The 230,686-nt window shown below is 38.8% G+C and carries 223 protein-coding genes, 3 tRNA genes, 7 pseudogenes, 2 CRISPR repeat arrays, 1 riboswitch and 1 other annotated feature (2 of these 237 only partly in view); of the genes and pseudogenes, 200 read left to right on the plus strand and 33 right to left on the minus strand.

The annotated features are described in order from the left end of the window. A protein-coding gene (locus M594_RS03645; RefSeq protein ID WP_173876001.1) for a LicD family protein crosses the window boundary here: on the plus strand, window positions 1–326 show its final stretch. It extends 487 nt beyond the left edge of the window; 326 of the gene's 813 nt are visible here — the last part of the coding sequence; its start codon lies beyond the left edge, outside the window; it ends in the stop codon at window positions 324–326. Window positions 327–365: 39 nt separating this feature from the next. Further along, complete coding sequence (locus M594_RS03650; RefSeq protein ID WP_173876002.1) at window positions 366–2,957, plus strand: MBL fold metallo-hydrolase; 2,592 nt, start codon at window positions 366–368, stop codon at window positions 2,955–2,957. A gap of 47 nt (window positions 2,958–3,004) precedes the next feature. On the opposite strand, the gene M594_RS03655 is transcribed toward M594_RS03650, so the two are convergent. Further along, window positions 3,005–4,483 carry an oligosaccharide flippase family protein gene (locus M594_RS03655; protein ID WP_125452246.1) on the minus strand — a complete coding sequence of 493 codons (1,479 nt, stop codon included), beginning with the start codon at window positions 4,481–4,483 and terminating at the stop codon, window positions 3,005–3,007. Window positions 4,484–4,607: 124 nt separating this feature from the next. Between M594_RS03655 and mecA the strand changes: the two genes are divergently transcribed. The 17 genes and pseudogenes from mecA to M594_RS03740 all read left to right on the plus strand — a co-directional run bounded on the left by mecA (window position 4,608) and on the right by M594_RS03740 (window position 21,656). After that, window positions 4,608–5,348 (plus strand): adaptor protein MecA, encoded by a 741-nt coding sequence (mecA, locus tag M594_RS03660; protein WP_173876737.1) that lies wholly within the window; start codon window positions 4,608–4,610, stop codon window positions 5,346–5,348. A 146-nt stretch (window positions 5,349–5,494) separates the two neighbouring features. Beyond that, entirely contained in the window at window positions 5,495–6,781 is a 1,287-nt protein-coding gene (locus tag M594_RS03665; protein ID WP_173876003.1) for a homoserine dehydrogenase, read from the plus strand. Between the two features lies 1 nt (window position 6,782). Beyond that, window positions 6,783–7,652, plus strand: a complete 870-nt coding sequence (thrB, locus tag M594_RS03670) for a homoserine kinase (protein ID WP_049516101.1) — start codon at window positions 6,783–6,785, stop codon at window positions 7,650–7,652. Between the two features lie 214 nt (window positions 7,653–7,866). Then, window positions 7,867–8,805: a peptide-methionine (R)-S-oxide reductase MsrB gene (gene msrB / locus M594_RS03675; protein WP_173876004.1), complete on the plus strand. Its 939-nt coding sequence runs from the start codon at window positions 7,867–7,869 to the stop codon at window positions 8,803–8,805. 60 nt (window positions 8,806–8,865) lie between these two features. Next, window positions 8,866–10,590 carry an ABC transporter ATP-binding protein gene (locus M594_RS03680; RefSeq protein WP_173876005.1) on the plus strand — a complete coding sequence of 575 codons (1,725 nt, stop codon included), beginning with the start codon at window positions 8,866–8,868 and terminating at the stop codon, window positions 10,588–10,590. A 1-nt stretch (window position 10,591) separates the two neighbouring features. Further along, window positions 10,592–12,340, plus strand: coding sequence for an ABC transporter ATP-binding protein (locus tag M594_RS03685; protein ID WP_173876006.1), 1,749 nt, complete (start codon window positions 10,592–10,594; stop codon window positions 12,338–12,340). Window positions 12,341–12,643: 303 nt separating this feature from the next. Then, window positions 12,644–13,903 (plus strand): TRZ/ATZ family protein, encoded by a 1,260-nt coding sequence (locus M594_RS03690; RefSeq protein ID WP_173876007.1) that lies wholly within the window; start codon window positions 12,644–12,646, stop codon window positions 13,901–13,903. 76 nt (window positions 13,904–13,979) lie between these two features. Beyond that, window positions 13,980–14,115, plus strand: a sequence feature (ribosomal protein L10 leader region). A 38-nt stretch (window positions 14,116–14,153) separates the two neighbouring features. Next, window positions 14,154–14,654: a 50S ribosomal protein L10 gene (rplJ, locus tag M594_RS03695; protein WP_001287277.1), complete on the plus strand. Its 501-nt coding sequence runs from the start codon at window positions 14,154–14,156 to the stop codon at window positions 14,652–14,654. A 72-nt stretch (window positions 14,655–14,726) separates the two neighbouring features. Next, window positions 14,727–15,095, plus strand: coding sequence for a 50S ribosomal protein L7/L12 (gene rplL / locus M594_RS03700; protein ID WP_001196965.1), 369 nt, complete (start codon window positions 14,727–14,729; stop codon window positions 15,093–15,095). A gap of 202 nt (window positions 15,096–15,297) precedes the next feature. Continuing rightward, on the plus strand, window positions 15,298–15,471 hold the full coding sequence (locus tag M594_RS03705; RefSeq protein WP_173876008.1) for a hypothetical protein: 174 nt from the start codon (window positions 15,298–15,300) through the stop codon (window positions 15,469–15,471). Next, a pseudogene (locus M594_RS03710) lies at window positions 15,468–16,018 on the plus strand (replication initiator protein A); the annotation flags it as partial. The gene M594_RS03705 and the pseudogene M594_RS03710, both read left to right, overlap by 4 nt. Window positions 16,019–16,577: 559 nt before the next feature. Next, entirely contained in the window at window positions 16,578–17,261 is a 684-nt protein-coding gene (locus M594_RS03715; protein WP_173876009.1) for a response regulator transcription factor, read from the plus strand. Continuing rightward, entirely contained in the window at window positions 17,254–18,597 is a 1,344-nt protein-coding gene (locus M594_RS03720; protein WP_173876010.1) for a sensor histidine kinase, read from the plus strand. The genes M594_RS03715 and M594_RS03720 overlap by 8 nt, the downstream gene beginning before the upstream one ends. Window positions 18,598–18,767: 170 nt before the next feature. Then, complete coding sequence (locus M594_RS03725; protein WP_001025883.1) at window positions 18,768–19,454, plus strand: ABC transporter ATP-binding protein; 687 nt, start codon at window positions 18,768–18,770, stop codon at window positions 19,452–19,454. After that, window positions 19,451–20,191, plus strand: a complete 741-nt coding sequence (locus M594_RS03730) for a hypothetical protein (RefSeq protein WP_000590350.1) — start codon at window positions 19,451–19,453, stop codon at window positions 20,189–20,191. Before M594_RS03725 ends, M594_RS03730 begins: the two co-directional genes overlap by 4 nt. Continuing rightward, window positions 20,169–20,831, plus strand: a complete 663-nt coding sequence (locus tag M594_RS03735) for a hypothetical protein (RefSeq protein ID WP_049502160.1) — start codon at window positions 20,169–20,171, stop codon at window positions 20,829–20,831. Before M594_RS03730 ends, M594_RS03735 begins: the two co-directional genes overlap by 23 nt. 162 nt (window positions 20,832–20,993) lie before the next feature. Then, window positions 20,994–21,656, plus strand: a complete 663-nt coding sequence (locus M594_RS03740; protein WP_173876011.1) for a NisI/SpaI family lantibiotic immunity lipoprotein — start codon at window positions 20,994–20,996, stop codon at window positions 21,654–21,656. 202 nt (window positions 21,657–21,858) lie between these two features. On the opposite strand, the gene gdhA is transcribed toward M594_RS03740, so the two are convergent. Next, on the minus strand, window positions 21,859–23,205 hold the full coding sequence (gdhA, locus tag M594_RS03745) for an NADP-specific glutamate dehydrogenase (RefSeq protein WP_000199543.1): 1,347 nt from the start codon (window positions 23,203–23,205) through the stop codon (window positions 21,859–21,861). A 247-nt stretch (window positions 23,206–23,452) separates the two neighbouring features. Between gdhA and M594_RS03750 the strand changes: the two genes are divergently transcribed. From M594_RS03750 to M594_RS03780, 7 genes are all read left to right on the plus strand, one after another. Beyond that, a complete protein-coding gene (locus tag M594_RS03750; RefSeq protein WP_173876012.1) occupies window positions 23,453–24,388 on the plus strand; it encodes a dihydroorotate oxidase in 936 nt (311 codons plus the stop codon). 32 nt (window positions 24,389–24,420) lie between these two features. Beyond that, window positions 24,421–25,458, plus strand: coding sequence for a DNA polymerase III subunit delta (gene holA, locus M594_RS03755; RefSeq protein ID WP_084862393.1), 1,038 nt, complete (start codon window positions 24,421–24,423; stop codon window positions 25,456–25,458). A 248-nt stretch (window positions 25,459–25,706) separates the two neighbouring features. Further along, window positions 25,707–26,312 (plus strand): superoxide dismutase SodA, encoded by a 606-nt coding sequence (gene sodA / locus M594_RS03760; protein ID WP_173876013.1) that lies wholly within the window; start codon window positions 25,707–25,709, stop codon window positions 26,310–26,312. Window positions 26,313–26,468: 156 nt separating this feature from the next. Continuing rightward, on the plus strand, window positions 26,469–26,999 hold the full coding sequence (locus M594_RS03765; protein WP_084889475.1) for a YutD family protein: 531 nt from the start codon (window positions 26,469–26,471) through the stop codon (window positions 26,997–26,999). 20 nt (window positions 27,000–27,019) lie between these two features. Then, window positions 27,020–28,105 (plus strand): 23S rRNA (adenine(2503)-C(2))-methyltransferase RlmN, encoded by a 1,086-nt coding sequence (gene rlmN / locus M594_RS03770; protein ID WP_000804760.1) that lies wholly within the window; start codon window positions 27,020–27,022, stop codon window positions 28,103–28,105. Further along, window positions 28,105–28,587 carry a VanZ family protein gene (locus M594_RS03775; RefSeq protein WP_173876014.1) on the plus strand — a complete coding sequence of 161 codons (483 nt, stop codon included), beginning with the start codon at window positions 28,105–28,107 and terminating at the stop codon, window positions 28,585–28,587. Before rlmN ends, M594_RS03775 begins: the two co-directional genes overlap by 1 nt. A 1-nt stretch (window position 28,588) precedes the next feature. Further along, window positions 28,589–30,130, plus strand: coding sequence for an ABC-F family ATP-binding cassette domain-containing protein (locus tag M594_RS03780; RefSeq protein ID WP_000025380.1), 1,542 nt, complete (start codon window positions 28,589–28,591; stop codon window positions 30,128–30,130). Between the two features lie 52 nt (window positions 30,131–30,182). Here the strand turns inward: M594_RS03780 and M594_RS03785 are convergent, their stop codons facing one another. From M594_RS03785 to M594_RS03800, 4 genes are all read right to left on the minus strand, one after another. Then, a complete protein-coding gene (locus tag M594_RS03785; RefSeq protein ID WP_000717398.1) occupies window positions 30,183–30,986 on the minus strand; it encodes a peptidylprolyl isomerase in 804 nt (267 codons plus the stop codon). 304 nt (window positions 30,987–31,290) lie between these two features. Then, window positions 31,291–31,515 carry a helix-turn-helix transcriptional regulator gene (locus M594_RS03790; RefSeq protein ID WP_001041099.1) on the minus strand — a complete coding sequence of 75 codons (225 nt, stop codon included), beginning with the start codon at window positions 31,513–31,515 and terminating at the stop codon, window positions 31,291–31,293. A 2-nt stretch (window positions 31,516–31,517) separates the two neighbouring features. After that, a complete protein-coding gene (locus M594_RS03795; protein WP_173876015.1) occupies window positions 31,518–32,078 on the minus strand; it encodes a DUF3796 domain-containing protein in 561 nt (186 codons plus the stop codon). 277 nt (window positions 32,079–32,355) lie between these two features. Continuing rightward, window positions 32,356–32,499 carry a hypothetical protein gene (locus M594_RS03800; RefSeq protein ID WP_001067872.1) on the minus strand — a complete coding sequence of 48 codons (144 nt, stop codon included), beginning with the start codon at window positions 32,497–32,499 and terminating at the stop codon, window positions 32,356–32,358. A 175-nt stretch (window positions 32,500–32,674) separates the two neighbouring features. On the opposite strand from M594_RS03800, the gene rpsP reads away from it, so the two are divergent. The 7 genes from rpsP to M594_RS03835 all read left to right on the plus strand — a co-directional run bounded on the left by rpsP (window position 32,675) and on the right by M594_RS03835 (window position 36,375). Then, window positions 32,675–32,947: a 30S ribosomal protein S16 gene (gene rpsP / locus M594_RS03805; RefSeq protein ID WP_000268760.1), complete on the plus strand. Its 273-nt coding sequence runs from the start codon at window positions 32,675–32,677 to the stop codon at window positions 32,945–32,947. Between the two features lie 19 nt (window positions 32,948–32,966). Continuing rightward, a complete protein-coding gene (gene kphA, locus M594_RS03810) occupies window positions 32,967–33,206 on the plus strand; it encodes an RNA-binding protein KphA (protein ID WP_000379617.1) in 240 nt (79 codons plus the stop codon). 113 nt (window positions 33,207–33,319) lie between these two features. Further along, window positions 33,320–33,871 carry a hypothetical protein gene (locus tag M594_RS03815; protein WP_004239319.1) on the plus strand — a complete coding sequence of 184 codons (552 nt, stop codon included), beginning with the start codon at window positions 33,320–33,322 and terminating at the stop codon, window positions 33,869–33,871. 107 nt (window positions 33,872–33,978) lie between these two features. Beyond that, window positions 33,979–34,767 (plus strand): alpha/beta fold hydrolase, encoded by a 789-nt coding sequence (locus M594_RS03820; protein WP_000821028.1) that lies wholly within the window; start codon window positions 33,979–33,981, stop codon window positions 34,765–34,767. A gap of 30 nt (window positions 34,768–34,797) precedes the next feature. Next, the gene (rimM, locus tag M594_RS03825; protein ID WP_057487241.1) at window positions 34,798–35,316 is read left to right on the plus strand and encodes a ribosome maturation factor RimM; all 519 of its coding nucleotides are present in this window, start codon (window positions 34,798–34,800) and stop codon (window positions 35,314–35,316) included. Further along, complete coding sequence (trmD, locus tag M594_RS03830) at window positions 35,306–36,025, plus strand: tRNA (guanosine(37)-N1)-methyltransferase TrmD (protein ID WP_173876016.1); 720 nt, start codon at window positions 35,306–35,308, stop codon at window positions 36,023–36,025. Before rimM ends, trmD begins: the two co-directional genes overlap by 11 nt. An 11-nt stretch (window positions 36,026–36,036) precedes the next feature. Next, window positions 36,037–36,375, plus strand: coding sequence for an ATP cone domain-containing protein (locus M594_RS03835; RefSeq protein ID WP_001196040.1), 339 nt, complete (start codon window positions 36,037–36,039; stop codon window positions 36,373–36,375). Between the two features lie 29 nt (window positions 36,376–36,404). Here M594_RS03835 and M594_RS03840 read toward each other — a convergent pair whose 3' ends face one another. Further along, the gene (locus tag M594_RS03840; RefSeq protein ID WP_042901198.1) at window positions 36,405–36,725 is read right to left on the minus strand and encodes a hypothetical protein; all 321 of its coding nucleotides are present in this window, start codon (window positions 36,723–36,725) and stop codon (window positions 36,405–36,407) included. A 98-nt stretch (window positions 36,726–36,823) separates the two neighbouring features. Here M594_RS03840 and M594_RS03845 point away from each other — a divergent pair, with 98 nt between their 5' ends. Further along, window positions 36,824–37,039: a YdbC family protein gene (locus tag M594_RS03845; protein ID WP_000807422.1), complete on the plus strand. Its 216-nt coding sequence runs from the start codon at window positions 36,824–36,826 to the stop codon at window positions 37,037–37,039. Between the two features lie 53 nt (window positions 37,040–37,092). Here M594_RS03845 and M594_RS03850 read toward each other — a convergent pair whose 3' ends face one another. Continuing rightward, a complete protein-coding gene (locus tag M594_RS03850) occupies window positions 37,093–37,629 on the minus strand; it encodes a biotin transporter BioY (protein ID WP_173876017.1) in 537 nt (178 codons plus the stop codon). A gap of 197 nt (window positions 37,630–37,826) precedes the next feature. Next, a complete protein-coding gene (gor, locus tag M594_RS03855; protein WP_173876018.1) occupies window positions 37,827–39,173 on the minus strand; it encodes a glutathione-disulfide reductase in 1,347 nt (448 codons plus the stop codon). A gap of 288 nt (window positions 39,174–39,461) precedes the next feature. On the opposite strand from gor, the gene M594_RS03860 reads away from it, so the two are divergent. The 4 genes from M594_RS03860 (at window position 39,462) to metG (ending at window position 44,737) form a co-directional block, all read left to right on the plus strand. Next, window positions 39,462–40,670: an efflux RND transporter periplasmic adaptor subunit gene (locus M594_RS03860; protein WP_173876738.1), complete on the plus strand. Its 1,209-nt coding sequence runs from the start codon at window positions 39,462–39,464 to the stop codon at window positions 40,668–40,670. Continuing rightward, complete coding sequence (locus M594_RS03865) at window positions 40,654–41,355, plus strand: ABC transporter ATP-binding protein (RefSeq protein ID WP_173876019.1); 702 nt, start codon at window positions 40,654–40,656, stop codon at window positions 41,353–41,355. The genes M594_RS03860 and M594_RS03865 overlap by 17 nt, the downstream gene beginning before the upstream one ends. Window position 41,356: 1 nt before the next feature. Continuing rightward, on the plus strand, window positions 41,357–42,616 hold the full coding sequence (locus M594_RS03870; RefSeq protein WP_173876020.1) for an ABC transporter permease: 1,260 nt from the start codon (window positions 41,357–41,359) through the stop codon (window positions 42,614–42,616). Between the two features lie 123 nt (window positions 42,617–42,739). Continuing rightward, the gene (metG, locus tag M594_RS03875) at window positions 42,740–44,737 is read left to right on the plus strand and encodes a methionine--tRNA ligase (RefSeq protein WP_173876021.1); all 1,998 of its coding nucleotides are present in this window, start codon (window positions 42,740–42,742) and stop codon (window positions 44,735–44,737) included. 16 nt (window positions 44,738–44,753) lie between these two features. On the opposite strand, the gene M594_RS03880 is transcribed toward metG, so the two are convergent. The 3 genes from M594_RS03880 to coaA form a co-directional block, all read right to left on the minus strand. Next, window positions 44,754–45,287: a DNA topology modulation protein gene (locus M594_RS03880; protein ID WP_173876022.1), complete on the minus strand. Its 534-nt coding sequence runs from the start codon at window positions 45,285–45,287 to the stop codon at window positions 44,754–44,756. A 52-nt stretch (window positions 45,288–45,339) separates the two neighbouring features. Next, the gene (rpsT, locus tag M594_RS03885; RefSeq protein ID WP_001274000.1) at window positions 45,340–45,576 is read right to left on the minus strand and encodes a 30S ribosomal protein S20; all 237 of its coding nucleotides are present in this window, start codon (window positions 45,574–45,576) and stop codon (window positions 45,340–45,342) included. Between the two features lie 67 nt (window positions 45,577–45,643). Continuing rightward, a complete protein-coding gene (coaA, locus tag M594_RS03890) occupies window positions 45,644–46,564 on the minus strand; it encodes a type I pantothenate kinase (protein ID WP_124787327.1) in 921 nt (306 codons plus the stop codon). Window positions 46,565–46,764: 200 nt separating this feature from the next. Between coaA and M594_RS03895 the strand changes: the two genes are divergently transcribed. From M594_RS03895 to M594_RS03940, 10 genes are all read left to right on the plus strand, one after another. Then, window positions 46,765–47,169, plus strand: coding sequence for a hypothetical protein (locus tag M594_RS03895; RefSeq protein WP_173876023.1), 405 nt, complete (start codon window positions 46,765–46,767; stop codon window positions 47,167–47,169). A 211-nt stretch (window positions 47,170–47,380) separates the two neighbouring features. Beyond that, the gene (locus M594_RS03900; protein WP_302478544.1) at window positions 47,381–47,968 is read left to right on the plus strand and encodes a class I SAM-dependent methyltransferase; all 588 of its coding nucleotides are present in this window, start codon (window positions 47,381–47,383) and stop codon (window positions 47,966–47,968) included. Next, window positions 47,968–49,245: a pyrimidine-nucleoside phosphorylase gene (locus M594_RS03905; RefSeq protein ID WP_173876024.1), complete on the plus strand. Its 1,278-nt coding sequence runs from the start codon at window positions 47,968–47,970 to the stop codon at window positions 49,243–49,245. The genes M594_RS03900 and M594_RS03905 overlap by 1 nt, the downstream gene beginning before the upstream one ends. A 19-nt stretch (window positions 49,246–49,264) precedes the next feature. Further along, window positions 49,265–49,927, plus strand: a complete 663-nt coding sequence (gene deoC, locus M594_RS03910; protein WP_173876025.1) for a deoxyribose-phosphate aldolase — start codon at window positions 49,265–49,267, stop codon at window positions 49,925–49,927. After that, window positions 49,914–50,303 carry a cytidine deaminase gene (locus M594_RS03915; RefSeq protein WP_173876026.1) on the plus strand — a complete coding sequence of 130 codons (390 nt, stop codon included), beginning with the start codon at window positions 49,914–49,916 and terminating at the stop codon, window positions 50,301–50,303. The genes deoC and M594_RS03915 overlap by 14 nt, the downstream gene beginning before the upstream one ends. An 89-nt stretch (window positions 50,304–50,392) precedes the next feature. Next, on the plus strand, window positions 50,393–51,445 hold the full coding sequence (locus tag M594_RS03920) for a BMP family lipoprotein (RefSeq protein WP_049543026.1): 1,053 nt from the start codon (window positions 50,393–50,395) through the stop codon (window positions 51,443–51,445). A 142-nt stretch (window positions 51,446–51,587) separates the two neighbouring features. After that, window positions 51,588–53,123 carry an ABC transporter ATP-binding protein gene (locus tag M594_RS03925; RefSeq protein ID WP_173876027.1) on the plus strand — a complete coding sequence of 512 codons (1,536 nt, stop codon included), beginning with the start codon at window positions 51,588–51,590 and terminating at the stop codon, window positions 53,121–53,123. After that, on the plus strand, window positions 53,116–54,174 hold the full coding sequence (locus M594_RS03930; protein ID WP_023946477.1) for an ABC transporter permease: 1,059 nt from the start codon (window positions 53,116–53,118) through the stop codon (window positions 54,172–54,174). Before M594_RS03925 ends, M594_RS03930 begins: the two co-directional genes overlap by 8 nt. Window positions 54,175–54,176: 2 nt before the next feature. After that, window positions 54,177–55,133, plus strand: coding sequence for an ABC transporter permease (locus tag M594_RS03935; protein WP_020902936.1), 957 nt, complete (start codon window positions 54,177–54,179; stop codon window positions 55,131–55,133). 81 nt (window positions 55,134–55,214) lie between these two features. Further along, a protein-coding gene (locus tag M594_RS03940) for an IS3 family transposase (RefSeq protein ID WP_173875850.1) occupies window positions 55,215–56,563 on the plus strand; the annotation gives its coding sequence in 2 pieces (ribosomal slippage) (window positions 55,215–55,656 and window positions 55,656–56,563; 1,350 coding nt in all). Between the two features lie 43 nt (window positions 56,564–56,606). Here M594_RS03940 and plsY read toward each other — a convergent pair. After that, window positions 56,607–57,248 (minus strand): glycerol-3-phosphate 1-O-acyltransferase PlsY, encoded by a 642-nt coding sequence (gene plsY, locus M594_RS03945; protein WP_125429830.1) that lies wholly within the window; start codon window positions 57,246–57,248, stop codon window positions 56,607–56,609. Window positions 57,249–57,383: 135 nt separating this feature from the next. Between plsY and parE the strand changes: the two genes are divergently transcribed. The 20 genes and pseudogenes from parE to M594_RS04045 all read left to right on the plus strand — a co-directional run bounded on the left by parE (window position 57,384) and on the right by M594_RS04045 (window position 77,733). Then, window positions 57,384–59,327, plus strand: coding sequence for a DNA topoisomerase IV subunit B (gene parE, locus M594_RS03950; protein WP_173876028.1), 1,944 nt, complete (start codon window positions 57,384–57,386; stop codon window positions 59,325–59,327). Between the two features lie 46 nt (window positions 59,328–59,373). Continuing rightward, window positions 59,374–60,753, plus strand: coding sequence for a hypothetical protein (locus tag M594_RS03955; protein ID WP_173876029.1), 1,380 nt, complete (start codon window positions 59,374–59,376; stop codon window positions 60,751–60,753). Window positions 60,754–60,927: 174 nt separating this feature from the next. After that, a pseudogene (locus M594_RS03960) lies at window positions 60,928–61,251 on the plus strand (GNAT family N-acetyltransferase); the annotation flags it as partial. A gap of 16 nt (window positions 61,252–61,267) precedes the next feature. Beyond that, window positions 61,268–62,101 (plus strand): aminoglycoside 6-adenylyltransferase, encoded by an 834-nt coding sequence (locus tag M594_RS03965; RefSeq protein WP_049543062.1) that lies wholly within the window; start codon window positions 61,268–61,270, stop codon window positions 62,099–62,101. Continuing rightward, window positions 62,082–62,816, plus strand: coding sequence for a CPBP family intramembrane glutamic endopeptidase (locus tag M594_RS03970; RefSeq protein ID WP_049543041.1), 735 nt, complete (start codon window positions 62,082–62,084; stop codon window positions 62,814–62,816). The genes M594_RS03965 and M594_RS03970 overlap by 20 nt, the downstream gene beginning before the upstream one ends. A 52-nt stretch (window positions 62,817–62,868) precedes the next feature. Further along, the gene (gene parC, locus M594_RS03975) at window positions 62,869–65,340 is read left to right on the plus strand and encodes a DNA topoisomerase IV subunit A (RefSeq protein ID WP_173876030.1); all 2,472 of its coding nucleotides are present in this window, start codon (window positions 62,869–62,871) and stop codon (window positions 65,338–65,340) included. A 134-nt stretch (window positions 65,341–65,474) separates the two neighbouring features. Next, entirely contained in the window at window positions 65,475–66,497 is a 1,023-nt protein-coding gene (locus M594_RS03980; protein WP_173876031.1) for a branched-chain amino acid aminotransferase, read from the plus strand. A 110-nt stretch (window positions 66,498–66,607) separates the two neighbouring features. Further along, window positions 66,608–66,838 (plus strand): DUF2969 domain-containing protein, encoded by a 231-nt coding sequence (locus M594_RS03985; protein WP_050197945.1) that lies wholly within the window; start codon window positions 66,608–66,610, stop codon window positions 66,836–66,838. Between the two features lie 49 nt (window positions 66,839–66,887). Next, window positions 66,888–66,968: transfer RNA gene (locus M594_RS03990), tRNA-Tyr, on the plus strand. A gap of 9 nt (window positions 66,969–66,977) precedes the next feature. Beyond that, window positions 66,978–67,049, plus strand: a tRNA-Gln gene (locus M594_RS03995). 160 nt (window positions 67,050–67,209) lie between these two features. Then, a complete protein-coding gene (rpsA, locus tag M594_RS04000) occupies window positions 67,210–68,412 on the plus strand; it encodes a 30S ribosomal protein S1 (RefSeq protein ID WP_001001631.1) in 1,203 nt (400 codons plus the stop codon). 85 nt (window positions 68,413–68,497) lie between these two features. Then, window positions 68,498–68,995: a GAF domain-containing protein gene (locus M594_RS04005; protein ID WP_084926445.1), complete on the plus strand. Its 498-nt coding sequence runs from the start codon at window positions 68,498–68,500 to the stop codon at window positions 68,993–68,995. Further along, window positions 68,995–70,650, plus strand: a complete 1,656-nt coding sequence (gene dnaX, locus M594_RS04010) for a DNA polymerase III subunit gamma/tau (RefSeq protein WP_173876032.1) — start codon at window positions 68,995–68,997, stop codon at window positions 70,648–70,650. Before M594_RS04005 ends, dnaX begins: the two co-directional genes overlap by 1 nt. Window positions 70,651–70,677: 27 nt before the next feature. After that, on the plus strand, window positions 70,678–70,872 hold the full coding sequence (locus tag M594_RS04015) for a DUF3272 domain-containing protein (protein WP_001081602.1): 195 nt from the start codon (window positions 70,678–70,680) through the stop codon (window positions 70,870–70,872). Window positions 70,873–71,022: 150 nt separating this feature from the next. Then, on the plus strand, window positions 71,023–71,793 hold the full coding sequence (sufC, locus tag M594_RS04020; protein ID WP_000114489.1) for a Fe-S cluster assembly ATPase SufC: 771 nt from the start codon (window positions 71,023–71,025) through the stop codon (window positions 71,791–71,793). 27 nt (window positions 71,794–71,820) lie between these two features. Beyond that, a complete protein-coding gene (sufD, locus tag M594_RS04025; RefSeq protein ID WP_173876033.1) occupies window positions 71,821–73,083 on the plus strand; it encodes a Fe-S cluster assembly protein SufD in 1,263 nt (420 codons plus the stop codon). Between the two features lie 10 nt (window positions 73,084–73,093). Beyond that, the gene (locus tag M594_RS04030; RefSeq protein WP_173876034.1) at window positions 73,094–74,320 is read left to right on the plus strand and encodes a cysteine desulfurase; all 1,227 of its coding nucleotides are present in this window, start codon (window positions 73,094–73,096) and stop codon (window positions 74,318–74,320) included. Continuing rightward, window positions 74,307–74,747: a Fe-S cluster assembly sulfur transfer protein SufU gene (gene sufU / locus M594_RS04035; protein ID WP_173876035.1), complete on the plus strand. Its 441-nt coding sequence runs from the start codon at window positions 74,307–74,309 to the stop codon at window positions 74,745–74,747. The genes M594_RS04030 and sufU overlap by 14 nt, the downstream gene beginning before the upstream one ends. Window positions 74,748–74,804: 57 nt before the next feature. Next, complete coding sequence (gene sufB / locus M594_RS04040) at window positions 74,805–76,217, plus strand: Fe-S cluster assembly protein SufB (protein WP_173876036.1); 1,413 nt, start codon at window positions 74,805–74,807, stop codon at window positions 76,215–76,217. Between the two features lie 124 nt (window positions 76,218–76,341). Further along, entirely contained in the window at window positions 76,342–77,733 is a 1,392-nt protein-coding gene (locus tag M594_RS04045) for an APC family permease (protein WP_004261444.1), read from the plus strand. 30 nt (window positions 77,734–77,763) lie between these two features. Here M594_RS04045 and M594_RS04050 read toward each other — a convergent pair whose 3' ends face one another. Next, window positions 77,764–78,612, minus strand: coding sequence for a YitT family protein (locus M594_RS04050; protein ID WP_125453022.1), 849 nt, complete (start codon window positions 78,610–78,612; stop codon window positions 77,764–77,766). 143 nt (window positions 78,613–78,755) lie between these two features. Between M594_RS04050 and M594_RS04055 the strand changes: the two genes are divergently transcribed. Together M594_RS04055 and M594_RS04060 are read left to right on the plus strand one after the other, a co-directional pair. Beyond that, window positions 78,756–79,592 (plus strand): DegV family protein, encoded by an 837-nt coding sequence (locus M594_RS04055; protein ID WP_173876037.1) that lies wholly within the window; start codon window positions 78,756–78,758, stop codon window positions 79,590–79,592. Between the two features lie 107 nt (window positions 79,593–79,699). Then, window positions 79,700–79,975, plus strand: coding sequence for an HU family DNA-binding protein (locus M594_RS04060; RefSeq protein WP_124787347.1), 276 nt, complete (start codon window positions 79,700–79,702; stop codon window positions 79,973–79,975). A 284-nt stretch (window positions 79,976–80,259) separates the two neighbouring features. On the opposite strand, the gene M594_RS04065 is transcribed toward M594_RS04060, so the two are convergent. After that, on the minus strand, window positions 80,260–81,246 hold the full coding sequence (locus M594_RS04065; protein ID WP_173876038.1) for an L-lactate dehydrogenase: 987 nt from the start codon (window positions 81,244–81,246) through the stop codon (window positions 80,260–80,262). Window positions 81,247–81,440: 194 nt separating this feature from the next. Between M594_RS04065 and gyrA the strand changes: the two genes are divergently transcribed. The 31 genes and pseudogenes from gyrA (at window position 81,441) to M594_RS04220 (ending at window position 115,171) form a co-directional block, all read left to right on the plus strand. After that, the gene (gene gyrA / locus M594_RS04070) at window positions 81,441–83,909 is read left to right on the plus strand and encodes a DNA gyrase subunit A (protein WP_173876039.1); all 2,469 of its coding nucleotides are present in this window, start codon (window positions 81,441–81,443) and stop codon (window positions 83,907–83,909) included. Beyond that, the gene (locus M594_RS04075; protein ID WP_173876040.1) at window positions 83,909–84,652 is read left to right on the plus strand and encodes a class A sortase; all 744 of its coding nucleotides are present in this window, start codon (window positions 83,909–83,911) and stop codon (window positions 84,650–84,652) included. Before gyrA ends, M594_RS04075 begins: the two co-directional genes overlap by 1 nt. Window positions 84,653–84,818: 166 nt before the next feature. After that, window positions 84,819–85,616, plus strand: coding sequence for a formate/nitrite transporter family protein (locus M594_RS04080; RefSeq protein WP_173876041.1), 798 nt, complete (start codon window positions 84,819–84,821; stop codon window positions 85,614–85,616). Between the two features lie 293 nt (window positions 85,617–85,909). Continuing rightward, on the plus strand, window positions 85,910–86,707 hold the full coding sequence (locus M594_RS04085) for a formate/nitrite transporter family protein (protein ID WP_000254773.1): 798 nt from the start codon (window positions 85,910–85,912) through the stop codon (window positions 86,705–86,707). Between the two features lie 147 nt (window positions 86,708–86,854). Then, complete coding sequence (locus M594_RS04090) at window positions 86,855–88,135, plus strand: O-acetylhomoserine aminocarboxypropyltransferase/cysteine synthase family protein (RefSeq protein WP_173876042.1); 1,281 nt, start codon at window positions 86,855–86,857, stop codon at window positions 88,133–88,135. A 95-nt stretch (window positions 88,136–88,230) separates the two neighbouring features. Then, a complete protein-coding gene (locus tag M594_RS04095) occupies window positions 88,231–89,505 on the plus strand; it encodes a DUF2130 domain-containing protein (protein ID WP_173876043.1) in 1,275 nt (424 codons plus the stop codon). Between the two features lie 189 nt (window positions 89,506–89,694). Next, window positions 89,695–89,895 (plus strand): hypothetical protein, encoded by a 201-nt coding sequence (locus M594_RS04100; protein ID WP_173876044.1) that lies wholly within the window; start codon window positions 89,695–89,697, stop codon window positions 89,893–89,895. Further along, window positions 89,873–90,709, plus strand: coding sequence for a hypothetical protein (locus M594_RS04105; protein ID WP_173876045.1), 837 nt, complete (start codon window positions 89,873–89,875; stop codon window positions 90,707–90,709). The genes M594_RS04100 and M594_RS04105 overlap by 23 nt, the downstream gene beginning before the upstream one ends. Before the next feature lie 74 nt (window positions 90,710–90,783). Further along, on the plus strand, window positions 90,784–91,662 hold the full coding sequence (gene truB, locus M594_RS04110; RefSeq protein ID WP_173876046.1) for a tRNA pseudouridine(55) synthase TruB: 879 nt from the start codon (window positions 90,784–90,786) through the stop codon (window positions 91,660–91,662). Window positions 91,663–91,772: 110 nt separating this feature from the next. Continuing rightward, window positions 91,773–92,411, plus strand: a complete 639-nt coding sequence (gene udk / locus M594_RS04115; protein ID WP_001181376.1) for a uridine kinase — start codon at window positions 91,773–91,775, stop codon at window positions 92,409–92,411. Between the two features lie 127 nt (window positions 92,412–92,538). After that, complete coding sequence (xseA, locus tag M594_RS04120) at window positions 92,539–93,879, plus strand: exodeoxyribonuclease VII large subunit (RefSeq protein ID WP_173876047.1); 1,341 nt, start codon at window positions 92,539–92,541, stop codon at window positions 93,877–93,879. Next, window positions 93,857–94,069: an exodeoxyribonuclease VII small subunit gene (locus M594_RS04125; protein ID WP_000043226.1), complete on the plus strand. Its 213-nt coding sequence runs from the start codon at window positions 93,857–93,859 to the stop codon at window positions 94,067–94,069. Before xseA ends, M594_RS04125 begins: the two co-directional genes overlap by 23 nt. After that, window positions 94,066–94,941, plus strand: a complete 876-nt coding sequence (locus M594_RS04130) for a polyprenyl synthetase family protein (protein ID WP_173876048.1) — start codon at window positions 94,066–94,068, stop codon at window positions 94,939–94,941. The genes M594_RS04125 and M594_RS04130 overlap by 4 nt, the downstream gene beginning before the upstream one ends. Further along, the gene (locus tag M594_RS04135) at window positions 94,934–95,749 is read left to right on the plus strand and encodes a TlyA family RNA methyltransferase (protein ID WP_173876049.1); all 816 of its coding nucleotides are present in this window, start codon (window positions 94,934–94,936) and stop codon (window positions 95,747–95,749) included. Before M594_RS04130 ends, M594_RS04135 begins: the two co-directional genes overlap by 8 nt. Next, on the plus strand, window positions 95,742–96,173 hold the full coding sequence (locus tag M594_RS04140; protein WP_173876050.1) for an arginine repressor: 432 nt from the start codon (window positions 95,742–95,744) through the stop codon (window positions 96,171–96,173). The genes M594_RS04135 and M594_RS04140 overlap by 8 nt, the downstream gene beginning before the upstream one ends. 6 nt (window positions 96,174–96,179) lie before the next feature. Next, window positions 96,180–97,847, plus strand: a complete 1,668-nt coding sequence (gene recN / locus M594_RS04145) for a DNA repair protein RecN (RefSeq protein WP_173876051.1) — start codon at window positions 96,180–96,182, stop codon at window positions 97,845–97,847. Between the two features lies 1 nt (window position 97,848). Then, window positions 97,849–98,577 carry a metallophosphoesterase family protein gene (locus M594_RS04150; RefSeq protein ID WP_173876052.1) on the plus strand — a complete coding sequence of 243 codons (729 nt, stop codon included), beginning with the start codon at window positions 97,849–97,851 and terminating at the stop codon, window positions 98,575–98,577. Between the two features lie 78 nt (window positions 98,578–98,655). Then, a complete protein-coding gene (gene lepA / locus M594_RS04155) occupies window positions 98,656–100,479 on the plus strand; it encodes a translation elongation factor 4 (RefSeq protein ID WP_001047207.1) in 1,824 nt (607 codons plus the stop codon). 138 nt (window positions 100,480–100,617) lie between these two features. Further along, window positions 100,618–101,466, plus strand: a complete 849-nt coding sequence (gene dprA, locus M594_RS04160) for a DNA-processing protein DprA (RefSeq protein ID WP_173876053.1) — start codon at window positions 100,618–100,620, stop codon at window positions 101,464–101,466. A gap of 223 nt (window positions 101,467–101,689) precedes the next feature. Beyond that, the gene (topA, locus tag M594_RS04165) at window positions 101,690–103,777 is read left to right on the plus strand and encodes a type I DNA topoisomerase (protein ID WP_173876054.1); all 2,088 of its coding nucleotides are present in this window, start codon (window positions 101,690–101,692) and stop codon (window positions 103,775–103,777) included. A gap of 256 nt (window positions 103,778–104,033) precedes the next feature. Further along, a complete protein-coding gene (locus M594_RS04170) occupies window positions 104,034–104,393 on the plus strand; it encodes a YbaN family protein (RefSeq protein WP_050083961.1) in 360 nt (119 codons plus the stop codon). Between the two features lie 92 nt (window positions 104,394–104,485). Next, window positions 104,486–105,118, plus strand: a complete 633-nt coding sequence (locus M594_RS04175) for a copper homeostasis protein CutC (RefSeq protein ID WP_173876055.1) — start codon at window positions 104,486–104,488, stop codon at window positions 105,116–105,118. A gap of 43 nt (window positions 105,119–105,161) precedes the next feature. Then, entirely contained in the window at window positions 105,162–105,818 is a 657-nt protein-coding gene (locus M594_RS04180; RefSeq protein ID WP_125443158.1) for an MmcQ/YjbR family DNA-binding protein, read from the plus strand. Window positions 105,819–106,133: 315 nt separating this feature from the next. Then, complete coding sequence (locus tag M594_RS04185; protein WP_173876056.1) at window positions 106,134–107,696, plus strand: 2-isopropylmalate synthase; 1,563 nt, start codon at window positions 106,134–106,136, stop codon at window positions 107,694–107,696. Window positions 107,697–107,709: 13 nt separating this feature from the next. Continuing rightward, the gene (leuB, locus tag M594_RS04190; RefSeq protein ID WP_173876057.1) at window positions 107,710–108,747 is read left to right on the plus strand and encodes a 3-isopropylmalate dehydrogenase; all 1,038 of its coding nucleotides are present in this window, start codon (window positions 107,710–107,712) and stop codon (window positions 108,745–108,747) included. Next, window positions 108,744–109,013, plus strand: coding sequence for a DUF1294 domain-containing protein (locus M594_RS04195; RefSeq protein ID WP_084924267.1), 270 nt, complete (start codon window positions 108,744–108,746; stop codon window positions 109,011–109,013). The genes leuB and M594_RS04195 overlap by 4 nt, the downstream gene beginning before the upstream one ends. A 3-nt stretch (window positions 109,014–109,016) precedes the next feature. Further along, window positions 109,017–110,399, plus strand: coding sequence for a 3-isopropylmalate dehydratase large subunit (gene leuC, locus M594_RS04200; RefSeq protein WP_084924269.1), 1,383 nt, complete (start codon window positions 109,017–109,019; stop codon window positions 110,397–110,399). Between the two features lie 9 nt (window positions 110,400–110,408). Then, window positions 110,409–110,996 (plus strand): annotated as a pseudogene (gene leuD / locus M594_RS04205) (3-isopropylmalate dehydratase small subunit); the annotation flags it as partial. A gap of 33 nt (window positions 110,997–111,029) precedes the next feature. After that, window positions 111,030–111,809, plus strand: a complete 780-nt coding sequence (locus M594_RS04210) for an L-threonylcarbamoyladenylate synthase (RefSeq protein WP_084887036.1) — start codon at window positions 111,030–111,032, stop codon at window positions 111,807–111,809. Between the two features lie 151 nt (window positions 111,810–111,960). Beyond that, entirely contained in the window at window positions 111,961–113,901 is a 1,941-nt protein-coding gene (locus tag M594_RS04215; RefSeq protein ID WP_173876740.1) for an McrB family protein, read from the plus strand. After that, a complete protein-coding gene (locus M594_RS04220) occupies window positions 113,888–115,171 on the plus strand; it encodes an McrC family protein (RefSeq protein ID WP_173876741.1) in 1,284 nt (427 codons plus the stop codon). Before M594_RS04215 ends, M594_RS04220 begins: the two co-directional genes overlap by 14 nt. Before the next feature lie 55 nt (window positions 115,172–115,226). On the opposite strand, the pseudogene M594_RS04225 reads toward M594_RS04220, so the two are convergent. Further along, window positions 115,227–115,809, minus strand: a pseudogene (locus M594_RS04225) (transposase); the annotation flags it as partial. Window positions 115,810–116,082: 273 nt separating this feature from the next. Next, window positions 116,083–117,645, minus strand: coding sequence for a glutamine-hydrolyzing GMP synthase (gene guaA, locus M594_RS04230; protein ID WP_173876059.1), 1,563 nt, complete (start codon window positions 117,643–117,645; stop codon window positions 116,083–116,085). Window positions 117,646–117,786: 141 nt separating this feature from the next. On the opposite strand from guaA, the gene M594_RS04235 reads away from it, so the two are divergent. From M594_RS04235 to M594_RS04280, 10 genes are all read left to right on the plus strand, one after another. Then, complete coding sequence (locus M594_RS04235) at window positions 117,787–118,485, plus strand: GntR family transcriptional regulator (RefSeq protein ID WP_000936183.1); 699 nt, start codon at window positions 117,787–117,789, stop codon at window positions 118,483–118,485. Window positions 118,486–118,623: 138 nt separating this feature from the next. Next, window positions 118,624–119,910 carry a peptidase U32 family protein gene (locus tag M594_RS04240; protein ID WP_173876060.1) on the plus strand — a complete coding sequence of 429 codons (1,287 nt, stop codon included), beginning with the start codon at window positions 118,624–118,626 and terminating at the stop codon, window positions 119,908–119,910. Window positions 119,911–120,222: 312 nt separating this feature from the next. Further along, window positions 120,223–120,423 (plus strand): F0F1 ATP synthase subunit C, encoded by a 201-nt coding sequence (locus M594_RS04245; protein ID WP_001054560.1) that lies wholly within the window; start codon window positions 120,223–120,225, stop codon window positions 120,421–120,423. A 33-nt stretch (window positions 120,424–120,456) separates the two neighbouring features. Further along, window positions 120,457–121,167, plus strand: a complete 711-nt coding sequence (atpB, locus tag M594_RS04250) for a F0F1 ATP synthase subunit A (protein ID WP_000392870.1) — start codon at window positions 120,457–120,459, stop codon at window positions 121,165–121,167. Between the two features lie 13 nt (window positions 121,168–121,180). After that, entirely contained in the window at window positions 121,181–121,675 is a 495-nt protein-coding gene (atpF, locus tag M594_RS04255; protein ID WP_001103468.1) for a F0F1 ATP synthase subunit B, read from the plus strand. Next, window positions 121,675–122,211: a F0F1 ATP synthase subunit delta gene (locus M594_RS04260; RefSeq protein WP_004256581.1), complete on the plus strand. Its 537-nt coding sequence runs from the start codon at window positions 121,675–121,677 to the stop codon at window positions 122,209–122,211. Before atpF ends, M594_RS04260 begins: the two co-directional genes overlap by 1 nt. Before the next feature lie 14 nt (window positions 122,212–122,225). Continuing rightward, window positions 122,226–123,731, plus strand: coding sequence for a F0F1 ATP synthase subunit alpha (gene atpA / locus M594_RS04265; protein ID WP_042900828.1), 1,506 nt, complete (start codon window positions 122,226–122,228; stop codon window positions 123,729–123,731). 15 nt (window positions 123,732–123,746) lie between these two features. Further along, on the plus strand, window positions 123,747–124,625 hold the full coding sequence (locus M594_RS04270) for a F0F1 ATP synthase subunit gamma (RefSeq protein ID WP_049544028.1): 879 nt from the start codon (window positions 123,747–123,749) through the stop codon (window positions 124,623–124,625). Between the two features lie 85 nt (window positions 124,626–124,710). After that, complete coding sequence (gene atpD / locus M594_RS04275) at window positions 124,711–126,117, plus strand: F0F1 ATP synthase subunit beta (protein WP_000094357.1); 1,407 nt, start codon at window positions 124,711–124,713, stop codon at window positions 126,115–126,117. A gap of 10 nt (window positions 126,118–126,127) precedes the next feature. Then, window positions 126,128–126,547, plus strand: coding sequence for a F0F1 ATP synthase subunit epsilon (locus M594_RS04280; RefSeq protein ID WP_049544030.1), 420 nt, complete (start codon window positions 126,128–126,130; stop codon window positions 126,545–126,547). 44 nt (window positions 126,548–126,591) lie between these two features. Here the strand turns inward: M594_RS04280 and M594_RS04285 are convergent, their stop codons facing one another. Further along, a complete protein-coding gene (locus M594_RS04285) occupies window positions 126,592–127,605 on the minus strand; it encodes a lactonase family protein (RefSeq protein ID WP_173876061.1) in 1,014 nt (337 codons plus the stop codon). A 153-nt stretch (window positions 127,606–127,758) separates the two neighbouring features. Between M594_RS04285 and M594_RS04290 the strand changes: the two genes are divergently transcribed. The 5 genes from M594_RS04290 to M594_RS04310 all read left to right on the plus strand — a co-directional run bounded on the left by M594_RS04290 (window position 127,759) and on the right by M594_RS04310 (window position 132,413). Then, entirely contained in the window at window positions 127,759–128,925 is a 1,167-nt protein-coding gene (locus M594_RS04290; protein ID WP_173876062.1) for an AI-2E family transporter, read from the plus strand. Continuing rightward, entirely contained in the window at window positions 128,915–130,144 is a 1,230-nt protein-coding gene (locus M594_RS04295) for a tetratricopeptide repeat protein (protein WP_173876063.1), read from the plus strand. The genes M594_RS04290 and M594_RS04295 overlap by 11 nt, the downstream gene beginning before the upstream one ends. Before the next feature lie 139 nt (window positions 130,145–130,283). Continuing rightward, window positions 130,284–130,925, plus strand: coding sequence for an amino acid ABC transporter permease (locus M594_RS04300; protein WP_173876064.1), 642 nt, complete (start codon window positions 130,284–130,286; stop codon window positions 130,923–130,925). Window positions 130,926–130,934: 9 nt separating this feature from the next. Further along, complete coding sequence (locus tag M594_RS04305; protein ID WP_173876065.1) at window positions 130,935–131,564, plus strand: amino acid ABC transporter ATP-binding protein; 630 nt, start codon at window positions 130,935–130,937, stop codon at window positions 131,562–131,564. 9 nt (window positions 131,565–131,573) lie between these two features. Beyond that, window positions 131,574–132,413, plus strand: coding sequence for an amino acid ABC transporter substrate-binding protein (locus M594_RS04310; RefSeq protein WP_173876066.1), 840 nt, complete (start codon window positions 131,574–131,576; stop codon window positions 132,411–132,413). A gap of 61 nt (window positions 132,414–132,474) precedes the next feature. Here M594_RS04310 and lysS read toward each other — a convergent pair whose 3' ends face one another. From lysS to M594_RS04335, 5 genes are all read right to left on the minus strand, one after another. After that, window positions 132,475–133,965: a lysine--tRNA ligase gene (gene lysS, locus M594_RS04315; RefSeq protein ID WP_020901741.1), complete on the minus strand. Its 1,491-nt coding sequence runs from the start codon at window positions 133,963–133,965 to the stop codon at window positions 132,475–132,477. A gap of 137 nt (window positions 133,966–134,102) precedes the next feature. Then, complete coding sequence (locus M594_RS04320; protein WP_173876067.1) at window positions 134,103–134,720, minus strand: histidine phosphatase family protein; 618 nt, start codon at window positions 134,718–134,720, stop codon at window positions 134,103–134,105. Then, window positions 134,717–135,202 carry an aminoacyl-tRNA deacylase gene (locus M594_RS04325; protein WP_078228420.1) on the minus strand — a complete coding sequence of 162 codons (486 nt, stop codon included), beginning with the start codon at window positions 135,200–135,202 and terminating at the stop codon, window positions 134,717–134,719. The genes M594_RS04320 and M594_RS04325 overlap by 4 nt, the downstream gene beginning before the upstream one ends. Further along, on the minus strand, window positions 135,202–136,044 hold the full coding sequence (locus tag M594_RS04330; protein ID WP_173876068.1) for a DUF368 domain-containing protein: 843 nt from the start codon (window positions 136,042–136,044) through the stop codon (window positions 135,202–135,204). Before M594_RS04330 ends, M594_RS04325 begins: the two co-directional genes overlap by 1 nt. A gap of 103 nt (window positions 136,045–136,147) precedes the next feature. Continuing rightward, the gene (locus tag M594_RS04335; protein WP_173876069.1) at window positions 136,148–136,948 is read right to left on the minus strand and encodes a glycoside hydrolase family 25 protein; all 801 of its coding nucleotides are present in this window, start codon (window positions 136,946–136,948) and stop codon (window positions 136,148–136,150) included. A gap of 154 nt (window positions 136,949–137,102) precedes the next feature. On the opposite strand from M594_RS04335, the gene glmU reads away from it, so the two are divergent. The 7 genes from glmU (at window position 137,103) to M594_RS04370 (ending at window position 143,252) form a co-directional block, all read left to right on the plus strand. Next, complete coding sequence (glmU, locus tag M594_RS04340; protein ID WP_173876070.1) at window positions 137,103–138,482, plus strand: bifunctional UDP-N-acetylglucosamine diphosphorylase/glucosamine-1-phosphate N-acetyltransferase GlmU; 1,380 nt, start codon at window positions 137,103–137,105, stop codon at window positions 138,480–138,482. Between the two features lie 9 nt (window positions 138,483–138,491). After that, window positions 138,492–139,037 carry an NUDIX hydrolase gene (locus M594_RS04345; RefSeq protein WP_000393816.1) on the plus strand — a complete coding sequence of 182 codons (546 nt, stop codon included), beginning with the start codon at window positions 138,492–138,494 and terminating at the stop codon, window positions 139,035–139,037. A gap of 11 nt (window positions 139,038–139,048) precedes the next feature. Next, window positions 139,049–139,360: a cell wall synthase accessory phosphoprotein MacP gene (gene macP, locus M594_RS04350; RefSeq protein WP_000517861.1), complete on the plus strand. Its 312-nt coding sequence runs from the start codon at window positions 139,049–139,051 to the stop codon at window positions 139,358–139,360. Window positions 139,361–139,376: 16 nt separating this feature from the next. Beyond that, the gene (locus M594_RS04355) at window positions 139,377–140,069 is read left to right on the plus strand and encodes a 5'-methylthioadenosine/adenosylhomocysteine nucleosidase (protein ID WP_049551137.1); all 693 of its coding nucleotides are present in this window, start codon (window positions 139,377–139,379) and stop codon (window positions 140,067–140,069) included. 76 nt (window positions 140,070–140,145) lie between these two features. Next, window positions 140,146–140,637 carry a chromosome segregation protein RocS gene (gene rocS, locus M594_RS04360; protein WP_000021242.1) on the plus strand — a complete coding sequence of 164 codons (492 nt, stop codon included), beginning with the start codon at window positions 140,146–140,148 and terminating at the stop codon, window positions 140,635–140,637. A gap of 252 nt (window positions 140,638–140,889) precedes the next feature. Further along, window positions 140,890–141,480 carry a 3'-5' exonuclease gene (locus M594_RS04365; protein ID WP_173876071.1) on the plus strand — a complete coding sequence of 197 codons (591 nt, stop codon included), beginning with the start codon at window positions 140,890–140,892 and terminating at the stop codon, window positions 141,478–141,480. 8 nt (window positions 141,481–141,488) lie between these two features. Continuing rightward, complete coding sequence (locus M594_RS04370) at window positions 141,489–143,252, plus strand: glycerophosphoryl diester phosphodiesterase membrane domain-containing protein (RefSeq protein WP_173876072.1); 1,764 nt, start codon at window positions 141,489–141,491, stop codon at window positions 143,250–143,252. A gap of 72 nt (window positions 143,253–143,324) precedes the next feature. Here the strand turns inward: M594_RS04370 and M594_RS04375 are convergent, their stop codons facing one another. Continuing rightward, entirely contained in the window at window positions 143,325–143,624 is a 300-nt protein-coding gene (locus M594_RS04375; protein WP_136936827.1) for a YbaB/EbfC family nucleoid-associated protein, read from the minus strand. A gap of 1,237 nt (window positions 143,625–144,861) precedes the next feature. On the opposite strand from M594_RS04375, the gene cas6 reads away from it, so the two are divergent. The 23 genes and pseudogenes from cas6 (at window position 144,862) to lacD (ending at window position 166,799) form a co-directional block, all read left to right on the plus strand. Beyond that, the gene (gene cas6 / locus M594_RS04380; protein ID WP_136936826.1) at window positions 144,862–145,590 is read left to right on the plus strand and encodes a CRISPR-associated endoribonuclease Cas6; all 729 of its coding nucleotides are present in this window, start codon (window positions 144,862–144,864) and stop codon (window positions 145,588–145,590) included. A 9-nt stretch (window positions 145,591–145,599) separates the two neighbouring features. Beyond that, on the plus strand, window positions 145,600–146,811 hold the full coding sequence (locus tag M594_RS04385; protein ID WP_173876073.1) for a hypothetical protein: 1,212 nt from the start codon (window positions 145,600–145,602) through the stop codon (window positions 146,809–146,811). Beyond that, entirely contained in the window at window positions 146,812–148,455 is a 1,644-nt protein-coding gene (gene cas10 / locus M594_RS04390) for a type III-B CRISPR-associated protein Cas10/Cmr2 (RefSeq protein ID WP_173876074.1), read from the plus strand. It begins immediately after the preceding gene. Beyond that, window positions 148,455–149,726: a hypothetical protein gene (locus M594_RS04395; RefSeq protein WP_173876075.1), complete on the plus strand. Its 1,272-nt coding sequence runs from the start codon at window positions 148,455–148,457 to the stop codon at window positions 149,724–149,726. The genes cas10 and M594_RS04395 overlap by 1 nt, the downstream gene beginning before the upstream one ends. Window positions 149,727–149,736: 10 nt before the next feature. Further along, window positions 149,737–150,438 (plus strand): RAMP superfamily CRISPR-associated protein, encoded by a 702-nt coding sequence (locus M594_RS04400; protein ID WP_173876076.1) that lies wholly within the window; start codon window positions 149,737–149,739, stop codon window positions 150,436–150,438. Further along, complete coding sequence (locus tag M594_RS04405; RefSeq protein ID WP_254597225.1) at window positions 150,431–150,844, plus strand: type III-B CRISPR module-associated protein Cmr5; 414 nt, start codon at window positions 150,431–150,433, stop codon at window positions 150,842–150,844. Before M594_RS04400 ends, M594_RS04405 begins: the two co-directional genes overlap by 8 nt. Before the next feature lie 2 nt (window positions 150,845–150,846). Continuing rightward, complete coding sequence (cmr6, locus tag M594_RS04410) at window positions 150,847–151,653, plus strand: type III-B CRISPR module RAMP protein Cmr6 (protein ID WP_173876078.1); 807 nt, start codon at window positions 150,847–150,849, stop codon at window positions 151,651–151,653. A 289-nt stretch (window positions 151,654–151,942) separates the two neighbouring features. Beyond that, window positions 151,943–152,793: direct repeats of the CRISPR family, unit length 29 nt; unit sequence GTTCTACCTTACCTATAAGGAATTGAGAC. Between the two features lie 88 nt (window positions 152,794–152,881). After that, window positions 152,882–154,357 carry a hypothetical protein gene (locus M594_RS04415; protein ID WP_173876079.1) on the plus strand — a complete coding sequence of 492 codons (1,476 nt, stop codon included), beginning with the start codon at window positions 152,882–152,884 and terminating at the stop codon, window positions 154,355–154,357. A gap of 119 nt (window positions 154,358–154,476) precedes the next feature. Next, window positions 154,477–154,804: direct repeats of the CRISPR family, unit length 25 nt; unit sequence TACCTTACCTATAAGGAATTGAGAC. 365 nt (window positions 154,805–155,169) lie between these two features. Next, window positions 155,170–155,469: pseudogene (locus tag M594_RS10235) on the plus strand (EfeM/EfeO family lipoprotein); the annotation flags it as partial. Next, a pseudogene (locus tag M594_RS04425) lies at window positions 155,462–155,554 on the plus strand (twin-arginine translocase TatA/TatE family subunit); the annotation flags it as partial. The pseudogenes M594_RS10235 and M594_RS04425, both read left to right, overlap by 8 nt. Window positions 155,555–155,890: 336 nt before the next feature. Then, complete coding sequence (locus M594_RS04430; protein WP_173876081.1) at window positions 155,891–156,598, plus strand: 2-C-methyl-D-erythritol 4-phosphate cytidylyltransferase; 708 nt, start codon at window positions 155,891–155,893, stop codon at window positions 156,596–156,598. A 4-nt stretch (window positions 156,599–156,602) separates the two neighbouring features. Beyond that, window positions 156,603–157,625 carry a ribitol-5-phosphate dehydrogenase gene (locus M594_RS04435; RefSeq protein ID WP_173876082.1) on the plus strand — a complete coding sequence of 341 codons (1,023 nt, stop codon included), beginning with the start codon at window positions 156,603–156,605 and terminating at the stop codon, window positions 157,623–157,625. 16 nt (window positions 157,626–157,641) lie between these two features. Next, window positions 157,642–158,511, plus strand: coding sequence for a choline kinase LicA (gene licA / locus M594_RS04440; RefSeq protein WP_173876083.1), 870 nt, complete (start codon window positions 157,642–157,644; stop codon window positions 158,509–158,511). After that, window positions 158,501–159,379 (plus strand): DMT family transporter, encoded by an 879-nt coding sequence (locus M594_RS04445; RefSeq protein WP_004269680.1) that lies wholly within the window; start codon window positions 158,501–158,503, stop codon window positions 159,377–159,379. Before licA ends, M594_RS04445 begins: the two co-directional genes overlap by 11 nt. A gap of 11 nt (window positions 159,380–159,390) precedes the next feature. Then, window positions 159,391–160,080: a sugar phosphate nucleotidyltransferase gene (locus tag M594_RS04450; protein WP_173876084.1), complete on the plus strand. Its 690-nt coding sequence runs from the start codon at window positions 159,391–159,393 to the stop codon at window positions 160,078–160,080. A gap of 196 nt (window positions 160,081–160,276) precedes the next feature. After that, the gene (locus tag M594_RS04455; RefSeq protein ID WP_173876085.1) at window positions 160,277–160,753 is read left to right on the plus strand and encodes a PTS sugar transporter subunit IIA; all 477 of its coding nucleotides are present in this window, start codon (window positions 160,277–160,279) and stop codon (window positions 160,751–160,753) included. 38 nt (window positions 160,754–160,791) lie between these two features. Beyond that, window positions 160,792–161,097: a PTS sugar transporter subunit IIB gene (locus tag M594_RS04460; RefSeq protein WP_000590547.1), complete on the plus strand. Its 306-nt coding sequence runs from the start codon at window positions 160,792–160,794 to the stop codon at window positions 161,095–161,097. A 47-nt stretch (window positions 161,098–161,144) separates the two neighbouring features. Further along, window positions 161,145–162,620 carry a PTS galactitol transporter subunit IIC gene (locus tag M594_RS04465; protein WP_084951436.1) on the plus strand — a complete coding sequence of 492 codons (1,476 nt, stop codon included), beginning with the start codon at window positions 161,145–161,147 and terminating at the stop codon, window positions 162,618–162,620. A gap of 98 nt (window positions 162,621–162,718) precedes the next feature. Continuing rightward, window positions 162,719–163,615, plus strand: a complete 897-nt coding sequence (locus M594_RS04470; RefSeq protein ID WP_173876086.1) for an aldose 1-epimerase family protein — start codon at window positions 162,719–162,721, stop codon at window positions 163,613–163,615. A gap of 290 nt (window positions 163,616–163,905) precedes the next feature. Beyond that, window positions 163,906–164,331 carry a galactose-6-phosphate isomerase subunit LacA gene (lacA, locus tag M594_RS04475; protein ID WP_000029277.1) on the plus strand — a complete coding sequence of 142 codons (426 nt, stop codon included), beginning with the start codon at window positions 163,906–163,908 and terminating at the stop codon, window positions 164,329–164,331. 30 nt (window positions 164,332–164,361) lie between these two features. Continuing rightward, window positions 164,362–164,877 carry a galactose-6-phosphate isomerase subunit LacB gene (gene lacB, locus M594_RS04480; protein ID WP_033681832.1) on the plus strand — a complete coding sequence of 172 codons (516 nt, stop codon included), beginning with the start codon at window positions 164,362–164,364 and terminating at the stop codon, window positions 164,875–164,877. 10 nt (window positions 164,878–164,887) lie between these two features. Further along, on the plus strand, window positions 164,888–165,817 hold the full coding sequence (locus M594_RS04485; RefSeq protein WP_173876087.1) for a tagatose-6-phosphate kinase: 930 nt from the start codon (window positions 164,888–164,890) through the stop codon (window positions 165,815–165,817). Window position 165,818: 1 nt separating this feature from the next. Next, on the plus strand, window positions 165,819–166,799 hold the full coding sequence (gene lacD, locus M594_RS04490) for a tagatose-bisphosphate aldolase (RefSeq protein ID WP_173876088.1): 981 nt from the start codon (window positions 165,819–165,821) through the stop codon (window positions 166,797–166,799). A gap of 65 nt (window positions 166,800–166,864) precedes the next feature. Here lacD and M594_RS04495 read toward each other — a convergent pair whose 3' ends face one another. The 4 genes from M594_RS04495 to nrdH form a co-directional block, all read right to left on the minus strand. Continuing rightward, window positions 166,865–167,632, minus strand: coding sequence for a DeoR/GlpR family DNA-binding transcription regulator (locus M594_RS04495; RefSeq protein ID WP_173876089.1), 768 nt, complete (start codon window positions 167,630–167,632; stop codon window positions 166,865–166,867). Between the two features lie 148 nt (window positions 167,633–167,780). Then, window positions 167,781–168,743 (minus strand): class 1b ribonucleoside-diphosphate reductase subunit beta, encoded by a 963-nt coding sequence (gene nrdF / locus M594_RS04500; RefSeq protein ID WP_020900698.1) that lies wholly within the window; start codon window positions 168,741–168,743, stop codon window positions 167,781–167,783. Between the two features lie 190 nt (window positions 168,744–168,933). After that, window positions 168,934–171,093 (minus strand): class 1b ribonucleoside-diphosphate reductase subunit alpha, encoded by a 2,160-nt coding sequence (gene nrdE / locus M594_RS04505; RefSeq protein WP_173876090.1) that lies wholly within the window; start codon window positions 171,091–171,093, stop codon window positions 168,934–168,936. A gap of 80 nt (window positions 171,094–171,173) precedes the next feature. Continuing rightward, entirely contained in the window at window positions 171,174–171,392 is a 219-nt protein-coding gene (gene nrdH / locus M594_RS04510) for a glutaredoxin-like protein NrdH (RefSeq protein WP_000259240.1), read from the minus strand. A gap of 350 nt (window positions 171,393–171,742) precedes the next feature. On the opposite strand from nrdH, the gene M594_RS04515 reads away from it, so the two are divergent. The 7 genes from M594_RS04515 to M594_RS04545 all read left to right on the plus strand — a co-directional run bounded on the left by M594_RS04515 (window position 171,743) and on the right by M594_RS04545 (window position 185,419). After that, a complete protein-coding gene (locus M594_RS04515) occupies window positions 171,743–172,006 on the plus strand; it encodes a phosphocarrier protein HPr (RefSeq protein WP_000146947.1) in 264 nt (87 codons plus the stop codon). A 5-nt stretch (window positions 172,007–172,011) separates the two neighbouring features. After that, a complete protein-coding gene (ptsP, locus tag M594_RS04520; protein WP_004241506.1) occupies window positions 172,012–173,745 on the plus strand; it encodes a phosphoenolpyruvate--protein phosphotransferase in 1,734 nt (577 codons plus the stop codon). Window positions 173,746–173,887: 142 nt separating this feature from the next. Then, window positions 173,888–174,805 carry a zinc-binding lipoprotein AdcAII gene (gene adcAII, locus M594_RS04525; RefSeq protein WP_004262450.1) on the plus strand — a complete coding sequence of 306 codons (918 nt, stop codon included), beginning with the start codon at window positions 173,888–173,890 and terminating at the stop codon, window positions 174,803–174,805. Between the two features lie 7 nt (window positions 174,806–174,812). Continuing rightward, window positions 174,813–177,344 (plus strand): pneumococcal-type histidine triad protein, encoded by a 2,532-nt coding sequence (locus M594_RS04530; RefSeq protein ID WP_173876091.1) that lies wholly within the window; start codon window positions 174,813–174,815, stop codon window positions 177,342–177,344. Window positions 177,345–177,501: 157 nt separating this feature from the next. Then, window positions 177,502–180,099, plus strand: coding sequence for a pneumococcal-type histidine triad protein (locus M594_RS04535; protein WP_173876092.1), 2,598 nt, complete (start codon window positions 177,502–177,504; stop codon window positions 180,097–180,099). Between the two features lie 180 nt (window positions 180,100–180,279). Continuing rightward, window positions 180,280–181,170, plus strand: coding sequence for a zinc-binding lipoprotein AdcAII (adcAII, locus tag M594_RS04540; protein ID WP_398577063.1), 891 nt, complete (start codon window positions 180,280–180,282; stop codon window positions 181,168–181,170). 7 nt (window positions 181,171–181,177) lie between these two features. Next, complete coding sequence (locus M594_RS04545; RefSeq protein ID WP_173876094.1) at window positions 181,178–185,419, plus strand: pneumococcal-type histidine triad protein; 4,242 nt, start codon at window positions 181,178–181,180, stop codon at window positions 185,417–185,419. 35 nt (window positions 185,420–185,454) lie between these two features. On the opposite strand, the gene pepT is transcribed toward M594_RS04545, so the two are convergent. After that, on the minus strand, window positions 185,455–186,678 hold the full coding sequence (gene pepT / locus M594_RS04550; protein ID WP_173876095.1) for a peptidase T: 1,224 nt from the start codon (window positions 186,676–186,678) through the stop codon (window positions 185,455–185,457). Window positions 186,679–186,831: 153 nt separating this feature from the next. On the opposite strand from pepT, the gene hemH reads away from it, so the two are divergent. Then, a complete protein-coding gene (gene hemH / locus M594_RS04555) occupies window positions 186,832–187,926 on the plus strand; it encodes a ferrochelatase (protein WP_173876096.1) in 1,095 nt (364 codons plus the stop codon). A gap of 41 nt (window positions 187,927–187,967) precedes the next feature. Here the strand turns inward: hemH and mscL are convergent, their stop codons facing one another. Together mscL and M594_RS04565 are read right to left on the minus strand one after the other, a co-directional pair. After that, window positions 187,968–188,348: a large conductance mechanosensitive channel protein MscL gene (gene mscL / locus M594_RS04560; RefSeq protein ID WP_000910199.1), complete on the minus strand. Its 381-nt coding sequence runs from the start codon at window positions 188,346–188,348 to the stop codon at window positions 187,968–187,970. 82 nt (window positions 188,349–188,430) lie between these two features. Next, window positions 188,431–188,862, minus strand: coding sequence for a GtrA family protein (locus M594_RS04565; protein WP_173876097.1), 432 nt, complete (start codon window positions 188,860–188,862; stop codon window positions 188,431–188,433). 28 nt (window positions 188,863–188,890) lie between these two features. Continuing rightward, a riboswitch (PreQ1 riboswitch) is annotated at window positions 188,891–188,988 on the plus strand. Between M594_RS04565 and M594_RS04570 the strand changes: the two genes are divergently transcribed. The 4 genes from M594_RS04570 to dapA all read left to right on the plus strand — a co-directional run bounded on the left by M594_RS04570 (window position 188,986) and on the right by dapA (window position 192,116). Next, window positions 188,986–189,495: a QueT transporter family protein gene (locus M594_RS04570; RefSeq protein WP_000737072.1), complete on the plus strand. Its 510-nt coding sequence runs from the start codon at window positions 188,986–188,988 to the stop codon at window positions 189,493–189,495. (Overlaps the previous riboswitch by 3 nt.) Window positions 189,496–189,594: 99 nt before the next feature. Beyond that, window positions 189,595–189,667, plus strand: a tRNA-Thr gene (locus tag M594_RS04575). A 380-nt stretch (window positions 189,668–190,047) separates the two neighbouring features. Further along, window positions 190,048–191,124: an aspartate-semialdehyde dehydrogenase gene (locus tag M594_RS04580; RefSeq protein WP_173876098.1), complete on the plus strand. Its 1,077-nt coding sequence runs from the start codon at window positions 190,048–190,050 to the stop codon at window positions 191,122–191,124. A 56-nt stretch (window positions 191,125–191,180) separates the two neighbouring features. Continuing rightward, window positions 191,181–192,116 carry a 4-hydroxy-tetrahydrodipicolinate synthase gene (gene dapA, locus M594_RS04585; RefSeq protein ID WP_000121606.1) on the plus strand — a complete coding sequence of 312 codons (936 nt, stop codon included), beginning with the start codon at window positions 191,181–191,183 and terminating at the stop codon, window positions 192,114–192,116. 46 nt (window positions 192,117–192,162) lie between these two features. Here dapA and mnmE read toward each other — a convergent pair whose 3' ends face one another. Together mnmE and M594_RS04595 are read right to left on the minus strand one after the other, a co-directional pair. Continuing rightward, window positions 192,163–193,536, minus strand: coding sequence for a tRNA uridine-5-carboxymethylaminomethyl(34) synthesis GTPase MnmE (mnmE, locus tag M594_RS04590; protein WP_173876099.1), 1,374 nt, complete (start codon window positions 193,534–193,536; stop codon window positions 192,163–192,165). 137 nt (window positions 193,537–193,673) lie between these two features. Next, window positions 193,674–193,856: a 4-oxalocrotonate tautomerase gene (locus M594_RS04595; protein WP_001117401.1), complete on the minus strand. Its 183-nt coding sequence runs from the start codon at window positions 193,854–193,856 to the stop codon at window positions 193,674–193,676. 122 nt (window positions 193,857–193,978) lie between these two features. Here M594_RS04595 and M594_RS04600 point away from each other — a divergent pair, with 122 nt between their 5' ends. The 42 genes and pseudogenes from M594_RS04600 to M594_RS04805 form a co-directional block, all read left to right on the plus strand. Continuing rightward, a complete protein-coding gene (locus tag M594_RS04600; RefSeq protein ID WP_153199083.1) occupies window positions 193,979–194,569 on the plus strand; it encodes a thymidine kinase in 591 nt (196 codons plus the stop codon). Beyond that, window positions 194,566–195,645, plus strand: coding sequence for a peptide chain release factor 1 (prfA, locus tag M594_RS04605; RefSeq protein WP_001028792.1), 1,080 nt, complete (start codon window positions 194,566–194,568; stop codon window positions 195,643–195,645). The genes M594_RS04600 and prfA overlap by 4 nt, the downstream gene beginning before the upstream one ends. Then, window positions 195,645–196,481: a peptide chain release factor N(5)-glutamine methyltransferase gene (gene prmC / locus M594_RS04610; RefSeq protein WP_153199084.1), complete on the plus strand. Its 837-nt coding sequence runs from the start codon at window positions 195,645–195,647 to the stop codon at window positions 196,479–196,481. The genes prfA and prmC overlap by 1 nt, the downstream gene beginning before the upstream one ends. Beyond that, window positions 196,465–197,067, plus strand: a complete 603-nt coding sequence (locus tag M594_RS04615; protein ID WP_173876100.1) for an L-threonylcarbamoyladenylate synthase — start codon at window positions 196,465–196,467, stop codon at window positions 197,065–197,067. Before prmC ends, M594_RS04615 begins: the two co-directional genes overlap by 17 nt. 1 nt (window position 197,068) lies before the next feature. Beyond that, window positions 197,069–197,500, plus strand: a complete 432-nt coding sequence (locus M594_RS04620; RefSeq protein WP_000945732.1) for a GNAT family N-acetyltransferase — start codon at window positions 197,069–197,071, stop codon at window positions 197,498–197,500. Window positions 197,501–197,561: 61 nt separating this feature from the next. Next, entirely contained in the window at window positions 197,562–198,818 is a 1,257-nt protein-coding gene (gene glyA / locus M594_RS04625) for a serine hydroxymethyltransferase (protein ID WP_173876101.1), read from the plus strand. 7 nt (window positions 198,819–198,825) lie between these two features. Beyond that, window positions 198,826–199,800 carry a nucleoid-associated protein gene (locus M594_RS04630; protein WP_173876102.1) on the plus strand — a complete coding sequence of 325 codons (975 nt, stop codon included), beginning with the start codon at window positions 198,826–198,828 and terminating at the stop codon, window positions 199,798–199,800. After that, the gene (gene pmp23, locus M594_RS04635) at window positions 199,800–200,414 is read left to right on the plus strand and encodes a cell wall hydrolase Pmp23 (protein WP_173876103.1); all 615 of its coding nucleotides are present in this window, start codon (window positions 199,800–199,802) and stop codon (window positions 200,412–200,414) included. Before M594_RS04630 ends, pmp23 begins: the two co-directional genes overlap by 1 nt. A 73-nt stretch (window positions 200,415–200,487) precedes the next feature. Then, window positions 200,488–201,462, plus strand: coding sequence for a DUF1002 domain-containing protein (locus M594_RS04640; RefSeq protein ID WP_173876104.1), 975 nt, complete (start codon window positions 200,488–200,490; stop codon window positions 201,460–201,462). Window positions 201,463–201,535: 73 nt separating this feature from the next. Continuing rightward, window positions 201,536–202,897: a 23S rRNA (uracil(1939)-C(5))-methyltransferase RlmD gene (gene rlmD, locus M594_RS04645; protein ID WP_173876105.1), complete on the plus strand. Its 1,362-nt coding sequence runs from the start codon at window positions 201,536–201,538 to the stop codon at window positions 202,895–202,897. Window positions 202,898–203,105: 208 nt separating this feature from the next. Continuing rightward, complete coding sequence (locus tag M594_RS04650) at window positions 203,106–203,279, plus strand: hypothetical protein (RefSeq protein ID WP_125448097.1); 174 nt, start codon at window positions 203,106–203,108, stop codon at window positions 203,277–203,279. Beyond that, a complete protein-coding gene (locus M594_RS04655) occupies window positions 203,276–204,055 on the plus strand; it encodes a replication initiator protein A (protein WP_173876106.1) in 780 nt (259 codons plus the stop codon). The genes M594_RS04650 and M594_RS04655 overlap by 4 nt, the downstream gene beginning before the upstream one ends. 99 nt (window positions 204,056–204,154) lie before the next feature. Further along, complete coding sequence (gene dcm, locus M594_RS04660; RefSeq protein ID WP_173876107.1) at window positions 204,155–205,513, plus strand: DNA (cytosine-5-)-methyltransferase; 1,359 nt, start codon at window positions 204,155–204,157, stop codon at window positions 205,511–205,513. Continuing rightward, window positions 205,497–205,946 carry a hypothetical protein gene (locus M594_RS04665; RefSeq protein WP_101776862.1) on the plus strand — a complete coding sequence of 150 codons (450 nt, stop codon included), beginning with the start codon at window positions 205,497–205,499 and terminating at the stop codon, window positions 205,944–205,946. The genes dcm and M594_RS04665 overlap by 17 nt, the downstream gene beginning before the upstream one ends. After that, on the plus strand, window positions 205,939–206,319 hold the full coding sequence (locus M594_RS04670; protein WP_101776863.1) for a hypothetical protein: 381 nt from the start codon (window positions 205,939–205,941) through the stop codon (window positions 206,317–206,319). The genes M594_RS04665 and M594_RS04670 overlap by 8 nt, the downstream gene beginning before the upstream one ends. 12 nt (window positions 206,320–206,331) lie before the next feature. Continuing rightward, window positions 206,332–206,565, plus strand: a complete 234-nt coding sequence (locus M594_RS04675; RefSeq protein WP_000840776.1) for a hypothetical protein — start codon at window positions 206,332–206,334, stop codon at window positions 206,563–206,565. 2 nt (window positions 206,566–206,567) lie between these two features. Further along, entirely contained in the window at window positions 206,568–207,155 is a 588-nt protein-coding gene (locus M594_RS04680; RefSeq protein ID WP_101776864.1) for a CPBP family intramembrane glutamic endopeptidase, read from the plus strand. A gap of 400 nt (window positions 207,156–207,555) precedes the next feature. After that, window positions 207,556–208,365, plus strand: coding sequence for a MurR/RpiR family transcriptional regulator (locus tag M594_RS04685; RefSeq protein WP_101776865.1), 810 nt, complete (start codon window positions 207,556–207,558; stop codon window positions 208,363–208,365). 4 nt (window positions 208,366–208,369) lie between these two features. After that, window positions 208,370–209,071, plus strand: coding sequence for an N-acetylmannosamine-6-phosphate 2-epimerase (locus M594_RS04690; RefSeq protein ID WP_024058030.1), 702 nt, complete (start codon window positions 208,370–208,372; stop codon window positions 209,069–209,071). Window positions 209,072–209,095: 24 nt separating this feature from the next. Further along, window positions 209,096–210,013: an N-acetylneuraminate lyase gene (locus M594_RS04695; protein WP_024058029.1), complete on the plus strand. Its 918-nt coding sequence runs from the start codon at window positions 209,096–209,098 to the stop codon at window positions 210,011–210,013. Between the two features lie 27 nt (window positions 210,014–210,040). After that, the gene (locus M594_RS04700; RefSeq protein WP_024058028.1) at window positions 210,041–211,582 is read left to right on the plus strand and encodes a sodium:solute symporter; all 1,542 of its coding nucleotides are present in this window, start codon (window positions 210,041–210,043) and stop codon (window positions 211,580–211,582) included. Window positions 211,583–211,607: 25 nt separating this feature from the next. After that, complete coding sequence (locus M594_RS04705) at window positions 211,608–212,066, plus strand: YhcH/YjgK/YiaL family protein (protein WP_000587140.1); 459 nt, start codon at window positions 211,608–211,610, stop codon at window positions 212,064–212,066. A 1-nt stretch (window position 212,067) separates the two neighbouring features. Then, a complete protein-coding gene (locus tag M594_RS04710; protein ID WP_254597232.1) occupies window positions 212,068–214,494 on the plus strand; it encodes a sialidase family protein in 2,427 nt (808 codons plus the stop codon). Window positions 214,495–214,531: 37 nt separating this feature from the next. Continuing rightward, entirely contained in the window at window positions 214,532–215,641 is a 1,110-nt protein-coding gene (locus tag M594_RS04715) for a Gfo/Idh/MocA family protein (protein WP_000248712.1), read from the plus strand. Window positions 215,642–215,797: 156 nt separating this feature from the next. Then, on the plus strand, window positions 215,798–216,688 hold the full coding sequence (locus M594_RS04720) for an ROK family protein (protein WP_045611605.1): 891 nt from the start codon (window positions 215,798–215,800) through the stop codon (window positions 216,686–216,688). Window positions 216,689–216,712: 24 nt separating this feature from the next. Then, window positions 216,713–217,036: a hypothetical protein gene (locus tag M594_RS04725; RefSeq protein ID WP_000185368.1), complete on the plus strand. Its 324-nt coding sequence runs from the start codon at window positions 216,713–216,715 to the stop codon at window positions 217,034–217,036. Continuing rightward, window positions 217,026–219,017 (plus strand): V-type ATP synthase subunit I, encoded by a 1,992-nt coding sequence (locus M594_RS04730; RefSeq protein ID WP_045611603.1) that lies wholly within the window; start codon window positions 217,026–217,028, stop codon window positions 219,015–219,017. The genes M594_RS04725 and M594_RS04730 overlap by 11 nt, the downstream gene beginning before the upstream one ends. Window positions 219,018–219,032: 15 nt before the next feature. Then, complete coding sequence (locus M594_RS04735) at window positions 219,033–219,509, plus strand: V-type ATP synthase subunit K (protein ID WP_000400484.1); 477 nt, start codon at window positions 219,033–219,035, stop codon at window positions 219,507–219,509. A 33-nt stretch (window positions 219,510–219,542) separates the two neighbouring features. Further along, complete coding sequence (locus M594_RS04740) at window positions 219,543–220,124, plus strand: hypothetical protein (protein ID WP_045611601.1); 582 nt, start codon at window positions 219,543–219,545, stop codon at window positions 220,122–220,124. Window positions 220,125–220,188: 64 nt separating this feature from the next. Continuing rightward, window positions 220,189–221,196 carry a V-type ATPase subunit gene (locus tag M594_RS04745; RefSeq protein WP_045611600.1) on the plus strand — a complete coding sequence of 336 codons (1,008 nt, stop codon included), beginning with the start codon at window positions 220,189–220,191 and terminating at the stop codon, window positions 221,194–221,196. Further along, entirely contained in the window at window positions 221,186–221,506 is a 321-nt protein-coding gene (locus M594_RS04750) for a V-type ATP synthase subunit F (protein WP_045611598.1), read from the plus strand. Before M594_RS04745 ends, M594_RS04750 begins: the two co-directional genes overlap by 11 nt. 62 nt (window positions 221,507–221,568) lie before the next feature. After that, window positions 221,569–223,344 carry a V-type ATP synthase subunit A gene (locus M594_RS04755; protein WP_045611596.1) on the plus strand — a complete coding sequence of 592 codons (1,776 nt, stop codon included), beginning with the start codon at window positions 221,569–221,571 and terminating at the stop codon, window positions 223,342–223,344. Continuing rightward, window positions 223,345–224,730 carry a V-type ATP synthase subunit B gene (locus M594_RS04760; protein ID WP_000111248.1) on the plus strand — a complete coding sequence of 462 codons (1,386 nt, stop codon included), beginning with the start codon at window positions 223,345–223,347 and terminating at the stop codon, window positions 224,728–224,730. 22 nt (window positions 224,731–224,752) lie between these two features. Next, window positions 224,753–225,364: a V-type ATP synthase subunit D gene (locus tag M594_RS04765; protein WP_000251932.1), complete on the plus strand. Its 612-nt coding sequence runs from the start codon at window positions 224,753–224,755 to the stop codon at window positions 225,362–225,364. 88 nt (window positions 225,365–225,452) lie between these two features. Next, window positions 225,453–225,852: pseudogene (locus tag M594_RS04770) on the plus strand (ATP-binding cassette domain-containing protein); the annotation flags it as partial. A gap of 595 nt (window positions 225,853–226,447) precedes the next feature. Further along, the gene (locus tag M594_RS04775) at window positions 226,448–226,747 is read left to right on the plus strand and encodes a hypothetical protein (protein ID WP_084953958.1); all 300 of its coding nucleotides are present in this window, start codon (window positions 226,448–226,450) and stop codon (window positions 226,745–226,747) included. Further along, entirely contained in the window at window positions 226,737–227,225 is a 489-nt protein-coding gene (locus M594_RS04780) for a hypothetical protein (protein ID WP_173876108.1), read from the plus strand. The genes M594_RS04775 and M594_RS04780 overlap by 11 nt, the downstream gene beginning before the upstream one ends. Further along, on the plus strand, window positions 227,225–229,102 hold the full coding sequence (locus M594_RS04785) for a VirD4-like conjugal transfer protein, CD1115 family (RefSeq protein ID WP_173876742.1): 1,878 nt from the start codon (window positions 227,225–227,227) through the stop codon (window positions 229,100–229,102). The genes M594_RS04780 and M594_RS04785 overlap by 1 nt, the downstream gene beginning before the upstream one ends. Before the next feature lie 20 nt (window positions 229,103–229,122). Further along, a complete protein-coding gene (locus M594_RS04790; RefSeq protein WP_000627865.1) occupies window positions 229,123–229,365 on the plus strand; it encodes a hypothetical protein in 243 nt (80 codons plus the stop codon). 16 nt (window positions 229,366–229,381) lie between these two features. Further along, the gene (locus M594_RS04795) at window positions 229,382–230,236 is read left to right on the plus strand and encodes a conjugal transfer protein TrbL (protein ID WP_001054256.1); all 855 of its coding nucleotides are present in this window, start codon (window positions 229,382–229,384) and stop codon (window positions 230,234–230,236) included. A 53-nt stretch (window positions 230,237–230,289) separates the two neighbouring features. Beyond that, complete coding sequence (locus M594_RS04800) at window positions 230,290–230,649, plus strand: PrgI family protein (protein WP_173876109.1); 360 nt, start codon at window positions 230,290–230,292, stop codon at window positions 230,647–230,649. Further along, on the plus strand, window positions 230,600–230,686 hold the start of the coding sequence (locus M594_RS04805; RefSeq protein WP_173876110.1) for a VirB4-like conjugal transfer ATPase, CD1110 family. 2,271 nt of this gene lie beyond the right edge of the window; the window shows 87 of its 2,358 coding nt (coding positions 1–87); its start codon is at window positions 230,600–230,602; its stop codon lies off the right edge, out of view. Before M594_RS04800 ends, M594_RS04805 begins: the two co-directional genes overlap by 50 nt.

Genomic DNA, 230,686 nt, shown 5'->3' on the forward strand with positions numbered 1-230,686 from the left:
AAAATCTCCCTCGTTATATGGGATCAGCTATTTTTCGCTTAACTTCCCCACAGATATGGAACCAAAAATTAGAGAGTCTTGCTTTGAAGTATAGTGTGGATCAAGCAACAGATCTCACTTGTACTATCTATGATCCCTATTATCCAGATGGTATAAAAAAAGAATGGCTCTATGATTTGATTGATATGCCGTATGAAAACATTGTGGTCAAGGTTCCGAGAAAATACCATGAATTACTTGTCTACGAATTTGGAGAAAAATATATGAGTCCGCCACCCATTGAGCAACAAGTGCCAGGAGGAGATAAAAATTATTGGATTGATTAGTATAAGTTTCTTATCTTTTAAAATAAAGGGGTTTTCAAGATGAAAAATAAACAGTTAATAAAATTAGTTGGGTATAGTTTTCTTGTATTCTTTCTAGCGCTGATTCAGTTATCGCAAGGAGTAAATGCAAATACTATCTCTGCAGGTTCGGGCAATCGTATCCATTTCATAAATACTAAAGCAAAATCTGGGAGTGACGCCATCCTTCTGGAAAGCAATGGTCACTATGCTTTGATTGATATGGGAGAAGACTATGATTTTCCTGATGGGAGTGACCCACGCTATCCAAGTCGTTGGGGAATTTCTATGAGAAATTATCAAGTATTAGAGGATAGATTGATTCGCCACCTAGATGAAATAGGTGTTAAAAAATTAGATTTTATCATAGGAACTCATGTTCATAGTGATCATATTGGTGGAGCAGACGAAATACTCAATCGTTATCAGGTTGGTAAGTTTTATCTGAAAAAATATTCAGATGATCGAATCACAGCAAAGTGGGGGCTATGGGATAATCTTTTCAATTATGATAATGCTTTGAGAGCAGCTCAAAAACGAGGAGTTACGCTTATCCAGAATATTTCAGATGAGGATAGCCATATAAAATTAGGTGATATGGATATCCAGCTCTACAACTATAAGAATGAATATGATGCTGACGGGAATCTGAAAAAAGTTCGAGATGATAACTCCAACTCCATTGTTTCAGTAGTGACTGTGGCAGGAAAGAGAATCTATCTTGGTGGAGATTTGGATAATGCCGAAGGAGCAGAAGATAAGTTAGGTCCAGTTATCGGCAAGGTTGATATGATGAAATGGAACCACCATTATGATGCGACAATTTCAAATACGATTAATTTCCTTGAAAACTTATCACCAAAAATGATTATTCAGACAACTGGTGGAGATATTAATGTTGCTTCAACTAGAGAATACCTTCAGAAGAAAAATATTCAGGTTCTTCGTGCTGCTAGCCAAACTCAAGACGCTACTGTTTTTGATATTAGCGATAAAGGATTTGCTAATGTTTCAAATACCTTCCCTGATATCCCAGTAGTTGACGAAAAATGGTATCAAGAAGATGGCTATTGGAAATATCGTTTGTCTGACGGGGAAATGGCTATCGGCTGGAAAGAGATTGGCGGAGCCACTTACTTCTTTAATGGAAAAGGACAAATGCAAGCAGGCCGCTGGCTTCACCTTAATGACGACTGGGGAGAAAATGCCAAGGGGAATGATTACTATCTGAACAAAAATGGTAAAATGCAAACTGGTGGATGGTTCAAGCTAGATAACTCTTGGTATTATATCCAGTCGAATGGTGCTAGACGATTTAGCGAGCTCTCTGAAATTGGAGGGAAAAAATACCTTTTTGCGGCAGATGGTAAGATGCTGACAGGACACCAAGTTTTTAATGGTAAGAAGATGTTCTTTAGCGAAAGTGGCGTACTACAAATTTCAGGTAAGCCTTCAACTTGGCAAAAGATTGATTCAGCTTGGTATTTCTATGATGAGGATGGTCTAAAGACTGTCGGTAAAAAGAATATCAATGGAAGCACATACTACTTTAATCAAGAAGGTGTCATGCAAACTGGCTGGGCCTTTGTTGATGGTCACTGGAACTATTTTGCAAGTTCTGGAGCTATGAAAACTGGCTGGGTCAAGGATCAGGAAACATGGTATTATCTGGATAAAGATGGCATCATGTTAACTGGCAGACAAGATATAAAGGGTATTCGTTACTATTTGAATGCTAGTGGTGCCATGCAGACTGGCTGGAAGTGGCAAGACAATAGCTGGTACTTCTATACGAACTCAGGTGCTATGAAAACTGGTTGGTTGAAAGATAAAGAATCATGGTATTATTTGGATCCAGAAACAGGTATCATGGCCGTAGGCTCTAAAGCGATTGATGGAAAAACCTATTTCTTTAAATCCTCAGGTAACATGCAAGTTGGCTGGCAGTGGTCAAATGATGTCTGGCATTATTACGCTGCATCTGGTGCACTTCAAACTGGTTGGCTAAAATATCATGATATGTGGTATTATCTTGAATCTAAGGAAGGCGCTATGTTGGTTGGACTCAATCAAGTAGATGGCAAGCAATATTACTTTAGTGCATCTGGTGCCATGCAGACTGGCTGGAAATGGTTTGATAATCATTACCGTTACTTTGAATCAAATGGAGCCATGAAAACTGGTTGGATAAAAGACAAAGGCGTCTGGTATTATCTAAATCCTGAAGATGGTATTATGTTGGTTGGCCTTCAAAAAGTCAATAGTGATCAATATTACTTTGATTCAACAGGAGCGATGCAAACTGGCTGGAAACAGGTTGATGGTAATTGGTACTATTTCCAAGCAGATGGTTCCTTATTGAAAAATTCTACCACACCTGATGGTTATAAAGTTAATGAAGAAGGTGTATGGAGACAAGTAGTTACTGTTGATAAGCAGCAAAATCATTCTACAAACAAACAGGAAACATCTACTCTAACTGATAAATCAGACAAGATTAATAAGGCAGAAAAGCAAGAAAAACAAAAAGAAATGAACTCTTCTAATTCAGAAAAACAAAAAGAGGACTCAATTATAGAGTCAAGTAGTTCCGACAAGAAAGAAAAGGAATAATGAGAAAATCCCCTGCTAGTAGAATAGTCTATTAGCAGGGGATTCTTTTAATTTCTTTTAATCCTAGCAAGAGCAAGATTGAGTGCATAATGGAATGTTTTATCTTTTGTGATAAAAAGTATCAAGAGATAGTAGATTCCACAGGTTACAACAGTCGAGAGTACCATGAGTATCATATTGAGGTTGACTGTATAAGAGTTGATTTGGAAAAGAAATTTAAAAGTGAAATAAATTGGAATGAATCCGAGCGATACAATAGTATAGCGTGTTAAAGTAGTAAAGATCTCTTTTAAATCAAGTAGCTGATGTTTCTTGATAAAGTAAATTTCCAGTAGAACAACTACAGTTTCTGCAATAATAGTAGTAGCAATGTAGTACTCTGGTGCAAAAATATTATTGAAATACAAGAGACTGTTGAGTAGGATATTAGCTCCGCCACCAATAAAGTAAAAGGCTGTTAAACGATTTTCGTGGTCGTTGATGAAGATAATTTGTTTACCGAGAATCAACTCAATAGCCCAAATGATAGTTCGAAAGGCGAAGACACTAGTCACAATACCAGCTTCAAGGTATTTTTCAGAAGAGTAGATGACTGCAGCGTAGTTTCCTAATACCATCATCCCAATACTGGTTGGAATGATAAGGAAGTAAAAGAGGGCAGCTCCTTGGTTCAGAAGATTTTTATAAGATTCGTAGTCTTTCTTACCGAGATAGTAGCCGAGACGTGGAATACTGACGTTGATAGCTCCACTCAGGACACTGGCAATCAACATAACGATGCTAGAAGCAATGGTATAGTAAGAAATGTAGTTTTCATCAGGCCCTTTGGTGATAAACATTCTATCAAGTAAGGTGTATAGCATATTGGCATTAGCTAGAAGCAACATGGTCAAGAGTGGCTTAGATGCTTTGATTAATTCCATGAGACCAATTTTGACAAAGGAAACTTCTCTCTTGATCCAAAGAAAACTGAGCAGGTAGTTAAGGATAGTGGTTGCACTCATGATGATTGCATAAGGTACGATATCATTTGGAGTTTTAACAAAGGTGAAGATAGCGACCAACATGGCAATACGAATAACCAAGGTCTTGTAAAGGATGAAGGCATAGTTTTCATAAGCCTCGTTCATCCACTCGATATAAAGGAATTGGAAGAGAGCCTGGACACCAAGTATATAGTAGAGTTCTTTCAAATTTTCAATACTATTATCTAGGTAAATAAACAAAAAGTAGATACTTGTTGTAAGGACAGAAGTAATTACAGATATATAGAATAACTTTGAGAAGACATAATTAATCTTATCTTTATCGTCCTTAACCTTACTGATAGCTCGAATCCCGTAGTTATATATTCCAAAGGCGGCTAAAGGAATGACAAAGCTAGCCCAGGTATTGGCGGTATTGAAATAACCGTAGTTGGATTTGCTGAGAATCCGCGTCAGATAAGGATTGGTTATCAGCGGAAAAACGATATTGAGAACATTGACTAGTAAGCTAGCCAGTGCATTAACTTTTATATTTTTCATTGTACTTTCTTTCTTGTATTGTAAAATGGTCTCTAGTATTATATCACATTCTCGCTTCATTCTTTTGATAAAATCGTAAAAATCTAGTATAATAGATAGAACTGAAAGTATGAGGTTACTAGCAATGAAAATGAAACAAATCAGTGATACAACTTTAAAAATCACGATGTCTTTAGAGGATTTGATGGATCGTGGCATGGAGATTGCTGACTTTCTTGTCCCTCAAGAAAAAACAGAAGAGTTCTTTTATGCCATCTTGGATGAGTTAGAGATGCCTGAGAGCTTTTTGGATACAGGTATGTTGAGCTTCCGTGTGACTCCAAAACCTGATAAGGTTGATGTTTTTGTAACCAAATCAAAGATTGACCAAAATCTAGATTTTGAAGATTTATCAGATTTACCAGACATGGAAGAATTGGCTCAAATGTCGCCAGATGAGTTTATTAAAACTTTAGAAAAAAGCATCGCGGACAAAACCAAAGATGATATCGAAGCCATTCAATCTCTAGAGCAAGTTGAAGCCAAGGAAGAAGAGGAAGAGCAGGCTGAACAAGAAGCTGAAAGCAAGAAAGAGCCTTACATCTACTACATCCTTTCTTTTGCTAAGTTGGCTGACTTGGTAGCTTTTGCCAAGACAGTGACTTTTGAGATGGAAACTTCTGAACTCTACAAGATGAACGAGCGCTATTATTTGACTATTCTAGTGGATATTGAAAATCATCCAAGTCCATATCCAGCTTGGCTGTTGGCCCGTATGCGCGAGTTTGCGGACGATAGTGACATCAGTCGCTCAGTTTTGCAAGAGTATGGTCAAGTCTTGATGAATCACGATGCAGTGCTCAATTTGCAAAAGATTGGTTCATAATTTTAAAAATCAATTTTCATCTATCAAGAAAGACGAATCATGGGATTCGTTTTTTCTTTTTATACTGAAATAGTGAATTACTATAATAGGAATTTTCACAAAATTCTGTTATAATGGCTATATTAGAAAATTTCGAGGAGACAAACATGACAGTTAAAATTGCTTTACTAGGATTTGGTACCGTTGCAAGTGGTGTGCCTTTCCTCCTAAAGGAAAATGGAGAAAAAATCAAACAATCAGCACATTCAGAGATTGAAGTTGCTAAGGTATTGGTCAAGGATGAAGATGAAAAGAATCGCTTGCTTGCAGCAGGGAATGACTTTAACTTTGTAACCAATGTGGATGATATTTTGTCAGACCAAGACATTACGATCGTAGTGGAATTGATGGGGCGTATCGAGCCTGCTAAGACCTTTATCACTCGTGCCTTGGAAGCTGGGAAACACGTTGTTACTGCCAACAAGGACCTTTTGGCTGTCCATGGCGCAGAATTGCTAGAAATCGCTAAAGCCAACAAGGTAGCACTTTACTATGAAGCAGCAGTAGCTGGTGGGATTCCAATTCTTCGCACTCTAGCAAATTCATTGGCTTCTGATAAAATCACTCGCGTGCTTGGTGTGGTTAACGGAACTTCTAACTTCATGATGACCAAAATGGTGGAAGAAGGATGGTCTTACGATGATGCTCTTGCGGAAGCTCAAAGACTTGGTTTTGCAGAAAGTGACCCGACAAATGACGTAGATGGGATTGATGCAGCCTACAAGATGGTGATTTTGAGCCAATTTGCCTTTGGTATGAAGGTTGCCTTTGACGATGTAGCCCACAAGGGAATCCGCAACATCACACCAGAAGACGTAGCTGTAGCCCAAGATCTTGGCTATGTAGTGAAATTGGTTGGTTCTATCGAGGAAACTCCTTCAGGAATTGCTGCGGAAGTAACTCCAACCTTCCTACCTAAAGCGCACCCACTCGCTAGTGTGAATGGGGTGATGAACGCTGTCTTTGTAGAATCTATTGGTATCGGTGAGTCTATGTACTACGGACCAGGTGCTGGTCAAAAACCAACTGCAACAAGTGTTGTGGCGGATATTGTCCGTATTGTTCGTCGCTTGAATGATGGAACCATCGGTAAAGATTTCAACGAATATAGCCGTGACTTGGTCTTGGCAAATCCAGAAGATGTCAAAGCAAATTACTACTTCTCAATCTTGGCTCCAGACTCAAAAGGTCAAGTCTTGAAATTGGCTGAGATTTTCAACGCTCAAGATATTTCCTTCAAGCAAATCCTCCAAGATGGCAAAGAAGATGACAAGGCGCGTGTTGTGATTATTACACATAAGATCAATAAAGCCCAGCTTGAAAATGTTTCAGCTGAATTGATGAAGGTTTCAGAATTCGACCTCTTGAATACCTTCAAGGTGTTAGGAGAATAAGATGAAGATTATTGTACCTGCAACCAGTGCCAATATCGGGCCAGGTTTTGACTCGGTCGGTGTAGCTGTAACCAAGTATCTTCAAATAGAGGTCTGTGAAGAACGAGATGAGTGGCTGATTGAACACCAGATTGGCAAATGGATTCCACATGACGAGCGCAATCTCTTGCTCAAAATCGCTTTGCAAATTGTACCAGACCTGCAACCAAAACGTTTGAAAATGACCAGTGATGTTCCCTTGGCGCGTGGTTTGGGTTCTTCTAGCTCGGTTATCGTTGCTGGGATTGAACTAGCCAATCAATTGGGTAAGCTCAACTTGACAGACCATGAAAAATTGCAGTTAGCGACAAAGATTGAAGGGCATCCTGACAATGTGGCTCCAGCCATTTATGGTAATCTCGTTATTGCAAGTTCCGTTGAAGGGCAAGTTTCTGCTATCGTAGCAGACTTCCCAGAGTGTGATTTCCTAGCCTACATTCCAAACTATGAATTGCGTACTCGAGACAGCCGTGGCGTCTTGCCTAAGAAATTGTCTTACAAGGAAGCTGTTGCGGCTAGTTCTATCGCCAATGTGGCGGTTGCAGCCTTGTTGGCAGGAGACATGGTGACCGCTGGGCAAGCAATCGAGGGCGACCTCTTCCACGAGCGCTATCGTCAGGACTTGGTGAGAGAATTTGCAACGATTAAGCAAGTAGCCAAAGAAAATGGTGCCTATGCAACCTACCTTTCTGGTGCTGGGCCGACAGTTATGGTTTTGGCTTCTCATGACAAGATGCCAACGATTAAGGCGGAATTGGAAAAGCAACCTTTCAAAGGAAAACTTCATGACTTGAAAGTTGATACCCAAGGTGTCCGTGTCGAAGCAAAATAAAGAATAGAAGATAGGATGGGGAAACTCTTGATCAGAGGGCTTCCTATCCTTTTTTTGAAAAGAAGTTTATACTCAATGAAAATCAAAGAGCAAACTAGGAAGCTAGCCGCAGGCTGCTCAAAACACTGTTTTGAGGCTGCAGATGGAAGCTGACGTGGTTTGAATTTAATTTTCGAAGAGTATTAGTTAAAAACTTGATAAAGGAGAAATAAAGATGGCAGAAATTTATCTAGCAGGTGGTTGTTTTTGGGGTCTAGAGGAATATTTTTCACGAATTTCTGGAGTGCTAACAACCAGTGTTGGCTACGCTAATGGTCAATTCGAAACGACCAATTACCAGTTGCTCAAGGAAACAGACCATGCAGAAACGGTTCAAGTGATTTACGATGAGAAGGCAGTGTCACTCAGAGAGATTTTACTTTATTATTTCCGTGTCATCGACCCTTTATCCATCAATCAACAAGGGAATGACCGTGGTCGCCAATATCGAACTGGGATTTATTACCAGGACGAAGTAGACTTGCCAACTGTCTACACTGTGGTGCAGGAGCAGGAGCGCATGCTGGGTCGAAAGATTGCAGTGGAAGTGGAGAAACTACGTCATTACATTCTGGCTGAAGACTACCACCAAGACTATCTTAAGAAAAATCCTTCAGGTTACTGTCATATCGATGTGACCGATGCTGATAAGCCATTGATTGATGCAGCAAGCTATGAAAAACCTAGTCAAGAGGTGTTAAAGGGCAGTTTATCTGAAGAATCCTATCGTGTTACCCAAGAAGCTGCCACAGAGGCTCCATTTACCAATGCCTATGATCAAACCTTTGAAGAGGGAATTTATGTAGATATTACGACAGGTGAGCCACTCTTTTTTGCCAAGGATAAGTTTGCCTCAGGTTGTGGTTGGCCAAGTTTTAGCCGTCCGATTTCCAAGGAATTGATTCATTATTACAAGGATCTCAGTCATGGAATGGAGCGAATTGAGGTTCGTTCTCGGTCGGGGAATGCTCACTTGGGTCATGTTTTCACAGATGGACCGCGTGAGTTTGGTGGCCTCCGTTACTGTATCAATTCCGCTTCCTTGCGCTTTGTGGCCAAGGATGAGATGGAAGAAGCAGGATATGGCTATCTACTGCCTTACTTAAACAAATAAAACAGAGAGGGTGGGTGCTTCCCACTTTCTTCATTTCCAGAATACGAATAGAAGGGATTTATGAAACACCTATTATCTTACTTCAAACCCTATATCAAGGAATCGATTTTAGCTCCCTTATTCAAGCTGTTAGAAGCTATTTTTGAGCTCTTGGTTCCCATGGTGATTGCTGGGATTGTTGACCAATCCTTGCCCCAAAGAAATCAAGGTCATCTATGGATGCAGATTGGCCTGCTCCTTATCTTTGCAGTAATTGGTGTTGTAGTGGCCTTAATAGCCCAATTCTACTCAGCCAAGGCTGCGGTGGGTTTTGCCAAGGAATTGACAAACGACCTCTATCGACATATTCTTTCCTTGCCTAAGGACAGCAGAGACCGTTTGACAACTTCTAGCTTGGTCACTCGCTTGACTTCGGACACTTACCAGATTCAGACTGGGATCAATCAATTCCTGCGTCTCTTTTTGCGAGCGCCTATTATCGTTTTTGGTGCCATTTTTATGGCTTATCGCATCTCAGCTGAGCTGACTTTCTGGTTCTTGGTCATGGTTGTCATTTTGACCATTGTTATTGTAGGGCTCTCTAGACTGATTAATCCTCTCTACAGTGTTCTCAGAAAGAAAACGGACCAACTGGTTCAAGAAACGCGCCAGCAATTACAAGGTATGCGGGTTATTCGTGCTTTTGGACAAGAAAAACGAGAGTTACAGATTTTTCAGACCCTTAACCAAGTTTATGCCAGATTGCAAGAAAAAACAGGTTTCTGGTCTAGCTTATTAACACCTCTGACCTATCTGATTGTTAATGGAACTCTCCTCGTTATTATCTGGCAGGGATATATTTCAATTCAAGGAGGATTGCTCAGTCAAGGTGCTCTCATTGCCCTTATCAACTATCTCCTACAGATTTTGGTGGAATTGGTCAAGCTAGCTATGCTGATAAATTCTCTCAATCAGTCCTATATCTCTGCCAAGCGAATCGAGGAAGTTTTTGCTGAGGCTCCAGAAGATATCCACTCAGAGTTAGAACAAAAGCAAGCTACCAGTGATCAGGTTTTACAAGTCCAAGAATTGACCTTTACCTATCCTGATGCGGCCCAGCCTTCTTTGAGAGACATTTCCTTTGATATGCAGCAAGGGCAAATCCTTGGTATTATTGGGGGAACAGGTTCTGGTAAATCAAGCTTAGTACAACTCATCCTTGGACTTTATCCAGCAGATAAGGGGAGCATAGATCTTTATCGAGACGGATCTAGTCCTCGTAATCTTGAGCAGTGGCGGTCTTGGATTGCTTATGTGCCCCAAAAAGTCGAACTCTTTAAAGGAACCATTCGTTCCAACTTGACTCTAGGTTTAGATCAAGAAGTAACTGATCAAGAACTCTGGCAGGCCTTGGAAATTGCGCAAGCAAAGGATTTTGTCAGTGAAAAGGAAGGGTTCTTGGATGCCCTAGTTGAGGCAGGAGGGAGAAATTTCTCAGGAGGACAAAAACAAAGACTGTCGATCGCTCGAGCAGTCTTGCGCCAAGCTCCATTTCTCATCCTAGATGATGCGACCTCGGCCCTTGACACCATTACCGAGTCTAAACTCTTGAAAGCTATCCGAAAGAACTTACCAAATACAAGCTTAATCTTGATTTCTCAACGAACCTCGACTTTACAGATGGCAGACCAGATTCTCCTCTTGGAAAAAGGTGGGCTCCTAGCTATCGGCAATCACGAGGACTTGATGAAATCCAGTCAAGTCTATCGTGAAATCAATGCATCCCAACATGGAAAGGAGGACTAGCATGAGACGACAAACTGCAAACCAGACGCTCAAACGTTTGGCAAAAGATTTAGCAAGTCATCCGTTCCTTCTTTTTCTAGCCTTTCTAGGAACTATTGCCCAAGTTGGCTTATCAATTTATTTACCTATCCTGATTGGGCAGGTTATAGATCAAGTCCTAGTGGCTGGATCTTCACCAGTTTTTTGGCAAATTTTTCTCCAGATGCTCTTGGTAGTCATAGGAAATACTCTGGTACAATGGGCCAATCCTCTTCTTTATAATCGTCTAATCTTCTCTTATACCAGAGACTTGCGAGAGCGAATCATCCATAAGCTCCATCGGCTACCGATTGCCTTTGTGGATCGGCAAGGCGGTGGCGAGATGGTCAGTCGTGTAACCACGGACATAGAACAGTTGGCAGCTGGTTTGACCATGATTTTTAACCAATTTTTCATTGGTGTTTTGATGATTTTGGTAAGTATTCTAGCCATGCTTCAAATTCACCTCCTCATGACCCTCTTAGTCTTGCTGTTGACGCCACTGTCTATGGTGATTTCACGCTTTATTGCTAAACGCTCCTATCATCTCTTTCAGAAGCAAACAGAGACGAGAGGCATTCAGACTCAGTTGATTGAAGAATCGCTTAGCCAGCAGACGATTATCCAGTCCTTCAATGCTCAGGAAGAGTTTATGAAAAGATTGCATGAGGCGAATGCCAACTACGCAGGCTATTCTCAGTCTGCCATCTTTTATTCTTCAACGGTTAATCCTTCGACTCGCTTTGTCAATGCACTCATTTATGCGCTTTTAGCTGGAGTAGGAGCTTATCGTATCATGATGGGGTCCACCTTGACCATTGGGCGTTTAGTGACTTTTTTGAATTATGTCCAACAGTACACCAAGCCCTTTAACGATATTTCTTCAGTTCTAGCTGAGTTACAAAGTGCGTTAGCTTGTGCAGAGCGCATCTATGCTATCTTAGAAAGTCCTGAAGTGGCTGAAACAGGCAAGGAAGTTTTGACCAGTGACCAGGTTAAGGGGGCTATTTCCTTTAAGCATGTTTCTTTTGGCTACCATCCTGAAAAGATTTTGATTAAGGATTTGTCTATCGATATCCCAGCTGGTAGCAAGGTAGCTATCGTTGGTCCGACAGGTGCTGGAAAATCAACTCTTATCAATCTCCTCATGCGTTTTTACCCTATTAACTCAGGAGATATCTTGTTAGATGGGCAATCTATTTATGATTATACCCGAGCGTCATTGAGACAGCAGTTTGGGATGGTGCTCCAAGAGACCTGGCTCAAGCAAGGGACCATTCATGACAATATTGCCTTTGGGAATCCTGATGCCAGTCGGGAGCAGGTGATTGCTGCTGCAAAGGCAGCCAATGCAGACTTTTTCATCCAACAGTTGCCGCAGGGATACGATACCAAGTTGGAAAATGCAGGAGAATCTCTCTCTGTCGGTCAGGCTCAACTTTTGACCATTGCGCGTGTCTTTCTGGCTATTCCAAAGATTCTTATCTTAGACGAGGCGACTTCTTCTATCGATACACGGACAGAAGTATTGGTTCAGGATGCCTTTGCCAAGCTCATGAAGGGACGTACAAGTTTTATCATCGCCCACCGCTTGTCAACCATTCAGGATGCGGATTTGATTCTTGTCTTGGTGGATGGCGACATTGTTGAGTATGGGAACCATCATGCCCTTATGGCTAAGAAGGGCAAGTATTACCAAATGCAGCAAGCTACAGCTTTTAGCTCTGAATAAGCCATTCTAATTTCGAACTCTTATAGATAAAAAAGTTGCCTTCGGGTGACTTTTTTGTTACAATAGCTAGAAAAATTGTTCACTGTAATACTCAATGAAAATCAAAGAGCAAACTAGGAAGTTAGCCGCAGGTTGCTCAAAGCACTGCTTTGAGGTTGTAGATAAGGTTGACGAAGTCAGCTCAAAACACTGTTTTGAGGTTGTAGATAAGACTGACGAAGTCAGTAACCATATATCTACGGCAAGATGAATCTGAAGTGGTTTGAAGAGAGTATAAATTGTCTTTTAGAAAAGGAGCCTAGAATGAAAGTCTATCAGCATGTAAATATCGTGACTTGTGATCAAGATTTCCATGTTTATCTGAATGGAATCTTAGCAGTTAAGGATTCTCAAATCGTCTATGTTGGTCAAGAGAAGTCAGAGATTTTAGAGCAAGCTGAGCAGATTATAGACTATCAGGGAGCCTGGATTATGCCTGGTTTGGTTAATTGCCACACACATTCTGCTATGACAGGATTGAGAGGAATCCGAGATGATAGCAATCTCCATGAATGGCTCAATGATTATATCTGGCCTGCAGAAGCAGGATTTACTCCCGACATGACAACAAGAGCGGTTAAAGAAGCTATGATAGAAATGCTCCAGTCGGTAACAACAACCTTCAACGATATGTATAATCCCAATGGTGTGGATATTGAGCGGATTTATCAGGCAGTGAAAACTTCCAAGATGCGTTGTTATTTCTCACCGACTCTTTTTTCTTCGGAGACAGAGACAACTGCTGAAACTATAAGCAGAACTCGAGCAATCATTGAGGAAATTATTGGATATAAAAATCCAAATTTCAAGGTGATGGTAGCCCCACATTCTCCCTACAGCTGTGATAGAGACTTGCTGGAAACGAGCTTAGATATGGCGAAAGAGCTTGCTATTCCAATCCATATCCATGTGGCGGAGACCAAGGAGGAATCAGGCATTATCCTGAAACGCTACGGCAAACGCCCCTTAGCCTTTCTAGAAGAACTGGGGTATTTAGATCATCCGTCTGTCTTTGCTCACGGGGTCGAATTAAACGAGAGAGAAATTGAACGCTTGGCAACTTCTCAAGTGTCTATTGCCCACAATCCTATCAGTAACCTCAAATTGGAATCAGGGATTGCTCCTATCATTCAACTGCAAAAAGCAGGAGTGGCAGTAGGAATTGCGACAGATTCGGTTGCTTCCAATAACAATCTAGATATGTTTGAGGAAGGGCGGACCGCAACTCTCCTACAGAAAATGAAGAGTGGGGATGCCAGCCATTTTCCAATCGAAACAGCCCTCAAAGCTCTAACGATAGAAGGTGCTAAGGTTCTTGGAATGGACGAACAGATAGGAAGTCTGGAAGTTGGCAAGCAGGCAGATTTTCTCGTTATTCAACCACAAGGGAAAATTCATCTCCAACCTCAGGAAAATATGCTTTCTCATCTCGTCTATGCTGTTAAATCCAGTGATGTTGATGATGTTTATATCGCTGGAGAACAGGTTGTTAAGCAAGGTCAAGTCCTGACAGTAGAACTTTAGAAGAAAAATCACGAAAAAATTTTAAAAAAAGTTTGCAAAAATCTTGCATTCTTTTTTTGACTATGCTATACTTATATACGGTTTGAAAAAACTGCCTAAGACAGTAGGGGAGCTCGACTCATAAGTATCCTACCGAGGACAAAACGTATCATGTAAAAAGAAGCGTATTGTACTTTCGTGTCTAGGTTTGGGCGCGTTTTTCTTTTGGAAAAATTCCCCAAGCAAAATAATAACGGAGGTGAACACACTAATGAGTGAAGCAATTATTGCTAAAAAAGCGGAACTAGTTGACGTAGTAGCTGAAAAAATGAAAGCTGCTGCATCTATCGTCGTTGTGGATGCTCGTGGTTTGACAGTTGAGCAAGATACAGTTCTTCGTCGTGAGCTTCGTGGAAGCGAAGTTGAGTATAAAGTTATTAAAAACTCAATCTTGCGTCGTGCAGCTGAAAAAGCTGGTCTTGAAGATCTTGCATCTGTATTTGTTGGACCATCTGCAGTAGCATTTTCTAACGAAGATGTTATCGCACCAGCGAAAATCTTGAACGACTTTTCTAAAAACGCTGAAGCACTTGAAATCAAAGGTGGTGCAATCGAAGGCGCTGTCGCATCTAAAGAAGAGATTCTTGCTCTTGCAACTCTTCCAAACCGCGAAGGACTTCTTTCTATGCTCCTTTCTGTACTTCAAGCGCCAGTGCGCAACGTTGCTCTTGCAGTCAAAGCGGTTGCAGACAACAAAGAAGACGCAGCTTAATCTTAAGCTACGCAGCGTAGCCTAGCTACAAAAATCTATTATAAATTTAAAACATATTTGGAGGAAATAACAATGGCATTGAACATTGAAAACATTATTGCTGAAATTAAAGAAGCTTCAATCCTTGAATTGAACGACCTTGTAAAAGCTATCGAAGAAGAATTTGGTGTAACTGCAGCTGCTCCTGTAGCTGTTGCTGCAGCTGGTGCTGCTGACGCTGGTGCTGCTAAAGATTCATTCGACGTTGAATTGACATCTGCAGGCGACAAAAAAGTTGGCGTTATCAAAGTTGTACGTGAAATCACTGGTCTTGGTCTTAAAGAAGCTAAAGAACTTGTTGACGGTGCACCAGCACTTGTTAAAGAAGGCGTTGCAACTGCAGAAGCTGAAGAAATCAAAGCTAAATTGGAAGAAGCTGGAGCTTCAGTTACTCTTAAATAAGAGGTATATACCAATTAGAATTCGGAATACTATAGTATCAGCCTTTTAGAATCGTGAACACATTTTAGAAACTGATAAATAAATTTAGTTTCCTACCAAAAACCCTACCAAAATTTAATTTGGCAGGGTTTTTCTTTTTAATAAAATTATTTTGGAGAACAGTTGAATATTGTTCTCCTTTTTTTTATTTTCAGGAGGAAAAATGACAAAAGAATTACAATCATCACGCTATATTGTCATTTCATTTTTAATACGTGAAATGGGAATTGACATTATTGAGGCCATATCTCTTATGGCTGAATTAGAAAAAAGTGGCTTGGTTCGCTTGGAATCAAGTGGAGATTTAATACTCAAAGAACTTGGAGGAGTGCTATGAAACGAATTACCGCAAATCAATACCAAACTTCAGAACGGTATTACAAATTACCTAAAATTCTTTTTGAGGATGAGAATTATATGGATATGAAACTAGAAGTAAAGGTGGCTTATTCTATTTTAAAAGATCGTTTAGAATTATCTCTCAGTCGTGGTTGGATAGATGAAGAAGGAGCAGTCTATTTAGTATTTTCTAATTCTAAACTGATGAAGCTATTAGGTTGTTCGAAGTCAAAATTACTGTCCATCAAAAAAATTCTTAAAGAATATGACTTAATTGATGAAGTCCAACAGTCTTCAAGTGAGAAAGGAAGACTAGCTAATAAGATTTACTTAGGGGAATTATCTTCTACCCCAGTAGCTAATTCAAACAGGCCTAGTGTTAAAAAAGATTAGGGCAGGTCAAAAATGAAACGGCCCCCGTCTCACATTCAGCCCCTAGTGAGACTGAAGTTAGTGAGACTAAATATAGTGAGATTGAATTTTTATTTATTGAGGATGAGAGGAACTCTCAACCTATCTTGAAAAGAAAAGTAGAAAAGGTTACATTTCTTTATCATTTTTAACCTTGCTTTACTTGTCTTAGCATGCTGAACAGGATATAAGTGGAAGAGGGGATAGAAAATAATCTGAACCAGTTCAAAACTTATTCTATTTTTTAGGACATTAAAAATTTTAGAAATTGATTCTTTCTTAAATTTGAATTTCACTAGTAGTGTAAAGATGATTTTTTCTTTGAATAAAATCTGAATTTTCTCTGATACAATCTCAAATGTCAAGGTTCAATAATTGTTGCTTCAGTAGGTGATGATGGTCTAGATTAAAATAATCAAGAAGCATTGAAACATTACGTTGGAGAACTTAAGGGGGAGGATTATTCACATATAGATGGGAAAGTTATGGTTATTTCTGCTGGATAAGAAATGATATTGATGGCACTCAAATTATATTATTAAATATTACGAATTTTGTTCAAGATAGTGTAAAATAGATTTATACTAGTTTCTAAAAATTTAATTTACATTACAAATTGATGTATTGAGACTATTCTTTGTCAGAAATACGGAGCTTTGCAGGTAGTTCTCTAAAATTTTTTGAGGTGATAGAATGTATAAGATATTAGTTGTAGATGACGATTTTGAAATTTTGAAATTGATGCGAACTATTTTAGAGATGAAAAACTATCAGGTAACGACGTATCAAGAAGTGACCGTACCAATCAATATTAGTAATTTCAAAGGATTCGATTTGATTTTATTAGATGTAATGATGCCTAATATAGATGGTATGCAAATTTGTAAGCAGATTAGAAATAAAGTAAGCTCCCCTATTATTTTTGTTAGTGCAAAAGATACCGAAGAAGATATAGTATCAGGATTGAATTTAGGAGGAGATGACTATATTACAAAACCTTTCAGCATCAATCAATTAATTGCTAAAGTTGCTGCAAATCTCAAACGAGAAGAACGATACAAACAAGGTGAATTAAGTAATCAAATTGTTCGAGAATTATCTCCAATAACGATTTATTTACAAGAAAAAATTGTTTGTATTAATGGAGATAGTCTTGCCTTTACAAGTAGGGAATATGATATCATAGAGCTATTATCTAGCAATCCAAGAAAAATTTTTACTGTACAAGATATATATGAAAACGTTTATGATGATGATGCTGAAACCCTCTTTCGTTCAATATCTGAGTATATCTATCAAATAAGATTAAAATTCTCATCCTATGGAATTAATCCTATAAAAACAGTTAGAGGTATGGGATACAAGTGGCATGATTAAGAAGAATACTACAATTAGAGGACGTATAATAAGGACTGTTTTAGAACTAGTAACAGGTACGTTACTGAGTATACTTTTATTTTTTATATTTACTTATTTACTTGTTTTTACAAGACAATTAAATGTATACGACTCTAAAATTGAAATTTCAGTGAGTGATACCAGCAATTTAAGTGATGTAGTTCAAGCAATGAATAACTCTATATTTGACTATGTTGTATTTAATCGCAAGACAGGTACAATTGAAGAGGGTAATTATCAAAAAAAGGATTTGCCTGCCTATCGAGAAGTTTTTGCTAAAAATGAATCTGTAAGTAATAGTGAGGTGTATTATGGGTATTATGCTAATTCAGAGATTGTACTTACTGTCAGGCAACCCATGATACCTGAGTTTGTTAATCCGAATTTGCGTCACATTTCATTTAATCTATTTTCTTATTTATTTTTCTTCGTTTTCGAAACGATTTTACTCATTTGGTCACTTACAAGATTAATAAAAGAATTTTCAAAAAATTTTCTACTTATACAAAAAAAAGCTTTAAACATGGGGCAGTTAACATTTAAAGAAAAAAACATTCCCGCTCAAATACAAGAGTTCGATGAAATTCTCTCTGTATTATATCAAAAGGACGACGAGTTAACTAATTTACTCAAATCAGAGAGAAGGGAGAAGGAAGATTTATCTTTTCAAGTTGGTGCATTAGCTCATGATGTAAAAACTCCTTTAACAGTACTAAAGGGAAATTTAGAGTTGCTTGAATTAACTAACCTGACTGATCAACAGAAGGAATATACTCAGTCAATGAATAACAGTATAGTGATTTTTGAAAGATACTTTAGTTCAATGATTGATTATTCAAGATTACTAATTGAAGATAAAGATTATGGGGAACAGATATATTTACCTGATTTTTTAAGTGATCTGTCAGTAGAGGCGAAATCTGTAATGAATAATGCAAAGGTTGATTTCAAAATTATTAATACTACAAAATTAATATTTTTTAAGGGAAATCGCTTTAATTTAAATCGGGCATTAATTAACATTTTAGCAAATGCAGCAAGATATAGTTCTGGAGAAAAAAAAGTTACGCTTACTATCATTGAGGAAACAGAGTATATTAATTTTGTAGTGTGGAATAATGGTCTGCCTTTTACTGAACAGTCCTTATTAAATGCAGATAAGTTATTTTATACTGAGAATAAAGGTAGGAATAATAAGCACTATGGTTTAGGGTTAGCATTTGCTAAACAAGTTGCAACTAGACATTTAGGAGAATTGTTTTTATCAAATCCAGATAGAGGTGGCGCTCAAGTGACGTTGCTTATTAAAAAATAATTCTGTAAGGATATATTAGATAGCTTCCATATAATAGTTATGTATAAAAATAGATGGTTTTCTAAATTGAGGACTGTCTATTTTTTTAATTTTGTAAAATTGGAAATTCTGAACAAATTTTGAAAAATAAAGTATAACATACAAGTATAAAACAAGGAGGAATTATAGTTATGAATATACAAGTTCAAAAACTTAGAAAATCATATAAGGATAGAGAAGTACTGAAAAATATTTCTTTTGAAATAAAAGAGGGGAGTATTTGTGGATTATTAGGTATTAATGGTGCAGGAAAATCAACAATTATGAAGATTATTTTTGGTCTTGAAAATGCTGATAGTGGTACGGTTATTTTTAATGGGAAAAAAAATGCGGGTATATATGAGATTGGAGCGCTTATTGAAACTCCAGCTATCTACATGAACTTATCTGCTTATGATAACTTAAAAACAAGAGCATTGTTATATGACATTTCTGACGAACGAATTAATGAAGTATTAAACTTGATTGGGCTATCTAATACGGGAAAGAAAAAAGCAGGGAGCTTTTCTTTAGGTATGAAACAACGTTTGGGATTAGGTATGGCAATAATTACTAGTCCAGATTTGCTCATTTTAGATGAACCTACCAATGGATTGGATCCAGATGGTATAAAGGAATTGTTGAATTTAATGATTTCTTTAAAGAAATCAGGAATGACAATTCTTTTATCTAGCCATCAACTGTATGAAGTTAGTAAAGTGGCAGATAAAGTTGTTATTTTACATGATGGTCAAATTTTTTACGATGGTTCGAATGTTCAAAGTGATGATTTAGAATCTTTATTTATAAGAATTGTTCATGGAGGTGACGCAATATGATAAAAATATTTAAATCAGAATGGTTAAAACAGCGAAAAAATACATCCAAAAAATTCTTGATAATAGCTCCTGGATTGTCGATTTTAATAGCTGTATTACTTGTTGGACCGAGTATTCTAGAAAGTTTTTCAATATATTGGTGGGAAGCCGTCTTTTTGTACACGCTTATTGGATTGTTATTTTTATATGATTATAAAGCAGAAGAAGCTGCAGGAAACTTCCAGAATATATACTTTCGAAATGATAGCATAAAAATATATATCGTAAAGATACTTTTAAAATTAAAAGATTTACTCATTTCGAACGTATGGTTTTTAGCTATATTATTATTTACAAGTAATTTTTTGTATGGCGACTTAATATCATTGAATATAATTGGTGACTTAATTTGTTTAGTACTTATTTCGATAACATCCATATGGGTATTGCCACTCTTGTATCTATTTTCGAAACGGATCAACCCCTATATCTTAGTATCTATTAACTCCTTGATTTGTTTTTTGGTTGCACCTTTTATCGCTCAAAGTAGCTTTTGGTTCTTCTTTCCTTTTACATATCATTATAAAATTGCTTATAGTCTTATGTATATAAAACCGTCAGGAGATTTAGATTTAACAAATCATGTAACAGACGTTAAAATGGTAGTATTTACCGTATTTCTATCATTGATTCTATTTATTGTTTCTTTGTTAATGTTAAATTGGAGGTTAAGTAATGATCCAATTGCTAAAAAGTGAAATGATTAAATTTAAAGGTTCGTATCAACTATACATTATTTTGATTTTGTCTACTATACAACTATTGACAATTCCAATTTACATATTATCTGTAAATAACACAATTGTATTGGAAAATATTATCTTTTTACCCATGTTAGGCTATTGTATGATAACTACGATAATCACTTTATTAGTATCTGAACAAGAAATCAATGCTAATAATTATCAGAATATTAAAGGCTCGAGAAATACAGCCAGTATATGGGGAGCGAAAATTTTTGTGTTAGATTTACTATTATCTTTACTTACTATTCCTTTATGGGTAGTTGTAGGTATAGAGTTAGAACACTTTTCATATTATTTTTACGTAGGAATAGTTAGTTGGTTATTACTAATATTGCTAAATCATTTCCACATGCTATTGACATTGTTTATTGCGAAAGGTGGCAATTTACTTATTGCTGTTGTAGAAAGTTTATTTATATTATTTGCAACAAATAAAGTTTTTCTTAATATTTTTTGGATTCCAGTAATTTTACCAGTTAATATAATTTTAGAAAATAATTTTAGAAGCACAACTAATTTATTAGCTTTAACTTTTTATGTTGTATTATTGTTTGTTGCTAATTTAGTAGTTGTAAGCAGAAAAGGTGTTTAATTATATATTCTGATGGAAATGAAGAAAGTGTTTAATTTTTCGATGGAAGTTTGGGAGTTGTTTTGACTTTACTTTATAACCAAAATAAATCTGTAAAGACATATTGGAGAGAGGCGTTATTGATTTTTGATAATTTAACTATAGAAAATTAGGAGGAGAACTATGAAATTCAAAAAGATCTATCTTTCCGTAATTTTTTTCTTAAGTTTACTTGGATTGACTGGATGTACATATGAGAAGTATGATGTTAAATTTCTCGACTCAAGTTATAATCGATTTGATTATAAAGGAGAGCATTATGGTGTAACTAATCAATTAATTTCATATGAAGATATTGAAAGTAAAGTAAGCAATCATGATGATACTTATGAAATATCTTACGATGATTCCAATAATGAAATAAAGAATGATTTGTTGGAGATTGGTGACTTATATCAGACCAAAAATAGAGAATTTGCCATAAAAATTGATAGTACTTTCTATAAATGTAGACTAGTTGATAATATTTCTAAAGAAGAACTACTAAAAGTTTCTGACTTATTTAATGTTCATTTAGTAGGAGGATTTGCTATCAATGAGCAAGAAGCCAGAGAGTTGAAGATAGGGGAACAATCATTTACAATTACTGAAGAAATTATTCCTAAAGAAGAGCTTAGTGCTACAGTTGCTAACTTAGATAATCAAGTGAAGTCAGTCACTAGATTATCAGGGGAGCACGAAAGTTGGAAATATGGAGAAATTTGTTCTTTAAAAAATCAGTCTATCCATGAGAAAGTAGCAGTTAAATTGAATGGAGAATATCATTTGGCTTTCTTAAGAAGTTAAACTGGGCAAAAAGTCTTTAAAAGAAAAAACGCCAAATAATAGAGCGACTACATTAGTAGCTTAAAGACATGATTAAACCGCTATTCTTAGGAGTAGTGGTTTTTCTTTTTGTTTAAAAAGGGGGCGAGTAAGTAATTTTCTAACTGTTTAACTCAACCAAAAAATCCTCAATCGGAGCGATTGAGGATTGAGCAAATAACTCTTAAACAATACCTTGGGCAATCATAGCGTTTGCTACATTTTCAAAGGCAGCAATGTTAGCTCCTGCAAGGTAGTCTTTATCAAGACCATATGTTTCTGAAGTTGTTTTAGCTGTGTTGAAGATGTTTGTCATGATGTCTTTGAGACGTCCATCAACTTCTTCACGAGTCCATGAGAGGCGAAGGCTATTTTGGCTCATTTCAAGGGCTGAAACGGCTACACCACCAGCGTTGGCAGCTTTGGCAGGTCCGTAGAAGATACCATTTTCTTTGTAGACTTTGATGGCATCAAGGTCGCTTGGCATGTTGGCACCTTCAGATACACAGATCACGCCTTGAGCAACCAAACGTTTAGCTGCTTCACCGTTGATTTCGTTTTGAGTCGCACATGGAAGCGCGATGTCATAGTTTCCAGCGTAAGTCCATACAGAACCTTCATGATAAGTAGCAGTTGCTTTTTCAGCTGCATACTCAGTCAAACGAGCGCGACGTTTTTCTTTAACGTCAACCAAAAGATCGAAGTCGATACCATTTTCATCGATGACATAACCATTTGAATCAGATACAGAGATAACAGTTGCACCAAGTTCAGTCGCTTTTTGAAGAGCGTATTGAGCAACGTTACCAGAACCTGAAATAACAACTTTCTTACCAGCAAAACTATTACCGTTAGCTTTAAGCATTTCTTCAGTGTAGTAAACCAAACCGTAACCAGTTGCTTCTGGACGAATCAAACTACCACCAAATCCAAGAGGTTTACCAGTCAAGACACCAGCATCAAATTGGTTAAGGCGTTTGTATTGACCGTAAAGGTAACCAATTTCACGTCCACCAACACCGATATCACCAGCAGGTACGTCAAGTGATGGGCCGATGTATTTTTGCAATTCAGTCATGAAGCTTTGGCAGAAGCGCATCACTTCAGCATCTGTTTTACCTTTAGGATCGAAGTCTGATCCACCTTTACCTCCACCGATAGGAAGTCCAGTCAAGACGTTTTTAAAGATTTGTTCAAATCCGAGGAATTTCAAAATCCCTTGGTTTACAGTTGGGTGGAAACGAAGTCCGCCTTTGTATGGTCCAACAGCTGAGTTGAACTGAACACGGTAGCCGCGGTTTACTTGAACTTTTCCATCACGGTCAACCCAAGGAACACGGAAAGAAATCACGCGCTCTGGTTCAGTAATACGTGCCAAGATATTTTCTTCGATATACTCAGGGTGTTTTTCAAATACAGGTTCTAAAGTGTTGAAAAATTCTTCAACAGCTTGGAGGAACTCAGCCTCGTGCCCGTTACGAGCTTTTACAGTTTCAAACACGCTTTGGATATATTCTTTAGCAGATGTCATATCGTTCTCCTTTTGTTGTCATATTTTATTACGTGAGTCATTATAGCAGAATTTTTTTTAACTGTAAAGAGAAAAAACAAAAATTTTCTAAAAATTCTTTCAATTTGATTTTTGGGATTGTTTTAAATTGGAATTTTTTATAATAGATAAAAATACGAACGTTTTTCTTATAAATGACTTTCTTAAAAAGAAAAGCTGAAAATATGGTATAATATTAGCAATAAAAGGAATCTGGAGGATCAGAATCATGGTATCAACGAAAACGCAAATTGCTGGTTTTGAGTTTGATAATTGTTTGATGAATGCAGCAGGTGTGGCTTGTATGACGATAGAGGAGTTAGAGGGCGTTAAAAACTCAGCGGCAGGAACCTTTGTCACGAAGACAGCGACCTTGGACTTTCGTCAGGGAAATCCTGAGCCACGCTATCAAGATGTTCCCCTTGGTTCTATCAACTCTATGGGATTACCGAATAATGGCTTAGATTATTATTTGGACTATCTTTTGGATCTGCAGGAAAAAGAGCCGAACCGGACTTTCTTCTTATCTCTAGTTGGCATGTCTCCAGAGGAAACCCATACTATCTTGAAAAAAGTCCAAGAGAGTGAGTTTCGTGGTCTGACTGAGCTAAATCTTTCCTGTCCAAATGTTCCAGGGAAACCTCAGATTGCCTATGATTTTGAGACAACTGATCGAATTTTATCAGAAGTATTTGCCTACTTTACCAAACCTCTTGGAATTAAGCTCCCACCTTATTTTGATATTGTTCACTTTGACCAAGCGGCAGCTATTTTCAACAAGTACCCGCTCAAGTTTGTCAACTGTGTTAACTCTATCGGAAACGGCCTTTATATAGAAGATGAGTCCGTCGTTATTCGTCCTAAAAATGGTTTTGGGGGGATTGGTGGAGAGTATATCAAACCGACTGCTTTAGCTAATGTTCATGCCTTTTATCAACGCTTAAACCCTCAAATTCAAATTATTGGTACAGGTGGCGTTTTGACTGGTCGTGATGCCTTTGAACATATCCTCTGTGGAGCAAGTATGGTGCAGGTGGGAACCACCCTTCACAAAGAAGGAGTTGGTGCTTTTGATCGTATTACTAATGAACTGAAAGCAATCATGGAGGAAAAAGGGTACGAAAGCCTAGAAGATTTCCGTGGGAAATTGCACTATATTGATTAAATGAACTAAAAAGTTAGAAGAAAGGAGAGAAGATGCTAGCCATTGAAGAAAGTCAGAAGTTGACTTTATCAAATTTACCGAGCCTGAGCCTTTTTACAGGGACAGATCAGGGTCAGTTTGAAGTTATGAAGAGTCAAGTATTGAAACAGATTGGTTATGATTCTGCTGACCTTAACTTTGCCTACTTTGATATGAAAGAAGTAGCTTACAAGGATGTGGAACTGGAGTTGGTCAGCCTTCCTTTCTTTGCAGATGAGAAAATCGTGATATTAGATTATTTTGTCGATATCACAACTGCTAAAAAGCGCTTTTTGACAGATGATGAGCTCAAGTCGTTTGAAGAATACCTTGACAATCCTTCGCCAACAACCAAGTTGTTGATATTTGCGGAAGGAAAGCTGGATAGCAAAAGACGGTTGGTTAAATTACTTAAGCGTGATGCCAAGGTTTTTGATGCAGTAGAAGCTAAAGAACAAGAACTGCGCCAGTATTTTCAAAAGTGGAGTCAGGAACAAGGCCTGCAGTTTGCCAATAATTCTTTTGAAAATCTCCTTATCAAGTCGGGTTTTCAATTTAGTGAAATCCATAAAAATCTCCTTTTTTTACAGTCCTATAAGGAAGACTCTGTTATCGAGGAAGAGGATATTGTTAACGCAATTCCCAAGACCTTACAGGACAATATTTTTGATTTAACTCAGTTTATTCTGACTAAAAAGATGGATCAGGCGCGAGATTTGGTTAGAGACTTGACCTTGCAAGGTGAAGATGAAATCAAATTGATTGCAGTCATGCTAGGACAATTTCGGACTTTTACTCAGGTGAAAATTTTGGCGGAGTCTGGACAAACAGAATCGCAGATTGCAAGTAGTTTAGGCAGTTTTCTGGGACGAAATCCCAATCCCTATCAAATAAAGTTTGCGCTGAGGGATTCGCGAGGACTTTCCTTGAGCTTTTTGAAGCAAGCTATTTCTTATTTAATTGAGACAGACTATCAGATTAAAACAGGTCTTTATGAAAAAGGTTTCCTTTTTGAAAAGGCACTCATACAGATTGCTAGTCAGGTAAATTGATACTCTTCGAAAATCAAATTCAAACCACGTCAACGTCGCCTTGCCGTACTCAAGTACAGCCTGCGGCTAGTTTCCTAGTTTGCTCTTTGATTTTCATTGAGTATGATATTATTTTGGAAACTACAACCCGCGTCAGGACTATCTTGTCGTGGGTTTCTTAGTGATTTCTTCATCTATAAGCAAAAAACTTGAAAAAAGTGAATGTTTGCGTTATCATTTTCATATAGAAAGAAAAAGAGGTATTACAGATGGCTATTATCTTACCAGATCTTCCATATGCATACGACGCTTTGGAACCATACATCGATGCGGAAACAATGCACTTGCACCATGACAAACACCATCAAACTTATGTCAACAATGCTAATGCAGCTCTTGAAAAACACCCTGAAATCGGTGAAGATCTTGAAGCCTTGCTTGCTGATGTAGAATCTATTCCAGCTGATATCCGTCAAGCACTTATCAACAACGGTGGTGGACACTTGAACCACGCTCTTTTCTGGGAATTGATGACTCCTGAAAAAACAGCTCCATCAGCAGAACTTGCAGTAGCAATCGATGCAACATTTGGTTCATTTGAAGAATTCCAAGCAGCCTTCACTGCAGCAGCAACAACTCGTTTTGGTTCTGGCTGGGCATGGTTGGTTGTCAACAAAGAAGGGAAACTTGAAGTGACTTCAACAGCAAACCAAGACACACCAATCTCAGAAGGCAAAAAACCAATCTTGGGCTTGGACGTTTGGGAACATGCTTACTACGTGAAATACCGCAACGTGCGTCCTGACTACATCAAAGCTTTCTTCTCAGTGATCAACTGGAACAAAGTAGATGAATTGTACACAGCTGCTAAATAATGATAGTTGGAGGGAAGAATTGTTCTTCTCTTTTTAAGGTTATATTATTTTGGTCTGACAAAATCGTCAGACTTTTTTCATTTTTATGAGAAACGTGCTAACTGCTAGAAATTATGGTAGAATAAAGTATTAAGTAATCGTGAAAAAAGGATATCTATGCGAAAAGAAATTGCACCTGAATTATACAACTATAACAAGTTTCCTGGTCCTGAGTTTCATTTACATGGGGACAAGGTCGAAACGGAAGGGATAGCTTTTTCCTTGGTGGAAAATATCAAGGATGCCTTTGATGTGACGGCTTTTAATCAGCGTTTTTCAGAAGTCTTAACCAAGTTTGATTATATCGTGGGAGATTGGAGCAACGAACAGCTTCGCCTACGAGGTTTTTACAAGGATGACCGAACAGAAGAAAAACTTGAAAAAATCAGTCGTTTACAAGACTACCTTTTAGAGTATTGTAGTTATGGTTGTGCTTATTTTGTCTTAGAAAATGAAGCCCCTAAGCGAGCATCGTTTGACAAGAAAATGCGTAAGAAGGAAGAAGAAACACCTTCTAAAAAAGGAAAGAAACCGGCTCAAACCAAACGAAAACCGAATGCAGATAAGAAAAATAGACGTCGTCAGAAAGACCAGCATTCTCAGAAAGAGGACAAGGGACAACGTCATTTTGTCATTCGTCAGAAGTGAGTAGAGAATAAGGAGAAGAAATGAAACCGTCAATTTATAGTTTAACACGTCAAACCATGCAGGAATGGGTTTTGGAGCAGGGAGAAAAGAAATTCCGTGCAGATCAAATCTGGGAATGGCTTTACCGTAAACGTGTCCAGTCATTTGAAGAGATGACCAATCTTTCCAAGGATTTGATTGCTAAGCTTAATGACCAGTTCGTGGTCAATCCCTTGAAACAACGTATCGTTCAAGAGTCTGCTGATGGGACAGTTAAATATCTTTTTGAATTGCCTGATGGTATGTTGATTGAGACAGTACTCATGCGTCAACACTATGGTTTGTCAGTCTGTGTGACCACTCAGGTTGGCTGTAATATCGGTTGTACCTTCTGCGCTTCTGGTTTGATTAAGAAACAACGTGACCTCAATAATGGGGAAATCGTAGCGCAAATCATGCTGGTTCAGAAATACTTTGATGAGCGTGGTCAGGACGAACGCGTCAGCCATATCGTTGTCATGGGTATCGGTGAGCCCTTTGATAACTACAACAATGTCTTGAATTTCGTCCGTACTATCAATGATGACAAGGGAATGGCAATCGGTGCTCGTCACATCACTGTTTCTACCTCAGGTTTGGCCCATAAAATTCGTGACTTTGCTAATGAAGGCGTCCAGGTCAATCTGGCTGTTTCCCTTCACGCACCCAATAATGAATTGCGCTCAAGCATCATGAAGATTAACCGTGCCTTTCCGATTGAAAAACTCTTTGCTGCTATTGAGTACTACATCGAAACAACAAATCGTCGTGTGACCTTTGAGTATATCATGCTCAATGAAGTCAATGATGGTGTAGAACAAGCCTTGGAATTGGCTGAATTGCTCAAGAATATCAAGAAATTGTCTTATGTAAACTTGATTCCTTATAACCCAGTTAGTGAGCATGACCAATATAGCCGTAGTCCTAAAGAGCGCGTCCTGGCCTTCTATGATACGCTTAAGAAAAAAGGGGTTAACTGTGTTGTTCGTCAAGAGCATGGTACTGATATTGATGCAGCTTGTGGACAATTGCGCTCTAATACAATGAAACGTGACCGCCAGAAAGCAGTTGCAGCAGTCAATCCTTAATGATGAAGAAGACTTATAATCATATTTTGGTCTGGGGAGTCATTTTCTATAGTATTTGTATCGTTTACTTTTGCTTTACTCCTCAAGAACATTCTCCCGTGGGGGTGGAAACTCCAGGTATTCAGCATCTTGGACGCCTGGTTTTTCTTTTGACTCCTTTCAATTCTTTCTGGAAACTGGGCGAAGTGAGTGACATAGGACAATTATGTTGGCTTTTTCTACAAAATATCCTCAATGTCTTCTTGCTTTTTCCTCTGATTTTCCAACTCCTTTATCTCCTTCCAAACTTGCGGAAAACAAAAAAGGTCCTTCTTTTTAGTTTTCTAGTGAGTCTTGGAATCGAGTGTACGCAGTTAGTCTTGGACTTTTTCTTTGATTTTAATCGCGTCTTTGAAATTGATGATTTGTGGACCAATACCTTGGGTGGCTATCTAGCTTGGCTCCTCTATAAACGATTATATAAAAACAAGATAAGGAATTAAAATGAGTATTTTAGAAGTTAAAAATCTGAGTCACGGTTTTGGTGACCGTGCAATTTTTGAAGATGTGTCCTTCCGTCTCCTCAAGGGAGAACATATCGGTCTGGTCGGTGCCAATGGTGAAGGAAAATCAACCTTTATGAGCATCGTGACTGGTAAGATGTTGCCAGATGAAGGGAAGGTTGAGTGGTCCAAATATGTGACCGCTGGTTACTTGGATCAGCACTCCGTCCTTGCTGAAGGGCAGTCGGTACGTGATGTTCTCCGTACAGCCTTTGATGAGCTTTTCAAAGCGGAAGCCCGTATCAATGACCTCTATATGGAAATGGCTGAAGACGGTGCGGATGTTGATGCTCTCATGGAAGAAGTTGGCGAACTGCAAGATCGTTTAGAGAGTCGTGATTTCTATACCTTGGATGCTAAGATTGACGAAGTAGCGCGTGCCCTTGGTGTCATGGACTTTGGCATGGATACAGATGTAACTTCTTTGTCAGGTGGGCAAAGAACCAAGGTGCTTTTGGCAAAACTCCTCCTTGAAAAGCCCGATATCTTGCTTTTGGACGAGCCAACCAACTACTTGGATGCTGAGCATATTGACTGGCTCAAGCGCTATCTCCAAAACTATGAGAATGCCTTTGTCCTTATTTCACACGATATTCCATTCTTGAACGATGTTATCAATATCGTCTATCATGTGGAAAATCAACAGCTGACGCGTTACTCTGGTGACTACTACCAGTTCCAAGAAGTCTATGCTATGAAGAAATCTCAGCTAGAGGCAGCCTACGAACGTCAGCAGAAAGAAATTGCGGACCTTAAGGACTTTGTTGCCCGAAACAAAGCGCGTGTTGCAACACGAAACATGGCCATGTCTCGTCAGAAGAAATTGGATAAGATGGATATTATCGAATTACAAAGTGAGAAACCAAAACCATCCTTTGATTTCAAATCAGCTCGTACGCCAGGGCGCTTTATCTTCCAAGCCAAGGATTTGCAAATTGGTTATGATCGTCCTCTGACCAAGCCTTTAAATCTTACCTTTGAACGTAATCAAAAGGTTGCTATTATCGGGGCAAATGGTATCGGGAAAACAACTCTCTTGAAGTCCCTATTGGGCATTATTCCACCAATCGCTGGAGAGGTTGAACGTGGAGACTACCTAGAACTTGGCTACTTTGAACAAGAAGTAGAAGGTGGCAATCGTCAAACACCACTAGAGGCTGTTTGGAATGCCTTTCCAGCTCTTAACCAAGCAGAAGTTCGTGCAGCCCTTGCCCGTTGTGGTTTGACAACTAAGCATATCGAAAGCCAAATTCAGGTCTTGTCAGGTGGGGAACAAGCCAAGGTTCGTTTCTGTCTCTTGATGAATCGTGAAAACAACGTTTTAGTGCTGGACGAGCCGACCAACCATTTGGATGTGGATGCCAAGGATGAACTCAAACGCGCTCTCAAAGAATACAAGGGATCTATCCTTATGGTCTGCCATGAACCAGACTTCTATGAAGGCTGGATGGACCAAATATGGGATTTTAATAATCTAACTTAAAAATGAGGACAAAAAAATACAGTACCGAATGTGGATACTGTATTTTTGGTTTTTAAGATTTAAAATCGTAGTCTTTCACCACTTCGATGCTGTCGATTGTGATAGCAGTAGTTGGCTTGTCTTTTTCATCTTTTTCGGCTTTGGCAATTTTATCTACAACATCCATACCGTCAATCACTTGACCAAATACGGGGTGTTTGCCATCTAGACTAGGGTTTCCCCCTTCTTTATAGGCTTCGATGATTTTCTTTGGATACTTGTTTGTAGGGAGTTTAGCAGAGGTATCTGTAGAGTTTTGGTTGATGAAGAATTGGCTACCGTTGGTGTTTGGTTGACCAGTATTAGCCATAGAAAGAGCACCACGGATGTTATAGAGATAAGGAGTAATCTCGTTCTTGAAACCAGTTCCCTTATCTTTTGTCTTATCCTTGTCATGCCAGATGGACTGACCACCTGTACCGTCTCCCTTTGGATCTCCAGTTTGAACCATGAAGCCATCGATGACACGGTGGAAGGTAATGCCGTTATAGTAGCCTTCTTTGGCATGAGTGAGGAAGTTTTCAACCGCTAAAGGAGCGAGTTTAGGGAAGAGTTTGATACGGATATCTCCTTGATTTGTGTGGAGAATCACTTCAGCTTCATCTTCAGCAACTTCTTTAGATAGTTGTGGGAAATTGGCGTTTTCGTTTGTTAAAGCATCGTTTAACTCCTTGGCAGATTGGGCAGCTGCTTTGGAACTTTCTTCAGCAGCAAGACTGGAATCAACATAGTCATCACCACGCAAACTACGTTGGATGTTGCTACATCCAGCTAGAGCTACAGTGGATAGTAAAAGAAGTGTTGCTATTTTTTTCATTCTATTCCTCTCAAAAATTCATTTCTACCATTGTACCCTAAAAGGAAGGGGATTTCAAATATTAGTGACAAGACAGTTTAAGAGGAAGCTAACCAGAAAGTCGCTTGCTTAGGGGCATCAATGCCATAAGTATACTCAAAGTATTTTGGAACCAGATCTTAAGAAAGCTCGTAAAGCATCACAATTAGTAAACGTTAATTCGAAAGAATTACTATATTTTAAAAGAGCACATTTTCAAAGGATTTTTTCTTTTGCCTTCAATTCCTAATTAATCAATGAATTTAATACTAGGTCTCGAAAAGAATTATGCTTCCTCTTTCTGTCTGAGTTCAAAGAGGTCTTCTACTTTCAGATTAAAAACTTGAGCAATTTTAAGAGCCATTTCTAGCGAAGGGTTGTAACGATTATTTTCCAAGTGCAGAATTGTCTCGCGTCGCATGCCGATGCGGTCGGCTAACTCCTGCTGGGTCATGCCTGTGGACTCACGAACAGATTTGAGATTAGTAATAATCTTGCTTTCTTTGGCCATGCTTATCCTCTACGTTCCAAGATAAAATAGACAACCGCAAAGATGCAAATCAAGACAGCTATGTTAATAAATATCTGTCCCATGTAAAGAGTGAGAGACCCCATATACCCAATGATAACTGCTAGGATCATCAGTGCGCCTAGTATAAAAACAAACATCAAGCTAGTTGCCTTGGCTAAATTAGCATAAAAGCGTTCGTCCGGAGTTTCCTTGACATTTTTTAAAGAGAAAAAACCAAATATAATCACTTCAATAACGAGGCTAATTCCCAAAATCCATTCTTTAATACCAGAACTTACGCTAGGGGTCGCAACCCAAATTCCTACTGTATAAAAAATGCTTGCTGCAAACACAAGTATCGTGTAAAGCTTAGCAGACAAGTCAAAAATAATCTTTCCCTTATCTTTCTGACTCTTATGTAGCCAGCTACAAATAGCTACAATTTGACCTGTCACTGAAATACCAGTAATAACTAACTTGGGTCCCCAACTAAGATTAGAACCAAATAAAACAGTAAAATCAATAAAGAGAGCTACGGCAATCACTGCAATGAGGCCACGCATTTTTTGATTTTTTTCATGATAGACTCCTTTTTTATTTTATAAATATATAACACTTAAATTTTATGTTATAAATATATCACATTTAAATTTAGAAAGCAAGAATTTATGTGCCAAGGTGGCAATTATTTGGAAAATCTAGATACTCTATGAATCTCTACTTTTTTCTTAGACTGTTATAAAGTCTGTCAGAATAAGCTTTGTAGGTGTAGAAGTTAGTTTTTACAGAACTAAATTATTCTCCTATTTAGAATCTATTAATTCATATTTTATAAATTAATTAGTAGATATCGTTCTTAAAATCCTTGATATTTCGTTTGGGAACGGGCTTAGGATTTAGGAGCCAAGTATTCAAATCTCGTTCAGGCGATATGAAGGGTTTGACTTGGTGGTCTTTATAAAATGTTTCTAAAAAAGGATTCATGACATTCTCTTTCTGATTTTTCTTTAAAAATATAACAAATTTCTAAAAGGTTTAAGAATTTTATAGTCTGTCAAGTTTTTTTCTTGACACCTGCCAGAAATCTGCTATAATAGAACATGTGCTAAATAGCTTAGCTATTTCACCGAAATAAAAAATAAGAAAAGAGACTTTAAAAATGGCAGTTAAAATCCGTTTGACTCGTATGGGTTCTAAGAAAAAACCTTTCTACCGTATCAACGTAGCAGATTCACGTTCACCACGTGACGGACGTTTCATCGAAACAGTTGGAACTTACAACCCACTTGTTGCTGAAAACCAAGTAACTTTGAAAGAAGACCGCGTTCTTGCATGGTTGGCTGATGGAGCTCAACCTTCAGATACAGTTCGCAACATCCTTTCAAAAGAAGGTGTATTGAAGAAATTCCACGATTCTAAATTCTCAAAATAAGTTTAAAGTAGGTTGACAGATGGATACGATTGAAAATCTCATTATTGCGATTGTGAAACCCTTGATTTCACAACCAGATGCCTTAACTATCAAGATTGAAGATACACCAGAGTTTTTGGAATATCATTTGGATCTTGATCAAAGCGATGTGGGTCGTGTAATCGGTCGTAAGGGTCGCACTATTTCTGCGATAAGAACGATTGTCTACTCTGTCCCAACTGAAGACAAAAAAGTAAGAATCGTTATTGACGAAAAATAAGAAGGGCGGGACGGATGTCTCGCTTTTTTTGTGTGGAGAAGTGTAAAATAGCATCCATCAAGTAACAGCATAATCGGGATTTGGAAGGATTTTTGAAGGGGGACTGGAAAAGAATGAACATTGATTGTATTTTAAACATAGATTGGGCAATGTACATTGATTGGTTATTGCGAATTTTACAGATTTCGACTTTTATAGGTGTAATTTTAAAAATTAGTTTTCAGAATAAGGCCTATATCAATAATATCGAAATTCAGGTAATTAAACCAATCGAATTTGATTCCTTACATACGAGATTTCATCATATATATGAGTTTAAACATGATGAAAATGATAAACATTATAACCATTTGATTTTTTATCCAAAGGAAGTTGATATTGAAATTATAGAATTTTATTCTTTAATCTATGATTCAAAAAGTAATCGTTTAGTTGATAATGATAAACTGCATACAGTTAAAAATTTAAAGAATTATACATGCTTATTGATTCATACAAATTTACCAGAGAATATGCCTAGTTTAAGAATGAAATGGAAAACAAGTCAGGGTGAAATTGGCGAGTATACATTTTATAGTAATATGTATAATGGGAATGTGAATATCTCATCTTTCAAATATAAATTAACATTAAAGAGGAAACTATTAGCACTTTTTGGACTATAGCGACCCCTCTATGTATCTTCCTCCAACTTGAGAAAATCCTTGGAACGTGTTAAAATAAAGGATAAGGATTTTTAATAATTCATTATATAGAACGAGTGGATTTCTTTATGAAGAGGATTGAAGTATCTACAGAAATTGGTAGTCTCTCTGTTACTTATCAAAAGCAAAAGAAAATGCTAGTTTGTTTAAGTGGCGCAGGTTTGCTACCAAGTTATGAAAATTTTTCACTTATACTTGAAAAACTTCCTCCTACAATTGGTTATTTGACTATTGATTTTCCGAACACAGGTAGGAGTCCGATGAATGACCAAGCTGGAAAAAATCTGGATAATCTTGCAGATGCAGTTTATGAAGTACTTGAAGAATTGGCGATTTCTGAATATATACTTTGTGTACATAGTTTGAGTGGAATTTTAGCTTGTAAATTGCTCAAGAAACCAATTAAGTGTCAGGCTTTAGTAGCAATTGAACCGACAACTAAAAACGTCATGTTTGCTGATTTTTCAGAAAATTCTTATCCAGAAATGGAAGAGCAGATGAGGCTGATTGACGAGTGTGGTCCTGAACTTTATTTTAAGAACTTAACTCAAGCAACATTTAGACCTGAAATTAATAAAGAAATCTGGGAAATAATGCAGGGAAAAGGCTCAGAGTTGGAAAATCAAGATCCAGGATTTCAAATATCTGGAGAGATTACTGAGGAAGATTTTGAGAATTTGTCGATAGAAACTTGTACCCCTGTATTTATTTTTTGTCAGCCTTATAGAGAAAAAGAGTACAGAGAATCAGAATATTGGACTTCCAATACTAAACTCATTTTAGGAGGGAATCACCATTATTTACAATGGTCAGAATCAGAAAAAATTGCGACTATTATTCGAGAATTGTTAGAATAAGATGGATAGAAATAAAGTACAGGAGACAAGATGAACTACTTTAATGTTGGGAAAATCGTCAATACGCAAGGATTGCAGGGTGAGATGCGAGTCTTGTCTGTGACGGATTTTGCAGAAGAACGGTTTAAAAAAGGTACTGAGCTGGCTTTGTTTGATGAAAAAGATCAGTTTGTTCAAACAGTGACCATCGCTAGCCACCGTAAACAGAAGAACTTTGACATTATTAAATTCAAAGATATGTACCATATCAACGCTATCGAAAAGTACAAGGGATACAGTCTCAAGGTTGCTGAGGAAGATTTAAACGATTTAGATGATGGTGAATTTTATTATCACGAGATTATCGGTTTGGAAGTCTATGAGGGTGATAATTTGATTGGAACCATCAAGGAAATCCTACAACCAGGTGCCAACGATGTCTGGGTAGTCAAGCGAAAAGGTAAACGTGACTTGCTCTTGCCTTATATCCCACCAGTAGTTCTCAATGTTGATATTCCAAATAACCGCGTCGATGTGGAAATCTTAGAAGGGTTAGACGATGAAGATTAATATTTTAACCCTTTTTCCAGAGATGTTTTCTCCGCTAGAGCACTCAATCGTTGGAAAGGCACGTGAAAAAGGGCTCTTGGATATCCAGTATCATAATTTTCGAGAATATGCTGAAAAGGCCCGCCATGTCGACGATGAGCCCTACGGAGGCGGTCAGGGGATGTTGCTCCGAGCGCAACCTATTTTCGATGCCTTTGATGCTATTGAAAAGAAAAATCCGCGCGTCATTCTCCTCGATCCTGCTGGAAAGCGGTTCGATCAGGCTTATGCTGAGGATTTGGCTCAAGAGGAAGAGCTAATCTTTATCTGTGGGCACTATGAGGGTTATGATGAGCGAATTAAGACCTTGGTGACAGATGAGATCTCCCTGGGCGACTATGTCTTGACTGGTGGAGAGTTGGCGGCTATGACCATGATTGATGCTACGGTACGCCTGATTCCAGAAGTGATTGGCAAAGAGTCTAGCCACCAAGATGATAGTTTTTCTTCAGGCCTTCTTGAATACCCTCAGTACACACGTCCCTATGATTATCGAGGAATGGTCGTGCCAGATGTATTGATGAGCGGACACCATGAAAAGATTCGTCAGTGGCGATTGTATGAGAGTTTAAAGAAAACCTACGAACGCAGACCGGATTTGCTTGAACATTATCAACTGACAGCAGAAGAAGAAAAAATGCTGGCAGAAATTAAAGAAAACAAAGAATAAAGGAGATACCTATGCAAGTAATCAAACGTGATGGAGAAATTGCTGAATTTAATCCAGATAAGATTTACCAAGCTATCTTAAAAGCAGCCCAGACTGTCTATGTATTAACAGATGATTTGCGTCAAAACCTTGCACAAGTCACTAAGAAAGTGGTTTTGGATTTGGAAGAGGCCAAGGTGGAACGTGCTACCATCAGCATGATTCAGTCTATGGTTGAACATCGTCTACTGGGTGCAGGTTACATTACCATTGCAGAACACTACATTTCCTATCGTCTACAACGTGACTTGGAAAGAAGTGGTTATGGAGACCATATCGCTGTTCATTTACATTTTGAACAAATTCGCTAAGAAAAAGAGTGGGATGAAGCAACTACATCTCACTCTTTCTTAAATCTATTTTTTTGAGCTGTTTGGACAGTTGAAGGGACAAATCGCAGGCGTTGAATATCGCTTATGCGGATAATACGGCTTACATTTTTAGCAAAATTTTTCACTATAATTTGCTGGCGTTGCTGATCGTATTTGATGATGTCACCTGTAAAACTTGTCTCTGACAAGATAAGGTGAACAGCGGTTTGTTTCTGGATAGCCTCTTCAATAGTGGCTGTAAGGGAGTTGCTTTCAGTATGGTCAGGTTGATCATGTCCATTTAAAAAGTCATGTATTTTATCTAGAACTTGCTGGAATTTATGTCTCATAGTGGCCTCCCTTCTTTTATATCAATATTATATAAAATTTTCCTAAAATCTACAAGATTTTACGAATAAACTAATGAAAGCTAAAAAAGGAGAAGAAAATGGCAGAATTTACATTTGAAATCGAAGAGCACTTGTTGACTCTTTCTGAAAACGAAAAAGGTTGGACCAAGGAAATCAACCGTGTGAGCTTTAATGGTGCTCCTGCAAAGTTTGATATTCGTGCTTGGAGTCCAGATCATACTAAAATGGGCAAAGGGATTACTCTCTCCAATGAAGAATTTCAAACGATGGTGGATGCCTTTAAAGGCAATTAAGTTTTCAAAATGAAAGAAAAGGATATTGAGTCATGACAACTCGATATCCTTTTTTAGTTAGCAAAGTAAGCCTGATTTTTAAGGCGTTGAAGTAATGGACGGCTAATAAAACTAATAGCAATAATTTTACCAAGGTCTGGGATGATAAAGGGAAATACCCCCACAATAAGAGCTTTTTCAAATGCCATTCCAGCTAGGAAATGTAAGCTGAGAATCCCTCCGACAAAGACAAGGGCATCACCCAAGAGGTTTGCAAGAAAAATATTGACAATCCCACTCTTGCTGTTGGTTAGAGAGGAAGTAAGTCCAGAGTAAATGAGATAAAACCAAAGATAGCCTGCAGTGGGGCCAACTAAAGCCTGAAAACCAGCTCCACCTCCTGCAAAGACAGGAAGACCGATAGCACCTAGAAGAAGATAGAGTCCAACAGAAAGTACAGCCTCTCTCGGTCTGAAGACAGTAGCAATCAAGCCGATTGCAAAGTTTTGAAGAGTGAAGGGAACGGGTCCAATTGGAAGACTGATTTGTGCCAAAACAGCAATGAGAGCAGCCCCAATAGCAGGGATAGCATAAACGTGAGCTTTTTTCAAAATAGTTAACCTCTTTTCTGATGTATAGTAACTATTATACTCGTAGAGGAATTATTGTCAACCTATTTATAAACTCAAGGTAACAAAAACTGTAACGGCCGATTTTGCTCACTAGTTAAGTTGGATAATTGTTTTGTAGATTTGTAAGACATTAAAAAAAGAAGCAGACACATTTGTATCAGCTTCTTTTGTTTCGATTAACGCATGGTTACAAATTCTTCGGATGCAGTTGGGTGAATCGCCACAGTTGCGTCAAAGTCAGCCTTGGTTGCTCCCATTTTGATAGCAACAGCAAATCCTTGAATCATTTCATCAACGCCGTAGCCAATTCCATGAAGTCCGACAACTTTTTCTTCTGAACCAGCTGTGATCAATTTGAAACGGGATTCTTGTCTATTGCTAGTAACGGCAGAGTACATAGATGCAAAGCTTGATTTGTAAACCTTGATTTGGTCTTGACCATATTCTTTGATAGCTTGTTCTTCTGTCAAACCAACAGTTCCGATAGCAGGGTGTGAAAAGACGACAGTTGGAATAGTTGAGTAGTCCATTTTAGCAGTAGTTTTTCCGTTAAAGAGACGTTCAGATAGGGTACGCCCAGCCTTGATTGCAACTGGAGTCAGTTCTTTCTCTCCCGTTACATCACCTAGAGCGTAGATTTCCTCAACAACAGTATTTTGGTATTCATCCACTTGGATAAAGCCACGTTCGTTCAGAGTTACTCCAGCTTTTTCAAGTTGCAAGCCCTTAACGTTTGGACGGCGACCAGTAGCCCAGATAACTTGACTAGCTGTGTGACTAGTACCATCCTCGAAATGAATGGTAATGCCATCAGTAGTTTTTTCTAACTTGACAGGGACTTTGTGAGTATGAAGTGGCAAGTTTGTTCTTTCCATTTCCTTTACCAGACCTTCAACGATGTAAGAATCAAAACTACGTAAAGGACGATCACGACGAACAAAGAGGTCTGTCTTGACACCAAAGGTGTGGAGTACTCCAGCCAATTCAACGGCGATATAACCCGCGCCTAGAATAGCAACTGACTCTGGTAATCCTTCCCAAGCAAATACATCATCAGAAGAGCCACCTAGCTCAGCACCAGGAATATTTGGAATACTTGGATGGGCACCAGTAGCAATCACGATATGTTTAGCACGAATCAGTTCACCATTTACGCTGACAGTATGAGAATCTACAAATTCAGCATGGCCTTCAATCAAGTCTACTCCGTTGCGTTTAAAACTGCCATCATAAGAAGAACGAGCACGATCAATATAGGCTTCACGATTGCGACGTAGGGTAGCAAAGTCAAAGTTAAGATCAGTAGTCTTAAAGCCGTAGTCTTCTCCAAATTGATGGAAAGTCTCAGCGATTTGCGCCCCGTACCACATGATTTTTTTAGGAACACAACCGACGTTGACACAGGTTCCACCTAATTTCTTTTCCTCAATAACGGCCGCTTTGGCTCCGTGTTCACCAGCACGGTTCATGGTAGCAATTCCTCCGCTACCTCCACCGATAGCAATGATATCGTATTCTCTCATTGAAAACTCCTTTATACTCTGTGAAATAGTAGAGTGTCATTTTTTGATAGTCATATTCTATCTTTTTTTTGATTTGATTGCAAAAATCTGCTACGTTCAAAAAAATTAAAGAAAAGGCTTGCAAAAAGGAAAAATAAAGTGTATTATATAACTAGTACAATGACAAAAAATAAAATCCGAACAATAATTAAATCCTGAAATGTCATTATTTCGTTCTGAACTGTTATTGTTTTAAATTGATAATTTTTGTATAATATTGTTAAGAACTTTAAATCAAAAAGGAGTTTCATTATGAAGAAGAATGGTAAAGCTAAAAAGTGGCAATTGTATGCAGCAATCGGTGCTGCCAGTGTAGTTGTATTAGGTGCTGGGGGGATTTTGCTCTTTAGACAACCATCTCAGACCACGGTAAAAGATGAGCCTACTCATCTTGTTGTTGCCAAGGAAGGAAGCGTGGAGTCCTCTGTTTTATTGTCAGGGACAGTAACAGCAAAAAATGAACAATATGTTTATTTTGATGCTAGTAAGGGAGATTTAGATGAAATCCTTGTTTCTGTGGGTGATAAGGTCAGCGAAGGACAGGCTTTAGTCAAGTACAGTAGTTCAGAAGCCCAGGCGGCCTATGATTCAGCTAGCCGAGCAGTAGCTAAGGCAGATCGTCATATCAATGAACTCAATCAAGCACGAAATGAAGCTGCTTCAGCTCCGGCTCCACAGTTGCCAACGCCAGCAGGAGGCGAAGGAGCTGCAGGGCAAACTCCAGCTCCAGTCTCAGGAAATGCAGTGTCATCTATTGATGCACAACTAGGTGATGCTCGTGATGCTCGTGCAGATGCAGCAGCACAATTAAGCAAGGCTCAAAGTCAGTTGGATGCAATGACGGTTCTCAGTACCTTAGAGGGAACTGTGGTCGAAGTCAACCGTAATGTTTCTAAATCTCCAACTGGAGCTAGCCAGGTGGTAGTTCATGTCGTTAGCAATGAAAACTTGCAAGTTAAGGGGGAACTATCTGAATATAACCTTGCCAACCTCTCTGTAGGACAAGAAGTAACCTTTACTTCTAAAGTTTACCAAGATAAGAGCTGGACCGGTAAGATTAGCTACATTTCTGACTACCCTAAAAACAATGGTGAAGCAGCAAGTGCAGCTACTGCCGCAGCAGGTGGTAATTCTGGTTCTAAATATCCATATACCATCGATGTTACAAGTGAAATCGGTGACTTGAAACAAGGATTCTCAGTAAGTGTTGAGGTTAAGAATAAGAGTAAAGCTATTCTGGTTCCTTTAACAAGTGTTGTGACTGAAAATGATAAGAACTATGTCTGGGTACTTGACGAGCAGAAAAAGGCCAAGAAAGTGGAAGTTGGTTTGGGCAATGCTGATGCAGACAACCAAGAAATCACTTCAGGTCTGACAAATGGAGTCAAGGTCATCAGTAACCCAACGTCTTCTCTAGAGGAAGGAAAAGAGGTGAAGGCTGATGAAGCAACTAATTAGTCTAAAAAATATCTGCAGAAGCTACCGTAACGGTGACCAAGAACTGCAGGTTCTCAAAAATATCAACCTAGAAGTGAATGAGGGTGAATTTGTTGCCATCATGGGACCATCCGGTTCAGGTAAGTCAACCCTCATGAACACCATTGGGATGTTGGATACACCAACCAGTGGAGAGTATTATCTTGAAGGCCAAGAAGTGGCTGGACTTGGTGAAAAACAACTAGCCAAAGTTCGAAATCAAGAGATTGGATTTGTTTTTCAACAGTTCTTTCTCTTGTCTAAGCTTAATGCTCTTCAAAATGTAGAATTACCCTTAATTTACGCAGGAGTTTCGGCTTCAAAACGTCGCAAGTTAGCTGAGGAATATCTAGATAAGGTTGAATTGACTGAGCGTAGTCACCATTTACCTTCGGAATTATCTGGTGGTCAAAAGCAACGTGTCGCTATTGCGCGTGCCTTGGTAAACAATCCTTCTATTATCCTAGCGGACGAACCGACAGGAGCCTTGGATACCAAAACAGGTAATCAAATCATGCAACTATTGGTTGAACTAAATAAAGAAGGAACAACCATTATCATGGTAACGCATGAGCCTGAGATCGCTGCTTATGCCAAACGCCAGATTGTCATTCGAGATGGAGTTATTTCATCTGATAGTGCTCAGTTAGAAAAGGAGGAAAACTAAGATGCAGAATCTGAAATTTGCCTTTTCATCCATTATGGCCCACAAGATGCGTTCTTTCTTAACCATGATTGGGATTGTTATCGGTGTTTCCTCAGTTGTTGTGATTATGGCTCTAGGTGATTCCATGTCTCGTCAGGTCAATAAAACCATGACCAAGTCACAGAAGAATATTCATGTTTTTTTCTCGCCAATTAAAAGTAAAGATGGTTCTTTTACCCAAAAACAATCAGCTTTGACAGTTTCTGGGAAAGAAGAGGAAGTTTTTGTTGAACCACCAAAACCTCAAGAAGCTTGGGTCAAGGAAGCTGCTAATCTCAAGGGAGTGGATAGCTACTATTTAACCAACTCGACGAATGTTACCTTAACCTATAAGGATAAAAAGGTCGAACACGCTAACATGACAGGTGGAAATGTCACTTATATGGATGCGGTCGAAAATGAAATCATTGAAGGTCGTGGTCTTAGAGAGCAAGATTATAAAGATTTTGCAAGTGTGATTATCCTAGATGATGAACTAGCCAAGAGCCTTTTTGGTTCAGCAAAAGATGCACTCAATCAGATTGTTGAAGTAAATGAAATCAGCTACCGTGTTATTGGTGTCTATGAAAGTAAAGAAGCTAAGGCTGCAAAAACCTTTGGAGTCGGAGGACTACCAATTACGACTAATATTTCTCTTGCGGTCAATTTTAACACAGACGAGATTTCAAATATTGTCTTTCGTGTTAATGATACCAGCTTGAGCCAGACTTTGGGGCCAGAGTTGGCAAGAAGAATGACGGAGATTGCTGGTCTCCAACAAGGGGAGTATCAGGTAGCAGATGCAACAGAAGCCTTCAACGAAGTTCAACAAATGTTCGGCTTTATAACTACGATTATTAGTGCCATTGCGGGGATTTCCCTCTTTGTTGGTGGGACTGGTGTTATGAACATCATGCTGGTTTCGGTGACGGAGCGTACGCGTGAGATTGGTCTCCGTAAGGCTTTGGGTGCAACGCGTGCCAATATTTTAATTCAGTTTTTGATTGAATCCATGATTTTGACTTTGCTAGGCGGAGTTATTGGTCTAACCATTGCGACAGGCTTAACAGCTATAGCTGGTCTACTCTTGCAAGGATTGATAGCTGGTATAGAAGTAGGAGTGTCAATCCCGGTTGCCCTATTTAGTCTTGCAGTTTCGGCTAGCGTGGGTATGATTTTTGGTGTTTTGCCAGCCAACAAGGCATCGAAACTTGATCCAATTGAAGCTCTTCGTTATGAATAGAATCAACAAGATGGACACTCGTCTATCTTGTTTTTGTATGGATTTCTCTATCGAAAATCACTAAAAATATGGTATAATGAAGTGTTAGAAAAACAGGTTTCATTAGCCTGGAAAGGAAATATTATGTCTGAAAAGAATTTTTATATTACAACACCGATTTACTATCCATCTGGTAAACTTCATATCGGTTCTGCCTACACAACTATCGCATGTGATGTCTTAGCACGTTACAAACGCTTGATGGGCTACGATGTCTTTTATTTGACAGGTCTTGATGAGCACGGCCAAAAAATCCAGCAGAAAGCGGAAGAAGCTGGCATTACACCACAAGCCTATGTTGATGGAATGGCAGTTGGAGTTAAAGAACTCTGGCAATTACTCGATATCTCATACGATAAATTTATCCGTACAACGGATGATTACCATGAAAAAGTAGTGGCTCAAGTATTTGAGCGCTTGCTTGCTCAAGATGATATCTATTTGGGTGAATACTCTGGTTGGTATTCAGTCTCAGATGAGGAATTCTTTACAGAAAGCCAGCTTGCGGAAGTTTTCCGTGATGAAGCTGGAAATGTAACTGGTGGTATTGCTCCATCAGGACACGAGGTTGAATGGGTATCTGAAGAATCATATTTCCTTCGTCTTAGCAAGTACCAAGACCGTTTGGTCGAATTTTTCAAGTCCCATCCTGAATTTATCACTCCAGATGGCCGTCTGAATGAAATGCTTCGCAACTTCATTGAGCCAGGTTTAGAGGATTTGGCAGTTTCTCGTACAACCTTTACATGGGGTGTGCCAGTGCCATCTAATCCAAAACACGTTGTCTATGTTTGGATTGATGCCCTTCTTAACTATGCTACAGCTCTTGGCTACGGTCAAGATGAACATGGTAACTTTGACAAATTCTGGAATGGAACGGTCTTCCATATGGTTGGAAAAGACATCCTTCGTTTTCACTCAATCTACTGGCCAATCCTTCTTATGATGTTGGATATCAAATTGCCAGATCGTTTGATTGCCCATGGTTGGTTTGTCATGAAAGATGGCAAAATGTCTAAGTCTAAAGGGAATGTGGTCTATCCTGAAATGTTGGTAGAGCGCTATGGACTAGATCCGCTTCGTTACTACCTCATGCGTAGCCTTCCAGTTGGTTCAGACGGAACCTTTACTCCAGAAGACTACGTTGGCCGTATCAACTACGAATTGGCAAATGACCTTGGGAACCTCCTCAACCGTACGGTTTCTATGATTAATAAGTACTTTGGCGGGCAAGTCCCTGCCTATGTAGAGGGTGTAACAGAGTTTGACCATGCTCTTGCTGACGTTGCAGAACAATCAATCGCTGACTACCACACCTACATGGAAGCAGTTGACTACCCACGTGCTTTAGAAGCAGTCTGGACTCTGATCTCTCGTACTAACAAATACATCGACGAGACAGCTCCATGGGTCTTGGCTAAGGATGAAGCTCTTCGTGACCAATTGGCAAGTGTCATGAGTCATTTGGCAGCTAGCCTTCGTGTCGTTGCTCACTTGATTGAGCCGTTTATGATGGAAACCAGTCGTGCAGTCTTGAATCAACTTGGCTTGGAAGAAGTAGCAAGCCTTGAAAACTTGAGCTTGGCTGACTTCCCAGAAGATGTGACTGTAGTTGCCAAAGGAACACCAATCTTCCCACGTCTGGATATGGAAGAAGAAATCGCCTATATCAAGGAACAAATGGAAGGCAACAAACCAGCAGTCGAAAAAGAGTGGAACCCAGACGAAGTTGAACTCAAACTAAACAAGGAAGAAATCAAGTTTGAAGACTTTGACAAGGTCGAAATCCGTGTTGCAGAAGTCAAAGAAGTGTCTAAAGTAGAAGGTTCAGATAAGTTGCTTCAATTCCGCTTGGATGCTGGTGATGGTGAAGATCGTCAAATCCTCTCAGGAATTGCAAAATACTATCCAAACGAACAAGAATTGGTCGGCAAGAAAGTTCAAATCGTTGCTAACCTCAAACCTCGTAAAATGATGAAGAAATATGTCAGCCAAGGGATGATCCTATCAGCTGAACATGATGGAAAATTAACCCTTCTCACAGTTGATCCAGCTGTACCAAACGGAAGTGTAATTGGGTAAAAGTAAAAGACCAACGTTATCCACGTTGGTTTTTCTTGTTATGTGCGAGATTTTCTAAGAAGTGGTCTATCTCTTTTTGTGATCTGAGGATGACCACTTTATATGGATAGGTTTCTTGAACCCACTTGTAGCGTTCCTTAGCGGATTTGCTCCGTCCGTCCCAAAGAATCCATCGGATAAACTCCCAATTAAACTGTTCTTGACAACCAACTGCCATACTTTCTCTGACCTTGCCTCGGTATTTGAGGTATCGTTTAAAGGCTCGAAAGAGACAGGTCAATGGCGAAAAATTAAGAAAGATGATTTGGTCAGCATCCTGCATTCTTTCCTCATAGAAACACCAAGAATAATTTCCATCAATAACCCAAGCTTCATGCTTGGTGAGAAAATTTTTCATCTCATCCAACATCCATTCACGGTCACTGTCTTGCCAACCGGGTTGAAATTGGAGTGTGTCCATGTGAAGTTTTGGGATGGAGTAGCAGTGAGACAATTTTTCGGCTAGAGTTGACTTACCAGCACCAGAATATCCGATAATTGCGATTTTCATTTTCTACCTTTTCCTATTTGAGGACAAAAAAACAGCCTCTATGGACTGTTTCTTATTTAGCAAGTTTAGCTGAAAGACGAGCTTTGTCGCGGCTTGCTTTGTTTTTGTGAATCAAACCTTTAGTTTCTGCTTTATCGATAGCTGAGCTAGCAGCACGGAAAAGTTCTTCAGATGGGTTTGCTTCGAAAGCTTTGATAGCAGTACGCATAGCTGATTTTTGAGCTGAGTTCTTTTCGTTTTGTTTAACGTTCAATTCAGCGCGTTTGATAGCTGATTTAATGTTTGCCAATGTTCTTACCTCCATATTTACTAACTATACCATTATATCTGAAAACTGACGTTTTGACAAGGGAAAATTATTTTTTTAAGTAAATTTCATCGATTTCATGGTTCTTTGTTTTATGAAGAATCACTTCTGCACGATTTCTCGTTGGTTCAATATAATTTTGTAGATTTGTGAGATTGATACTGGTCCAGACCTGATGGGCAAAGGATTCCACTTCCCCAATCGGCATTTGAGTAAAACGATAATAGTAGCTATCAGGGTCGTTTTGGGCTAGGCTCAGCATTTTCAAGAAACGGTCCAGATACCAACTCTCGATGTCATCGACTGCAGCATCAACATAGATGGAAAAGTCAAAGAAGTCAGTAATGTAGAGACGCTCGTTTTGTGGATTTTGAAAGACATTTATTCCCTCAACAATGACAAAATCAGCAGCTTTGACGCTCTGCTTTTCCTCAGGTACGATGTCGTAGACTTCATGAGAATAGACAGGAATATCTACATCTTGTCCATTTTTGATGCGATCCAGGAAGTTGAGAAGAGCTTCCATATCATAGCTTTCAGGAAATCCCTTGCGATTTAAAATCCCTTGTTCAATCAAGGTCTGGTTGGGATAGAGAAAGCCGTCAGTTGTTACCAACTCAACCCTAGCATCTGTAAGTGTACGGGACAGTAGGATTTGAAGTAGGCGACTGGTTGTGGATTTTCCAACAGCAACACTCCCAGAAACCCCAATGATAAAAGGCTGGGATTTACTTTCACGTTGGAGGAAAATTCCTTTAGAAAAGGCCAAATCATCCTTGGTACGCTTGTAAATCTGGATGAGATGGGCTAGGGGGAGATAGACATCGGTAACATCCTGCAAACTAATCTGGTCATTAAAACTCTTGATGGACTCTAATTCCTCTTCTGTCAAAGGAGGTGTTGTCTTTCGATGTAACGATTGCCAAGTCTGGCGGCTGATTTTTTCAAAATGTAAAAATTCGTTGGTCATTTGTTTTCCCCTAGATATTTTGTTTATCATACCATAAAAAGCTAAAAAAATAAAGCGGTTTCTTGATGATAGTAAGCCAATATCGTATAATAGAGGTAGATAGAGGTTGACCAATTTATTGATGAAGTAGGAGATAGTTCCTACTGATTTATAAACTTATAAAGGGGGCTTTTTAGTTCACAACTTATAGGAGGTGTACTATGAAAATCTTAAAACGTTACATATTGGAACTCTGTTTTATTTTAAGTTTTGCACTACCTTTTTTAAAAGGAGCCAATGCGGATAATGGTAGACGCTTTGTGGAAATCTATTACGGTTTTACTTTTTTGATGGAACATGCTATTGTAACAGCTATCTTTATCTGTTCGCTCTTGATTGCTTTCTTCCTAAAAAAACGGTGGACGAAATGGCTTGCTGCTGGTAGTTATGTCTTCTTAGTTCTATGGATTGCTACAGAGGGTTATTTCTTCCGCATGTCGCTAGAAGATTTGATACGCCTTTGGACAAGTTTGAAAATTCTGACACAAACTTATCAGTTGGGCTTTTATCTAAACATCTTATTGGGAATCCTGTTGATAATTAAGTATCTGACGGTTAAGCAATAGTAAATGAAAATGCATCTGATTATAGATGACAAATTTATTGTTTTATCCTGACTATGATATTTATGGTTCTAAATGGTTTATCATTTATCTATAAGTGTTGAAAGAGATTGAAGAAAAGGTTTTACCTACTAGCTTTCTTCAGTCTTTTTTCGTTTTATTATCAATTTGTAAACGATTTACAATTTAAGTCAAATTATGGTAAAATAGTTTCATGAGTAAAATGTATTATGCAGAAAATCCTGACGCTGCTCACGACATTCATGAGTTGAGAGTGGACTTGTTGGGAGAAAAAATGACCTTTTTGACGGATGCGGGTGTTTTTAGCAAGAAAATGGTTGACTTTGGCAGTCAACTTTTGCTCAAGTGTCTTGAGGTCAATCAAGGAGAAACTGTCCTTGATGTAGGCTGTGGTTACGGGCCTTTGGGTTTGTCCTTAGCTAAGGCTTATGGAGTTCAGGCGACCATGGTCGATATCAATAATCGTGCCTTGGGTTTGGCGCGACAAAATGCTGAACGAAATAAAGTAGAAGCGACGATTTTCCAGTCCAACATCTATGAACAAGTTGAAGGGAAATTTGACCATGTCATTTCCAATCCTCCTATCCGTGCAGGCAAGAAAGTGGTTCATGAAATTATTGAGAAAAGTAAAGAATTCATAGAAATTGGTGGCGATTTAACAATCGTTATCCAGAAGAAACAAGGGGCTCCAAGTGCTAAGTCTAAGATGGAAGATGTGTTTGGCAATTGTGAAGTCGTTAAAAAAGATAAGGGATACTACATCCTTAGAAGTGTGAAATAATGAGAGCAGTTGATTTAATCCAAAAGAAACGAGACGGTCAAGAACTGACTTCGAGTGAAATTGAATGGCTGGTAGAAGGCTATGTGTCAGGAACTGTTCCTGATTATCAGATGTCTGCCTTTGCTATGGCTGTTTATTTCAAAGGAATGACGACTCGAGAAATCTCTGATCTAACTATGAAGATGGTCAAGACAGGGCAAGAGTTTGATTTATCCGCTATTGATGGGATTAAGGTTGACAAGCATTCTACGGGTGGTGTTGGTGATAAGGTGACCTTGATTTTGGCTCCTCTTGTTGCTAGCTTCGGTGTGCCTGTGGCAAAAATGAGTGGTCGTGGTCTCGGCCATACTGGCGGTACAATCGATAAATTGGAGTCCATTAAGGGCTATCAAGTGGAACGAAGCCAAGAGGATTTTATTCGTCAGGTGCAGGATATTGGTGTATCTGTTATTGGGCAATCAGACCAGTTGGTCAAAGCAGATAAGCTTCTCTACGCTCTCCGTGATGTGACCGCAACTGTTGACACGATTCCTTTGATTGCTAGTTCGGTGATGAGCAAGAAAATTGCGGCAGGAGCGGATGCTATTTTGCTAGACGTAACTGTTGGTGAGGGTGCCTTCATGAAGACGGTTGATGAGGCGCGTGAATTGGCTCAAACCATGGTGGAACTTGGTAAGGCAGTTGGACGGAAGACGGTAGCAGTGATTACGGACATGAGTCAACCTTTGGGACGAGCGATTGGAAATCGCCTTGAAATTCTTGAGGCATTGGAGATTTTACAAGGTCAAGGTCGTCAGGATATTACCCACTTCATCTGTGAATTGGCTCAAATTATGCTTGACTTGGCAAATGTAAACAAGACAGTTGAAGAAGTTCGCCAACATCTTGAGAATGGTCAAGCACTGGCTAAGTTTGAGGAGATGGTCCAAGCCCAAGGTGGAGACTTGGAAGACCTCTATCGTCCTGTAAATGTTACCTATGTGGTGGAAATACCTGCTCAGGAAACGGGTGTCATTTCAGCTCTTCCAGCTATGGAATTTGGGCTTTATGCTATGAGACTGGGGGCAGGGCGTGCAGTTAAGTCTGATGCCTTGGACTATGAAACAGGAATTGTTTTTGAAAAGAAAGTTGGAGATTCCGTTCAACAGGGAGAAATTGTTGCAAAAGTATACACAAATGGAAAAAATTCTCCTCAGCTAGTTACAGATTTTCAAAAATATGTTAAAATAAATGATAGGGTGCAAAGTTTACGAGAAATTATAGAAATTATCTCATAAACCGCAGGAGAATCCGAATATGAAATTAAATAAATATATCGATCATACGCTTTTAAAACAAGATGCAACAGAAAATCAAATTGATTGTTTGTTGTCTGAGGCTAGAGAGTATGATTTTGCCAGTGTTTGCGTTAATCCGACCTGGGTTAAATATGCTAAAAAAGGGCTTGAAGGCTCAGATGTCAAGGTCTGCACAGTAGTAGGTTTCCCTTTAGGAGCAACAACTTCAGCTGTGAAAGCATTTGAAACCAAAGAAGCTATCCAAAATGGTGCAGATGAGATTGATATGGTGATCAATGTTGGAGCTCTCAAATCAGGTAATCTTGATTTGGTTGAGTCGGATATTCGCGCAGTAGTGGAAGTAAGTGGTGACAAGTTAGTGAAAGTCATTATTGAAGCTTGCCTTCTGACTGACCAAGAAAAAGTTTTGGCTTGCCAATTGGCCCAAAAAGCTGGAGCTGATTTTGTTAAAACATCTACTGGCTTTTCAACTGGTGGTGCGACGGTGGCAGATGTTAGATTAATGCGTGAAACAGTTGGACCTGATATGGGAGTCAAGGCTGCTGGCGGAGCTCGTTCTTATGCAGATGCTCTTGCCTTTGTGGAAGCAGGTGCGACCCGTATCGGAACTTCAGCTGGGGTAGCCATTTTAAAAGGAGAATTGGCAGATGGCGACTACTGAGTTGATTGAACTAGCAATTGAAACCAGCAAGAAAGCCTATGTGCCCTATTCTCACTTTCCTGTCAGTGCTGTTCTAGTCGCAAAAGATGGTAGTATTTATACAGGTGTCAATATTGAGAATGCTAGTTATTCTTTGACCAACTGTGGAGAACGTACAGCGATTTTTAAAGCAGTTTCCGAAGGGCAAAGAGAATTTTCAGAGCTGATTGTTTATGGTCAAACTGAAAAACCGATTTCACCATGTGGTGCTTGTCGCCAAGTAATGGTCGAATTTTTTGAACAAGATCTAAAAGTGACCTTAGTCGCAAAAGATAAATCGACGGTCGAGATGACGGTCGGGGAGTTACTTCCATACTCTTTTACAGACTTAAATTAGTCTGAGTCGCTCTCTGAGTGGCACGGTCCTTGTGGCCAACCAATCCATACTTGCAACATCGTTGCACATCTTATTTAGGAGGTTCAGTAATGAACAAGAAACAATGGCTAGGTCTTGGCCTAGTAGCAGTGGCAGCAGTTGGACTTGCTGCATGTGGTAACCGCTCTTCTCGTAAGGCAGATTCATCTTCTGATGTGAAGACAAAAGCAGCAATCGTCACTGATACTGGTGGTGTTGATGACAAATCATTCAACCAATCAGCTTGGGAAGGTTTGCAGGCTTGGGGTAAAGAACACAATCTTTCAAAAGATAACGGTTTCACTTACTTCCAATCAACAAGTGAAGCTGACTACGCTAACAACTTGCAACAAGCGGCTGGAAGTTACAACCTAATCTTTGGTGTTGGTTTTGCCCTTCACAATGCAGTTAAAGATGCAGCAGCAGAGCACACTGATTTGAACTATGTCTTGATTGATGATGTGATTAAAGATCAAAAGAATGTTGCGAGCGTAACTTTCGCTGATAATGAGTCAGGTTACCTTGCAGGTGTAGCTGCAGCAAAAACAACTAAGACAAAACAAGTTGGTTTTGTAGGTGGGCAGGAGTCAGAAGTTATCTCTCGTTTTGAAGCAGGATTCAAGGCTGGTGTTGCGTCAGTAGACCCATCTATCAAAGTCCAAGTTGACTACGCTGGTTCATTTGGTGATGCTGCTAAAGGTAAAACAATTGCAGCTGCACAATACGCAGCCGGTGCAGATATTGTTTACCAAGTAGCTGGTGGTACAGGTGCTGGTGTCTTTGCAGAAGCAAAATCACTCAACGAAAGCCGTCCTGAAAATGAAAAAGTTTGGGTTATCGGTGTTGACCGTGACCAAGAAGCAGAAGGTAAATACACTTCTAAAGATGGCAAAGAATCAAACTTTGTTCTTGCATCTACTTTGAAACAAGTTGGTACAACTGTAAAAGATATTTCTAACAAGGCAGAAAAAGGTGAATTCCCTGGCGGTCAAGTGATTGTTTACTCATTGAAAGATAAAGGGGTTGACTTGGTAACAACTAACCTTTCTGAAGAAGGTAAAAAAGCCGTTGAAGATGCAAAAGCTAAAATCCTTGATGGAAGCGTAAAAGTTCCTGCAAAATAATGGATGGAAGTTATTTCTTAGGAAGCGGCCATCGGCCGCTTTTTAAGAGTTGAGACAAAGTCATTTTGTCTCAGTAAAGCTTGCTACTAGACAAACTAGCAAGTTTTATTGAAATAAAATAAGACTCTGAAAGGAAGAGCACATGGCACACGAAAATGTCATTGAGATGCGTGATATTACCAAGGTGTTTGGTGAATTTGTTGCCAACGACAAAATCAACCTGCACCTACGAAAAGGTGAAATTCATGCACTTTTAGGAGAAAATGGGGCTGGTAAGTCCACGCTCATGAACATGTTAGCAGGGCTTCTTGAACCAACTAGTGGTGAAATTGTGGTCAACGGTCAAGTTGTCAATCTCGATTCACCATCTAAAGCGGCTAGCTTGGGAATCGGAATGGTTCACCAGCACTTTATGTTGGTAGAAGCCTTCACAGTGGCTGAAAACATCATTTTAGGTAGTGAATTGACTAAAAATGGTGTGCTAGATATCGCTGGAGCTAGCAAAGAAATCAAGGCTCTTTCTGAACGTTATGGCTTAGCTGTTGACCCTTCTGCCAAGGTAGCAGACATCTCAGTTGGAGCCCAACAACGTGTAGAAATTTTAAAAACCCTTTATCGGGGGGCTGATATCCTTATCTTTGACGAACCAACGGCTGTCTTGACTCCATCAGAAATTGAGGAGTTGATGGCTATTATGAAAAATCTTGTCAAAGAAGGGAAATCAATTATCTTGATTACCCACAAGTTGGATGAGATTCGTGCAGTTTCTGACCGAGTTACAGTTATCCGTCGTGGGAAATCAATTGAAACCGTCGAAATTGCAGGAGCTACCAATGCTGATTTGGCAGAAATGATGGTAGGACGTTCTGTTTCCTTTAAAACAGAGAAGCAAGTCTCTCAACCAAAAGAAGTTGTCTTGTCTATTAAAGACTTGGTGGTCAATGAAAACCGCGGTGTCCCAGCTGTTAAAAATCTGTCCTTGGATGTTCGTGCTGGAGAGATTGTCGGTATTGCGGGGATTGATGGAAATGGTCAGTCTGAATTGATTCAAGCCATTACAGGTCTTCGTAAGGTTGAATCTGGTAGCATCGAGCTAAAAGGAGATTCAATTGTAGGTTTACACCCACGTCAGATTACAGAGTTGAGTGTTGGGCACGTTCCAGAAGACCGTCACCGTGATGGTTTGATTTTAGAAATGATGATTTCTGAAAATATTGCCCTTCAAACCTACTATAAAGAACCACATAGTAAAAATGGAATTTTGAACTATTCAAATATTACTTCTTATGCTAAAAAGCTAATGGAAGAGTTTGATGTTCGTGCTGCCAGTGAATTTGTTCCTGCAGCAGCACTCTCAGGAGGAAATCAACAAAAAGCAATTATTGCTCGTGAAATTGATCGAGATCCTGATCTCCTTATCGTCAGCCAGCCAACTCGTGGGTTGGATGTCGGTGCCATTGAGTATATCCACAAACGCTTGATTGAAGAGCGTGATAATGGTAAGGCTGTCCTTGTTGTCAGCTTTGAGTTGGATGAGATTTTAAATGTCTCAGACCGTATTGCTGTTATCCACGATGGTAAGATTCAAGGTATTGTATCACCAGAAACAACCAATAAACAGGAACTTGGTGTCTTGATGGCTGGTGGAAACTTGGGAAAGGAGAAGAGTGATGTCTAAAAAATTACAACAAATTTCGGTTCCCTTGATTTCTGTCTTCCTAGGAATTTTACTCGGAGCCATTGTCATGTGGATCTTCGGTTATGATGCTATTTGGGGCTACGAAGAATTGTTCTATACAGCCTTTGGTAGCCTGCGTGGGATTGGGGAAATCTTCCGTGCTATGGGGCCTTTGGTCTTGATTGGTCTTGGCTTTGCTGTTGCCAGTCGTGCAGGTTTCTTTAACGTCGGGCTTCCTGGTCAGGCTTTGGCAGGTTGGATTCTCAGTGGTTGGTTTGCCTTGTCGCATCCAGATATGCCACGTCCCTTGATGATTCTAGCAACTATCGTGATTGCCCTGATTGCTGGTGGGATTGTCGGAGCGATTCCAGGTATTCTTAGAGCCTATCTAGGGACGTCAGAGGTTATCGTAACCATCATGATGAACTACATTGTCTTGTATGTAGGGAATGCCTTTATCCATGCTTTCCCTAAAGACTTCATGCAAAGTACAGATTCGACCATTCGTGTTGGGGCTAATGCAACCTACCAGACACCTTGGTTAGCTGAGTTGACTGGTAATTCGCGGATGAATATTGGTATTTTCTTTGCCATCATTGCCGTTGCAGTTATTTGGTTCATGCTCAAGAAAACGACTCTTGGTTTTGAAATCCGTGCGGTTGGTCTTAATTCACATGCTTCAGAATATGCTGGTATTTCTGCAAAAAGAACGATTATCCTCTCAATGATTATCTCAGGTGCCTTGGCAGGTCTTGGTGGAGCTGTTGAAGGGCTTGGAACCTTCCAGAACGTCTATGTTCAAGGGGCGTCATTAGCTGTCGGATTTAACGGAATGGCGGTTAGTCTGCTTGCAGCCAACTCACCAATCGGTATTCTCTTTGCAGCCTTCCTATTTGGTGTTCTCCAAGTTGGAGCCCCTGGTATGAATGCGGCGCAGGTACCGTCTGAGCTTGTCAGTATTGTAACAGCGTCTATTATCTTCTTTGTCAGTGTTCATTACCTTATCGAACGCTTTGTCAAACCGAAAAAACAAGTTAAAGGAGGTAAGTAAAGATGTCTATTACAACCTTGCTAACCCTCTTGGTGTCTTCTATGCTGATTTACTCAGCCCCCCTCATCTTTACAAGTATTGGTGGTGTTTTCTCTGAACGTGGTGGTGTCGTAAACGTCGGCCTTGAAGGAATTATGGTTATGGGGGCCTTTTCTGGAGTTGTCTTTAACCTTGAATTTGCAGAACAATTTGGAGCAGCAACTCCTTGGTTATCCTTGCTAGTTGCAGGATTGGTTGGTGGTGTCTTCTCTATCATACACGCAGCAGCAACGGTTCATTTCCGTGCAGACCATGTTGTTAGCGGTACGGTATTGAACTTGATGGCGCCTGCTTTGGCTGTTTTCTTAGTGAAAGTTCTTTATAACAAAGGACAAACCGACAACCTAAGTCAGACTTTTGGACGCTTTGATTTCCCAGTCTTGGCGAATATCCCAGTTATCGGTGATATCTTCTTCAAGTCAACTAGTCTACTTGGTTATCTGGCCATTGCCTTCTCTTTCCTTGCTTGGTTTATCCTCTTCAAGACCCGCTTTGGTCTTCGTCTTCGCTCTGTCGGGGAACACCCTCAAGCAGCGGATACCTTGGGGATCAATGTCTACAAGATGCGATATCTTGGGGTTATCATTTCAGGTTTCCTAGGGGGAATTGGGGGAGCGATTTATGCTCAATCAATCTCAGTCAACTTCTCAGTGACAACTATTGTCGGTCCTGGATTTATCGCTCTTGCTGCGATGATCTTTGGTAAATGGAACCCAATTGGTGCTATGCTTTCTAGTCTTTTCTTTGGACTTTCACAAAGTTTGGCAGTTATTGGTTCTCAATTACCTTTCCTACAAGGAGTGCCAGCGGTTTACCTTCAAATCGCGCCTTATGTCTTGACCATTCTTGTCTTAGCAGCCTTCTTTGGAAAAGCAGTTGCACCTAAGGCAGACGGTATCAACTACATCAAGTCAAAATAAGCATACAAAAAAACGTCAGTTTCAAATGAACTGCACCCCAAAAGTTAGACAGAAAAATCTAACTTTTGGAGTGTTTTTATTATGAAATTAACTTATGATGATAAAGTTCGGATCTATGAACTTAGAAAACAAGGATATAGCATAGAGAAGCTTTCAAATAAATTTGGGATAAACAATTCTAATATTAGGTATATGATTAAATTGATTGATCGTTACGGAATAGAGTTCGTCAAAAAAGGAAAAAATCGTTACTATTCTCCTGATTTAAAACAAGAAATGATTCATAAAGTCTTACATGAAGGCTGGACTAAAGATAGAGTTTCTCTTGAATACGGCCTCCCAAGTCGTACGATACTTCTTAACTGGCTAGCACAATACAGGAAAAACGGGTATACTATTGTTGAGAAAACAAGAGGGAGAGTACCTAAAATGGGACGTAAACCAAAGAAGAAACCCGAAGAGATGACAGAGTTAGAACGCCTTCAAGCAGAAAACGAGTATCTGCGAGCGGAGAATGCTGTCCTAAAAAAGTTGAGAGAACTCCGCTTGAAGGAGGAAAAAGAGAAAGAAGAAAGACAGAAATTGTTCAAGAATTAATGACTGAGTTTTCGTTAAATATTCTTCTAAAAGCCATTAAACTAGCTCGTTCGACCTACTACTATCACTTGAAACAGCTAGACAAACCAGATAAGGACCAAGAGCTTAAAGCTAAAATTCAATCCATTTTTATCGAACACAAGGGAAATTATGGCTATCGTCGGATTCATTTAGAATTAAGAAATCGTGGTTATGTGGTCAATCATAAAAGAGTTCAACGCTTGATGAAAGTGCTCAATTTACAAGCTAAAATGCGACAGAAACGAAAATATTCTTCTCATAAAGGAGATGTTGGCAAGAAAGCAGACAACCTTATTCAACGCCGGTTTGAAGCATCGAAACCAATGGAAAAGTGCTATACGGATGTGACAGAGTTTGCCATTCCAAATAGCACACAGAAACTCTATTTATCGCCTGTTTTAGATGGATTTAACAGTGAAATTATTGCTTATCATCTTTCTACTTCGCCCAACTTAGAGCAAGTAAAAACGATGTTGGAGCAGGCATTCACAGAGAAACACTACGAGAATACGATTCTCCATAGTGACCAGGGCTGGCAATACCAACACGATTCTTATCATCAGTTTCTAGAGGGTAAGGGAATTCAAGCATCCATGTCACGTAAGGGTAACAGCTCAGACAATGGTATGATGGAGTCCTTCTTTGGGATTCTGAAATCGGAAATGTTTTACGGTTATGAGAAGTCGTTTCAGTCGCTTAAGCAATTGGAACAAGCCATTGTAGACTATATTGATTACTACAACAATAAACGAATTAAGGTAAAACTAAAAGGACTCAGTCCTGTGCAATACAGAACTAAATCCTTTGGATAAATTAATTGTCTAACTTTTTGGGGTCAGTACACAAACTGACGTTTTATTTTTTAGGATGTTGGTTGGTTAGGTTCAATCCCCAAGGGACTAAATTTTCAGTCTTGTTTTTGATACGAGCGATATTGTCCTTATGGCGAATGATAATCAAGCTAGCAAGAGCTAGGATAATAGCGATGAAGAGAGGGTCATAGTTGCTCAGGATAAAACCAAAAAGTGGAAAGAGTAGAACTCCGATGACAGCCGCGATAGATGCTGTGACACTAGATAGTGAAATCATACTACCAAGATAGAGGGTTCCAAAGAAAACAACTGCAAGGTAGAGACAGAAGACAGGTGCAAATCCGAAAATTACTCCAGCACTGGTTGCGACAGCCTTGCCTCCCTTAAATCCTGCAAAGATAGGGAAGGTATGGCCAATAACAGCCAAAAGTCCAAAGATGAGAGGCGAAACGCCTTGCAGATGAAAAATAATCGGAAGAAGGGTTGCTAGGGTTCCTTTGAAAAAGTCAATTACAAAGGTTGCCATACCAGCTTTCTTACCTAAAATGCGAAAGGTATTGGTTGTTCCAGTATTTCCAGAACCATGTTCGCGCAGATTGATTTGAAAGAATACTTGTCCAATCCAGAGACCAGACGGAATCGAACCCAGCAGATAGGCTAGGATTAATAAAACTATTGTAATCATACTACTATTATATCATGAAATGGAGAAGAAAGGCAGAGAATCTCTTCTGAAATTGTCACAGCGGAGAAAGAAAAATTTTGCAAAATCCTTGGAAAACTTGTAGAATAGTAAAGATGAACGAATAGGAGGTTCCTTGTGTCAAAAAAGGAAATCAATATTAACAATTATAATGATGACGCCATTCAGGTGCTAGAAGGGTTGGATGCGGTCCGAAAACGTCCAGGGATGTATATCGGATCGACCGATGGCGCTGGGCTCCACCACCTAGTCTGGGAAATTGTCGATAATGCTGTCGATGAAGCCTTGTCTGGATTTGGTGATCGTATTGATGTGACCATCAATAAAGATGGGAGTTTGACTGTACAAGACCATGGTCGTGGGATGCCGACGGGTATGCACGCTATGGGAATTCCAACTGTTGAGGTTATCTTTACCATCCTTCATGCCGGAGGGAAATTCGGTCAGGGGGGCTACAAGACATCTGGTGGTCTCCACGGGGTTGGTTCTTCCGTTGTTAATGCCCTTTCTAGCTGGTTAGAAGTAGAAATCACCCGTGATGGTGCAATCTATAAGCAACGTTTTGAAAATGGTGGAAAACCTGTCACGACCTTGAAGAAAATCGGTACAGCACCCAAGTCTAAGACAGGTACAAAGGTTACGTTTATGCCTGATGCGACGATCTTCTCTACGACAGATTTCAAGTACAATACCATCTCAGAGCGTCTTAATGAATCAGCCTTTCTCTTAAAAAATGTAACCTTGTCCCTTACGGACAGGCGTACAGATGAAGCGATTGAATTCCACTATGAGAACGGGGTGCAGGACTTTGTTTCTTACCTCAACGAAGACAAGGAAACCTTGACACCAGTTCTTTACTTTGAAGGTGAAGAAAATGGTTTCCAAGTGGAAGTAGCCCTCCAGTATAATGATGGATTTTCAGATAACATTCTATCCTTTGTCAATAACGTTCGTACCAAGGATGGTGGAACGCATGAAACGGGACTTAAGTCTGCCATTACCAAGGTTATGAACGACTATGCGCGTAAGACAGGTCTTCTCAAGGAAAAAGATAAAAACCTTGAAGGGTCAGACTATCGTGAGGGGCTAGCGGCCGTTCTTTCTATCTTGGTTCCGGAAGAACACCTCCAGTTTGAGGGACAGACCAAGGACAAACTAGGAAGTCCACTAGCTCGCCCGGTTGTGGATGGAATTGTGGCGGATAAGTTGACCTTCTTCCTCATGGAAAATGGGGAGCTTGCTTCTAACCTCATCCGTAAGGCTATCAAGGCTCGTGATGCTCGTGAAGCGGCTCGCAAGGCGCGTGATGAGAGCCGGAATGGTAAGAAAAATAAAAAAGATAAGGGCTTGTTGTCTGGGAAATTGACTCCAGCCCAGTCTAAGAATCCAGCTAAGAATGAACTCTATCTAGTCGAGGGGGATTCTGCCGGAGGTTCTGCCAAACAAGGCCGTGACCGCAAGTTCCAGGCAATCTTGCCTCTTCGTGGTAAGGTTATCAATACAGCTAAAGCCAAGATGGCGGATATCCTCAAAAATGAAGAAATCAATACCATGATTTATACTATTGGTGCGGGTGTTGGAGCAGACTTCTCCCTTGAAGATGCCAACTATGACAAGATCATTATCATGACTGATGCGGACACCGACGGTGCCCACATTCAGACTTTACTCTTGACATTTTTTTACCGCTATATGCGTCCACTAGTTGAGGCAGGCCATGTCTATATCGCTCTTCCTCCTCTTTACAAGATGTCCAAAGGAAAAGGCAAGAAAGAAGAAGTGGCCTATGCTTGGACAGACGGTGAACTAGAAGAACTCCGCATGCAGTTCGGCAAAGGAGCAACACTCCAACGATATAAAGGTCTTGGTGAGATGAATGCAGACCAACTCTGGGAAACAACCATGAATCCAGAAACGCGTACCCTCATACGTGTCACCATTGAAGACTTAGCACGCGCAGAACGTCGTGTCAATGTCCTTATGGGAGACAAGGTTGAACCACGTCGTAAGTGGATCGAAGACAATGTCAAGTTTACGCTGGAAGAAGCGACAGTGTTTTAATGATTTAGTAAGATTAAGAGTGATAGCCGTAAACGAGGAGAAATTTATGATTAAATTTTTGAGGAATATTGACTATAGCACAAAAGGTGATGTGTTATCGGGATTTACTGATGAGGTAGTAAAAAATATTCTTATTGATTACTATCAAAACAATTTAAAACTTAACGAAATTATTAAAAAATATTCTATTCATACTATAGCATCTAATTTAAGAAAAGAATTTCCAAAAGTTTCTACTTCGTTTATTTGTGAGATATGTGGTGAAGAAAAATACATCCAACTACCGACAAAAAAGGATTATGACAAGCTAGTTAATAATGACCAGTTAGATAACTATTTCGTTCAAGACAATAGATGCTTCAGTTGTGGGCATAAAAATAATGATGATGACTGCTCTTGTGATTATTGTTCAAAAGAAAAGCGTCGAAAAATACTGGACACTTATTTTCTTGAAGAAATTCGATATATATCCGGGTTTGGGCTACGAGAGCAGCTATATTTATCAACTATTTTACAGGGATTTAATATTAGTGAAGATGAATTTGATATTCCTTCTTTCTCGGAAATCAAAAATCAAAAATTACCACAAATGTTTTTTGATGGTAATTATCCCATTGATGAAATATACTTTCTGAAAGAAAAGAATATTTTAGAAATATCCCCAAGAAGCTCTACAACTGCATTTTGTAGTAATAAAGAAATTAAACAAGACCCCAAATTTGCAAATGAAAAATTTCCAAATGTGTTTTATAAGACAAGAGTACGTTTCTCTTTTCAAAATTTAAAAAATGTTTATTCAGAGAAAGATGAACACTGGTTTTCAAATTTTAAGTTTTTAACAAATCTTAAATTTACTGAGACTGAAATAAATCAACTGTGGTTAGAGTTGGCTGAAAAAGAATTGTTTAAACTATTTGACTATCAATTTAGGGAGGAATTTCATTTTGAATATTCTTCAGGGTATAGCGAGAAAGATGAAAATAAGGCTAAGCAACTTATAAAAACAGAAATTAAAAATCTTTTATTTGAATATTCGCCGTCAAAAGTCTACTGTATGTTATATCAGGGAGTAAAAAAAGCTGTAACACATAAACAGAAGTATGGTATGACACATTACAGAGACAACCAAGTTCAATTTGTTATTTCTTATGGGATTAAATCATGGCTAAAATATAATGAGGAGCGTATTAGTGATTATGATTATCCTTGGACTTCGGAGATGTCGTTAGTTTCTACTCTATTTTTTAAAAATATTTTACAGAATGATGAGTGGTTTTATAACTTAATCCCTATTGATAAAGTTGAAATTATTGAGCAAGATTTCATGGAATATTTCTGTGGTCTATCACGAGAAAAACAACTTTCATTATTAGAAAAACTATCACTAATTAGCGAGTATTCTTTACTTAGGGAAGAAACTGACTAACAAATACCCTTGCGTACCTCACTTCCCCCAAAATATCTTCCTAAAAAAGTGACTGACAGAAAAAAAGTCAGTTTGTCTGTCTCATGGGAGAGACTGGCACAAAAATATTCAAAAAGAACAATGAAAAAAGTATATGAAGTAAAAAGTTTGTCCCTGAGTGACTTAGACAACTAGGAGTTTATCGGCTTGGTAGGTCTGCACCATTCGGATTTACGGATTTTTGCTGGAAAAGAAGCTGTAGAAATCGGCTGGCGTTTGCGAAAAGAGTTTTGGAATCGTGGTTATGAGACGGAGGCTGCCCAAGCCTGTCTAGACTTCGCTTTCCAGCAAGCTGGCTTGTCAGAAGTTTACTCTTTTACATCCTTGTACAATCTCCCTTCGCAAAAAGTCATGCAAAAGCTAGGCATGGAATTTGTCAAAGAATTTGATAATGAAAAAGTTCCAGCAGTCAGTCCTCTTTATAGACATATCCTTTACAGAATCAAGAGTTTTCACTAAAAAGGCAGGTATTCCCATGAGAACTGAAACAGAAATGATGAATCTGATTTTACAAATAGCTGAAAGTTTAAAAGTCGATGCTGTTGCTTTATCGGGTTCTAGAACAAATGATCATGCTCCGAAAGATGAATTTCAAGACTATGACGTGGTCTATGTCGTGGATGATTTAGATAATTTGACGAGTGACCTTTCCTGGCTAGACCAGTTTGGCAAACGCATTATTGAGCAAGAGGTTGCTCTTGACCATCGTCGTCTAAATCTTATGCTTTTTGAAGACGGCAACCGTATCGATTTGACTCTTTGCCCAAAAGAGCACATCAAAGAGTGGGTGGATAGTGAGGCAGGATTCACTGTTTTAGAAGATCCAGAACATTTATTTGAACCCTATTCTCAAAATCTAGAGCGTTACTGGACAAGCCCAGCTACTGAAACGAATTTTGTAAAATCCTGCAATGAATTTTGGTGGGTGTCAGCCTACGTGGTCAAAGGGATATGCCGTAAGCAAGTCATACATGCGACTGACCACCTCTACGGTATTTGTCAGCAAGAACTATTGAAAATCTTAGCTTGGCAGGTAGCAAGTGATAGAGGTGTTGTCGACATTGGTAAAAATTACAAGTATCTCTTCAACTACTTGCCAATTGAGAAGGAGAAGGAATTCTCTGCTCTTCTTGATTTCTCAAGTTTAGACAAAATCACTCAGTCTTTATTTGCTACCATGCAACTTTTCCATCAAGAAGCTCAAAGTCTTGCTCAAAAGATGGGATTTAAGTATGGAAAAGAAGTGGCTGAGAAGATGATTCAGTATGCTGAGGAGAGACTCGAAAAAAATGAAACATTTACAAAATAATAAGATAACAAAATTTTTACTGATTAGTTTTCTCATTTCTTGGGGATTTGGTTGGGGATTGCTCGCTTTTCTGACGCAAATGAACCTCTTAAGTCTAACAAGTCCACTAGGAGTTTTTCTCCATTTACTAGGAGGTTTCGGTCCTACCATTGCAGCAATTTCTTGTTTGCCTCAAAAATCCATTAAAAGCATAGTCTCTTTTATCTTAGGGGACTCAAAGAAATATATTTTGTTATTTCTTTTACTAATTTTCGTGCAAACAGGTGTCATTGCTTTCTCATCTAAGGAGCTTAATCCGGCTTTTCCACTAGGAAATTTGTTTGTTGTTTTTTTGAGTGCAGTCTGTGTTTATGGTGGCGAAGAAGAATTGGGATGGCGAGGCATCTTGCAACCAACTTTGGAAACTAGATTCTCCTTTTGGATTTCCGGTTTGATAACAGGTTGTATTTGGGCAATATGGCATATACCTTTATGGTTTGTGATTGGAAGTTCCCAAAGTGGTATGCCTTTTATATTATTCAGTCTATTTGCAATTTATCTCAGTATTCTTCTAGCAGCTGTTTTCAAAAAGACTAAGTCGGTCCTTTTTTGCGCCATTTTTCACGGCCTAATTAATACCCTACTTAGCTTATTTGTTATTAAAATTAATCTTTTATTCATTCTAGGATTAGTAGGATTGCTCTTCTTTTCTTACTACCTACAAAGAAACAGTTAAATTTATAAAATATAGATTTACTTTACAATAAAACACTAAAAAGAGAATTATTATGTCTAACATTCAAAACATGTCCCTTGAGGACATCATGGGAGAGCGCTTTGGTCGCTACTCCAAGTATATTATTCAAGACCGGGCTTTGCCAGACATTCGTGATGGTTTGAAGCCGGTTCAGCGTCGTATCCTTTATTCTATGAATAAGGATGGCAATACCTTTGACAAGAGCTACCGCAAGTCAGCCAAGTCTGTCGGTAACATCATGGGGAATTTCCATCCACACGGGGATTCTTCCATCTATGATGCCATGGTTCGTATGTCTCAGGACTGGAAAAATCGTGAGATTCTAGTTGAAATGCACGGTAATAACGGTTCCATGGACGGAGATCCGCCTGCGGCCATGCGTTATACCGAGGCACGTTTGTCTGAAATTGCAGGCTACCTTCTTCAAGATATCGAGAAAAAGACAGTTCCTTTTGCTTGGAACTTTGACGATACCGAGAAAGAGCCAACTGTCTTGCCAGCAGCCTTTCCCAACCTCTTGGTCAATGGTTCGACTGGGATTTCGGCTGGATACGCTACAGACATTCCACCGCATAATTTGGCTGAGGTTATCGATGCGGCGGTTTACATGATTGACCACCCAACAGCCAAGGTGGACAAACTCATGGAATTCTTGCCTGGACCAGACTTCCCGACTGGAGGGATTATCCAGGGTCGTGATGAAATCAAGAAGGCCTATGAAACTGGGAAAGGGCGCGTGGTTGTTCGTTCCAAGACTGAGATTGAAAAGCTAAAAGGTGGTAAGGAACAAATCGTTATTACTGAGATTCCTTATGAAATCAACAAGGCTAATCTAGTCAAGAAAATCGATGATGTTCGTGTCAATAACAAGGTAGCTGGTATTGCTGAGGTTCGCGACGAGTCTGACCGCGACGGTCTTCGTATCGCTATTGAGCTAAAAAAAGATGCTAATACGGAGCTTGTTCTCAACTACCTATTTAAGTACACTGACCTACAAATCAATTACAATTTTAACATGGTGGCAATTGACAATTTCACGCCTCGTCAGGTTGGGATCGTTCCAATCTTGTCTAGCTATATTGCCCACCGTCGTGAAGTGATTTTGGCGCGTTCACGCTTTGACAAGGAAAAGGCTGAAAAACGTCTCCATATCGTGGAAGGTTTGATTCGCGTGATTTCGATTTTGGATGAAGTCATTGCTCTTATACGTGCTTCTGAGAATAAGGCTGACGCCAAGGAAAATCTCAAGGTCGGCTATGATTTTACGGAAGAACAGGCTGAGGCCATCGTTACCTTGCAACTTTACCGTTTGACCAATACAGACGTTGTTGCCTTGCAAGAAGAAGAAGCAGAACTTCGTGAGAAGATTGCCATGCTTGCGGCTATTATCGGTGATGAGCGGACTATGTACAATCTCATGAAGAAAGAACTTCGTGAGGTTAAGAAGAAATTTGCTACTCCTCGTTTGAGTTCTTTAGAAGACACTGCGAAAGCAATTGAGATTGATACAGCTAGTCTGATCGCCGAGGAAGATACCTATGTCAGCGTGACCAAGGCAGGTTACATCAAGCGTACCAGTCCACGTTCTTTTGCAGCTTCAACGCTAGAGGAAATTGGCAAACGTGATGATGACCGTTTGATCTTTGTACAAGTTGCCAAGACAACGCAGCATCTTTTGATGTTCACGACTCTTGGAAATGTCATTTATCGACCAATCCATGAATTGGCAGACATTCGCTGGAAGGACATCGGTGAGCATCTGAGCCAGAACATTACAAACTTTGAAACTAACGAAGAAATCCTTTATGTGGAAGTCGTGGATCAGTTTGATGATGCGACAACCTACTTTGCGGCGACTCGTTTCGGTCAAATCAAGCGTGTAGAACGCAAAGAATTCTCTCCATGGCGAACCTACAAGTCTAAGTCTGTCAAGTATGCTAAGCTCAAAGACGATACAGACCAGATTGTAGCAGTGGCTCCGATTAAACTGGATGATGTTCTCTTGATTAGCCAAAATGGTTATGCCCTTCGTTTCAATATCGAAGAGGTGCCAGTTGTCGGTGCTAAGGCTGCAGGTGTCAAAGCTATGAACCTTAAAGCAGATGATGCCCTCAAATCCGCCTTTATCTGTAACACCTCATCATTCTATCTCTTGACCCAACGTGGAAGTTTGAAACGTGTTTCTATTGACGAAATTCCAGCAACCAGCCGTGCCAAACGAGGATTACAAGTCTTACGTGAGTTGAAAAACAAACCGCACCGTGTCTTCTTGGCTGGTGCAGTTGCAGAACAAGGTTTCATCGGTGATCTCTTCAGTACAGAAGTAGAAGAGAACGACCAAACTTTGCTTGTTCAATCAAATAAAGGAACAATCTATGAAAGCCGATTGCAAGACTTGAACCTGTCAGAACGAACTAGCAACGGAAGCTTCATTTCTGACACGATTTCAGATGAAGAAGTTTTTGACGCTTATCTTAAAGAAGTATTTACTGAAGCCAAATAAGTAAAATGAAGAATCAGTTCTAAGAGCTGGTTCTTTTTATTGAAGAAATTTTCTGAAAATTACAAAATATACTTGCTATTTTAGAAAAAAAGTGTAGAATATAAGAAATAGGTTTTTAGAATAAGGAGTGGAATATGACAGTAACGATTGATTGGGAAAACCTTGGTTTTTCCTATATGAAATTACCTTATCGCTATATTGCTCATTTTAAAAATGGACAATGGGATCAAGGAGGGCTTACAGAGGATGCAACCTTGCATATTTCAGAGTCTTCTCCAAGTCTTCACTATGGCCAACAAGCATTTGAAGGTTTGAAAGCTTATCGTACTAAGGATGGCAGTATTCAACTTTTCCGTCCTGATGAAAATGCCAAACGTCTGCAACGGACATGTGACCGTCTCTTAATGCCACAAGTTCCAACAGAAATGTTTGTAGAAGCGTGTAAGGCAGTTGTCCGTGCGAATGAAGAATACGTACCTCCATACGGAACAGGTGGAACCTTATATCTTCGCCCTCTTTTGATTGGTGTCGGAGATATTATTGGTGTTAAACCAGCAGAAGAGTATATTTTTACCATCTTTGCCATGCCAGTTGGTAATTACTTTAAAGGCGGTTTGGTCCCAACCAATTTCTTGATTCAGGATGAATACGACCGTGCCGCTCCAAATGGTACAGGTGCGGCTAAGGTTGGTGGAAACTATGCTGCAAGTCTCTTGCCAGGGAAATTGGCCAAGTCACGTCATTTCTCAGATGTTATTTACCTAGACCCATCGACACATACAAAGATTGAAGAAGTCGGCTCAGCTAATTTCTTTGGAATCACAGCTGATAATGAATTTGTAACACCATTGAGTCCTTCTATCTTGCCATCTATTACCAAGTATTCCTTGCTTTATTTGGCAGAACATCGCTTGGGCTTAATTCCTATTGAGGGGGACGTCCCGATTGACAACCTTGACCGTTTTGTAGAGGCAGGTGCCTGTGGTACAGCAGCAGTTATTTCTCCAATTGGTGGAATTCAGCACGGTGATGATTTCCATGTTTTCTATAGTGAAACAGAAGTAGGCCCTGTGACTCGTAAATTATATGATGAATTGACAGGAATTCAATTTGGTGATATTGAAGCGCCAGAAGGTTGGATTGTAAAAGTTGACTAAATTTATCAAACACAAAAAACTCCAAATTAGTTGCACTCACTGATATGGAGTTTTTTCTTGCTAGTTTTAGGATTTTCTTGTAAAATAGAAAAAGTGAAGAGAGGTATGAAATGAGTAAGAAAGATAAAAAAATTGAAATTCAAGTAGCAGATGCCAAGGTTAATGTAGGAAAAGACAGTTTTGAGGGTTATACCTTGACCATTGGTAAGAAAGTAATTGGAGAAATTGCCGAATTAGATGGACAATTTGCCATCATAAAGAATGGGAATGTCGATAGTTTTTATAAAAAATTGGAAAAAGCTGTGGAAATTTTGATTGAAAACTATAATTTAGTAAAATAAGTCTTGTTTTATTGAAAATTTCATGATATAATAGTTTTCGTTAAATATCGGAGAGATAGCGAAGAGGCTAAACGCGGCGGACTGTAAATCCGCTCCTTCGGGTTCGGGGGTTCGAATCCCTCTCTCTCCATTTTACTAATGGGGTATAGCCAAGCGGTAAGGCAAGGGACTTTGACTCCCTCATGCGTTGGTTCGAATCCAGCTACCCCAGTTCTTAGGTAATAATCAAGATAAAAGGCAAAATATCTTAGGGTATTTTATTTTTATAATTGAAAGACGTGAACGATATGAACATGTCCTTGCGGGTGCTTAGGAAAAAAATTATAAGTATGTCAAGTTAAAGAAAACTTGATTGTTGGAGGATTTTTTAGATGAACGAATTTGAAGATTTGCTAAATAGCGTTAGCCAAGTTGAGACTGGTGATGTTGTTAGTGCTGAAGTATTGACAGTTGATGCGACTCAAGCTAACGTTGCAATCTCTGGAACTGGTGTTGAAGGTGTCTTGACTCTTCGCGAATTGACAAACGATCGCGATGCAGATATCAATGACTTTGTTAAAGTAGGAGAAGTATTGGATGTTCTTGTACTTCGTCAAGTAGTTGGTAAAGATACTGATACAGTTACATACCTTGTATCTAAAAAACGCCTTGAAGCTCGCAAAGCATGGGACAAACTTGTTGGTCGCGAAGAAGAAGTTGTTACTGTTAAAGGAACTCGTGCCGTTAAAGGTGGACTTTCAGTAGAATTTGAAGGTGTTCGTGGATTTATCCCAGCTTCAATGTTGGATACTCGTTTCGTACGTAACACTGAGCGTTTTGTAGGTCAAGAATTTGATGCTAAAATCAAAGAAGTTGACGCTAAAGAAAACCGCTTCATCCTTTCACGTCGTGAAGTTGTTGAAGCAGCTACAGCAGCAGCTCGTGCTGAAGTATTCGGTAAATTGGCTGTTGGTGATGTAGTAACTGGTAAAGTTGCACGTATCACAAGCTTTGGTGCTTTCATCGACCTTGGTGGTGTTGACGGATTGGTTCACTTGACTGAATTGTCACATGAACGTAACGTATCACCAAAATCAGTTGTAACTGTTGGTGAAGAAATTGAAGTGAAAATCCTTGATCTTAACGAAGAAGAAGGACGTGTATCACTTTCACTTAAAGCAACAACACCTGGACCATGGGATGGCGTTGAGCAAAAATTGGCTAAAGGTGATGTAGTAGAAGGAACAGTTAAACGTTTGACTGACTTCGGTGCATTTGTTGAAGTATTGCCAGGTATCGATGGACTTGTTCACGTATCACAAATTTCACACAAACGTATTGAAAATCCAAAAGAAGCTCTTAAAGTTGGTCAAGAAGTTCAAGTTAAAGTTCTTGAAGTTAACGCAGATGCAGAGCGCGTATCACTTTCTATCAAAGCTCTTGAAGAGCGTCCAGCTCAAGAAGAAGGACAAAAAGAAGAAAAACGTGCTGCTCGTCCACGTCGTCCAAAACGTCAAGAAAAACGTGATTTCGAACTTCCAGAAACACAAACAGGATTCTCAATGGCTGACTTGTTCGGTGATATCGAACTGTAATCAAATTGAAAATTCATAAAATCCTTTGTTTCCTAAACAAGGGATTTTTCTTTTGTCTGTAAGTCTTTTTTGATATAATAGTTCTATGTTAGAATCAGAAAAACAATCACGTTATCAAATGTTAAATGAGGAGTTCACTTTTTTATTGGATGGTGAAACCAATGTTTTGGCTAATCTTTCCAACGCCAGTGCTCTTCTAAAATCCCGCTTTCCTAATACCGTATTTGCAGGCTTTTATTTGTTCGATGGAAAGGAATTGGTTTTAGGTCCCTTCCAAGGTGGTGTTTCCTGCATCCGTATTGCACTAGGAAAGGGTGTTTGTGGTGAGGCAGCTCACTTTCAGGAAACTGTTATTGTTGGAGATGTAACAACCTATCCCAATTATATTTCTTGTGATAGTCGAGCTAAAAGTGAAATTGTTGTTCCTATGGTTAAGAATGGTCAATTACTTGGAGTTCTGGATCTGGATTCTTCAGAGATTGATGATTATGATGCTATGGATCGAGATTATTTGGAACAATTTGTCGCTATTTTGTTTGAAAAGACAGAATGGGACTTTACAATGTTTGGGGAGAAAGCCTAATGTATCAAGCACTTTATCGAAAATATAGAAGTCAAAACTTCTCCCAGTTGGTTGGACAGGAAGTTGTGGCTAAGACCCTTAAACAAGCAGTAGAGCAAGAGAAAATAAGTCATGCCTATCTTTTTTCTGGTCCACGTGGAACGGGAAAAACCAGTGTAGCCAAGATTTTTGCCAAAGCTATGAACTGTCCAAATCAAGTGGGTGGTGAACCTTGTAATAACTGCTATATTTGTCAAGCAGTGACAGATGGTAGTTTAGAAGATGTCATTGAAATGGATGCGGCCTCTAATAATGGGGTGGATGAAATTCGCGAAATTCGTGATAAATCTACCTACGCTCCTAGTCTTGCCCGTTATAAGGTTTACATCATAGATGAGGTTCACATGTTGTCTACAGGAGCTTTTAATGCCCTCCTAAAGACGCTGGAAGAGCCAACACAGAATGTGGTCTTTATTTTGGCTACTACTGAATTGCACAAGATTCCTGCTACGATTCTATCCCGTGTGCAACGTTTTGAATTTAAATCGATTAAGACACAGGATATTAAGGAACATATCCGCTATATCTTAGAAAAAGAAAATATTAGTGCCGAGCTAGAAGCTGTGGAAATCATTGCCAGACGTGCTGAAGGTGGAATGCGAGATGCCTTGTCTATTTTGGATCAAGCCCTGAGTTTGACACAGGGAAACGAGCTGACGACTGCCATCTCTGAAGAAATTACTGGCACCATTAGTCTATCAGCCTTGGATGATTATGTGGCTGCCTTGTCTCAACAGGATGTTCCAAAGGCCCTAGCATGCTTAAATCTTCTCTTTGACAATGGTAAGAGCATGACTCGTTTTGTGACCGATCTTTTGCACTATTTAAGAGATTTGTTAATTGTTCAAACAGGGGGAGAAAATACTCATCATAGTCCAGTCTTTGTAGAAAATTTGGCACTTCCTCAAGAAAATCTGTTTGAAATGATTCGCTTGGCGACAGTCAGTTTAGCAGATATTAAGTCTAGTTTGCAGCCTAAGATTTATGCTGAGATGATGACTATCCGTTTAGCAGAGATTAAGCCTGAACCAGCTCTTTCGGGGGCAGTTGAACATGAAATTTCTGCATTGAGACAGGAAGTTGCCCGTCTCAAACATGAACTCGCAAATGTGGGCACTGTACTAAAACCAACTAGTCCAGTACCTACCCGTCCAGCAGCGAGCAAGACCGTCTATCGTGTGGATCGCAATAAAGTTCAATCTATCTTACAAGAGGCCGTTGAAAATCCTGATTTAGCACGTCAAAATCTGATTCGCTTGCAGAATGCCTGGGGAGAAGTAATTGAAAGTCTAGGTGGGCCGGACAAGGCCCTTCTAGTCGGATCTCAACCGGTTGCGGCCAATGAACACCATGCTATTCTTGCTTTTGAGTCTAACTTCAATGCTGGTCAAACCATGAAACGAGACAATCTCAACACCATGTTTGGCAATATCCTCAGTCAGGCAGCAGGTTTTTCACCTGAGATTTTAGCCATTTCCATGGAGGAATGGAAAGAAGTTCGCGCAGCCTTTTCAGCCAAAGCCAAATCTACTCAAACTGAAAAAGAAGAAGACGCAAGTCTGATTCCAGAAGGATTTGAATTTTTGGCTGATAAAGTGAAGGTAGAGGAAGACTAAAGAAAGATTTCATGATACAATAAGTTTATGAATAGACAACAATTTATTATCATCGCGCTGTTTACAGCTGCTGAGACCTATTTTTTTAATGAAGCTTGGATGACTGGTCGTTATATTATGGCAGCCTTTTGGGCCATTTTGCTCTTTAGAAATTTTCGAGTAAGTTACTTGATGGGCAAAATAGTGGATGTCATTGACCAGCATTTAAAAGGAAAAGACTAGTCCTCAGCTTCTAGACAAAATCAAAGCCTTTTAGGCTTTTTTTTGTTATACTATAAAAGTATATTTATTGACCTTTTACCGTATTTTCTAGGGAAATCAAGTATGTTTCCAGTAAGAACTGTAAAGGTTTTGAAAAAGAAAGGAACTATCATGTCAGTATTAGAGATCAAAGATCTTCACGTTGAGATTGAAGGAAAAGAAATTTTAAAAGGGGTTAACCTGACCCTGAAAACAGGAGAAATCGCCGCTATCATGGGACCAAATGGTACAGGTAAATCGACTCTTTCTGCAGCTATCATGGGAAATCCAAACTATGAAGTTACCAAAGGTGAAGTCTTGTTTGATGGCGTAAACATCCTTGAGTTGGAAGTTGACGAGCGTGCGCGTATGGGACTTTTCCTTGCTATGCAATACCCATCAGAAATTCCTGGAATTACCAATGCTGAGTTTCTTCGTGCAGCTATGAATGCTGGTAAAGAAGACGATGAGAAGATTTCAGTTCGTGAGTTTATCACTAAATTGGATGAGAAGATGGAATTGCTCAACATGAAAGAAGAAATGGCTGAGCGTTACCTCAACGAAGGTTTCTCTGGTGGTGAGAAAAAACGTAATGAAATTCTTCAACTTTTGATGTTGGAACCAACTTTTGCCCTTTTGGATGAGATTGACTCTGGTCTTGATATTGATGCACTTAAAGTTGTTTCTAAAGGTGTTAATGCTATGCGTGGTGAAGGCTTTGGTGCTATGATTATCACTCACTATCAACGTCTTTTGAACTACATCACACCTGATGTGGTACACGTCATGATGGAAGGTCGTGTTGTTCTTTCTGGTGGTCCCGAATTGGCTGCGCGTTTGGAACGTGAAGGATACGCAAAACTAGCTGAAGAACTTGGCTACGACTACAAGGAAGAATTGTAATTCCCTCGTGTCTTTTAGGAGAAGTAAATGACTAAAGAAAATATTAAACTTTTTTCAGAAATGCACGCTGAACCAAGCTGGTTGGCTAATCTCCGTCAAAAAGCTTTTGACAAGATTGAGACTTTGGAATTACCAGTTATTGAGCGTGTCAAATTCCACCGTTGGAATCTGGGTGATGGAACGATTACAGAAAGTGAGCCATCAGCAAATGTTCCAGATTTCACAGCTCTAGATAATCACTTGAAGTTGGTTCAAGTAGGAACTCAGACTGTTTTTGAGCAAACTCCAGTTGAGTTAGCTGAACAGGGTGTCGTCTTTACAGACTTCCACTCAGCTTTAGAAGAAATTCCAGAGCTAATCGAAGAATTCTTCATGTCATCTGTTAAGTATGACGATGACAAGTTGGCAGCCTACCATACAGCTTATTTCAATAGTGGTGCTGTTCTCTACATTCCTGATAACGTGGAAATTGCTGAACCAATCGAAGGAATTTTCTATCAAGACAGCGATAGCGATGTGCCGTTTAACAAGCATATTATGATTATCGCTGGTAAAAATTCTAAGATTAGTTATCTGGAGCGTCTAGAGTCACGTGGTGAAGGAAGTGCCAAAGCAACTGCCAATATCACAGTAGAAGTAATTGCGCGTTCTGGAGCTCAAGTGAAGTTTGCTGCGATTGACCGTCTAGGTGAAAACGTCACTGCTTACATTAGCCGTCGTGGTAAATTAGGCAACGATGCAAGCATTGACTGGGCAATCGGTGTCATGAACGAAGGGAACGTCGTTGCGGACTTTGATAGTGACTTGATTGGTAACGGTAGCTATGCGGATCTCAAGGTTGTAGCTCTTTCAAGTGGCCGTCAGGTACAAGGGATTGATACCCGAGTAACTAACTATGGTTGCAACTCAATCGGAAATATCCTTCAACATGGGGTTATTCTTGAAAAAGCAACCTTAACCTTCAATGGTATCGGCCACATCATCAAGGGTGCTAAGGGAGCAGATGCGCAACAAGAAAGTCGTGTTCTTATGCTTTCAGACCAAGCGCGTTCAGATGCCAATCCAATTCTTTTGATTGACGAAAATGATGTTACTGCAGGTCACGCAGCTTCTATCGGTCAAGTGGATCCTGAAGACATGTATTACCTCATGAGCCGTGGCTTGGATAAGGCAACTGCAGAACGCTTGGTTGTTCGTGGTTTCCTTGGATCTGTTATCGTTGAGATTCCAGTCAAGGAAGTTCGTGATGAAATGATTGCAACTATCGAAGAAAAATTGTCAAAACGCTAAGGGGTAGCCTATGTTAGATGTAGAAGTGATTCGCAAGGATTTTCCAATTTTAGACCAGATTGTTAATGATGAACCATTGGTTTATTTGGACAATGCTGCGACGACACAAAAACCACTAGCAGTTCTTGAAACAATCAACCGCTACTATGAGCAGGACAATGCCAATGTTCACCGTGGTGTCCATACCTTGGCAGAACGAGCGACAGCTTCTTATGAGGCGGCTCGTGAAACCATTGGTAAGTTTATCAATGCAGGTTCTACAAAGGAAGTTCTCTTTACCAGAGGAACGACAACCAGTCTTAACTGGGTGGCGCGCTTTGCGGAGGAAGTCTTGACTGAGGGAGACCAGGTCTTGATTTCTGTCATGGAACACCATTCCAATATCATTCCTTGGCAGGAAGCCTGCCGTAAGACTGGGGCAGAGCTTGTCTATGTCTATCTCAAGGATGGAGCTCTGGATATGGATGATTTGCGAGCTAAATTGACTGATAAAGTTAAGTTTGTCTCCCTTGCCCACGCCTCAAATGTTCTGGGTGTGGTCAATCCAATCAAAGAAATCACTCAATTAGCTCATCAAGTTGGAGCCATTATGGTGGTGGATGGTGCTCAATCTACGCCTCATATGAAGATTGATGTTCAGGACTTGGATGTGGACTTCTTTGCCTTTTCAGGCCACAAGATGGCGGGTCCAACTGGTATCGGTGTTCTTTACGGTAAAGAAAAGTATCTGGAACAAATGTCACCAGTTGAATTTGGCGGTGAGATGATTGATTTCGTCTATGAGCAATCTGCTAGTTGGAAGGAATTGCCTTGGAAATTCGAGGCTGGAACTCCTAACATGGCAGGTGCTATCGGACTAGCTACTGCAATAGATTATCTTGAAAAGATTGGTATGGATGCGATTGAAGCTCATGAACAGGAGTTAATCTCTTACGTCTTTCCAAAACTGCAGGCGATTGAGGGATTGACTATTTATGGTTCGCAGGACTTGGCTCAACGTTCAGGTGTTATTGCCTTTAACCTAGGCGATCTTCATCCGCACGACCTTGCGACTGCTTTGGATTATGAAGGAGTGGCTGTTCGTGCAGGTCACCACTGTGCGCAACCCTTGCTTCAGTATTTGGATGTCCCAGCAACAGCTCGCGCAAGTTTTTATATCTACAATACCAAGGCAGATTGCGACAAGCTAGTCGATGCCTTACAAAAGACAAAGGAGTTTTTCAATGGCACTTTCTAAACTAGATAGCCTTTATATGGCAGTGGTAGCGGACCATTCGAAAAATCCACATCACCAAGGGAAGTTAGAAGACGCTGAACAAATCAGTCTCAACAATCCAACCTGTGGAGATGTTATCAATCTCTCTGTCAAGTTTGATGCAGAGGAGCGTTTGGAGGATATCGCTTTTCTAAACTCAGGCTGTACCATCTCAACTGCTTCTGCTAGTATGATGACGGACGCAGTTTTAGGAAAAACCAAACAAGAAATTTTAGAACTTGCGACTATTTTTTCTGAGATGGTTCAAGGGCAAAAAGATGACAGACAAGATAGTCTTGGAGATGCAGCCTTCTTGTCAGGTGTTGCCAAATTTCCTCAACGAATCAAGTGTGCAACCCTAGCCTGGAATGCCCTTAAGAAAACAATTGAAAATCAAGAAAACAAGTAAGGCAAGTTTCTTTTGTCTTATGAATCAGTAGAAATGAAGAATGAAAGAAAGGATATTATGGCTGAAGAAAGAGTAGAACCAAAACCAATTGATCTTGGTGAATATAAATTTGGTTTCCATGATGATGTAAAGCCTGTCCTATCGACAGGAAAAGGATTGAATGAAGATGTCATTCGTGAATTATCAGCTGCAAAGGGAGAACCTGAGTGGATGTTAGAATTCCGTTTGAAGTCTTATGAAACTTTCAAAAAAATGCCCATGCAAACTTGGGGAGCAGACTTGTCAGAGATTGATTTTGATGACTTGATCTACTACCAAAAACCATCTGATAAACCAGCTCGTTCATGGGATGAAGTTCCTGAAAAAATCAAAGAAACCTTTGAACGTATTGGGATTCCGGAAGCTGAGCGTGCCTATCTAGCAGGGGCCTCTGCCCAGTATGAGTCAGAAGTGGTTTACCACAACATGAAGGAAGAGTTCCAGAAATTGGGCATTATCTTTACAGATACAGATTCTGCCCTCAAGGAATACCCAGACTTGTTTAAACAATACTTTGCTAAGTTGGTACCGCCAACAGATAACAAGTTGGCTGCCCTTAACTCAGCAGTATGGTCTGGTGGAACCTTTATCTACGTACCAAAAGGAGTCAAGGTAGATATTCCACTTCAAACTTATTTCCGTATCAACAATGAAAATACAGGTCAATTTGAACGTACCTTGATTATCGTTGATGAGGGAGCAAGTGTCCACTACGTAGAGGGCTGTACTGCGCCTACTTATTCAAGTAACAGTTTGCACGCTGCCATCGTAGAAATTTTTGCCTTGGATGGAGCTTATATGCGTTATACGACTATCCAAAACTGGTCTGATAATGTCTATAACTTGGTAACAAAGCGTGCTAAGGCTCAAAAGGATGCCACTGTTGAGTGGATTGATGGAAACTTGGGTGCCAAAACAACCATGAAATATCCATCTGTTTATCTTGATGGAGAAGGAGCGCGTGGTACAATGCTCTCTATTGCCTTTGCCAATGCAGGGCAACATCAAGACACAGGAGCTAAGATGATTCATAACGCACCACATACCAGCTCTTCTATCGTATCTAAATCCATCGCTAAAGGCGGAGGAAAGGTTGACTACCGTGGACAAGTAACCTTTAACAAGAACTCTAAGAAATCTGTTTCTCACATTGAGTGTGATACCATTATCATGGATGACTTATCAGCATCAGATACTATTCCATTTAATGAAATTCATAATTCGCAAGTAGCTTTGGAACACGAAGCCAAGGTTTCTAAGATTTCAGAAGAACAGCTCTATTACCTCATGAGCCGTGGATTGTCAGAATCTGAGGCAACTGAGATGATTGTTATGGGATTTGTAGAACCCTTTACAAAAGAGCTTCCAATGGAGTATGCTGTTGAGCTGAACCGCTTGATTAGCTACGAAATGGAAGGATCAGTTGGGTAAAAATATGTAAAATCTGAGCAGAATTTATTTCTGTTCAGATTTTTTTGAAAAATCATCTTATAAATATTCACAAAATTCCTTTTATATGATAAAATAAAACAATCATATTTAATGGAGATGAAGTATGAATATTTTTAGAACTAAAGATGTTAGTTTGGGACGTACTGAAATGCACCGGCATTTAAAAGTATGGGATTTAATTTTATTAGGAATCGGTGCCATGGTAGGAACTGGGATTTTTACCATTACAGGAACCGCAGCAGCAACGCTTGCTGGTCCGTCACTGGTTGTATCCATAGTGATTTCTGCCCTTTGTGTTTCTTTATCCGCCCTCTTTTTCGCAGAGTTTGCCTCTCGTGTTCCTGCAACTGGTGGTGCTTATAGTTATTTGTATGCAATTTTGGGTGAATTACCAGCTTGGATTGCTGGTTGGTTGACCATCATGGAATTCATGACAGCAGTTTCTGGTGTGGCCTCTGGCTGGGCAGCTTATTTTAAAGGCTTGCTCAGTAACTATAGTATTTCAATGCCTCAAGCCTTGAATGGGACCTTTAACCCTGAGCAGGGTACCTATATAGACCTTTTACCTATTTTGGTATTGACACTGGTAACCGGTTTAGTTTTATTAAATTCCAAGGCAGCCTTGCGTTTTAATTCGCTTCTAGTCGTCTTGAAATTCTCTGCTCTCGCTTTGTTTATTCTAGTTGGTATCTGGTATATTAAACCAGAAAATTGGTCCAACTTTGCTCCCTTTGGTTTTGGTCAAATTTATGGTGGAAGTACTGGAATAATGGCAGGAGCATCTTTGATGTTCTTTGGTTTCCTAGGTTTTGAATCTATTTCTATGGCTGTTGATGAAATTCAAAACCCACAAAAAAATGTTCCACGAGGTATTGTTTTGTCATTGACAATCGTAACGATTCTCTATGCTTTGGTTACATTAGTATTGACAGGGATTGTTCACTACAGCCAACTCAATGTGGACGATGCTGTAGCATTTTCATTGCGAAGTATAGGAATTGGTTGGGCAGCTAATTATGTGTCATTAGTGGCCATTTTGACCCTAATAACAGTGTGTATTTCTATGACTTATGCCTTATCGCGTATGATTTACAGTTTAGCACGTGATGGTCTTTTACCTCGAAGTTTTAAGCAATTAAGCAAAACAAGTCGTGTTCCTAAAAATGCGACCATCTTAACTGGAGTTGCTTCTGCAATAGCAGCAGGAGTATTTCCGCTAGCTAGTATCGCGGCCTTTTTAAATATTTGTACGCTGGCTTATCTTATCTTACTGGCTTATGGAATTATAAAACTTAGAAAGGATAAGGGAATGCCTAAAGAAGGAGAATTCAAAACTCCCCTAGTTCCCTTGTTACCGATTTTATCTATTCTAATCTGTGTTTCCTTTATGCTTCAATATAGTATAGAAACATGGATTGCGTTTGGCATTGCTCTTGTAGTTGGACTTGTGATTTACTTTACTTATGGCTATCGTCATTCTACACTTTCTGAATAGAGAAAAAGCTGGAACTTCCCAGCTTTTTCTTTATTCTTTTATATAGGTAAATCCTTCACCAAGGATTTCGTGAGCTTCAGTAATAGTTATAAAGGCTTGAGGATCAACTTGATGAATCATATCTTTCATTTTTACAATTTCATTTCTTCCGACAATACAGTAGATGATTTTTAAATCTTTCTTACTATAGTATCCTTGACCAGAAAGAAAGGTTACCCCACGTCCGAGTTCATCATTAATCTTTTTAGCTAATTTATCAGGATACTGAGTAATAATTATAAAGCCTTTTCCAGCGTAGCCACCTTCTCCAATAAAATCAATGACACGTGTGATGATAAAATCGAACAAAAGTGTATAGGTAACTAGACGAAGATCTTGGAAGAGTATTAAAATTAACATTAGGATAAAGAAGTCAATCCCAAAAAGCAATTTTCCGATGGATATATTCGTATATTTGTTTAGGATACGAGCAACAATATCCGATCCACCGGTTGTTCCACCAGCATTGAAAATAACTCCTAACCCGATTCCAAGCAGAACACCGGAAACCAAGGAAACGATTATCAAATCACCTTGTAAATCAAACTGTAAGGGAATACGTTCAAATACTGCCAACCAAACAGATAGAGAAAAAGTACCTAAAAGGCTTGAATAGAGGGTTTTAGGGCCAAATATTTTCCAAGCCAAAATGAATAAGGGAATATTAATTAAAAGATTCATCAAGGAGACAGGAATCTTGAAGAGATAGTATGTAATTAGGGTGACACCAGTTGCTCCTCCCTCGAAGAGATGATGGGGAACAACAAAATAGGTAAGACCAAAAGCATAAATAGCTGCACCCAGTATGATGGTGATAATAGGCTGTATTTTTCGAAGCATGATTTTCCCTCGCTTTTCTATAGATTGATTATACCAAAATTTCAAACTTTTTCATTGGATCCCTTATGATTTTTTAACAATTTTTTGATATAATAAGAGTGAAAAATCTAATTCCTATCTAGTATAATAGAAAGATTGATTATATGACAAAAGTAAAAATTGTAACAGATTCTTCTGTTACTATCGAACCAGAAGTTGTTAAAGAACTTAATATTACAGTTGTTCCCCTATCGGTTATGATTGATAGCGTGCTTTATTCGGACTCAGATTTGAAAGAAGGTGAGTTCCTTCATCTTATGCAACAAAGTAAGAATCTTCCTAAAACGAGTCAACCCCCAGTAGGAGTATTTGCTGAAGTTTTTGAAGAATTAGGAAAAGATGGTAGTCAAATTCTTGCAATACATATGTCTCATGCCTTGTCTGGAACGGTTGAGGCTGCTCGTCAAGGTGCAAGTTTATCTGCTGCGGATGTGACAGTTATTGATAGCTCATTTACCGATCAGGCTATGAAGTTTCAGGTTGTTGAAGCCGCAAAACTTGCTAAAGAAGGAAAAGATTTAGAAACAATTGTAGCTGCCGTTGAAGAAATCAAACAAGACACAGAACTTTACATTGGGGTTTCAACTTTAGAAAACTTAGTGAAAGGTGGACGTATCGGACGTGTGACAGGTTTGTTAAGTTCCCTTTTGAACATTCGTGTTGTGATGCATATGAAAGATCATGAATTGCAACCTATTGTTAAAGGTCGCGGTGCTAAAACGTTTAAAAAATGGTTAGACGAGTTGGTAGAAACTCTTTCTCATAAAGCGGTTGCTGAAATTGGGATTTCCTATGCAGGAAATAATGAGTGGGCTAATGAAATGAAGAGTTTATTGCAAAAATATGTTGAAAAACCGATATCAGTTTTAGAAACAGGTTCTATTATTCAAACTCATACAGGAGAAAATGCATGGGCTATTTTAATACGATATGTTTCCTAAAAAAATAGTGAAAATTCATTCAAAATAGTGTTTTTGACTTGACCTACGGGAGTTTTTAGGATATGATTATATTTGTTAATTAGAAATTATTTGGAGGATTTTTTAACATGGCAAACAAACAAGATTTGATCGCTAAAGTAGCAGAAGCTACAGATTTAACTAAGAAAGATTCAGCAGCAGCAGTTGAAGCTGTATTTGCAGCAGTAACTGAGTATCTTGCAGCTGGAGAAAAAGTTCAATTGATCGGTTTTGGTAACTTTGAAGTTCGTGAGCGTGCTGCACGTAAAGGTCGCAACCCACAAACTGGTAAAGAAATCAAAATTGCAGCTTCTAAAGTTCCAGCATTCAAAGCTGGTAAAGCTCTTAAAGACGCTGTTAAATAATGACACTTTAAAAAGTCTATTGCATCAAGCTTTCTAGCTTGGTCGATAGGCTTTTTTTGTTGCTTTGGGGCATTTTGGGGGCATAGACTAATACTTTTCTATGACATCTGCAACGATTGTTTTCATTTGTTTAGTAATATGAGTATAAATTTGTGGCGTTGTTTTAGTATATGAGTATCCAACACGATCAAAACGGTGTGAGATAAGGAATCTTTTGGAAAATAGTCTTTCAGTCTTTAGGGGAAAAGAAAAAAGGCTCTCATTAAATGAGAACCTAGTTACAATTAGTTTTTAGAAGCAGCTTGGAATTCTGGGTTTTTCCAAGCTTCGTCAATAATAGCTTGTAATTCTTTAGCAGATGCTTGCATTTTTTGAGTTTCTGCGTCGTTCAATGGGATATTTACTGGACGAACGATACCGTGTGCACCAACGATAGCTGGTTGACCGATAAAGACATTTTCAACACCGTATTGACCTTCTTGGAATACAGAAAGTGGAAGTACTGCATTTTCATCGTCAAGGATTGCTTTTGTGATACGAGCGAGGGCTACAGCGATACCGTAGTATGTGGCTCCTTTTTTGTTGATGATTGAGTAAGCAGCATCACGAACTGAGATGAAGAGCTCTACAAGGTCAGCTTCATCTAAGTCACGGTTAGCTTGTAGCCATTGTTCCAATTTAACACCTGCAACGTTAGCGTGAGACCAAACAGCAAACTCAGAGTCACCGTGTTCACCCATGATGTAGGCATGGACTGAACGAGCATCAACACCGATTTTTTCAGCAAGTGCTTGACGGAAACGAGCTGAGTCAAGTGAAGTACCTGAACCGATAACACGTTCTTTAGGGAATCCAGAGAATTTCCAAGTTGAGTAAGTCAAGACGTCAACTGGGTTAGCAGCGACAAGGAAGATACCTTTGAAACCTGATTCAACAACTTGTGTTACGATTGATTTGTTGATAGCAAGGTTCTTACCTACAAGGTCAAGGCGAGTTTCACCTGGTTTTTGAGGAGCACCAGCTGTGATAACAACAAGGTCAGCATCAGCACAGTCTTCGTATTTAGCAGCGTAGATTTTTTTAGGTGAAGTGAAGGCAAGGGCGTGGCTAAGGTCTTCGGCATCACCAACTGCTTTTTCAAACAATTGTGGAATTTCAATGATACCAAGTTCTTGTGCAATTCCTTGTGTAACGAGGGCGAAAGCGTAAGAAGAACCTACGGCACCGTCACCGACGAGGATAACTTTTTTGTGTTGTTTAGTTGCTGTCATTTGTCTAAACATCTCCTTTGTTTTATTAAGGGAAATTCCCCATTTGATTTCATTCTATCACTTTTAAATAGCTTTGTCACGGATATACCTTGCAGTTCTTGATGTAAACGTTTTATCGTTTTAGATATCTGAAATATAGCGAATATTATGGTATAATATATATAATTACTAATAGTGAAATGAGGCATTTATTAATGCAGGATAGAAATTTAGTGAATGTCAATCTGACAAAGGAGATGAAGACGAGCTTTATCGACTACGCCATGAGTGTTATCGTAGCGCGGGCCCTTCCTGATGTTCGAGATGGCTTGAAACCCGTTCACCGTCGGATTCTCTATGGAATGAATGAATTGGGTGTTACTCCAGACAAACCACATAAAAAATCTGCTCGTATTACTGGGGATGTCATGGGTAAATATCACCCACACGGGGATTCCTCTATCTATGAAGCCATGGTCCGTATGGCTCAATGGTGGAGTTACCGTTACATGCTTGTAGATGGTCATGGGAACTTTGGTTCCATGGATGGTGATGGTGCTGCCGCCCAGCGTTACACTGAGGCACGTATGAGCAAGATTGCTCTGGAAATGCTTCGTGATATTAACAAAAATACAGTTGATTTCGTTGATAACTATGATGCCAATGAACGTGAACCCTTGGTCTTGCCAGCACGCTTTCCAAATCTTTTAGTTAATGGAGCAACTGGTATTGCGGTTGGGATGGCAACCAATATTCCGCCTCACAACTTGGGAGAAACCATTGATGCGGTGAAGTTGGTCATGGACAATCCTGAAGTGACCACTAAGGACTTGATGGAAGTCTTGCCTGGGCCAGATTTTCCAACTGGTGCTCTCGTTATGGGGAAATCAGGCATTCATAAGGCCTACGAAACTGGTAAAGGCTCCATTGTTCTTCGTTCTCGTACTGAAATCGAAGAAACTAAGACTGGCCGTGAGCGCATCGTTGTGACAGAATTTCCATACATGGTAAATAAAACCAAGGTACATGAGCATATTGTTCGTTTGGTTCAGGAAAAACGCATTGAGGGAATAACAGCAGTACGTGATGAGTCAAACCGTGAAGGTGTTCGATTTGTTATCGAAGTTAAGCGCGATGCCTCAGCAAATGTTATCCTCAACAATCTTTTCAAGATGACCCAGATGCAAACCAACTTTGGTTTCAATATGCTTGCTATCCAAAATGGTGTACCCAAGATTTTGTCTCTTCGTCAGATTTTGGATGCTTATATTGAGCACCAAAAAGAAGTGGTTGTTCGTCGGACACGTTTTGACAAGGAAAAAGCGGAAGCGCGTGCTCATATTTTAGAAGGTCTCTTGATTGCGCTAGACCATATCGACGAAGTGATTCGTATCATCCGTGCTAGTGAAACGGATGCTGAAGCACAAGCTGAGTTGATGAGCAAATTCAAGTTATCTGAACGTCAAAGTCAAGCCATTCTTGATATGCGTCTTCGTCGTTTGACAGGTTTGGAACGCGATAAGATTCAGTCTGAGTATGATGACCTCTTGGCTCTGATTGCAGATTTAGCAGATATTCTAGCTAAGCCAGAACGTGTTTCTCAAATCATTAAAGATGAATTAGACGAAGTCAAGCGTAAATTTGGTGACCAACGTCGTACGGAATTGATGGTTGGTGAAGTCTTAAGCATCGAAGATGAGGACTTGATTGAAGAAACGGATGTCTTGATTACACTTTCTAACAAGGGATACATCAAACGTCTCGACCAAGCTGAGTTCACCGCTCAAAAACGTGGTGGCCGCGGTGTTCAAGGAACAGGTGTTAAGGATGACGATTTTGTTCGTGAGTTAGTGTCGACTAGCACCCATGATCACCTACTCTTCTTTACAAATAAAGGCCGTGTTTATCGCCTGAAAGGCTATGAAATTCCTGAGTATGGCCGTACTGCTAAGGGCTTGCCGATTGTCAATCTTTTGAAATTGGATGAAGGCGAAAGTATTCAAACCATCATCAATGTTGAGTCTGAACGCAGTGATGATGCTTACCTCTTCTTCACAACCCGTCATGGTATTGTGAAGAGAACCAGCGTTAAGGAATTTGCTAACATTCGCCAGAATGGTCTCAAGGCTTTGAACCTCAAGGATGAAGATGAATTGATTAATGTCTTACTGACAGAAGAAGATACGGATATTATCATTGGTACCAAGTTTGGTTATGCAGTTCGCTTTAATCAATCAGCCGTTCGTGGAATGAGCCGTATCGCTACGGGTGTGAAAGGTGTTAATCTCCGTGAGGGGGACACAGTTGTTGGTGCTAGTGTGATTACAGACCAGGACGAGGTTCTTATCATCACAGACAAAGGATATGGTAAGCGCACAGTTGCGACTGAATATCCAACTAAAGGTCGTGGTGGTAAAGGGATGCAAACTGCTAAAATTACGGAAAAGAATGGTTCCCTTGCTGGTCTTATGACAGTTAAAGGTGATGAAGATTTGATGATTATCACTGATACAGGTGTCATGATTCGAACCAACGTTGCCAATATTTCACAAACAGGTCGCTCAACTATGGGAGTTAAAGTGATGCGCCTGGACCAAGATGCCAAAATTGTAACCTTTACTACGGTTGCAGCGGCAGAAAAAGAAGAAGTTGGGACAGGAAACGAAACAGAAGGTGAAGCATAATGTCTCATAAAAAGAACAAAAAGAAAACAAACCGTAAAAATTTATTAATCAATATCTTGGCAGGGTTTTTAATCCTCTTGTCAGTGGCTTTGATTTTCAATTCAAAAATTCGTGATATCTTCATGGTTTGGAATACCAATAAATACCAAGTCAGCCAGGTATCAAAAGAAAAATTGGAAGAAAATCAAGATACAGAAGGAAATTTTGACTTTGACTCTGTAAAAGCTATCTCGTCAGAAGCTGTCTTATCCTCACAATGGGATTCGCAAAAATTGCCAGTTATCGGTGGAATTGCTGTTCCTGAGGTAGAAATTAACTTGCCTATTTTTAAGGGGCTTGATAATGTCAATCTCTTCTATGGAGCTGGTACAATGAAGCGTGACCAAGTGATGGGGAAAGGAAACTATTCACTTGCGAGCCATCACATCTTCACGGCGGAAAATGCCAGCCAAATGCTCTTTTCTCCATTATCACGCGCTAAAAATGGGATGAAAATTTACCTAACCGATAAGGATAAAGTTTATACCTATGAAATCCGTGAAGTGAAGCATGTGACTCCAGATCGCGTTGATGAGATTGATGACCGTACTGGAGTTGATGAAATCACACTTGTAACCTGTGTTGACTATGATGCGACAGAACGTATTATCGTAAAAGGTGACTTGAAAGATACAAAGGATTATTCACAAACACCTGAAGAAATTCTAACAGCTTTCAATCAACCATATAAACAGCGCTATTAATAGTTAAAGAATCAGTAAACATTTTATTTTACTGGTTCTTTTTATATTGCTTTATAAGCATGCTAAGTAATGATAAATCAATACAAATACTAGCATTTTTCAAAAACAATTACCTATTTTAATATTTTGTGTTATAATACTAAATATAAAAAAATAGGAGACGTTTATGAGTTCGTCAGAGTTTATTTCGAAGATTGATTATTATTGCCACAAGAAAGAAAGTCTTTTCAAGCAAAGTAAGTTAAAGTATGCAATTCGTTCTATGTTTGCAGGTGCTTTTTTAACCTTTAGTACAGCTGCCGGCGCTATTGGTGCAGATTTACTTAATAGTATTGTTCCAAGTAGTGGGTATTTCCTGTTCCCATTTGTTTTTGCTTGGGGGCTGGTTTATATTGTCTTTCTAAATGCGGAATTGGTAACTTCCAATATGATGTATTTAACAGCAGGCGCATTTTTGAAAAAGATTGATTGGAAAAAGGCAATGATTATTTTACTCTATTGTACTTTGTTTAATCTCATTGGTGCCTTGGTGGCTGGATGGGCCTTTGCCAACTCGTCAGCCTTTTCGCATTTGACCCATGATAGTTTCCTTCCTAAGCTTGTAGCCAAGAAATTGGCGCGTCCAAGTGATTTAGTCCTGCTTGAGGGAATTCTTGCCAATGTATTTGTAAATATTGCCATTCTTTCATCTATATTAGTCAAAGACGGTGCTGCCAAACTATGGATCATTTTATCAGCTATTTCCATGTTTGTCTTCTTGTCCAATGAGCACATCGCTGCCAATTTTGCTTCCTTTAGTATTATGAAATTCAGCATGATTGCTGATCAAGTACCTCACTTTGATCTTCCAAATATCCTTCGACATTGGGGTGTAACCTTTATTGCTAACTTTATAGGTGGAGGTCTTCTGATTGGTTTACCGTATGCCTTTCTAAATAAGAATGAAGATACATATGTTGATTAAGAAGAGTTAGTGTATCAGGGAGAGTCAGAACGATTCTCTCTTTTTTCTTTTACAAAATAGGCTTGCAGAGAAAATCGTTTTGTAAATTGTAACAACAAAATATATTAAATAGAATAAAAGTTATTCCATGCAATCTTTATATTCTAATAATTAAAAATTCTAAAAGCTTGTTATTCAAACAATGTAAACGATTACTGGATTTATAAATTTATTAAAAATACAATTAGGAAAGGCTTTTCATTATATCGATTTTATGTTATAATTATCACAAATAAAAGTTTTAGGAGTTTATTATGGTTTCTTCAGAATTTATCTCAAAGATTGAATTTGCTTGCAAGAAGAAGGAAAGTCTTTATAGTCAAAGCAAATTTAAGTATGCGATTCGTTCTATGTTTGCAGGTGCATTTTTAACCTTCAGTACTGCTGCTGGTGCGGTTGGGGCTGACTTGATTAATAAAATTGCACCAGGTAGTGGACGCTTCCTCTTCCCATTTGTCTTTGCTTGGGGCTTGGCCTATATTGTTTTCTTGAATGCCGAGTTGGTAACATCAAACATGATGTTCTTGACTGCTGGTAGTTTCTTGAAAAAAATTTCTTGGAGAAAGACAGCTGAGATTTTACTTTACTGTACCTTGTTCAACCTTATCGGGGCTTTGATAGCAGGTTGGGGCTTTGCTCATTCGGCAGCCTATGCACATCTGACACACGATAGTTTCATCTCAGGGGTTGTTGAGATGAAGTTAGGCCGTTCAAATGAATTAATCTTGCTTGAGGCGATTTTGGCAAATATTTTCGTAAATATTGCGATTCTTTCATTTGTTTTGGTCAAAGATGGTGGTGCCAAACTTTGGCTAGTTTTATCAGCAATTTACATGTTTGTATTCTTAACAAACGAGCACATTGCGGCGAATTTTGCTTCTTTCGCTATTGTGAAATTCAGTGTTGCTGCTGATTCAATTGCTAACTTCGGTGTTGGAAATATGCTTCGTCACTGGGGTGTAACCTTCATTGGGAACTTCATTGGTGGTGGTCTCTTGATGGGTCTTCCATATGCCTTCCTCAATAAAAATGAAGATACTTATGTAGATTAAGAAAATGAGCACGATTGAGTCGTGCTTTTTTCATTTTTAAAATAAGGTAATAGCTATTTCTTATATCAAAATATAGAAAACTGATATTTGTAAACTATACCTTAAGGTGCTACAATATCCTTAATCAAACTATTTGGAGGTCGCCCTATGACTCGTGATTTTAAATTTGAAACTTTGCAACTACATGCTGGTCAAGTTGTGGATCCAGCTACCAAGTCTCGTGCAGTGCCGATTTATCAAACAACATCTTTTGTTTTTGATGACACGCAGGAAGGTGCCGATCTGTTTGCCTTGAGGAAACCAGGGAACATTTATACTCGTATCACCAATCCTACAACGGCTGCTTTTGAAGAAAGAATTGCAGCTCTCGAAGGTGGTGTCGGATCTCTTGCAACAGCATCAGGTATGGCTGCAGTGACTTATACGATTTTGGCTCTTGCTCATGCAGGTGACCATGTAGTGGCAGCATCAACTATTTACGGTGGGACTTTCAATCTCTTGAAAGAAACCCTTCCTCGTTATGGTATCACAACAACCTTTGTCGATGTGGATAATTTGGATGAAGTAGAAGCAGCTATCAATGACAATACCAAGCTTGTCTTGATTGAAACCTTGGGCAACCCCTTGATTAACATTCCAGATTTGGAAAAATTGGCAGAGATTGCTCATAAGCATCAGATTCCACTTGTTTCCGACAATACCTTTGCTACACCTTACTTGATTAATGTCTTTTCTCACGGCGTAGATATTGCTATTCACTCAGCGACTAAGTTTATCGGTGGGCATGGTACGACTATTGGAGGCGTGATTGTCGATAGCGGTCGTTTTGACTGGGCGGCTTCAGGAAAATTCCCTCAATTTGTTGAGGAAGACCCAAGCTACCACAATTTGAGCTATACTCGTGATGTGGGTGCAGCAGCCTTTATTATCGCTGTCCGTGTCCAATTGCTTCGTGATACAGGTGCAGCCTTGTCACCATTCAATGCTTTCCTCTTGCTTCAAGGACTTGAAACCCTTTCTCTTCGTGTCGAACGTCATGTGCAAAATGCAGAGAAAATTGTTGATTTCCTTGTCAACCATCCTAAGGTAGAAAAAGTCAACTATCCAAAACTTGCTGATAGTCCTTACCATGCCTTGGCTGAGAAATACTTGCCAAAAGGTGTGGGCTCAATCTTTACCTTCCATGTCAAAGGTGGGGAAGCAGAAGCACGCAAGGTAATTGATCATTTAGAAATCTTCTCTGACCTTGCCAATGTGGCAGATGCTAAATCGCTTGTTGTTCATCCAGCTACAACCACTCACGGTCAATTGTCAGAAAAAGACCTAGAAGCAGCAGGTGTCACACCAAACCAAATTCGTTTGTCAATCGGTCTTGAAAATGTAGATGATTTGATCGAAGACTTGCGCTTGGCCTTGGAAAAAATTTAAAGTAAAAGAAGATAAACAGTGGGTTTTGACTCACTGTTTTTGATTTTCCCTCAGGCATGATATAATGGATAAAGAAGTCTAGAAAGAGGAACGATATGAACGAAATCAAATGCCCCAACTGTGGGGAAGTCTTTACAGTAAATGAAAGTCAGTATGCTGAACTTTTATCCCAAGTGAGAACAGCAGAGTTTGATAAGGAAGTACATGATCGGATGAAGCAGGAACTGGCCTTGGCTGAGCAAAAGGCCATGAATGAACAACAGTCTAAACTAGCTCAAAAAGACCAAGAAATTGCTCAATTACAGAGTCAAATCCAAAATTTTGATACAGAAAAAGAATTGGCCAAGAAAGAGGTTGAACAGACAAGCAATCAGGCATTATTGGCTAAGGATAAGGAAGTACAGGCCTTGGAAAATCAATTGGCGACCTTACGTTTGGAGCATGAAAATCAACTGCAAAAGACCCTTTCTGACCTAGAAAAAGAACGGGATCAGGTCAAAAATCAGCTTCTTTTACAAGAAAAAGAAAATGAGTTGTCTTTGGCTTCTCTTAAACAAAACTATGAAGCACAGCTCAAGGCAGCGAGTGAACAGGTCGAGTTCTATAAGAATTTCAAAGCCCAGCAGTCTACAAAAGCTATCGGGGAAAGTCTGGAACACTATGCAGAGAGTGAGTTTAACAAGGTCCGCAGTTTTGCTTTTCCAAATGCCTACTTTGAGAAGGATAACAAGGTCTCTGCGCGTGGGTCTAAGGGTGACTTTATCTTCCGTGAATGTGATGAAAATGGGGTCGAAATCATTTCTATCATGTTTGAGATGAAAAATGAAGCGGACGGAACAGAGAAGAAGCACAAGAATGCAGACTTTTATAAGGAATTGGATAAGGACCGTCGGGAAAAGAACTGTGAGTATGCTGTTTTGGTGACCATGCTTGAGGCCGATAATGATTACTTTAACACAGGGATTGTTGACGTCAGTCATGAGTATGAAAAGATGTATGTGGTTCGTCCCCAGTTCTTTATCCAGTTGATTGGTCTCTTGCGAAATGCTGCGCTTAATTCTTTGAAATACAAGCAAGAATTGGCTTTGATTCGGGAGCAAAATATTGACATCACTCATTTTGAAGAAGATTTGGACGCCTTTAAACTAGCCTTTGCCAAGAACTACAACTCAGCTTCGATCAACTTTGGTAAAGCTATCGATGAAATCGACAAGGCAATCAAACGCATGGAAGAGGTTAAGAAATTCCTAACAACATCTGAAAACCAACTCCGCCTTGCAAACAATAAATTGGAAGATGTTTCCGTCAAAAAATTGACCCGGAAAAATCCAACTATGAAAGCAAAGTTTGAAGCGCTGAAGGGGGAGTAGCCTTAAATATGAAATAACTTTAAAATAGTCGTATGTCTACATTAAATATTTACAACTTTATGTACAGGAAACGAAGAGCTATTTAGGAAGATAAAACTGATATGAGTTCTTACCGTACGTCACCTATGTGAAAGAGCATAATCAGGTTAATAAGATTATGCAACAGTTAAAACTACTAACGAGACTGGATTGTCAAAGGTATATCATGGAGAACAGGTTTTAAAAGCGGTAGTTGCTACAGTTTTTGTTATTGGTACTTTAATTGATGGTGTTACAGTTAGTGCATCTACATTTGTATTTGGAGTTTTGATAGCGATTCTAGTAATTGCGAGCGACTTCTTATATTTAAGTTCTACAATGGAGGATAATGGTGAAAGAGATATTAAATAACTATTCGTTGAAAATATCTAGAATTGAAATTTCAAAATTATATAATTTGACAAAAATAGTATACATTTGCTTAATTCCTATAGTTTGCCTATCATTTATAGGCATGGTTGTTGAATTATTTAAAGGTGGGGAAATGAATTTTATGAAATTCATTACTTATACTGTAGTATGTTTTGGGTTTGAGGCATTGCTTTCATTAAACAATAAACTGGTTAAATTAGCTGTAGATAATATCTTTTTGACAGATATTAATTTCGAAAAGCACATAAATTATTATCGTTATGTAGCTGAACACTCCGTTAAGTCTCAACAGCTGTTCAATAATTCAAATTATTTACTAGCTATTGCCCAATCGTCATACTACCAAGGAAAGTTTGAAGAAACACTTGATAATTTGGGACGAATAAATTTTGAGGATAAAAATTTTAATAAGAAATTTGAAATCGAATTATCCACAACTTACTTTAAGATTCTTTCTCTAATCCATGCTGATAAGACAGAGGAAATTTCGCACCAAATCGATATGTTAGCTACATTAAAAGTTCGAACAAATTCTCAGGTTGTTAGGAAGACGAATGTAATAAACATAATAAAAGCTATAGAGGATCTTGTTTTAAATAAAAAATCAAACGACTACTTCGACATTACTGAGCCAGAAAGTAAGCTAGCTCGAATCATGTTTTCTTATTACGGAGCTCTCAATGCCCAGCTAAAAGGAGATGAAGCTCGTGCCCGAAGTTTGTTTGAAAGCATTGCCCATGAAAATCCAGAACTCTTTTATGTTCAGGAAGCTAGGAAGTATTTAGAAAAATGAGCTGATATAGTTTTAAAATCTGTCTAAGATAGAATATGTTGATGTAAAGTGAAAAGGGAATTAGAAAGTAACAAATGAACGGTATTATCAACTTAAAAAAAGAAGCGGGAATGACCTCGCATGATGCGGTTTTTAAACTGCGTAAGATTTTGGGAACCAAGAAAATTGGTCATGGTGGGACCTTGGATCCGGATGTAGTGGGTGTTTTGCCCATTGCAGTTGGCAAGGCGACCCGCATGGTCGAGTTTATGCAGGATGAGGGTAAGGTCTACGAGGGAGAGATTACTCTGGGCTATTCCACGACGACTGAGGATGCTAGTGGGGAAGTGGTCGCTGAGACACCCGTTTTGTCGCCCTTGGATGAAAAGCTTGTCGATGAAGCGATTGCTAGTTTGACTGGGTCTATTACCCAGATACCACCTATGTATTCAGCTGTTAAGGTTAATGGTCGCAAGCTCTATGAGTATGCGCGTGCTGGTCAGGAAGTGGAGCGCCCAGAACGTCAGGTGACTATTTATCAATTTGAGCGAACAAGTCCGATTTCTTATGAGGGTCATATTGCACGCTTTACTTTTCGTGTGAAATGTAGCAAGGGAACCTATATTCGTACCTTATCGGTTGACTTGGGAGAAAAACTTGGCTATGCTGCCCATATGTCACATTTAACACGGACTAGTGCAGCGGGTTTACAGCTAGAAGATGCTCTTACCTTGGAAGAAATTGCTGGAAAAGTGGAGGCTGACCAATTGAACTTTCTCCATCCTTTAGAGATTGGGACAGGTGACCTTGTCAAAGTTTTCCTAACTCAAGAAGAGGCTATAGAAGTGCGCTTTGGTCGTTTTATCGAACTCGAACAAACAGAACAAGAATTAGCTGCCTTTGAAGGCGATACATTGCTAGCCATTCTAGAAAAACGGGACAATCTCTACAAACCAAGGAAGGTTTTTAGCTAATCTATCTGGAGTGTGGGGATGGAATTCTTCCCCTAGACTATCCAAATCAGACTATAAATTTTGCAAAAAATGTGATAGAATAGACGACGGATAAAAAAACGGAGGATAGCATGCAAAATAGACCAATCATTATCGGAGTGACAGGTGGTTCTGGTGGAGGTAAGACCAGTGTTTCAAGAGCCATTTTATCGCATTTTCCTGATGAAAAAATTTCCATGATTGAGCATGATTCATATTACAAGGATCAGTCTCATTTGACCTTTGAAGAGCGTGTCAAAACCAACTACGACCATCCATTTGCCTTTGATACAGACTTGATGATTGAGCAGATTAAGGAATTGTTGGCAGGGCGTCCGGTGGACATCCCGACCTACGACTATACAGAGCATACACGAAGCAGTAAGACCTATCGTCAAGAGCCTCAAGATGTCTTTATCGTTGAGGGGATTTTGGTCTTGGAGGACAAGCGTCTGCGCGATTTGATGGATATCAAGATTTTTGTGGATACGGATGATGATGTGCGCATTATTCGTCGTATCAAGCGTGATATGGAAGAGCGTGGCCGTAGCCTTGATAGCGTCATTGACCAGTACTTAGGTGTGGTTAAACCTATGTACCACCAGTTTATCGAACCAACCAAGCGTTATGCTGATATCGTCATTCCTGAGGGAGTCAGCAATACAGTGGCTATCGACCTGTTGACGACCAAGATTGCTAAGATTTTGGAAGAAGCTCGAAACAGCAAATAATCAGATGTGGAGGCCTTGCCTCCTTTTTCTATTTTTCCCTCATAATGGTACATAAATGGAGATTTTTAGGCATATTTTTGGTATAATAATACCCATGAAAGAGCAAGAAAATGAATAGTAGGTGGAGATGGAAAAGTATTTATCGGTAACAACTTTGACCAAGTATCTGAAAATGAAATTCGATAAAGACCCTTACTTGGAACGGGTCTATTTAACTGGTCAAGTTTCCAACTTTCGTAAACGACCTACTCACCAATATTTCTCCCTAAAAGATGACCATGCAGTTATTCAAGCGACTATTTGGTCTGGGATTTATCAGAAATTAGGTTTCGACCTAGAAGAAGGAATGAAAATCAATGTGATTGGGCGTGTGCAGGTCTATGAACCAAGTGGTAGCTACTCCATCATCATTGAAAAGGCAGAGCCTGATGGGATTGGTACACTTGCTATTCAGTTTGAACAACTCAAGAAAAAATTGACAGAAGAGGGCCTGTTTCAAGAGAGGTTCAAGCAACCTCTGCCTCAATTTTCTAAGAGAATTGGTGTAGTAACCAGTCGCAGTGGAGCCGTGATTCGAGATATTATCACGACTGTCAGCAGGCGATTTCCAGGTGTTGACATACTTCTTTATCCGACCAAGGTTCAAGGAGATGGAGCAGCAGAGGAAATAGCACGGAATATTGCGCGTGCTAATCAACGTGACGATTTGGATTTGCTGATTATTGGTCGTGGAGGGGGTTCTATCGAGGATCTCTGGGCCTTTAACGAAGAGATTGTGGTACGGGCTATTTTTGAATCTCGCTTGCCAATCATTTCTAGTGTTGGGCATGAGACGGATGTGACCTTGGCAGATTTTGTGGCAGATAGACGCGCTGCGACGCCAACAGCTGCAGCTGAACTAGCAACACCTGTGACCAAGTTGGATCTATTAGCTCATTTGCAAAATCAGGAAAAACGGATGGCAACAGCAGTCCGAAATGTCCTATCTAAGAAACAAGAAGCTTTGAAAAAATGCAGTCAGTCTGTTATCTTTAGACAGCCAGAGCGTTTGTATGATGGCTATTTGCAACGGCTAGACCAATTACAACTGCGTTTAAAACAAAGTTTGCGAACACGGATTTCTGATAACAAACAGACAGTACAAGCAAGGACGCATCGACTGGTACAATTATCACCCGTTACCAAAATCCAACGCTATCAAGACCGTCTAGGTCAGTTGGACAAGCTTCTCCGTAGCCAAATGGCGCTGGTTTATGATGCCAAGGTTGCTGAAGTCAAGAGATTATCAGAAGCCCTACTGATGTTGGATACCAGTCGTATCGTGGCGCGTGGCTATGCTATTGTCAAGAAAGAAGAGTCCGTAGTTGATTCGGTTGAAAATTTGAAGAAAAAAGACCAAGTGACGCTTTTGATGCGTGATGGTCGAGTAGAATTAGAGGTTAAAGATGTCAAAACAAAAGAAATTTGAGGAAAATCTAGCAGAACTGGAGACCATTGTCCAAAGTTTGGAAAATGGTGAAATTGCTCTGGAAGATGCGATTGCTGCCTTTCAAAAGGGCATGGTCTTGTCAAAAGAGCTCCAAGCGACGCTGGACAAGGCTGAAAAGACCTTGGTCAAGGTTATGCAAGAAGACGGAACAGAAAGTGATTTTGAATGAAAAAGCAAGAAAAATTAGCTCATGTTGAGTCGGCTTTGGAAGACTTTTATGGCGACCAGCAGTTTTCCTCTAGTTTGCGAGAGTCTGTTCTCTATTCGATTCATGCTGGTGGCAAGCGTATTCGACCTTTTCTCTTGTTAGAAGTTCTGGAAGCCTTGCATATTGCCATCAAACCTGCTCATGCGCAGGTAGCTGCGGCCTTGGAAATGATTCATACAGGGAGCTTGATCCATGATGATCTTCCAGCTATGGATGATGATGATTACCGTCGGGGACGCTTGACAAATCATAAAAAATTCGGTGAAGCAATGGCAATTTTGGCTGGAGATGCTTTGTTCCTCGATCCCTATGCCTTGATAGCGCAGGCAGATTTGCCAAGTCAGATCAAGGTGGACTTGATTGCTAACTTATCCCTAGCGTCAGGAAGTATGGGCATGGTAGCAGGCCAGGTTTTGGATATGGAGGGCGAACATCAGCATTTGTCTTTGGAAGAACTTCAGACCATTCATGCCAATAAGACTGGAAAACTACTAGCTTATCCCTTTCAAGCAGCTGCTATTATAGCCGAATTGGCACCTGAGATGCAGGTGAAGCTGAAAACTGTTGGTGAATTGATTGGCCTGGCTTTTCAAGTTCGAGATGACGTACTGGATGTGACAGCTAGTTTTGAGGAAATCGGCAAGACACCCCAAAAGGATTTACAGGCTGAAAAATCAACCTATCCAGCCTTGTTGGGCTTGGAAGAGGCTATTGCCTTTTGTAACCAGACTTTGGATCAAGCTAATGCAAAACTAGAGGAAATTGCTCAGCAGGTCCCTTTTGATATAGGATCGATTGTAAGTGTAGTAGAAAGTTTGAGAATCAATGGCTAAGGAAAGAGTGGATGTACTAGCTTATAAACAGGGCTTGTTTGAAACGCGAGAACAAGCCAAGCGCGGTGTCATGGCTGGCCTAGTCGTAGCAGTCCTGAATGGAGAGCGGTTTGACAAGCCAGGAGAGAAAATCCCAGATGACACCGAACTAAAACTCAAGGGGGAGAAACTCAAGTATGTCAGCCGTGGTGGCTTGAAACTGGAAAAGGCATTGCAGGTCTTTGAATTGTCAGTGGAAGGGGCAACAACGATTGATATCGGGGCCTCTACTGGAGGATTTACCGATGTCATGTTGCAAAATGGTGCCGAGTTGGTCTTTGCAGTCGATGTTGGTACCAATCAGTTGGCTTGGAAATTACGCCAAGACCCACGGGTTATCAGCATGGAGCAGTTCAATTTCCGCTATGCTGAAAAGACTGATTTCGAGCAGGAACCGAGCTTTGCCAGTATTGATGTGAGTTTCATTTCCCTCAGTCTGATTCTTCCAGCCTTGCACCGAGTGCTAGCTGATCAAGGTCAGGTGGTAGCACTTGTCAAACCTCAGTTTGAGGCAGGTCGTGAGCAGATTGGGAAAAATGGAATCATTCGAGACTCCAAGGTTCACCAGAATGTTCTTGAATCTGTCACAACTATGGCAGTAGAGGAAGGTTTTTCAGTCCTTGGTTTGGACTTTTCTCCCATCCAAGGTGGACATGGGAATATTGAATTTTTAGCATATTTGAAAAAAGAAGAGTCAGCAAACAATTGTGTTCTTGCTGAAATTGAAGAAGTAGTAGAGAGGGCGCATAGTCAATTTAAAAATGAATAAAAAAGAGAGACTTGAAAAAATTAGAAGATTTGTGACAGATTATCAAATCGGTACGCAAGAAGAAATTGTAGAACATTTGAAAGAGGCAGGAATCACTGCCACTCAAGCAACGGTATCACGAGATATCAAAGAGCTAGGTATTGTCAAAATTCCTTTGAGAGACAATACCTATGTCTATGAATTGCCAAAATCAATCGTGAAAAGTTTGCAACTGGCTGAAGACAATATCGAATCGGCAGAATTGATGGATAAGATGATCAATCTCCAAGTCATCCCAGGAAATACAGCTTTTGTAAAAGCTCAGTTAACCGAGAATTTTTCTGACAAGATTTTTAGCTGTTTAGCTGATGATAGCTCGATTTTAGTCATTGCCAGAAGTGAAAGTCTAGCTGAGAAAATCTTTGAACAAGTAAAAAATTGGTAGGTCTATATGTTACTTGAAATTTCGATAAAAAACTTTGCCATTATTGAGGCTATTTCCCTCAATTTTGAAAAGGGGATGACTGTCCTGACTGGTGAAACGGGTGCAGGGAAGTCGATTATCATTGATGCCATGAATATGATGTTGGGAGCTCGTGCTACGACAGATGTTATTCGTCACGGTGCGCCAAAGGCAGAGATTGAGGGTCTTTTCTCAGTTGAGAATAGTCGCCTTTTACAGGAAATTTTTGATGAGCAAGGTTTGGAAATGGGAGATGAAATCATCATCCGTCGAGAAATTCTGCAAAATGGTCGTAGTATTAGTCGTGTCAATGGCCAAATGGTCAATCTGTCTGTTTTGCGTGCTATTGGGCAACATCTTGTAGATATACATGGTCAGCATGACCAAGAAGAGTTAATGCGCCCTCAACTTCATATTCAAATGTTGGATGAATTTGGTGATACAGCCTTTTGGGCCTTGAAAGAAACCTATCAAACGAGTTTTGATGCCTATCGTAAAATGCGTAAGCAGGTTCTGGAAGTCAAGAAAAACCAACAGGAACACAAGGCTCGTATTGAAATGTTGGAATTTCAAATGGCAGAGATTGAGGCAGCAAACTTGCAAGCTGGTGAAGACTTATCTCTCAATCAAGAGCGAGAGAAACTTCTCAACCATAAAAACATTGCGGATACACTGACCAATGCCTACAGTATGTTGGACAATGAAGATTTTTCAAGTCTGGCTAATGTTCGTTCAGCCATGAATGACATGGAAAGTGTTGAAGAGTACGACCCTGAATACCGTGAAATTTCAAGCTCTTTGTCTGAGACATACTATGTCTTAGAAGACATTAGCAAACGTTTGGAAGCAATCATTGAGGACCTTGATTTTGATGGTAATCGTCTCATGCAGATCGAGAATCGTTTGGATCTCCTTCATACTATTACCCGTAAGTACGGTGGGACTGTTGATGATGTCTTGCTTTATTTTGCCAAGATTACGGAAGAATACAATCTCTTGACAGGAAATAACCTTTCGTCTGAGGACATGGAAGCAGAGCTCAAGAAATTGGAAGTTAATCTTGTCGACTTGGCAGGTCAGCTTGCATCTGCTCGTCATGATTTGGCTCAGCAGCTTGAAGCTGAGATTAAACAAGAACTGCAAGACCTTTATATGGAAAAAGCCCAGTTTCAGGTTCGTTTTAGCAAGGGAAAATTCAGTCGTGAGGGAAATGAAATGGTTGAGTTTTACATTTCAACCAACCCTGGCGAAGACTTTAAACCTTTGGTCAAGGTTGCTTCTGGTGGGGAATTATCCCGTCTCATGCTAGCTATTAAATCTGCCTTTTCACGTAAAGAAGGCAAGACTAGCATTGTCTTTGATGAGGTGGATACGGGAGTTTCAGGCCGTGTAGCTCAGGCCCTTGCACAGAAGATTCACAAGATTGGCCAACATGGTCAGGTTCTGGCTATTTCCCATTTGCCACAAGTGATTGCGATTGCGGATTATCAATTCTTTATTGAGAAGATTAGCAATGAGCATTCAACGGTTTCGACTGTTCGTCTCTTGACGGTTGAAGAGCGAGTGGAAGAAGTTGCTAAGATGTTGGCAGGTGATGATGTGACGGAAGCAGCCCTGACGCAAGCCAGAGAATTGTTGAGAAACAGGGAGAAATAAGATGACAGACTATTATGTAATTGGAGATGTTCACGGAAAAGCTGGGATGCTGGAAGACCTTCTCAAAACATGGGATGGTCAGACCCAGTTGCTCTTTCTAGGGGATTTGATTGACCGTGGTGAAGATAGTCGCCGTGTCCTTGAAATGGTCAAGGACTTGGTCGATAATCAAGGGGCAATCTGTTTGTCAGGAAACCACGAGTATATGTTTCTGACTTGGCTCGATAACCCAGAAGAAAGTTATGACCATTATCGTCGCAATGGTGGAGATACAACCATTAACTCTATCCTAGGTCGTCCCTTGGATGCACCAGTTGATGGGGTAGAAGATGCCAAGCGGGTTACCACTGAAGCGGCAGACTTGGTCGAATTTATTCGTCAAATGCCGTTTGTGGTAGAGACAGATAAGTATATCTTTGTTCACGCAGGTATTGATTTGACCTTAGACGACTGGCATGAAACCACAGATTACAAGAAAGTCTGGCTTAGAAAACCATTCCACGAAGCCGAAAATCATACTGGGAAAACTATTGTCTTTGGTCACACACCAGTTTATGGTTTGTTGAATCAAGATCGAGGTACAGCTGAGCTTTGGACTACAGAAGATGGCAAGATTGGGATGGACGGAGGAGCTGTCTATGGTGGTGTCCTTCACGGGATTGTCTTTACAGACCAAGGAATGACAGAACACCACTTTATCGAAAATGACGGCTTTGTCGCTGAAGATTAGTACTCCTAACAGGGTATGGTCTTGTCAAAATGTCAAAAACAATTTATAATAAATAGATACCCTGAAAGGAAGAGAATCATGAACTTAGAAGAATTGAAAAAACGACAGGAGAAGATCCGGAACTTCTCTATTATCGCCCATATTGACCACGGGAAATCAACTTTAGCAGACCGCATTTTGGAAAAGACAGAGACAGTATCTAGTCGTGAAATGCAGGCCCAACTTCTGGATAGTATGGACCTTGAGCGTGAACGTGGGATTACCATTAAACTCAATGCTATCGAGCTGAATTATACTGCAAAAGATGGGGAAACTTATATTTTCCACTTGATTGACACGCCGGGGCACGTAGACTTTACCTATGAAGTGTCACGTTCGCTAGCTGCCTGTGAGGGAGCGATTTTGGTGGTCGATGCTGCCCAAGGGATTGAGGCTCAAACCCTTGCCAACGTTTATCTGGCCTTGGACAATGATTTGGAAATCATGCCAGTCATTAACAAAATTGACCTACCAGCTGCAGATCCTGAGCGCGTGCGTACAGAGATTGAAGATGTGATTGGTTTGGACGCCAGTGAAGCAGTTTTGGCTTCTGCCAAGGCTGGTATTGGTATCGAAGAAATTCTAGAGCAAATTGTAGAAAAAGTACCAGCACCAACGGGTGATGTGACGGCGCCACTTAAGGCCTTGATTTTCGACTCGGTTTACGATGCTTACCGTGGGGTTATTCTTCAAGTGCGTGTCATGGATGGGGTGGTCAAACCTGGTGATAAGATTCAGCTTATGAGCAACGGCAAGACCTTTGATGTGACCGAAGTCGGTATATTTACACCCAAAGCAGTTGGTCGTGATTTCCTTGCGACTGGTGACGTTGGATATATCGCTGCATCTATCAAGACAGTTCAGGATACTCGTGTGGGTGATACCGTTACCTTGGCAACCAATCCTGCGGCAGAGCCATTACATGGTTACAAGCAGATGAATCCTATGGTCTTTGCGGGGCTATATCCTATCGAGTCAAACAAGTACAATGACCTACGTGAAGCCCTTGAAAAATTGCAACTGAATGATGCTAGTCTCCAATTTGAACCAGAAACATCTCAGGCACTTGGATTTGGTTTCCGTTGTGGTTTCCTTGGACTTCTCCATATGGATGTTATCCAAGAACGTTTGGAACGTGAGTTCAACATCGACCTCATCATGACAGCTCCATCCGTTATCTATAAGGTTAATTTGACTGACGGTGAGTCTATGGATGTGTCCAACCCGTCTGAATTCCCAGATCCTACCAAGATTGCGACCATTGAAGAGCCTTATGTTAAGGCGCAAATCATGGTACCACAGGAGTTTGTCGGAGCAGTGATGGAGCTAGCTCAGCGCAAGCGTGGGGACTTTGTGACTATGGACTATATTGATGATAATCGTGTCAATGTTATCTATCAAATTCCACTGGCTGAAATCGTCTTTGACTTCTTTGATAAACTTAAGTCTTCGACACGTGGTTATGCAAGTTTTGACTACGAATTGTCAGAATATCGCCCATCTAAGCTGGTGAAAATGGATATCCTTCTCAATGGAGACAAGGTGGATGCCCTCAGCTTTATCGTTCACAAGGACTTTGCCTACGAACGTGGGAAACTCATCGTTGATAAGCTCAAGAAAATCATTCCTCGCCAACAATTTGAGGTTCCTATCCAAGCAGCAATTGGACACAAGATTGTGGCTCGTACTGATATCAAGGCCCTTCGTAAGAACGTACTTGCTAAATGTTATGGTGGTGACGTTTCTCGTAAACGTAAACTCCTTGAAAAACAAAAAGCTGGTAAGAAACGTATGAAAGCTATCGGATCAGTAGAAGTTCCACAAGAAGCCTTCCTCAGCGTTTTGAGCATGGATGAAGAGTAGAAGTATAAAGAAAAGCATTTTATTGTTGATAGACTTTAAATATCAAACAACAAAGATAAATAAAAGAAGATCAAATGGTCTTCTTTTTTATTTGTTTTACGAATAAATAGATGAGTAGAAAAAGAAATGGAGATATTTATGAAAATCACAAACTATGAAATCTATAAGTTAAAAAAATCAGGTTTGACCAATCAACAGATTTTGAAAGTCCTAGAATACGGTGAAAATGTTGATCAGGAACTTTTGTTAGGTGATATTGCAGATATATCAGGTTGCCGAAATCCAGCCGTTTTTATGGAACGTTATTTTCAGATAGACGATGCGCATTTGGAGAAGGAGTTTCAAAAATTTCCATCTTTCTCTATTTTAGATGACTGTTATCCTTGGGATTTGAGTGAAATATACGATGCACCTGTGCTTTTATTTTACAAGGGAAATCTTGACCTCTTGAAATTTCCTAAAGTAGCAGTTGTGGGGAGTCGTGCTTGTAGCAAACAGGGAGCTAAGTCAGTTGAAAAAGTCATTCAGGGATTGGAAAATGAACTGGTTATCGTCAGTGGATTAGCTAAGGGCATTGATACAGCAGCTCATATGGTAGCTCTTCAGAATGGCGGCAAAACCATTGCAGTGATTGGAACAGGACTAGATGTATTTTATCCAAAAGCCAATAAACGCTTGCAAGACTACATCGGTAATGACCATCTGGTTCTTAGTGAATATGGACCTGGCGAAAAACCTCTGAAATTTCATTTTCCTGCCCGTAATCGCATCATTGCTGGACTTTGCCGTGGTGTGATTGTAGCAGAGGCTAAGATGCGCTCGGGGAGTCTCATTACCTGTGAGCGAGCAATGGAGGAAGGGCGCGATGTCTTTGCTATTCCTGGTAGCATTTTAGATGGACTATCAGACGGTTGCCATCATTTGATTCAAGAAGGGGCAAAATTGGCCACCAGTGGGCAGGATGTTCTTGCAGAATTTGAATTTTAATACTCTTCGAAAATCAAATTCAAACCACGTCAGCTTCACCTTGCCGTACTCAAGTACAGCCTGCGGCTAGCTTCCTAGTTTGCTCTTTGATTTTCATTGACTATAAGAAGAAAGTCCGCTTACTAAACAAACTTTTCTTCTATATATAGGAGCTAAGTCTTGACAGTTATGGCAAAATGGTTTACACTTTATAAAGTTTATTACTTTGAAAAGGTGTGATACTGTGGCTACGGCAACAAAAAAGAAAAAATCAACAGTTAAAAAAAATCTAGTAATCGTGGAGTCGCCTGCTAAGGCTAAGACGATTGAAAAATATCTCGGCAGAAACTACAAGGTTTTAGCCAGTGTCGGGCATATCCGTGATTTGAAGAAATCCAGTATGTCAGTCGATATTGAAAATAATTATGAACCGCAATATATCAATATCCGAGGAAAAGGCCCTCTTATCAATGACTTGAAAAAAGAAGCCAAAAAAGCTAATAAAGTCTTTCTGGCGAGTGACCCGGACCGTGAAGGAGAAGCGATTTCTTGGCATTTGGCTCACATTCTCAACTTGGATGAAAATGATGCCAACCGTGTGGTCTTCAATGAAATCACTAAGGATGCGGTCAAAAATGCTTTTAAAGAACCTCGTAAGATTGATATGGACTTGGTCGATGCTCAACAGGCACGCCGTGTCCTGGACCGCTTGGTAGGGTATTCGATTTCGCCTATTTTGTGGAAGAAGGTCAAGAAGGGCTTGTCAGCAGGTCGCGTTCAGTCTATTGCGCTTAAGTTAATCATTGATCGTGAGAATGAAATCAACGCCTTTCAGCCAGAAGAATACTGGACAATTGATGGTGTCTTTAAAAAGGGAACCAAGCAATTTCAGGCTTCCTTCTATGGAGTGGATGGTAAAAAACTGAAACTGACTAGCAATGATGAGGTCAAGGAAGTCTTGTCTCGTCTGACTAATAAAGACTTTTCAGTGGATCAGGTGGATAAGAAAGAGCGCAAACGCAATGCTCCTTTACCCTATACCACTTCATCTATGCAGATGGATGCGGCCAATAAAATCAATTTCCGTACTCGAAAAACCATGATGGTTGCCCAACAGCTCTATGAAGGAATTAATATCGGTTCTGGTGTTCAAGGTTTGATTACCTATATGCGTACCGATTCGACTCGTATCAGTCCTGTAGCGCAAAATGAAGCAGCAAGTTTCATTACGGACCGTTTTGGTAGCAAGTATTCTAAGCATGGTAGCAAGGTCAAAAATGCATCAGGTGCTCAGGATGCCCATGAGGCTATTCGCCCGTCTAGCGTTTTTAATACACCTGAAAGCATCGCTAAGTATCTGGACAAGGATCAACTCAAGCTTTATACTCTTATTTGGAATCGTTTTGTGGCTAGCCAGATGACAGCTGCTGTCTTTGATACCATGGCTGTTAAATTGTCTCAAAATGGGGTTCAATTTGCTGCTAATGGTAGTCAGGTTAAGTTTGATGGTTATCTTGCCATTTACAATGATTCTGACAAGAATAAGATGTTACCAGATATGGCTGTTGGAGATGTGGTCAAACAGGTCAATAGCAAACCAGAGCAACATTTCACTCAACCGCCTGCTCGCTATTCTGAAGCGACACTGATCAAGACCTTGGAGGAAAATGGGGTTGGACGTCCGTCAACCTACGCACCTACCATTGAAACCATTCAGAAACGTTATTATGTTCGCCTTGTAGCCAAACGTTTTGAACCGACAGAGCTGGGAGAAATTGTCAACAAGCTCATCGTTGAATATTTCCCAGATATCGTAAACGTGACCTTCACAGCTGAAATGGAAGGTAAACTGGATGATGTCGAGGTCGGAAAAGAGCAGTGGCAACGCGTTATTGACGCCTTTTACAAACCATTCTCTAAAGAAGTCGCAAAGGCTGAAGAAGAAATGGAGAAAATCCAAATCAAGGATGAACCAGCTGGATTTGACTGTGAAGTGTGTGGCAGTCCAATGGTCATTAAACTTGGTCGTTTTGGTAAGTTCTACGCTTGTAGCAATTTCCCAGATTGCCGTCATACCCAAGCAATTGTGAAAGAGATTGGTGTTGAGTGTCCAAGTTGTCATCAGGGACAAATCATTGAGCGTAAAACCAAACGTAACCGCCTCTTCTATGGTTGCAATCGCTATCCAGAATGTGAATTTACCTCTTGGGACAAGCCTGTTGGTCGTGACTGTCCAAAATGTGGCAACTTCCTCATGGAGAAAAAAGTCCGCGGTGGTGGCAAGCAGGTTGTTTGTAGCAAAGGCGACTACGAGGAAGAAAAGATTAAATAAGAGGAGTGTCCTGAAAGTTAATTTCAGGCTCTTTTGGTTAGAACTTGACAAAATTCATCATTGTATGCGAAACTAGAAGAAGATTATTTTATACTCAATGAAAATCAAAGAACAAACTAGGAAACTAGCCGCAGGTTGCTCAAAGCACTGCTTTGAGGTTGCAGATAAGACTGACGAAGTCAGGAACCATACCTACGTCAAGGCGACGTTGACGCGGTTTGAAGAGATTTTCGAAGAGTATTAACTAGGAGAAGTTATGCGTCTTATCTATCTAATAATTGGTTTTTTATCACTAGCCTTGGCTATTGTTGGGGTAGTTTTACCCTTGTTGCCCACAACGCCTTTTCTTTTGTTGTCTATTGCTTGTTTCTCTAGAAGTTCCAAGCGCTTCGAAGATTGGCTTTATCATACCAAGCTCTATCAAACATATGTAGCTGATTTTCGGGAGACTAAGTCTATCGCGCGTGAACGTAAAAAAAAGATTATTGTCTCTATCTACATCTTGATGGGAATTTCCATTTATTTTGCACCTCTTTTACCAGTCAAAATCGGTCTGGGTGCTTTGACCATCTTTATCACCTATTATCTCTTCAAGGTCATTCCAGACAAAGAATAGTTAAAATAGTAGTTATTTGCCTTGATAAAATTGAAAGCATATCCACAACAATATGATATAATAAATTTAAAGTAATCTTCAAGGAGAATCAAATGATTTACGAATTTTGTGCTGAAAATGTGACCTTGCTTGAAAAAGCGATACAGGCTGGAGCTCGTCGAATCGAACTCTGTGATAATCTAGCAGTGGGAGGAACAACACCAAGCTATGGAGTGACCAAGGCAGCGGTTGAATTGGCAGCTAACTACGATACGACCATCATGACCATGATTCGTCCACGTGGTGGTGACTTTGTCTATAATGAACTAGAAATTGCAATTATGCTAGAAGACATTCGGTTGACTGCTCAGACTGGAAGTCAAGGGGTTGTATTTGGGGCTTTAACTGCTGATAAGAAGTTGGATAAGCCTAATCTTGAAAAGTTAATTGCTGCATCAAAAGGAATGGAAATTGTCTTCCACATGGCCTTTGATGAATTGAGCGATGAAGATCAACTGGAAGCTATTGACTGGCTCAGTCAAGCTGGAATCACTCGAATCCTGACTCGTGCGGGTGTGTCTGGAGACTCGCTAGAGAAACGCTTTGCTCACTATCACAGAATTTTGGAACATGCTAAAGGTAAGATTGAAATTCTACCAGGTGGGGGGATTGACCTTGACAACCGTCAAACCTTTATCGACCAGCTAGGTGTGACACAATTGCATGGAACCAAGGTTGTCTTTTAAAAAATAGAAAGGAACTGCTAGCTTTTGGTAGCAGTTTTCACTTATGTTTGAAATTTTTAAATCCTATCAATTGAATCAAGAAAAGGCTCATGATTATGGTTTTGTAGAAAATGCGGGAGTCTGGACCTATAGTTGCGAGATTTTGCTGGGTGACTTTGTCATGACTGTATCCATCACTGCTGATAATGTGAGTTTTCAAGTCTTTGACCAGGAGACTGGTGATCTCTATCCTCAAGTCCATATGGAAAGTTTTAAAGGAAGTTTTGTTGCAAGTGTCCGTGAGGCTTGTTTGGAGATTCTTTACCAGATTCGGAAGGCTTGTTTTGAGGTACAGGATTTTATTTGCCCTCAGACTAAGCGAATCATGACTCAAGTTCAGGAACAGTATGGTAATCAGTTGGAGTATTTGTGGGAGAAATCGCCTGATACGGCAGTGTTAAGACACGAAGGCAATAAAAAGTGGTATGCCGTCTTGATGAAAATCTCTTGGGATAAGCTGGAAAAGGGCAGAGAAGACCTAGTGGAAGCAGTCAACCTCAAACATGACCAAGTAGCTGATTTACTTTCAAAAAAGGGCATTTATCCAGCTTTTCATATGAATAAACGTTACTGGATTAGTGTGGCGCTTGATGATACTTTATCAGATGAAGAAGTACTGGAATTTATAGAAAGAAGCTGGAATTTAACCACTAAAAAATGAAACATTTCAAGATTTTTCAAGAACTTTCAATTAGCAAAATATTCTCTACTGAAGAAATTTTCAGAAAATATTGGATTTTTTCTTGACAAGTACTTTTGCCTATGCTAAAATACTAAACAAGATATCAAACGAAGGAGAAAGTCAAACATGAAAACAGCTAAGTTTAATCAATTCGCTTTGTTGTTGAGGTACTCGGGCTAGTGCAAAAAGCATTAGTCCTGTTTGGCTTACCAAGCGGGAGTGAATCAACATCTCGCTTGGATTTCTAAGCGAGATGTTTTTTTAAAAACCACATTTGGAAAAGGGGAAATCTTTATGAGAACAGTTGAATTTCTAGATACCAGCCTTCGGGATGGAGAACAGACACCTGGTGTTAACTTTTCAATCAAGGAAAAACTTGCCATTGCAAGGCAGCTGGAGAAATGGGGTATTTCAGCCATAGAAGCTGGTTTTCCAGCGGCTAGTCCAGACTCATTTACGGCAGTTCAGGAGATTGCTAAGGTCTTAAAGAAAACAGCGATAACTGGTTTGGCACGCTCTGTCAAGTCTGATATTGATGCTTGTTATGAGGCCCTCAAGGACGCCAAGTATCCACAAGTTCACGTTTTTATTGCTACCAGTCCGATTCATCGTAAGTATAAGCTCAATAAGAGCAAGGAAGAGATTTTGGAAGCAATTAGTGAGCATGTTTCCTATGCCTGTTCTAAGTTTGAGGTTGTCGAGTTCTCTCCAGAGGATGCGACCAGAACAGAGTTGGATTTCCTTCTGCAAGTTGTTCAAACAGCGGTTGATGCAGGTGCGTCTTATATCAATATCCCTGATACGGTAGGATTTACTACACCAGAGGAATATGGAGCTATCTTCAAATACTTGATTGAGAATGTCAAGACAGATCGTCAGATTATCTATTCACCTCACTGTCATGATGACCTCGGAATGGCAGTGGCTAATAGCCTTGCTGCTGTCAAGAATGGGGCAGGACGTGTCGAAGGGACTATCAACGGTATTGGGGAGCGAGCTGGCAATGCTGCTTTGGAAGAAATAGCAGTGGCGCTCAATATTCGCCAAGATTACTATCAAGCAGAGACAAGCATTGTCCTAAATGAGACCATCAATACGTCAGAAATGGTTTCTCGCTTCTCAGGAATTCCAGTTCCTAAAAATAAGGCTGTGGTTGGTGGCAATGCCTTTTCTCACGAATCTGGTATTCACCAAGACGGAGTCCTTAAAAATCCTCTTACCTATGAAATCATCACTCCTGAATTGGTCGGTGTCAAGAGTAATAGCCTTCCACTTGGAAAATTGTCAGGACGCCATGCCTTTGTCGAGAAACTAAGAGAATTGGCGCTAGATTTTACAGAAGAGGATATCAAGCCACTCTTTGCTAAGTTCAAGGCGTTAGCGGACAAGAAGCAAGAAATCACAGATGCAGATATTCGTGCTCTGGTAGCTGGAACCATGGTTGAAAATCCAGAAGGCTTCCACTTTGATGATTTACAACTGCAAACTCATGCGGATAATGACATCGAAGCGCTCGTTAGCCTAGCTAATATGGATGGTGAGAAGGTCGAATTTAATGCGACAGGGCAAGGTTCTGTTGAAGCGATCTTTAACGCTATCGATAAGTTCTTTAACCAATCCGTCCGCTTGGTGTCCTATACCATTGATGCTGTGACAGATGGAATTGATGCCCAAGCTCGGGTTTTGGTCACTGTGGAAAACAGAGATACAGAAACCATCTTTAATGCAGCAGGTCTCGATTTCGATGTGTTGAAGGCTTCGGCTATTGCCTACATCAATGCTAATACCTTTGTTCAAAAAGAGAATTCGGGTGAGATGGGACGTAGCGTTTCCTATCGCGATATGCCTAGTGTGTAAAGGAGAGAATACTATGACAAAGAAAATAGTAGCTTTAGCAGGGGATGGAATCGGCCCAGAAATCATGGTGGCTGGGTTAGAGGTTCTGGAAGCTCTAGCTGAAAAAACAGGCTTTGACTATGAAATAGACAAACGACCTTTTGGAGGTGCAGGAATTGATGCAGCAGGCCATCCTTTACCTAGTGAAACCCTCAAAGCATGTAGAGAAGCAGATGCCATTCTCCTAGCGGCTATCGGTAGTCCTCAGTATGATGGAGCAGCGGTTCGGCCTGAACAAGGCTTGCTTGCTCTCCGTAAGGAACTCAATCTTTACGCTAATATTCGCCCTGTAAAAATCTTTGACAGTCTCAAGCATTTGTCACCACTAAAACCAGAACGAATTGCTGGTGTAGACTTTGTCGTGGTGCGTGAGTTGACAGGCGGTATTTACTTTGGAGATCATATCCTTGAAGAGCGCAAAGCGCGTGATATTAACGACTATAGCTACGAGGAAGTGGAGCGGATTATTCGCAAAGCCTTTCAAATTGCAAGAAATCGCAGAAAAATCGTTACTAGTATCGATAAGCAAAATGTTCTAGCGACCTCAAAACTCTGGCGGAAAGTAGCTGAGGAAGTCGCGCAGGATTTCCCAGATATAACCTTGGAGCACCAGCTGGTGGACTCAGCTGCTATGCTTATGATTACCAATCCTGCCAAGTTTGATGTTATTGTGACAGAAAATCTTTTCGGAGATATTCTCTCGGATGAATCAAGCGTTCTATCTGGCACACTTGGAGTTATGCCATCAGCCAGTCATTCTGAAAATGGACCAAGTCTCTATGAACCTATTCACGGTTCAGCACCTGATATTGCAGGTCAAGGAATTGCCAATCCTATTTCCATGATTTTATCAGTGGCTATGATGCTGAGAGACAGCTTTGGACGTTATGAGGATGCAGAGCGTATCGAGCGTGCTGTTGAGACAAGTTTGGCAGCTGGAATTTTAACGAGAGATATAGGAGGACAGGCTTCGACCAAGGAAATGACGGAAGCTATTATTGCAAGGTTATGAAGTTAGACGTAAAAATTACTCTAGTCCTTTTGATTTGGAATGTCATGGTTTTCTTGATTTATGCTATTGACAAATCCAAGGCAAGGAGAAGAGCTTGGCGCATCCCAGAGAAAATCTTACTCATTTTAGCCTTTGTTTGTGGTGGTTTTGGTGCCTGGTTAGCAGGAATCATCTTTCACCACAAGACTCGAAAATGGTATTTTAAAACAGTTTGGTTTCTTGGGATGGTGACCACACTAGTAGCCTTATATGTTATTTGGAGGTAATGGATGGCAGGAAAATCGATTTTTGATAAATTATGGGACCGCCATGTCATCACAGGAGAAGAGGGGCAGCCCCAACTCATGTATGTGGACCAGCACTATATCCACGAGGTGACCAGCCCTCAAGCTTTTCAAGGATTACGAGATGCAGGGCGCAGATTGAGACGACCAGACTTGACATTTGGAACCTTCGACCACAATGTCCCGACAGTCAATATCTACGATATTCGAGATGTCATTTCCAAGGCGCAAATTGATAAGCTAGCTGAAAATGTTGAGGAGTTTGGGATTGAACATGCGGCCCACGGTTCTGAAAAACAGGGAATTGTGCACATGGTGGGACCAGAAACTGGACGGACCCAACCAGGAAAATTCATCGTCTGTGGAGACAGCCATACGGCAACTCACGGTGCTTTTGGAGCAATCGCCTTTGGAATTGGGACCAGTGAGGTCGAACATGTCTTTGCTACCCAGACCCTCTGGCAGGTCAAACCTAAGAAAATGTTGGTGGAATTCACTGGAGTTCCTCAAAAAGGAGTTTATTCCAAGGATTTCATTTTAGCCTTGATTGCCAAGTACGGCGTTGCTTGCGGCGTTGGCTACGTGGTGGAATATCGTGGACAAGCAATTGATGAACTGAGTATGGAAGAGCGCATGACCATCTGCAATATGTCCATCGAGTTTGGATCTAAGATGGGAATCATGAATCCGGATCAAACCACCTATGACTATCTCAAGGGACGAGAATGTGTTCCAGAGGACTTCGAAGAGGCTGTGGCGGATTGGAAAACAATTGTCAGTGATGATGATGCTGTTTACGATAAGGTTATTCATATGGATGTCTCAGACCTTGCTCCTATGGTGACCTGGGGAACCAACCCTGCTATGGGGGTTGACTTTGACAGTAGATTCCCAGAAATTAAGGATATGAATGATGAGCGAGCCTACAATTACATGGACTTGGAGCCTGGTCAAAAGCCAGCAGATATTGAACTAGGTTATATCTTTATCGGCTCTTGTACAAATGCTCGTCTTAGCGATTTGCAACTGGCTGCGCGATTTGTTAAAGGGAAGAAAATTGCTCCTAATCTAACAGCTATTGTGGTTCCAGGCTCTCGTCCTGTCAAACGAGCTGCTGAGAGGTTGGGCTTGGACAAGGTCTTTCTAGATGCTGGCTTTGAGTGGCGAGACCCAGGTTGCTCTATGTGCCTAGGGATGAATCCTGACAAGGTTCCAGATGGTGTCCACTGTGCCTCAACCAGCAATCGAAACTTTGAGGACAGACAAGGATTTGGCGCTAAGACCCATCTCTGCAGTCCAGCCATGGCAGCAGCAGCAGCTATTGCAGGGCGCTTTGTAGATGTTCGGCAAATGCCAGAGGCCCAGTAAGGAGAGGATATGGAGAAATTTACAGTTTATATGGGAACGACCGTTCCTCTCATGAATGATAACATCGACACCGACCAAATCCTACCCAAGCAGTTTCTCAAGCTGATTGATAAAAAAGGCTTTGGTAAGTACCTCATGTATGCTTGGCGTTATCTGGACGACAAGTATACTGAGGACCCAGACTTTGTCTTTAACCGACCTGAATATCGGGAAGCCAGTATTCTCATCTCAGGGGATAACTTCGGCGCAGGTTCTTCAAGGGAACACGCAGCTTGGGCTCTAGCGGACTATGGTTTTAAGGTTGTGATTGCAGGATCTTTTGGGGACATTCATTACAATAATGAACTTAATAATGGCATGTTGCCTATTGTACAGCCTAGAGAGGTTCGAGAGAAACTAGCTCAGCTACAACCAAGTGACCAGGTAACTGTGGACTTGAAACAACAAAAAATCATCACACCAGTCGGAGAATTCACTTTCGAAATCGATAGTGAATGGAAACACAAACTCTTAAATGGTTTGGATGATATCGGAATTACCTTGCAGTATGAAGATTTGATTGCTGCTTATGAAAAACAACGACCAGCCTACTGGCAGGATTATAAGAAAAATAGAAAAGGAAATAGAACTATGACAAAACACATTCAATGGAACGGAACACTTTCACAAGAAGGATATGACATTTTAAAAGGTGAGGGCGGTTGTATTGTTTGCCCTACTAAAGTTGGTTACATCATCATGACTAGCGATAAGGCTGGTCTTGAACGTAAGTTTGAAGCTAAAGAACGTAACCGTAACAAACCAGGTGTTGTTCTCTGCGGTAGCATGGACGAGCTTCGTGCTTTAGCACAACTCAACCCAGAAATTGAAGCCTTTTACCAAAAACATTGGGATGAAGATATTCTTCTTGGTTGTATCCTTCCTTGGAAACCAGAAGCCTTTGAAAAACTAAAAGCATACGGGGATGGCCGTGAAGAACTCATGACTGACGTGCGTGGTACTAGCTGTTTTGTTATCAAATTCGGGAAAGCTGGTGAACAATTGGCTGCCAAACTTTGGGAAGAAGGCAAGATGGTCTATGCCTCATCTGCAAACCCATCTGGAAAAGGAAACCGTGGTAAAGTAGAAGGTATCGGAGAACGCATCGAAAGGGCAGTTGACCTTGTTATCGAGGCAGACGACTATGTGGCATCTATCCAGCCTGACAAAACGATTGAAACTCGCTACGAGCAAGGTGTGATGGTCTCTATGGTTGATAAATACGGTAAACTCATCCCAGAACAAGGAGGAGCACGTTCAACTTCACCAGCACCAGTTGTAATCCGCAAAGGGCTTGACATTGATAAGATTATGATGCACCTGTCAGACACCTTTAACTCATGGGACTACCGTCAGGGAGAGTATTATTAAGATAAAAAAGAAGTCTAGTGTTATGAGGGAATACCCTACTCTACACTAGGCTTTTCTTTAGAAATTCTTTTCTTTTTTTATAGGGTATGATATTCTATATATGAAATATATAGTTTTTTATTCGAACATTATTATAAAAGGAGTAAGATTGATGCTGAAAAGAAAAATTAGTTTGGATGATTTTTATGCTTGGTACCAAGAAAATAAGATAAGACTAAGAGAAGATGCATCTAAATATAGTATTTACAATGAACAATTACGTGAAGAATTTCTTAAAGAGTGGCCACTTGATAGAATTTTAACCATGTCTATTGATGATTATGTTATTGGGAAAGGTGCTAAAAGTAATTCTTTTTGCTATAGTCTTGAGAGGGGGAAATACAAATCTTTATTTTTAGGTATTGGAGGAGGAGGCTCTTCAAAATTTGGTATTTATTGGAATGAGGATACCCAAAGCTATAAAAATCAAACTAATAAAATCATTCCTATATCTGAATTGGAGCAACGTTTTAATAAACTAAAAAGAGATCTGTATCAGATTATTCAAATCGGTAGTAAACTTGATTTTGACAATCCTATATTTGATATGAAAAAGTCCACAAATGAATTTATTGGTCGTTCTGCTGTGGTGACAAAACTACTTTGTATTTATTCTGAGAACAATTCTTTTTTAGGAGTAAATATGAATAGTCAGAATGAATTTTGGAATAGGTTGATTCCTCAAAGTAATCAAGGAGGACCCTATCGTCAGAATCATGAGATTTGTAAACTATTTTCTAAAACCTATCCTGAACTAGAATCTTCAATTTTGGGAAGCATTTTATTTGAATATTCAACACAATTTCTAGACGATAAAGAAAAGAAAGAAGAAAAAATGTCTGCAGAATATAAGGTTTATCACCCATTGAGTCAAACTCTACTACAATCCAAAAACCTAATCCTCCGAGGTGCACCTGGTACAGGAAAAACTTATCTTGCTAAAGAAATTGCTAAAGATTTAACGGAAGGTCGGGAGGAGCAAATCGGCTTTGTACAGTTTCACCCATCTTATGATTATACGGATTTTGTAGAGGGGCTGAGACCGGCATCAAATGGGGATGGAGCTATTGAGTTTAAGCTAGAGGATGGTATTTTTAAGAAGTTCTGTCAGAGGGCGAAAGAAGCTCAGAAAACTGGAGGACAAGACAATTTTGATGAAGCTTGGGATTGTTACCTAGCCTATATAAATAATTCGGATGAAAAAGAGTATTTAACAAAGGGTTCTTACCTGTCAGTAAATAGCAGACAAAACCTATCCGTTAATTACGATAAGGGAACATCAGGATGGAGTTTATCTAGGAATTATGTATACGAACTTTATAAAAATCCGAATTATGACAAACAAAAGTATTATAAGAGTGAAGGAAAAAAAGTCCTTGAAATTTTAAAGAAAAGATTTGGTTTGAAAGACTATATCTCTCCAACAGAGATCAACACAGACAAGAATTTTGTCTTCATCATTGATGAAATCAACCGTGGTGAGATTTCTAAGATTTTTGGTGAACTCTTTTTCTCTATTGACCCTGGCTATCGTGGTGAAAAGGGAAGTGTTTCTACCCAATATGCAAATCTACACGAAACTGACGAAAAGTTTTATATCCCCGAAAATGTTTACATCATCGGAACAATGAATGATATTGACCGCTCGGTGGACACCTTTGATTTTGCTATGCGTCGTCGCTTCCGTTTTGTTGAAGTTACTGCCGAGAGTCAAGTTGGTATGCTAGACGATGTTCTCGGTGATGAAGCAGAAGAAGCGAAAAAACGTTTAAGAAACTTAAATGCTGCTATCGAAAATGTTCAGGAGTTAAACAGTCATTATCATATCGGACCAAGTTATTTCCTTAAGTTGAAGGATGTAGGTTTTGACTATGAATTACTCTGGTCTGATTACCTCAAGCCGCTTTTGGAAGATTACTTACGGGGTTCTTATGAAGAGGATGAAACTCTGAAGACATTGAAAAAAGCATTTAATCAGATAAGTATAGAGGGAGCAAGTGAGTCTATAGCTGATAACAATGAAGGCGTTGCGAATGATAATGCGTATAACTGATAATCAGCATAGACTTGCTAAGGAAGATTTTGTCGCAGAATATCCCAAATTAAGTCAAGCACTTCTTGATAGAACACTGGATAACCTTTCTAAAGAGGACAATATCTTTATTTTTCCAAATGATTTGACTCATACTCCTGATTTGGATAAGGACCAAAAGATTTTTGAAACAGTCAATCAGGAAATTAAAACAGGTAATGTGATTGGTTTTCTGGGGTGTGATCAGGAAAGATTGACGATTTCTTCTCGTTTTTCTGATGAAAGTAACGACCATTTTTTACATTATCTTTTACAAAAGACTCTCAATATCAATCTGACTAGTTTGGATGTCGGTCTATCTCCTGAAGATAAACTCTATCAACTCTTGGTTTACCTCTTTCCAAAGTATCTGCAAGCTTCTCTTCGAAAAGGTCTTTATAAGGAATACCAGAGATTTTCTCATAACGACAGTCATGTAAAGGGAGTGATAGATGTAGGAAATCATCTCAAGAAAAATCTTCCTTTCACGGGAAATATCGCCTACACAACGAGAGAGTTCACCTATGATAATCCTCTCATGCAGCTGATTCGGCATACGATTGAGTACATAAAGACTCAAAAAAGTTTTGGAGCACTACTCGATAGTAATCGTGAAACTATAGCTGAAGTTACGCGTGTAACCCCTTCTTATAAATTAGCTGATCGTGCTAAATTTATCAGAATAAATAAAACCAAACCTCTTCGTCATGCTTATTTTCGAGAGTATAGAAAGTTGCAAGAGCTTTGCCTGATGATCCTAAATAGAGAAAAGAATGGTTTAGGATACCAAGAGAAAAAAATCCACGGTATTCTTTTTGATGTTTCCTGGCTTTGGGAAGAGTATGTTTACACCTTGTTACCAAAAGGATTTTTACATCCTCGAAATAAAGAAAAGAAAGGAGGCATTCTAGTATTTTCTGATGGGAAACGAAAAGTCTATCCAGATTTTTATGATAGAGAACGAAAGATTGTTCTAGATGCTAAATATAAAAAACTTGAAGATACTGAAAAAGGAATCAACCGTGAGGACTTGTTCCAGTTGATTTCCTATTCTTATATTTTAGAAGCTGAGAAAGCTGGACTAATTTTTCCTAGTATAGAGCAGTCAGTAAATAGTGAAATAGGAGAAGTAGCGGGGTACGGAGTCTTGCTTAAAAAATGCTCTATCCAAATCCCTCAGAAGGTTTCATCCTACAGTGAGTTTTGTAAAATGATGGAAAATTCAGAAGAAAATTTTAAAGAGAATATTTAAGAGGAAGTAGCGAGAAAATAAAGTTCTTTATCGACTCTAGTGAGTTTATGAGAAATTAATAGAGAGTGTACAGAACTTCCTCTTTCAGACAAAAGACAAACATCATTTTAGTGTTTGTCTTTTTTATATATTCAGCACTACTATCCTCAAAATGGGTTGGAATCTTTATCAAAACACTTTTCAGTGCAAAATAAAAAGGCTTCCCCGCCATCATTTTTACCCATTTTTTAATATTCAGGCATGCCCAAGTAAGTCCAACTTTTGCCTTCATTTTGGAATTACAAACTTCCCTTGTGTAACGTAGATTGTGGTATTCTTTGGTTTGACCAAAATGCTGTCTTACCGTTTCTTTGAGTTTATGGTCAAATCTCTTGCTTCCCATTTGATGCCAAATTTCCTCACAAATCTCTAAATATTTCTTCCAAATATGGCGAGTAACTGGATAACAGAGGACAAATTGGGCAAATATTAGGATTGCTTTTGTACTCACGATAGCCATCGAGATTTGTTGTGGAGTAAGATAAGATTTGATTTTCAGGGCAGAGGTAACAGTAATGGTATTTATAGTAGACAAAGTTCTTAGGGCGAATCTTCCCTTTCTTTCAACGAGGGCGAGTATAAGAGAATACAGGTGTAATTTCTTGGTCAAGGTGGAGTCTTAATCTTGAAAATGACGACTGTAATTCTTACCATAAGAGGTAAAATGAGGAATTGTATCATCCACCCTTAAATCCAGCATCCAGTGATAGGAGATCTGGTCGTAAATGCTCTTGATGATTTAGCACATGAAACGAATACCATAGAAATATGTGATGAGAGTTTTTTGATTTAAACTAGATCATCCTTTATCATCAGAAGCCAAAGAAAAGCCCTTAGAAACTTGTAGACTAAGGGCTTTTTATTCTATTATTCTATTCCCACTCAACGGTTGCAGGTGGTTTACTTGTAATATCGTAGACGATCCGGTTAACGTGATCCACTTCATTTACGATACGTACTGAGATTTTTTGAAGGATTCCCCAAGGAATTTTGGCAAAGTCAGCAGTCATACCGTCGATAGAGGTGATGGCACGGATTGCAATCGTGTAGTCATACGTACGACCGTCACCCATAACACCAACTGAACGAACGCCTGTGTTCACTGTGAAGTATTGCCAAATATCGCGGTCAAGACCAGCTTTAGCGATTTCCTCACGAAGGATTGCGTCTGATTCACGAACAGTTTCTAGTTTTTCTTCAGTGATTTCGCCCATGACACGAATAGCAAGTCCTGGTCCTGGGAATGGTTGGCACCATACGATGTGGTCTGGCATACCAAGCTCTGTACCAAGGGCACGAACTTCGTCCTTGTAAAGAGTGTTAAGTGGTTCGATCAATTCAAACTGCATATCTTCTGGAAGACCACCAACGTTGTGGTGTGACTTGATAGTTTGAGCTGTATCTGTACCAGATTCGATAACGTCTGTATAAAGAGTTCCTTGAGCAAGGAATTTCACATCTTTAAGCTTGCTTGCTTCGTCATCAAATACATACACAAATTCATTACCGATGATTTTACGTTTTTGCTCAGGGTCAGAAACGCCAGCAAGTTTGTCAAGGAAACGTTTTGCAGCATCTGCTTTGACAATATTCAAACCAAACTTACCACCAAGCATGTCCATAACTTGGTCCGCTTCTCCTTTACGAAGAAGACCGTGGTCTACGAAGATACAGATCAATTGATCGCCAATCGCTTTTTGGAGAAGAACTCCAACAACTGAAGAGTCAACACCACCTGATAGACCAAGAAGGACACGTTTATCACCGACGGTTTCACGGATTTTTTGGATCTGCATATCGATGAAGTTATCCATTGACCAGTCGCCTTTAGCCTTACAGATGTTAAGGGCAAAGTTACGAAGGATGTCATTACCGTATACAGAATGACGAACTTCTGGGTGGAATTGGATACCATAGATGTGCTTTTCTGGGTTTTCAATAGCTGCATAAGGACAGTCAGCAGAAGTACCAGTACGAACAAAATCAGCTGGAATCTCTGTAACAGCATCGCCATGACTCATCAAAACAGTCTGCTCATCTGGTGTTGATTCAAAAAGAGCTGATGGTGTGTGAGTAAGAGTTGATTGACCGTATTCACGATTCCCAGCGTCACCTGCAGGAACAACTTTTCCTCCAAGTTTATGGGTCAATAACTGCATACCGTAACAAATTCCCAAAATAGGAATTCCAAGTTCGAAGATTTCTGGGTCAATATCAAATGAACCATCTTCGTATACAGAGTTTGGACCACCTGAAAGGATAATTCCTACAGGGTTGATTTCACGAACTTCAGCAGCTGAAATTTTATGGCTTTTCAGTTCTGAAAAAACACCAATCTCACGGATACGGCGTGAAATCAGCTGGTTGTATTGGCTACCATAGTCCAATACGATGATTTTTTCTACATCTTGCAAATCAGTTGAAATGTTGCTCATCTTTTTCCTTTCTCAAAAGAAATATCTTTTTTCAATATTCTATCACAAATAAGGGCGAATTACCAACTAAACAAGGCGAAGATTGACTTTTTCTAGTTTATTGGGGTACAATAGAGAAAAGATAGAAATGAAGTGAAAAATATGCTACCCGCTTATATGAAAATCCATGATCAGATTAAAAAGGATATTGACGAACATCGTTGGGCAATTGGTGAGAGACTTCCCAGTGAACGAGACTTAGCAGAGCAGTTTGCGGTCAGTCGCATGACCCTCCGCCAAGCTATATCTCTATTAGTTGAAGAAGGTGTTTTAGAGCGCAGAGTTGGAAGTGGCACCTTTGTATCCAGTACACGTGTACAAGAAAAGATGCGAGGGACAACCAGTTTTACTGAAATTGTTAAGTCCCAAGGTAAAGTACCCTCTAGCCAACTCATTTCCTACAGAAAAACCATTCCCAATGAACAGGAAGTTGCCAAGCTAGGAATTTCTCCTACCGAAAATATTATCCGAATGGAACGTGTTCGCTATGCCGACCAAGTTCCTCTGGTTTATGAAGTTGCTTCTATTCCTGAAAAATTCATTAAGGACTTTAAAAAAGAAGAAATCACCAGTCATTTCTTCCAAACCTTGCAAAAACACGGCTACCGTATAGGCAAATCTCAACAGACTATTTATGCTCGCCTTGCTAAAGAAAAGATTGCCCACTATTTGGAAGTTGAAAAAGGACATGCTATTCTTGGTTTGACTCAGGTTTCCTACCTAGAAGACGGGACAGCTTTTGAATACGTGAAAAGTCAGTATGTTGGCGAACGTTTTGAATTTTATCTTGAAAATAACTAGTCTAGAAAGGCTAGATTTTTTGCTTTCTTAAAAGTTTAGAATTGTCAAAACAATCTGTCTAGGCTTGATTTTATGGCTTATTTACTATAAAATGAGAAGGAAAAACGTCAAACTTTTATATTGCAAATAGGAGAAAACATGACAAAAACATTAAAACGTCCTGAGGTTTTATCACCTGCAGGAACTTTAGAGAAGCTAAAAGTAGCTGTTCAATATGGAGCGGATGCTGTCTTTATCGGTGGTCAGGCCTATGGTCTTCGTAGCCGTGCCGGAAACTTTACCTTTGAACAGATGGAAGAAGGTGTCCAATTTGCGGCCAAGTACGGTGCTAAGGTTTATGTAGCTGCAAACATGGTGATGCACGAAGGAAATGAGGAGGGAGCTGGTGAGTGGTTCCGTAAACTGCGTGATATCGGGATTGCAGCAGTTATCGTATCTGACCCAGCTTTGATTATGATTGCAGCGACTGAAGCACCAGGTCTTGAAATCCACCTTTCTACCCAAGCAAGTGCCACCAACTATGAAACCCTTGAGTTCTGGAAAGAACTGGGCTTGACTCGTGTCGTTTTGGCGCGTGAGGTTTCGATGGAAGAATTAGCTGAAATCCGCAAACGTACAGATGTTGAGATTGAAGCCTTTGTCCACGGAGCCATGTGTATTTCTTACTCTGGTCGTTGTACTCTTTCAAACCACATGAGTATGCGTGATGCTAACCGTGGTGGTTGCTCTCAGTCTTGCCGTTGGAAGTATGATCTTTATGATATGCCATTTGGGAAAGAACGTAAGAGCTTGAAAGGGGAAATCCCAGAAGAATTTTCAATGTCAGCTGTTGACATGTCTATGATTGACCACATTCCAGATATGATTGAAAATGGAGTAGACAGTCTGAAGATAGAAGGACGTATGAAGTCTATTCACTATGTTTCAACTGTAACCAACTGCTACAAGGCAGCTGTTGATGCCTATCTAGAAAGTCCAGAGAAGTTTGAAGCAATTAAGCAAGACTTGATTGATGAGATGTGGAAGGTCGCCCAACGTGAATTAGCAACAGGTTTCTACTATGGTACACCATCTGAAAATGAGCAGTTGTTTGGTGCTCGTCGTAAAATTCCTGAGTACAAGTTTGTTGCTGAAGTCGTTGATTATGATGATGCAACACAAACAGCAACCATTCGTCAACGGAATGTCATTAACGAAGGCGACCAAGTTGAGTTTTATGGCCCAGGTTTCCGTCATTTTGAAACTTATATAGAAGATTTGCACGATGCCAAAGGCAATAAAATCGACCGTGCTCCAAATCCAATGGAACTTTTGACAATCAAGGTTCCACAACCTGTTCAAGCAGGAGACATGGTTCGAGCTCTCAAAGAAGGTCTTATCAATCTTTATAAGGAAGATGGAACCAGCGTCACAGTTCGAGCTTAATAAGCATGAAGGAAATGAATGATTTCTGGTTGCTTTCCCTTTAAGTCGAGTCACTAAAAGAAAAGAAGTTGAAAAATATATTAAATTCCATCCGAGATTTCATCTCGGATTTTTTCATTATTTTTCAGAAAGGTCTAGATAATGGACGGATTTATTACAATTTTTTTCCAAAGTTTTCTATATAATAGACTCAAAAATAGTAAAATTGAAAATAATTTCCGTTAAGCGCTTTAAATGTTGGTAAAAAGTTGACAAATCCAATTTTTAGGACTAAACTAAGTAAGTAAATTTTAATTAAAAGGAGAATTCGTCATGAATTTAACATTTTTCGGTCTATGTCTTGCCTGTATGGGTGTATCTCTTGGTGAAGGTATGTTGATGAACGGTTTGTTGAAATCAGTTGCTCGCCAACCAGATATCATCTCAGAACTACGTAGTTTGATGATCCTAGGGGTTGCCTTTATTGAAGGTACTTTCTTCGTTACTCTTGTCTTTTCATTTATCATCAAATAAAAGAAGTATAAATTGAAAAAGGGAGGATTTTAGATGGAAGAAAGTATTAATCCAACCATCAATATTGGTCCTGTTACCTTTAATTTAACCATAGTAGTTTTGACTTTGTTGACTGTAGCACTTATTTTTGGCTTTATTTATTGGGCAACTCGAAATATGACTTTGAGACCCACAGGAAAACAAAATGTATTAGAGTATTTATTTGATTTTGTTGTTGGATTTACAAAATCAAACCTTGGTCCAATGATAAAGGATTATTCTCTCTTTTATTTCTGTTTATTCCTATTTATGGCCATTGCAAATAATATTGGCTTAATGGCTAGAATTCAGACTACAGATGGTGTAAATCTTTGGACCTCACCAACAGCAAATTTGTCATTTGACTTGGTCTTGTCTTTTACAATTATCTTAATGACACACGTAGAAGGAATTCGTCGTCGTGGAATCAAAAAGTATTTAAAAGCATTTGTAACACCAGGTTTTATGACACCAATGAATCTCTTGGAAGAAGTTACCAATCTCCTTTCACTTGCATTGCGGGTATTTGGTAATATCTTTGCAGGGGAAGTGATGGCAAGTATGTTAGTCCTACTTTCTCATCAGGCCTTCTATTGGTACCCTATTGCTTTTGGAACAAATCTAATCTGGACTGCATTTTCTGTTTTTATTTCTTGTGTACAAGCATATGTATTTACATTGTTATCTTCAATGTACCTAGGAAATAAAATTAATGATGAAGAATAGAAAGGAGTAGTTTATGAATGTAACAGTAGGTGAATTACTTGGTGATTTTATACTAATCGCTGGTTCCTTTATTCTCTTGCTAGTCTTGGTTAAGAAATATGCTTGGTCAAATTTGACTAGTATTTTCGAACAAAGAGCAGAAAAAATTGCAGCAGATATTGACGGAGCTGAACAAGCACGTCAAAAAGCAGAAGTATTGGCTCAAAAACGCGAAGATGAATTGGCTGGTAGCCGTAAAGAAGCTAAGACAATCATTGAGAATGCGAAAGAAACAGCTGAGAAAAGCAAAGCTAGTATTTTAGCAGATGCTAAGCTAGAAGCAGGACGCTTGAAAGAAAAAGCGAACCAAGAAATTGCTCAAAATAAAGCTGAAGCTTTACAAAGCGTTAAGGGTGAGGTAGCAGATTTGACAATCAGCCTGGCTGGTAAAATCATCTCACAAAACCTTGACGGTCATGCCCATAAAGAACTCATTGATCAGTATATCGATCAGTTAGGAGAAGCTTAATGGACAAGAAAACAGTAAAGGTAATTGAAAAATACAGCATGCCTTTTGTCCAATTGGTTTTAGAAAAAGGAGAAGAAGACCGTATCTTTTCAGACTTAGCTCAAATCAAGCAAGTTGCTGAAGAAACAGGTTTACCTTCTTTTTTAAAAAAAGTGGCAGTAGACGAGTCTGATAAGGAAAAAACAATTGCTTTCTTCCAAGACTCTGTGTCACCTTTATTGCAAAACTTTATCCAGGTTCTTATCTACAATCACAGAGCAAATCTTTTTTATGATATTCTTGTAGATTGCTTGAACCGACTTGAAAAAGAAACAAATCGATTTGAAGTGACGATTACGTCAGCTCATCCTTTAACTGATGAACAGAAGAGTCGCTTGCTCCCTTTGATTGAGAAAAAAATGTCTCTTAAAGTAAGGAGTGTAAAAGAACAAATCGATGAAAGTCTTATTGGTGGTTTTGTCATTTTTGCCAATCACAAGACAATTGATGTGAGTATTAAACAACAACTTAAAGTTGTTAAAGAAAATTTGAAATAGAAAGTGGTGTTCTTTTGGCAATTAACGCACAAGAAATCAGCGCTTTAATTAAGCAACAAATTGAAAATTTCAAACCCAATTTTGATGTGACTGAAACAGGTGTTGTAACCTATATCGGGGACGGTATCGCGCGTGCTCACGGCCTTGAAAATGCCATGAGTGGAGAGTTATTGATTTTTGAAAACGGCTCTTATGGGATGGCTCAGAACTTGGAGTCAACAGACGTCGGTATTATCATCCTAGGTGATTTTACAGATATCCGTGAAGGCGATACAATCCGCCGTACAGGTAAAATCATGGAAGTCCCAGTAGGTGAAAGTCTGATTGGTCGTGTTGTGGATCCGCTTGGTCGTCCAGTTGACGGTCTTGGAGAAATCCACACTGATAAAACTCGTCCAGTAGAAGCGCCAGCTCCTGGTGTTATGCAACGTAAGTCTGTATCAGAACCATTGCAAACTGGTTTGAAAGCTATTGACGCCCTTGTACCGATTGGTCGTGGTCAACGTGAGTTGATTATCGGTGACCGTCAGACAGGGAAAACAACCATTGCGATTGATACAATCTTGAACCAAAAAGGTCAAGATATGATTTGTATCTATGTTGCGATTGGACAAAAAGAATCAACAGTTCGTACGCAAGTAGAAACACTACGTCAGTACGGTGCCTTGGATTACACAATCGTTGTGACAGCCTCTGCTTCACAACCATCTCCATTGCTCTTCCTAGCTCCTTATGCTGGGGTTGCCATGGCGGAAGAATTTATGTACCAAGGTAAGCATGTTTTGATCGTTTATGATGATCTTTCAAAACAAGCGGTAGCTTATCGTGAACTGTCTCTCTTGCTTCGTCGTCCTCCAGGTCGTGAAGCTTTCCCAGGGGATGTTTTCTACCTTCACAGCCGTTTGCTTGAGCGCTCAGCTAAAGTTTCTGATGAACTTGGTGGTGGATCTATTACAGCCCTACCGTTTATCGAGACACAAGCAGGAGATATCTCTGCCTATATCGCAACCAACGTGATTTCTATCACTGACGGACAAATTTTCCTTGGCGATGGTCTCTTCAATGCGGGTATTCGTCCAGCCATCGATGCGGGTTCATCTGTATCACGTGTAGGTGGTTCTGCACAAATTAAAGCCATGAAAAAGGTTGCTGGTACACTTCGTATCGACCTTGCCTCATACCGTGAGTTGGAAGCCTTCACTAAGTTTGGTTCTGACTTGGACGCAGCAACACAGGCTAAGTTGAACCGTGGACGTCGTACAGTTGAAGTCTTGAAACAACCTGTTCACAAACCATTACCTGTTGAGAAACAAGTAACCATTCTCTATGCTTTGACACATGGTTTCCTGGATACTGTTCCTGTAGATGAAATTGTTCGTTTCGAGGAAGAGTTCCATGCTTTCTTTGATGCTCAACATCCAGAGATTTTGGAAACCATTCGTGATACAAAAGACTTGCCAGAAGAAGCAGTCTTGGATGCTGCGATTACAGAGTTTCTCAATCAAACCAGCTTCCAATAAGAATAGAGGTGTCAGATGGCAGTATCTCTAAATGATATTAAAACAAAAATCGCCTCAACAAAAAATACGAGTCAAATCACTAATGCCATGCAAATGGTATCAGCTGCTAAGCTAGGTCGCTCTGAAGAAGCTGCTCGCAACTTCCAAGTTTACGCTCAGAAAGTTCGCAAGCTCTTGACAGATATTCTTCATGGTAATGGATCTGGTGGCTCAACCAATCCGATGTTGATTAGCCGTCCTGTCAAGAAGACAGGCTATATCGTCATCACTTCAGACCGTGGTTTAGTTGGAGGTTATAATTCCTCTATTCTGAAAGCCGTTATGGAGTTGAAAGAAGAATACCATCCAGACGGTACAGGTTTTGAAATGATCTGTATCGGTGGAATGGGAGCTGATTTCTTTAAGGCTCGTGGTATTCAACCACTTTATGAACTACGTGGCTTGGCGGATCAACCTAGCTTTGATGAAGTTCGTAAGATTATTTCAAAAACAGTTGAAATGTATCAAAATGAACTTTTTGATGAACTCTATGTCTGCTACAACCACCATGTCAATACGCTAACTAGTCAAATGCGTGTGGAGCAAATGCTTCCGATTGTTGACTTGGATCCAAATGAAGCGGATGACAGTTACAGCTTGACCTTTGAATTGGAAACTAGCCGAGAAGAAATTTTGGAGCAGTTGTTGCCTCAGTTTGCAGAAAGTATGATTTATGGTGCTATTATCGACGCTAAGACAGCCGAAAATGCTGCGGGTATGACAGCCATGCAAACAGCGACAGATAATGCTAAAAAAGTCATTAATGATTTGACAATTCAGTATAACCGTGCCAGACAGGCGGCGATTACACAAGAAATTACAGAAATCGTAGCAGGAGCTAGTGCCCTAGAATAGGCACTAGTCCAGCTCGTATGAAAATGAACTTAGGACCTAGTTAAGCTAGGGACCGACAGTATCTTATATAGAATAGGAGAAGGAGATGAGTTCAGGTAAAATTGCTCAGGTTATCGGACCCGTTGTAGACGTCTTGTTTGCAGCAGGGGAAAAACTTCCTGAGATTAACAATGCACTTGTCGTCTACAAAAATGACGAAAGAAAAACAAAAATCGTCCTTGAAGTAGCCTTGGAGTTGGGAGATGGTATGGTTCGTACTATCGCCATGGAATCAACAGATGGTTTGACTCGTGGAATGGAAGTATTGGACACAGGTCGTCCAATCTCTGTACCAGTAGGTAAAGAAACTTTGGGACGTGTCTTCAATGTTTTGGGAGATACCATTGACTTGGAAGCTCCTTTTACAGAAGATGCAGAGCGTCAGCCAATTCATAAAAAAGCTCCAACTTTTGATGAGTTGTCTACCTCTTCTGAAATCCTTGAAACAGGGATTAAGGTTATCGACCTTCTTGCCCCTTACCTTAAAGGTGGTAAAGTTGGACTTTTCGGTGGTGCCGGAGTTGGTAAAACCGTCTTAATCCAAGAATTGATTCACAACATTGCCCAAGAACACGGTGGTATTTCAGTATTTACTGGTGTTGGGGAACGTACTCGTGAGGGGAACGACCTTTACTGGGAAATGAAAGAATCAGGTGTTATCGAGAAAACAGCCATGGTATTTGGTCAGATGAATGAGCCACCAGGAGCACGTATGCGTGTTGCCCTTACTGGTTTGACAATCGCCGAATACTTCCGTGATGTAGAAGGCCAAGACGTGCTTCTCTTTATCGATAATATCTTCCGTTTCACTCAGGCTGGTTCAGAAGTATCTGCTCTTTTGGGTCGTATGCCGTCAGCCGTTGGTTACCAACCAACACTTGCTACGGAAATGGGTCAATTGCAAGAGCGTATTACATCAACTAAAAAGGGTTCTGTAACCTCTATCCAGGCTATCTATGTGCCAGCGGATGACTATACTGACCCAGCGCCAGCAACAGCCTTCGCTCACTTGGACTCAACAACTAACTTGGAACGTAAGTTGGTACAATTGGGTATCTACCCAGCCGTTGACCCACTTGCTTCAAGCTCACGTGCCTTGGCACCTGAGATTGTTGGAGAAGAGCACTATGCAGTTGCTGCTGAAGTAAAACGTGTTCTTCAACGTTACCATGAATTGCAAGATATCATTGCTATCCTTGGTATGGATGAGCTTTCTGATGAAGAAAAGACCTTGGTTGCTCGTGCCCGTCGTATCCAGTTCTTCTTGTCACAAAACTTCAACGTTGCGGAACAATTCACTGGTCAGCCTGGTTCTTATGTTCCAGTTGCTGAAACTGTTCGTGGCTTTAAGGAAATCCTTGATGGTAAACACGACCACTTGCCAGAAGATGCCTTCCGTGGTGTAGGTTCTATCGAAGATGTGATTGCAAAAGCTGAAAAAATGGGATTTTAAGAGGTGATCTATGGCTCAGTTAACTGTCCAGATCGTGACACCAGATGGTCTCGTCTATGATCACCATGCCAGCTATGTATCAGTTCGAACTCTGGATGGTGAGATGGGAATCTTGCCACGACATGAAAATATGATTGCAGTTTTAGCAGTTGATGAGGTTAAGGTTAAACGTTTAGATGATGAAAATCACGTGAACTGGATTGCAGTGAACGGAGGCGTTATCGAAGTTGCTAATGGTGTTATCACAATCGTTGCTGACTCTGCAGAACGTGCTCGTGATATCGACGTTAGTCGCGCAGAACGTGCCAAACTTCGAGCAGAGCGTGAAATTGAAGAAGCACAAGACAAACACTTGATTGACCAAGAACGTCGTGCGAAGATTGCACTGCAACGCGCCATTAACCGTATTAATGTCGGAAATAGACTATAAGAAAAAAATGAACTTGGTAACTCAAGTTCATTTTTTATGGTTTCTTAAGGGGCAAAACTGATGCAGACTGCTTCTGGTACATGGAAGTCGTTAGAAAGTTCTGCTAGACGACCGGTTTCAGGATTGCGTTTAAAGACGGTTGCATTGTCAGAGTCTTGATGGACAGCAATGACAAATTCTTGATCCGGGGTCAAATCAAAATCACGTGGAGTCTGACCATGTGTCGGAACGATTTCTAATAACTCTAAGCTACCGTCCGCAAGAATTGTATATGCTGCGATAGAATCATGACCACGGTTAGAAGCGTAGAGGTATTTACCATCTTTAGAGAGACGAATAGCAGCAGTACCATTAAAGCCTTTATAACCGTCTGGTAGAGTTGAAATGACTTGCATGCGTTCAAATTCGCCAACACCATCGTAGATTAAGACTTCAATAGTGCTATTGAGTTCACAAATCAGATAAGCGATTTTATAGTGGTTATGGAAAATGATATGACGTGAGCCTGCTCCTGACTGGCTGTGATATGTATAGAGTTTAGATAATTTCCCTTCTTGATCAAGGTCATAGGTGATGACTTGGTCAGTTCCTAAATCACAAGTCACTAGATAGTGGTCAGGTGTTAAATCTGTAAAGTGAACATGGGGAGAAGCTTGATTCTCATGTGGACCTTGGCCACTGTGTTGATCAACATCACTAAGTAGAAGACGACCACCTTCCTGACGTTTATAAACAAGGACCTGTCCCTTGTGGTAGTTTGCTGCGTAAATCAAATCACGCTCTTCATCAACGGCAACATAACAGTGGGGGGCTCCCTCTTCAACGACATGATTCAATAAGGTACCATTAGTTTGATAGGCTGCAATTCCCCCCTTATCATCTTGACTACCAACAGTGTATAAATGTTGGTGCTGGTCAAAGGCAAGGTAGGTTGGACTTGGTTCAGCTGCAAAAAGTTCTAGATTTGAAAGCTGCCCAGTTTCTGTATCAAAGTCTGCCTTGTAAATCCCTTGGGAAGTCCGACGTGTGTAAGTTCCAAAATAAACAGTTTCTTTCATGACTATACCTCTTTATAAAGATAATACTATTATATCACAAAATAGATTCACAATATGATATGCGGTACAATTCAATGGTATGTAAGCACTTTAAAAAAGAGTTATTTTGATCTAAAAATGGTATAATGAGAGAACAATAGAAAGGAAGTATTTATGGAGCAAAAAGAGAAACATTTTAGCCTATCTTGGTTTTTCAAGTGGTTTTTGGATAACAAGGCAATTACGGTATTTTTGGTAACCTTATTATTAGGACTGAATCTTTTTATTTTAAGTAAGATTAGTTTTCTATTTTCACCTGTTTTAGACTTTTTGGCAGTCGTGATGTTGCCAGTCATTCTATCTGGTTTACTATACTATTTATTAAATCCTATAGTTGATTGGATGGAGAAACACAAAATCAATCGTGTTATAGCGATTAGTATTGTCTTTGTCATCATCGCTCTCTTTATCATTTGGGGCTTGGCAGTAGCTATTCCAAATCTGCAACGTCAAGTTTTAACATTTGCAAGAAATGTACCAATCTACCTTGAAGATGCTGATCGAGTTATTGATGATTTGGTAACTAAGCGTTTACCAGATGATTTCAGACCTCAGTTAGAACAAGTTTTGACAAACTTCTCAAGTCAGGCTACAGTTTGGGCAAGTAAAGTTTCTTCTCAGGCAGTCAACTGGGTGAGCGCCTTTATTAGCGGGGCTTCTCAAGTGATTGTTGCCTTGATTATCGTTCCGTTCATGCTCTTTTATCTTTTGCGTGATGGGAAAGGCCTACGTCACTATTTGACCCAATTCATGCCAACGAAATTGAAAGAACCTGTTGGACAAGTTTTATCAGATGTGAATCAGCAGTTGTCTAATTATGTTAGAGGACAAGTAACAGTGGCTATTATTGTAGCAGTAATGTTTATCATCTTCTTCAAGATTATTGGTCTACGCTATGCGGTTACACTGGGGATTACTGCTGGTATTCTAAATCTGGTTCCTTATTTGGGTAGTTTCCTAGCCATGCTTCCTGCCCTAGTATTGGGCTTGATTGCTGGGCCAGTTATGCTTTTAAAAGTAGTGATTGTCTTTATCGTAGAACAAACTATTGAAGGTCGTTTTGTCTCTCCATTGATTTTGGGAAGTCAATTAAACATCCATCCCATTAATGTTCTCTTTGTTTTGTTAACTTCAGGATCCATGTTTGGTATCTGGGGAGTCTTGCTCGGTATTCCGGTTTATGCTTCTGCTAAAGTTGTCATTTCAGCCATTTTTGAATGGTATAAGGTAGTCAGTGGCCTATATGAACTAGAGGGAGAGGAAGATAAGAGTGAACAATAGTCAACAGATGTTACAGGCTTTGGAGGAGCAAGATTTAACCAAGGCTGAGCACTATTTCGTCAAAGCTTTAGAAAATGATCCAAGTGACCTTCTGTATGAGTTGGCAACTTATCTTGAAGGGATTGGTTTTTATCCTCAGGCCAAGGAAATTTACTTGAAAATTGTAGAAAATTTTCCAGAGGTTCATCTTAATCTAGCAGCTATTGCTAGTGAGGATGGTCAAATCGAAGAAGCCTTTGCTTATCTTGAGGAAATCCAAGCTGACAGTGACTGGTATGTTTCGGCTTTGGCTCTGAAGGCAGACCTTTACCAGTTGGAAGGTTTGACAGATGTGGCGCGTGAGAAATTATTGGAGGCCTTGACTTACTCAGAAGATCCTCTCTTGATATTGGGATTAGCAGAGTTGGATAGTGAGTTGGAAAATTATCAAGAGGCCATTCAAGGCTATTCCCAGTTAGATAATCGTACTATTTATGAGCAAACAGGCATTTCCACCTATCAACGGATTGGCTTTGCCTATGCCCAGTTAGGGAAATTTGAAACGGCTACAGAGTTTTTAGAAAAAGCCCTGGAGTTAGAATACGATGACTTAACAGCTTTTGAGTTAGCCAGTCTTTACTTTGATCAAGAAGAATACCAAAAAGCTGTCCTCTACTTTAAGCAGCTTGATACCATTTCACCTGACTTTGAAGGCTATGAGTATGGTTATAGTCAGGCCTTGCATAAGGAACATCAGGTTCAAGAAGCCCTGCGTATCGCTAAGCAAGGCTTGGAGAAAAATCCTTTTGAAACAAGACTCTTGTTAGCAGCTTCACAATTTTCTTATGAATTACATGATGCCAGTGGTGCAGAAAACTACCTCCTTACTGCAAAAGAAGACGCTGAGGATACAGAAGAAATTTTACTCCGTCTAGCAACTATTTATCTAGAACAGGAACGTTATGAAGACATTCTAGACTTGCAAAGTGAGGAGCCAGAAAATCTCTTGACTAAGTGGATGATTGCTCGTTCTTATCAAGAGATGGACGATTTGGATACTGCCTACGAGCATTACCAAGAGTTGGCAGGAGATTTGAAAAACAATCCAGAATTTCTGGAACACTATATCTATCTCTTGCGTGAATTGGGCTACTTTGAGGAAGCAAAAGTCAATGCTCAAGCTTACTTAAAACTGGTTCCAGATGATGTGCAAATGCAAGAACTATTTGAGAGATTGTAAGAATATATTTTTAAAACTGTATCTTATCATTTTTGATAGGTATAGTTTTTCTTTTTTAAAGAGAATTTTTTTACAAAAATTATTGGTTATTTTGTTTATTTATGCTATAATAGGAACAATTATTTTTAGGAGGTGCAGTATGTCTTATTTGTTTGAGATATTACCAAGTTTATTGAGCGGTGCAAGCATGACTTTGCAGGTTTTTGCACTGGTCTTGATTTTTTCTATTCCCTTGGGCGTTTTGATTGCCTTTGCCTTGCAAGTCCATTGGAAGCCCCTCCATCATCTGATTAACATTTATATTTGGATTATGCGGGGTACACCCTTGCTCTTGCAATTGATTTTTATCTATTATGTGCTCCCAAATATTGGGATTCGTTTGGATCGCCTTCCTGCGGCTATTATTGCTTTTGTTCTCAATTATGCAGCTTACTTTGCTGAAATCTTCCGTGGAGGGATTGATACCATTCCTAAAGGTCAATATGAGGCTGCCAAGGTCTTGAAGTTCAGTCCCTTTGCCACAGTTCGCTATATTATTTTGCCTCAGGTGATAAAGATTGTTCTTCCTAGCGTATTTAACGAAGTCATGAGTTTGGTCAAGGATACTTCTCTGGTCTATGCTCTAGGCATTTCAGACCTTATCTTGGCTAGTCGAACAGCTGCAAACCGTGATGCTAGTCTGGTTCCAATGTTCTTAGCAGGAGCCATTTACTTGATTTTGATTGGGATTGTGACCATTCTTGCCAAAAAAGTTGAGAAGAAGTACAGTTACTATAGATAGGAGGCTGCCATGTTAGAATTACGAAATATCAATAAAGGCTTTGGTGAAAAGCAAATTTTGTCCAATTTCAGTCTAAAAATTCCTGAAAAGCAAATCCTAGCTATCGTTGGGCCTTCTGGTGGAGGTAAGACAACCCTCTTACGTATGCTTACGGGTCTGGAAACCATTGATTCAGGGCAAATCTTTTATAATGGAGAACCTTTAGAACTGGATGAATTGGAGAAACGAAATCTACTGGGATTTGTATTTCAAGATTTTCAACTTTTCCCTCATTTATCAGTTCTAGATAATTTGACTTTATCACCTGTGAAAACTATGGGAATGAAGCAGCAAGAGGCTGATAAGAAGGCGCGAAGGCTTTTGGAACAGTTAGGACTGGCTGGCCATGCAGACGCCTATCCTTTCTCACTATCTGGTGGGCAAAAGCAAAGGGTGGCCTTGGCGCGTGCTATGATGATTGACCCAGAAATCATTGGTTACGATGAACCAACTTCTGCTCTGGATCCAGAATTGCGCTTGGAAGTGGAAAAACTGATCTTGCGAAATAGAGAACTTGGAATGACGCAGATTGTCGTTACTCATGATTTACAATTCGCTGAAAACATCGCAGATCAGATTCTCAAGGTTGAGCCCAAGTAGGAGGTGCCGATGACTAATAAGAAAATTGCTTTAGTATTGGTTTCTCTCCTGACTCTTTTTTTAACAGCTTGTACTCAAAAGGCTAGTGATCCAAAGCAGGATAACTGGGATAAATATCAAGAGCAGGGGAGTATAACCATTGGTTTTGATAATACCTTTGTACCCATGGGTTTTGAAGAAAAGAATGGACAGTACACAGGCTTTGATATTGACTTAGCACAAGCTGTCTCTGAAAAATTAGGTTTTAAGGTTCAATTTCAACCAATCGACTGGGATATGAAGGAGACGGAACTGCAAAATGGGACCATTGATGCCATCTGGAATGGCTATTCTGCCACTGATGAACGCCGAGAGAAGGTTTCCTTTAGCATTCCTTATATGGAAAATCAGCAAGTTCTGGTTGCGAAGAAAAGCCAGCAAATTCGTTCAGTAGAGGATATGAAGGATAAGATCTTGGGAGCCCAAGCAGGTTCCTCTGGTTATTTAGACTTTGAAGCCCAGCCAGATTTACTGAAAAATCGTGTTAAAGACCAGAAAGCCAATCAATACCAGAGTTTCAATGAAGCCTTGATTGATTTGAAGAATGACAGGATTGATGCCTTGTTAATTGACCGAGTGTATGCTAATTACTATCTTCAGTCTGAGGGGATATTAAATGACTATAATGTCTTTTCAGCAGGATTTGAAAGTGAATCCTTTGCAGTCGGAGTTAGGCCAGCTGATAAAAAAATATTAACAGCATTAAACCAAGCCTTTGTTCAACTATACCAAGAAGGAAAGTTCCAGGAAATCAGCCAAAAATGGTTTGGAGAAGATGTGGCAACAAAAGAAGTGAAAAGTAGAGATTGAGTGTTTCCTCAGTCTCTTTTTGCATCAAAAAATCCTCTGGCAAGTACCAGAGGATAAGAGCTTATTTCATTGTTGGGAAGAGCAATACATCACGGATAGTAGTTGTATCAGTGAGGAGCATGCAGAGACGGTCGATGCCGATTCCCAAACCACCTGTTGGTGGCATACCATATTCAAGGGCTTCAATGTAGTCGTAGTCGATACCTGTCGCTTCATCATCACCAAGTTCTTTAGCTTTAGCTTGGGCTTCAAAACGGCTAAGTTGGTCGATTGGGTCGTTGAGCTCAGTAAAGGCATTACCGTACTCCTTAGTCATGATAAAGAGTTCGAAACGGTCAGTAAAGCGTTCGTCTTCAGGATTTTTCTTAGCTAGTGGAGATACAGCTACTGGATGTCCATAGACAAAGGTTGGTTGGATCAAGGTTTCTTCAACAAACTCTTCAAAGAAGGCATTGATGATGTGACCAACTTCAGTGTAGTGTTTCTCAACTGGAACTTTCTTCTCAGCAGCGATAGCTTTGGCTTCCTCGAAAGTCATGTCTTGCCAGAAATCAACACCAGTAATTTCTTTGATAGCATCCACCATGTGAACACGTTTAAATGGTTCATTGATTTTGATTTCAGTACCTTGATAGTTAACAGGACCATCGCCTTTGACTGATTTAGCAGCATGTTGGATAATGCCTTCAGTCAAGTCCATGATGTCTTGGAAGTCAGCATAAGCTTGGTACACTTCGATAGAAGTAAATTCAGGGTTATGAGTAGCATCCATTCCTTCGTTACGGAAGATACGGCCAATTTCATAGACGCGTTCCATACCACCGACGATAAGGCGTTTCAAGTGAAGCTCAGTAGCGATACGAAGCACCATGTCAATGTTTTGGGCATTGTGGTGGGTGATAAATGGACGAGCAGCAGCACCACCAGCTTCGTTGTGAAGAACAGGTGTTTCCACCTCAAGGAAACCTTTTTGATCAAGGTAACGACGGATTTCAGAAATGATTTTTGAACGAGTGACAAAGCGTTCAAAGCTTTCACGGTTAGAAATTAAGTCAAGGTAACGTTTACGGTAAATTGTCTCAACGTCTGTCAAACCGTGGAATTTCTCTGGAAGTGGACGAAGAGCCTTAGACAAGTGAGTGATGTGAGTAGCTTTGATAGAGAGTTCTCCCATATCTGTACGCATCACTTCACCTTCGACACCAAGGAAGTCACCAAGGTCTGCTTTTTTGAAGATTTCGTAGTTTTCTTCGCCGACAGCATCCTTACGAACGTAGATCTGGATTTGACCTTCGCGGTCTTGAAGGTGGGCAAATCCAACTTTACCTTTACCACGTTTGGTTACCAAGCGTCCTGCGATAGTAGCTGTTTCATTTTTATCATGTAATTGTTCTTTATCAAGGTCAGCAAATTTATCTTTTAATTCTTGTGAATTTGCAGTGCGTTCAAAGCGTTTTCCGAAAGGATCGATTCCTTGTTCACGAAGCGCAGCCATTTTTTCACGGCGAACGATCTGCTGGTCATTTAGTTCTTCCATATGTTCTGTTGACATGGGATCCTCCTAGTTTTACTCAAAATTGAATACGATGAGTCATTTTTTGCGATACTCCCATTTTATCATAAATAGCCAAGAAATTCACGGATAATCTTTCAAAACTAAAAAGAACTTGACGCTAAAATCAAGTTCTGTTATTGATAGGAAGTATAATTCCAAGTATCGAGAGTAAATGTTTCAAAATCATGGGTTTCTAGAATTGTCAGGCTGGCATTTGCTAGACCGCCATCTTTACGAAGAAGTGGTTCTTGATATCCTAGAAGAGTACGAAGACTGGCAGTAAGATTGGCACCGTGACCGACAATTAGAATACGCTCAGCTGGACTATCTTTTAATGATTTGATAAATTGGATGGTCCGTTGCGTGGTGCTATAGAGGGATTCGGCTCCGAACATTTGAGTGTCAAATTGAGCAAGATTAGATCGAAAAGCTTTGATTTGTTGTGGGTAAATAGCTTCCAAGGTTGCGATTTTCAAACCTTCTAACTTCCCCAGCTGCCATTCACGGAGATTAGGAACACTTTCTAAAGGACAGGGGGTCTGGAGTTGACTTTGGATAATCTCAGCAGATTTGACCGCTCGAGGTAAATCACTTGAATAAATCTGATTAAAAGGAATTTCCTTGAGATACTGGCCAAGTCGTTTTAGGGTGTCAATGGATTCAGGAAGAAGGGGAGAATCTCCACTAGCACCTTGAAAGCGTCCTTCTTGGTTCCAGAGGGTACGACCGTGGCGGACAAAGTAGAGTTTCATTCTTGGCTACCCTCCAAGATATCTGCAAAGTCAGCTTTTACAAAGCTAGCCAAGTCTTGCGGAGCGACGATAATGCTGTGACCAACTTCGCCTGCAGAGACAATCATTTGATCCAAGTCTAGGGCGATCTTATCGATAAAAATGGGATAATTGTGTTTCTGACGAATTCCGACGGGATTATTGGCTCCATGAATATAACCTGTTGTTTTTTCCAAGTCCTTTTGTGGAATCATGCTCACTTTTTTATTGCCAGAAATTTTGGCTAGTTTCTTTTCCGACAAGTGTTGAGTGATAGGGACAATTCCGATAATCGGTCCTGTTTTATCTCCCAAAAGAGCCAAGGTTTTGAAAATCTGATCTCGTTCATAACCTTGAGGAAGCTCTCCTTCCAGGGCATTGATTTGAATACCCTGATGTGGGATACCTGCTTTAGACAGGATTTGTTCCACCAATGTTTTTTTGATTTTAACTTTTTTTGCCATTATTTATACTTATCCTCCAATTGGCTCATCCAAATACCAAGCCAAATTCCCAACGCAAAGAAGAAGGCGATGATGACATACCCAACAAGAGAAATACCAGTGTATTGGATACTTTCAGCGTTTCCTGCATTTGGAATTAAGATCAAAAGGGTACTTGATAGGACGATGCCGATGATGAAATGATAGACGCGTGAGTGGTAGTTGTTTAAGGCATAATCCATCAATTTTGAAAAAATGATGAGAGTTGCACCTGCCCCGATTCCAATCGGGAAGAAGGTTCCCAAGAGGTCAAAGGTTTTAAAACCTGTCAGCATAGGAGCATAGAGGCCCAAAATCAAAAGTAGGTTTGATGGGCTGAGGCCAGGAACTAATACGCCAAGAGCCAGTAGTGCACCAGCTAGGACGAAATTAAGAAAGCTGGCACTTAAGGTTCCAACGACAAAATTTAAGGCATAGAGTCCTAATCCAGAGATGATAAATGTTGTCCAGAACCAAGCTAAATCAATCTTGTCTCGGTCAGATTCTCGAGTTGATTCCTTGAGGAGGCTAGGAACTGTACCAATGATGGCGCCCGCAAAGCTCCATAAGACAAAGACCTGATAATTTTCAAGCAGGTATTCAATCGGGTAAGAAAATAATCCGATTCCCAGAAGCATACCGATGGCAACGGGAATAAAGTACAAAACATTTTCTTTAAAGTCTTTAAAGGGATGGGCCAGAAAGCCAATCATTCGTTCATAGATTCCTAAGATTGCTGCTAGAACCCCTCCGGAAATTCCCGGTAGAATAAATCCAAGAGCAATCACAATCCCTTTAATAACACGTGCTAACCATGAAAACATAATAAAATCCTCAATTTCATAATTTACTTTCTCTATTCTTACAATTATAACATAGACGAGAGAAAAATGAAAAAACAAGTGAAAAAATTGAAATTCACTTGTTTCATGGTCTTAAAAATAGTTTCCTGAAGATTTCTTCTTTTTCTTTTTCAGATGAAATAAGATTGATATCTAAGTTATGATCAAATCCTGAAATTTTTCCTTTAGAAGTGTATTGATGTAAATCGTAGTCTAAATCAGTCTTTGGTTTACTTTCAAAGTAGCCAGAGTCAGAACCATAGGAAGGAATCCAAACAGACGTAAACTTGTCTGTATCAATACTGTGTTCTTCCATGAAGTAGACCCCAACGTAGATTCCGATATTTTTAGCACCCAGTGATTCAAGCTTTGCTCGGAAGGCTTCAACACCGTCGTTCATATTAGACATGGTTTTTTCTTCCACGTCTAGCCAATAGTAACTTGGACTGTATGGAGAAGAGGCGTTATAGAATACCTCAGCAGCTTTTTCCATCTCCTGGACATTTTTTCCGGCTACATAGGCATAGACACCAACTGGGACATTTCGTTTTTGAAACTCAGTGATATGGGTTTTAAAGGCCTTATCAACACCATTAACATAGGCAGCATCGTTCTCTTTGGACGTTTGAGCGCCACTATGGACGCGAACAATAGCTCCAGAAATGTTTTGGGACAGAGTATCGTAATTAATTTCCTCAGGACGCTGCCAACCAGAAACATCAATTACCGGTTTATCTATATTGTGTAGCGCTTGTGTTTCTACTTGCGCGATATTTGACTTTGTTTTTACAGGATGGTCCTCAAAACGAGGGCGATTCAGGATTAAAATGAAAATCATAATCCCAAAAAAAACAAATAAAATAAGCGGATTAATTTTCTTTCTCATATCTCATAATTTTACCTTAAAAATGAGAAAAAATCAAAAAAAATACTCAAAAAATGGGTTAAGAAAGGACTTTAGAGCATTTTTTCATTCAAGAGCGCGGAATGATTTGAAATATGGTATAATAAAAGGGAATTTCTAGAGAAAAGAGAAGATTATGTCAAATTATGCCATTATTTTAGCAGCGGGTAAAGGGACTCGCATGAAATCTGATTTGCCAAAAGTTTTACACAAGGTTGCGGGTATTTCTATGCTGGAGCATGTTTTCCGTAGTGTGGGAGCCATTCAACCTGAAAAGACAGTCACAGTTGTCGGACACAAGGCAGAATTGGTTGAAGAGGTCTTGGCTGGACAGACAGAATTTGTAACTCAATCTGAACAGTTAGGTACCGGTCATGCAGTTATGATGACAGAGCCTATTCTAGAAGGTTTGTCAGGTCATACTTTGGTCATCGCAGGGGATACTCCTTTGATCACAGGTGAAAGCTTGAAAAACTTGATTGATTTCCACATCAATCATAAAAATGTGGCCACTATCTTGACTGCTGAAACGGATAATCCTTTTGGCTATGGACGAATTGTTCGTAATGATAATGCTGAAGTTCTTCGCATTGTTGAACAGAAGGATGCCACAGATTTTGAAAAGCAAATCAAGGAAATCAACACTGGAACTTACGTTTTTGACAACGAGCGTTTGTTTGAGGCTTTGAAAAATATCAATACCAACAACGCTCAAGGAGAATACTATATTACAGATGTTATTGGTATTTTCCGTGAGGCTGGTGAAAAAGTCGGAGCTTATACGTTAAAAGATTTTGATGAGAGTCTTGGAGTAAATGACCGTGTAGCACTTGCGACTGCTGAGTCGGTTATGCGTCGTCGCATCAATCACCAACACATGGTCAATGGAGTTAGCTTTGTCAACCCAGAAGCAACTTATATCGATATTGATGTTGAGATTGCGCCCGAAGTTCAAATCGAAGCCAACGTTACCTTGAAAGGGCAAACGAAAATTGGTGCTGAGACTGTTTTGACAAATGGAACTTATGTGGTGGATAGCACTATCGGAGCAAGAGCTGTCATTACCAATTCTATGATTGAGGAAAGTAGTGTTGCAGACGGTGTGACAGTCGGTCCTTATGCCCACATTCGTCCAGGTTCAAGTCTGGGTGCCCAAGTTCATATTGGAAACTTTGTTGAGGTGAAAGGTTCTTCTATCGGCGAGAATACTAAGGCTGGTCATTTGACTTATATCGGAAACTGTGAAGTGGGTAGCAAGGTTAATTTTGGTGCAGGAACTATTACAGTCAACTATGACGGAAAAAACAAATACAAAACAGTCATTGGTAACAATGTCTTTGTTGGTTCAAATTCAACCATTATTGCGCCAGTAGAACTTGGTGACAATTCCCTCGTTGGTGCTGGTTCAACGATTACTAAAGATGTTCCAGTGGATGCTATTGCTATTGGTCGCGGTCGTCAGGTCAATAAAGACGAATATGCAACACGCCTTCCTCATCATCCTAAGAATCAGTAGGAGTCTATCATGGAATTTGAAGAAAAAACGCTTAGCCGAAAAGAAATCTATCAAGGACCAATATTTAAACTGGTTCAAGATCAGGTTGAATTACCAGAAGGAAAGGGAACTGCCCAACGGGATTTGATTTTCCACAATGGAGCTGTTTGTGTTTTAGCTGTAACGGATGAGCAAAAACTTATCTTGGTCAAGCAGTACCGCAAAGCCATTGAGGCAGTCTCTTACGAAATTCCAGCTGGGAAATTGGAAGTAGGAGAAAATACAGACCCTGTTGCAGCAGCTCTGCGTGAATTAGAGGAAGAAACAGCATATACAGGGAAGTTAGAACTCTTGTATGACTTTTATTCAGCTATTGGCTTTTGTAATGAAAAGTTAAAACTTTACCTAGCAAGTGATTTGACAAAGGTGGAAAATCCGCGTCCGCAGGATGAAGATGAGACCTTGGAAGTCCTTGAAGTGAGCCTAGAAGAAGCTAAGGAATTAATCCAATCAGGTCATATCTGTGATGCTAAGACAATTATGGCTGTTCAATATTGGGAATTGCACAAAAAATAGAGGAGGTCAGTATGGGTAAACCTTTATTAACGGATGAAATGATTGAAAGAGCTAATAGAGGCGAAAAAATTTCGGGTCCCCCTTTGCTTGATGACGAGGAAACCAAGATTTTACCAACCTCTTCTTCCCGTTTTGGTTATGCCAATCCTAAGGATCATGGTTTTAGCCAGGAAACCTTGAAGATTCAGGTCGAACCGTCTATTCATAAAAGCCGTCGCATTGAAAATACCAAGAGAAATGTCTTCAATTCTAAACTGAATAAAATCTTATTTGCAGTCATCTTTCTCTTGATTTTGCTTGTCTTAGCAATGAAACTTTTGTAATAGAAAAGGAATTGAAATGAAAATAGGAATTATTGCGGCTATGCCAGAAGAACTGGCTTATTTGGTCCAGCATTTAGACAATGCCCAGGAGCAAGTTGTTTTAGGCAATACCTATCACACAGGAACCATTGCTTCTCATAAAGTCGTTCTTGTAGAAAGTGGAATTGGTAAGGTCATGTCTGCTATGAGTGTGGCGATTTTGGCTGATCATTTTCAAGTGGATGCTTTGATTAACACAGGATCAGCTGGGGCAGTGGCAGAAGGTATTGCTGTTGGGGATGTTGTGATTGCTGACAAATTAGCCTATCATGATGTGGATGTTACAGCTTTTGGCTATGCTTATGGACAAATGGCACAACAACCGCTTTATTTTGAATCAGATAAAACTTTTATTGCTCAAATCCAAGAGAGTTTATCTCGATTGGACCAAAAATGGCATCTTGGATTGATTGCTACAGGAGATAGTTTTGTTGCAGGAAATGACAAGATAGAAGTGATTAAGTCCCATTTCCCAGATGTTTTGGCTGTTGAGATGGAGGGGGCAGCTATTGCTCAGGCAGCGCATGCCCTTAATCTCCCAGTCTTAGTCATCCGAGCTATGAGTGACAATGCCAATCATGAAGCAAACATCTCTTTTGATGAGTTTATTATCGAAGCTGGACGTCGCTCTGCCCAAGTCTTATTAGCCTTTTTGAAGGCCTTAGATTAAGTGGAAATTTGACAGTTTTTCTAGCTTATGATAAGATTTAAGTAAAGAAAAGCTAGAAAACGTTTCAGAGGATATTATGAGTATTGAAATGACCGTCAGTGAGATTGCAGAGGTCTTAGGATTATCTCGCCAAGCAATCAATAACCGTGTCAAAGAATTACCAGAAGAAGACACAGATAAAAATGACAAAGGGGTAACAGTAGTTACCAGAAGTGGCTTGATTAAGCTAGAAGAAATCTATAAAAAAACGATTTTTGAAGATGAGCCTGTCAGTGAAGATGTCAAGCAACGTGAACTGATGGAGATTCTGGTTGATGAGAAGAATGCAGAAATTCTTCGTCTCTATGAACAATTAAAAGCCAAGGATCGTCAGTTATCAGAAAAAGACGAGCAGATGCGTATCAAAGACCGTCAGATTGCTGAGAAAGACAAACAACTCGATCAGCAGCAACAATTGACCCTTCAAGCAATGAAGGATCAAGAAAATCTTAAGCTAGAGCTGGACCAAGCAAAAGAAGAAGTCCAATCCACTAAGAAAGGCTTTTTTGCTCGTTTATTTGGAGGATAATCAAGGAGCTGTTTAGGTTAAATGCTAACCTGATGGCTTCTTTTATTTCTAAATAGTATAGTTGCTCAAGTAATACTTAATGAAAATCAAAGAGCAAACTAGGAAACTAGCCGCAGGCTGCTCAAAGCACTGCTTTGAGGTTGTAGATAAGACTGACGAAGTCAGTTACATATATCTACGGCAAGGCGAAGCTGACGCGGTTTGAATTTGATTTTCGAAGAGTATAAAATAACAGTAGAGGAGAGGTATATAATGGAAAAATTAGAAGATTACATTGCTTTTGACTTAGAATTTAATCAGCACGAAGGGCAAACACACTTGATTCAAGTATCGGCAGTGCGTTTTAGAGATGGTCAGGAAATTGACGCCTATGATTCCTATGTCCATACTAGTGTGCCTCTAAAGAGTTTTATCAATGGTTTGACTGGGATTACAGCTGAGACCTTAAAAGATGCTCCCCCAGTGGAGGAAGTTATAAAAGATTTCCAAGAGTTTGTGGGTTCTTTCCCCATGGTTGGATACAATGCTGCTAAAAGTGATTTGCCTATTCTAGCAGAGCATGGTTTAGACTACAGCCTGCAGTATAAGGTGGACTTGTATGATGAAGCCTTTGAACGTCGTAGTTCAGATTTACACGGTATTGCCAATCTCAAATTGCAAACTGTTGCCTCATTTCTCGGATTTCAAGGACAGTCCCATAATAGTTTAGAGGATGCTCGTATGACAGCGCGTGTTTACGAGTCCTTTCTAGAGTCGGATCAAGCTAGAGAATTGTTAGGGGCAGAAAGTAGCCTATCGAACAATCCTTTTGGAGGCTTAGACTTGTCTCAATTATTTGATTAGGAGTGTCTATGAAACCTGAAAAACCTAAAAATCTAGGTTTTAAGCAGATATACTTTAATCTAGATAAAATACTCTTTCTCTTTTTCTTGACTTTCATGATGATTGAGTTTGTCTGGTTACCGTCAAATTCTTGGATTGCTGGACTTTTGCTCCGTCAGACAGGTTATCTCTTTCTATCTTACAACAATATTTTTGCCATTATAAAAGGTTCTCCCTTTGTTAGTCTTGCTTTATTTATTCTGGTAATTGTTAATTTATTGGTCGCCTATTACCAGATAGGACTTCTCTTTATTGGTGCTCGGCATTTATTATGCCATGAAAAAAGGACCTTGCTGGAGTACAGTCGTAAGGTCTTTCGCCAAAGTTTCTTGTTTATGAAGCAAGTCACGCTTGCAAAGATAGCCTTTATCTTCTTTTATGTCATGATGCTCTTTCCATTGATTCGAAAGATTTTAAAGATTTACTACCTAAATAAAATTGTCATTCCAGACTTTATCGTTGATTATGTGGAAGATAAGTATTGGCTAGTAGGTATAGTTGTTACTATTCTGGCTTTACTTTTGTTTTATATTTCAGTACGGTTGATGTTTGCCTTACCCCAGCTTTTATTTGAGAAGAAAACAGTCAAAGAAGCAGTCAGATATAGTCTAGAAAAGACAAGAAAGCACTCCTGGTTTTATACTTGGAACTTGCTTTGGATTGTCGTCAAAACCTACCTATTTTTCATTCTTTTATTGATTCCAATCTTGGCAAGTCAGGCACTAATGGATGGTTTGACCCATAAGGAATCTCTTGTACTGGGAATTATCAACTTTGTCTTGATTAAGAATTTCCACTACATAGCCTTGACTTACTTTCTCATTAAGTTTGTTTCCTTCTTAACAGGAGAAGAATTAGAAATCACACCAAGGCGAAAGAAAGACCACTGGATGAGATGGGGAGTGATGGGCTGTGCTTGTATCTTTTTCGCTCTTGAGGGTTATGTTTATTTAGAAGCTCCAGTTGCCAATAAACCTTTAATTATTTCTCACAGGGGAGTATCTAATAAGAATGGTGTCCAAAATACAGTCCAATCGTTAGAAAAGACGGCTCAGCTATCTCCAGATTTTGTTGAGACAGATGTTCAGGAAACGAAAGATGGCCAGTTTGTCATGATGCATGATGCTAATATCAAGAATTTGACAGGAGTTAATGCCAATCCTCAGGATCTCACTTTGGAAGAATTAACCAAACTTGATATTTCAGAAAATGGCTATCATAGCAAGGTGTCTAGTTTTGATGACTATCTCAATAAAGCCAATGAATTGCATCAAAAACTCCTTATTGAAATTAAAACCAGTCGAAAAGATAGTCCAGATATGATGAAACACTTTATGGAAAAATATGGAACTGTTCTTAAGCAGAATGGTCACCAAATGCAATCCTTGGACTACCATGTGATTGACCAGGTTTTAGCCTACGATACTCAAATTCCAGTCTTTTTCATCCTACCTTACAATAGTATCTTTCCAAGAACCAAGGCTACAGGCTATACCATGGAGTATTCAACTTTAGATGAAAATTTTGTCAATAAGCTTTGGAATACGGATCAGAAATTGTACGTGTGGACCATCAATAGTTCAGAGTCCTTTGATAAATCCGTTCAGCTAGGAGCTGATGGCATGATAACGGATGACTTGGAAATGATTCAAGATCAGCTTACCATTGCCCAAGAAGACCCAGAGTATACGGATTTACTGTTCAAACAGGCTATGGAATTCTTTAATTTTTAGTAAGCAAAAAGAGGAACAATTGTTCCTCCCATGATAGGCAAGTATTCTCTTGAATGCTTGTTTTTCTTATGCTTAAAATGGCAATTTCCCAGCGAAAGCACCTAGTTTTTTCTTGGTAGTTTCATCGATTTGTTCAAGAGCAGAGTTGATGGCCTGAACGGTCATATCAGAAAGAGTTTCAAGATCTTCTGGGTCAACGACAGCTGGATTGAAGTCAATGCTGACAACTTTCTTATCTCCAGTTAAGGTTGCTTGGACAAGGTCTTGAGCAGATTTTCCAATAAACTCCATAGCAGCAAGTTCTGCTTGACTTTGTTCCATTTGTTTTTGAAGTTTTTGTGCTTGACGCATCATGTTTTGCATATTCATCATATTATTTTTAAGATTCCTTTCGTATTAAGGTATAAGAAACTGAATTATTATTTTAAAAAAGCCAAATCTGTTCACTTTTCTTTTAAAAAGGTAGCTTGATGTAAGTCATGAAGCCTACACTTAGCTTCAGATTCCTCGGCCTCTTTTCTGGTGAGGACAGCTCGCTTTCTACGTCGTTTTCTATCACCCATCAGTTTACTAAAACAATAGCTAACATAAACTATCTAGGTTCCGATAGGGAACTCGATAACTAGCACTACTGTCTACTTTTGTTAGTCTAGACAGAATCAGGAAGTATACTATCTATTATATCATTTTTGTTTTCCAATGAAAAGTTTAAAATCTCTTCAATAAAAGTTTATTGAACCACGTTTTAATTCATTTTTGTACCAATTGAACACTTCTGAAAATAGTAAAATTATTACTTTATAAATTAAATGTTCTTAACTTCTTGAATAACAGGTTAGGTTAATTATTTCAATTTTAGTTACTATATGTAATATTTTTTTATATATTAGAAGAAATGATAGCTATTTATTTTAATTAATCTTTTAGAAAATGTAGATTACTATCATTAGTGTATTCAGTGATATAGTAGGAAAAAAGTGAAATTTTTTTGTTACTGTCTATAATTAGATTATTTATTAAGAGTGACCTATGAACACTAATAATCACAAATGAGAAGTTCATTATTTTTGTTTGAACAAAGAGTAATACTGATTACTTATATTATTTTAAAAGCACACAATAATTCCTAGTATGAATTTTGATATGAATTTGTCTGCAGCTAGTTTTGTACGAAAAGATGATTTTGAAAAAATTTTATCCATGGTAAAGAGTGGGGAAGAGATACACCCTCTCTTAAAATTTCTAATGTTACTAGAGTAAATTTTAAAATTGATATTACTGAATTTATAAATTGCAATGATTCAGATTAAATTATCTGCTCACTTTTAGATAAAGAAATTCAATTTCGAAATCATAGACTTCTCTAACTATTTTATCATTGTAAAAGCGATGCTGAAACGATAGATTTTTGTAAAATATCTCAAAATAGTCGATAAATTCTTATATCAAAATTCAACATAAATTGTTTGAATTTATGGATTTGAATATTAGAGATTCTAACAGTTAGTTAAGTCTGAGAAACAGTTATAATATGATTTGACAGCGGTTACAAAATCATGTAATATTTATAATATAAGAAGTTGTATATTCATTTAAGGAGGAAAGAAGGATGCAATTATTGATTGAACTGAAAAAAATTGATCAGTTTAGCTTGCCAGTGAATTATAATTATCTCCTTCAATCGATGATTTATAATCTATTAGATAATAAAGAAAAACTATCTAGAAAAATTCATGAGACGGGCTATCAGATAGAGGATAAACATTTTAAACTGTTCACATTTTCGTTATTGAGAGGTCAATATAAAATCCACGGAAAACGAATAGAATTTCTTGATAAGGTGCGATTTGAAATTCGTACAGTTGACAAAAACATTTTATTGACTATTGTGGAGTCTTTGTTGAATCTAGAGACATTGAGGATTGGGCAGAACCTTGTAAAAATTTTAAATGTAAAAATTGGAGAGAAGAAATTGACGGGGACCTCTTATAAGATTCGGATGATTTCTCCCTTGGTGGTTCGTTCTACAGATGCTGACACCAAAAAAACATTGTATTACAATCCGTTTGATACAGAATTTAAGAGCAGAATCATGGAGAATTTTGAGAGGAAATATCAAGCTTATTATCATAAAGTACCGACAGGTAGATTTGATATAGAACCGATAAATTATTCTTTAAAAAATAAGTTTGTTACCAAATACAAAGACTTTCTCATAACAGGTTGGAGAGGAGAATTTGAGATAAGAGGAGATGCGGAGGTGTTAGATTTCCTCTATCAAGTTGGGCTTGGTGAGAAGAATTCAATGGGATTCGGGATGTTTGTGATTGAAGAATAGGAGGATAAAATGGATATGGAATTTAGGAATTGTAAGTTAGAGCTTGACTTAAAATGTCATGCACCAATTATTCATTTCCAGCCTAGTGTTAATGCTAAAGGAGCTACTCTTAGAGCTAGTGAAGTGAAGCCAAAATTTGATAAATATCTTTGGACGAAGGAACCTGAGGAACTTGCAACCTATGAACTGTTACCTTATAAGATGAAGTTTATAGCAAAAAAGAAAGAGGTTATAGACGTAAACAAAGAAGATGAAGATGTTGATATCCCTCTCTATTATGCTAAGGACCAAAAAAGAATGGTCATAACTAATCCAAGAATAGTCATTACTTGTTTTGATCCTATTCTTCAAAAATTGATAGTTAAGCATATCAAAAACTTTTTCATAGTGACAAATTTTGGAGCTGCGCAAGGAAAAGGATATGGTAGTTTTACTATAATTGATCACGAAATGAATCCCGAGCAAAATAATCAGGTTGACCAAGAAAATGTTGAAAAAATCTTAATGGAAGAGTTTGGCTTAAAAACATTATATAAGATAGATTGTAATAAGCTAGTTGAAAAGTTAGCTAAGTTTGAAGCAATAAAAAAGATTTTTAGGATTATTGAAAACTTCTATAAGATTATTAAAGGAGGGATTAATCATAAAGAATATATAAAAGGCTTTTTGTTTAAATATATGAGTGACAAGGAAATAAAAAATGAAAAAGCTGCTTTAAAAACAGAAATTATAGATCATCCATACGCTTCAAATCAAAACAAAGTAAAACAGGAACCCAAAATTAATAGCCATAAAGAGTGTTACGTTAGAGCATTGCTTGGTCTATCTTCTTCCTTTGCTTTTAAGGATCAAAGAAGGCAAAAAGGTGGTGCAGTTGATGTGAATATTAAAATTTCACATGCTGATGAAACTATCGAACGTTTCCCTTCTCCTTTAACATTTAAGGTGATTAATAAGATCATTTATATTATTCCTAAAAAAATTGATGAGAGGATATGGGAAAAAGAATTTGTTTTTACCTATGAACTTGATAAAAAAAGGGGGCACATTCATGGTATTCAGTCAAAAGAAAAGCCAGAGAAACTAAAATTAGATACCCCAGCATTAAATGACTTTTGTTTAGAAGATTTTCTAGATGAGGCTGTTGAATATTATAACGAAAATCGAGGTAAAATCAAAGGTCCACAAATAGATAAATACCACACCAAAGGAGATGAATAAATGAAATACGTAGGTATTACAATAGGTCCGATTTTTAAAACCATTGGAGAGGCGATCTCTCCGGCAGGTTTGTGGTTTGGCAGTTATTTTTTCTCAACGGTGACAAAGAAACTCTGTGAAAAACTTGTTGAGATTCCAAATGTCAAGATTTTTTCACCGTTTTATGACTCTAATAGTAAACAAAAACCACAAGAAGATGGTATTGGTCGTTACCATGATCGGATTCTGTTTTTAGTTGATAATAATACAGTAATTGAGGGAGAATTACAGAGTATAATTTCAGCAGTGAAGAAAGAAATGGCTGAGAAATTCGGAGAGTTTAATTCAGGGCAGATTGAGAATTTTATTAACAATTATCTGAGAATTGATTTTGTTATTCTTAATGAAAAAACTATAAACGAAATTATAGGAAAAAGTGGAAAAGCTGGAAATAACATAGCTATAATACTGAATGATGCTTTGGATGCATTGGAGCTAATGGCAGCAGGTAAGGGAAGAACAGATATGAACTTATTTGCTTCGTTCTTTGCAGGCCAGAAAGGCAATCGGAATATCTATATTAAAGAAAGTAAGCTATTTACAGATACCAGACCAAATAGTCAGTTGGTTATAAAACATCCAGATGATAGTTCCGATTTAAAATCAATTGAAGACATTGCTCTATCTCGAAAGAAAGAGGAAAATTCCTCTGAAGAGATTCCTGATGGTGGGGTAACACCGACCAGAAGCGAATACTACGCAGTCGTTAATTCGGATGGGGATAAGGTCGGAACTCTTTTGAAAGCTTTATGTAAAAATGTAGATATCTCCCAACAGTCTGATAGGATAAATAGTTTTTCGAAGGCTTGTTTAGACTATGCTGGTGAAGCGGCTAAACTTGTCGGAAAATATGGGGGGATGACTATTTATGCTGGTGGGGATGATTTACTGTTTATTGCTCCTGTTCATTCTCTTTTCTCCTTATGTAGTGAATTGGACGAAATGTTCAAAAAAACATTGAAAAAAGGTCTGGAAGAAGTAGAACTGCCAGATGATAGCATCAATGTCAGCTTGTCTTTTGGTGTTGCTGTTCAGTATGTCAAATATCCTCTATATGAAGCGCTGGAAAGAGCTAGAGTTCAACTTTATAAGGCTAAAGAAAGTTGCGGTAAACGTCCGAATGGTAGTGAAATCAGTGGAGGTAATCGTCTAGGGATAGAGTTGGTAAAACACAGCGGAAAAACCGTTCAATTGATGGTAGAAAACGAGAAGTTAGAGATGATTGATAATCTGATAAACTATCGAGCAACTACGAACGATCAAGCACTGGAATCGGTCCTCTATAATCTACAGGATACAGAAATTATTTTTAAGTTGTTGTTTGAAAAAACCGCACAGAATGAATTTGACTTTCAAAAATATAAAACTAGATTTTTAAATAACTTTAACAATCCTAACCAGTTGACCTATCATGACTATCTGGAAAAAATAGCTGAATTTTTCTATAACAACTATTTGGAAGAATATCAAGATCAAGATATGGTAGATACGAAAGAAAAGGTTGATGGAATTTGTACAAAGCGAAATATGAGTATAGGAGAATACTATACCAAGGAGTTGCAGGCTATTTTATTTTTGGTAAAGTTTTGGCAGGGAGGTAAGTGATGACAGACTATCTTGTGACGTTTAGACCGCTAGGAGACTATTCTTTTGGTTCAGATAGACGCTTTAGTTTTGTCGGTAAAAATAACTATTCGGAGGATGAATACGCTCCTTATTTTATCCGCACTAATCGCGCTCCTGAACAGTCCACAGTCTTTGGGATGATACGCTATCTTATCTTAGTCAGTAATGAGATTGAGCTGAAGCAGGATTTTCATTATGATGAGGATACACGGGATATAATGAAAGCTCTAATCGGAGAGAAGAGCTTTTCTCTAAATGGAGGTGTACGAGACTTTGGAAAATTAGAAAAAATCTCTCCCATCTTTCTGCTAAAAAATAGTGAGGAAATTGTTATACCAAATCCGTTTAATAACAAGCAGGGGAAAGAGGGGATTGAACAGTTTGCACCAATGATATTAGAAGAAGAAATTAAAGTATCAACTAGTTTTGGTGAAATCGCTCTGCCTAAATCTAAGGAATATAATCCTAAAGAAGGGCATGGGGATGGCTATTACAATATTAACACAGGTCATTTAGAAGCAGCCGAAGATATGTTTAGTACTAAGGTAGCGACTGGTGTAAGGCGTGTTACGCAGAATGATCTGGGGAAGCTGAAGCAAAATCTTCGAGAATTGTGTAAGTCGTTTGTGAATGAAGAAATGAAACAGGAAGTTTCTAATTTAGACAAGAATAGCAATCTTAGTTTAACCGAGTTTATAAATGATTTTATGGATTTGTTAGAAAAGTATAATAAAGAGGGAAAAAATCACTTTCAAGAAGAATTGGAAAAACTATCCAAAAATTTTGATGCTGATCGTCTATTTAAGCGAGAGGTACATCAGCTGCAGAAAGATTACGAATTTGCGGTTTATGTTACGGTGGAAAAGGGTGTTCAGTTGACGGACGGACTTGTCTCAATGGGACAGAAAGGTACACTTTTCAAGGTTTCTGTTCAAGAGTCGGAAGATAATTTAGAAAGTGAAATTACAGAGCATTTTCAGAAGCATACTCCACAAGGTCAGACTTGGCAATACTGCCTATCAGATGTGTGCCTGTTAGATGATGTTAAGGGCTTTGCGATTTTAGAGGAAAAACTAGTTCGCCAACTTCATACAGACCTTAGTAAAAATCGTCTGAGAGGACTTGATTTACAAGGCTCTAGTCTTCTTTATAAGGCAGGGAGCGTCTTTTATGGTGATGATGCTATTTCGGTAAAAACTGGTTTAGAGCCAGCAGGTTATAATACTATTTATAAAATTACAGGAGAGTAAGGAGTAAAAAATGAAAGCAAAAATTTTTGTCATTGAATGTTTAACAAATTTGCATGTAGGAAATGGAGATGTTAATTTTAACATCATTGATAACGAAGTGGAGCGAGATGTTGTGACGGGATTCCCGACGATTAACTCCTCAGGCGTTAAAGGTGCTCTGAGGGCCTTCTTTGAAGAAAACGACTTATCGAACATTGATGAAATATTCGGTTCGGAAAATAGTAAGGTTACTACTTCAGGAGCATTAAAATTTCTTAGCGCGAATCTACTAGCCCTGCCAATTCGTTCGGTAAGTGGTGGGGATAAACCCTATTCAATCCATGCTCCGAAAACAGCCTGTGAAGATTTTAACCAAATGATTGAAAATTTTCAGTTAGAATCTGTTTCAATAGAAGATATAAAGGGTGTCGATGAGAAGATAACTCTGGACCAAGATAATTCTTGCTTTGAAAAATATGGTTTACCAGTAATTGCTCGGAATAGTGTTGGAGAACAAACTAATTTGTGGTATGAGGAAGTAGTACCCCACAAGTCGATTTTCTATTTTGCAGTGGTGGCTTCAACTAGTGAGTCAGAAAACCTTTTAGAGGCTTTTACAGATTCGGTGAGAGAGAAAATTATCCAGTTTGGTGCAAATGCTTCCGTAGGTTATGGACTTTGCAAGGTTATTAAAGTGATTTCAGGAAATGAAGAAGGAGCAAACAATGGATAAGAACAGAATTAATCAGTTGCTTCCTATTGCTGTTGAGGTTATTGAAAAGGAGCTTACGGAGCCAATTCCAAATGAGTTTAGAGGCTATATCGCTTCTTTTGGAGCTGCTATTACAATGGGAAGTCTCCCAGCCGCAGTTGCCTACTATTCGGCTAAATCCAAAAATGCCAAAGAAGATCGTACCAAGTTACCTGTTATGATTTTGGAAGTTTTGAAAAAAGAAAACACAGCTATTACGGCCACCACCTTGTTTGAGTATGTGACATCGTTCAAAAATGATAATGAGAGTTTCGCTATCAAAGAAGATGTATTGCATGCAGCAATTGCGATTAAACTAGGCTTAAACTTGTTTGAAATTGAGTCAAAAGATGAAAAAATCAAGGAAGACGAGAAAAATGGAGGGTAAGGATGATGTTTAGTTCAAAAAACATGTCTTATATCTACTATCATGAATATTTTGAAGGATTAGAGGAGAGGAAAGGAGCATCAGGTTTAGTTTATGAACTGGGTGGATCACCATCTAGTGAAGAGCAATTTCGTGAGAGAAATAAGGCTTTGCAGGATTTTAAATTTGACCTTTCTCTATCGCCTTTGGAGCATTTAAAAAATGCTTCAAAAGGTGTAGCAAGTGTTCAAACCTTTTCTTTGGAAACTATTTATCCTGGCCTCATGATAGGAACTGGCAATCCCCATGATTTGAAATCAAAGGGTTCTATTTATTCTGGCTTTTCTTTTGATTATGTAACGGGACTGCCCTATATACCTGGATCCTCTGTCAAAGGAGTACTGAAAAGCGTCTTTCCTAGGAAAGAAGATGCCAAAGATGATATTAATCAACAAAAGATGGAGTATATTCAGTCACTTCTCGAACCAGAACTCTCGGATGAAGAAATCTATGATTTGAAAGATGATATTTTTGAAGATAATGATGTCTTTTTAGATGCTTATCCAACTTCTAAAAATAAAACAAAGCAACAGTGTTTAGCTTTGGAATTCATTACGCCTCATAGTGACATTATCAAGAATCCTATTCCAATCAACTGTCTGAAAGTTAAGCCTGGAATCTCTTTTGAATTTGGCTTTTATCTGAATGAGTGTCAGCTTTCAGATGGAGTTCAAATTACGGTTAAACAAAAAATAGAGTTATTTAAAAGCATCTTGACTGATGTAGGCATTGGCGCCAAAACGAATGTTGGTTTCGGACAGTTAGAGTAGCAGAGCTCAATCGACAAGGGGATTTACAAATCGTATCTGAGGGATTCGAGCAACTCAGATAGCTCGAAAAGGTATATAGGAGCTTGTTCATATTAAGGAGTCTGAATATAAGAACGCATTTATAAAGAGCATAGAAACAAGTGAAGTCAGCTATCGTACAGGGATAGGAGTTCAATCTTAGTTGGCAAGAGCGATGGGTACAAAAAGATCGACCGACTTTTTTCATCGAAATCTTGAAAAAAGGCTTGCTTTTTGATAAAATCAATATAAAAACAGCGATATTACTGTCGTTCTACCTTACCTATAAGGAATTGAGACTTTTTGAAGTGATGGAATTACTTCCTTGTCTGCATAATTTAGCATTTCGTTCTACCTTACCTATAAGGAATTGAGACATAACGTCATAAGACAATGTAAGGTCTTTTTCAGCCGTATATTCTGTTCCTGCTCTACCTTACCTATAAGGAATTGAGACTAGCCTCAGCGCTCTACGCTATTTGCGGAGCTTTTTGGCGTTTCGAAAATGTTCTACCTTACCTATAAGGAATTGAGACCTTCTCGATTATCCCAAAAGGTTCCACCAATTGATATAGCATTGTCAGTTCTACCTTACCTATAAGGAATTGAGACGCCATAAACTCTGCTTTAGCCACAATACCTGCATCATACGATTGAACCAGGGTTCTACCTTACCTATAAGGAATTGAGACTTGATTTCTGGTGTTGACATCAAACCAAGAGTTTCAGCTGGTTCTACCTTACCTATAAGGAATTGAGACTTTGTATCGTAAATAGAATAAAATCTCTTTTCTCTGCGGCGAACTGTTCTACCTTACCTATAAGGAATTGAGACATTTTTGATGATAGCTCATCGTGACAAGCTTGCCCCCAAGTTCTACCTTACCTATAAGGAATTGAGACTTATAGTCTGGCATCCATGAATAGTTCGATACCACTTGATATCCTTCAATATGTTCTACCTTACCTATAAGGAATTGAGACGATCCATAAAAAACTTTTCCAACTTCATAAAGCCCAATAGTTATACCTTACCTATAAGGAATTGAGACTTTTTCGAGTTCACCACACTCGAACACACCGCACACTTTTGGTTCTACCTTACCTATAAGGAATTGTTTTATCCAACTGAAAAAAACTTGCGGAAGCAAGTTTTTTGTGGTATATTGGGAGTGTTTTCATGAGGAGATATCTTACTCGGAGGTTGTTTATGTCTGAGAGTCAATCTGTATTTAGTCACCATATCTTTGTTTTACCCTTTGCGGCCAAGGGGCTGGAGTCTTTTCCGAAGTCTTCCAATTGGAAGAAACTCAGCCAAGATGCCAATGACCTTCCCTATCTGAATGTAGAAGCTGGTGAAAAAAGCGAGCGTTTAAAGTACGCTTATCGTCGATATTTTAATAAAAAAGCAGAGGAGCTGATTTTCCGCAATCCTGAGCTGGTCACAAACTATGCTTATACTGGCTTAGAAAAAGGTGATGTCTATCGGATTTCTTATTATAATCACATCGACAAACTGGAGTTTTATGACCTGACGCTTGACTATATCATGCTTCGTTATTTTCCAAATTTAGAAGCAGGTTTCCTGATTTTTTCAATGGAAAATCGTTGCAGAGATAAATTGGAAGATATTAAAAACATCAACCAGTATGGTCGTCATCTCTATGCTCCTTTTTTGACTACATTGCTGCGTGATTTAGTCTCACCAAATAATATTGAGCTGATTAAGAGTGACAAAATTAACGAGCCTCCACAGCCGTCCGACTTAATTTCCTCCTATGGGATCATGTCGGCTCCGAAAGAAATTTTGCAGGATTTCTTTGGCTTGCCTGAGGAAGCGATATTTCCAGAGGATATTTCGCAGTTTGAGTCTAAGCCTCATCTGGAAATCATCATTGATGACCGGATGTATGTGGTGAGCTACATGATGGTTCCTGAAGTAGAGGACTTGATTTATAAAACGACGAATTGGGCGAATTTTGATGATTCTGAGCAAAGTTTAAAAGAGATGAAGCTTCTTTTTAGTATTTTATACGTTGATAAGGGAGATTCAACATGTCTGAGTCGAGATATGCTAAAAGCAGAGCTGGAAAAGCTTCTCTATACGAGGTGGTCAGCTGAGGGAAGTCTTTATATGGCCAGCCAGCATTCCATGATTTTTATGAGTGGTTCTGATTTTCCAAAGTTTTTCCTCAAAGGCTACTTTTTGTCGGAATATCTGGACTTGGCTTTGATTACGCTCAGCCAGAGGATTGGTATTCTGAAGTATTCTAAGGATGCGGGGGATAGGGTCAATGCCAGAGTTTCTGATAAACTGAAGCTGCAGAAGGCTTACACGACCTTTAAAAATCAATTTTTACTTCCAGAGCTGTGCCCGCAGGAGCAGGCGATTGAAATCTACGAATTGTTGCAAACCTCTCTCTATATCGAGAAGCATATCAATCTTCTAGATAGTCAAATCAGTGAACTACATGATATCAGCCAGACGGAAGCAAGCAATAAGTTGAATGACAGAGTATTAGTACTCACAGTTTTAAGTATTGCATTAGCAATCATTCCGAATATCAAAGAACTGCAAGAACACTGTCTGACGATTTGCAATCTGTGCCTGACGTATTCATCTTGGCTTACTTTGTTTATTCCTCTTTTAACAGTTGCTTTCATCTATTTCAAAAAGCGAAAATAAATGTATATTATCTGGACATACGATGTTCATCGCAAGCGCGTGGCTAAGGTTTCGAAATCTTGAACAAAGCCCTATTTTTTGATACAATCAATCTAGAAACAGCGAAAATGCTGTTGTTATACCTTACCTATAAGGAATTGAGACTATATTCTTTCGGATAGGCTTTATTAGATAATTCCATAAACGCTCCCGTTATACCTTACCTATAAGGAATTGAGACTAACCATACTCAACCATAATGAATTGGAACTCTTTAGCGAACAAGTTCTACCTTACCTATAAGGAATTGAGACAAATGAGCTTTGAAATTGTAAATTGGTTTTACAATCATGTCAATGTGTTATACCTTACCTATAAGGAATTGAGACATAACCCAACCGTGTTTCTCACGAGCCTCAGCTTCTTTCGTTCGAATAAGGTTCTACCTTACCTATAAGGAATTGCTTGTGTGTCTTTGTCTGTCTCCGAGGGCACCAAAAAAGCGAGCAAATTCTTGCCTGCTGGGAAGCATGAGAATTTGTTTGTTTTTTGTTTTGTAAGAATTATCAAGAAAAACTCTCCTAGTAGGAGAGTTTTTCTGTGTTTCAACCACAGATAGTATAGAGTTTAAGTTAGATGGCTGGTCAGTTTTTTGTTACTTCATGATAGTGTCGCGAATATTTATTGGTCTATTGGGTTACATTAAAAACATTATTTTCTACTTCGAATTTTCAAACATTAAATTTTCTGACAATTCATTGAAAAATGAGTGAAGACATGATATAATGAAACGTAAAATTAATTCAGTTTTCCTGAACCAATAGGAGTAAACAATGAAAAAACTAGGTTTTGTCCTTTTATCTTCAGCCTTGCTATTGACAGCATGTGCAGTCCGTTTTGAAAAATCAGCAGATACAACCGCTTCGTCTAAGGTGACAGCTTTGTCTGAAGACAAGCAAAAAATGCTTGATAAGGCCACTGCTGACTATAAGACTTTTGTGTAAGAGCAAATTGATAAACTCTTGACAGATACGGAAGGCTTTGTCAAACTTTTGAAAGAGGGAAAGTTGGAAGAAGCTAAGAAGGCTTATCCATTGATTCGTATGTCTTATGAGCGTTCAGAACCGATTGCCTGAACTAGGCGAATCAATTGGAAAAATGCTATCTGAATTTAAAAAAGCAGTTAAAGGAACTGAAAATCAAGATAAGGAATACTAAGACTGGTGAGTTTTACTAAAAAATAAGAAGTTAGGAAGTGTGTCTCTATCGGACAATTTATCATTTCCTAGCTTTTTCTTGTATTAAGAAAATATAAATTTAAGCTTTCTTTAAGAAAACTATATTATTCTGAAGAACTCTAAAATTTCACAGCCATTTATTAGTAATGATTACAGAATTCCTAGTCACTACTAGAAATGAACTAGTTTCTTTGAATAATGGAACTGATTAATCCTCCTATTCTAGAACGGGAGGTCTGGTATTTCTTTCAAGATAGGACTAGATTGTGGTATAATAGAGAGAATAAGTTTTTTAGTAAGACAAAGGAGAAAAAAGATGATTTATGCAGGAATTCTTGCCGGTGGAACTGGCACACGTATGGGAATCAGTAACTTGCCAAAACAATTTTTAGAGCTAGGTGATCGACCTATATTGGTTCATACAATTGAAAAATTTGTCTTGGAACCAAGCATTGAAAAAATTGTGGTTGGGGTTCATGGAGACTGGGTTTCCCATGCAGAGGATCTTGTAGATAAATATCTGCCCCTTCATAAGGAACGTATCATCATTACAAAAGGTGGTGCTGACCGCAATACGAGTATTGAGAAAATCATTGAAGCTATCGATGCTTATCGTCCGCTTACTTCAGAGGATATCGTTGTTACACACGATTCTGTTCGTCCATTCATTACGCTTCGCATGATTCAAGACAATATCAAACTTGCTCAAAATCATGACGCAGTGGACACAGTGGTAGAAGCGGTTGATACTATCGTTGAAAGTACTAATGGTCAATTTATTACAGATATTCCAAATCGTGCTCACCTCTATCAAGGACAAACACCTCAAACATTCCGTTGTAAGGACTTCATGGACCTTTACGGTTCTCTCTCTGCCGAAGAGAAAGAAATCTTAACAGATGCATGTAAAATCTTTGTGATCAAAGGAAAAGATGTGGCCTTGGCTAAAGGTGAATATTCAAATCTGAAAATTACTACAGTAACAGATCTGAAGATTGCAAAAAGCATGATTGAGGAAGAGTAATAAAATGATTAATCAAATTTACCAATTAACAAAGCCTAAGTTTATCAATGTCAAATACCAGGAAGAGGCCATTGACCAAGAGAATCATATCCTCATCCGCCCTAACTACATGGCTGTCTGTCATGCGGATCAGCGTTACTACCAGGGAAAACGTGATCCCAAGATTTTGAATAAAAAGCTTCCAATGGCAATGATTCACGAGTCATGTGGAACCGTCATTTCTGACCCGACAGGAACCTACGAGGTTGGTCAAAAAGTTGTCATGATTCCGAATCAGCCTCCTATGCAGAGTGATAAAGAATTCTATGAGAACTACATGACAGGGACCCATTTCTTGTCTAGTGGCTTTGATGGCTTTATGAGAGAATTTGTTTCTCTTCCTAAAGATCGTGTGGTGGCTTATGATGCTATCGAAGATACGGTTGCAGCCATTACAGAGTTTGTAAGTGTCGGTATGCACGCTATGAATCGTCTATTGACCCTTGCTCATAGCAAGCGGGACCGAATCGCCGTTATCGGAGATGGAAGTTTAGCATTTGTGGTTGCCAATATTATCAACTATACTTTGCCAGAAGCAGAGATTGTGGTTATTGGTCGTCATTGGGAAAAATTGGAACTTTTCTCATTTGCCAAAGAATGCTATATTACTGACAATATTCCTGAAGATTTGGCCTTTGACCACGCTTTTGAGTGTTGTGGTGGTGATGGTACTGGACCAGCCATTAATGACTTGATTCGCTATATTCGTCCTCAGGGAACGATTCTCATGATGGGAGTTAGCGAGTATAAAGTCAATCTCAATACACGCGATGCCTTAGAAAAAGGCTTGCTCTTAGTTGGATCTTCTCGTTCTGGTCGCATCGATTTTGAAAATGCAATCCAAATGATGGAAGTCAAGAAATTTGCCAATCGTCTTAAAAATATCCTTTATCTAGAAGAACCTGTAAGAGAAATTAAAGATATTCACCGTGTCTTTGCAACCGATTTAAACACAGCCTTTAAAACCGTGTTTAAGTGGGAAGTATAGGTGCTGGAGGTTAATTGTGGAGAAAATCATTAAAGAGAAAATTTCTTCCCTACTTAGTGAAGAAGAGGAAGTCCTCAGTGTTGAACAACTGGGGGGAATGACCAATCAAAACTATTTGGTCAAAACAACAAATAAGCAATACATCGTTAAGTTCTTTGGTAAAGGGACAGAAAAGCTGATCAATCGTCAAGATGAAAAGTACAATCTTGAACTACTAAAGGATTTAGACTTAGATGTAAAAAATTATCTTTTTGATATTGAAGCTGGTATCAAAGTAAATGAGTATATCGAATCTGCGATTACGCTTGATTCAACGTCAATCAAGACCAAGTTTGATAAAATTGCTCCAATTTTACAAACCATTCATGCTTCTGGTAAGGAATTAAGAGGAGAATTTGCTCCTTTTGAAGAAATCAAAAAATACGAATCCTTGATTGAAGAAAAAATCCCTTATGCTAACTATGAAGCAGTTCGAGAAGAAGTCTTTTCCTTAGAGAAAAGACTGGCTGACTTAGGTGTTGACAGAAAATCTTGTCATATCGATTTGGTGCCTGAAAACTTTATCGAATCACCTCAAGGACGACTTTATCTGATTGACTGGGAATATTCATCAATGAATGATCCAATGTGGGATTTGGCAGCCCTCTTTTTAGAGTCCGAATTCACTCCCCAAGAGGAAGAAGCTTTCTTATCTCACTATGAGAGTGAGCAAACACCTGTCTCTCGTGAAAAGATTGCCATCTATAAAATTTTGCAAGATGCTATTTGGAGTCTATGGACTGTCTATAAGGAAGAGCAAGGCGCAGATTTTGGTGACTATGGTGTGAATCGTTACCAAAGAGCTGTTAAAGGTTTGTCATATTATGGAGGTTCAGATGAAAAATAAAAATGGAGTTTCTTTTGGTCTACTCTCAGGTATTTTCTGGGGTTTAGGTCTAACGATTAGTGCTTATATCTTTTCGATTTTTACAGATTTGTCGCCCTTTGTAGTGGCTGCTGCTCACGATTTCTTGAGTATCTTTATCCTACTAGCTTTTCTCTTGGTAAAAGAAGGAAAAGTTCGCCTCTCAATTTTCTTAAATATTCGCAATGTTAGTGTGATCATCGGAGCCTTGCTAGCAGGCCCTATCGGTATGCAGGCCAATCTTTATGCGGTTAAGTATATCGGAAGTTCCTTGGCTTCATCAGTATCGGCTATTTATCCTGCGATTTCAGTTTTATTGGCTTTCTTCTTTTTGAAGCACAAGATTTCGAAAAATACTGTGTTTGGGATTGTCTTGATTATTGGAGGGATAATTGCTCAGACCTATAAGGTTGAACAGGTCAATTCCTTCTACATTGGGATTCTCTGTGCTTTGGTTTGTGCCATTGCATGGGGAAGTGAGAGTGTTCTAAGCTCTTTTGCTATGGAAAGTGAATTAAGTGAAATCGAAGCCCTCTTAATCCGCCAAGTGACTTCATTCTTGTCCTATCTTGTGATTGTGCTCTTCTCTCATCAGTCATTTGCAGAAGTGGCCAATGGACAATTGTTAGGTCTTATGATTGTCTTTGCAGCCTTTGATATGATTTCCTATTTGGCTTATTATATCGCTATCAATCGCTTGCAACCAGCCAAGGCTACAGGCTTGAATGTGAGCTATGTAGTATGGACAGTCTTGTTTGCAGTTGTTTTCTTAGGTGCACCGCTAGATATGCTGACCATTATTACGTCACTTGTCGTCATTGCTGGAGTTTATATTATTATTAAAGAATAAAGGAGATTCGTGTGAAAGCCATCATCTTAGCAGCGGGATTGGGAACTCGCTTGCGTCCTATGACTGAAAATACCCCTAAAGCCTTGGTTCAGGTTAATCAAAAACCCTTGATTGAATACCAAATTGAGTTTCTCAAAGAAAAAGGAATCAATGACATCATCATCATCGTTGGTTATCTTAAAGAACAATTCGATTACTTAAAAGAAAAATATGGTGTTCGCCTCGTTTTCAATGATAAATACGCTGATTACAATAACTTTTACTCTCTCTATCTTGTAAAAGAAGAATTGGCCAACAGCTATGTTATTGATGCAGATAACTATCTCTTTAAAAATATGTTCCGTAATGACTTGACACGTTCGACTTATTTTAGTGTTTATCGTGAAGATTGTACCAACGAATGGTTCTTGGTCTATGGAGATGACTACAAGGTTCAAGACATTATTGTTGATAGCAAGGCAGGTCGTATCCTTAGTGGTGTATCCTTCTGGGATGCTCCAACAGCAGAAAAAATTGTTAACTTTATTGACAAGGCCTATGCAAGTGGTGAATTTGTTGATCTCTATTGGGACAATATGGTTAAGGATAATATCAAAGAGCTAGATGTCTATGTTGAAGAATTAGAAGGCAATAGCATCTATGAGATCGATAGTGTCCAAGACTATCATAAATTAGAAGAAATTCTTAAAAACGAAAATTAAAAATTCCAACATCTGACTAAAATAGTCGGATGTTTTTTATTTCACTTTAGTTTGATATTTTTAATAACTGTTTGAAATATGGTTGTTAAATATAAAAAAAAAAGAAAATGAACAAAAAACAACAAAAAATATTGACAACGATTTCATATAGTGTTATACTTATAGCATAAAGTTAATGGAAAGAAGGGAAAACCTTATGGGATTAGATCATTTCTTTGACAAAAACCTTGTGTTTTGCTTAGAAGCGGATAATCAAGAACATCTCTTTGATCAGGTTGCAACTTTATTGGAAGAACGAGAAATCGTGACTCCAACCTATCGTGAAGCCTTGATCACGCGTGAAAAGTCATTTCCAACTGGCCTAGATATGGAATTTTTGGGTAAGGATTTGCCGAATGTGGCTATTCCTCACACGGATATTGTTCATAATCTAGCCGAAAAAGTTGTGGTCGTTCGATTAGAAAAACCAGTGACTTTCCACAATATGATTGCGCCAGATAAGGAAGTAGAAGTATCCTTGCTCTTCTTTATCATTAATAACTCAAGTTCAAGTCAAACGAACATTCTTGCTCAGTTGATGGACTTCTTTACAGGAAATGGTCATTTGGAAGATTTGGCTAAAATTTCTGAACCAGAAGCTATCTATGCTTATATTGCTGAAGCAATTGCTTAATCTTGTCTATTAAAAATATTAAATCGGAGGAAATCCATATGATTAAAATTCTTGCTGCCTGCGGTGCAGGTGTTAACTCAAGCCACCAAATTAAAAGTGCTCTTGAAGAAGAACTTTCAAACCGCGGTTTCGATGTTCACTGTGATGCGGTAATGGTCAAAGACGTTAATGAAGACCTTATCAAAGGTTATGACATCTTCACACCAATTGCTGCTACAGACCTTGGTTTTGACCCAGGTATTCCAGTTATCGAAGCTGGACCAATCTTATTCCGTATCCCAGCTATGAGTGCTCCAGTATTTGACAATATTGAAGCAGCTATCAAAGAACACGGATTAAGCTAATTTTAATTTGTTAACATTCATATAACTATAAAAAGGGAGGAACTATTATGGATGTCATTATCAATCTGGCCAACGATATCTTTAAACCTATCTTGGCTATGGGTGGCCCTATCATCATGCTGATCATTTTGACAGTGTTGGCCCTACTTTTTGGAGTGAAATTCTCCAAAGCGCTTGAAGGTGGTATCAAGCTCGCCATCGCCCTTACTGGTATCGGTGCTATCATCGGTATGCTCAACGGAGCTTTCTCAGCATCACTTGCGAAATTCGTTGAAAACACTGGTATTCAATTGAACATCACTGACGTTGGTTGGGCACCACTTGCTACCATCACTTGGGGATCTGCTTGGACACTTTACTTCTTGCTTGTAATGTTGATTGTCAACGTTGTGATGCTTGCAATGAAGAAAACAGACACACTTGATGTCGATATCTTCGATATCTGGCACTTGTCAATCACTGGTCTTTTGATCAAATGGTATGCAGACAACAATGGTGTAAGCCAAGGGGTTTCACTCTTCATCGCGACAGCAGCAGTTGTACTTGTAGGTATTTTGAAGATCATCAACTCTGATTTGATGAAACCAACATTCGACGACCTTCTTAATGCACCAAGTTCATCACCAATGACTTCAACTCACATGAACTACATGATGAACCCAGTTATCATGGTCTTGGATAAGATTTTTGATAAAGTTTTGCCAGGTCTTGATAAATATGACTTTGATGCTGCTAAATTGAACAAGAAAATCGGTTTCTGGGGATCTAAATTCTTCATCGGTTTCATTCTTGGTATCGTTATTGGTTTGATGGGAACTCCACATCCAGTTGCTGGAGTAGAAGATGCATCTTCATGGGAACTTGTTATTAAAGGTTGGTTGAGCCTTGGTTTGACTGCCGGTGTATCTTTGGAACTCTTCTCACTGATCGGTTCATGGTTCATCGCAGCCGTAGAACCACTTTCACAAGGTATTACAAACGTTGCTACTAAACGTCTTCAAGGACGTAAATTCAACATCGGTCTTGACTGGCCTTTCATCGCTGGTCGTGCTGAAGTTTGGGCTTGTGCAAACGTACTTGCACCGATCATGTTGGTTGAAGCTGTGCTTCTTTCAAACGTCGGAAATGGTATCTTGCCACTTGCAGGTATCATCGCTATGGGTGTTACTCCAGCTCTCTTGGTTGTAACACGTGGTAAATTGCTCCGTATGATTATCTTCGGAACACTCTTGTTGCCACTCTTCCTTCTTTCAGGTACACTTATCGCTCCATTTGCAACAGAACTTGCTAAAGGTGTAGGTGCCTTCCCAGAAGGTGTGAGCCAAACTCAATTGATTACTCACTCAACTCTTGAAGGACCAATCGAAAAACTTCTTGGTTGGACAATTGGTAACACTACAACAGGTGATATCAAAGCAATCCTTGGTGCTGTAGTCTTCCTTGTATTCTATATCGGTATCTTTGCATGGTACAGAAAACAAATGATCAAACGTAACGAAGAGTACGCAGCAAAAGCAAAATAATGCGCTCCTATAAAATGTAAATTGTTGAAACTAGGTTGTCATACCATTAGGAGTGACAGCCTAGTTTTTTATAAACTATCAAGAAATCGGAGAAAATAATGGTAATTGAATTAAAATCAGAACAATTAAGAGTTCAATTTAACAGTTTTGGTGGGACTCTTTCTTCTATAAAAGATGCTGAGGGACTGGAGTATTTGTGGCAAGGGGATGCTACTTATTGGAGTGGACAAGCTCCCGTTCTCTTTCCCATTTGTGGTTCTTTGAGAGAGGATACAGCCCTCTATATAGATAAAAAGGGAGAAGAAAGTCAAGGAAAGATTCCTCGTCATGGTTTGGTTCGCAAGAAAGAATTTGAATTAGTTGAACAGACAGATAATAGTGTAACTTTTGCAATTGAAGACGATGAGAATAGCTATCAAAACTATCCTTATCATTTCCGCCTAGAAATCACTTATATCCTTACAGGAAAGACGGTACGGACTCAATACAAAATTTTCAATAAAGAAACTAGCAAGGTCATGCCTTACTTTATCGGTGGACATCCAGGCTTTAATTGTCCTCTACTGGATGATGAAGTCTATGAAGATTACTATTTAGAGTTTGAGAAAGAAGAGACTTGCTCTGTTCCACGTTCTTTCCCAGAAACGGGGATGCTTGATTTCCAAGATAGAAGTCCATGGCTAGAAGGTCAAAAAGAATTAGACCTCAGCTATGATCTTTTCAGTACAGATGCAGTCACCTTAGATGAATTGCAATCTAGAACAATTGCCCTTCGTTCTCGTAAACATGATAAGGGATTGAAAGTGCACTTTGAAGAGTTTCCAAACCTCATTATCTGGTCAACTTTTAATAAAGGTCCTTTCATTGCTTTTGAACCATGGTCTGGATTGTCAACATCCCTTGAAGAAGGAGATCATCTAGAAGATAAGAAGAATGTTCGTCTCCTAGAACCTGGTCAAGTAGATCAAATTGGTTTTGACATCGAAATTTTTTAGATTAAAAAATAAAACACAAAAACGAACATTAACTGTTGACTTTTCCAGGAAATAGGAGTATATTATGTTTGTAAGCAACAAATGATGTTTGTAACAAACAAATAATCAATTGTTATATTCTCTTTCGTGGAGAAGGATTATTTCTAGGAAACTGGTTTCCTAAACTTGAATAAGGTGTCATTCATCTCATTCAATCCAATTTGTCAATAAACTGCTAGAAAGCTTTTGTAGGTAAACTGCTAACTATAAAAGGTTTTACTAGCCTAGAAAAATAAAAAGGAGTATACAATATGTCTATTGTTATCGGTGCAGATGCTGCAGGTTTGAGATTGAAAGAAGTTGTGAAAGACTTCTTGGAAAAAGAAAATTTCCACGTTGTGGATGTTACAGCTGAAGGTCAAGACTTTGTTGATGTGACTCTTGCTGTTGCTGCAGAAGTAAACAAAGAAGAACAAAACCTTGGTATCGTGATTGATGCTTATGGTGCTGGTCCATTTATGGTCGCAACTAAAATCAAAGGAATGGTTGCTGCAGAAGTATCTGACGAACGTTCAGCTTATATGACTCGTGGTCACAACAACTCACGTATGATCACTATGGGTGCACAACTTGTTGGTGATGAATTGGCTAAAAACATCGCTAAAGGATTTGTTAACGGTAAATACGATGGTGGACGTCACCAAATTCGTGTCGACATGTTGAACAAAATGTGCTAATTAGATTACAGTAAGAAAGGTAAGTTAAAAATGAGAATTGCAATTGGATGTGACCACATCGTAACAGATGAAAAAATGGCGGTTTCAGAATTTTTGAAATCAAAAGGATATGAAGTCATTGACTTTGGTACATATGACCATACACGTACTCACTACCCAATCTTTGGTAAAAAAGTAGGGGAAGCTGTAACTAGCGGTCAAGCTGATCTTGGGGTATGTATCTGTGGTACTGGTGTTGGTATCAACAACGCTGTAAATAAAGTTCCTGGTGTTCGTTCTGCCTTGGTTCGTGATATGACAACAGCCCTTTATGCTAAAGAACAATTGAACGCCAACGTTATCGGTTTTGGTGGTAAGATTACTGGTGAATTGCTCATGTGTGATATTATTGAAGCTTTCATCCATGCTGAATACAAACCATCTGAAGAAAACAAGAAATTGATTGCGAAAATTGAACACGTTGAAAGTCACAATGCACATCAAGCTGACGCAAACTTCTTTACAGAATTCCTAGAAAAATGGGATCGTGGAGAGTACCACGACTAAGAGGTAACCTATGATTTTAACAGTCACAATGAACCCATCCATTGATATTTCCTATCCCTTGGATGAGTTGAAGATTGATACTGTCAATCGTGTGGTGGATGTAACCAAAACTGCTGGTGGTAAAGGACTAAACGTTACTCGAGTACTTTCAGAATTTGGCGATTCTGTTCTTGCTACTGGTTTAGTTGGTGGCAAACTTGGTGAGTTTTTGGTTGAAAATATCGATGATAACGTTAAGAACGATTTCTTCTCTATTCAGGGAGAAACTCGTAACTGTATCGCCATTCTTCACGGAGACAACCAAACAGAAGTTCTTGAAAAAGGTCCTGTTGTATTGGAACCGGAAGGTCAAGACTTTTTGGAACATTTCAAAAATCTTCTGGAGTCAGTTGAAGTAGTAGCTATCTCAGGTAGTCTGCCAGCTGGCCTTCCAGTTGATTACTATGCGAGCTTGGTAGAACTTGCTAATCAAGCTGGCAAACCTGTAGTTTTGGACTGCTCAGGTGCAGCTCTTCAGGCTGTTCTTGAATCACCACATAAACCAACAGTCATCAAACCAAATAATGAGGAATTGTCTCAACTTCTAGGAAGAGAAGTTTCTGAGGATTTGGATGAATTAAAAGAAGTCCTTCAAGAACCTTTGTTTGCAGGGATTGAATGGATTATCGTTTCGCTTGGTGCCAACGGTGCTTTTGCCAAACATGGCGATACTTTCTACAAGGTAGATATTCCTAGAATTCAGGTGGTAAATCCTGTTGGATCTGGAGACTCTACTGTGGCAGGTATTTCTTCAGGTCTTCTTCATAAAGAATCGGATTCCGAATTACTCATCAAGGCAAATGTCCTTGGTATGCTCAATGCTCAAGAAAAAATGACTGGTCATGTCAACATGGCTAACTATCAAGCTCTATATGATCAATTAATAGTAAAAGAGGTATAAAATGGCTTTAACAGAACAAAAACGTGCACGCTTAGAAAAACTTTCTGATGAAAATGGTATCATCTCAGCTCTTGCATTTGACCAACGTGGTGCTTTGAAACGCCTCATGGCTCAACACCAAACAGAAGAACCAACAGTGGCTCAAATGGAAGAACTGAAAGTCTTGGTTGCAGATGAATTGACTAAATACGCTTCATCTATGCTTCTTGACCCAGAGTATGGACTTCCAGCAACTAAAGCTCTTGATGAAAAAGCTGGTCTCCTTCTTGCTTATGAAAAAACAGGTTACGACACAACAAGCACAAAACGCTTGCCAGACTGCTTGGATGTTTGGTCTGCAAAACGTATTAAAGAAGAAGGTGCAGATGCAGTTAAATTCTTGCTTTACTATGATGTAGATAGCTCAGACGAACTCAACCAAGAAAAACAAGCTTACATCGAACGCATCGGTTCTGAGTGTGTGGCTGAAGATATCCCATTCTTCCTTGAAATCCTTGCTTACGATGAAAAAATTGCTGACGCAGGTTCTGTAGAATACGCTAAAGTAAAACCACACAAAGTTATTGGAGCTATGAAAGTCTTCTCAGACCCACGCTTTAACATTGATGTCTTGAAAGTAGAAGTTCCTGTTAACATTAAATATGTTGAAGGATTCGCTGAAGGTGAAGTAGTTTATACACGTGAAGAAGCAGCAGCCTTCTTCAAAGCTCAAGATGAAGCAACTAACTTGCCATATATCTACTTGAGTGCTGGTGTATCAGCTAAACTTTTCCAAGATACTCTCGTATTTGCCCATGAATCAGGTGCAAACTTTAACGGAGTTCTTTGTGGCCGTGCTACGTGGGCTGGATCAGTTGAAGCGTACATCAAAGATGGTGAAACAGCAGCTCGCGAATGGCTACGCACAACTGGTTTTGAAAATATTGACGAACTCAATAAAGTTCTTAAAACAACAGCAACTTCATGGAAAGAACGCGTGTAAGCAAGTCTTTCAAAAGTGAAATTTTTAATACTTACAAAAATCCCCACCAGTCGGTGGGGATCGTTTTATGGTTTAGATAGAATAATTTTTGTTTGTTTTGAAAGTTGTTCGAAGGTTTCTTTGCTCAGTTTAGAATCTGAAATGATGGTATCAATATCAGAGATATTGTAGAAGGTATAAAAATCAAATTTATTGAACTTACTATTGTCAGCTAGTAAGTATTTTTTATTGGAATTGTTGAGGGCGATGCGTTGGGATTCACCTTCCTCTTCACTAAAGGTCGCAATCGCATTGTCCTTGATACCATTACAGCTCACGAAAGCTTTAGAAAATTGGAGATTGGCTAGGTTTTGCAAGGTTAGTGTTCCCACAAAGGCCCCAGTGATAGAGCGATAGTTTCCACCAATTAAAATCAAATCTGTTAGTTTTCGTTCGTTTAGGATGAGAAAGACTGGTAAACTGTTTGTTACAACACGAATATTATCAATTGGAAGTTCACGGGCAAAAGATTCTAAGGTCGTACCAGGTCCGATAAAAATAGTTTCACCCTCATCAATTAAATGGCCTGCAAAACGGCTAATTTCTTGTTTTTCTGCGATTTGTAAGCTTTGTTTTTCGATATTGGAACGTTCATTATTTAAAATAGAACCTGTGCGAATTTTCTCAGCTCCACCGTGAACCCGAACAAGTAGATCCTTTTCTGCTAACTCTTGCAAGTAGCGTCTAGCAGTCATATCTGATACATCCAAGCGAGTCATAATTTCTTTTACAGTGATAGTTCCTTTGGTGTTCACTGTTTCTAGAATACTATCTAATTTTTCTTGTTTCAGCATCCTTTTCACCTCGATTTCTACTATTATTATCTTACCACAAAACGCTCAATCAATCAAATAGAAAAAAACAAAAGGAAACAAAAACAAAAATATCATGGTTGTTTTAAACAAACCATGATATTTGTTATTGCTTATAAAATAGATAACATTAGTCTAAACCGTAGTTGTAGTCATCATCTTGCATGGCTTCAACTTCGCCAAGGAGGTAACCATTTCCGACTTGAGAGAAGAAGTCGTGGTTGGAAGTTCCTGTTGAAATACCGTTCATAACGATTGGGTTGACATCATCAGCTGAATCTGGGAAGAGTGGATCTTGCCCTAGGTTCATGAGTGCCTTGTTGGCATTGTAGCGAAGGAAGGTTTTAACTTCTTCCGTCCAACCAACACCGTCATAGAGGCTCTCTGTATAGCCTTCTTCATTCTCGTAAAGAGTGTAGAGCAGGTCGTACATCCAATCCTTGAGTTTTTCTTGCTCTTCTTCAGGCAATTCATTGAAACCGAGTTGGAATTTATATCCGATGTAGGTTCCGTGAACAGATTCATCACGAATGATCAATTTAATAATTTCAGCGACGTTGGCTAGTTTGTTGTTACCAAGATAGTAGAGGGGAGTGAAGAAACCAGAGTAGAAGAGGAAAGTTTCAAGGAAGACGCTGGCAACTTTCTTTTCAAGTGGGCTACCGTTTAGGTAGATTTCGTTGACGATCTCAGCCTTCTTTTGTAGGTAAGGATTGGTATTGGTCCATTCGAAAATTTCTTCAATCTCAGCCTTGGTATTCAAGGTAGAGAAGATAGAAGAGTAAGATTTTGCGTGGACAGATTCCATAAATTGGATATTATTGAAAACAGCTTCCTCATGTGGTGTACGAATGTCTGCGCGAAGAGCTTGAACCCCAGTTTCAGATTGCATAGTGTCGAGAAGGGTTAAACCACCAAAGACTTTTCCAACCAAGTCTTTTTCTACACTTGATAGCTTTCTCCAGTCATCCAAGTCATTTGACAAGGGAATACGTGTATCGAGCCAGAATTGCTCGGTCAGCTTTTCCCAAGTTGATTTGTCGATGACATCTTCGATGGCATTCCAGTTAATGGCTTTGTAGTAAGTTTCCATTTTGAAATCTCTTTCTGTGTTTAGTATTGCGAACTCACAATTACTTCTATTTTATCATAATTCTAGAGGAGTATCTCACAAAAAGTCGGAAGCCCGACTTTTTTGTTATTTCATAGTATAGATGCTTATTCCAGTTTAGTTTTATAAATGAATCGATAGCCTGAGTAAATGTAGTTTCCTCAAGCAAAGATTAAATCACACAGCTTTCACATTGGTTGGCACCGACTTCTCCACCATCATCTGTAAAGGTACGGACGTAGTAGATAGACTTGATTCCCTTGTTAAAGGCATAGTTACGAAGGATAGACAAGTCACGTGTCGTTTGTTTGTTTTCTTTCTTCCATTCGTAAAGTCCTTTTGGAATGTCACTACGCATGAAGAGAGTGAGTGAAAGTCCTTGGTCCACGTGCTCAGTCGCAGCAGCATAAACATCAATGACCTTACGCATATCCATGTCATAGGCAGAAGTGTAGTATGGAATGGTTTCTGTTGACAAGCCAGCAGCAGGGTAGTAGATTTTACCAATTTTCTTCTCTTGGCGTTCTTCGATACGTTGCGTAATCGGGTGGATAGACGCAGAAACATCGTTGATGTAGCTTATAGAACCATTTGGCGCTACAGCAAGACGGTTTTGATGGTAAAGTCCATCTGCTTGAACCTTGTCGCGAAGTTCAGCCCAGTCAGCAGCACTTGGGATAAAGACATCTTTGAAGAGTTCTTTAACACGGTCTGATTTTGGAACAAATTCGCCAGTTACATACTTGTCGAAGTAGCTTCCGTTAGCATAGTCTGATTTTTCAAAGTTATGGAAGGTAATACCACGTTCACGCGCGATATTGTTTGATTCTACCAAGGTCCAGTAGTTCATGAGCATGAAGTAGATGCTTGTAAATTCAACAGACTCAGGTGATCCGTATTCGATGAGTTGTTGGGCAAGGTAGCTGTGAAGTCCCATGGCCCCAAGACCAAAGGTGTGAGCTTGACTATTTCCGTGGTCGATAGTAGGTACAGCTACGATGTGTGAACTATCTGTAACGAAAGTAAGGGCACGAACCATAGCACGGATAGAACGACCAAAGTCAGGTGAAGTCATCATGTTGACCACGTTGGTTGAACCAAGGTTACATGAAACGTCTGTTCCCATTTGAAGAAATTCTTGAGCATCATTGATCAAGCTTGGTTCTTGAACTTGAAGAATCTCAGAACACAAGTTACTCATGATAATCTTACCATCAACAGGATTTGCACGGTTAGCCGTATCAATGTTGACTACATAAGGGTAACCAGACTCTTGTTGCAATTTAGAAATTTCCGTTTCCAAATCGCGCGCCTTGATTTTTGTCTTGCGGATATTTGGATTTGCGACCAATTCATCGTATTTTTCAGTGATGTCGATGTAGTTAAACGGTACACCGTATTCAAGCTCTACTGAGTAAGGGCTGAAGAGGTACATTTCTTCATTTTTACGAGCCAATTCGTAGAATTTATCTGGTACTACAACACCAAGTGAGAGGGTCTTTACACGAACTTTCTCATCAGCGTTTTCTTTCTTAGTTGAAAGAAAGGCGATGATATCAGGGTGAAAGACATTTAGGTAAACCACACCGGCACCTTGACGTTGACCCAATTGGTTTGAGTAAGAGAAGCTGTCTTCGAAGAGTTTCATAACAGGTACGACTCCAGAAGCTGCACCTTCATAGCCTTTGATAGGTGCACCAGCTTCACGAAGGTTGCTGAGGGTAATTCCCACACCACCACCGATACGTGAAAGTTGAAGAGCTGAGTTGATAGAACGTCCGATAGAGTTCATATCATCAGTTACTTGGATCAGGAAACATGATACCAATTCTCCACGACGAGCACGTCCAGCATTCAAGAAGGAAGGAGTAGCTGGTTGGTAGCGTTGGTGGATGATTTCATTGGCAATATCGATTGCAATAGCTTCATTCCCATCAGCGAAATAAAGGGCGTTAAAGAAGACACGGTCTTCCATGCTTTCAAGATAGTATTCACCGTCGTTTGTTTTCAAGGCATATTGATTGTAAAATTTATAAGCTGCCATAAAAGACTTGAATTGGAAGTTTTGGTCTTTGATAAATTGAGCCAATTCTTCCAAAAACTCTGGACGGTATTTCTTGATAAAGGCTGTTTCGATGTAGTTGTGTTCAATGAGGTAGTTGATTTTATCTTTGATTGAATCAAAAACCATAGTGTTTGGAACTACATTTTCTTTAAAGAAGGCATCCAAGGCTTCCTTATCTTTATGAAGCATGATTTGTCCATTGACAGGACGGTTGATTTCGTTATTGAGACGGAAGTAAGTCACGTCTTCAAGATGTTTTAATCCCATAAAATTTCCCTTATCTAATTACAAAAGAAAGGCTTCTAAGTTAGCCCTAGAAGCAGTTTCTTCTGGATGATGTACTAAGATTATGCTAGTTGTTTCAGTTTTCCTGGTTGGAAACCTGAAAAGACTTCAGTTGGTGTTTGGATAACAGGAGCTGCGCTGAAACCGAGCTCTTTAACTTGATCGATGTACTCAGGTTGCTCATCAAGATTGATTTCACGATAAGCGACATTATTACTGTCCAAGAAACGTTTTGTCATCTTACATTGGACACAGTTGTTTTTAGAATAAACGGTTACCATTGTGTAACTCCTCTTTCAAAATAGATTACTTTCTTAGTATATCAGAAAATAAATTTTTGTCAATGATTTGAAACTAAATATAGTGGTCTATTTTTCTGCTCAAGCTCACAAAACACAATATGTAGTGTTTGTTTTGTAAAATGATGATAATTATCCTATAAGTTGTTTTTTGAAAAACTATATCCTGTGTTTTGTTATCTAGAATAGAAGATTTTCAGCAAGTTATCTGAAAGGAAATCGAATAAATCCCATAAAATGCTTGAAAAAAATCCTAGAAGATGATATAATACCAAATTGTAAGGGTTATCACATATAACTCAAAAAAGAAAGAACAAAAGGAGAGTCAAACTATGGCTTCTAAAGATTTCCACGTAGTGGCAGAAACAGGTATTCACGCACGTCCAGCAACATTGTTGGTACAAACTGCTAGCAAATTTGCTTCAGATATCACTCTTGAGTACAAAGGTAAATCAGTTAACCTTAAATCAATCATGGGTGTTATGAGTCTTGGTGTTGGCCAAGGTGCTGACGTAACTATCTCAGCTGAAGGTGCAGATGCAGATGACGCTATCGCTGCAATCTCAGAAACAATGGAAAAAGAAGGATTGGCATAAGGAAAATGACAGAAATGCTTAAAGGAATCGCAGCATCTGACGGTGTTGCAGTTGCAAAAGCATATCTACTCGTTCAACCGGATTTGTCATTCGAGACTGTTTCAGTCGAAGATACAAACGCAGAAGAGGCTCGTTTGGATGTAGCTCTTGAAGCTTCTCAAAACGAGCTTTCTCTTATCCGTGAGAAAGCTGTAGGTACGCTTGGTGAAGAAGCGGCTCAAGTTTTTGACGCTCATTTGATGGTTCTTGCTGACCCAGAATTGATTGGTCAGATTAAAGAAACAATCCGTGCTAAGAAAGTCAATGCTGAAGCAGGTCTTAAAGAAGTGACTGACATGTTTATCACTATCTTTGAAGGCATGGAAGATAACCCATACATGCAAGAACGTGCAGCGGATATCCGCGACGTGACAAAACGTGTATTGGCAAACCTTCTTGGTAAGAAATTGCCAAACCCAGCTTCTATCAATGAAGAAGTAATCGTGATTGCACATGACTTGACACCATCTGATACAGCTCAATTGGACAAAAACTTTGTAAAAGCTTTTGTAACAAACATCGGTGGACGTACAAGCCACTCAGCTATCATGGCACGTACACTTGAAATTGCAGCTGTATTGGGAACAAATAACATCACTGAAGTAGTGAAAGACGGTGATATCCTTGCCGTTAACGGAATTACTGGTGAAGTGATTATCAACCCAACAGATGAACAAGCGGCAGAATTTAAAGCAGCTGGTGAAGCTTATGCTAAACAAAAAGCTGAATGGGCACTTTTGAAGGATGCTCAAACAGTGACTGCTGACGGTAAACACTTCGAGTTAGCTGCTAACATCGGTACTCCAAAAGACGTTGAAGGTGTTAACAACAACGGTGCAGAAGCTGTTGGACTTTACCGTACAGAGTTCTTGTACATGGATTCTCAAGACTTCCCAACTGAAGATGAGCAGTATGAAGCATACAAAGCTGTTCTTGAGGGAATGAATGGTAAACCAGTAGTTGTTCGTACAATGGATATCGGTGGAGATAAGGAACTTCCTTACTTCGATATGCCACATGAAATGAACCCATTCCTTGGATTCCGTGCCCTTCGTATCTCTATTTCTGAAACTGGAGATGCAATGTTCCGTACACAAATCCGTGCCCTTCTTCGTGCTTCTGTTCATGGTCAATTGCGTATCATGTTCCCAATGGTTGCTCTTTTGAAAGAATTCCGTGCAGCTAAAGCAGTTTATGAAGAAGAAAAAGCAAACCTTCTTGCTGAAGGTGTTGCAGTTGCGGATGATATCCAAGTTGGTATCATGATTGAAATCCCTGCAGCAGCGATGCTTGCAGACCAATTTGCAAAAGAAGTAGACTTCATGTCAATTGGTACAAACGACTTGATCCAATACTCGATGGCGGCAGACCGTATGAACGAACAAGTTTCATACCTTTACCAACCATATAACCCATCAATCCTTCGCTTGATCAACAACGTTATCAAGGCAGCTCATGCTGAAGGTAAATGGGCTGGTATGTGTGGTGAGATGGCTGGTGACCAAAAAGCTGTTCCACTTCTTGTCGGAATGGGCTTGGATGAGTTCTCTATGTCAGCAACATCTGTACTCCGTACACGTAGCTTGATGAAGAAATTGGATACTGCTAAGATGGAAGAGTACGCTAACCGTGCCCTTACAGAGTGTTCAACAATGGAAGAAGTTCTTGAACTTCAAAAAGAATACGTTAACTTTGATTAATGTCATTAACCTTGCAACCTAGTTGCAAGGTTTTTTTATAGTTTAATAGCAGAAATTTTATTAACTAGTTCATAAAATGCTTGACAATAAAAAAAATAGGAGTAGAATATTAACTAGTTAAATAACTAGTTAAGGAGTTTTTATGAAGAAACAAAATTTGTTTTTAGTGTTGTTAAGTGTCTTTCTTTTGTGTTTAGCTGCTTGTGGGCAGAAGGAAAGCCAGTCAGGTAAAGGGATGAAAATCGTGACCAGTTTTTATCCTATCTATGCCATGGTCAAGGAAGTATCTGGTGACTTGAATGATGTTCGAATGATTCAGTCAAGTAGCGGAATTCACTCCTTCGAACCTTCAGCAAATGATATTGCAGCCATCTATGATGCAGATGTCTTTGTTTACCATTCGCATACGCTCGAATCTTGGGCAGGAAGTCTGGATCCAAATCTAAAAAAATCCAAAGTTAAGGTTTTAGAGGCTTCTGAAGGAATGACCTTAGACCGAGTCCCAGGGCTAGAAGATGTGGAAGCAGGTGATGGAGTTGATGAAAAAACGCTCTATGACCCTCATACTTGGCTAGATCCTGAAAAAGCTGGAGAAGAAGCCCAAATTATTGCTGATAAACTTTCAGAGGTTGATAGTGAACATAAAGAAACTTATCAGAAAAATGCGCAAGCCTTTATCAAAAAAGCTCAAGAATTGACTAAGAAATTCCAGCCTAAATTTGAAAAAGCGAGTCAGAAAACCTTTGTGACACAACATACAGCCTTTTCTTATCTAGCTAAGCGATTTGGACTCAATCAACTTGGAATCGCTGGTATCTCTCCAGAACAAGAACCAAGTCCAAGACAACTAACAGAAATTCAGGAATTTGTTAAAACCTATAAGGTTAAAACGATTTTTACAGAAAGTAATGCTTCTTCGAAAGTAGCTGAAACTCTTGTCAAATCAACAGGTGTGGGGCTTAAAACTCTGAATCCTTTAGAGGCAGACCCACAAAACGACAAAACTTATCTAGAAAACCTAGAAGACAATATGAGTATTTTAGCAGAAGAATTAAAGTGAGGAAAGAATGAAAATCAATAAAAAATATCTAGCTGGGTCAGCAGCAGCACTTGTTTTAAGTGTCTGTGCTTATGAACTAGGTTTGCATCAAGCTCAAACTGTAAAAGAAAATAACCGTGTTTCATATATAGATGGCAACCAACCAAGCCAAAAGGCAGAAACTTTGACACCTGATGAAGTCAGTAAAAAAGAAGGTATTAATGCCGAGCAAATTGTTATCAAGATTACGGATCAAGGTTATGTGACTTCTCATGGAGACCATTATCATTACTATAATGGCAAGGTTCCTTATGATGCTATCATCAGTGAAGAACTTCTGATGAAAGATCCAAATTATCAGTTGAAGGATTCAGACATTGTCAATGAAATCAAGGGTGGCTATGTGATTAAGGTAGATGGTAAGTATTATGTCTATCTAAAGGATGCAGCGCATGCTGATAATGTTCGCTCAAAAGAAGAAATTACTCGTCAGAAGCAGGAACACAGTAGTAATCACGGAGGTGGTTCTAGCGATAATGCGGTAGTAGCTGCTAGAGCTCAGGGTCGATATACAACGGATGATGGTTATATCTTTAATGCATCTGATATTATTGAGGACACGGGTGATGCTTATATCGTTCCTCATGGCAATCATTTCCACTATATTCCTAAGAGTGACTTGTCTGCCAGTGAATTAGCTGCTGCTCGAGCCTTCCTAGCTGGAAAAACCAATCAGCCAAGCTCAGTTGGGTATCGTCCTTCAACAAATTCTTCTAGCAGTAGCTCATCAGATACATCGAATAGTAGTTCATATGGACAAACGAATCAAAGCAATGTTGAGGCAAATACCAGAAGATGGACTCCAACTGTTAGCCCACAAGTGGATAATAGTTATCAAGCAAGTCCAAGTGAAGACGTATCTAGTCTCTTGAAACAACTTTATGCCTTGCCACTTAGTCAACGACATGTGGAATCAGATGGACTTGTCTTTGATCCAGCGCAGATTACCAGAAAAACTGCGAATGGTGTTGCAGTGCCTCACGGAGACCATTATCACTTTATCCCTTATTCTCAAATGTCTGATTTAGAACAGAAGATTGCGAGAATGATTTCTGAAAATTATCAAGGAAATCATACTACTGCAGGTGGTAAAGAATTAAAACCAATTCCGAATCCAAGCCTTCCAAAACCAATTCCATCTCCTGTTTTGCCAGCTCTTAGCTTAAAACCTTTGAAACCTATTGTAAAGCCGGCTCCTACTCCAAATCCTAAAATAGACTCAAATTCTTCTTTGGTTAGTCAGCTGGTACGAAAAGTTGGAGAAGGATATGTTTTCGAAGAAAAAGGAATCTCACGCTATGTCTTTGCGAAAGATTTACCATCTGAAACTGTTAAAAATCTTGAAAGCGAGTTATCAAAACAAGAGAGTGTATCACACGCTTTAACTGCTAAAAAAGAAAAAGTTGCTCCTCGTGACCAAGAATTTTATGATAAAGCATATAATCTGTTGGCTGAGGCTCATAAAGCCTTGTCTGAAAATAAAGGTCGCGTTTCTGATTTCCAAGCCTTAGACAAATTAGCAGAACGCTTGAATGATGAATCTTCTAATAAAGGAAAATTGGTAGATGATTTATTGGCATTCCTAGCGCCAATTACTCATCCAGAGCGACTTGGCAAACCAAATTCTCAGATTGAGTATACCGAAAATGAGGTCCGCATTGCTCAATTAGCTGATAAGTATACAACGTCAGATGGTTACATTTTTGACGAACATGATATTATCAGTGATGAAGGAGATGCCTATGTAACGCCTCATATGGGACATAGTCACTGGATTGGAAAAGACAGCCTTTCTGATAAGGAAAAAGCTGCAGCTCAATCTTATACTAAAGAAAAAGGAATTTTACCTCCGTCAGCAGACGCAGATGCTCAAGCAAATCCAACTGGAGATAGTGCAGCGGCCATTTACAATCGTGTGAAAGGTGAGAAACGAATTCCACTCGTTCGACTTCCATACATGGTTGAGCATACAGTTGAGATTAAAAATGGTAATTTAATTATTCCTCACAAGGATCATTACCATAACATTAAATTTGCTTGGTTTGATGATCACTCATACAAAGCTCCAAATGGCTATACCTTGGAAGACTTATTTGCGACAATTAAGTACTATGTTGAACATCCTGATGAACGTCCACATTCTAATGACGGATGGGGAAATGCCAGCGAGCATGTCTTAGGTAAGAAAGACCACAGTGAAGATCCCAAAAAGAACTTCAAAGCGGATGAAGAACCAGTAGAGGAAACACCTGCTGAGCCAGAAGTCCCTCAAGTAGAGACTGAAAAAGTAGAAGCCAAGCTCAAAGAAGCAGAAGCTTTACTTGCTAAAGTAACAGATGCTAGTCTGAAAGGCAATGCGACAGAAACCCTAGCTGGTTTACGAAATAATTTGAGCCTGCAAACCATGGATAATAATGGTATCATGGCAGAAGCAGAAAAATTACTTGCGTTGTTAAAAGGTAGTAATCCTTCACCTGTAAATAAGGAAAAAACAAACTAATGAAAAATGGGAGTCTCGATAAAGGGGCTTTCATTTTTATTATGTATATACGAAAAATTCTTGACAAGCAGTACTAAAAAGAGTAAACTATTAACTAGTTAATTAACTGGTTTATTGTTTTATAGTGAATCAAATAGAGTTAAGAAAAGAGGAAAGAATGAAAATCAATAAAAAATATCTAGCTGGGTCAGCAGCTGCACTTGTTTTAAGTGTCTGTGCTTATGAACTAGGTTTGCATCAAGCTCAAACTGTAAAAGAAAATAACCGTGTTTCATATATAGATGGTAACCAACCAAGCCAAAAGGCAGAAAATTTGACACCTGATGAAGTCAGTAAAAAAGAAGGTATTAATGCCGAGCAAATCGTTATCAAGATTACGGATCAAGGTTATGTGACTTCTCATGGAGACCATTATCATTACTATAATGGCAAGGTTCCTTATGATGCTATCATTAGTGAAGAACTGCTGATGAAAGATCCAAATTATCAGTTGAAGGATTCAGACATTGTCAATGAAATCAAGGGTGGCTATGTGATTAAGGTAGATGGTAAGTATTATGTCTATCTAAAGGATGTGGCACATGCTGATAATGTTCGAACAAAAGAAGAAATTACTCGTCAGAAGCAGGAACACAGTAGTAATCACGGAGGTGGTTCTAGCGATAATGCGGTAGTCGCTGCTAGAGCTCAAGGCCGCTATACAACGGATGATGGTTATATCTTTAATGCGTCTGATATTATAGAAGATACAGGCGATGCCTATATCGTTCCTCATGGCAATCATTTCCACTATATTCCTAAGAGTGACTTGTCTGCCAGTGAATTAGCTGCTGCCCGAGCCTTCCTATCTGGAAAAGATAATCAACCAAGCTCAGTTGGGTATCGTCCGTCAACAAATTCTTCTAGCAGTAGCTCATCAGAGACACCGAATAGTAGTTCATATGGACAAACGAATCAAAGCAATGTTGAAGCAAATACCAGAAGATGGACTCCAAGTGTTAGCCCACAAGTGGATAATAGTTATCAAGCAAGTCCAAGTGAAGACGTATCCAGTCTCTTGAAACAGCTTTATGCCTTACCGCTTAGCCAACGACATGTGGAATCAGATGGACTTGTTTTTGATCCAGCGCAGATTACCAGAAAAACTGCGAATGGTGTTGCAGTGCCTCACGGAGACCATTATCACTTTATCCCTTATTCTCAAATGTCTGATTTAGAGCAGAAGGTTGCAAGAATGATTTCTGAAAATTATCAAGGAAATCATACTACTGCAGGTGGTAAAGAATTAAAACCAATTCCGACTCCAAGTCTTCCAAATCCAATTCCGACTCCAATCCCTGCTCCAGAGCCTACCCCAATACCAAGTCCACAACCTGTACCAAATCCTCAACCAACTCCAAGCAATCCAATTGATGGAAAATTGGTAAAACAGGCGGTTCGAAAGGTGGTTGATGGTTATGTCTTTGAAGAGAATGGAATTTCGCGTTATATTTCTACCAAGGAACTTTCGGCAGAAACTGTTGCAGCCATTGATGATAAACTTGCCAAACAAGAAAGTTTGTCTCATGAGTTAGGAGCTAAGAAAACCAATCTTGCATCTGGTGATCAAAAATTTTACAACAAAGTTTATGATTTACTAGCAACAGTTCATCAAGATTTGATTTCCAATAAAGGGCGCCAAGCTGATTTTGACGCTTTGGATAGACTATTGGAACGTCTCAACGATGAGTCAAGTGATAAGGTCAAGTTAGTTGATGATATCCTTGCTTTTCTAGCGCCGATTCGTCATCCAGAACGTTTAGGAAAACCAAATGCACAAATAGCTTACACAGATGATGAGATTCAAGTAGCCAAGTTGGCAGGTAAGTATACAACAGAAGATGGCTATATCTTTGACCCCCGTGATATCACTAGTGATGAGGGGGATGCCTATGTAACTCCGCATATGAGCCACAGTCATTGGATTAAGAAAGAAAGTTTGTCTGAAGCTGAAAGAGCAGCAGGTCAAGCTTATGCTAAAGAGAAAGGTTTGACGCCTCCTTCAACAAATCATCAAAATTCAGGAAATACTGAGGCTAAGGGAGCAGAAGCGATTTACAATCTAGTAAAAGCAGCTAAGAAGGTACCACTTGATCGTATGCCTTACAATCTCCAACATACTATGGAAGTTAAAAATGGAAGTTTGATTATACCTCATTATGACCATTACCATAACATCAAATTTGAGTGGTTTGACGAAGGACTTTATGAGGCACCTAAGGGGTATACTTTAGAAGAGCTATTTGAAACTGTGAAGTATTATGTCGAACATCCAAACGAACGTCCGCATTCAGATAGTGGTTGGGGCAATGCGAGCGACCATGTTCAAAGAAACCACAATAGTCAAGCTGCTAACAATCAAACAGAGAAACCAACAGAGGAGAAACCTCAGACAGAAAAAATTGAGGAGGAAAAACCTCGCGAAGAAAAACCGAAAAATGAGAAAGCAGAATCTCCAAAACCAAAAGAATCAGAGGAATCAGAAGAAGAATCACCATCGGAACCAGAGGAACATCAGGTTGAAACTGAAAAGGTTGAAGAAAAACTGAGAGAGGCGGAAGAGTTACTTAAAAAGATTAAGGATCCAATTCTCAAGTCCAATGCCAACGAAACTCTCACAGGATTAAAAAATAATCTGTTATTTGGTTCTCAGGACAACAATACTATTATGGCAGAAGCTGAAAAGCTATTAGTCTTGTTAAAGGAGAGTAAGTAACTATACAACTATTATAGAAGATAAAAAGGGAGCAGAATATGGATTCTGTTCTCTTTTTTATGAAATTGTGTAAAAATTCTTGACATATTTTCTAAATAAAGATAAACTATTTACTAGTTAATTAAATGGTTAAACACTAGTTAAGGAGTTATAGTGAAAAAGAGGACGATTTTAGTATTGATGACCAGTGTATTGGCTCTGGTATTAGCTGCTTGTGGGCAGAAGGAAAGCCAGTCAGGTAAAGGGATGAAAATCGTGACCAGTTTTTATCCTATCTATGCTATGGTCAAGGAAGTATCTGGTGACTTGAATGATGTTCGAATGATTCAGTCAAGTAGTGGAATTCACTCCTTCGAACCTTCGGCAAATGATATTGCAGCCATCTATGATGCAGATGTCTTTGTTTACCATTCGCATACGCTCGAATCTTGGGCAGGAAGTCTGGATCCCAATCTAAAAAAATCCAAAGTTAAGGTTTTAGAGGCTTCAGAAGGAATGACATTGGATCGTGTCCCAGGGCTAGAAGATGTGGAAGCAGGTGATGGAGTTGATGAAAAAACGCTCTATGACCCTCATACTTGGCTAGATCCTGAAAAAGCTGGCGAAGAAGCGCAAATTATCGCTGATAAACTTTCAGAGGTTGATAGTGAGCACAAAGAAACTTATCAGAAAAATGCGCAAGCCTTTATGAAAAAAGCTCAAGAATTGACTAAGAAATTCCAACCTAAATTTGAAAAAGCGACTCAGAAAACATTTGTAACCCAACATACAGCCTTTTCTTATCTTGCTAAGAGATTTGGATTAAATCAACTTGGAATCGCAGGTATCTCTCCAGAACAAGAACCAAGTCCAAGACAACTAACAGAAATTCAGGAATTTGTTAAAACCTATAAGGTTAAAACGATTTTTACAGAAAGTAATGCTTCTTCGAAAGTAGCTGAAACTCTTGTCAAATCAACAGGTGTGGGGCTTAAAACTCTGAATCCTTTAGAGGCAGACCCACAAAACGACAAAACTTATCTAGAAAACCTAGAAGACAATATGAGTATTTTAGCAGAAGAATTGAAATGAGGAGATTATGAAAATAAATAAGAAGAAACTTGCTGCTGGTGCAGCTGTTGTCCTTTCTTTAAGTCTTTGTATTTATGCATTGAATCAACATCAGACGGGAGAGAACAAAGATACGAATCGTGTATCTTATGTCGATGGGAAACAAGACACTCCAAAAACAGAGACACAAACACCAGAGCAAGTCAGTAAAAAAGAAGATATCCAGGCTGAACAAATTGTTGTGAAAATCACCGATCAAGGTTATGTGACTTCACACGGTGATCATTTCCATTATTACAATGGGAAAGTTCCTTTTGATGCGATTTTCAGTGAAGAACTTTTGATGAAAGATGCCAATTATCAACTGAAAGACGCTGATATTGTCAACGAAGTCAAAGGTGGTTACATTATCAAGGTGGATGGTAAATATTATGTTTACCTTAAGGATGTGGCACATGCGGATAACGTTCGTTCGAAGGACGAAATTGAACGCCAAAAACAAGGTCATACTCACGATGCACCAACATCTAATAGAGCAGTGGCGCTTGCTCAATCTCAAGGTCGCTATACTACTGATGATGGCTACATCTTTAATGCATCTGATATTATAGAGGATACTGGTGATGCTTATATCGTCCCTCACGGAGGACATTACCACTACATTCCAAAGAGTTCCTTGTCTGCTAGTGAATTGGCTGCAGCTCAAGCTTACCTATCTGGAACGAGAAATCAGCCTAGTGTGACTGACTATCGTCCAAGTACAAATGGGACTGGTCAAACTACCAAGCCTATTCAACAGGCTGAAATACCAAGTAATAAAGCCGAGAGTCTTCAAAGTCTGTTACAGCAGCTCTATGCTCTTCCAAGTACTCAACGATATGCTGAATCGGATGGTTTGACTTTTGACCCTGCTAAGATTTCAAGCAGAACACCAAGTGGTGTAGCGATTCCTCACGGAAATCACTATCATTTCATCCCCTATACAAAGCTTTCTGCATTAGAAGAAAAGATTGCGAGAATGATTCCTCTAACTAGTGACAGTGTGAAACCAACACCATTGGAGAATCCAAGCAAACCAGCAGAAAAACCTACTCAACAAAACCATCATCATGAGCAAGATGGTGACCATGGAAGTCAGGCTCCTAAGCATGAAGAACATGGACATGACGCTCATCATGATGAAGACCATGATCATGGTTTTGATGCCAATCGTGTCATCAGTGAGGATGATCAAGGTTTTGTTATGTCACACGGTGACCATAATCATTATTTCTTCAAGAAGGACTTGACAGCGAAGCAAATTAAGGCTGCACAGAATCATCTGAAAAGTAAAACGCCATCAGTACTAAGTCCAGCTCATGATGATCACGATGAAGATACACACGCTCATCACCATGACGAACATGGCCATGATTTTGATGCCAATCGTGTCATCAGTGAGGATGATCAAGGATTTGTCATGTCACACGGTGATCATAATCATTACTTCTTTAAGAAAGATTTGACAGCAGAGCAAATTAAGTCGGCTCAAGATCATTTAAGAGCTAAGACGCCAGTAACACCAAGTCCAGCCCATGATGATCACGATGAAGATACACACGGTCATCACCATGACGAACATGGCCATAGTTTTGATGCCGATCGTGTCATTAGTGAGGATGAACAAGGCTTTGTCATGAGTCACGGAGACCACAATCATTACTTCTTCAAGAAGGATTTGACAGCAGAGCAAATTAAGGCCGCCCAAAATCATCTGGAAAGTAAAACGCCAGTAACACCAAGCCCAGCACATGAAGATCACGATGAAGATACACACGGTCATCACCATGACGAACATGGCCATGATTTTGATGTCAATCGAATTATCAGTGAAGATGCGGCAGGCTTTGTCATGACTCATGGTGACCACAATCATTACTTCTTTAAGAAGAATCTAACACCAGAACAAATCAAGGCCGCGCAGGATCATTTGAGAGGTAAAACACCAGTAACACCAAGCCCAGCCCATGATGATGAACACGATAACGATAATCATGGCCACAAACATGATGAAGACCATGATCACGGTTTTGATGCCGATCGTGTCATCAGTGAGGATGATCAAGGTTTTGTCATGTCACACGGTGATCATAATCATTACTTCTTTAAGAAGGACTTGTCAGCAGAGCAAATTAAGGCAGCGCAAGAACACCTGAAAGGTGCAAGTCCAGCAACACCAAGCCCAGCCCATGATGATGGACACGATAAAGACAATCATGGCCACAAACATGATGAATCCCATGATCACGGTTTTGATGCCAATAGCGTCATCAGTGAGGATGATCAAGGTTTTGTCATGAGTCACGGAGACCACAATCATTATTTCTTCAAGAAGGACTTGACAGCAGAGCAAATTAAGGCCGCACAGGATCATCTGAAAGTACATCATGATGCAGAACCTGTAAAACCTCTTGCTAAAACGGTAGAGTCTTTCTCAAGAGATGCTAGCGATGAAGAAAAGATTGCTTATATTTCTAAAACATACGGAGTTCCACTTGAAGCGATTAGAATTTCAAACGGATTCTTTGTCTTTGGAAATCCAGACCAAGCCTACGATCCAACTCATATCCATCCATATGCTGTTCGTAAGGAACACGTTCGGATTCCTCTCCAAACTGGAAATCCAGAACTTGATTTCCTAAATGAACTCTATACAACTGCTTTGCGAGATGGTGTGTCTCCTTATAGTTTACAGGTAGAAAATGGTAGTTTTGTGATTCCTCATGGCGACCATAATCACTACATCAAGGTTCAAACTAAGGGATATGAAGTGGCTTTGAAAAACAAGATTCCAGCCCTACAATCTAACTATCAACCTGGAGCTTTTGATGAGAAGGCAGTCTTGGCAAAAGTAGATCAACTTCTAGCTGATAGCAGAAGTATCTATAAAGACAAGCCTATCGAACAAAGACAGATTGAGTTAGCCTTAGGTCAGTTTACTGAAAATATGAAGAAACTGGCAACTAACTCTACAGCAGGTTATCTTGCAACACTGGATCTCTTTGATAAGCAATATATCCATATTGATGAAAGTGTCAAACCAGTTGAAACAAGCGCTCTAGATAAGAAATATCAGGCCTTGCTTGATAAAATCAATACACTGGATACAGACTCTTATGGACTTCCAAAGAAAGATCTTCTCGTTCGACTCCAAGAAGCAAAGTTGGCTAAAGATGAGGCTGCTTTAGCAGCGGTTGAATCACAACTTCAAGCTCTTCAAGACTTTAATGATCGAACAGGTGTTACAACAGTTGAATACATCAAGTATTTCTACGAACACGTAAATGACGGTCGTTTGAGTGATGAACTTCGAAACAAAGTCGCTCAGTTGACTTGGACCTTGTATCAATCTCAATCCTTCCTTAAGGCAGCAGAATTGAACAAATTATTCCCAAGTATCTATCAAGCAAAACAAGAAGTAGAAGAAGCTTTGAAAGCTCAGCCAACTACTGCGAAATCAAGCCAGACAGTTCTAGATACTGAAAAAGTTGATAATCAAAGTGCCAAGACAGCTATTTATGGCTTCTTGAAAGAATTGTACGGAGACTTTATGCCTGAAGAACATGTCAATCATGTTAGCAAGGAAGAAGTAGAAAGCCTCTTGAGCAAGGCACATCAACTCTTGGAACAAATCCAAGAAGAAGGAATCAGACAATCCTTGGCAGAAGAAGTAGAAAATCTCAAAGTTGCTACAAACAAGGCTGATGCAGACTTGGATGAAGTAAATAGTCAGGTAAAAGATGTCTTGACTCGTATTGCTAGCGCTCTTCAACAAGAGAAAGAAAATGCTGAGCAAGATCCTCAGACACTTGTACTCTATCAAAAACTTTACGATATCCTCATGTCACTTCACGCTTACTTAGAAAACAATAAGGGTTCTGATGCAGACTTTGATAAGGTGGATGCATTACTAGATCAACTTTCTACTAAGAGTAAAGACAAAGCTGCTTTACTTGAGTTGACAAAAGCTATTCTAGTTTTGAATCAAGAAATCAAGTCAAAATCAAGCGCAAGTGAAGAAGCAACTCCAGCAACAAATGCCGAAGCAAATGGTGATAACACCAGTGCTGATAACCGACCAAACGTAGCTGCAGAATCTAACAGTGAAACTGCTAGCGACGAAAACAAAGCAAGCAACACAACAGACTCTAAACCTGCTGAATCATCTTCAGAAAAGGAAACAACAGAATCTACAACAAGTACTGGAAATCAAGAAAAACCAGCAGAATAAAAAGAAAGGCGAAGTAGCTAAGCTACCTCGTCTTTTTAGTCTTTATAAGCTACGATACCAATGATGGTATCAACTGCACGTTCCATGGTTTGAAGGCTGACGTATTCAAAACGTCCATGCATATTTTCTCCTCCCGCAAAGATATTAGGAGTTGGGATTCCCATGAAGGAAATTTTAGAGCCGTCTGTCCCTCCACGGATTGGTTCGATAATAGGTGTGATTCCTAAACCTTCCATAACGGTTTTAGCAATGGTAATTGGAGTCATATCTTTTTCAATGACTTCTTTCATATTGTAGTACTGATCTGTTAAGTTTAGGGTGACACGGTCGCTCCCAAGTTCTTGATTCATCTTATCAGTGATAGACTGCATAGCTGCTTTACGCGCTTCAAAGGCATCTTTTTCAAAATCACGAATGATGTAGCTTGCACGCGCCTCCTCGACACTACCAGTCACATCCATAAGATGATAGAAACCTTGGTAACCTTCAGTTAACTCAGGTCGGTCATTTTCTGGAAGTTGATTATGAAAATCAATTGCTAGCTGAAGGGCGTTAACCATTTGTCCTTTAGCAGTACCAGGGTGGACATTACGTCCTTGGAAATGCAATTCAGCCCCAGCTGCTGAGAAGGTCTCGTACTGAAGTTCACCCAGTGGACCACCATCTACTGTGTAAGCAAAATCTACATTAAAGTCCTCAGCATCAAATTTATTAGCACCAACACCGATTTCCTCATCTGGTCCAAAACCAACACGAATCTCACAGTGTTTGATTTCAGGATGGGCAGTCAGATATTCAATAGCAGTCATAATTTCAGCAATTCCTGACTTGTCATCAGCACCTAGTAAGGTTGTTCCATCGGTTGTGATGAGCGTTTGTCCTGGATATTTCTCAAGACTCTTGAAGTCAGCTGGATCGAGTTTGAAACCAGAGTTTCCAAGTTCAATCACACCACCATCGTAGTTTTCAATTACCTGAGGATTGACCCCTTCGGCATTAAAGTCAGCAGTATCCATGTGGGAGATGAAGCCAATTTTACGTGTTAAAGACGAATCGTTGGCTGGCAAGGTACCAATTGCAAAACCATTTGGTAGATAATAAACATTTTGTAATCCAACACGTTTCATTTCAGGAATAAGAACATTTGTAGCAAAATCTACCTGACTCTGCGTACTTGGAGTAGTAGTAGAGTGTTCATCAGAGCGCGTGTTAACCTTAACATAGGTTAAGAAGCGGTCCAAGAGATTTGGATAAGTCATAAAAAACTCCTTTTGAATTCATTTTTTCCATTGTATCATAGAAAAGAGAGAAAAACAAAAGACAGAAGTTAGGGAAATTCGCTATGTTGGCGTTTACTTATCAACGAATTAATGATAAAATAAACTTGATAAAAATATCACAAGGAAGCGATTATGAAAAAAGCAATTTTAATGATGACTTTCGGTTCGCCAGAAGAGATTACCTTTGAAGGTGTGGCTGATTTTTTCACAAATATTCGTCGTGGAGTGAGACCTCAAGACCACGAGATTCAAACTCTCTATGATAATTATGTACTAATTGGAGGGACGCCTCTGCAAAAAATTACCCGAGAAGAGGTTGCCTTGGTAGAAGCTAGGCTGGGGAATGAGTATAGTGTTTATTTTGCTAATAAGTTTTCTAGACCCTTTATTCCAGATGTGATTGGTCAGATGGAAGCAGACGGAATCGAGCAGTGCATTTGCTTAATTTTAGAGCCCCATTATTCGTTCTACTCTGTCATGGGATATGAGAAATTTTTAGAAAGCAAACAAATTCAGTTTTTAGTTATTAAGGACTGGTATCAAGAAGAAGCGCTCTTAAACTATTGGGCAGATGAAATTGGTGAAATTTTAAAAGAAGAAGTGAAGCAAGATAGCTTTAAAATCATCTTTTCAGCTCACAGTGTCCCCATTTTTGCCTTGGATTTTGGTGATCCTTATATCGATCAAATTTTTGAAAATAGCAAGCTAGTTGCTGAAAAACTAGGTTTGAGTTCCGAGCAATATACTAACACTTGGCAAAGTGAAAGTGATATCGGGATTCCATGGATTAAGCCAGATGTCTTGGAGTATCTTAGAGAACGGAAAGAACATCCAGACCATTATATTTTTGTGCCTATTAGTTTTATCAGTGAGCACATTGAAGTCTTGTTTGACAACGATGTAGAATGTTATGACTTGTGTCAGGAATTTGGGGTGAACTATCATCGTCCACCAATGCCAAATACAGATTCTCGTTTGATCGATGCCTTGGTTAATACCGTCAGAGCTAATGAGGACAAAGAATTTAAGGAATTTCTCCCAGAAGAAGAAACCTTTGATGAGTTAGTTCCTTCAGATGAGACTAAAAATATCTTGGCCGAATCTCAAGATTTACAAATGCCGGAATTTGTGAAAAAACTGATTGAGAAAAAAGGTCGTGAGAATGTTAAGATGCCTTATCTTATTAAGAAAATGCTTGAAAAAGCAGGCAAGTTACCGAAAGAGTAAAGAAAAAAGGATTTAGCTTTGTGCTAGATCCTTTTAATCGATTATTTTTTCTCAAGAAGAGCTTTGATTTCTTGAAGTACTTCCAATTCAGTTGGTCCAGCTGGAGCTTCTTCAACAGTTTCTTCTTTCTTAGTAAGGCTTTGGGCTTTTTCCATAGCTTTAATAACGAAGAAGAGAACAGTACCTACAACAAGGAAGTTGATAATAGCACTCAAGAATTTACCATATGTAACACCATTCCATGCAAGCTCAGCGATATTTTGTACTTTCGCAGCTTCCAAGGCTGGGTTCAATAGTAGAGGAGTGATGATATCGTTAACGAATGAAGTTACGATAGCACCAAAAGCAGAGGCAATAATCACACCGACAGCAAGGTCAACAACATTACCACGAAGCAAAAATGCTTTAAGATCTTTTAACATTTTCATAATTCCTTTCCAAAATTTTTACTCTTGATTATATATTAATTAAGAAGTTCTTGCAAGCAATATGCTTAATTTTTTCTTATTTTTTAAAAATAAATACCTTACTAAAAATATAATTGAGGATAATTATCAAGAATTGTGAAATAACGGTTTCAATACTATTAACCTTGTCTATATTATTATTTACAAATTGTCCGATAATATTAGGAAACTGTGTCACAAAGAAAAATGTTAAAAACATGTCTAAAAGAAAAGTAGAAAGACGTGCTAGAGTAAATTTTACTAAACGGCTTGGCCAATTCTGCCTAACTTGCTTAAATACAAGTCTATCATTTGTAAAAAAGGCAAAGAGGATACCGATACTATTTGCTAGTCCAGTAGCAAGCAGTTCTTTATGGGTTAATTGATAAATGACTAATCGGGATAGAATGGAGACAAGAGTAGTTGCTACACCAAAAAAGAGATAGGCTAAGAGCTCATTCACGAAGAGACTTTGAATGCGTTTTTTCATACTTTTAGTATAGCATAAAGCAGGCTATTGTGCTATACTAGTAAGGTTGAATGTATCAACCCTTGGTGCTTAGCTTCTTTCACCAAGCATATTTTACGCGGGTAATTCGCTAAAGGAGAAAAGATGAAAAAATTAACTATTCGTGATGTTGCAGATATTGCAATCGTTGCTGCTATCTATGTCGTTTTAACTGTCACACCACCCCTAAATGCTATTAGCTACGGTGCTTATCAGTTCCGTATTTCAGAAATGATGAACTTTATGGCTTTTTACAATCCAAAGTACATTATCGGAGTTACTATCGGTTGTATGATTGCTAATTTCTTTAGCTTCGGACTGCTAGATGTCTTTGTTGGTGGTGGATCAACCCTAGTATTCCTTAGTCTAGGTGTTTGGCTTTTTGCAAAATACAGCAAAGATTACCTCTTTAATGGATTAATTCGAAAAGATCATTTCTTCTTTTCAATCCTCTTTTCAATTTCCATGTTTACTATCGCTGCAGAGTTGAATATCGTAGCGCAATTACCATTTTTCCTTACTTGGTTCACAACAGGGATTGGTGAATTTGCCTCATTAATTATTGGTGCGATTATCATTGGTAAAATTGGTCGTCGAATTGATTTAAGCAAATAGACGAAGAGAAGCTAGGTGGCTCTTACCTGGCTTTTTCTTATGGAAAATTTCTAAGGAAACTTGACAAGTTTTTCTAACTATAGTATACTTCTTAAGTAAGCTGATTTAGCTCAGTTGGCAGAGCGCATCCATGGTAAGGATGAGGTCGCCGGTTCAATCCCGGCAATTAGCATGATATTTACAGAGAAACTCTTGAACACAAGAGTTTTTTTCTTATGCTCGCGAGAAAAAATTCTGACTTTTGTATAATAAAAGTCATCCTGCAAAAATTTTTTATTGACAAAACCACTTATTTCTAGTAATATAATAGACGCGATGAGTCGATAGGTAGTCTTCGGACTACTATTGAGCATAAGGAGGTCATAACGCAGGAGCGGACCTTGATGAGTTGTGTGAACCTGCTCATCACATGAAGATGCCTCTTAGTCCCTAGTCTAGTGACTGGGGATTTTTATTTTCCAAAAAATGATGAAAAAGCTTTGCAATTCATGGAAAAAGTAGTATAATACATCTATTATAGAAATTTTTAGAAAATTCCGAAAGAGGTTATTTATGGGATATACAGTTGCTGTAGTCGGCGCGACAGGTGCTGTCGGAGCTCAGATGATAAAAATGTTGGAAGAATCAACACTTCCAATTGATAAAATCCGTTACCTTGCTTCTGCTCGTTCAGCAGGCAAGACTTTGAAATTTAAAGGTCAAGATATTACGATTGAAGAAACGACTGAAACAGCTTTTGAAGGAGTTGATATTGCTCTCTTTTCAGCTGGCGGTTCTACATCAGCTAAGTATGCACCATACGCAGTGAAAGCTGGAGCGGTAGTAGTAGATAATACATCTTACTTCCGTCAAAATCCAGATGTTCCTTTGGTTGTTCCAGAGGTCAATGCTCATGCACTTGATGTCCACAACGGTATCATTGCCTGCCCTAACTGTTCAACAATTCAAATGATGGTAGCTCTTGAGCCAGTTCGCCAAAAATGGGGCTTAGACCGTATCATTGTTTCAACTTACCAAGCAGTTTCAGGTGCTGGTATGGGAGCAATTCTTGAGACGCAACGTGAACTTCGTGAAGTCTTGAATGATGGTGTAGACCCACGTGATTTGCATGCGGAAATCTTGCCTTCAGGTGGTGATAAGAAACATTATCCTATCGTTTTTAATGCTCTTCCACAAATCGATGTCTTCACTGACAATGATTACACTTACGAAGAGATGAAGATGACTAAGGAAACTAAGAAAATTATGGAAGATGATAGCATTGCAGTATCTGCAACGTGTGTGCGTATTCCAGTCTTGTCAGCTCACTCTGAGTCTGTTTACATCGAAACAAAAGAAGTGGCTCCAATCGAAGAAGTAAAAGCAGCTATCTCAGCCTTCCCAGGTGCTGTTCTCGAAGATGATGTAGCTCATCAAATTTATCCTCAAGCTATCAATGCAGTGGGTTCACGTGATACCTTTATTGGTCGTATCCGTAAAGACTTGGATGCTGAAAAAGGAATCCACATGTGGGTTGTTTCAGATAACCTTCTCAAAGGTGCTGCTTGGAACTCAGTTCAGATTGCTGAAACTTTGCACGAACGTGGCTTGGTTCGTCCAACAGCTGAATTGAAATTTGAATTAAAATAGTCATATCGTTTAGGAGTTCAGTTGAACTCCTTCTTTGAAATAGAGAGGTGTTTCTCATGTCTTATCAGGATTTAAAAGAGTGTAAAATCATCACAGCCTTTATTACTCCCTTCCACGAGGATGGTTCCATCAACTTTGACGCTATTCCAGCCTTGATTGAGCATCTGTTGGCCCATCATACAGACGGAATTCTCCTTGCAGGAACCACTGCTGAGAGTCCAACCTTGACCCACGATGAGGAGTTGGAGTTGTTTGCGGCTGTACAAAAGATTGTCAATGGACGTGTTCCTTTGATTGCGGGTGTAGGTACCAATGATACGCGTGACTCAATTGAGTTTGTCAAAGAAGTAGCAGAATTCGGTGGTTTTGCTGCTGGGCTTGCTATTGTTCCTTACTACAACAAACCTTCTCAAGAAGGAATGTATCAGCATTTTAAGGCTATTGCAGATGCTTCTGACCTACCAATTATTATCTATAACATTCCAGGTCGTGTGGTTGTCGAATTGACTCCAGAAACTATGCTTCGTTTGGCTGACCATCCAAATATTATTGGGGTTAAAGAATGTACTAGCTTGGCTAATATGGCTTACTTGATTGAGCACAAACCTGAAGAATTTTTGATTTATACAGGTGAGGATGGAGATGCTTTCCATGCCATGAACCTTGGTGCTGACGGGGTTATTTCTGTTGCCTCTCATACAAATGGGGATGAAATGCACGAGATGTTTACTGCCATTGCAGAAAGCGATATGAAGAAAGCCGCAGCTATTCAACGTAAATTCATTCCTAAGGTTAATGCCCTCTTCTCATATCCAAGTCCTGCTCCAGTTAAGGCTGTTCTGAACTATATGGGATTTGAAGCTGGACCAACTCGTCTACCTCTTGTTCCAGCACCAGAAGAAGATGCTAAACGCATTATCAAGGTTGTTGTAGATGGCGACTATGAAGCAACAAAGGCAACTGTAACAGGTGTCTTAAGACCAGATTACTAATAAAGACAATAAAATCCATGACCGCAAGAATGATCATGGATTTTTCTTATTTTCCTAAACAGAATTGGCTAAAGAGTTGGGTAATGAGTTCATCTGGAGCAGCATCTCCAGTGATTTCTCCGAGAATTTCCCAAGTACGGGTCAAGTCAACTTGAAGCAAGTCAACTGGCATTCCCAGTTCAAGACCTTCATTAACAGCTTGTAGGCTTTCAACAGCCTTCTCAATCAAGGAAATGTGACGGGCATTTGACAAGTAAGTAGCGTCTTGCTCAACCAAACCAGCATTTTCAAAGAAGAGGTTGTTAATTCTCTCTTCAATCTTATCAATGTTTTGATTTTTAAGGACTGAAATACGGATGACATCTTCTGGAAGTTCTGAAGTTTCAATTGCTTCAGGAAGATCAGTTTTATTAAGAAGAATAATACGGTTTGTATCTTGGCTAATCTCAAGAAGTTGTCTGTCTTGAGCAGTCAGTGGTTCACTAGCGTTTAGCACTAGCAGAACTAGGTCAGCTTCCTTAAGAGCTTTTTTCGAACGCTCAACTCCAATTTGTTCAACAATATCATCCGTTTCACGGATACCAGCTGTATCAATCAATTTGAGAGGAACACCATTGATGTTGACGTATTCTTCAATGACATCTCGAGTAGTACCAGCAATATCTGTAACGATAGCCTTGTCCTCACGCAAGAGGTTGTTAAGAAGGCTTGATTTCCCAACGTTAGGACGGCCGATGATAGCTGTTGAAATTCCCTCACGGAGGATTTTGCCGCGACGGGCTGTCCTAAGGAGATTAGTTAGCATTTGCTCAAACTCCATAGTCTTTTCACGGATAATAGCAGTAGTGGCTTCCTCAACATCGTCATACTCAGGATAATCAATATTAACCTCGACTTGGGCAAGTGTATTGAGGATTTCTTGACGGGTATTATTGATAAGATCAGAAAGGGAACCATCAAGTTGTTTGACTGCAGTGTTCATGGCCTTGTCTGTCTTGGCACGGATGATATCCATCACTGCCTCGGCCTGTGTCAAGTCCACACGACCGTTTAGAAAGGCACGTTTGGTAAATTCACCAGGTTCTGCCAATCGAGCTCCTTCACGGATAGCTAACTGGAGAATCTCATTGGTCACCGCAATCCCACCATGGGTGTTAATCTCGATAATATCCTCACGAGTGAAGGTCTTTGGAGACTTCATAGCCCCAACCATAACCTCGTCCATGACTTTTCCTGTCTGAGGATCAATAATGTGACCGTAGTTGAGAGTGTGGCTGGCAACCTTGTTCAAGTCTTTTCCTTTAAAAATCTTTTGCGCAATTGCAAAACTTTCTGTTCCGCTCAGGCGGACAATACCAATAGCCCCTTCACCTAGTGGAGTAGAGATAGCAGCGATGGTATCAAATTCACGTGTAATCATAATATTTCCTTTAATTAATAGCTCTTTTCTTGGAAATTTTCCCAAGTCTCTTTTCAAATTGTAACAAATTTAGGCTATTTCTTCAATGGATGCTACTTGGAGATTGAAAAAGCCTAAGCAATTCTGCTTAAGCTAGATTATTTGGTGCGCATTTCACCTTGAGGGAAGTAAGTTCCTTCTGGCATGTCGTTGATGATGACATGGACAGCAGATTGAGGGGCTCCAGTGTTGCGAACAACAGCTTCTGTTACTTCCTTAGCAAGAGCCTTCTTTTGCTCGAGCGTGCGTCCTTCAAATAAATCGATACGTACAAATGGCATAATAGCTTCCTCCACTAGTTTTGATTTCTTCTATTTTACCACATTTTGCCGTTTAAAGCTTAAGAAAATTATGATATACTAGAATGTAGCAAAAATTTAGAAATGGACGTGAAGCAAGAAACATGGCACAGTTGTATTATCGTTATGGGACCATGAACTCTGGTAAGACGATTGAGATTCTCAAGGTGGCCTATAACTATGAGGAGCAAGGAAAAGGTGTTGTGATTATGACCTCAGCTCTTGATACTCGTGACGGTGTTGGCTATGTGTCGAGTCGTATTGGCATGAAACGCCCTGCCATTGCGATTGAGGAAACGACGGATATCTTCGGCTATATCCGAAACCTATCTGAAAAACCATACTGTGTGTTAGTTGATGAGGCTCAGTTTCTCAAGCGTCACCATGTTTACGACCTAGCTCGTGTTGTTGATGAGTTAGACATACCTGTCATGGCTTTTGGTTTGAAAAATGACTTTCGCAATGAACTGTTCGAAGGTTCCAAATATCTCTTGCTCTTAGCAGACAAGATTGACGAAATCAAGACCATCTGTCAGTATTGTAAGAAAAAGGCAACTATGGTTTTGCGAACACAGGATGGACTACCAGTTTACGATGGAGAACAGATCCAGATTGGTGGAAATGAAACCTATATCTCAGTTTGCCGTAAACATTATTTTGCCCCTGAAATCAATAAGGAGAATGAAGAAAAATGAACATCTATGATCAACTACAAGCTGTAGAAGACCGTTATGAAGAATTAGGAGAGTTGCTCAGTGACCCAGATGTAGTTTCGGACACCAAGCGTTTCATGGATCTTTCCAAAGAAGAGGCTTCTACTCGTGATACGGTAACAGCCTACCGTGAGTATAAACAAGTCCTTCAAAACATCGTTGACGCTGAAGAAATGATTAAGGAATCAGGCGGAGATGCGGACTTGGAAGAAATGGCCAAGCAAGAACTCAAAGATGCCAAGGCTGAAAAAGAAGAATACGAAGAAAAACTGAAAATCTTGCTCCTTCCAAAGGATCCAAACGATGATAAGAACATCATCCTTGAAATCCGTGGCGCCGCTGGTGGAGACGAAGCAGCACTTTTCGCTGGAGATTTGCTAACCATGTACCAAAAGTATGCTGAAGCCCAAGGCTGGCGCTTTGAAGTTATGGAAGCTTCTATGAATGGTGTCGGTGGTTTCAAAGAAGTCGTTGCCATGGTTTCAGGTCAATCTGTTTACTCTAAACTCAAGTACGAATCTGGTGCCCACCGTGTGCAACGTGTCCCTGTGACAGAAAGCCAAGGCCGTGTTCATACTTCAACAGCAACAGTTCTTGTCATGCCTGAAGTCGAAGAAGTAGAATACGATATTGATCCAAAAGACCTTCGTGTCGATATCTATCACGCCTCTGGTGCTGGTGGACAGAACGTCAATAAGGTTGCGACTGCTGTTCGTATCGTTCACTTGCCAACCAATATCAAGGTTGAGATGCAGGAAGAACGTACCCAGCAGAAGAACCGTGAGAAGGCCATGAAAATCATTCGTGCGCGTGTTGCTGACCACTTTGCTCAGATTGCACAAGATGAACAAGACGCTGAGCGTAAGTCAACAATCGGTACTGGTGACCGTTCAGAACGAATTCGTACTTATAACTTCCCACAAAACCGTGTTACAGACCACCGTATTGGATTGACCCTTCAAAAACTAGATACCATTTTGTCTGGTAAATTGGATGAAGTCGTGGATGCCTTGGTGCTCTATGATCAAACACAAAAATTAGAAGAATTAAACAAATAATGAAATTAGCTCAATTATTTTCAGATTTTGAAGAAGAGTTGATAAGACAAGGAGAGGAAGCTGAAAGCCTCTCTTTTGTCTATCGTAGCCTGAAAAATCTTTCTTTTACAGATTTTGTCTTTGCCCTCCAGCAAGAGGTAAACAAGGAAGAAAAACAATTTGTAAAAGGAATTTTCCAACAGTTAGCAGCTCATAAACCAGCCCAGTACATCATTGGACAGACAGATTTTTATGGAATGCAGTTAACAGTTGATGAGCGAGTATTGATCCCTCGTCCAGAAACAGAGGAGTTGGTGGGGCTTATTCTGGCTGAAAATCCTGAGACGAATCTTTCAGTTCTGGATATTGGAACAGGTAGTGGAGCTATTGCTCTCGCTCTAGCAAAAAACAGACCAGATTGGTCAGTGACAGCAGCAGATATTTCCCAAGATGCTTTAGATTTAGCTAACGAAAATGCTAAAAATCAAAATCTTCAAATATTTTTAAAAAAATCTGACTGTTTTACAGAAATTTCTGAAAAATATGATATAATTGTTTCCAATCCACCCTATATCTCTCGTGAAGATGAGTCAGAGGTCGGTTTGAATGTTTTGCATTCGGAGCCTCATCTAGCTCTCTTTGCAGACGAGGATGGCCTAGCTATTTACCGTAGAATTGCGGAAGATGCAAAAGACTATCTCAAAGATGGTGGTAAGATTTACCTTGAAATTGGATACAAGCAAGGTCAAAGTGTTCCTGAACTTTTTAGGAAGCATCTTCCTGAAAAACGTGTAAGAACACTTAAGGATCAATTTGGTCAAGATAGGATGGTCGTGGTTGATGATGGACAGTATTAAACAAGAGTTGGAAAATGGTGGAGCTGTCGTTCTACCTACAGAGACAGTTTACGGTCTTTTTGCCAAGGCTCTAGACGAAAAAGCAGTTAATCATGTATACCAGATTAAACGTCGTCCCAGAGACAAGGCGCTCAATCTTAATATCGCCTCTCTAGAGGACATTTTGTACTTTTCTAAGAATCAGCCAACTTATCTACAAAAACTTGTAGAGACCTTTTTACCAGGTCCCTTAACCATTATTCTCGAAGCTAATGACCGAGTTCCCTATTGGGTCAATTCTGGTCTTGCAACTGTTGGATTTCGGATGCCTAGTCATCCCACTACCCTTGATTTGATTCGAGAGACAGGACCCTTGATTGGGCCGTCTGCCAATATTTCAGGTCAGGAAAGTGGAGTGACCTTTAATCAAATTCTAGAGGATTTTGACCAAGAGGTTCTGGGTCTGGAAGACGATGCTTTTCTAACTGGACAGGATTCAACTATTTTGGATCTGTCTGGAGACAAGGTGAAAATCTTACGTCAAGGGGCCGTTAAGCGAGAAGATATTCTTGCTCGGTTGCCAGAGATTTCTTTTGAGGAGGCATGAAATGCTAAGAAATTTAAGAGAAACAGATGTGAAATCTATATGTGACATTAACCAAGAAGCTTTGGGCTATTCTTTTAGTCCAGAGGACACGGCTAGTCAACTAGCTAAACTGTCTCAGGATTCCCATCATTTCCTTCTTGGCTATGAGGATGAAGCTAGTCATGTCTTACTTGGATATGTCCACGCTGAGGTCTATGAATCACTTTATTCTAAAGCAGGATTTAATATTTTAGCCTTAGCAGTTTCACCTCAAGCGCAAGGTCAAGGTATTGGTAAAAGCTTACTGCAAGGGTTGGATCAAGAAGCAAAAAGACGTGGTTATGGGTTTATCCGCTTAAACTCTGCCGATCATCGTCTGGGTGCTCATGCATTTTATGAAAAAGTTGGTTATACTTGTGATAAAATGCAGAAACGGTTTATTCGCATCTTTTAGTTTAATTTTCTTATAAGAGAATTAAACTAATGGACTAGTCACACAATAAAGGAGAAGACCTATGATTTTTGACAAAGATGATTTTAAAGCATATGATGCTGATCTCTGGAATGCTATTGCCAAAGAAGAAGAACGCCAACAAAACAACATTGAGTTGATTGCTTCGGAAAACGTAGTTTCCAAGGCTGTTATGGCAGCTCAAGGGTCTATCTTGACGAATAAATACGCCGAAGGCTACCCAGGACGCCGTTATTATGGTGGAACTGATGTGGTAGACGTGGTAGAATCTCTAGCCATTGAACGCGCAAAAGAAATTTTCGGTGCAAAATTTGCCAATGTCCAACCACACTCAGGAAGTCAAGCCAACTGTGCGGCTTACATGGCCTTGATTGAGCCTGGCGATACGGTTATGGGAATGAATTTGGCTGCAGGTGGTCACTTGACTCATGGGGCTCCTGTCAGCTTCTCTGGTCAAACCTACAACTTTGTGTCTTATAGTGTGGACCCTGAAACAGAACTCTTGGACTTTGATGCTATCTTGAAACAAGCTCAAGAAGTAAAACCAAAATTGATTGTAGCAGGTGCTTCAGCCTATTCTCAAATTATCGACTTCTCAAAATTCCGTGAAATTGCGGATGCTGTTGGGGCGAAGCTCATGGTAGACATGGCTCATATCGCTGGTTTGGTTGCTGCTGGTCTTCACCCAAGTCCAGTACCATACGCTCATATCACTACAACAACGACCCACAAAACCCTTCGTGGACCACGTGGTGGTTTGATTTTGACCAATGATGAAAACTTAGCTAAGAAAATTAACTCAGCTATTTTCCCAGGTATTCAGGGTGGTCCTTTGGAGCATGTTGTTGCAGCTAAGGCAGTTTCCTTCAAAGAAGTTTTGGATCCAGCCTTCAAGGAATATGCTGCCAATGTTATCAAGAACAGCAAGGCTATGGCAGATGTCTTCTTGCAAGACCCTGATTTCCGTATCATTTCTGGTGGAACTGAAAACCACCTCTTCCTAGTGGATGTAACCAAGGTTGTAGAAAACGGAAAAGTTGCTCAAAACTTGCTGGATGAAGTCAATATTACCCTAAATAAAAACTCAATCCCTTACGAAACCTTGTCACCATTCAAGACAAGTGGTATTCGTATTGGAGCAGCAGCCATTACTGCACGTGGATTTGGTGAAGAAGAAAGTCGCAAAGTGGCTGAACTCATCATTAAAACCCTTAAAAATGCAGAAAATGAAGCTGTCTTAGAAGAAGTGAGAAGTTCAGTCAAAGAATTGACAGATTCCTTCCCATTATACGAGGACTAAAACTTTTATGGACATTTATATTAAGAAAGCTATTATTCATCAGTTCAGTCCGGATGATACCGAGCTGTTCCTAGCGGATAAGTTTCTCAATATTACTCCAAAAATCGAAGAATACTTGCGTAAAAAAATTGAACGTGTGTATTCAGATGAAGCCAAGACTGGGATTTTCGAGGGAGAAAATCCCTTCTTCAATCACATCACAGACGATTTGTTGGAGACATCAGTAACACTGGCTAATCTCTGGAAAGAGGAGTTCAGCATTTCAGAAAATCTCAAGACCAATGACTTGATTTTTGTGCAATTTTCTAAAGAAGGTGTAGATCATTTCGCTTTCTTACGAATTGCACTACGTGAGATCTTGACCCACCTCGGTGGAGAAGTTGATAATCCAATCAAGCTGACTCAGAATAACCTGCCTGGATTTGGAACGGGTGCTGACGAAGCCTTGGTGGTCAATCTTCAGAGTCGCAAGTACCATCTGATTGAAAAACGAATTAAGTACAACGGGACTTTTTTGAACTATTTTTCAGATAATCTTCTTGCTGTCGCTCCTAAGATTTCTCCTAAGAAATCTATCAAAGAACTGGAAAAAACGGCCCAGAGAATTGCTGAGACTTTTAACACAGATGATTTTCAATTTCAATCCAAGGTCAAATCAGCGATTTTCAACAACCTAGAAGAAAGCAATGAATTGTCACCTGAAAAATTGGCCAACGACCTTTTTGACAACAATCTGACGGCTCGTTTGAGCTTTATTGATCAAGTAAAGGAAGCTGTACCAGAGCCTGTTCAATTTGATGAAATTGATGCCAGTCGTCAGCTTAAAAAATTTGAAAACCAAAAACTTTCCTTGTCAAATGGAATTGAGCTCATCGTTCCCAATAACGTCTATCAAGACGCCGAGTCTGTTGAGTTTATCCAAAACGACAATGGAACCTACTCTATCTTAATCAAAAATATCGAGGATATTCAAAGCAAATAATGTTTAAACGAATTCGAAGAGTGCTTGTACTAGCAGTCTTCCTTTTTGCTGGATATAAAGCTTACCGTATTCACCAAGATGTCAAGCAAGTCATGACCTATCAAACCATGGTGCGAGAAATCTTGAGTGAAAAAGATACCCCAGCAAACGAAGAGCTTGTGCTCGCTATGATTTATACTGAAACAAAAGGAAAAGAAGGCGACGTCATGCAGTCTAGTGAGTCTGCAAGTGGTTCAACCAATACCATCAATGATAATGCCTCTAGCATTCGGCAAGGCGTTCAAACTCTGACAGATAATCTCTATCTGGCTCAGAAGAAGGGGGTAGATGTCTGGACAGCTGTTCAAGCCTACAATTTTGGACCTGCCTATATCGATTTTATCGCCCAAAATGGCAAGGAAAATACCTTGGCTCTGGCTAAACAGTACTCTCGTGATACTGTTGCTCCCTTGCTTGGCAATACCACTGGAAAGACTTATAGTTATATTCACCCCATTTCCATTTTTCACGGTGCTGAACTCTATGTAAATGGAGGAAACTATTATTATTCTAGACAGGTGCAACTCAACCTTTACATCATCAAAACTTTCACTCTCTTTTCGACATCTGGCTAGTCCAGGTGTTTTTGTTATAAGTTTTCTTTAAGATAGATATATTACTCTAGAAAGGTAAAGGAGGAAATTCCCTATGAGAAAGAAACTCTTTCTGACTAGTGCTGCGGTCTTGTGGGCAGTAACAGCTATGAATAGTGTCCATGCAGCAACAGATGTTCAAAAAGTCATTGACGAAACCTATGTTCAACCTGAATATGTTCTAGGTTCATCATTGTCTGAAGATCAAAAAAATCAAACCCTTAAAAAACTAGGCTACAATGCCTCAACAGACACCAAAGAACTCAAGACCATGACACCTGATGTCTATTCTAAGATTATGAATGTGGCAAATGATTCTAGCTTACAACTGTATTCATCAGCCAAGATTCAAAAACTAGGTGACAAGTCGCCACTTGAGGTCAAGATTGAAACACCAGAAAACATCACTAAGGTGACTCAGGATATGTACCGAAATGCAGCAGTAACGCTGGGTGTGGAACACGCCAAAATCACTGTAGCAGCACCTATTCCCGTTACAGGAGAAAGTGCTTTAGCAGGGATTTATTATTCGCTAGAAGCTAATGGAGCCAAGGTGCCACAAGCCAACAAAGATTTGGCTCAAGAAGAGTTGAAGGCTTTGTCAGATATAAATGCTGAAAACAAGGACAAGACTGGCTATGATGCTAATAAATTAAACGTTGCCCTAGCCGATATTAAGTCAGGACTAGCTAAAGCGAAAGAAAACAAGGGAAATCTGACAGAAGAAGATGTCCGTAAAATTGTTGAAGATACCTTGAAAAATTACAAACTTGATCAGGTCATAACAGGAAATCAGGTTAATATCATCATCAATTTTGCTTTGAATCTCTCAAAGAGTGATATCCTCAGCAATGCCGATTTCACTAAAACCCTGAATGACCTTAAACAAAGTATCGTATCAAAAGCTGGCGACAGTTTTAAAAATATCAACCTTAACTTTGATGCTGATAAGGCGCTAGAGGACGGTGGTAATTTCCTAAGCTCCCTCTGGCAAGCCATTGTCAACTTCTTCAAGAGTTTTGGTTCTTAAGAAATTTCATGGTATAATAGATGGTAACCGTAACGTTGCCGTCTTTTTTATCGGCCAATAGAAAGAGAAGAGAATGTTAAAGAAAAATGATATTGTAGAAGTTGAAATTGTTGACTTGACCCATGAAGGTTCTGGCGTGGCCAAGGTGGATGGTTTGGTATTTTTTGTCGAAAATGCTTTACCGAGTGAAAGAATTCTCATGCGTATCCTCAAGGTCAATAAAAAGATTGGTTTTGGGAAGGTTGAAGAATACCTTGTCCAATCACCACACCGTAATCAAGATCTAGATTTGGATTACCTGCGTTCAGGAATCGCGGATTTAGGACATCTTGCCTATCCAGAACAGCTCAAGTTTAAAACCAAGCAAGTCAAGGACATCCTCTACAAGATTGCTGGCATTAGAGATGTAGAGGTCGCTGAGACACTAGGTATGGAAAATCCAATCAAGTACCGCAACAAAGCACAGGTCCCTGTTCGTCGAGTAAATGGTGTTTTGGAAACAGGATTTTTCCGTAAGAATTCCCACGATCTCATGCCTCTAGAAGACTTCTTTATCCAAGATCCTGTGATTGATGAGGTAGTTGTAGCCCTACGCGACTTGCTCCGTCGTTATGATTTGAAACCTTATGATGAAAAGGAACAATCTGGCTTGATTCGTAATCTTGTGGTGCGTCGCGGACACTATTCAGGTCAAATTATGGTTATTTTGGTAACAACTCGTCCCAAAGTTTTTCGTGTGGAGCAATTGATTGAACAACTAATAAAGCAGTTCCCAGAGATTGTGTCGGTTATGCAAAATATCAACGACCAGAACACCAATGCAATTTTTGGTAAGGAATGGCGCACTCTTTATGGACAAGGCTTTATCACTGACCAGATGTTGGGTAATGACTACCAAATCGCTGGACCCGCTTTTTACCAAGTAAATACTGAAATGGCTGAAAAACTCTATCAAACAGCCATTGACTTTGCTGAATTAAAAGAAGATGATGTGGTTATTGATGCCTATTCTGGTATCGGGACGATTGGCCTCTCCGTTGCAAAACATGTCAAAGAAGTTTATGGTGTTGAAGTGATTCCAGAAGCGGTTGAGAATAGCAAAAAGAATGCTCAGCTGAACCATATTTCAAACGCCAGCTATGTCTGTGATACAGCTGAAAATGCTATGAAGGCTTGGCTTAAAGATGGAAAACAACCAACCGTTATCTTGGTTGATCCTCCACGCAAGGGCTTAACCGAAAGCTTTATCAAGGCAAGTAGTAAAACAGGAGCAGACCGCATCGCCTATATCTCATGCAATGTCGCTACTATGGCGCGTGATATCAAACTCTACCAAGAATTGGGATATGAGTTGAAGAAAGTACAACCAGTGGATTTATTCCCACAGACGCATCACGTGGAGTGTGTAGTGTTGCTACAACGAAAAAAAGGGTGAAAATCCTTGATTTTAAGCTATTTTACAAGCATTTTGTCTTTGTAGATAAAGGCAATTTTGACGTCAAAAAAGTCCTAAAAAGGCACATAGATGTATATGTATTTGTTGATGTCGTTTGCGCATCGGAAAAATGAATACAACAATAAATATTTATCTAAAGAGAGAACAATTGTATATTGTTCTCCTTTTTTTATTTTCAGGAGGGAAAATGACAAAAGAATTACAATCATCACGCTATATTGTCATTTCATTTTTAGTACGTGAAATGGGAATAGATATTGTTGAGGCCATATCTATTATGGCTGAATTGGAAAAAAGTGGCTTGGTTCACTTGGAATCAAGTGGAGATTTAACACTCAAAGAACTTGGAGGAGCGCTATGAAACGAATTACCGCAAATCAATACCAAACTTCAGAACGGTATTATAAATTACCTAAAATTCTTTTTGAGGATGAGAAATATATGGATATGAAACTAGAAGTAAAGGTGGCTTATTCTATTTTAAAAGATCGTTTAGAATTATCTCTCAGTCGTGGTTGGATAGATGAAGAAGGGGCAGTCTATTTAGTATTTTCTAATTCTAAACTGATGAGACTGTTAGGTTGTTCGAAGTCAAAATTACTGTCCATCAAAAAAATTCTTAAAGAATATGACTTAATTGATGAAGTCCAACAGTCTTCAAGTGAGAAAGGAAGACTAGCTAATAAGATTTATTTAGGGGAATTATCTTCTACCCCAGTAGCTAGTTCGAACAGGCCTAGTGTTAAAAAAAGACTAGGGCAGGATGAAAATGAAACGGCCCCCGTCTCTTATTCAACCCCTAGTGAGACTGAAGTTAGTGAGACTAAATATAGTGAGACTGATTCTTTATTTATTGAGGAAGAGGAAGAAAGGAATTCTCAACATATTTTGAGAAGAAAAGTAGAAAAGGTCACAAAATATGATCGAGATTATATTTGGGGATTGGTACAAGATCAATTTAGACGAGAGGGTTTTTCTGAAACAGCCAGTGAAATTGCTATGACTGACTTTGAGAGAATCTATCAGTATGCTCTTGACAATGTTCGCTTTGTTAGACGAGCGGAAGTACTTGCTGAATTTGTGTTTAATGGCCTATATTCCGTTTGGAATAACCGTGTTAGAAAAGGAGGTGGTTAAAATGTCGCCAATCGAGTGGATATTAGTTATGCTCATTGTCATTTCAAGTGGTGTGATACTTTGGACATTGATAGTCGATCAGAAAGGGGTAATCAAGAAATGAGATTTATTGATTTATTTTCAGGTATCGGTGGTTTTCGACTAGGAATGGAAAGTGTTGGACACGAGTGTATTGGATTTTGTGAGATTGATAAATTTGCTAGGAAATCTTATAAGTCTATATTTCAAACGGAAGGAGAAATAGAATTTCATGACATACGAGATGTTTCAGATGACGAATTTAAAAAACTTAGAGGGAAAGTCGATGTCATCTGTGGGGGATTCCCTTGTCAAGCATTTTCAATCGCAGGAAGACGATTGGGATTTGAAGATACTAGAGGAACTTTGTTCTTTGAAATTGCTCGAGCGACCAAACAAATCCAACCACGTTTTCTTTTTCTTGAAAATGTTAAAGGCCTACTCAATCACGATAAGGGACGGACGTTCACCACAATCCTTACCACGCTTGATGAATTGGGGTTTGATGTTGAGTGGCAGGTGCTTAACAGTAAGGATTTTGGCGTTCCCCAAAACAGAGAGAGGGTGTTTATTATCGGACATTCTAGAAAGAGAGGTACCCGACTCTTATTTCCTTTCAGACGAGAAGGTCAAGCAACTAACTCTGAGACTTTAAAAATATTAGGGAATTTGAATCCATCAAGAAGTGGAATGAGTGGTAAAGTCTATTATTCAGAAGGTCTTGCGCCAACCTTAGTTAGTGGAAAAGGAGAAGGATTTAAAGTTGCGATTCCTTGTATGACACCAGACAGATTAGAAAAGAGACAAAATGGTAGACGTTTCAAGGATAATCAAGAGCCAATGTTTACTTTAAATACTCAGGATCGCCATGGTATTGTCGTTGTTGGAGATTTACCAACTAGCTTTAAGGAAACTGGTCGCGTCTATGGAAGTGAGGGCTTATCTCCAACACTGACTACGATGCAAGGTGGAGATAAAATTCCCAAAATACTGATTCCAGAACCAATCCAATTTTTAAAAGTCCGGGAAGCAACGAAAAAAGGATATGCTCAAGCAGAGATTGGGGATTCAATCAATTTAGAAAGACCAAGTTCTCAGTATCGTCGTGGTAGAGTTGGAAAAGGTATAGCGAATACGTTAACAACTAGTGGGCAAATGGGAGTAGTAGTTGCTAGCTATGAAGGAGAAGATAAGCAAGTTTATCATGTAGCCGGTGTCTTAATAGATGGACAATTTTACCGTTTGAGAATACGACGAATCACTCCTAAAGAGTGTTTTCGCCTGCAGGGTTTTCCTGATTGGGCTTTTGAAGCTGCTAGAAAAGTCTCTAGTAATAGTCAGCTCTATAAACAAGCTGGTAATAGTGTAACCGTTCCTGTGATTGCCGCAATCGCAAAGAAATTAAAAGAAATAGAGGAAAAAGATGAAAGCATTAAATAAAGAGTCAATACTATATTGTGATGAATTAGAAACAGAATTACATGATGCAGAAATGATGCAATTGGATGAACAAATATTTTTGATGCCCAATTATCCATGTGAGTTTGAAGTAAAATTTTTAGATGATTACCATAAAAAACATAATTACCCACTATTTTATGAATCCTATCTTCAAAACATTATGGAATTCCTGGAAAGTCAGGATATAAAGAACGGAGCTGATGCCTTTGTAGATGATAATCATAATCTTGTTTTTGTTTTATATGGGCAAGGCTATCGAGCCGAGGGAAAAGAGGGAATACTTACAACCCAAGTAACTGTAAAAGCTTTTGATGAAGACAAGAAACCGATTAACTTCGCAAATTTATTAGATTCCTTAATCGTTTCAGAATATCAAATGGAACCGAATCTTTGGGAGGTTTCTCATGATTGATCTCTATCTAAGTAAAAATAGCCAAAGAAATCAACTTCTTTTAGACTTCTTTCAAAAATACGGCATCGAGGTATCTTGTCATTCAGTTTCTGAAATGACAAAGGACAAATTAATTGAGATGATGAGCTATTCTTCAGATTGTTTCGAGTTTTTATCTCCAAATTTATTACGTTTTAAGAATCGAGATAACCTAAAATTAACAGATTTCATCGAAATGATATTAAAAAATCCTGAACTAACCATCAGACTTCCTCTTGCGGTTTCAAATAAGCGAGTTTATCCAAATCTGAATCTGGAGGAGGCTAGAGCTTTATTGCCAAGAGATACGAAACAATTGATTTACATGGCACAAACACATTATTTATCAAGTTAAAGGAGAATCAATATGGCAGAACGATTTTGGGAGAACTTGTCCATTATTTTGGCTGAAAGAAATATCAGCTGGATTGAGTTAACCAGAAAAATGTTTGCGGGAGAGTTTCACTATCCAAGTGAATTGAATCGTTTGTATCAAAAGATTCGTCACTATAAGATGGAACAACGAATGCCTCAAAGTCCATGGGTAGAAAGGATTGTGCAGGTATTAGATTTAGATTATGAAGATTTATTTCGGAGGTAACTATGAAAAGAATAATTCCAGTTTATATATTCCAACAAGTAAATGTCCTATTGGTATCTCTATACTTACTGAAATTTCTTTGTATCGGTGAGTTAACTATACTACAGATTCTCTATGGAGCGTCACTCAGTTCTTTTTTATGGATGTATGGCCAACGAAAACAAGTGGCCAAGGTCAATATGAAAATTAGGATAAAGTGGATTGGTATTGGATTCGTTAGTCTACTGATTATAAGTCTATGTTTTAGTCTGATTCATGCTCAAGAAAGCACGAATCAAGCAAACTTAATTGGCCTTCAACATCAAGTTCCTTGGTTTTCATTTTTATTGTTCTTAACCAATGCGAGTATGGTTGAAGAATTTCTGTATCGAGAAATTTTATGGAACTTGGTTAGAAAATTAGATATACGAGTTGCTTTGACAAGTGTTTTATTTGCTTTAGCTCATCATCCAGGAACCATTCTAGCTTGGTGTTTGTATGTTTCACTTGGGATGTTTTTAGGTATGGTGCGCTATAAATCTGACTTATGGGGCAGTATGGGGCTACATTTAGTGTGGAACCTACTAGTTTATAGTTTGATGTTTTTTTAAAATAGGTGATCTGATTTATCTCATAAATCAGTAGTTTTTATAGGATTATTTTTAATTCGGAAACAAAAATGTATTAACAGCATAAAATAAAGAAACTAGGAACATTTTTTCTATTTTTTTAGAAATAAAATGTTGTATAGAAATTCCGAAAGAAATAATAAAATAAAAATATAAATTAATAAAACAGGTATATATGAGCATATTGACGTCGACAAATGTTCTTGCAAAGCATAAAATACAAATTAAAAGAATAAAAAATTGTTATATTTCTATATTTGTTGTTCTGTTATGAAATGAAAGAAATTGGAAACTAGTTTCTAAATCATGAAAAATATTGAAAAAAAAAAAAATAAGTGTTAAAATAAAGAATGTAAACGTTTACTTTAACAAAGGAGCTCATATGTTACTACAAAAAGAACTAATTCCAATGATAGAAGCTAACTTACCAAATATGGCATATGCTGAAAAAGACGTTGCTAAATTCTTCTTAAAACAGCAATCTCTGGATAATTATTCATGTGAGGCATTGTGCGAATGCCTTAATGTATCCAAAGCAACATTGACTCGATTTGCGAAAAAATGTGGTTTTAAAGGTTTTAGACAATTCATTTTCAAATACCAAGAGATGATTCGTGAGAAAGAAAAGTTAGCATTGTATACAGAGGCTACAGAAAAAGTTTTATCCGACTATGAAGAAATGTTGAGAAAAACTTACACGGTTCTTGATGAAGTTCAACTTGAGCGTATTGCTGAGATGATAGAAACTGCTGAGCGTGTATATCTTTATGGTAAAGGAAGTTCTGTTCTTGCTTTAGAAGAAATGAAGATGAGATTTATGCGTCTCGGAGTCATTGGTGAAGTATTATCAGACGAGGATATGATTTTGTGGAGTAGCTTATTACTTAATGAAAATTGCCTTGTCATTGGAGCATCCGTTTCAGGTCAAACTGATATTGTACTAGAAGGTCTTCAAAAAGCTGCGGATAAAGGCGCTAAAACAGTTTTAATGACTACAAGAAAATTTGACGAAGAAGATTGTTTCTTTGATGAACTATTGTTATTAGCTTCGACCAATCATCTCTCGTATGGCAATCGCATATCACCTCAGTTTCCAATACTTTTAATTACAGACTGCTTATTCTCTCATTATCTGGAAAGTCCAGAGAGACAATATTATTACAATCAAACTATTATCCATAAGGAGGAATAATAAAATGAGCCAAATTTGGACTAAAGAGAAATTTATAAGTCAAGTCCATGGTGGAGTCATTGTTTCTTGTCAAGCTTTACCCGGTGAACCCCTTTATAATGAAGAATTTAGCTTGATGCCTTTTATGGCTAAAGCAGCTTTAGAGGCAGGAGCAGTGGGCATTCGCGCAAATTCTGTGCGTGATATTAAAGCAATTCAGAAAGTAGTAGATTTACCAATAATTGGAATTATCAAAAGAGATTATCCACCTCAAGAACCATATATTACTGCTACGATGAAAGAGGTAGATGAACTTGTAGAATGCGGAACAACAGTCATTGCATTTGATGCAACTTTAAGACCAAGATATGATGGCTTAGTTGTCAGTGAATTTATCAAAAAAATAAAAGAAAAATATCCTAATCAATTGTTGATGGCGGATGTAAGTAATTTTGATGAAGGTCTCTATGCATTTAAATCAGGCGTTGATTTTGTTGGTACAACATTATCAGGCTACACAAGTACAAGTGTACAATCAGATGAGCCTGATTTTGAACTAATGAAAAAATTGGCTGATTTTAATATTCCGGTAATTGCCGAAGGAAAAATTCATTATCCAGAACAATTAAAAAAAGCTTATAGTTTAGGTGTTACCAGTGTTGTCATTGGTGGAGCGATTACACGTCCAAAAGAAATTGCTCAGCGATTTATTAATGTCATCAAATAAAAAACAATATAAAGGAGAAATCTGATGAAAGATTTAACTAAATACAAAGGCGTTATTCCTGCATTTTATGCTTGCTATGATGAAAATGGTGAAATTAGCCAAGAACGTGTAAAATCTCTGGTGCAATATTTCATTGACAAAGGTGTAAAAGGTATCTATGTAAATGGTTCTTCAGGTGAATGTATTTACCAAAGTGTAGAAGATCGTAAACAAATTATTGAAGCTGTTATGGAAGTTGCTAAAGGTAAATTAACAGTTATCAACCATGTTGCATGTAATAACACGAAAGATAGTATTGAATTGGCAAAACATTCAGAAAGTGTTGGAGTCGATGCTATTGCTGCTATCCCACCTATTTACTTCAAATTGCCAGAATATTCAATCGCAGCATATTGGAATGCAATGAGTGAAGCTGCGCCAAATACAGATTTTATCATTTATAATATTCCACAATTGGCAGGGGTTGCGTTGACTGGTAGTTTGTATGCAACAATGCGTCAAAATCCTCGTGTGATTGGAGTTAAAAATTCTTCTATGCCTGTACAAGATATTCAAATGTTTGTAGCTGCAGGTGGAGAAGATTACATTGTATTCAATGGTCCAGATGAACAATATCTTGGTGGTCGTTTGATGGGAGCAGAAGCTGGTATTGGTGGTACTTATGGCGTTATGCCAGATTTGTTCTTGAAATTGGAAAGTTTGATTCAAGAACGAGATTTAGATACTGCTAAAAAACTTCAATATGCTATCAATGAAGTTATCTATAAGATGGTATCAGGTAAGGCAAATATGTATGCTGTAGCAAAAGAGGTTTTGCGTCTAAATGAAAAACTTGATTTAGGTTCTGTTCGTCAACCCTTAGAAGCATTGGCAGAAGGTGACTTGGAAGTTGCAAAACAAGCAGCAGTACTTATTCAACAAGCACGAAAAGAATTTTTATAATAAATAAAATCAATATGGAGATATGTTATGAGCACAACAGGATTTACAATAATTGACTTAATTATCTTGATTGTTTATTTACTTGCGGTGTTGGTTGCGGGTATCTATTTCTCTAAAAAAGAGATGAAAGGAAAAGAGTTCTTTAAAGGAGATGGTTCGGTTCCTTGGTATGTTACTTCGGTATCCATTTTTGCCACAATGCTCAGTCCGATTTCCTTCTTGGGACTCGCTGGTAACTCTTATGCAGGTAGCTGGATTTTATGGTTTGCTCAATTAGGGATGGTTGTAGCTATTCCACTGACAATTCGTTTTATCTTACCTATCTTTGCACGGATAGACATCGATACGGCATATGATTACTTGGATAAACGTTTTAATTCTAAAGCACTTCGTATTATTTCAGCACTCTTGTTTATTATTTATCAATTGGGACGTATGTCTATCATTATGTACCTCCCATCAGCTGGTTTATCAGTATTAACAGGAATTGACATCAATATTTTGATTATTTTGATGGGTGCAATTGCAATTGTTTATTCTTATACTGGTGGTCTAAAATCCGTATTATGGACAGACTTTATTCAAGGTGTGGTTCTGATTAGTGGTGTCGTTGTAGCTTTATTTGTACTGATGGCTAATATTAAAGGTGGCTTTGGTGCAGTAGCAGAAACATTAGCAAACGGGAAATTCCTTGCTGCAAATGAAAAACTTTTCGATCCTAACTTGCTTTCAAACTCCATCTTCTTAATTGTGATGGGTTCAGGCTTTACAATCTTATCTTCCTATGCTTCATCTCAAGATTTGGTTCAACGTTTTACTACAACACAAAATATTAAGAAACTTAATAAAATGTTGTTCACAAATGGTGTCTTGTCACTTGCTACTGCAACAGTCTTTTACTTGATCGGTACAGGCTTGTACGTATTCTATCAAGTACAAAATGCAGGCAGTGCAGCTAGCAATATCCCTCAAGACCAAATCTTTATGTACTTTATTGCATACCAGTTACCAGTAGGTGTCACAGGTTTGATCTTGGCAGCGATTTATGCAGCAGCTCAATCAACTATTTCAACAGGTTTGAACTCTGTTGCAACTTCATGGACATTGGATATTCAAGATGTCATTTCTAAAAATATGTCAGACGATCGTCGTACGAAAATTGCACAATTCGTATCTCTAGCAGTAGGTTTATTCTCAATTGTTGTTTCCATTATCATGGCTCATTCAGATATTAAATCTGCATACGAATGGTTCAATAGTTTCATGGGACTTGTACTTGGTCTACTAGGTGGTGTATTCATTCTTGGTTTTGTTTCTAAAAAAGCAAATAAACAAGGTGCTTATGCAGCGCTGATTGTATCAACCATCGTTATGGTATTTATTAAATACTTCCTTCCTCCAACAGCTGTTAGCTACTGGGCATATTCATTGATTTCAATTTCTGTATCAGTAGTTTCAGGTTATATTGTATCTGTTCTTACTGAAAATAAAGTATCTGCACCTAAATATACAACGATTCATGATATTTCAGAAATTAAAGCGGATTCAAGTTGGGAAGTTCGTCACTAGTCACTAATAGAAAAGAGAAAATAATATGATTATTTCTGAACAATCTGATTTTAGACGATATGCTTCTGTCAATAAACATTTTTCAAAAGTCTGTGATTTTTTAGAAAATACAAATTTGACAGATTTAGTTGATGGAAAAATTGATATTGACGGGGAAAATGTTTTTGCAAATTGTATGACTTATCTAGCTGATGGAGTTCCAGGAGATATTTTTGAAACTCATAAGAAATATTTAGATATTCATATTGTTGTTGAAAATACAGAAAAAATGGCAGTAACTTCCCCAGTTCGTGCTCAGTCACGTGTACCTTTTAGCGAAGAGAAGGATATTGCTTTTTACGATAGCAAAGACTATCAAATTGTTGAATTGCTCCCAGGGAATATGTTGGTGACTTTTGAAGAAGATCTTCACCAACCAAAGATTCATTGCAATGATGAAACTGTTAAAAAACTTGTTATCAAAGTTTTAAACGAGGAAAAATAAAATGAAAAAAAATATTAAACAATATGTAACCTTAGGTACTGTAGTGGTATTATCAGCATTTGTTGCTAACTCAGTTGCAGCTCAGGAGACTGAAACTTCTGAAGTATCAACACCAGAGTTGGTGCAACCTGTTGCACCAACGACTTCGATTTCGGAAGTACAACATAAATCGGGTAACTCTTCGGAAGTTACTGGACAACCTCGAACAGTTGAAACTACTGTTAAGGATCAATCTTCTACAGAGGATGCGATTTCGGGAGTACAACCTAAATCGGATAATTCTTCGGAAATTACTGGACAACCTCGAACAGTTGAAACTACTGTTAAGGATCAATCTTCTACAGAGGATGCGATTTCGGGAGTACAACCTAAATCGGATAATTCTTCGGAAGTTACTGTACAACCTCGAACAGTCGAAACTACTGTTAAGGATCGATCTTCTACAGCGGAAGAAACTCCTGTCTTAGAAAAAAATAATGTTACTTTAACAGGGGGCGGAGAAAATGTTACTAATGAGTTAAAGGATAAATTTACTAGCGGTGACTTTACTGTAGTGATTAAGTACAATCAGTCTAGTGAGAAAGGTTTACAAGCTCTGTTTGGAATATCTAATTCTAAACCCGGTCAACAAAATAGTTATGTAGATGTGTTCCTTAGAGACAATGGTGAATTGGGAATGGAAGCGCGTGATACTTCTTCCAATAAAAATCACCTAGTATCCAGACCTGCTTCAGTTTGGGGTAAGTACAAACAAGAGGCTGTGACTAACACTGTTGCAGTAGTAGCAGATTCAGTCAAAAAAACATATTCTTTATATGCTAATGGTACAAAAGTAGTAGAAAAGAAAGTGGATAACTTCCTAAACATCAAGGATATTAAAGGTATTGATTACTATATGCTTGGGGGAGTGAAACGTGCAGGAAAAACGGCGTTTGGTTTTAACGGGACACTAGAAAATATCAAATTCTTTAATAGTGCATTGGATGAAGAAACTGTTAAAAAGTTGACAACAAACGCTGTTACTGGACATTTAATTTATACGGCTAATGATACAACAGGTTCTAACTATTTCCGTATTCCAGTTCTGTATACTTTTAGCAATGGTCGGGTTTTTTCAAGCATTGACGCTCGTTACGGTGGAACTCATGATTTCTTGAATAAAATTAATATTGCTACAAGTTATAGTGATGATAATGGTAAGACATGGACTAAACCAAAATTAACATTGGCATTCGATGATTTTGCGCCAGTACCATTAGAATGGCCTCGTGATGTTGGTGGACGTGACTTACAAATCAGCGGTGGTGCAACCTATATTGACTCTGTTATTGTTGAAAAAAATAACAAACAAGTACTCATGTTTGCTGATGTTATGCCTGCTGGAGTAAGTTTTAGAGAAGCTACTAGAAAAGATTCAGGTTATAAACAAATTGATGGTAATTATTACCTTAAATTAAAGAAACAAGGTGATACTGATTATAATTATACTATTCGTGAGAATGGTACTGTATACGACGATCGTACCAACAGACCAACTGAATTTTCAGTAGATAAAAAATTCGGTATTAAACAAAATGGTAATTATTTGACGGTAGAGCAATATTCGGTTTCATTTGAAAATAATAAAAAGACTGAATATCGTAATGGGACTAAAGTCCATATGAATATCTTCTACAAAGATGCATTATTCAAAGTAGTGCCAACGAACTATATTGCATATATTTCTAGTAATGATCATGGCGAATCTTGGTCTGCACCAACTTTATTACCTCCTATAATGGGACTTAATCGGAATGCGCCTTATTTGGGTCCTGGACGTGGAATCATTGAAAGCTCAACTGGACGTATTCTTATTCCGTCTTACACTGGTAAAGAGTCTGCATTCATTTATAGTGACGATAACGGAGCGTCTTGGAAAGTTAAAGTTGTGCCACTTCCTTCTAGTTGGTCAGCAGAAGCACAATTTGTAGAATTGAGTCCAGGAGTAATTCAAGCATACATGCGTACAAATAATGGTAAAATTGCATATTTAACAAGTAAAGACGCAGGTACTACTTGGAGTGCGCCGGAATATTTGAATTTTGTTTCAAATCCAAGTTATGGAACACAATTATCAATCATCAATTATAGTCAATTGATTGATGGTAAAAAGGCTGTCATTTTAAGTACTCCAAACTCCACAAATGGTCGTAAACACGGACAAATTTCGATTGGTCTAATTAATGATGATAATACAATTGATTGGCGTTATCATCACGATGTTGATTATAGTAACTATGGATACTCATATTCAACATTGACAGAGTTACCAAATCATGAAATTGGATTGATGTTTGAAAAATTTGATTCATGGTCTCGTAATGAACTTCATATGAAAAATGTTGTACCATATGTAACATTTAAGATTGAAGATTTGAAAAAGAATTAAAGCTGAAATTTAAATATATTGAAAGAGGATAAAAATTATGGTAAATTACGGTATTGTTGGAGCTGGATATTTTGGAGCTGATTTGGCTCGCTCAATGAACAAAATTGAAGATGCAAAAGTGGTTGCGGTATTTGACCCAAATCATGGAGAAGAAGTTGCTCAAGAGTTGGGATCAGATGTTTGTGCAAGTTTAGATGAACTTGTAGCACGTGAAGATATTGATTGTGTGATCGTAGCTTCACCTAGCTACCTTCACCGTGAACCTGTTGTGAAAGCTGCTCAACATGGCAAACACGTATTTTGTGAAAAGCCAATTGCATTGTCTTATGAAGATTGTAAAGCCATGGTTGACGCATGTAAAGAAAATAATGTTATCTTTATGGCTGGTCACATCATGAACTTCTTTAATGGTGTACACCATGCTAAAGAATTGATTACTCAAGGTAAAATCGGTAAAGTTCTTTATTGCCATGCCGCTCGTACAGGTTGGGAAGAACAACAACCAACTGTATCATGGAAGAAACTTCGTTCTCAATCTGGAGGACATTTGTACCACCATATTCATGAATTAGATTGCATTCAGTTCATCATGGGAGGACTTCCTGAAAAAGCGACAATGGTAGGAGGTAATGTATATCATAAAGGTGAAAACTTTGGTGATGAAGATGATATGCTCATTGTAAACCTAGAATACTCTGATGATCGTTATGCTGTTTTGGAATATGGTAATGCTTTCCGTTGGGGTGAACACTACGTCTTGATTCAAGGAACTGAAGGAGCTATCAAACTTGACTTGTTCAATACTGGAGGTACTCTTCGTGTTAAAGGTGAAGGAGAATCACACTTCTTGGTACATGAAACTCAAGAGGAAGATGATGACCGTACAGCTATCTATACCGGTCGTGGTATGGATGGAGCAATTGCGTACGGTAAACCAGGAGTACGTTGCCCATTATGGTTACAAACATGTATTGATAAAGAAATGGAATATCTACATGACATCATTAAAGGTGGAGAAATTACAGAAGAATATGAAAAACTTCTCAATGGTGTAGCTGCTTTAGAATCAATCGCTACCGCTGATGCATGTACTTTATCAGTTAAAGAAGATCGAAAAGTAAGTCTTTCAGAAATCACAAATGCTTAACTATTGTAAAACAGAATAGTAAATTCTTGTCATTATATAATTTCTAAAGTTCTGTGATACAACTCATTGAATAAAGAAATAGAGATGGGACTGGGATAATGCCCAGTCCCATTTTTTATCAAAAAGTAATGAGATCAAAAATGTGGGAGTGATGAAATGAAGATTATAGGGATCGATATTGGCGGAACAACAATTAAGGCAGATTTATACGATGATTTTGGAACGAGTTTAAATCAGTTCAAAGAGATAGAAACAATTATTGACTATGATTTGGGAACGAACCAGATATTAAATCAGGTCTGTGATTTAATTGGTGAGTATATTTTAAATTATTCAATTGATGGTGTTGGGATTTCCACTGCTGGAGTTGTTAATGCTAATACAGGAGAAATCATCTATGCAGGCTATACAATACCAGGCTATATCGGAGTAAACTTTACTTCCGAAATAGAAAAACGTTTTGGGTTGTCTACTTTTGTTGAAAATGATGTTAATTGTGCTGCATTAGGTGAATTGTGGAAGGGACAAGCCAAAGATAAGAAAAATGTAGTAATGGTTACTATTGGAACAGGTATAGGAGGCAGTATTATTGTCAATGGACAAATTGTTAACGGATTTAACTATACTGCTGGTGAAGTAGGCTATATTCCTGTAGGTAATTCGGATTGGCAAAGCAAAGCCTCAACAACCGCATTGATTCATTTATATCAAAAGAAGAGCTTGAAAACTAATCAAACTGGACGCACTTTCTTTACTGATTTAAGTTCTGGAGATAAAATCGCTAAAGAAACTTTTGAAATTTTTGTAGAAAATCTAACAAAAGGTTTATTAACTATTTCTTATCTACTTAATCCAGAAATTCTCATATTAGGAGGTGGGATTCTGGCTAAAAAGGATATTTTGTTACCTGAAATTCAAAGTTCTTTAGCTAAAAATGTAATGGATAATAGGTTTTTGCCTAAAAATGTTGTAGCAGCTACATTAGGAAATGAAGCTGGTCGTATAGGTGCTGTAAAAAATTTCTTAGATAGAATTTCTAATAAATAGTGTGAAAGATAAGGAGGTGTCACAATGACTAACTCTGTATTTTCGACAATGCAAGATATTGAGAATGTTGCAACCGATATTATAAAATCATATGATAATGAGATTTATACGTATAAAGCTGTCTCCCAAAAAGAATTGGAAAAACTAGAAAAAAGTTATGATGAAAAAAGTCACGAAGAATTAATTTCAATAGAAAGCAATTTAGAAATGAAACAACAGAACCTCATTGATGAGGTTAATAAAACAATCAAGGAAAATGATGCAAAGATTCAGTATATTTCATCAAGTAGGAGAGGAGAATTTGTAGAAAAAATTATTGGTAGGGTGGTAGAAAAATATGGCTATTAGTCAGATGAAAAGAATTTCTCTACTATTTACTAAGAGTAGTCTTGATGATGTTTTAAAAACTATTCAAGAACTAGAGTCAGTGCAGTTCCGTGATTTAAAGGTTCAGGATAACTGGTCAGAAGCTCTAGAAAAAGATGAGGTTGTATTTCCAACTATTCAAATTTCTCATACTTCTAATTCCAATCATGGGGTTATTGAAGGAAATGATGCCTTGACTTATTTGTTGAATAAACAACAACATTTGGAAGCAACTGTAGAGAAATTACAAGAATACCTACCGAAAGAAAACACGTTTAAGTTATTACAGCAACCTCCGATAACAACCTCTTATGAAGAATTAGAAAAATTTGGTAAAGCTAATGTTGCTGAAGGTGTTCTTAAAAAAGTGAATGATCAAATAAACAGAGTTCATGAATTAGAAAGAAACATTCAAAGTAATAATGAGGAAATAGAGAGATTAATAAAGTGGGAAAAATTAGAAATTGTTCCTGCGCATTTAGAACAATTTTCTTTCTGTAGAGGAAAAGTCGGAACAATTCCAAGGACTGTAGATAATCGCTTATACAATAATTTTTTAGAAAACAATATCGAAGTTCAAGAAATATTTTCTAATGATAGAGAGTACGGTGTTGTTGTTTTCTATCAGTCCAGTTGCTCTATTGATTTTGATGACTACTTATTTGAACCATTTGATTATTCTAGAAAAGAATTACCGAAGCAGCGAGTAGTAGATTTGGATCAAGAAAACATGCAGTTAATAACTGAAAAAGAGAATATTATCGCATCGTTGCAAGATTCAAAGAAAAATTTGATAGATTTACAATGGCAAATTGACTATATTTTATCTATCTATGCTCGTCAAATCTCTAAGAATAACCTTTTGAGCACTCCGCATCTAGTTGCATTAGAAGGATGGATAGAAGAAACTCGTATTTTATATTTTATAAAAGTTATGGATGAGCGTTTTGGACATTCTATTTATATTTATGAATCGGAAACATTGTCGGATAATCAAGATGAAATACCTATCAAATTAACGAATCACTCTTTAATTGAACCATTTGAATTATTGACAGAAATGTATGCTCTGCCCAAATATTATGAGAAAGATCCTACACCTGTATTAGCACCATTTTACTTTACATTTTTTGGAATGATGGTTGCTGATTTAGGCTATGGTTTACTATTGTTTTTAGGAACAATGTTAGCATTAAAAATTTTTCATCTACCTTCAGTAACTAAGAGATTTTTAAAATTCTTTAATATATTAGGGGTAGCCGTTGCAATTTGGGGTGGAATCTATGGCTCATTTTTTGGATATGAGTTGCCATTTCATCTGATATCTACAACCTCGGATGTCATGACTATATTAGTAGTGTCAGTTGTGTTTGGATTTATTACAGTATTTGTAGGTTTGTTAGCTTCAGGACTACAAAAAGTAAGAATGAAGAAATATGCAGAAGCATATAATTCAGGATTTGCGTGGTGTGTTATTCTGCTTGGCTTGTTATTTATTGCTGTCGGAATGTTGATGCCTGATATTAGACCGTTATTTGTATTAGGGAAATGGGTATCTATTTTTAATGCTGTGGGGATTTTGATTGTTTCTATTATTCAAGCCAAAAGCTTGTCAGGTATTGGATCAGGATTGTTTAATCTATATAATATTTCATCTTATATAGGTGATTTAGTTAGTTTCACTCGATTGATGGCATTAGGATTATCTGGAGCAAGTATAGCATCAGCTTTCAATTTAATTGTTGGTTTGTTTCCGGGGACATTGGCTAAACTGACAATTGGATTAGTATTATTCATTCTTTTACATGCGATCAATATTTTTCTATCGTTACTATCAGGATATGTTCATGGAGCACGTCTGATATTTGTTGAATTTTTTGGTAAGTTTTATGAGGGTGGAGGAAAACCATTTCAACCTTTGAAGGCTTCTGAGAAATATATTAAGGTTATTACAAAGAATTAATGGAGGATATATATAATGGAACATTTAGCAACTTATTTTTCAACCTATGGAGGAGCTTTCTTCGCTGCATTGGGAATTGTATTGGCGGTTGGATTAAGCGGTATGGGGTCTGCTTATGGAGTTGGTAAGGCTGGGCAATCTGCCGCAGCTTTACTGAAAGAACAGCCAGAAAAATTTGCCTCAGCTTTGATATTGCAACTACTGCCCGGAACACAAGGATTATATGGTTTTGTTATTGGAATTTTAATTTGGTTGCAATTAACTCCAGAACTTCCTTTGGAAAAAGGCGTTGCTTATTTCTTTGTAGCTCTTCCAATTGCTATTGTAGGATACTTTTCGGCTAAGCATCAAGGAAATGTAGCAGTAGCGGGAATGCAAATCTTGGCTAAAAGACCAAAAGAATTCATGAAGGGAGCAATTTTGGCTGCCATGGTAGAAACCTATGCAATTCTTGCCTTTGTCGTATCATTCATTTTGACCCTTCGTGTATAAGAAATTAATTTGCTATTCAAAGGAGGTGTCTAAATGAGCAATTTAGAAAACTTACGAGAATCTGTTATTGAACAAGCTCATGAAAAAGGGCGTATGAAATTATTGGATTCCAAAAAGAAGATTGATGATGAATTTGAAATGCAAAAGTCGATCATTGTAAAGAAAAAAGAAGCTGAACATGAACGAAAGTTAAAAGATTTACAGCAGAAATATCAAATAATTTTTCAACAATTAAAAAATAAGGAACGCCAATCAACGTTAGTATCAAAACAGAAAATATTAAAAGAACTTTTTCAATCTGCTTTAATAGAAATGGAATCTTGGAATGCAGATAAAGAAATGGAGTTCATCTATCGAATTCTGGAACGATATTCACAACAAGAGGTCATAGTAACTTTTGGGGAGCGGACTTTAGCTAAATTCAATTTGGAACAATTAGAGAAATTGAAATTCTCTTTTCCAAATCATTTATTTAGTGAACAGCCTGTCTCAAATGAATCAGGCTTACTTATTTCAATAGGTAAAATTGATGATAACTATTTGTATAAAACATTAATTGGTTCGATTTCTAAGGAAGAAAGTTCAAGTATAGCAAATCAAATTTTTATCAATTAAGGATGAAATTGGTTAATCCTTCTTAGAAATTTGGAGTATTCCAATAAAATTAGAAAGGTATTTTATGGATACTAATCTTTTTTCAAAAATAAATACGACGATTTCGGTAAAAGAAAACGATTTTATTACAGAAGAAAAATTTCAAAAAATTATACAATCCAAAGATACGGAGACATTGGCATTTATCTTAGAAGCAACTCCCTATCATTTATCTATTGACGTTTTAGAAAATCCTAGTCAGACAGAGATTTCGCTAATGACAAAATTAGTCAATGATTATAGATGGGCCTATGCTGAAAGTCCGTCTGATAAAATTGTGACTTTATTTGCTTTACGATATGTTTATCATAATATCAAAGTTTTATTAAAATCTAAGGCGGCAATTAAGAAAGATTTTTCTAAATTATTAATTCCAATAGGGATTTTTGATATAGAAAGTTTAAAACATTTAGTTTCTTCCTTACATTCAGATACACTTCCTGATTTTATGGTTCATGAAGTAGAATCAATTTGGAATGAGTATGAAACTTTTAATAATATTCGTGTACTTGATGTCGGAGCTGATCTAGCATATTTTAAACATCTGAAACTTTTATCTAATGAGTTAGGTGGGGTGCTGTCTCAGGTTATTGTTGCAATGATTGACTTTTATAATATTATTACTGTAAAACGTGGTTTATCTCAAAATAAGAGTCATGGGGATATTTTACAATTACTTTCAGATGAAGGAAGTATTTCTGCTAAAGAATTTATATACATTGTAGAAAATCAAGAAATATTTGTGTGGTTCAATAAAATAAATCTAAGCTTAGATTCAATCTTTTCAACTTACGAATTGAAGATGCAGGACGCAACAATTTCATCTTCTGAGTTAGAATTTTTATGTGATTTACTATTGTATAAAACTTTAGATCAAGGAAGGTATAATGTAGATGGGCCGTTAGTTCTTGCTAGATATTTATTGGGATGTGAGTTTGAAGTAAAGAATCTTAGAATGATCATATCAGCTCTTCAAAATACAATTCCTTTTGAATCAATAAAAGAAAGGATACGCCCGCATTATGGAAGCTAATAAGTATAAAATTGGCATAATTGGTAGCTATGATATTATTTTACCCTTTAGCATGATTGGGTTTGATATATTTCCTGCCTATCAAGAACAAGAAGCTACAAATACTCTAAGAAAATTAGCTCAATCTGATTATGGTGTCATTTATATCACTGAAGACATTGCTTCAATGATATTAGATACAATTCGCCATTATGATTCTCAAGTTGTGCCTGCTATTATTTTATTACCGACTCATAAACAAGGTTTAAATTTAGGATTAAAACGTATAGAGGATAATGTAGAGAAAGCAGTAGGACACAATATTTTATAATAATGTACAAAATTGTCTGTAATATTATTCTATAATTTTTGGACTTAGTAAGGAGAATAACTTTGACTCAAGGGAAGATTATAAAAGTATCGGGACCTCTAGTTATTGCATCAGGTATGCAGGAGGCTAATATTCAAGATATTTGCCGTGTAGGTAAGCTAGGGTTAATCGGTGAAATTATTGAAATGAGAAGAGATCAGGCATCTATCCAAGTCTATGAAGAAACATCTGGTCTTGGTCCGGGAGAACCTGTTGTTACAACTGGAGAACCTCTCTCGGTTGAATTAGGGCCAGGATTGATTTCTCAAATGTTTGATGGCATACAACGCCCATTAGATCGATTTAAATTGGCTACTCATAATGATTTTCTAGTTCGTGGGGTAGAAGTTCCAAGTTTGGATAGAGATATTAAGTGGCATTTTGATTCCACTATAGCAATTGGTCAAAAAGTGAGTACGGGTGATATTCTTGGAACTGTCAAGGAAACCGAGGTAGTTAATCATAAAATTATGGTTCCTTATGGAGTATCTGGAGAAGTCGTTTCTATTTCATCTGGCGATTTTACAATTGATGAAGTTGTATATGAAATAAAAAAATTGGACGGTAGTTTCTATAAAGGAACGCTTATGCAAAAATGGCCTGTCCGCAAGGCGCGTCCTGTTTCTAAACGTTTAATTCCAGAAGAACCATTAATCACAGGTCAACGAGTTATTGATACATTCTTTCCAGTAACCAAAGGGGGAGCTGCAGCAGTTCCTGGACCGTTTGGAGCAGGAAAGACAGTTGTACAACACCAAGTAGCTAAATTTGCCAATGTTGATATTGTTATTTATGTTGGTTGTGGAGAACGTGGAAATGAAATGACGGATGTACTGAATGAGTTTCCTGAGTTGATTGACCCTAATACCGGACAATCAATTATGCAACGGACAGTTCTGATTGCTAATACTTCAAATATGCCTGTTGCTGCTCGTGAGGCTTCAATTTATACAGGAATTACCATGGCTGAGTATTTTCGTGATATGGGCTACTCTGTCGCCATTATGGCTGATTCAACTTCACGTTGGGCAGAAGCGCTACGTGAAATGTCAGGACGTCTAGAAGAAATGCCTGGTGATGAGGGTTATCCTGCTTATCTGGGAAGTCGTATCTCTGAATATTATGAAAGAGCAGGACGTTCTCAGGTTCTAGGGCTTCCAGAACGTGAAGGAACGATTACTGCTATTGGAGCTGTATCGCCACCTGGTGGAGATATTTCAGAACCAGTTACTCAAAACACTTTACGGATTGTGAAAGTTTTTTGGGGGCTTGATGCTCCGTTGGCACAGCGACGTCATTTTCCTGCAATTAACTGGCTTACATCTTATTCACTATATAAAGACAGTGTGGGCACTTATATAGATGGTAAAGAGAAGACAGATTGGAATAGTAAAATAACTCGTGCGATGAACTACTTACAACGGGAATCTAGTTTAGAGGAAATTGTTCGTCTTGTTGGGATTGATTCTCTGTCTGATAATGAACGACTAACGATGGAAATTGCTAAACAAATTCGAGAAGATTATTTGCAACAGAACGCTTTTGATTCGGTAGATACATTCACTTCGTTTGCAAAACAAGAAGCAATGCTAAGTAATATACTAACTTTTGCTGATCAGGCAAATCATGCTTTAGAGTTGGGTTCTTACTTTACAGAGATTATGGAAGGTACCGTGGCAGTTCGAGACCGTATGGCGAGAAGTAAATATGTTTCAGAAGATAGATTAGATGAAATCAAAATTATATCAAATGAGATTACACATCAAATTCATTTGATATTAGAAACAGGAGGTCTATAAATGAGTGTTATAAAAGAATACAGAACTGCTAGTGAAGTTGTTGGGCCTCTTATGATTGTTGAACAAGTAAATAATGTATCTTACAATGAGTTAGTTGAAATTCAACTTCATAATGGAGAAATTCGTCGTGGACAAGTTTTAGAGATCCACGAAGATAAAGCAATGGTTCAACTTTTTGAAGGATCTAGTGGAATAAATTTAGAAAAGTCTAAAATTCGTTTTGCTGGTCATGCACTAGAATTGGCTGTATCTGAGGATATGGTTGGTCGTATTTTTAATGGGATGGGAAAACCAATTGATGGTGGACCAGATTTAATTCCAGAGAAATATTTAGATATTGATGGTCAAGCTATTAATCCTGTATCTAGAGATTATCCAGATGAATTTATTCAGACAGGAATCTCCTCTATTGATCATTTGAATACTCTTGTACGTGGTCAAAAATTACCAGTATTTTCAGGTTCGGGCTTACCTCATAATGAATTAGCAGCTCAGATAGCAAGACAAGCGACTGTTTTAAATTCTGATGAAAATTTTGCGGTTGTATTTGCGGCAATGGGTATTACTTTTGAAGAAGCTGAGTTTTTTATGGAAGAACTCAGAAAAACAGGAGCGATCGATCGTTCAGTCTTATTTATGAACTTGGCAAATGATCCTGCAATTGAGCGTATTGCAACTCCCCGCATTGCTTTAACTGCGGCAGAGTATCTAGCATTTGAAAAAGATATGCACGTTCTAGTTATCATGACGGATATGACTAACTATTGTGAAGCGTTACGTGAAGTCTCGGCAGCTCGCCGTGAAGTTCCAGGTAGACGAGGCTATCCGGGATATTTATATACAAATTTATCAACTCTATACGAAAGAGCTGGTCGCTTAGTTGGTAAAAAAGGTTCAGTGACACAGATTCCTATTTTAACAATGCCAGAAGATGACATAACACATCCAATTCCTGATTTAACTGGATACATTACTGAAGGGCAAATTATTTTGTCGCATGAGTTGTATAATCAAGGTTATCGTCCACCAATCAATGTTTTACCGTCTCTCTCTCGATTAAAAGATAAGGGATCTGGAGAAGGTAAAACTCGTGGAGATCATGCTCCAACTATGAATCAACTGTTTGCAGCCTATGCCCAAGGGAAAAAGGTTGAAGAGTTAGCAGTAGTATTAGGAGAATCAGCTTTATCTGATGTAGATAAATTGTATGTGAGGTTTACAAAGCGTTTTGAAGAAGAATACATTAACCAAGGATTTTATAAAAATCGAAATATAGAAGATACGTTGAATCTTGGGTGGGAATTACTATCAATTCTTCCTAGAACAGAGTTAAAACGTATCAAAGATGATTTGCTTGATAAATACTTACCTTTGGTAGAAGTTTAATCCAGAAATGGAGTGATTATCTATGGTACGTTTGAATGTAAAACCAACTCGTATGGAATTGAATAACTTAAAGGAACGTTTGAAAACAGCTGAACGTGGACATAAGTTATTAAAGGATAAAAGAGATGAATTGATGAGGCGATTTATTTCTTTGATTCGTGAGAATAATCAACTTCGGAAAGAAGTAGAAAGTTATCTAATTGATAATCTAAAATCCTTTGCAGTTGCTAAATCATTAAAGAATTCTCAAATGGTGGAGGAATTATTTTCAATTCCATCGAAAGAAATTGAATTATTTGTTGAGAAAGAAAATATCATGAGTGTAACAGTTCCTAGAATGCATATGAATATTACTTCTCAAAATGAGAACAGTGAATACAGCTATTTATCTTCTAATAGTGAAATGGATGATGTATTTGCTACAATGAATAGTTTAATTGATAAATTACTAAGACTGGCAGAAGTTGAAAAAACGTGTCAGTTAATGGCTGATGAAATAGAAAAAACACGTAGACGTGTAAATGGTTTAGAATACTCGATTATTCCAAACTTGTCGGAAACTATTCATTATATAGAATTGAAACTAGAGGAGGCAGAAAGAGCCAATTTAGTTCGTATTATGAAAGTGAAGTAGATCCTTTATTTAGATTATTAATTAGATGAACAAATATCAGCTTGGATAAGGCTTTAAGCCTTTCTAAGCTTTTTTATTGACAGTATCAGGATATCTTTTTCAAAATTTTGGTTTGTTAGATAATGAAAATGTTTCTACTAATCTAGATTTAGGATTAGTAAATCTTAAATGTAATTATATAGAAAAAGATAAGTTAAAAAAAAGATGTATTAGCAAGAGTTGGTCTAACTCATATTCATCTGGAACAAAAGATATATGAATTGTCTGGCGGTGAAGCACAACGTGTTGCTTTAGCGAAAATCATTCTTAAAAATCCACCATTAATACTTGCGGATGAGTTGACTGCATCGCTCGATCCTACGACTTCACAAGGAATTATGAAATTATTATTAGATATGAAAAATGAAAATCGTCTAATCATCATTGCAACTCATAATCCCGATATTTGGAATCAAGCAGATGAAGTTATAAATTTAAATCAATTATAGTTACAGTCAATAGATATCTTCTATATTTTAAAGTTATTTTATCTGAATCCGTAAAAGCAGTTCAATCTTGTACTGCTTTTTTCTTTTACGACTTACGCTGTTTGGTTTCATGAGCAAGCCCCTCAAAGTGAACTAATAACAAATCATGAGAAGTGATAGTGATGAAATTTCTGTAACGGATGTAGAGCGAATTGCTGAACCATTAAATGAGTATCTCTCGAAGTAGAAGCGTCTTTTTTGACTTTTATTCTGATAGAATGGTAGTTTTAAAATGTAAATGATAGCTACTGTTCATAAAACATAGAAGGTATGTACGGTGTTGTGTGAGGAGCTAGAAATTAGCACTTACCTGATTATTCCAACAACTCCAAAGATGTGATAAAAATTTCAACTACTCTTATCTATAATAAAGCTACCTGTTCTTTGAAAATTGAATCCACTCCGTCTTGATTAGCGTGCCTGTGTAAGTAGGGACTGAGAGTATTCCCCTGTGAAGGGCAACTGGCACAAGACGTGTGTGAGAATTTTCTAACAGACACGGAGTTTATCGTTACCAGACTCAAACGATGCGACAAACTAGATAAAGGAGTTAATCATGAAGATAGTAAACTTGTATGATTTGAAACAAATGGGAAATAAAGGTGGTTGTACCATCCAATTGATTCATCACTTTCCCTTTGGTATGGGCTTAGGACATCTCAAAAAAGATTACATTGAATTTAAACGTGTAGGTATTTTTGATGGGAAGACAGTAGAAGTCACTCTTCGAGAACCTTATTCGAGAGATTTACTGCAGGTTGTCAAGTCAATTAAGCAACATCAGAAATTGATAGCTTATCGCTATAAAGAAGGAAAGCTGCTATTTGTGAAGAAGGAGGCATCAGATGTCTTCTGAACAACAGGAACGAATGGCAGTTCAATATGCAGAGCGTAGTCTTTTATTTACTGTAAGAAGTCTATTAAAGATTCTAGAATGGTCTAGACGTCAGGCTTTAGCACAAGATTCCGCCTATAAGATAGGGGTACAGAAATTAGAAGAATTGCTACAATCTCCCTATGCGATTGATACGATTAATCTGAAAAAAGATTTTTTAGACAAACCAATTGATATAGAGAAATTTAAGTCTTTTTTAGAAAAAGAAGAGATTCCTTTAGCCATTGCTTGGCAAGGGGATTCTCTATATTTCTACACGAAAGACCGTTCGATTCTAGACAATCATTTAGACCATCTGTTAGAAAAAATGGTTAATGATCCAGAGAAATTAGCTGATTTTACCATGGATCAGTCATTAGACGATGCAATTGATGAGGCTAAATCCCAAATTACCTTTAGACAAGAAGGGGCCGTCAAACAGAAAGAGATGGTGAGATGATGTACAGTGGAAAGAAATTCCTACTATTCTCACTGTTAGGTATCTTACTAGGCTATCTTTTTCATCGTTTGACGCTTTTGTATGATTCCTATACTGGAAATACACTAGATAAATGGACTCATCTTCTGATGGAAGGTCAAGATGAAGTTCTTCAGTCGCCATGGAATATTTCTTTTACTGGAAAATCAAGTGCTTTTTTTCTACTAGGTTTTGTGATGATGTTGCTGGTTTATCTTTATTTAGAGACTGGCAAAAAACAATACCGAGAAGGGGTAGAATACGGGAGCGCCCGTTTTGGAACTCTAAAAGAAAAGAAGCTCTTTTACGGTAAGGAATTTTCTCATGATACGATCTTAGCACAAGATGTTCGTCTGACATTATTAGATAAAAAATTAGCCCAATATGATAGAAATAAAAATATTGCGGTGATAGGAGGTTCAGGAAGTGGGAAGACATTTCGCTTTGTGAAACCCAATCTGATTCAGATGAATAGTTCTAATATTGTCGTGGATCCTAAAGATCACTTGGCCGAAAAAACAGGCAAACTCTTTTTAGAACATGGCTACCAAGTAAAGGTGCTAGATTTAGTCAATATGAAGAACTCAGATGGCTTCAATCCTTTTCGCTATATAGAGACAGAAAATGATTTGAATCGCATGCTGACGGTTTATTTCAATAACACCAAAGGCTCTGGCTCCCGTAGTGATCCATTTTGGGATGAAGCTTCTATGACTTTGGTACGAGCTTTAGCCTCTTACTTGGTCGATTTCTATAATCCACCCAAAACAAGAGAACAGCTCATTGAAGAGAGTCGTTTGAGTCAAACAGAATACCAAAACTTGTTGAAACGTCAAAAAAAAGAAGTGGAAGAGCGAAAAAAACGAGGGCGTTATCCAAGCTTTGCTGAAATCTCAAAACTCATTAAACACTTATCCAAGGGTGAAAACCAAGAAAAAAGTGTCTTAGAAATTCTATTTGAAAATTATGCTAAAAAGTATGGGACTGAAAATTTTACCATGCGAAATTGGGCAGATTTCCAAAATTATAAGGATAAGACTCTGGATTCTGTTGTTGCTGTAACCACTGCTAAATTTGCCCTCTTCAATATTCAAAGTGTTATGGATTTGACCAAAAGAGATACCCTTGATATGAAGACATGGGGCAAGGAAAAATCAATGGTTTACTTAGTTATCCCAGATAACGATAGTACCTTTCGCTTTCTTTCAGCCCTCTTTTTTTCAACCGTATTTCAAACCCTAACAAGACAAGCAGATATTGATTTTAAGGGTCAATTGCCTCTTCATGTGAGAGTTTATTTAGATGAGTTCGCAAATATCGGAGAAATTCCAGATTTTGCTGAACAAACCTCAACAGTCCGCTCTCGTAATATGAGTCTCGTTCCCATTCTTCAAAATATTGCCCAACTTCAAGGGCTCTATAAAGAAAAAGAAGCTTGGAAAACCATTCTTGGGAACTGTGATAGCTTAGTCTACTTAGGTGGGAATGATGAAGATACCTTTAAATTTATGAGTGGATTACTCGGTAAACAAACCATTGATGTTCGAAATACTAGTCGTTCCTTTGGCCAGACAGGTTCAGGATCCCTTTCTCATCAAAAGATTGCTCGTGATTTAATGACACCTGATGAAGTCGGAAATATGAAACGGCATGAATGCTTGGTTCGAATTGCCAATATGCCTGTCTTTAAAAGCAAAAAGTACAATTCCACTAAGCATCCAAACTGGAAATACCTAGCCAATCAAGAAACCGATGAATGGTGGTGGAACTATCAAATCAATCCTTTGAATCAAAGTCAAGAAAACCATCTTGAAGGCCTTAGAATTCGTGATTTAACTTTTGAATCTAGTTTAAAATAAAAATAGAAAAGAGGAAATAGATGATTACGCATTTTAAAGGTTTTGTTTATGGAGTAGACGCAAGTGCTATGTTTGCACAAGCTATGTCTTTGTTACAGAAGGGATTGATTGCGGTTGGTGCCTTTCTCGTTGTTGTGGGGATTGTCAACCTTGCAACCAATATTAAAGATGGTGGACCAGGTGTTCGGAATGCCATTCTTGAAATTGTCGGTGGTGTTATGGTCGGGGCTGCTGGAGCCTTTGTAACCCAGATTTCAATTTAGGAGGATAAACAATGACATGAATCTTAGTTTAGTCTCACCCTTTGTTTACCTTGCATCTGAAAAAATATCAGCTGAAAATTTATTTGAAGGATTTAATGTAGATTTACAATCTACAGTAGATCTGATTAAATCTCTATCTAGCTACAATCCAACCGTTTGGACTTATATGTCTAGTATTACTAAAAGTGTCATGCAGCCTCTTGGAGTTGCGATTTTATCAGTTGTTCTCATCTTAGAATTTTCTAAGATGGCAAAGAAAATTGCTAACTCAGGAGGAGCGATGACCTTTGAAGCATTAGCCCCGATGTTGATTAGTTATATTATGGTCGCAGTTGTAATTACCAATACTACCGTTATTGTAGAAGCTATCATCGGGATTGCGAGTCACGCCATTGAACAAGTGGCCTCGATTGTGGCTCACGGTGGGGCGAAGTATGATACAATCTCTGGATTAAAAGGGTCAGGATTTATTGGCCGGATGATTGTGGGCTTTTTCGCACTCCTCATTTGGCTAGTTCGGATAGTAAGTGCAGCCATGGTCAATCTTTTGGTATCTATTCGATTTATTCAACTCTACCTTATGATTCCATTTGCCCCTCTTACGATTCCAACATTTTTAAGTGATGAGTGGAAGTCTATTGGTATTGGCTATTTAAAAAATATTATGGTCTATGCGGTACAAGGGGTTCTTATTTTTCTGATTGTTTCTCTTGTTCCTTTGTTTGAATCTGCTGGGAAAATAGCCGTTTCAAATGGTGCAGGAGTCCTGCAATCTCTTGCGATTATGTTTGGTAGTTTAATACAAGCTATCTTACTGATTATTGCCCTCGTTGGTTCTCAACGTACGGCTCGCTCAATATTAGGTATGTAATTAGATAAAGGCTAGGAAGTGATTGCTTCTTAGCCTTTTTAGAAAGGAAAGTCATGAATACACGTGTCTTTAAAGACATCACAAAATACCAACACAGGGCTTGGTTAGGTTTCACCACAAGACAAATCATCTTTGTTTTACCAGCCTTTATTGTCACAATTATTGTTTTGGGCTTGAATCTCTTTTTCTGGCAATTTGGAGATTGGTTTGTTTACGGTTTTGTGTTTGCTTTTACCATCCCCCTCATGCTTTTTGGAGTCTATAAACCCAATGATTTATATTTTGAACATTATTTGAAATACCGTCTTCATTTTGAACTAACGGTTCCCCTACGCACAATTACAGGAAAGAAAGGACCTGAACATGAAAAGAAAATCAAATACATTAAAGAAACAAAAAACTTCAATGACTAATAAAAAGGAAAAAGTTAAAGATAAAAAAGAGGAAGTG

It is taken from the genome of Streptococcus mitis (assembly GCF_013305725.1).
In the GTDB taxonomy this organism is placed as follows: Bacteria; Bacillota; Bacilli; order Lactobacillales; family Streptococcaceae; genus Streptococcus; species Streptococcus mitis_BO.

Excerpts from the sequence above, each read along its gene's own strand:
- M594_RS04650 (WP_125448097.1), top strand. The coding sequence starts at position 203,106 with ATGACAAAAGAATTACAATCATCACGCTATATTGTCATTTCATTTTTA.
- M594_RS04740 (WP_045611601.1), top strand. The coding sequence starts at position 219,543 with ATGAGCAATTTAGAAAACTTACGAGAATCTGTTATTGAACAAGCTCAT.
- M594_RS04065 (WP_173876038.1), bottom strand. The coding sequence starts at position 81,246 with ATGACAGCAACTAAACAACACAAAAAAGTTATCCTCGTCGGTGACGGT.
- M594_RS04195 (WP_084924267.1), top strand. The coding sequence starts at position 108,744 with ATGAAGTTAGACGTAAAAATTACTCTAGTCCTTTTGATTTGGAATGTC.
- nrdH (WP_000259240.1), bottom strand. The coding sequence starts at position 171,392 with ATGGTAACCGTTTATTCTAAAAACAACTGTGTCCAATGTAAGATGACA.
- M594_RS04245 (WP_001054560.1), top strand. The coding sequence starts at position 120,223 with ATGAATTTAACATTTTTCGGTCTATGTCTTGCCTGTATGGGTGTATCT.
- M594_RS03800 (WP_001067872.1), bottom strand. The coding sequence starts at position 32,499 with ATGAATCCTTTTTTAGAAACATTTTATAAAGACCACCAAGTCAAACCC.
- atpF (WP_001103468.1), top strand. The coding sequence starts at position 121,181 with ATGAATGTAACAGTAGGTGAATTACTTGGTGATTTTATACTAATCGCT.
- atpD (WP_000094357.1), top strand. The coding sequence starts at position 124,711 with ATGAGTTCAGGTAAAATTGCTCAGGTTATCGGACCCGTTGTAGACGTC.
- M594_RS03765 (WP_084889475.1), top strand. The coding sequence starts at position 26,469 with ATGCGAAAAGAAATTGCACCTGAATTATACAACTATAACAAGTTTCCT.
- M594_RS04695 (WP_024058029.1), top strand. The coding sequence starts at position 209,096 with ATGAAAGATTTAACTAAATACAAAGGCGTTATTCCTGCATTTTATGCT.
- M594_RS04620 (WP_000945732.1), top strand. The coding sequence starts at position 197,069 with ATGCTAAGAAATTTAAGAGAAACAGATGTGAAATCTATATGTGACATT.
- nrdE (WP_173876090.1), bottom strand. The coding sequence starts at position 171,093 with ATGGGATTAAAACATCTTGAAGACGTGACTTACTTCCGTCTCAATAAC.
- dcm (WP_173876107.1), top strand. The coding sequence starts at position 204,155 with ATGAGATTTATTGATTTATTTTCAGGTATCGGTGGTTTTCGACTAGGA.
- M594_RS04405 (WP_254597225.1), top strand. The coding sequence starts at position 150,431 with ATGGATAAGAACAGAATTAATCAGTTGCTTCCTATTGCTGTTGAGGTT.
- M594_RS04530 (WP_173876091.1), top strand. The coding sequence starts at position 174,813 with ATGAAAATCAATAAAAAATATCTAGCTGGGTCAGCAGCAGCACTTGTT.
- M594_RS04775 (WP_084953958.1), top strand. The coding sequence starts at position 226,448 with ATGAAGATAGTAAACTTGTATGATTTGAAACAAATGGGAAATAAAGGT.
- M594_RS04300 (WP_173876064.1), top strand. The coding sequence starts at position 130,284 with ATGTCTTATTTGTTTGAGATATTACCAAGTTTATTGAGCGGTGCAAGC.
- M594_RS03815 (WP_004239319.1), top strand. The coding sequence starts at position 33,320 with ATGAACATTGATTGTATTTTAAACATAGATTGGGCAATGTACATTGAT.
- M594_RS04725 (WP_000185368.1), top strand. The coding sequence starts at position 216,713 with ATGACTAACTCTGTATTTTCGACAATGCAAGATATTGAGAATGTTGCA.
- guaA (WP_173876059.1), bottom strand. The coding sequence starts at position 117,645 with ATGAGCAACATTTCAACTGATTTGCAAGATGTAGAAAAAATCATCGTA.
- sufD (WP_173876033.1), top strand. The coding sequence starts at position 71,821 with ATGACTAAAGAAAATATTAAACTTTTTTCAGAAATGCACGCTGAACCA.
- M594_RS04355 (WP_049551137.1), top strand. The coding sequence starts at position 139,377 with ATGAAAATAGGAATTATTGCGGCTATGCCAGAAGAACTGGCTTATTTG.
- sufB (WP_173876036.1), top strand. The coding sequence starts at position 74,805 with ATGGCTGAAGAAAGAGTAGAACCAAAACCAATTGATCTTGGTGAATAT.
- rlmD (WP_173876105.1), top strand. The coding sequence starts at position 201,536 with ATGTTAAAGAAAAATGATATTGTAGAAGTTGAAATTGTTGACTTGACC.
- M594_RS04515 (WP_000146947.1), top strand. The coding sequence starts at position 171,743 with ATGGCTTCTAAAGATTTCCACGTAGTGGCAGAAACAGGTATTCACGCA.
- M594_RS03835 (WP_001196040.1), top strand. The coding sequence starts at position 36,037 with ATGCAAGTAATCAAACGTGATGGAGAAATTGCTGAATTTAATCCAGAT.
- lacD (WP_173876088.1), top strand. The coding sequence starts at position 165,819 with ATGGCTTTAACAGAACAAAAACGTGCACGCTTAGAAAAACTTTCTGAT.
- gdhA (WP_000199543.1), bottom strand. The coding sequence starts at position 23,205 with ATGACATCTGCTAAAGAATATATCCAAAGCGTGTTTGAAACTGTAAAA.
- lacB (WP_033681832.1), top strand. The coding sequence starts at position 164,362 with ATGAGAATTGCAATTGGATGTGACCACATCGTAACAGATGAAAAAATG.
- sufC (WP_000114489.1), top strand. The coding sequence starts at position 71,023 with ATGTCAGTATTAGAGATCAAAGATCTTCACGTTGAGATTGAAGGAAAA.
- M594_RS04385 (WP_173876073.1), top strand. The coding sequence starts at position 145,600 with ATGGATATGGAATTTAGGAATTGTAAGTTAGAGCTTGACTTAAAATGT.
- M594_RS04670 (WP_101776863.1), top strand. The coding sequence starts at position 205,939 with ATGATTGATCTCTATCTAAGTAAAAATAGCCAAAGAAATCAACTTCTT.
- M594_RS04675 (WP_000840776.1), top strand. The coding sequence starts at position 206,332 with ATGGCAGAACGATTTTGGGAGAACTTGTCCATTATTTTGGCTGAAAGA.
- ptsP (WP_004241506.1), top strand. The coding sequence starts at position 172,012 with ATGACAGAAATGCTTAAAGGAATCGCAGCATCTGACGGTGTTGCAGTT.
- M594_RS04305 (WP_173876065.1), top strand. The coding sequence starts at position 130,935 with ATGTTAGAATTACGAAATATCAATAAAGGCTTTGGTGAAAAGCAAATT.
- M594_RS03665 (WP_173876003.1), top strand. The coding sequence starts at position 5,495 with ATGACAGTTAAAATTGCTTTACTAGGATTTGGTACCGTTGCAAGTGGT.
- M594_RS03895 (WP_173876023.1), top strand. The coding sequence starts at position 46,765 with ATGAAAATCTTAAAACGTTACATATTGGAACTCTGTTTTATTTTAAGT.
- trmD (WP_173876016.1), top strand. The coding sequence starts at position 35,306 with ATGAAGATTAATATTTTAACCCTTTTTCCAGAGATGTTTTCTCCGCTA.
- M594_RS04045 (WP_004261444.1), top strand. The coding sequence starts at position 76,342 with ATGAATATTTTTAGAACTAAAGATGTTAGTTTGGGACGTACTGAAATG.
- recN (WP_173876051.1), top strand. The coding sequence starts at position 96,180 with ATGTTACTTGAAATTTCGATAAAAAACTTTGCCATTATTGAGGCTATT.
- M594_RS04105 (WP_173876045.1), top strand. The coding sequence starts at position 89,873 with ATGGTGAAAGAGATATTAAATAACTATTCGTTGAAAATATCTAGAATT.
- M594_RS04700 (WP_024058028.1), top strand. The coding sequence starts at position 210,041 with ATGAGCACAACAGGATTTACAATAATTGACTTAATTATCTTGATTGTT.
- M594_RS03780 (WP_000025380.1), top strand. The coding sequence starts at position 28,589 with ATGAGTATTTTAGAAGTTAAAAATCTGAGTCACGGTTTTGGTGACCGT.
- kphA (WP_000379617.1), top strand. The coding sequence starts at position 32,967 with ATGGATACGATTGAAAATCTCATTATTGCGATTGTGAAACCCTTGATT.
- rimM (WP_057487241.1), top strand. The coding sequence starts at position 34,798 with ATGAACTACTTTAATGTTGGGAAAATCGTCAATACGCAAGGATTGCAG.
- M594_RS03880 (WP_173876022.1), bottom strand. The coding sequence starts at position 45,287 with ATGAAAATCGCAATTATCGGATATTCTGGTGCTGGTAAGTCAACTCTA.
- cas10 (WP_173876074.1), top strand. The coding sequence starts at position 146,812 with ATGAAATACGTAGGTATTACAATAGGTCCGATTTTTAAAACCATTGGA.
- holA (WP_084862393.1), top strand. The coding sequence starts at position 24,421 with ATGCTAGCCATTGAAGAAAGTCAGAAGTTGACTTTATCAAATTTACCG.
- M594_RS04130 (WP_173876048.1), top strand. The coding sequence starts at position 94,066 with ATGAAAAAGCAAGAAAAATTAGCTCATGTTGAGTCGGCTTTGGAAGAC.
- M594_RS04135 (WP_173876049.1), top strand. The coding sequence starts at position 94,934 with ATGGCTAAGGAAAGAGTGGATGTACTAGCTTATAAACAGGGCTTGTTT.
- prmC (WP_153199084.1), top strand. The coding sequence starts at position 195,645 with ATGAAATTAGCTCAATTATTTTCAGATTTTGAAGAAGAGTTGATAAGA.
- M594_RS04260 (WP_004256581.1), top strand. The coding sequence starts at position 121,675 with ATGGACAAGAAAACAGTAAAGGTAATTGAAAAATACAGCATGCCTTTT.
- M594_RS04185 (WP_173876056.1), top strand. The coding sequence starts at position 106,134 with ATGAGAACAGTTGAATTTCTAGATACCAGCCTTCGGGATGGAGAACAG.
- M594_RS04015 (WP_001081602.1), top strand. The coding sequence starts at position 70,678 with ATGAATAGACAACAATTTATTATCATCGCGCTGTTTACAGCTGCTGAG.
- truB (WP_173876046.1), top strand. The coding sequence starts at position 90,784 with ATGAACGGTATTATCAACTTAAAAAAAGAAGCGGGAATGACCTCGCAT.
- M594_RS03845 (WP_000807422.1), top strand. The coding sequence starts at position 36,824 with ATGGCAGAATTTACATTTGAAATCGAAGAGCACTTGTTGACTCTTTCT.
- M594_RS04220 (WP_173876741.1), top strand. The coding sequence starts at position 113,888 with ATGCGTATAACTGATAATCAGCATAGACTTGCTAAGGAAGATTTTGTC.
- lacA (WP_000029277.1), top strand. The coding sequence starts at position 163,906 with ATGTCTATTGTTATCGGTGCAGATGCTGCAGGTTTGAGATTGAAAGAA.
- M594_RS04210 (WP_084887036.1), top strand. The coding sequence starts at position 111,030 with ATGACAAAACACATTCAATGGAACGGAACACTTTCACAAGAAGGATAT.
- M594_RS04795 (WP_001054256.1), top strand. The coding sequence starts at position 229,382 with ATGAATCTTAGTTTAGTCTCACCCTTTGTTTACCTTGCATCTGAAAAA.
- M594_RS03720 (WP_173876010.1), top strand. The coding sequence starts at position 17,254 with ATGATTAAGAAGAATACTACAATTAGAGGACGTATAATAAGGACTGTT.
- M594_RS04495 (WP_173876089.1), bottom strand. The coding sequence starts at position 167,632 with ATGCTGAAACAAGAAAAATTAGATAGTATTCTAGAAACAGTGAACACC.
- M594_RS04485 (WP_173876087.1), top strand. The coding sequence starts at position 164,888 with ATGATTTTAACAGTCACAATGAACCCATCCATTGATATTTCCTATCCC.
- pepT (WP_173876095.1), bottom strand. The coding sequence starts at position 186,678 with ATGACTTATCCAAATCTCTTGGACCGCTTCTTAACCTATGTTAAGGTT.
- M594_RS03655 (WP_125452246.1), bottom strand. The coding sequence starts at position 4,483 with ATGAAAAATATAAAAGTTAATGCACTGGCTAGCTTACTAGTCAATGTT.
- M594_RS04320 (WP_173876067.1), bottom strand. The coding sequence starts at position 134,720 with ATGAAACTCTACTTTGTCCGCCACGGTCGTACCCTCTGGAACCAAGAA.
- M594_RS04090 (WP_173876042.1), top strand. The coding sequence starts at position 86,855 with ATGACTCGTGATTTTAAATTTGAAACTTTGCAACTACATGCTGGTCAA.
- M594_RS04370 (WP_173876072.1), top strand. The coding sequence starts at position 141,489 with ATGAAACCTGAAAAACCTAAAAATCTAGGTTTTAAGCAGATATACTTT.
- M594_RS03925 (WP_173876027.1), top strand. The coding sequence starts at position 51,588 with ATGGCACACGAAAATGTCATTGAGATGCGTGATATTACCAAGGTGTTT.
- M594_RS04125 (WP_000043226.1), top strand. The coding sequence starts at position 93,857 with ATGTCAAAACAAAAGAAATTTGAGGAAAATCTAGCAGAACTGGAGACC.
- M594_RS04785 (WP_173876742.1), top strand. The coding sequence starts at position 227,225 with ATGTACAGTGGAAAGAAATTCCTACTATTCTCACTGTTAGGTATCTTA.
- M594_RS04680 (WP_101776864.1), top strand. The coding sequence starts at position 206,568 with ATGAAAAGAATAATTCCAGTTTATATATTCCAACAAGTAAATGTCCTA.
- M594_RS04180 (WP_125443158.1), top strand. The coding sequence starts at position 105,162 with ATGTTTGAAATTTTTAAATCCTATCAATTGAATCAAGAAAAGGCTCAT.
- M594_RS03730 (WP_000590350.1), top strand. The coding sequence starts at position 19,451 with ATGATAAAAATATTTAAATCAGAATGGTTAAAACAGCGAAAAAATACA.
- M594_RS04780 (WP_173876108.1), top strand. The coding sequence starts at position 226,737 with ATGTCTTCTGAACAACAGGAACGAATGGCAGTTCAATATGCAGAGCGT.
- M594_RS03840 (WP_042901198.1), bottom strand. The coding sequence starts at position 36,725 with ATGAGACATAAATTCCAGCAAGTTCTAGATAAAATACATGACTTTTTA.
- M594_RS04150 (WP_173876052.1), top strand. The coding sequence starts at position 97,849 with ATGACAGACTATTATGTAATTGGAGATGTTCACGGAAAAGCTGGGATG.
- M594_RS03870 (WP_173876020.1), top strand. The coding sequence starts at position 41,357 with ATGCAGAATCTGAAATTTGCCTTTTCATCCATTATGGCCCACAAGATG.
- M594_RS04005 (WP_084926445.1), top strand. The coding sequence starts at position 68,498 with ATGTTAGAATCAGAAAAACAATCACGTTATCAAATGTTAAATGAGGAG.
- M594_RS04335 (WP_173876069.1), bottom strand. The coding sequence starts at position 136,948 with ATGAGAAAGAAAATTAATCCGCTTATTTTATTTGTTTTTTTTGGGATT.
- rocS (WP_000021242.1), top strand. The coding sequence starts at position 140,146 with ATGAGTATTGAAATGACCGTCAGTGAGATTGCAGAGGTCTTAGGATTA.
- M594_RS04710 (WP_254597232.1), top strand. The coding sequence starts at position 212,068 with ATGAAAAAAAATATTAAACAATATGTAACCTTAGGTACTGTAGTGGTA.
- atpB (WP_000392870.1), top strand. The coding sequence starts at position 120,457 with ATGGAAGAAAGTATTAATCCAACCATCAATATTGGTCCTGTTACCTTT.
- M594_RS04080 (WP_173876041.1), top strand. The coding sequence starts at position 84,819 with ATGAGTTCGTCAGAGTTTATTTCGAAGATTGATTATTATTGCCACAAG.
- coaA (WP_124787327.1), bottom strand. The coding sequence starts at position 46,564 with ATGACCAACGAATTTTTACATTTTGAAAAAATCAGCCGCCAGACTTGG.
- xseA (WP_173876047.1), top strand. The coding sequence starts at position 92,539 with ATGGAAAAGTATTTATCGGTAACAACTTTGACCAAGTATCTGAAAATG.
- dapA (WP_000121606.1), top strand. The coding sequence starts at position 191,181 with ATGTCTTATCAGGATTTAAAAGAGTGTAAAATCATCACAGCCTTTATT.
- deoC (WP_173876025.1), top strand. The coding sequence starts at position 49,265 with ATGAAATTAAATAAATATATCGATCATACGCTTTTAAAACAAGATGCA.
- M594_RS03795 (WP_173876015.1), bottom strand. The coding sequence starts at position 32,078 with ATGCGTGGCCTCATTGCAGTGATTGCCGTAGCTCTCTTTATTGATTTT.
- leuC (WP_084924269.1), top strand. The coding sequence starts at position 109,017 with ATGGCAGGAAAATCGATTTTTGATAAATTATGGGACCGCCATGTCATC.
- M594_RS04455 (WP_173876085.1), top strand. The coding sequence starts at position 160,277 with ATGGGATTAGATCATTTCTTTGACAAAAACCTTGTGTTTTGCTTAGAA.
- M594_RS03935 (WP_020902936.1), top strand. The coding sequence starts at position 54,177 with ATGTCTATTACAACCTTGCTAACCCTCTTGGTGTCTTCTATGCTGATT.
- M594_RS04535 (WP_173876092.1), top strand. The coding sequence starts at position 177,502 with ATGAAAATCAATAAAAAATATCTAGCTGGGTCAGCAGCTGCACTTGTT.
- rpsA (WP_001001631.1), top strand. The coding sequence starts at position 67,210 with ATGAACGAATTTGAAGATTTGCTAAATAGCGTTAGCCAAGTTGAGACT.
- M594_RS04240 (WP_173876060.1), top strand. The coding sequence starts at position 118,624 with ATGACAAAAACATTAAAACGTCCTGAGGTTTTATCACCTGCAGGAACT.
- M594_RS04580 (WP_173876098.1), top strand. The coding sequence starts at position 190,048 with ATGGGATATACAGTTGCTGTAGTCGGCGCGACAGGTGCTGTCGGAGCT.
- M594_RS04285 (WP_173876061.1), bottom strand. The coding sequence starts at position 127,605 with ATGAAAGAAACTGTTTATTTTGGAACTTACACACGTCGGACTTCCCAA.
- nrdF (WP_020900698.1), bottom strand. The coding sequence starts at position 168,743 with ATGGAAACTTACTACAAAGCCATTAACTGGAATGCCATCGAAGATGTC.
- cmr6 (WP_173876078.1), top strand. The coding sequence starts at position 150,847 with ATGATGTTTAGTTCAAAAAACATGTCTTATATCTACTATCATGAATAT.
- hemH (WP_173876096.1), top strand. The coding sequence starts at position 186,832 with ATGAAAAAAGCAATTTTAATGATGACTTTCGGTTCGCCAGAAGAGATT.
- M594_RS04470 (WP_173876086.1), top strand. The coding sequence starts at position 162,719 with ATGGTAATTGAATTAAAATCAGAACAATTAAGAGTTCAATTTAACAGT.
- M594_RS04095 (WP_173876043.1), top strand. The coding sequence starts at position 88,231 with ATGAACGAAATCAAATGCCCCAACTGTGGGGAAGTCTTTACAGTAAAT.
- mscL (WP_000910199.1), bottom strand. The coding sequence starts at position 188,348 with ATGTTAAAAGATCTTAAAGCATTTTTGCTTCGTGGTAATGTTGTTGAC.
- M594_RS03735 (WP_049502160.1), top strand. The coding sequence starts at position 20,169 with ATGATCCAATTGCTAAAAAGTGAAATGATTAAATTTAAAGGTTCGTAT.
- M594_RS03955 (WP_173876029.1), top strand. The coding sequence starts at position 59,374 with ATGATTAAATTTTTGAGGAATATTGACTATAGCACAAAAGGTGATGTG.
- M594_RS03785 (WP_000717398.1), bottom strand. The coding sequence starts at position 30,986 with ATGAAAAAAATAGCAACACTTCTTTTACTATCCACTGTAGCTCTAGCT.
- M594_RS04215 (WP_173876740.1), top strand. The coding sequence starts at position 111,961 with ATGCTGAAAAGAAAAATTAGTTTGGATGATTTTTATGCTTGGTACCAA.
- M594_RS04270 (WP_049544028.1), top strand. The coding sequence starts at position 123,747 with ATGGCAGTATCTCTAAATGATATTAAAACAAAAATCGCCTCAACAAAA.
- M594_RS03650 (WP_173876002.1), top strand. The coding sequence starts at position 366 with ATGAAAAATAAACAGTTAATAAAATTAGTTGGGTATAGTTTTCTTGTA.
- M594_RS04460 (WP_000590547.1), top strand. The coding sequence starts at position 160,792 with ATGATTAAAATTCTTGCTGCCTGCGGTGCAGGTGTTAACTCAAGCCAC.
- lysS (WP_020901741.1), bottom strand. The coding sequence starts at position 133,965 with ATGTCAACAGAACATATGGAAGAACTAAATGACCAGCAGATCGTTCGC.
- adcAII (WP_004262450.1), top strand. The coding sequence starts at position 173,888 with ATGAAGAAACAAAATTTGTTTTTAGTGTTGTTAAGTGTCTTTCTTTTG.
- prfA (WP_001028792.1), top strand. The coding sequence starts at position 194,566 with ATGAACATCTATGATCAACTACAAGCTGTAGAAGACCGTTATGAAGAA.
- plsY (WP_125429830.1), bottom strand. The coding sequence starts at position 57,248 with ATGATTACAATAGTTTTATTAATCCTAGCCTATCTGCTGGGTTCGATT.
- M594_RS03790 (WP_001041099.1), bottom strand. The coding sequence starts at position 31,515 with ATGGCCAAAGAAAGCAAGATTATTACTAATCTCAAATCTGTTCGTGAG.
- M594_RS03930 (WP_023946477.1), top strand. The coding sequence starts at position 53,116 with ATGTCTAAAAAATTACAACAAATTTCGGTTCCCTTGATTTCTGTCTTC.
- M594_RS04705 (WP_000587140.1), top strand. The coding sequence starts at position 211,608 with ATGATTATTTCTGAACAATCTGATTTTAGACGATATGCTTCTGTCAAT.
- M594_RS04140 (WP_173876050.1), top strand. The coding sequence starts at position 95,742 with ATGAATAAAAAAGAGAGACTTGAAAAAATTAGAAGATTTGTGACAGAT.
- M594_RS04435 (WP_173876082.1), top strand. The coding sequence starts at position 156,603 with ATGATTAATCAAATTTACCAATTAACAAAGCCTAAGTTTATCAATGTC.
- M594_RS03865 (WP_173876019.1), top strand. The coding sequence starts at position 40,654 with ATGAAGCAACTAATTAGTCTAAAAAATATCTGCAGAAGCTACCGTAAC.
- M594_RS04565 (WP_173876097.1), bottom strand. The coding sequence starts at position 188,862 with ATGAAAAAACGCATTCAAAGTCTCTTCGTGAATGAGCTCTTAGCCTAT.
- leuB (WP_173876057.1), top strand. The coding sequence starts at position 107,710 with ATGACAAAGAAAATAGTAGCTTTAGCAGGGGATGGAATCGGCCCAGAA.
- M594_RS04720 (WP_045611605.1), top strand. The coding sequence starts at position 215,798 with ATGAAGATTATAGGGATCGATATTGGCGGAACAACAATTAAGGCAGAT.
- M594_RS04325 (WP_078228420.1), bottom strand. The coding sequence starts at position 135,202 with ATGGCAAAAAAAGTTAAAATCAAAAAAACATTGGTGGAACAAATCCTG.
- dprA (WP_173876053.1), top strand. The coding sequence starts at position 100,618 with ATGAAAATCACAAACTATGAAATCTATAAGTTAAAAAAATCAGGTTTG.
- thrB (WP_049516101.1), top strand. The coding sequence starts at position 6,783 with ATGAAGATTATTGTACCTGCAACCAGTGCCAATATCGGGCCAGGTTTT.
- macP (WP_000517861.1), top strand. The coding sequence starts at position 139,049 with ATGGGTAAACCTTTATTAACGGATGAAATGATTGAAAGAGCTAATAGA.
- sodA (WP_173876013.1), top strand. The coding sequence starts at position 25,707 with ATGGCTATTATCTTACCAGATCTTCCATATGCATACGACGCTTTGGAA.
- M594_RS04290 (WP_173876062.1), top strand. The coding sequence starts at position 127,759 with ATGGAGCAAAAAGAGAAACATTTTAGCCTATCTTGGTTTTTCAAGTGG.
- msrB (WP_173876004.1), top strand. The coding sequence starts at position 7,867 with ATGGCAGAAATTTATCTAGCAGGTGGTTGTTTTTGGGGTCTAGAGGAA.
- M594_RS03690 (WP_173876007.1), top strand. The coding sequence starts at position 12,644 with ATGAAAGTCTATCAGCATGTAAATATCGTGACTTGTGATCAAGATTTC.
- glyA (WP_173876101.1), top strand. The coding sequence starts at position 197,562 with ATGATTTTTGACAAAGATGATTTTAAAGCATATGATGCTGATCTCTGG.
- M594_RS04400 (WP_173876076.1), top strand. The coding sequence starts at position 149,737 with ATGAAAGCAAAAATTTTTGTCATTGAATGTTTAACAAATTTGCATGTA.
- M594_RS04615 (WP_173876100.1), top strand. The coding sequence starts at position 196,465 with ATGATGGACAGTATTAAACAAGAGTTGGAAAATGGTGGAGCTGTCGTT.
- M594_RS03980 (WP_173876031.1), top strand. The coding sequence starts at position 65,475 with ATGACAGTAACGATTGATTGGGAAAACCTTGGTTTTTCCTATATGAAA.
- rpsP (WP_000268760.1), top strand. The coding sequence starts at position 32,675 with ATGGCAGTTAAAATCCGTTTGACTCGTATGGGTTCTAAGAAAAAACCT.
- M594_RS04640 (WP_173876104.1), top strand. The coding sequence starts at position 200,488 with ATGAGAAAGAAACTCTTTCTGACTAGTGCTGCGGTCTTGTGGGCAGTA.
- M594_RS04175 (WP_173876055.1), top strand. The coding sequence starts at position 104,486 with ATGATTTACGAATTTTGTGCTGAAAATGTGACCTTGCTTGAAAAAGCG.
- dnaX (WP_173876032.1), top strand. The coding sequence starts at position 68,995 with ATGTATCAAGCACTTTATCGAAAATATAGAAGTCAAAACTTCTCCCAG.
- gor (WP_173876018.1), bottom strand. The coding sequence starts at position 39,173 with ATGAGAGAATACGATATCATTGCTATCGGTGGAGGTAGCGGAGGAATT.
- M594_RS04085 (WP_000254773.1), top strand. The coding sequence starts at position 85,910 with ATGGTTTCTTCAGAATTTATCTCAAAGATTGAATTTGCTTGCAAGAAG.
- M594_RS04665 (WP_101776862.1), top strand. The coding sequence starts at position 205,497 with ATGAAAGCATTAAATAAAGAGTCAATACTATATTGTGATGAATTAGAA.
- M594_RS03915 (WP_173876026.1), top strand. The coding sequence starts at position 49,914 with ATGGCGACTACTGAGTTGATTGAACTAGCAATTGAAACCAGCAAGAAA.
- M594_RS04050 (WP_125453022.1), bottom strand. The coding sequence starts at position 78,612 with ATGCTTCGAAAAATACAGCCTATTATCACCATCATACTGGGTGCAGCT.
- adcAII (WP_398577063.1), top strand. The coding sequence starts at position 180,280 with ATGACCAGTGTATTGGCTCTGGTATTAGCTGCTTGTGGGCAGAAGGAA.
- M594_RS04600 (WP_153199083.1), top strand. The coding sequence starts at position 193,979 with ATGGCACAGTTGTATTATCGTTATGGGACCATGAACTCTGGTAAGACG.
- M594_RS04235 (WP_000936183.1), top strand. The coding sequence starts at position 117,787 with ATGCTACCCGCTTATATGAAAATCCATGATCAGATTAAAAAGGATATT.
- M594_RS03905 (WP_173876024.1), top strand. The coding sequence starts at position 47,968 with ATGAGAGCAGTTGATTTAATCCAAAAGAAACGAGACGGTCAAGAACTG.
- M594_RS03680 (WP_173876005.1), top strand. The coding sequence starts at position 8,866 with ATGAAACACCTATTATCTTACTTCAAACCCTATATCAAGGAATCGATT.
- M594_RS04750 (WP_045611598.1), top strand. The coding sequence starts at position 221,186 with ATGGAAGCTAATAAGTATAAAATTGGCATAATTGGTAGCTATGATATT.
- M594_RS03985 (WP_050197945.1), top strand. The coding sequence starts at position 66,608 with ATGAGTAAGAAAGATAAAAAAATTGAAATTCAAGTAGCAGATGCCAAG.
- parC (WP_173876030.1), top strand. The coding sequence starts at position 62,869 with ATGTCTAACATTCAAAACATGTCCCTTGAGGACATCATGGGAGAGCGC.
- M594_RS04715 (WP_000248712.1), top strand. The coding sequence starts at position 214,532 with ATGGTAAATTACGGTATTGTTGGAGCTGGATATTTTGGAGCTGATTTG.
- M594_RS04760 (WP_000111248.1), top strand. The coding sequence starts at position 223,345 with ATGAGTGTTATAAAAGAATACAGAACTGCTAGTGAAGTTGTTGGGCCT.
- M594_RS03715 (WP_173876009.1), top strand. The coding sequence starts at position 16,578 with ATGTATAAGATATTAGTTGTAGATGACGATTTTGAAATTTTGAAATTG.
- udk (WP_001181376.1), top strand. The coding sequence starts at position 91,773 with ATGCAAAATAGACCAATCATTATCGGAGTGACAGGTGGTTCTGGTGGA.
- M594_RS04465 (WP_084951436.1), top strand. The coding sequence starts at position 161,145 with ATGGATGTCATTATCAATCTGGCCAACGATATCTTTAAACCTATCTTG.
- M594_RS03725 (WP_001025883.1), top strand. The coding sequence starts at position 18,768 with ATGAATATACAAGTTCAAAAACTTAGAAAATCATATAAGGATAGAGAA.
- M594_RS04790 (WP_000627865.1), top strand. The coding sequence starts at position 229,123 with ATGATTACGCATTTTAAAGGTTTTGTTTATGGAGTAGACGCAAGTGCT.
- M594_RS04595 (WP_001117401.1), bottom strand. The coding sequence starts at position 193,856 with ATGCCATTTGTACGTATCGATTTATTTGAAGGACGCACGCTCGAGCAA.
- pmp23 (WP_173876103.1), top strand. The coding sequence starts at position 199,800 with ATGTTTAAACGAATTCGAAGAGTGCTTGTACTAGCAGTCTTCCTTTTT.
- M594_RS03740 (WP_173876011.1), top strand. The coding sequence starts at position 20,994 with ATGAAATTCAAAAAGATCTATCTTTCCGTAATTTTTTTCTTAAGTTTA.
- rlmN (WP_000804760.1), top strand. The coding sequence starts at position 27,020 with ATGAAACCGTCAATTTATAGTTTAACACGTCAAACCATGCAGGAATGG.
- M594_RS04545 (WP_173876094.1), top strand. The coding sequence starts at position 181,178 with ATGAAAATAAATAAGAAGAAACTTGCTGCTGGTGCAGCTGTTGTCCTT.
- gyrA (WP_173876039.1), top strand. The coding sequence starts at position 81,441 with ATGCAGGATAGAAATTTAGTGAATGTCAATCTGACAAAGGAGATGAAG.
- M594_RS04730 (WP_045611603.1), top strand. The coding sequence starts at position 217,026 with ATGGCTATTAGTCAGATGAAAAGAATTTCTCTACTATTTACTAAGAGT.
- M594_RS03920 (WP_049543026.1), top strand. The coding sequence starts at position 50,393 with ATGAACAAGAAACAATGGCTAGGTCTTGGCCTAGTAGCAGTGGCAGCA.
- M594_RS04075 (WP_173876040.1), top strand. The coding sequence starts at position 83,909 with ATGTCTCATAAAAAGAACAAAAAGAAAACAAACCGTAAAAATTTATTA.
- M594_RS03685 (WP_173876006.1), top strand. The coding sequence starts at position 10,592 with ATGAGACGACAAACTGCAAACCAGACGCTCAAACGTTTGGCAAAAGAT.
- rplL (WP_001196965.1), top strand. The coding sequence starts at position 14,727 with ATGGCATTGAACATTGAAAACATTATTGCTGAAATTAAAGAAGCTTCA.
- M594_RS04395 (WP_173876075.1), top strand. The coding sequence starts at position 148,455 with ATGACAGACTATCTTGTGACGTTTAGACCGCTAGGAGACTATTCTTTT.
- M594_RS04310 (WP_173876066.1), top strand. The coding sequence starts at position 131,574 with ATGACTAATAAGAAAATTGCTTTAGTATTGGTTTCTCTCCTGACTCTT.
- M594_RS04745 (WP_045611600.1), top strand. The coding sequence starts at position 220,189 with ATGGATACTAATCTTTTTTCAAAAATAAATACGACGATTTCGGTAAAA.
- M594_RS04060 (WP_124787347.1), top strand. The coding sequence starts at position 79,700 with ATGGCAAACAAACAAGATTTGATCGCTAAAGTAGCAGAAGCTACAGAT.
- M594_RS04690 (WP_024058030.1), top strand. The coding sequence starts at position 208,370 with ATGAGCCAAATTTGGACTAAAGAGAAATTTATAAGTCAAGTCCATGGT.
- M594_RS04630 (WP_173876102.1), top strand. The coding sequence starts at position 198,826 with ATGGACATTTATATTAAGAAAGCTATTATTCATCAGTTCAGTCCGGAT.
- M594_RS03750 (WP_173876012.1), top strand. The coding sequence starts at position 23,453 with ATGGTATCAACGAAAACGCAAATTGCTGGTTTTGAGTTTGATAATTGT.
- M594_RS04030 (WP_173876034.1), top strand. The coding sequence starts at position 73,094 with ATGTTAGATGTAGAAGTGATTCGCAAGGATTTTCCAATTTTAGACCAG.
- M594_RS03820 (WP_000821028.1), top strand. The coding sequence starts at position 33,979 with ATGAAGAGGATTGAAGTATCTACAGAAATTGGTAGTCTCTCTGTTACT.
- M594_RS04055 (WP_173876037.1), top strand. The coding sequence starts at position 78,756 with ATGACAAAAGTAAAAATTGTAACAGATTCTTCTGTTACTATCGAACCA.
- M594_RS04375 (WP_136936827.1), bottom strand. The coding sequence starts at position 143,624 with ATGATGAATATGCAAAACATGATGCGTCAAGCACAAAAACTTCAAAAA.
- M594_RS04800 (WP_173876109.1), top strand. The coding sequence starts at position 230,290 with ATGAATACACGTGTCTTTAAAGACATCACAAAATACCAACACAGGGCT.
- M594_RS04685 (WP_101776865.1), top strand. The coding sequence starts at position 207,556 with ATGTTACTACAAAAAGAACTAATTCCAATGATAGAAGCTAACTTACCA.
- M594_RS04415 (WP_173876079.1), top strand. The coding sequence starts at position 152,882 with ATGTCTGAGAGTCAATCTGTATTTAGTCACCATATCTTTGTTTTACCC.
- M594_RS04345 (WP_000393816.1), top strand. The coding sequence starts at position 138,492 with ATGGAATTTGAAGAAAAAACGCTTAGCCGAAAAGAAATCTATCAAGGA.
- M594_RS03705 (WP_173876008.1), top strand. The coding sequence starts at position 15,298 with ATGACAAAAGAATTACAATCATCACGCTATATTGTCATTTCATTTTTA.
- metG (WP_173876021.1), top strand. The coding sequence starts at position 42,740 with ATGTCTGAAAAGAATTTTTATATTACAACACCGATTTACTATCCATCT.
- M594_RS04330 (WP_173876068.1), bottom strand. The coding sequence starts at position 136,044 with ATGTTTTCATGGTTAGCACGTGTTATTAAAGGGATTGTGATTGCTCTT.
- M594_RS03965 (WP_049543062.1), top strand. The coding sequence starts at position 61,268 with ATGAGAACTGAAACAGAAATGATGAATCTGATTTTACAAATAGCTGAA.
- M594_RS04735 (WP_000400484.1), top strand. The coding sequence starts at position 219,033 with ATGGAACATTTAGCAACTTATTTTTCAACCTATGGAGGAGCTTTCTTC.
- cas6 (WP_136936826.1), top strand. The coding sequence starts at position 144,862 with ATGCAATTATTGATTGAACTGAAAAAAATTGATCAGTTTAGCTTGCCA.
- M594_RS04445 (WP_004269680.1), top strand. The coding sequence starts at position 158,501 with ATGAAAAATAAAAATGGAGTTTCTTTTGGTCTACTCTCAGGTATTTTC.
- sufU (WP_173876035.1), top strand. The coding sequence starts at position 74,307 with ATGGCACTTTCTAAACTAGATAGCCTTTATATGGCAGTGGTAGCGGAC.
- M594_RS04170 (WP_050083961.1), top strand. The coding sequence starts at position 104,034 with ATGCGTCTTATCTATCTAATAATTGGTTTTTTATCACTAGCCTTGGCT.
- glmU (WP_173876070.1), top strand. The coding sequence starts at position 137,103 with ATGTCAAATTATGCCATTATTTTAGCAGCGGGTAAAGGGACTCGCATG.
- M594_RS04280 (WP_049544030.1), top strand. The coding sequence starts at position 126,128 with ATGGCTCAGTTAACTGTCCAGATCGTGACACCAGATGGTCTCGTCTAT.
- M594_RS03775 (WP_173876014.1), top strand. The coding sequence starts at position 28,105 with ATGATGAAGAAGACTTATAATCATATTTTGGTCTGGGGAGTCATTTTC.
- mecA (WP_173876737.1), top strand. The coding sequence starts at position 4,608 with ATGAAAATGAAACAAATCAGTGATACAACTTTAAAAATCACGATGTCT.
- M594_RS04765 (WP_000251932.1), top strand. The coding sequence starts at position 224,753 with ATGGTACGTTTGAATGTAAAACCAACTCGTATGGAATTGAATAACTTA.
- M594_RS03970 (WP_049543041.1), top strand. The coding sequence starts at position 62,082 with ATGAAACATTTACAAAATAATAAGATAACAAAATTTTTACTGATTAGT.
- lepA (WP_001047207.1), top strand. The coding sequence starts at position 98,656 with ATGAACTTAGAAGAATTGAAAAAACGACAGGAGAAGATCCGGAACTTC.
- M594_RS04655 (WP_173876106.1), top strand. The coding sequence starts at position 203,276 with ATGAAACGAATTACCGCAAATCAATACCAAACTTCAGAACGGTATTAT.
- M594_RS04365 (WP_173876071.1), top strand. The coding sequence starts at position 140,890 with ATGGAAAAATTAGAAGATTACATTGCTTTTGACTTAGAATTTAATCAG.
- M594_RS04430 (WP_173876081.1), top strand. The coding sequence starts at position 155,891 with ATGATTTATGCAGGAATTCTTGCCGGTGGAACTGGCACACGTATGGGA.
- mnmE (WP_173876099.1), bottom strand. The coding sequence starts at position 193,536 with ATGATTACACGTGAATTTGATACCATCGCTGCTATCTCTACTCCACTA.
- rplJ (WP_001287277.1), top strand. The coding sequence starts at position 14,154 with ATGAGTGAAGCAATTATTGCTAAAAAAGCGGAACTAGTTGACGTAGTA.
- M594_RS04570 (WP_000737072.1), top strand. The coding sequence starts at position 188,986 with ATGAAAAAATTAACTATTCGTGATGTTGCAGATATTGCAATCGTTGCT.
- M594_RS03900 (WP_302478544.1), top strand. The coding sequence starts at position 47,381 with ATGAGTAAAATGTATTATGCAGAAAATCCTGACGCTGCTCACGACATT.